222 protein-coding genes, 1 tRNA gene, 2 pseudogenes and 2 riboswitches (1 of these 227 only partly in view) are annotated in these 220535 nt (G+C 73.8%); of the genes and pseudogenes, 133 read left to right on the forward strand and 92 right to left on the reverse strand.

Going from position 1 to position 220535, the window contains the following annotated elements; translation table 11 throughout:
• Window positions 1–134 carry the 3' end of a peptide deformylase gene (locus RMN56_RS13475; protein WP_313724112.1) on the forward strand. The gene continues 430 nt to the left of window position 1, outside the view, so only the last 134 of its 564 coding nucleotides appear in the window; the start codon falls outside the window, past its left edge; the stop codon is at window positions 132–134.
• 130 nt (window positions 135–264) lie between these two features.
• On the forward strand, window positions 265–1020 hold the full coding sequence (locus RMN56_RS13480; RefSeq protein WP_313724113.1) for a hypothetical protein: 756 nt from the start codon (window positions 265–267) through the stop codon (window positions 1018–1020).
• 8 nt (window positions 1021–1028) lie between these two features.
• Here RMN56_RS13480 and disA read toward each other — a convergent pair whose 3' ends face one another.
• From disA to RMN56_RS13500, 4 genes are all read right to left on the reverse strand, one after another.
• Window positions 1029–2213 carry a DNA integrity scanning diadenylate cyclase DisA gene (disA, locus tag RMN56_RS13485; RefSeq protein ID WP_262282728.1) on the reverse strand — a complete coding sequence of 395 codons (1185 nt, stop codon included), beginning with the start codon at window positions 2211–2213 and terminating at the stop codon, window positions 1029–1031.
• Between the two features lie 142 nt (window positions 2214–2355).
• Complete coding sequence (gene radA, locus RMN56_RS13490) at window positions 2356–3807, reverse strand: DNA repair protein RadA (RefSeq protein WP_313724114.1); 1452 nt, start codon at window positions 3805–3807, stop codon at window positions 2356–2358.
• A gap of 106 nt (window positions 3808–3913) precedes the next feature.
• A complete protein-coding gene (locus tag RMN56_RS13495; RefSeq protein ID WP_313724115.1) occupies window positions 3914–4723 on the reverse strand; it encodes a hypothetical protein in 810 nt (269 codons plus the stop codon).
• Between the two features lie 141 nt (window positions 4724–4864).
• Window positions 4865–5704 carry a UbiA family prenyltransferase gene (locus RMN56_RS13500; RefSeq protein ID WP_313724116.1) on the reverse strand — a complete coding sequence of 280 codons (840 nt, stop codon included), beginning with the start codon at window positions 5702–5704 and terminating at the stop codon, window positions 4865–4867.
• A gap of 45 nt (window positions 5705–5749) precedes the next feature.
• Between RMN56_RS13500 and RMN56_RS13505 the strand changes: the two genes are divergently transcribed.
• The 4 genes from RMN56_RS13505 (at window position 5750) to RMN56_RS13520 (ending at window position 9565) form a co-directional block, all read left to right on the forward strand.
• Window positions 5750–6505, forward strand: coding sequence for a methyltransferase domain-containing protein (locus tag RMN56_RS13505; RefSeq protein ID WP_313724117.1), 756 nt, complete (start codon window positions 5750–5752; stop codon window positions 6503–6505).
• 43 nt (window positions 6506–6548) lie between these two features.
• On the forward strand, window positions 6549–7715 hold the full coding sequence (locus tag RMN56_RS13510) for an acyl-CoA dehydrogenase family protein (RefSeq protein ID WP_313724118.1): 1167 nt from the start codon (window positions 6549–6551) through the stop codon (window positions 7713–7715).
• A 139-nt stretch (window positions 7716–7854) separates the two neighbouring features.
• Entirely contained in the window at window positions 7855–8904 is a 1050-nt protein-coding gene (locus RMN56_RS13515) for a type III polyketide synthase (protein WP_313724119.1), read from the forward strand.
• A gap of 40 nt (window positions 8905–8944) precedes the next feature.
• Entirely contained in the window at window positions 8945–9565 is a 621-nt protein-coding gene (locus tag RMN56_RS13520) for a hypothetical protein (RefSeq protein WP_313724120.1), read from the forward strand.
• A gap of 7 nt (window positions 9566–9572) precedes the next feature.
• On the opposite strand, the gene RMN56_RS13525 is transcribed toward RMN56_RS13520, so the two are convergent.
• Window positions 9573–10274, reverse strand: coding sequence for a hypothetical protein (locus RMN56_RS13525; protein WP_313724121.1), 702 nt, complete (start codon window positions 10272–10274; stop codon window positions 9573–9575).
• Window positions 10275–10601: 327 nt separating this feature from the next.
• On the opposite strand from RMN56_RS13525, the gene RMN56_RS13530 reads away from it, so the two are divergent.
• Genes RMN56_RS13530 through ispF form a run of 3 tightly spaced genes read left to right on the forward strand, consistent with a single transcriptional unit; the run spans window position 10602 to window position 12335 of the window.
• Window positions 10602–11087: a CarD family transcriptional regulator gene (locus RMN56_RS13530; RefSeq protein ID WP_007073334.1), complete on the forward strand. Its 486-nt coding sequence runs from the start codon at window positions 10602–10604 to the stop codon at window positions 11085–11087.
• A gap of 53 nt (window positions 11088–11140) precedes the next feature.
• On the forward strand, window positions 11141–11836 hold the full coding sequence (gene ispD / locus RMN56_RS13535; RefSeq protein ID WP_313724122.1) for a 2-C-methyl-D-erythritol 4-phosphate cytidylyltransferase: 696 nt from the start codon (window positions 11141–11143) through the stop codon (window positions 11834–11836).
• A 16-nt stretch (window positions 11837–11852) separates the two neighbouring features.
• Complete coding sequence (gene ispF, locus RMN56_RS13540) at window positions 11853–12335, forward strand: 2-C-methyl-D-erythritol 2,4-cyclodiphosphate synthase (protein WP_313724123.1); 483 nt, start codon at window positions 11853–11855, stop codon at window positions 12333–12335.
• 35 nt (window positions 12336–12370) lie between these two features.
• Here ispF and RMN56_RS13545 read toward each other — a convergent pair whose 3' ends face one another.
• Window positions 12371–12898, reverse strand: a complete 528-nt coding sequence (locus RMN56_RS13545; protein ID WP_313724124.1) for a hypothetical protein — start codon at window positions 12896–12898, stop codon at window positions 12371–12373.
• A gap of 188 nt (window positions 12899–13086) precedes the next feature.
• Here RMN56_RS13545 and RMN56_RS13550 point away from each other — a divergent pair, with 188 nt between their 5' ends.
• Complete coding sequence (locus RMN56_RS13550) at window positions 13087–14442, forward strand: AfsR/SARP family transcriptional regulator (protein WP_313724125.1); 1356 nt, start codon at window positions 13087–13089, stop codon at window positions 14440–14442.
• Window positions 14443–14494: 52 nt separating this feature from the next.
• Window positions 14495–15532, forward strand: a complete 1038-nt coding sequence (locus RMN56_RS13555) for a tetratricopeptide repeat protein (RefSeq protein ID WP_313724126.1) — start codon at window positions 14495–14497, stop codon at window positions 15530–15532.
• Here RMN56_RS13555 and RMN56_RS13560 read toward each other — a convergent pair.
• Window positions 15529–16725 (reverse strand): homogentisate 1,2-dioxygenase, encoded by a 1197-nt coding sequence (locus RMN56_RS13560; protein WP_313724127.1) that lies wholly within the window; start codon window positions 16723–16725, stop codon window positions 15529–15531. The genes RMN56_RS13555 and RMN56_RS13560 overlap by 4 nt on opposite strands.
• 94 nt (window positions 16726–16819) lie before the next feature.
• Between RMN56_RS13560 and RMN56_RS13565 the strand changes: the two genes are divergently transcribed.
• From RMN56_RS13565 to RMN56_RS13585, 5 genes are all read left to right on the forward strand, one after another.
• On the forward strand, window positions 16820–17677 hold the full coding sequence (locus tag RMN56_RS13565; RefSeq protein WP_313724128.1) for a hypothetical protein: 858 nt from the start codon (window positions 16820–16822) through the stop codon (window positions 17675–17677).
• A gap of 76 nt (window positions 17678–17753) precedes the next feature.
• Window positions 17754–18953, forward strand: coding sequence for a fumarylacetoacetase (gene fahA, locus RMN56_RS13570; RefSeq protein WP_313724129.1), 1200 nt, complete (start codon window positions 17754–17756; stop codon window positions 18951–18953).
• 141 nt (window positions 18954–19094) lie between these two features.
• A complete protein-coding gene (locus tag RMN56_RS13575) occupies window positions 19095–19304 on the forward strand; it encodes a DUF397 domain-containing protein (protein WP_313724130.1) in 210 nt (69 codons plus the stop codon).
• Window positions 19305–19414: 110 nt separating this feature from the next.
• Window positions 19415–19897 (forward strand): SRPBCC family protein, encoded by a 483-nt coding sequence (locus RMN56_RS13580; protein ID WP_262282746.1) that lies wholly within the window; start codon window positions 19415–19417, stop codon window positions 19895–19897.
• Window positions 19898–19984: 87 nt separating this feature from the next.
• Window positions 19985–21238, forward strand: coding sequence for an outer membrane protein assembly factor BamB family protein (locus RMN56_RS13585; protein ID WP_313724131.1), 1254 nt, complete (start codon window positions 19985–19987; stop codon window positions 21236–21238).
• A gap of 115 nt (window positions 21239–21353) precedes the next feature.
• On the opposite strand, the gene hisC is transcribed toward RMN56_RS13585, so the two are convergent.
• From hisC to hppD, 4 genes are read right to left on the reverse strand one after another with little or no spacing between them, the layout of a single operon-like run.
• A complete protein-coding gene (hisC, locus tag RMN56_RS13590; RefSeq protein ID WP_313724132.1) occupies window positions 21354–22457 on the reverse strand; it encodes a histidinol-phosphate transaminase in 1104 nt (367 codons plus the stop codon).
• Window positions 22454–23473 (reverse strand): RDD family protein, encoded by a 1020-nt coding sequence (locus RMN56_RS13595; protein WP_313724133.1) that lies wholly within the window; start codon window positions 23471–23473, stop codon window positions 22454–22456. The genes hisC and RMN56_RS13595 overlap by 4 nt, the downstream gene beginning before the upstream one ends.
• Before the next feature lie 22 nt (window positions 23474–23495).
• Window positions 23496–24209 carry an RDD family protein gene (locus tag RMN56_RS13600; RefSeq protein WP_313724134.1) on the reverse strand — a complete coding sequence of 238 codons (714 nt, stop codon included), beginning with the start codon at window positions 24207–24209 and terminating at the stop codon, window positions 23496–23498.
• Between the two features lie 10 nt (window positions 24210–24219).
• Window positions 24220–25425: a 4-hydroxyphenylpyruvate dioxygenase gene (hppD, locus tag RMN56_RS13605; RefSeq protein ID WP_313724135.1), complete on the reverse strand. Its 1206-nt coding sequence runs from the start codon at window positions 25423–25425 to the stop codon at window positions 24220–24222.
• Window positions 25426–25565: 140 nt separating this feature from the next.
• On the opposite strand from hppD, the gene RMN56_RS13610 reads away from it, so the two are divergent.
• The 5 genes from RMN56_RS13610 (at window position 25566) to RMN56_RS13630 (ending at window position 34035) form a co-directional block, all read left to right on the forward strand.
• Window positions 25566–26057, forward strand: coding sequence for an Lrp/AsnC family transcriptional regulator (locus RMN56_RS13610; protein ID WP_313724136.1), 492 nt, complete (start codon window positions 25566–25568; stop codon window positions 26055–26057).
• A gap of 72 nt (window positions 26058–26129) precedes the next feature.
• Entirely contained in the window at window positions 26130–27563 is a 1434-nt protein-coding gene (locus tag RMN56_RS13615) for an outer membrane protein assembly factor BamB family protein (protein WP_313724137.1), read from the forward strand.
• Between the two features lie 77 nt (window positions 27564–27640).
• Complete coding sequence (locus RMN56_RS13620; RefSeq protein ID WP_313724138.1) at window positions 27641–29308, forward strand: fumarate hydratase; 1668 nt, start codon at window positions 27641–27643, stop codon at window positions 29306–29308.
• A 306-nt stretch (window positions 29309–29614) separates the two neighbouring features.
• Entirely contained in the window at window positions 29615–32590 is a 2976-nt protein-coding gene (locus RMN56_RS13625) for an AfsR/SARP family transcriptional regulator (RefSeq protein ID WP_313724139.1), read from the forward strand.
• A gap of 35 nt (window positions 32591–32625) precedes the next feature.
• Window positions 32626–34035 (forward strand): class II fumarate hydratase, encoded by a 1410-nt coding sequence (locus RMN56_RS13630; protein ID WP_313724140.1) that lies wholly within the window; start codon window positions 32626–32628, stop codon window positions 34033–34035.
• 27 nt (window positions 34036–34062) lie between these two features.
• On the opposite strand, the gene RMN56_RS13635 is transcribed toward RMN56_RS13630, so the two are convergent.
• Entirely contained in the window at window positions 34063–34608 is a 546-nt protein-coding gene (locus tag RMN56_RS13635; protein WP_313724141.1) for a CGNR zinc finger domain-containing protein, read from the reverse strand.
• Window positions 34609–34690: 82 nt separating this feature from the next.
• Between RMN56_RS13635 and RMN56_RS13640 the strand changes: the two genes are divergently transcribed.
• Window positions 34691–35653: an EamA family transporter gene (locus RMN56_RS13640; protein WP_313724142.1), complete on the forward strand. Its 963-nt coding sequence runs from the start codon at window positions 34691–34693 to the stop codon at window positions 35651–35653.
• Window positions 35650–36348, forward strand: a complete 699-nt coding sequence (locus RMN56_RS13645; protein ID WP_313724143.1) for an HAD family hydrolase — start codon at window positions 35650–35652, stop codon at window positions 36346–36348. The genes RMN56_RS13640 and RMN56_RS13645 overlap by 4 nt, the downstream gene beginning before the upstream one ends.
• A gap of 59 nt (window positions 36349–36407) precedes the next feature.
• Here RMN56_RS13645 and RMN56_RS13650 read toward each other — a convergent pair whose 3' ends face one another.
• Both RMN56_RS13650 and RMN56_RS13655 read right to left on the reverse strand, forming a co-directional pair.
• Window positions 36408–37505: a hypothetical protein gene (locus tag RMN56_RS13650; RefSeq protein ID WP_313724144.1), complete on the reverse strand. Its 1098-nt coding sequence runs from the start codon at window positions 37503–37505 to the stop codon at window positions 36408–36410.
• 164 nt (window positions 37506–37669) lie between these two features.
• A complete protein-coding gene (locus RMN56_RS13655; protein ID WP_313724145.1) occupies window positions 37670–38317 on the reverse strand; it encodes an IclR family transcriptional regulator in 648 nt (215 codons plus the stop codon).
• A 63-nt stretch (window positions 38318–38380) separates the two neighbouring features.
• Here RMN56_RS13655 and cysS point away from each other — a divergent pair, with 63 nt between their 5' ends.
• Window positions 38381–39796, forward strand: coding sequence for a cysteine--tRNA ligase (gene cysS, locus RMN56_RS13660; protein WP_313724146.1), 1416 nt, complete (start codon window positions 38381–38383; stop codon window positions 39794–39796).
• Window positions 39796–40914, forward strand: a complete 1119-nt coding sequence (gene rlmB, locus RMN56_RS13665) for a 23S rRNA (guanosine(2251)-2'-O)-methyltransferase RlmB (RefSeq protein ID WP_313724147.1) — start codon at window positions 39796–39798, stop codon at window positions 40912–40914. The genes cysS and rlmB overlap by 1 nt, the downstream gene beginning before the upstream one ends.
• A 56-nt stretch (window positions 40915–40970) precedes the next feature.
• Here rlmB and RMN56_RS13670 read toward each other — a convergent pair whose 3' ends face one another.
• Window positions 40971–42062 carry an ABC transporter ATP-binding protein gene (locus tag RMN56_RS13670; RefSeq protein WP_313724148.1) on the reverse strand — a complete coding sequence of 364 codons (1092 nt, stop codon included), beginning with the start codon at window positions 42060–42062 and terminating at the stop codon, window positions 40971–40973.
• A 365-nt stretch (window positions 42063–42427) separates the two neighbouring features.
• Here RMN56_RS13670 and RMN56_RS13675 point away from each other — a divergent pair.
• Window positions 42428–42504, forward strand: a tRNA-Thr gene (locus tag RMN56_RS13675).
• Window positions 42505–42577: 73 nt separating this feature from the next.
• Here RMN56_RS13675 and RMN56_RS13680 read toward each other — a convergent pair.
• The 3 genes and pseudogenes from RMN56_RS13680 to RMN56_RS13690 form a co-directional block, all read right to left on the reverse strand.
• Entirely contained in the window at window positions 42578–43819 is a 1242-nt protein-coding gene (locus RMN56_RS13680; RefSeq protein WP_313724149.1) for a tyrosine-type recombinase/integrase, read from the reverse strand.
• Window positions 43819–43986 carry an excisionase family DNA-binding protein gene (locus RMN56_RS13685; RefSeq protein ID WP_313724150.1) on the reverse strand — a complete coding sequence of 56 codons (168 nt, stop codon included), beginning with the start codon at window positions 43984–43986 and terminating at the stop codon, window positions 43819–43821. Before RMN56_RS13685 ends, RMN56_RS13680 begins: the two co-directional genes overlap by 1 nt.
• Window positions 43987–44047: 61 nt before the next feature.
• Window positions 44048–45081: pseudogene (locus tag RMN56_RS13690) on the reverse strand (replication initiator); the annotation flags it as partial.
• A gap of 554 nt (window positions 45082–45635) precedes the next feature.
• On the opposite strand from RMN56_RS13690, the gene RMN56_RS13695 reads away from it, so the two are divergent.
• Window positions 45636–46100, forward strand: a complete 465-nt coding sequence (locus tag RMN56_RS13695) for a hypothetical protein (protein WP_313724151.1) — start codon at window positions 45636–45638, stop codon at window positions 46098–46100.
• Between the two features lie 1400 nt (window positions 46101–47500).
• Here RMN56_RS13695 and RMN56_RS13700 read toward each other — a convergent pair.
• Window positions 47501–48208: an SDR family oxidoreductase gene (locus RMN56_RS13700; protein ID WP_313724152.1), complete on the reverse strand. Its 708-nt coding sequence runs from the start codon at window positions 48206–48208 to the stop codon at window positions 47501–47503.
• 103 nt (window positions 48209–48311) lie between these two features.
• On the opposite strand from RMN56_RS13700, the gene RMN56_RS13705 reads away from it, so the two are divergent.
• Window positions 48312–49151, forward strand: a complete 840-nt coding sequence (locus RMN56_RS13705) for a helix-turn-helix transcriptional regulator (protein WP_313724153.1) — start codon at window positions 48312–48314, stop codon at window positions 49149–49151.
• A 125-nt stretch (window positions 49152–49276) separates the two neighbouring features.
• Here the strand turns inward: RMN56_RS13705 and qcrB are convergent, their stop codons facing one another.
• From qcrB to RMN56_RS13720, 3 genes are all read right to left on the reverse strand, one after another.
• Entirely contained in the window at window positions 49277–50908 is a 1632-nt protein-coding gene (gene qcrB / locus RMN56_RS13710) for a cytochrome bc1 complex cytochrome b subunit (RefSeq protein ID WP_313724154.1), read from the reverse strand.
• 268 nt (window positions 50909–51176) lie between these two features.
• Complete coding sequence (locus RMN56_RS13715; RefSeq protein ID WP_313724155.1) at window positions 51177–51677, reverse strand: HIT family protein; 501 nt, start codon at window positions 51675–51677, stop codon at window positions 51177–51179.
• A 30-nt stretch (window positions 51678–51707) separates the two neighbouring features.
• On the reverse strand, window positions 51708–52349 hold the full coding sequence (locus RMN56_RS13720) for a TetR/AcrR family transcriptional regulator (RefSeq protein ID WP_313724156.1): 642 nt from the start codon (window positions 52347–52349) through the stop codon (window positions 51708–51710).
• 133 nt (window positions 52350–52482) lie between these two features.
• Between RMN56_RS13720 and RMN56_RS13725 the strand changes: the two genes are divergently transcribed.
• Both RMN56_RS13725 and RMN56_RS13730 read left to right on the forward strand, forming a co-directional pair.
• On the forward strand, window positions 52483–53220 hold the full coding sequence (locus RMN56_RS13725) for an SDR family NAD(P)-dependent oxidoreductase (RefSeq protein ID WP_313724157.1): 738 nt from the start codon (window positions 52483–52485) through the stop codon (window positions 53218–53220).
• A gap of 84 nt (window positions 53221–53304) precedes the next feature.
• Entirely contained in the window at window positions 53305–53991 is a 687-nt protein-coding gene (locus RMN56_RS13730; RefSeq protein ID WP_313724158.1) for a TMEM175 family protein, read from the forward strand.
• 23 nt (window positions 53992–54014) lie between these two features.
• Here the strand turns inward: RMN56_RS13730 and RMN56_RS13735 are convergent, their stop codons facing one another.
• Together RMN56_RS13735 and RMN56_RS13740 are read right to left on the reverse strand one after the other, a co-directional pair.
• Window positions 54015–54479, reverse strand: coding sequence for a nuclear transport factor 2 family protein (locus tag RMN56_RS13735; protein WP_313724159.1), 465 nt, complete (start codon window positions 54477–54479; stop codon window positions 54015–54017).
• 142 nt (window positions 54480–54621) lie between these two features.
• Window positions 54622–55524: a LysR family transcriptional regulator gene (locus RMN56_RS13740; RefSeq protein ID WP_313724160.1), complete on the reverse strand. Its 903-nt coding sequence runs from the start codon at window positions 55522–55524 to the stop codon at window positions 54622–54624.
• Between the two features lie 103 nt (window positions 55525–55627).
• Between RMN56_RS13740 and RMN56_RS13745 the strand changes: the two genes are divergently transcribed.
• Window positions 55628–56461 carry an oxidoreductase gene (locus RMN56_RS13745; RefSeq protein ID WP_313724161.1) on the forward strand — a complete coding sequence of 278 codons (834 nt, stop codon included), beginning with the start codon at window positions 55628–55630 and terminating at the stop codon, window positions 56459–56461.
• Window positions 56462–56532: 71 nt separating this feature from the next.
• On the opposite strand, the gene RMN56_RS13750 is transcribed toward RMN56_RS13745, so the two are convergent.
• The gene (locus RMN56_RS13750) at window positions 56533–56997 is read right to left on the reverse strand and encodes a carboxymuconolactone decarboxylase family protein (RefSeq protein WP_313724162.1); all 465 of its coding nucleotides are present in this window, start codon (window positions 56995–56997) and stop codon (window positions 56533–56535) included.
• Window positions 56998–57139: 142 nt separating this feature from the next.
• Between RMN56_RS13750 and RMN56_RS13755 the strand changes: the two genes are divergently transcribed.
• The 4 genes from RMN56_RS13755 (at window position 57140) to RMN56_RS13770 (ending at window position 59594) form a co-directional block, all read left to right on the forward strand.
• Entirely contained in the window at window positions 57140–57994 is an 855-nt protein-coding gene (locus tag RMN56_RS13755; RefSeq protein WP_313724163.1) for a sigma-70 family RNA polymerase sigma factor, read from the forward strand.
• Entirely contained in the window at window positions 57991–58419 is a 429-nt protein-coding gene (locus RMN56_RS13760) for a helix-turn-helix domain-containing protein (RefSeq protein WP_313724164.1), read from the forward strand. Before RMN56_RS13755 ends, RMN56_RS13760 begins: the two co-directional genes overlap by 4 nt.
• Before the next feature lie 75 nt (window positions 58420–58494).
• The gene (locus RMN56_RS13765; RefSeq protein WP_262282778.1) at window positions 58495–58914 is read left to right on the forward strand and encodes a VOC family protein; all 420 of its coding nucleotides are present in this window, start codon (window positions 58495–58497) and stop codon (window positions 58912–58914) included.
• 68 nt (window positions 58915–58982) lie between these two features.
• Window positions 58983–59594 carry a histidine phosphatase family protein gene (locus tag RMN56_RS13770; RefSeq protein WP_313724165.1) on the forward strand — a complete coding sequence of 204 codons (612 nt, stop codon included), beginning with the start codon at window positions 58983–58985 and terminating at the stop codon, window positions 59592–59594.
• Window positions 59595–59721: 127 nt separating this feature from the next.
• Here the strand turns inward: RMN56_RS13770 and RMN56_RS13775 are convergent, their stop codons facing one another.
• Window positions 59722–60174 (reverse strand): protealysin inhibitor emfourin, encoded by a 453-nt coding sequence (locus tag RMN56_RS13775; RefSeq protein WP_313724166.1) that lies wholly within the window; start codon window positions 60172–60174, stop codon window positions 59722–59724.
• A gap of 171 nt (window positions 60175–60345) precedes the next feature.
• Here RMN56_RS13775 and RMN56_RS13780 point away from each other — a divergent pair, with 171 nt between their 5' ends.
• A complete protein-coding gene (locus RMN56_RS13780) occupies window positions 60346–62745 on the forward strand; it encodes a M4 family metallopeptidase (RefSeq protein ID WP_313724167.1) in 2400 nt (799 codons plus the stop codon).
• A gap of 97 nt (window positions 62746–62842) precedes the next feature.
• Window positions 62843–63610 carry an enoyl-CoA hydratase/isomerase family protein gene (locus RMN56_RS13785; RefSeq protein WP_313724168.1) on the forward strand — a complete coding sequence of 256 codons (768 nt, stop codon included), beginning with the start codon at window positions 62843–62845 and terminating at the stop codon, window positions 63608–63610.
• Window positions 63611–63687: 77 nt separating this feature from the next.
• Here the strand turns inward: RMN56_RS13785 and RMN56_RS13790 are convergent, their stop codons facing one another.
• The 4 genes from RMN56_RS13790 to RMN56_RS13805 form a co-directional block, all read right to left on the reverse strand.
• On the reverse strand, window positions 63688–64128 hold the full coding sequence (locus tag RMN56_RS13790) for an HNH endonuclease (RefSeq protein ID WP_313724169.1): 441 nt from the start codon (window positions 64126–64128) through the stop codon (window positions 63688–63690).
• Window positions 64129–64343: 215 nt separating this feature from the next.
• Complete coding sequence (locus tag RMN56_RS13795; protein ID WP_313724170.1) at window positions 64344–65486, reverse strand: hypothetical protein; 1143 nt, start codon at window positions 65484–65486, stop codon at window positions 64344–64346.
• A gap of 68 nt (window positions 65487–65554) precedes the next feature.
• Window positions 65555–67090, reverse strand: a complete 1536-nt coding sequence (locus RMN56_RS13800) for an FAD-dependent oxidoreductase (RefSeq protein ID WP_313724171.1) — start codon at window positions 67088–67090, stop codon at window positions 65555–65557.
• 39 nt (window positions 67091–67129) lie between these two features.
• Entirely contained in the window at window positions 67130–67621 is a 492-nt protein-coding gene (locus tag RMN56_RS13805; protein WP_313724172.1) for an MSMEG_6728 family protein, read from the reverse strand.
• 141 nt (window positions 67622–67762) lie between these two features.
• On the opposite strand from RMN56_RS13805, the gene RMN56_RS13810 reads away from it, so the two are divergent.
• A complete protein-coding gene (locus RMN56_RS13810) occupies window positions 67763–69493 on the forward strand; it encodes a potassium channel protein (protein ID WP_313724740.1) in 1731 nt (576 codons plus the stop codon).
• A 6-nt stretch (window positions 69494–69499) separates the two neighbouring features.
• Here the strand turns inward: RMN56_RS13810 and RMN56_RS13815 are convergent, their stop codons facing one another.
• Entirely contained in the window at window positions 69500–70741 is a 1242-nt protein-coding gene (locus tag RMN56_RS13815) for an APC family permease (RefSeq protein WP_313724173.1), read from the reverse strand.
• A 9-nt stretch (window positions 70742–70750) separates the two neighbouring features.
• Window positions 70751–71512, reverse strand: coding sequence for a phosphatase PAP2 family protein (locus tag RMN56_RS13820; protein WP_313724174.1), 762 nt, complete (start codon window positions 71510–71512; stop codon window positions 70751–70753).
• A gap of 111 nt (window positions 71513–71623) precedes the next feature.
• Here RMN56_RS13820 and RMN56_RS13825 point away from each other — a divergent pair, with 111 nt between their 5' ends.
• Window positions 71624–72835, forward strand: a complete 1212-nt coding sequence (locus tag RMN56_RS13825) for a DUF4032 domain-containing protein (protein ID WP_313724175.1) — start codon at window positions 71624–71626, stop codon at window positions 72833–72835.
• 13 nt (window positions 72836–72848) lie between these two features.
• On the opposite strand, the gene nagA is transcribed toward RMN56_RS13825, so the two are convergent.
• From nagA to RMN56_RS13840, 3 genes are read right to left on the reverse strand one after another with little or no spacing between them, the layout of a single operon-like run.
• Window positions 72849–73958 carry an N-acetylglucosamine-6-phosphate deacetylase gene (gene nagA, locus RMN56_RS13830; protein ID WP_313724176.1) on the reverse strand — a complete coding sequence of 370 codons (1110 nt, stop codon included), beginning with the start codon at window positions 73956–73958 and terminating at the stop codon, window positions 72849–72851.
• Window positions 73955–74887: an ROK family protein gene (locus tag RMN56_RS13835; RefSeq protein WP_313724177.1), complete on the reverse strand. Its 933-nt coding sequence runs from the start codon at window positions 74885–74887 to the stop codon at window positions 73955–73957. Before RMN56_RS13835 ends, nagA begins: the two co-directional genes overlap by 4 nt.
• Window positions 74884–75813, reverse strand: a complete 930-nt coding sequence (locus RMN56_RS13840) for an SIS domain-containing protein (protein WP_313724178.1) — start codon at window positions 75811–75813, stop codon at window positions 74884–74886. Before RMN56_RS13840 ends, RMN56_RS13835 begins: the two co-directional genes overlap by 4 nt.
• A gap of 198 nt (window positions 75814–76011) precedes the next feature.
• Here RMN56_RS13840 and RMN56_RS13845 point away from each other — a divergent pair, with 198 nt between their 5' ends.
• From RMN56_RS13845 to RMN56_RS13920, 16 genes are all read left to right on the forward strand, one after another.
• Window positions 76012–76797, forward strand: a complete 786-nt coding sequence (locus RMN56_RS13845) for a DeoR/GlpR family DNA-binding transcription regulator (RefSeq protein WP_154228936.1) — start codon at window positions 76012–76014, stop codon at window positions 76795–76797.
• Window positions 76798–76918: 121 nt separating this feature from the next.
• Window positions 76919–77926 carry an ATP-binding cassette domain-containing protein gene (locus tag RMN56_RS13850; protein WP_313724179.1) on the forward strand — a complete coding sequence of 336 codons (1008 nt, stop codon included), beginning with the start codon at window positions 76919–76921 and terminating at the stop codon, window positions 77924–77926.
• Complete coding sequence (locus RMN56_RS13855; protein WP_313724180.1) at window positions 77923–78939, forward strand: ABC transporter permease subunit; 1017 nt, start codon at window positions 77923–77925, stop codon at window positions 78937–78939. The genes RMN56_RS13850 and RMN56_RS13855 overlap by 4 nt, the downstream gene beginning before the upstream one ends.
• Window positions 78940–79039: 100 nt before the next feature.
• On the forward strand, window positions 79040–79459 hold the full coding sequence (locus RMN56_RS13860) for a DUF3263 domain-containing protein (RefSeq protein WP_313724181.1): 420 nt from the start codon (window positions 79040–79042) through the stop codon (window positions 79457–79459).
• 88 nt (window positions 79460–79547) lie between these two features.
• Window positions 79548–80450, forward strand: coding sequence for a hypothetical protein (locus RMN56_RS13865; protein ID WP_313724182.1), 903 nt, complete (start codon window positions 79548–79550; stop codon window positions 80448–80450).
• Window positions 80451–80601: 151 nt separating this feature from the next.
• On the forward strand, window positions 80602–81111 hold the full coding sequence (locus RMN56_RS13870) for a GNAT family N-acetyltransferase (RefSeq protein ID WP_313724183.1): 510 nt from the start codon (window positions 80602–80604) through the stop codon (window positions 81109–81111).
• Between the two features lie 289 nt (window positions 81112–81400).
• Window positions 81401–81874: a hypothetical protein gene (locus tag RMN56_RS13875; RefSeq protein ID WP_313724184.1), complete on the forward strand. Its 474-nt coding sequence runs from the start codon at window positions 81401–81403 to the stop codon at window positions 81872–81874.
• A 2-nt stretch (window positions 81875–81876) separates the two neighbouring features.
• Complete coding sequence (locus RMN56_RS13880) at window positions 81877–83118, forward strand: SRPBCC family protein (protein WP_313724185.1); 1242 nt, start codon at window positions 81877–81879, stop codon at window positions 83116–83118.
• A gap of 2 nt (window positions 83119–83120) precedes the next feature.
• Window positions 83121–83543 (forward strand): gas vesicle protein GvpJ, encoded by a 423-nt coding sequence (gvpJ, locus tag RMN56_RS32860; RefSeq protein WP_313724186.1) that lies wholly within the window; start codon window positions 83121–83123, stop codon window positions 83541–83543.
• 1 nt (window position 83544) lies between these two features.
• On the forward strand, window positions 83545–84300 hold the full coding sequence (locus tag RMN56_RS13890; protein WP_313724187.1) for a GvpL/GvpF family gas vesicle protein: 756 nt from the start codon (window positions 83545–83547) through the stop codon (window positions 84298–84300).
• Between the two features lie 3 nt (window positions 84301–84303).
• On the forward strand, window positions 84304–84648 hold the full coding sequence (locus RMN56_RS13895) for a gas vesicle protein GvpG (protein ID WP_313724188.1): 345 nt from the start codon (window positions 84304–84306) through the stop codon (window positions 84646–84648).
• Complete coding sequence (locus RMN56_RS13900; RefSeq protein ID WP_313724189.1) at window positions 84645–84992, forward strand: gas vesicle protein GvpO; 348 nt, start codon at window positions 84645–84647, stop codon at window positions 84990–84992. Before RMN56_RS13895 ends, RMN56_RS13900 begins: the two co-directional genes overlap by 4 nt.
• 1 nt (window position 84993) lies before the next feature.
• On the forward strand, window positions 84994–85371 hold the full coding sequence (locus RMN56_RS32865) for a gas vesicle protein (protein ID WP_091267322.1): 378 nt from the start codon (window positions 84994–84996) through the stop codon (window positions 85369–85371).
• On the forward strand, window positions 85355–86155 hold the full coding sequence (locus RMN56_RS13910; protein ID WP_313724190.1) for a GvpL/GvpF family gas vesicle protein: 801 nt from the start codon (window positions 85355–85357) through the stop codon (window positions 86153–86155). Before RMN56_RS32865 ends, RMN56_RS13910 begins: the two co-directional genes overlap by 17 nt.
• Window positions 86146–86367 carry a gas vesicle protein gene (locus RMN56_RS13915; RefSeq protein WP_313724191.1) on the forward strand — a complete coding sequence of 74 codons (222 nt, stop codon included), beginning with the start codon at window positions 86146–86148 and terminating at the stop codon, window positions 86365–86367. The genes RMN56_RS13910 and RMN56_RS13915 overlap by 10 nt, the downstream gene beginning before the upstream one ends.
• A complete protein-coding gene (locus RMN56_RS13920; RefSeq protein ID WP_313724192.1) occupies window positions 86364–86717 on the forward strand; it encodes a gas vesicle protein K in 354 nt (117 codons plus the stop codon). The genes RMN56_RS13915 and RMN56_RS13920 overlap by 4 nt, the downstream gene beginning before the upstream one ends.
• An 11-nt stretch (window positions 86718–86728) precedes the next feature.
• Here RMN56_RS13920 and RMN56_RS13925 read toward each other — a convergent pair whose 3' ends face one another.
• The 7 genes from RMN56_RS13925 to RMN56_RS13955 are packed head-to-tail and all read right to left on the reverse strand — an operon-like array spanning window position 86729 to window position 94983.
• The gene (locus tag RMN56_RS13925) at window positions 86729–88951 is read right to left on the reverse strand and encodes an AAA family ATPase (RefSeq protein WP_313724193.1); all 2223 of its coding nucleotides are present in this window, start codon (window positions 88949–88951) and stop codon (window positions 86729–86731) included.
• 43 nt (window positions 88952–88994) lie between these two features.
• Entirely contained in the window at window positions 88995–89468 is a 474-nt protein-coding gene (locus RMN56_RS13930) for a hypothetical protein (RefSeq protein ID WP_313724194.1), read from the reverse strand.
• Between the two features lie 43 nt (window positions 89469–89511).
• Window positions 89512–90264, reverse strand: coding sequence for a GTP-binding protein (locus RMN56_RS13935; protein WP_313724195.1), 753 nt, complete (start codon window positions 90262–90264; stop codon window positions 89512–89514).
• On the reverse strand, window positions 90242–90691 hold the full coding sequence (locus tag RMN56_RS13940; RefSeq protein ID WP_313724196.1) for a DUF742 domain-containing protein: 450 nt from the start codon (window positions 90689–90691) through the stop codon (window positions 90242–90244). The genes RMN56_RS13935 and RMN56_RS13940 overlap by 23 nt, the downstream gene beginning before the upstream one ends.
• Entirely contained in the window at window positions 90688–91152 is a 465-nt protein-coding gene (locus RMN56_RS13945; RefSeq protein WP_262282813.1) for a roadblock/LC7 domain-containing protein, read from the reverse strand. Before RMN56_RS13945 ends, RMN56_RS13940 begins: the two co-directional genes overlap by 4 nt.
• A complete protein-coding gene (locus tag RMN56_RS13950) occupies window positions 91149–93821 on the reverse strand; it encodes an ATP-binding protein (RefSeq protein ID WP_313724197.1) in 2673 nt (890 codons plus the stop codon). Before RMN56_RS13950 ends, RMN56_RS13945 begins: the two co-directional genes overlap by 4 nt.
• The gene (locus RMN56_RS13955) at window positions 93808–94983 is read right to left on the reverse strand and encodes a hypothetical protein (RefSeq protein WP_313724198.1); all 1176 of its coding nucleotides are present in this window, start codon (window positions 94981–94983) and stop codon (window positions 93808–93810) included. Before RMN56_RS13955 ends, RMN56_RS13950 begins: the two co-directional genes overlap by 14 nt.
• A gap of 375 nt (window positions 94984–95358) precedes the next feature.
• On the opposite strand from RMN56_RS13955, the gene RMN56_RS13960 reads away from it, so the two are divergent.
• The 3 genes from RMN56_RS13960 to RMN56_RS13970 all read left to right on the forward strand — a co-directional run bounded on the left by RMN56_RS13960 (window position 95359) and on the right by RMN56_RS13970 (window position 99668).
• On the forward strand, window positions 95359–98229 hold the full coding sequence (locus tag RMN56_RS13960; protein ID WP_313724199.1) for an alpha/beta fold hydrolase: 2871 nt from the start codon (window positions 95359–95361) through the stop codon (window positions 98227–98229).
• Window positions 98229–99107, forward strand: a complete 879-nt coding sequence (locus tag RMN56_RS13965) for an ABC transporter permease (RefSeq protein ID WP_313724200.1) — start codon at window positions 98229–98231, stop codon at window positions 99105–99107. The genes RMN56_RS13960 and RMN56_RS13965 overlap by 1 nt, the downstream gene beginning before the upstream one ends.
• Window positions 99108–99224: 117 nt before the next feature.
• Window positions 99225–99668 carry a DoxX family protein gene (locus tag RMN56_RS13970; RefSeq protein ID WP_313724201.1) on the forward strand — a complete coding sequence of 148 codons (444 nt, stop codon included), beginning with the start codon at window positions 99225–99227 and terminating at the stop codon, window positions 99666–99668.
• Window positions 99669–99676: 8 nt separating this feature from the next.
• Here RMN56_RS13970 and RMN56_RS13975 read toward each other — a convergent pair whose 3' ends face one another.
• Together RMN56_RS13975 and RMN56_RS13980 are read right to left on the reverse strand one after the other, a co-directional pair.
• Window positions 99677–100324 carry a DUF4232 domain-containing protein gene (locus tag RMN56_RS13975; RefSeq protein ID WP_313724202.1) on the reverse strand — a complete coding sequence of 216 codons (648 nt, stop codon included), beginning with the start codon at window positions 100322–100324 and terminating at the stop codon, window positions 99677–99679.
• A 50-nt stretch (window positions 100325–100374) separates the two neighbouring features.
• On the reverse strand, window positions 100375–100680 hold the full coding sequence (locus RMN56_RS13980) for an ArsR/SmtB family transcription factor (protein WP_262282820.1): 306 nt from the start codon (window positions 100678–100680) through the stop codon (window positions 100375–100377).
• 90 nt (window positions 100681–100770) lie between these two features.
• On the opposite strand from RMN56_RS13980, the gene RMN56_RS13985 reads away from it, so the two are divergent.
• From RMN56_RS13985 to paaN, 4 genes are all read left to right on the forward strand, one after another.
• Entirely contained in the window at window positions 100771–101736 is a 966-nt protein-coding gene (locus tag RMN56_RS13985; protein WP_313724203.1) for a DMT family transporter, read from the forward strand.
• A gap of 79 nt (window positions 101737–101815) precedes the next feature.
• Window positions 101816–101948: riboswitch (SAM riboswitch) on the forward strand.
• A 12-nt stretch (window positions 101949–101960) separates the two neighbouring features.
• The gene (gene thrC / locus RMN56_RS13990) at window positions 101961–103250 is read left to right on the forward strand and encodes a threonine synthase (protein ID WP_313724204.1); all 1290 of its coding nucleotides are present in this window, start codon (window positions 101961–101963) and stop codon (window positions 103248–103250) included.
• Window positions 103251–103547: 297 nt separating this feature from the next.
• Window positions 103548–104567 carry a GNAT family N-acetyltransferase gene (locus RMN56_RS13995; protein WP_313724205.1) on the forward strand — a complete coding sequence of 340 codons (1020 nt, stop codon included), beginning with the start codon at window positions 103548–103550 and terminating at the stop codon, window positions 104565–104567.
• Between the two features lie 52 nt (window positions 104568–104619).
• Window positions 104620–106293: a phenylacetic acid degradation protein PaaN gene (gene paaN / locus RMN56_RS14000; protein WP_313724206.1), complete on the forward strand. Its 1674-nt coding sequence runs from the start codon at window positions 104620–104622 to the stop codon at window positions 106291–106293.
• A 66-nt stretch (window positions 106294–106359) separates the two neighbouring features.
• Here paaN and RMN56_RS14005 read toward each other — a convergent pair whose 3' ends face one another.
• On the reverse strand, window positions 106360–106878 hold the full coding sequence (locus RMN56_RS14005; RefSeq protein ID WP_313724207.1) for a GNAT family N-acetyltransferase: 519 nt from the start codon (window positions 106876–106878) through the stop codon (window positions 106360–106362).
• A gap of 225 nt (window positions 106879–107103) precedes the next feature.
• Here RMN56_RS14005 and RMN56_RS14010 point away from each other — a divergent pair, with 225 nt between their 5' ends.
• The 3 genes from RMN56_RS14010 (at window position 107104) to groL (ending at window position 110540) form a co-directional block, all read left to right on the forward strand.
• Entirely contained in the window at window positions 107104–107307 is a 204-nt protein-coding gene (locus tag RMN56_RS14010) for a cold-shock protein (protein ID WP_067305333.1), read from the forward strand.
• A 116-nt stretch (window positions 107308–107423) separates the two neighbouring features.
• Entirely contained in the window at window positions 107424–108644 is a 1221-nt protein-coding gene (locus tag RMN56_RS14015; protein ID WP_313724208.1) for a hypothetical protein, read from the forward strand.
• A 273-nt stretch (window positions 108645–108917) separates the two neighbouring features.
• Entirely contained in the window at window positions 108918–110540 is a 1623-nt protein-coding gene (gene groL, locus RMN56_RS14020) for a chaperonin GroEL (RefSeq protein ID WP_091317388.1), read from the forward strand.
• Window positions 110541–110606: 66 nt separating this feature from the next.
• On the opposite strand, the gene RMN56_RS14025 is transcribed toward groL, so the two are convergent.
• The 3 genes from RMN56_RS14025 to RMN56_RS14035 all read right to left on the reverse strand — a co-directional run bounded on the left by RMN56_RS14025 (window position 110607) and on the right by RMN56_RS14035 (window position 114393).
• Entirely contained in the window at window positions 110607–110849 is a 243-nt protein-coding gene (locus RMN56_RS14025) for a hypothetical protein (RefSeq protein WP_313724209.1), read from the reverse strand.
• A gap of 85 nt (window positions 110850–110934) precedes the next feature.
• Window positions 110935–111864: a GNAT family N-acetyltransferase gene (locus tag RMN56_RS14030; protein WP_313724210.1), complete on the reverse strand. Its 930-nt coding sequence runs from the start codon at window positions 111862–111864 to the stop codon at window positions 110935–110937.
• A 42-nt stretch (window positions 111865–111906) separates the two neighbouring features.
• Window positions 111907–114393 (reverse strand): S8 family serine peptidase, encoded by a 2487-nt coding sequence (locus RMN56_RS14035; protein ID WP_313724211.1) that lies wholly within the window; start codon window positions 114391–114393, stop codon window positions 111907–111909.
• Between the two features lie 79 nt (window positions 114394–114472).
• Between RMN56_RS14035 and RMN56_RS14040 the strand changes: the two genes are divergently transcribed.
• Together RMN56_RS14040 and RMN56_RS14045 are read left to right on the forward strand one after the other, a co-directional pair.
• Complete coding sequence (locus RMN56_RS14040; RefSeq protein ID WP_313724741.1) at window positions 114473–116284, forward strand: glycerol-3-phosphate dehydrogenase/oxidase; 1812 nt, start codon at window positions 114473–114475, stop codon at window positions 116282–116284.
• 62 nt (window positions 116285–116346) lie between these two features.
• A complete protein-coding gene (locus tag RMN56_RS14045) occupies window positions 116347–116856 on the forward strand; it encodes a hypothetical protein (protein WP_313724212.1) in 510 nt (169 codons plus the stop codon).
• Window positions 116857–116859: 3 nt separating this feature from the next.
• On the opposite strand, the gene RMN56_RS14050 is transcribed toward RMN56_RS14045, so the two are convergent.
• A complete protein-coding gene (locus RMN56_RS14050; RefSeq protein WP_313724213.1) occupies window positions 116860–118260 on the reverse strand; it encodes an FAD-binding oxidoreductase in 1401 nt (466 codons plus the stop codon).
• A gap of 58 nt (window positions 118261–118318) precedes the next feature.
• Between RMN56_RS14050 and RMN56_RS14055 the strand changes: the two genes are divergently transcribed.
• Window positions 118319–118693 (forward strand): DUF4031 domain-containing protein, encoded by a 375-nt coding sequence (locus tag RMN56_RS14055; protein WP_313724214.1) that lies wholly within the window; start codon window positions 118319–118321, stop codon window positions 118691–118693.
• On the opposite strand, the gene RMN56_RS14060 is transcribed toward RMN56_RS14055, so the two are convergent.
• Window positions 118665–119300, reverse strand: coding sequence for an HD domain-containing protein (locus RMN56_RS14060; protein WP_313724215.1), 636 nt, complete (start codon window positions 119298–119300; stop codon window positions 118665–118667). The two genes, RMN56_RS14055 and RMN56_RS14060, sit on opposite strands and share 29 nt — an antisense overlap.
• Window positions 119301–119374: 74 nt before the next feature.
• Here RMN56_RS14060 and RMN56_RS14065 point away from each other — a divergent pair, with 74 nt between their 5' ends.
• Window positions 119375–120634 (forward strand): FUSC family protein, encoded by a 1260-nt coding sequence (locus RMN56_RS14065; protein ID WP_313724742.1) that lies wholly within the window; start codon window positions 119375–119377, stop codon window positions 120632–120634.
• 7 nt (window positions 120635–120641) lie between these two features.
• On the opposite strand, the gene RMN56_RS14070 is transcribed toward RMN56_RS14065, so the two are convergent.
• On the reverse strand, window positions 120642–121904 hold the full coding sequence (locus tag RMN56_RS14070) for an aminotransferase class V-fold PLP-dependent enzyme (protein WP_313724216.1): 1263 nt from the start codon (window positions 121902–121904) through the stop codon (window positions 120642–120644).
• A gap of 52 nt (window positions 121905–121956) precedes the next feature.
• Window positions 121957–122077, reverse strand: a riboswitch (SAM riboswitch).
• Between the two features lie 23 nt (window positions 122078–122100).
• Between RMN56_RS14070 and RMN56_RS14075 the strand changes: the two genes are divergently transcribed.
• Window positions 122101–123585, forward strand: coding sequence for a PrsW family intramembrane metalloprotease (locus RMN56_RS14075; protein WP_313724217.1), 1485 nt, complete (start codon window positions 122101–122103; stop codon window positions 123583–123585).
• Window positions 123586–123607: 22 nt separating this feature from the next.
• Here the strand turns inward: RMN56_RS14075 and RMN56_RS14080 are convergent, their stop codons facing one another.
• Window positions 123608–123775 carry a hypothetical protein gene (locus tag RMN56_RS14080; RefSeq protein ID WP_167364318.1) on the reverse strand — a complete coding sequence of 56 codons (168 nt, stop codon included), beginning with the start codon at window positions 123773–123775 and terminating at the stop codon, window positions 123608–123610.
• A gap of 70 nt (window positions 123776–123845) precedes the next feature.
• Window positions 123846–124193 carry a GroES family chaperonin gene (locus RMN56_RS14085; protein ID WP_151463382.1) on the reverse strand — a complete coding sequence of 116 codons (348 nt, stop codon included), beginning with the start codon at window positions 124191–124193 and terminating at the stop codon, window positions 123846–123848.
• A 138-nt stretch (window positions 124194–124331) separates the two neighbouring features.
• Between RMN56_RS14085 and RMN56_RS14090 the strand changes: the two genes are divergently transcribed.
• Window positions 124332–125645 carry an AI-2E family transporter gene (locus RMN56_RS14090; RefSeq protein ID WP_313724743.1) on the forward strand — a complete coding sequence of 438 codons (1314 nt, stop codon included), beginning with the start codon at window positions 124332–124334 and terminating at the stop codon, window positions 125643–125645.
• 52 nt (window positions 125646–125697) lie between these two features.
• On the opposite strand, the gene RMN56_RS14095 is transcribed toward RMN56_RS14090, so the two are convergent.
• A complete protein-coding gene (locus RMN56_RS14095; RefSeq protein ID WP_313724218.1) occupies window positions 125698–127833 on the reverse strand; it encodes an ATP-dependent DNA helicase in 2136 nt (711 codons plus the stop codon).
• A gap of 124 nt (window positions 127834–127957) precedes the next feature.
• On the opposite strand from RMN56_RS14095, the gene RMN56_RS14100 reads away from it, so the two are divergent.
• On the forward strand, window positions 127958–128464 hold the full coding sequence (locus RMN56_RS14100) for a DUF402 domain-containing protein (protein ID WP_262282840.1): 507 nt from the start codon (window positions 127958–127960) through the stop codon (window positions 128462–128464).
• 7 nt (window positions 128465–128471) lie between these two features.
• Here RMN56_RS14100 and sigJ read toward each other — a convergent pair whose 3' ends face one another.
• Window positions 128472–129455 carry an RNA polymerase sigma factor SigJ gene (sigJ, locus tag RMN56_RS14105; RefSeq protein WP_313724219.1) on the reverse strand — a complete coding sequence of 328 codons (984 nt, stop codon included), beginning with the start codon at window positions 129453–129455 and terminating at the stop codon, window positions 128472–128474.
• A gap of 89 nt (window positions 129456–129544) precedes the next feature.
• On the opposite strand from sigJ, the gene RMN56_RS14110 reads away from it, so the two are divergent.
• The 3 genes from RMN56_RS14110 to RMN56_RS14120 all read left to right on the forward strand — a co-directional run bounded on the left by RMN56_RS14110 (window position 129545) and on the right by RMN56_RS14120 (window position 132290).
• A complete protein-coding gene (locus RMN56_RS14110) occupies window positions 129545–130534 on the forward strand; it encodes a PPK2 family polyphosphate kinase (RefSeq protein WP_313724220.1) in 990 nt (329 codons plus the stop codon).
• A gap of 120 nt (window positions 130535–130654) precedes the next feature.
• Window positions 130655–131281: a DUF47 domain-containing protein gene (locus tag RMN56_RS14115; RefSeq protein ID WP_148431186.1), complete on the forward strand. Its 627-nt coding sequence runs from the start codon at window positions 130655–130657 to the stop codon at window positions 131279–131281.
• Between the two features lie 4 nt (window positions 131282–131285).
• On the forward strand, window positions 131286–132290 hold the full coding sequence (locus RMN56_RS14120) for an inorganic phosphate transporter (protein WP_313724221.1): 1005 nt from the start codon (window positions 131286–131288) through the stop codon (window positions 132288–132290).
• 43 nt (window positions 132291–132333) lie between these two features.
• Here the strand turns inward: RMN56_RS14120 and RMN56_RS14125 are convergent, their stop codons facing one another.
• The 3 genes from RMN56_RS14125 to RMN56_RS14135 all read right to left on the reverse strand — a co-directional run bounded on the left by RMN56_RS14125 (window position 132334) and on the right by RMN56_RS14135 (window position 134742).
• Window positions 132334–133302 carry a Gfo/Idh/MocA family protein gene (locus tag RMN56_RS14125; RefSeq protein ID WP_313724222.1) on the reverse strand — a complete coding sequence of 323 codons (969 nt, stop codon included), beginning with the start codon at window positions 133300–133302 and terminating at the stop codon, window positions 132334–132336.
• Window positions 133303–133363: 61 nt separating this feature from the next.
• Window positions 133364–133951, reverse strand: a complete 588-nt coding sequence (locus tag RMN56_RS14130) for a DinB family protein (protein WP_313724223.1) — start codon at window positions 133949–133951, stop codon at window positions 133364–133366.
• 50 nt (window positions 133952–134001) lie between these two features.
• Window positions 134002–134742: a helix-turn-helix domain-containing protein gene (locus RMN56_RS14135; RefSeq protein ID WP_313724224.1), complete on the reverse strand. Its 741-nt coding sequence runs from the start codon at window positions 134740–134742 to the stop codon at window positions 134002–134004.
• 435 nt (window positions 134743–135177) lie between these two features.
• On the opposite strand from RMN56_RS14135, the gene RMN56_RS14140 reads away from it, so the two are divergent.
• A complete protein-coding gene (locus RMN56_RS14140; protein ID WP_313724225.1) occupies window positions 135178–135375 on the forward strand; it encodes a hypothetical protein in 198 nt (65 codons plus the stop codon).
• Between the two features lie 240 nt (window positions 135376–135615).
• Here RMN56_RS14140 and RMN56_RS14145 read toward each other — a convergent pair whose 3' ends face one another.
• Entirely contained in the window at window positions 135616–136062 is a 447-nt protein-coding gene (locus RMN56_RS14145) for a carboxymuconolactone decarboxylase family protein (protein WP_313724226.1), read from the reverse strand.
• Between the two features lie 83 nt (window positions 136063–136145).
• Here RMN56_RS14145 and RMN56_RS14150 point away from each other — a divergent pair, with 83 nt between their 5' ends.
• Window positions 136146–137024 carry a sigma-70 family RNA polymerase sigma factor gene (locus RMN56_RS14150; protein ID WP_313724227.1) on the forward strand — a complete coding sequence of 293 codons (879 nt, stop codon included), beginning with the start codon at window positions 136146–136148 and terminating at the stop codon, window positions 137022–137024.
• A 66-nt stretch (window positions 137025–137090) separates the two neighbouring features.
• Complete coding sequence (locus RMN56_RS14155) at window positions 137091–137918, forward strand: NUDIX hydrolase (protein ID WP_313724228.1); 828 nt, start codon at window positions 137091–137093, stop codon at window positions 137916–137918.
• Window positions 137919–137921: 3 nt separating this feature from the next.
• On the opposite strand, the gene RMN56_RS14160 is transcribed toward RMN56_RS14155, so the two are convergent.
• Entirely contained in the window at window positions 137922–138878 is a 957-nt protein-coding gene (locus RMN56_RS14160) for a helix-turn-helix transcriptional regulator (RefSeq protein ID WP_313724229.1), read from the reverse strand.
• A gap of 63 nt (window positions 138879–138941) precedes the next feature.
• Between RMN56_RS14160 and RMN56_RS14165 the strand changes: the two genes are divergently transcribed.
• The gene (locus tag RMN56_RS14165) at window positions 138942–140132 is read left to right on the forward strand and encodes an epoxide hydrolase family protein (protein ID WP_313724230.1); all 1191 of its coding nucleotides are present in this window, start codon (window positions 138942–138944) and stop codon (window positions 140130–140132) included.
• Window positions 140133–140209: 77 nt separating this feature from the next.
• On the opposite strand, the gene pstB is transcribed toward RMN56_RS14165, so the two are convergent.
• The 7 genes from pstB to RMN56_RS14200 all read right to left on the reverse strand — a co-directional run bounded on the left by pstB (window position 140210) and on the right by RMN56_RS14200 (window position 147356).
• Window positions 140210–140986 (reverse strand): phosphate ABC transporter ATP-binding protein PstB, encoded by a 777-nt coding sequence (gene pstB, locus RMN56_RS14170; protein WP_313724231.1) that lies wholly within the window; start codon window positions 140984–140986, stop codon window positions 140210–140212.
• 20 nt (window positions 140987–141006) lie between these two features.
• Window positions 141007–142095, reverse strand: coding sequence for a phosphate ABC transporter permease PstA (gene pstA, locus RMN56_RS14175; protein WP_313724232.1), 1089 nt, complete (start codon window positions 142093–142095; stop codon window positions 141007–141009).
• Window positions 142092–143177, reverse strand: coding sequence for a phosphate ABC transporter permease subunit PstC (gene pstC / locus RMN56_RS14180; RefSeq protein ID WP_313724233.1), 1086 nt, complete (start codon window positions 143175–143177; stop codon window positions 142092–142094). Before pstC ends, pstA begins: the two co-directional genes overlap by 4 nt.
• Window positions 143178–143220: 43 nt before the next feature.
• On the reverse strand, window positions 143221–144324 hold the full coding sequence (gene pstS, locus RMN56_RS14185) for a phosphate ABC transporter substrate-binding protein PstS (RefSeq protein ID WP_313724234.1): 1104 nt from the start codon (window positions 144322–144324) through the stop codon (window positions 143221–143223).
• Window positions 144325–144621: 297 nt separating this feature from the next.
• Window positions 144622–145548: a mycothiol synthase gene (gene mshD / locus RMN56_RS14190; protein WP_313724236.1), complete on the reverse strand. Its 927-nt coding sequence runs from the start codon at window positions 145546–145548 to the stop codon at window positions 144622–144624.
• 66 nt (window positions 145549–145614) lie between these two features.
• A complete protein-coding gene (locus RMN56_RS14195; RefSeq protein WP_313724237.1) occupies window positions 145615–146484 on the reverse strand; it encodes a polysaccharide deacetylase family protein in 870 nt (289 codons plus the stop codon).
• A gap of 158 nt (window positions 146485–146642) precedes the next feature.
• Window positions 146643–147356: a winged helix-turn-helix transcriptional regulator gene (locus tag RMN56_RS14200; RefSeq protein WP_091267462.1), complete on the reverse strand. Its 714-nt coding sequence runs from the start codon at window positions 147354–147356 to the stop codon at window positions 146643–146645.
• A 250-nt stretch (window positions 147357–147606) separates the two neighbouring features.
• Here RMN56_RS14200 and RMN56_RS14205 point away from each other — a divergent pair, with 250 nt between their 5' ends.
• From RMN56_RS14205 to RMN56_RS14230, 6 genes are all read left to right on the forward strand, one after another.
• Window positions 147607–148644, forward strand: coding sequence for a hypothetical protein (locus RMN56_RS14205; RefSeq protein WP_313724238.1), 1038 nt, complete (start codon window positions 147607–147609; stop codon window positions 148642–148644).
• An 82-nt stretch (window positions 148645–148726) separates the two neighbouring features.
• Window positions 148727–149512, forward strand: coding sequence for an LmeA family phospholipid-binding protein (locus tag RMN56_RS14210; RefSeq protein ID WP_313724239.1), 786 nt, complete (start codon window positions 148727–148729; stop codon window positions 149510–149512).
• Between the two features lie 83 nt (window positions 149513–149595).
• Window positions 149596–149673, forward strand: coding sequence for an Ms5788A family Cys-rich leader peptide (locus RMN56_RS14215; RefSeq protein WP_311202345.1), 78 nt, complete (start codon window positions 149596–149598; stop codon window positions 149671–149673).
• Window positions 149674–149876: 203 nt separating this feature from the next.
• The gene (locus tag RMN56_RS14220) at window positions 149877–150752 is read left to right on the forward strand and encodes a sulfurtransferase (protein ID WP_313724240.1); all 876 of its coding nucleotides are present in this window, start codon (window positions 149877–149879) and stop codon (window positions 150750–150752) included.
• On the forward strand, window positions 150749–151081 hold the full coding sequence (locus RMN56_RS14225) for a DUF1416 domain-containing protein (RefSeq protein WP_313724241.1): 333 nt from the start codon (window positions 150749–150751) through the stop codon (window positions 151079–151081). Before RMN56_RS14220 ends, RMN56_RS14225 begins: the two co-directional genes overlap by 4 nt.
• 139 nt (window positions 151082–151220) lie before the next feature.
• Window positions 151221–152084 (forward strand): hypothetical protein, encoded by an 864-nt coding sequence (locus RMN56_RS14230; protein WP_313724242.1) that lies wholly within the window; start codon window positions 151221–151223, stop codon window positions 152082–152084.
• A gap of 9 nt (window positions 152085–152093) precedes the next feature.
• On the opposite strand, the gene RMN56_RS14235 is transcribed toward RMN56_RS14230, so the two are convergent.
• From RMN56_RS14235 to RMN56_RS14245, 3 genes are all read right to left on the reverse strand, one after another.
• Window positions 152094–154148, reverse strand: a complete 2055-nt coding sequence (locus RMN56_RS14235; protein WP_313724243.1) for an amylo-alpha-1,6-glucosidase — start codon at window positions 154146–154148, stop codon at window positions 152094–152096.
• Entirely contained in the window at window positions 154145–154525 is a 381-nt protein-coding gene (locus RMN56_RS14240) for an SCP2 sterol-binding domain-containing protein (RefSeq protein ID WP_313724244.1), read from the reverse strand. The genes RMN56_RS14235 and RMN56_RS14240 overlap by 4 nt, the downstream gene beginning before the upstream one ends.
• Before the next feature lie 85 nt (window positions 154526–154610).
• Window positions 154611–154985 (reverse strand): DsrE family protein, encoded by a 375-nt coding sequence (locus tag RMN56_RS14245; protein ID WP_262282862.1) that lies wholly within the window; start codon window positions 154983–154985, stop codon window positions 154611–154613.
• A 12-nt stretch (window positions 154986–154997) separates the two neighbouring features.
• Here RMN56_RS14245 and mtfM point away from each other — a divergent pair, with 12 nt between their 5' ends.
• Window positions 154998–155102 carry a small membrane protein MtfM gene (gene mtfM, locus RMN56_RS14250; protein ID WP_046570768.1) on the forward strand — a complete coding sequence of 35 codons (105 nt, stop codon included), beginning with the start codon at window positions 154998–155000 and terminating at the stop codon, window positions 155100–155102.
• A 114-nt stretch (window positions 155103–155216) separates the two neighbouring features.
• Window positions 155217–155804, forward strand: a complete 588-nt coding sequence (locus RMN56_RS14255; RefSeq protein WP_313724245.1) for a heme-binding beta-barrel domain-containing protein — start codon at window positions 155217–155219, stop codon at window positions 155802–155804.
• Window positions 155805–155871: 67 nt separating this feature from the next.
• Here the strand turns inward: RMN56_RS14255 and RMN56_RS14260 are convergent, their stop codons facing one another.
• A complete protein-coding gene (locus RMN56_RS14260) occupies window positions 155872–156720 on the reverse strand; it encodes an aminotransferase class IV (RefSeq protein WP_313724246.1) in 849 nt (282 codons plus the stop codon).
• 68 nt (window positions 156721–156788) lie between these two features.
• Between RMN56_RS14260 and RMN56_RS14265 the strand changes: the two genes are divergently transcribed.
• From RMN56_RS14265 to RMN56_RS14280, 4 genes are all read left to right on the forward strand, one after another.
• Complete coding sequence (locus tag RMN56_RS14265) at window positions 156789–157217, forward strand: Fur family transcriptional regulator (RefSeq protein ID WP_262282865.1); 429 nt, start codon at window positions 156789–156791, stop codon at window positions 157215–157217.
• Window positions 157214–158326, forward strand: a complete 1113-nt coding sequence (ygfZ, locus tag RMN56_RS14270; RefSeq protein ID WP_313724247.1) for a CAF17-like 4Fe-4S cluster assembly/insertion protein YgfZ — start codon at window positions 157214–157216, stop codon at window positions 158324–158326. Before RMN56_RS14265 ends, ygfZ begins: the two co-directional genes overlap by 4 nt.
• A 117-nt stretch (window positions 158327–158443) precedes the next feature.
• Window positions 158444–159271 carry a beta-keto acid cleavage family enzyme gene (locus tag RMN56_RS14275; protein ID WP_313724248.1) on the forward strand — a complete coding sequence of 276 codons (828 nt, stop codon included), beginning with the start codon at window positions 158444–158446 and terminating at the stop codon, window positions 159269–159271.
• A 94-nt stretch (window positions 159272–159365) separates the two neighbouring features.
• A complete protein-coding gene (locus RMN56_RS14280) occupies window positions 159366–160325 on the forward strand; it encodes an asparaginase (RefSeq protein ID WP_313724249.1) in 960 nt (319 codons plus the stop codon).
• Window positions 160326–160334: 9 nt separating this feature from the next.
• Here RMN56_RS14280 and RMN56_RS14285 read toward each other — a convergent pair whose 3' ends face one another.
• Complete coding sequence (locus tag RMN56_RS14285) at window positions 160335–161132, reverse strand: alpha/beta fold hydrolase (protein WP_313724250.1); 798 nt, start codon at window positions 161130–161132, stop codon at window positions 160335–160337.
• A 111-nt stretch (window positions 161133–161243) separates the two neighbouring features.
• Here RMN56_RS14285 and RMN56_RS14290 point away from each other — a divergent pair, with 111 nt between their 5' ends.
• From RMN56_RS14290 to RMN56_RS14315, 6 genes are all read left to right on the forward strand, one after another.
• On the forward strand, window positions 161244–161846 hold the full coding sequence (locus RMN56_RS14290) for a helix-turn-helix domain-containing protein (protein ID WP_313724251.1): 603 nt from the start codon (window positions 161244–161246) through the stop codon (window positions 161844–161846).
• Window positions 161843–162556: a hypothetical protein gene (locus RMN56_RS14295; protein WP_313724252.1), complete on the forward strand. Its 714-nt coding sequence runs from the start codon at window positions 161843–161845 to the stop codon at window positions 162554–162556. Before RMN56_RS14290 ends, RMN56_RS14295 begins: the two co-directional genes overlap by 4 nt.
• 72 nt (window positions 162557–162628) lie before the next feature.
• On the forward strand, window positions 162629–162949 hold the full coding sequence (locus RMN56_RS14300; protein ID WP_262282872.1) for a DUF2516 family protein: 321 nt from the start codon (window positions 162629–162631) through the stop codon (window positions 162947–162949).
• Window positions 162946–163833: an alpha/beta fold hydrolase gene (locus RMN56_RS14305; protein WP_313724253.1), complete on the forward strand. Its 888-nt coding sequence runs from the start codon at window positions 162946–162948 to the stop codon at window positions 163831–163833. The genes RMN56_RS14300 and RMN56_RS14305 overlap by 4 nt, the downstream gene beginning before the upstream one ends.
• Window positions 163834–163844: 11 nt before the next feature.
• Window positions 163845–164582: an alanyl-tRNA editing protein gene (locus RMN56_RS14310; protein WP_313724254.1), complete on the forward strand. Its 738-nt coding sequence runs from the start codon at window positions 163845–163847 to the stop codon at window positions 164580–164582.
• 75 nt (window positions 164583–164657) lie between these two features.
• Window positions 164658–165572 (forward strand): SDR family oxidoreductase, encoded by a 915-nt coding sequence (locus tag RMN56_RS14315; protein WP_313724255.1) that lies wholly within the window; start codon window positions 164658–164660, stop codon window positions 165570–165572.
• On the opposite strand, the gene RMN56_RS14320 is transcribed toward RMN56_RS14315, so the two are convergent.
• On the reverse strand, window positions 165563–166555 hold the full coding sequence (locus RMN56_RS14320; protein ID WP_313724256.1) for a helix-turn-helix transcriptional regulator: 993 nt from the start codon (window positions 166553–166555) through the stop codon (window positions 165563–165565). The genes RMN56_RS14315 and RMN56_RS14320 overlap by 10 nt on opposite strands.
• A gap of 102 nt (window positions 166556–166657) precedes the next feature.
• Between RMN56_RS14320 and RMN56_RS14325 the strand changes: the two genes are divergently transcribed.
• From RMN56_RS14325 to mca, 8 genes are all read left to right on the forward strand, one after another.
• The gene (locus tag RMN56_RS14325) at window positions 166658–167401 is read left to right on the forward strand and encodes an ABC transporter ATP-binding protein (protein ID WP_313724257.1); all 744 of its coding nucleotides are present in this window, start codon (window positions 166658–166660) and stop codon (window positions 167399–167401) included.
• Entirely contained in the window at window positions 167398–169932 is a 2535-nt protein-coding gene (locus RMN56_RS14330; RefSeq protein WP_313724258.1) for an ABC transporter permease, read from the forward strand. The genes RMN56_RS14325 and RMN56_RS14330 overlap by 4 nt, the downstream gene beginning before the upstream one ends.
• Window positions 169933–169994: 62 nt before the next feature.
• Window positions 169995–171218 (forward strand): sensor histidine kinase, encoded by a 1224-nt coding sequence (locus RMN56_RS14335; protein ID WP_313724259.1) that lies wholly within the window; start codon window positions 169995–169997, stop codon window positions 171216–171218.
• On the forward strand, window positions 171206–171850 hold the full coding sequence (locus RMN56_RS14340) for a response regulator transcription factor (RefSeq protein WP_313724260.1): 645 nt from the start codon (window positions 171206–171208) through the stop codon (window positions 171848–171850). The genes RMN56_RS14335 and RMN56_RS14340 overlap by 13 nt, the downstream gene beginning before the upstream one ends.
• A gap of 24 nt (window positions 171851–171874) precedes the next feature.
• Entirely contained in the window at window positions 171875–172669 is a 795-nt protein-coding gene (locus RMN56_RS14345) for an EI24 domain-containing protein (protein WP_313724261.1), read from the forward strand.
• A 1-nt stretch (window position 172670) separates the two neighbouring features.
• The gene (locus RMN56_RS14350; protein ID WP_313724262.1) at window positions 172671–173183 is read left to right on the forward strand and encodes an O-acetyl-ADP-ribose deacetylase; all 513 of its coding nucleotides are present in this window, start codon (window positions 172671–172673) and stop codon (window positions 173181–173183) included.
• Window positions 173184–173330: 147 nt separating this feature from the next.
• Complete coding sequence (locus tag RMN56_RS14355; RefSeq protein WP_313724263.1) at window positions 173331–173948, forward strand: TetR/AcrR family transcriptional regulator; 618 nt, start codon at window positions 173331–173333, stop codon at window positions 173946–173948.
• A 30-nt stretch (window positions 173949–173978) separates the two neighbouring features.
• Window positions 173979–174833 (forward strand): mycothiol conjugate amidase Mca, encoded by an 855-nt coding sequence (gene mca, locus RMN56_RS14360; protein ID WP_313724264.1) that lies wholly within the window; start codon window positions 173979–173981, stop codon window positions 174831–174833.
• On the opposite strand, the gene RMN56_RS14365 is transcribed toward mca, so the two are convergent.
• The 7 genes and pseudogenes from RMN56_RS14365 to RMN56_RS14395 form a co-directional block, all read right to left on the reverse strand.
• Window positions 174826–175731 carry a GNAT family N-acetyltransferase gene (locus tag RMN56_RS14365; protein WP_313724265.1) on the reverse strand — a complete coding sequence of 302 codons (906 nt, stop codon included), beginning with the start codon at window positions 175729–175731 and terminating at the stop codon, window positions 174826–174828. The genes mca and RMN56_RS14365 overlap by 8 nt on opposite strands.
• A gap of 49 nt (window positions 175732–175780) precedes the next feature.
• Window positions 175781–176788, reverse strand: a complete 1008-nt coding sequence (locus RMN56_RS14370; RefSeq protein WP_313724266.1) for a LacI family DNA-binding transcriptional regulator — start codon at window positions 176786–176788, stop codon at window positions 175781–175783.
• A 19-nt stretch (window positions 176789–176807) separates the two neighbouring features.
• Window positions 176808–177062, reverse strand: a pseudogene (locus RMN56_RS14375) (family 1 glycosylhydrolase); the annotation flags it as partial.
• Window positions 177063–177126: 64 nt separating this feature from the next.
• A complete protein-coding gene (locus RMN56_RS14380) occupies window positions 177127–177960 on the reverse strand; it encodes a carbohydrate ABC transporter permease (RefSeq protein WP_313724267.1) in 834 nt (277 codons plus the stop codon).
• Complete coding sequence (locus RMN56_RS14385; protein ID WP_313724268.1) at window positions 177957–178946, reverse strand: carbohydrate ABC transporter permease; 990 nt, start codon at window positions 178944–178946, stop codon at window positions 177957–177959. Before RMN56_RS14385 ends, RMN56_RS14380 begins: the two co-directional genes overlap by 4 nt.
• Window positions 178947–179017: 71 nt before the next feature.
• Complete coding sequence (locus tag RMN56_RS14390; RefSeq protein ID WP_313724269.1) at window positions 179018–180328, reverse strand: ABC transporter substrate-binding protein; 1311 nt, start codon at window positions 180326–180328, stop codon at window positions 179018–179020.
• 197 nt (window positions 180329–180525) lie between these two features.
• On the reverse strand, window positions 180526–181281 hold the full coding sequence (locus tag RMN56_RS14395; RefSeq protein WP_313724270.1) for a maleylpyruvate isomerase family mycothiol-dependent enzyme: 756 nt from the start codon (window positions 181279–181281) through the stop codon (window positions 180526–180528).
• 70 nt (window positions 181282–181351) lie between these two features.
• On the opposite strand from RMN56_RS14395, the gene RMN56_RS14400 reads away from it, so the two are divergent.
• Window positions 181352–182443: a UDP-N-acetylmuramate dehydrogenase gene (locus RMN56_RS14400; protein ID WP_313724271.1), complete on the forward strand. Its 1092-nt coding sequence runs from the start codon at window positions 181352–181354 to the stop codon at window positions 182441–182443.
• Window positions 182444–182510: 67 nt separating this feature from the next.
• On the opposite strand, the gene RMN56_RS14405 is transcribed toward RMN56_RS14400, so the two are convergent.
• Window positions 182511–183302 (reverse strand): class I SAM-dependent methyltransferase, encoded by a 792-nt coding sequence (locus RMN56_RS14405; protein WP_313724272.1) that lies wholly within the window; start codon window positions 183300–183302, stop codon window positions 182511–182513.
• 43 nt (window positions 183303–183345) lie between these two features.
• Window positions 183346–184125 carry an SDR family NAD(P)-dependent oxidoreductase gene (locus tag RMN56_RS14410; protein ID WP_313724273.1) on the reverse strand — a complete coding sequence of 260 codons (780 nt, stop codon included), beginning with the start codon at window positions 184123–184125 and terminating at the stop codon, window positions 183346–183348.
• A gap of 171 nt (window positions 184126–184296) precedes the next feature.
• Between RMN56_RS14410 and mshA the strand changes: the two genes are divergently transcribed.
• The 3 genes from mshA to RMN56_RS14425 all read left to right on the forward strand — a co-directional run bounded on the left by mshA (window position 184297) and on the right by RMN56_RS14425 (window position 187360).
• Window positions 184297–185658 (forward strand): D-inositol-3-phosphate glycosyltransferase, encoded by a 1362-nt coding sequence (gene mshA / locus RMN56_RS14415; RefSeq protein WP_313724274.1) that lies wholly within the window; start codon window positions 184297–184299, stop codon window positions 185656–185658.
• Window positions 185659–185707: 49 nt separating this feature from the next.
• Window positions 185708–186241 carry a type III secretion system chaperone family protein gene (locus tag RMN56_RS14420; protein WP_313724275.1) on the forward strand — a complete coding sequence of 178 codons (534 nt, stop codon included), beginning with the start codon at window positions 185708–185710 and terminating at the stop codon, window positions 186239–186241.
• Window positions 186242–186316: 75 nt separating this feature from the next.
• Entirely contained in the window at window positions 186317–187360 is a 1044-nt protein-coding gene (locus RMN56_RS14425) for a hypothetical protein (RefSeq protein ID WP_313724276.1), read from the forward strand.
• 379 nt (window positions 187361–187739) lie between these two features.
• On the opposite strand, the gene RMN56_RS14430 is transcribed toward RMN56_RS14425, so the two are convergent.
• Together RMN56_RS14430 and RMN56_RS14435 are read right to left on the reverse strand one after the other, a co-directional pair.
• The gene (locus RMN56_RS14430; RefSeq protein WP_313724277.1) at window positions 187740–188996 is read right to left on the reverse strand and encodes an MFS transporter; all 1257 of its coding nucleotides are present in this window, start codon (window positions 188994–188996) and stop codon (window positions 187740–187742) included.
• A gap of 104 nt (window positions 188997–189100) precedes the next feature.
• A complete protein-coding gene (locus RMN56_RS14435; protein WP_313724278.1) occupies window positions 189101–190426 on the reverse strand; it encodes an MDR family MFS transporter in 1326 nt (441 codons plus the stop codon).
• A gap of 153 nt (window positions 190427–190579) precedes the next feature.
• On the opposite strand from RMN56_RS14435, the gene RMN56_RS14440 reads away from it, so the two are divergent.
• Complete coding sequence (locus tag RMN56_RS14440; protein ID WP_313724279.1) at window positions 190580–191347, forward strand: phosphoglyceromutase; 768 nt, start codon at window positions 190580–190582, stop codon at window positions 191345–191347.
• Between the two features lie 60 nt (window positions 191348–191407).
• On the opposite strand, the gene phoU is transcribed toward RMN56_RS14440, so the two are convergent.
• Window positions 191408–192061: a phosphate signaling complex protein PhoU gene (gene phoU / locus RMN56_RS14445; protein WP_313724280.1), complete on the reverse strand. Its 654-nt coding sequence runs from the start codon at window positions 192059–192061 to the stop codon at window positions 191408–191410.
• A gap of 210 nt (window positions 192062–192271) precedes the next feature.
• On the opposite strand from phoU, the gene RMN56_RS14450 reads away from it, so the two are divergent.
• The 3 genes from RMN56_RS14450 to RMN56_RS14460 all read left to right on the forward strand — a co-directional run bounded on the left by RMN56_RS14450 (window position 192272) and on the right by RMN56_RS14460 (window position 195386).
• Window positions 192272–193564 (forward strand): sensor histidine kinase, encoded by a 1293-nt coding sequence (locus RMN56_RS14450; protein WP_313724281.1) that lies wholly within the window; start codon window positions 192272–192274, stop codon window positions 193562–193564.
• A 22-nt stretch (window positions 193565–193586) separates the two neighbouring features.
• Window positions 193587–194270 (forward strand): response regulator, encoded by a 684-nt coding sequence (locus RMN56_RS14455; protein WP_313724282.1) that lies wholly within the window; start codon window positions 193587–193589, stop codon window positions 194268–194270.
• Between the two features lie 567 nt (window positions 194271–194837).
• Window positions 194838–195386: a hypothetical protein gene (locus RMN56_RS14460; RefSeq protein WP_313722295.1), complete on the forward strand. Its 549-nt coding sequence runs from the start codon at window positions 194838–194840 to the stop codon at window positions 195384–195386.
• Window positions 195387–195453: 67 nt separating this feature from the next.
• On the opposite strand, the gene RMN56_RS14465 is transcribed toward RMN56_RS14460, so the two are convergent.
• Together RMN56_RS14465 and RMN56_RS14470 are read right to left on the reverse strand one after the other, a co-directional pair.
• Window positions 195454–196128 (reverse strand): response regulator, encoded by a 675-nt coding sequence (locus tag RMN56_RS14465; RefSeq protein ID WP_313724283.1) that lies wholly within the window; start codon window positions 196126–196128, stop codon window positions 195454–195456.
• On the reverse strand, window positions 196125–197771 hold the full coding sequence (locus tag RMN56_RS14470) for a sensor histidine kinase (RefSeq protein ID WP_313724284.1): 1647 nt from the start codon (window positions 197769–197771) through the stop codon (window positions 196125–196127). Before RMN56_RS14470 ends, RMN56_RS14465 begins: the two co-directional genes overlap by 4 nt.
• Before the next feature lie 99 nt (window positions 197772–197870).
• On the opposite strand from RMN56_RS14470, the gene RMN56_RS14475 reads away from it, so the two are divergent.
• Genes RMN56_RS14475 through rraA form a run of 6 tightly spaced genes read left to right on the forward strand, consistent with a single transcriptional unit; the run spans window position 197871 to window position 203104 of the window.
• Window positions 197871–198878 (forward strand): Bug family tripartite tricarboxylate transporter substrate binding protein, encoded by a 1008-nt coding sequence (locus RMN56_RS14475; RefSeq protein WP_313724285.1) that lies wholly within the window; start codon window positions 197871–197873, stop codon window positions 198876–198878.
• A 5-nt stretch (window positions 198879–198883) separates the two neighbouring features.
• Window positions 198884–199507 carry a tripartite tricarboxylate transporter TctB family protein gene (locus tag RMN56_RS14480; RefSeq protein ID WP_313724286.1) on the forward strand — a complete coding sequence of 208 codons (624 nt, stop codon included), beginning with the start codon at window positions 198884–198886 and terminating at the stop codon, window positions 199505–199507.
• Window positions 199507–201012: a tripartite tricarboxylate transporter permease gene (locus tag RMN56_RS14485; RefSeq protein WP_313724287.1), complete on the forward strand. Its 1506-nt coding sequence runs from the start codon at window positions 199507–199509 to the stop codon at window positions 201010–201012. The genes RMN56_RS14480 and RMN56_RS14485 overlap by 1 nt, the downstream gene beginning before the upstream one ends.
• Complete coding sequence (locus tag RMN56_RS14490; RefSeq protein WP_313724288.1) at window positions 201009–201401, forward strand: universal stress protein; 393 nt, start codon at window positions 201009–201011, stop codon at window positions 201399–201401. Before RMN56_RS14485 ends, RMN56_RS14490 begins: the two co-directional genes overlap by 4 nt.
• Window positions 201402–202601 carry an MFS transporter gene (locus RMN56_RS14495; RefSeq protein ID WP_313724289.1) on the forward strand — a complete coding sequence of 400 codons (1200 nt, stop codon included), beginning with the start codon at window positions 201402–201404 and terminating at the stop codon, window positions 202599–202601.
• 17 nt (window positions 202602–202618) lie between these two features.
• Window positions 202619–203104 (forward strand): ribonuclease E activity regulator RraA, encoded by a 486-nt coding sequence (gene rraA / locus RMN56_RS14500; protein WP_313724290.1) that lies wholly within the window; start codon window positions 202619–202621, stop codon window positions 203102–203104.
• Here the strand turns inward: rraA and RMN56_RS14505 are convergent.
• Window positions 203101–203910, reverse strand: coding sequence for a DUF3109 family protein (locus RMN56_RS14505; RefSeq protein WP_313724291.1), 810 nt, complete (start codon window positions 203908–203910; stop codon window positions 203101–203103). The two genes, rraA and RMN56_RS14505, sit on opposite strands and share 4 nt — an antisense overlap.
• Before the next feature lie 74 nt (window positions 203911–203984).
• Between RMN56_RS14505 and RMN56_RS14510 the strand changes: the two genes are divergently transcribed.
• Window positions 203985–204929, forward strand: coding sequence for a Ppx/GppA phosphatase family protein (locus tag RMN56_RS14510; RefSeq protein WP_313724292.1), 945 nt, complete (start codon window positions 203985–203987; stop codon window positions 204927–204929).
• Between the two features lie 76 nt (window positions 204930–205005).
• The gene (locus RMN56_RS14515; RefSeq protein WP_313724293.1) at window positions 205006–205812 is read left to right on the forward strand and encodes a sugar phosphate isomerase/epimerase family protein; all 807 of its coding nucleotides are present in this window, start codon (window positions 205006–205008) and stop codon (window positions 205810–205812) included.
• 18 nt (window positions 205813–205830) lie between these two features.
• On the opposite strand, the gene RMN56_RS14520 is transcribed toward RMN56_RS14515, so the two are convergent.
• The 3 genes from RMN56_RS14520 to RMN56_RS14530 are packed head-to-tail and all read right to left on the reverse strand — an operon-like array spanning window position 205831 to window position 207869.
• A complete protein-coding gene (locus tag RMN56_RS14520; RefSeq protein ID WP_313724294.1) occupies window positions 205831–206406 on the reverse strand; it encodes a CGNR zinc finger domain-containing protein in 576 nt (191 codons plus the stop codon).
• Window positions 206407–206425: 19 nt separating this feature from the next.
• A complete protein-coding gene (locus RMN56_RS14525; protein ID WP_313724295.1) occupies window positions 206426–207592 on the reverse strand; it encodes a glutathionylspermidine synthase family protein in 1167 nt (388 codons plus the stop codon).
• Between the two features lies 1 nt (window position 207593).
• Window positions 207594–207869 carry a hypothetical protein gene (locus RMN56_RS14530; RefSeq protein ID WP_313724296.1) on the reverse strand — a complete coding sequence of 92 codons (276 nt, stop codon included), beginning with the start codon at window positions 207867–207869 and terminating at the stop codon, window positions 207594–207596.
• A gap of 118 nt (window positions 207870–207987) precedes the next feature.
• Here RMN56_RS14530 and RMN56_RS14535 point away from each other — a divergent pair, with 118 nt between their 5' ends.
• From RMN56_RS14535 to RMN56_RS14590, 12 genes are all read left to right on the forward strand, one after another.
• Entirely contained in the window at window positions 207988–208908 is a 921-nt protein-coding gene (locus tag RMN56_RS14535) for a proline dehydrogenase family protein (protein ID WP_313724297.1), read from the forward strand.
• A gap of 107 nt (window positions 208909–209015) precedes the next feature.
• Entirely contained in the window at window positions 209016–209810 is a 795-nt protein-coding gene (locus RMN56_RS14540; protein ID WP_313724298.1) for an alpha/beta fold hydrolase, read from the forward strand.
• Complete coding sequence (locus RMN56_RS14545; RefSeq protein ID WP_313724299.1) at window positions 209803–210372, forward strand: TetR-like C-terminal domain-containing protein; 570 nt, start codon at window positions 209803–209805, stop codon at window positions 210370–210372. The genes RMN56_RS14540 and RMN56_RS14545 overlap by 8 nt, the downstream gene beginning before the upstream one ends.
• Window positions 210369–210704: a YrdB family protein gene (locus RMN56_RS14550; protein ID WP_313724300.1), complete on the forward strand. Its 336-nt coding sequence runs from the start codon at window positions 210369–210371 to the stop codon at window positions 210702–210704. The genes RMN56_RS14545 and RMN56_RS14550 overlap by 4 nt, the downstream gene beginning before the upstream one ends.
• 453 nt (window positions 210705–211157) lie before the next feature.
• Window positions 211158–212981 (forward strand): hypothetical protein, encoded by a 1824-nt coding sequence (locus tag RMN56_RS14555; RefSeq protein WP_313724301.1) that lies wholly within the window; start codon window positions 211158–211160, stop codon window positions 212979–212981.
• Window positions 212982–213018: 37 nt separating this feature from the next.
• Window positions 213019–214404 (forward strand): efflux RND transporter periplasmic adaptor subunit, encoded by a 1386-nt coding sequence (locus RMN56_RS14560; protein ID WP_313724302.1) that lies wholly within the window; start codon window positions 213019–213021, stop codon window positions 214402–214404.
• Complete coding sequence (locus RMN56_RS14565; protein ID WP_313724303.1) at window positions 214401–215273, forward strand: ABC transporter ATP-binding protein; 873 nt, start codon at window positions 214401–214403, stop codon at window positions 215271–215273. The genes RMN56_RS14560 and RMN56_RS14565 overlap by 4 nt, the downstream gene beginning before the upstream one ends.
• The gene (locus RMN56_RS14570; RefSeq protein WP_313724304.1) at window positions 215270–216454 is read left to right on the forward strand and encodes an ABC transporter permease; all 1185 of its coding nucleotides are present in this window, start codon (window positions 215270–215272) and stop codon (window positions 216452–216454) included. The genes RMN56_RS14565 and RMN56_RS14570 overlap by 4 nt, the downstream gene beginning before the upstream one ends.
• Window positions 216455–216682: 228 nt before the next feature.
• Window positions 216683–216892, forward strand: coding sequence for a helix-turn-helix domain-containing protein (locus RMN56_RS14575; protein WP_046564428.1), 210 nt, complete (start codon window positions 216683–216685; stop codon window positions 216890–216892).
• A 219-nt stretch (window positions 216893–217111) separates the two neighbouring features.
• Window positions 217112–217213, forward strand: coding sequence for a 30S ribosomal protein bS22 (locus RMN56_RS14580; RefSeq protein ID WP_007465623.1), 102 nt, complete (start codon window positions 217112–217114; stop codon window positions 217211–217213).
• 120 nt (window positions 217214–217333) lie between these two features.
• Entirely contained in the window at window positions 217334–218407 is a 1074-nt protein-coding gene (locus RMN56_RS14585) for an NAD-dependent epimerase/dehydratase family protein (protein WP_313724305.1), read from the forward strand.
• Between the two features lie 329 nt (window positions 218408–218736).
• Window positions 218737–219594, forward strand: a complete 858-nt coding sequence (locus RMN56_RS14590; RefSeq protein WP_313724744.1) for a lysophospholipid acyltransferase family protein — start codon at window positions 218737–218739, stop codon at window positions 219592–219594.
• Between the two features lie 20 nt (window positions 219595–219614).
• Here the strand turns inward: RMN56_RS14590 and RMN56_RS14595 are convergent, their stop codons facing one another.
• On the reverse strand, window positions 219615–220493 hold the full coding sequence (locus tag RMN56_RS14595) for an HAD family hydrolase (protein ID WP_313724306.1): 879 nt from the start codon (window positions 220491–220493) through the stop codon (window positions 219615–219617).
• Window positions 220494–220535 lie beyond the last annotated feature (42 nt).

Genomic DNA, 220535 nt, shown 5'->3' on the forward strand with positions numbered 1-220535 from the left:
ACCCGGTGCGGCTGGTGACCGACGGGTTCGAGGCGCGGGCGCTCCAGCACGAGATCGACCACTGCGCCGGCCTGCTCTTCCTGGACCGGGTGGCGGGGGCGCACGCCGTCTACCAGCGCAAGGTCTACCTCTGACCGGCCTCGGCCGGATAGCGCCGCTCAGCGAGCTGCGCCGTCCTCTGTGGAGCGCGGTGGAACCCGGGCGAGGGCCCTTCGGCGCGTCGGACCGGCGGGCCGGGCGTCGCGCCGCTACGGTGAACGCATCATGCGTCTGACGGTCGGCCCACTGCCTCCCGCCGTGTACTGGCGGCGTCGAGCCGTCGTCTTCGGAGCCGGGCTGCTTTTCCTGATTGTCCTGCTCTATTCGTGCACCGGCACCGACCGCACCGACACCCCGTCGGGCAACGCGGGGGGCAATGCGGGCGGCTCGCCGTCGGCGGCCGCTCCCGGGCCGACCGGTTCGCTGCTGACCCCGCAGTCCACCAGCCCGTCGCCCACCCCGGGCGCGTCGGGCGGCGGCAACGGGACGAGCGACGGTGGCGGCACTGGCACCGACAACGGCGGCGGCCAGAACGGTGGCGGCACGAACGACGGTGGCGCGCCGGCCGCCCCGGTGGCCGACGACGGCACCTGCGCCGACTCGGAGATCCAGGTGACCCCGGTGGCGCTGCCGGCCTCCGCGCAGCGGGGCACGGTGGTCACCCTGCGTCTCCGGGTCAAGAACATCTCGGAGCGCACGTGCAGCCGGGACGTCGGGGCCGACCTGCAGGAGCTCTACATCAAGGCCGGCGCGGCGAAGGTGTGGTCCTCGGACACCTGCGGCACCGGCAAGGGCTCCGACGTGCAGTCGTTCACGCCGAACTTCGAGCGCTCCTACGAGCTGGGCTGGAACGGCCGGGACGTGAGCCGCTGCGCCAACGGCGTGGCCGCCGGCCCGTACGCCCCGATCGGCACGTACCAGCTCTTCGCCCGGGTGGGCACCAAGCTCAGCGAGCCCGTGAAGCTCACCATCACCGGCTGACCCGAGGGTCAGACGTAGCGCTCCAGGATGGACGCCTCGGCGAGCCGGGACAGCCCCTCACGCACGCCCCGGGCGCGGGCGTCGCCCACCCCCTCGACCGCCTGGAGGTCCTCCACGGTCGCGCCCAGCAGGCGCTGGAGGCTGCCGAAGTGCACCACCAGCCGGTCGACCACGGCCGCGGGGAGCCGCGGCACCTTGGCCAGCAGGCGGAAGCCGCGCGGGCTCACGGCGGCGTCGAGCGCGTCCGAGGCGGACGGGTAGCCGATCGCCTTGGCCACCGCGACCAGGTCGATCAGCTCGGTGGCACTGAGCAGGTCCAGCTCGACCAGCGCCTCGTCGAGGGTGCGCGACTTCCGGCCCACCGGCAGGTAGTCCCGGATGACGAGGGTGCGGTCGGCGTCCACCCCGGCCATCAGCTCGTCGAGCTGGAGGGCGAGCAGGCGGCCGTCGGTGCCCAGCTCCACGACGTAGCCGGCGATCTCGTCGGCGATCCGCCGGACCATCTCCAGCCGCTGCACCACGGCCACGGCGTCGCGGACGGTGACCAGATCCTCGATCTCCAGGGCGGAGAGCGTGCCGGAGACCTCGTCCAGCCGCAGCTTGTAGCGCTCGAGCGTGGCCAGCGCCTGGTTGGCGCGGGAGAGGATCGCCGCCGAGTCGTCCAGCACGTGCCGCTGGCCGTTCACGTAGAGGCTGATGATCCGCATGGACTGGCTGACCGAGATGACCGGGTAGCCGGTCTGCCGGGCCACCCGCTCGGCGGTGCGGTGCCGGGTGCCGGACTCCTCGGTGGGGATCGACGGGTCGGGCATCAGGTGCACCGCGGCCCGGACGATCCGGGTGCCGTCGCTGGAGAGCACCACGGCGCCGTCCATCTTGCACAGCTCCCGGACCCGGGTCGCGGAGAACTCGACATCGAGCGGGAAACCGCCGGTGCAGATCTGCTCGACGATCTTGTCATAGCCGAGCACGATCAGCGCGCCCGTGCGGCCGCGCAGGATCCGCTCCAGGCCGTCGCGCAGCGCGGTGCCCGGCGCCATGAGGGCGAGGTTGGCCCGCAACGGGTCGCCGCCGGCCCCGCCGACGCTTCCGGTGACGCTCACGCTGATGGGACGGGCGGGGGAGCCCACGGCGCCGGTGCGGGCGTGCGGCGTCGTCGCGGCGGGCTTGGTGGCATCGCGGTCGATCGGCACGGGCACAGTCTACGGACTGCGGTGCGGTGGGTGCTCTCGTGGTTACTGTGATGTGTCACGATGTCCGGCTCCCCCCGTCGCCGACCCGCTGCGCCAGCTGTCCGGAATCGCCCGGCCGGTCCCACCGTACGCCTACGGACGGTCACTCGGCCGACGCGCGGGCGGCAGCCTGGAGGGCCGCCCGGACGTCGGTGACCTCTGTCACCCTCATGGTCCCGGGGGCCGCCACCCCGCTGCTGTCCGGGCCGCAGCCGGGCGGCACGAGGGCCAGCCGGAAGCCGAGCCGGGCGGCCTCGGCCAGCCGGCGGGGCACCGCACCGACCCGGCGCACCTCGCCGGTCAACCCGACCTCGCCGATGGCCACCAGCTGCGGGTTGAGGGCCAGGTTGAGCCCGCCGGAGGCGACCGCCAGCGCCACGGCCAGGTCGGCCGCCGGCTCGACCACCCGGATGCCGCCCACCGTGGCGGCGAAGACCTCACGGTCGTGCAGCGTCAGCCGCTCGGTGCGCCGCTGGAGCACCGCGAGCACCATGGCCAGCCGGGCGCCGTCCAGCCCGGAGACCGTGCGCCGGGGGGAGCCGGCGACCGTGGCGCCGATCAGCGCCTGCACCTCGGTGACCAGGGCCCGCCGCCCCTCCATGGCCACGGTCACACAGGTGCCCGGGACCGGCTCGGAGTAGCGGGTCAGGAACAGGCCGGACGGGTCGGCCAGGCTGCTGATGCCACCCTCGTGCATCTCGAAGCAGCCCACCTCGTCGGCCGCGCCGAACCGGTTCTTCACGCCGCGGACCAGGCGCAGCGAGGAGTGCTTGTCGCCCTCGAAGTGCAGCACCACGTCGACCAGGTGCTCCAGCACCCGGGGGCCGGCGACCTGGCCGTCCTTGGTGACGTGCCCGACCAGCACGGTGGCGACGCCGCGCTCCTTGGCGACCGCGACGAGCGCCGCGGTGACCGCCCGGACCTGGGTGACCCCGCCCGGGACGCCCTCGGTGCCGGTCGTCGAGATGGTCTGCACCGAGTCGAGGACCAGCAGCCCGGGCTTCACCGCGTCGAGGTGGCCGAGCACCGCTGAGAGGTCGCTCTCGGCGGCCAGGTAGAGCTGGTCGTGCAGGGTGCCCATCCGCTCGGCGCGCAGCCGCACCTGGCTGACCGACTCCTCACCGCTGACCACCAGCGACGGGCTGCCCGCGTTGGCCGCCCACTGCTGGGCGACGTCGAGCAGCAGGGTGGACTTGCCGACCCCCGGCTCGCCGGCGAGCAGCACCACTGCGCCGGGGACCAGGCCGCCGCCGAGCACCCGGTCGAGCTCGCTGACGCCGGTGGCCCGCGCCCGGGCGGGCGCGGCGCTGATGGTGGCGATCGGGCGGGCCGGCTCGGCGGGCATCCGGGAGCTGACCACCCGGCCGGAGACCAGCGGGCCGCTCACCGTGCACTCGACCACCGAGCCCCACTCGCCGCACTCCGGGCAGCGCCCGACCCACTTGGGGGGCTGGTGACCGCAGGCGTCGCACTCGTAGGCCGGGCGGGGCTCACGGGCGGCGGCGCGGCCGCGACCGGCGGCGGCGCGGGGCGAGGGCGATCGGGACGTGGTCACCCCAGGACGCTAACCGGGCGGTACGACGAAAGCCCACCCGGAAACGGCGACACCGCCGGCGTGGCGCTGGCCACGGCGGCGGTGTCGTCGACGATCGCGGGATCGGTCAGCTGTGGCCGCCGCCCTCGTTGCCGCCCTCCTCGAGGCCACCCGGGTGCCCGGCGCCACCCTCCTCGCGCGGCTGCACGACCGGCGAGGCGGGCGCGGGCGGGGTCAGCGGGACGCCGACGGCCGCACCGGTCTTGATCACCTTGCCGCCGCCGAAGTCGAACGTCAGGTTGACCCGCTGGCCGACGAGCAGGTCCTGGTTCAGCCCGACGAGCTGGAGGAACTGCGGGCTGTTGCTGGTGAGCGGGAGGTAACCCAGGGCCGGGATCTCGAACCGGGCCGGCTGGCCGGCCGGCGCCGGGCTGGTGGACGGCGACGGGTTGGCCGAGGCCGATCCGCTGGCCGACGCGGAGCCGCTGGCCGACGGCGACTCCTCGGTGCCGAGCGACTGGCTCGGCGAGGCGCTCGGGTCGGTCGCGGTGGGCGACGCGGAGGCGGGCTCGGTCGGCGAGCCGGTCGGGGTGGCCCCGTCGCTGCCGGTCCCGGCGCCGCTGAGCACGATCTCCCGGGCGCTGTCGGTGGTGACGGTCACGGTCACCGGCTCCCGGCTGTCGTTGTAGACCACGACGTTGACCCGGGCCTGCGCACCCGCCTTGTAGCCCTCGGGGCCGGGGAACTCCAGGTAGAGGCCGCGCACCTTGTAGAGGTTGTCGGGGGTCTGGACGTTGACGCCCTGCACCGACGGGATCTTGTTGGCGGTCTCGGCCACCTGGCCGGCGCCACACCCGGTCAGCAGCAGGCTCGCCGCCGCCGCCGTACCGGCCAGCAACAGGGCCGCCGGCCGGGAACCCCTGATCGAGCGCGTCACGTCGGTCCTCCTCGTCACGATCCCCACCCGGCCGGACGCCGGACACGGGGTGGCCATACCCGCGCAGACCGCGCTCCAGGGTAGTTGGAGCTGATCGAGGCCCGCACGCCGACCCGGTAATGCCACCTTCCAGGGGACCGGTCAGACCACCCGACCGCTCGCCACCAGGAGCACCACATCGATCAGCGCCACGACCAGCACCGCCCGGAAGGCGGCCACCGGCCGGGCGCCGGCCCCGGTCGCCGTGCGTCCGACGTACCAGCCGACGGCCGGCACCCCGACGGCGGCGGCGACCGCCGCCAGCCCGGCCCACGACGGCCGTCCGGGTGGCCCGACGACCAGCGCGACGGTGGCCGCGAGGAGCAGCCCGGCGGCGGCCGCCCGGCTGCCCGCCGGTCCCAACCGGTGGGGCAGCCCGCGGACGCCGGTCCGTGCGTCGTCGGCCAGGTCCGGCAGCACGTTGGCGAAGTGCGCCCCCGCGCCCAGCAGCGCCGCGGCGGCGACCAGCCAGACCGGCGGCGCGGGCGTGCCGGGCAGGGCCAGCACCACGAAGGCGGGCAGCGCGCCGAACGAGACCGCGTAGGGCAGCACCGAGACCGGGGTCGACTTCAGCGGCCAGTTGTAGAGCAGCGCCGAGACCAGGGCGAGGGTGGCGCAGAGCGCCGCCGCCGGACCGGCGACCAGCGCCAGCAGCGGGGTGGCCACGGCGGCCGGCACGGTGGCGCGGGCCAGGACCCGCCGCGAGACCGCGCCGGTGGCCACCGGTTTGTCGGTACGCCCCACCGTGGCGTCCCGGTCGGCGTCGATCAGGTCGTTGCTCCAGCCCACGGCGAGCTGGCTGGCCAGCACCGTGAGCGACACGGCGGCGACCCCGCCCGCACCGTGCCCGACCGCCCGGGCGAGCAGCCCGGCCACCACGGTCACCGCGGCGGCCGGTTCCGGGTGGCTCGCCCTGACCAGCCCTAACACCGACATCGACATAAGGGAAGTCTGGTCGTTACCGGGGAGTCGTGCCACGCTCGGTCCATGCGAGACGCGGCACCGGTGTCCACCCCACCCCGGGTGCTGCCGCCCAACGATCCCCGCCAGTACGACGACCTGGCCGGCGAGTGGTGGCGACCGGACGGCGCCTTCGCGATGCTGCACTGGCTGGCCCGGGCCCGTGCGGCCATGGTGCCGCCGGCGTCCGAAAGGGACGCGCTGCTGGTCGACCTGGGCTGTGGCGCCGGCCTGCTCGCCCCCCACCTGGCCGGCAAGGGTTACCGGCACATCGGGGTCGACCTGACCCGCTCCGCCCTCGACCAGGCCGCCGCGCACGGGGTGACCGTGATCCAGGGCGACGCCACCGCGGTCCCGCTCGCGGACGGCTGCGCCGCCGTGGTCTCCGCCGGTGAGCTGCTGGAACACGTGCCGAACTGGCGGCGCGCGGTGGCCGAGGCGTGCCGGCTGCTGCGGCCCGGCGGCCTGCTGGTGCTCGACACGCTCAACGACACCCTGCTGGCCCGGCTGGTCGCGGTGGAGCTCGGTGAGCGGCTGCCCACCGTGCCGCGCGGCATCCACGATCCACGGTTGTTCGTGGACGCCCGCGCGCTGGTCGCCGAGTGCGCCCGGCACGGCGTGGCCCTGCGGCTGCGCGGCGTCCGCCCCGAGCTGGGCGGGACGGTGGCCTGGCTGTGGCGCCGCTGGCGCGGCGACGGTCGTCCCACCCGGAGGGAGCCGCGCATCGTGCCGACCCGGTCGACCGCCGTGCTCTACCAGGGCCGTGGGCACCGGAGCGGGTAGCGCGGGCCGCCCGGGGTAAAGGGGACGCCGAGAAGGGGGCTACATGACTGTGCACGCGCTGGAGGCGGCGCGCAGGTTGGCGCCGCGACTGGCCGCCCGCGCGGCCGATCACGACCGGAACGGCTCGTTCCCGGTCGAGGACTTCGCCGACCTCCGGGCGGCCGGCCTCTTCGGGCTCATGGTGCCGCGCGAGCTGGGCGGCCTGGGTGCCACCTTCGCCGAGTACGCCGCGGTCGCCACCGAACTGGCCCGGGGCAACGGCGCGACGGCGCTGGTGTTCAACATGCACGCCTCGGTCACCGGCGCGCTCGGCGCGGTGAACGAGGAGCTGGCCGAGACGCTCGGCGTACCGGACGAGGCGCTGGCCGCCCGGGACCGGCTGCTCCGCGCGGCGGCCGAGGGCGCCTGGTACGCGGTGGCCATGAGCGAACGTGGCGCCGGCGCCCGGCTGTCCCAGCTCAGCACGGTCTACGAGGCGGTCGAGGGCGGCTGGCACCTCAAGGGCAGCAAGGCGTTCTGCTCCGGCGCGGGCCACCCGGACGGCTACCTGGTGGCCGCCCGCAGCGCCACCGACCAGTCGGTGGTGTCCCAGTTCCTGGTGCCGGCCGGGGAGGGGATCACGGTCGAGCCCACCTGGGACTCGCTGGGCATGCGCGCCACCTCCTCCCACGACGTGCACCTGGACGTGACCGTGCCGGCCGACCGGCTGCTCGGCGGGGTGGAGGGGCTGGCCCTGGTGGTCGCCCAGCTCATGCCGCACTGGCTGGTGGCCAGCTACGCGGCCGTCTACGTCGGGGTGGCCCGGGCCTCGATCGACGCCGCGGCCGAGCACCTGAAAGCCCGCGACCTGGCCGGCCTGCCGGCGGTCCGGGCCCGGCTCGGCCGGGCCGACGCGGCGGTCGCGGCGGCCGAGCTGGTGGTGGCCGAGGCGGCCCGCCGGGTCGACGAGGCGCCCGGCGACGCGGAGACCAACCGCTGGGTGTGGCGCGCAAAGCTGCTCGCCGGCACCACCGCGGCCGACGTGGCGGGGTCCATGCTGGAGGCGGCCGGCACCTCGGCCACCCGGCGGGGGCATCCGTTGGAGCGGCTCTACCGGGACGCCCGGTGCGGCTCGCTGCACCCGGCGACCTCCGACGTCTGCGCCGACTGGCTCGGCATCGCCGCGCTCGGCGGCGATCCGGACCGCGACGGCGCGACGCCCCGGTGGTGAGCGGGAGGAGTGAGCCGGTCTTGCGAGCGCGGTCGCGAACGGAGGGCGGCTTGGTGAATCGGTTTTTGCCGGGCCCGCAGTCGGAAGCGGGCGGGGCTCGTTGGTGAAGCGTGGGGTTGCGGGACGAGAGGTGGGGGACATGGGCGTGCCGGTGATCGCGGGCCTGGGTACGGCGCAGCCGCCGTCCGCCGCGCAGGACGAGCTGTGGGAGGGGTTCTTCGCGAAGCACTTCTCCGGGACCACCCGGGCGCTGGCCGAGCGCATCTTCGCCAATTCCGGGGTGTCCCGGCGGCAGGCGGCGGTGAACCCGCTGCTGGAGGACGTCTCCGAGTGGCCCACCGAGCGCCGGATGCGGCGCTACCAGGTCGAGGCGTTGCCGCTGGGCAAGGAGGCGGTCGGCCGGGCGCTGACCGCCGCCGGTCTGGACGCCGGTGACGTCGGCCTCTTCGTGGTCTGCTCCTGCACCGGGTACGCCACCCCCGGGCTGGACATCCTGCTCGCCCGGGACCTGGGCATGGCCCCGGACACCCAGCGCATGTTCGTCGGGCACATGGGCTGCTACGCGGCCCTGCCCGGGCTCGGCGCGGCGAGCGACTTCGTCACGGCCCGGGACCGTCCCGCGCTGCTGCTCTGCGCGGAGCTGACCAGCCTGCACATCCAGCCGCCGGGCGCCCGGGTGGACACCCAGCAGATCGTCTCGCACGCGCTGTTCTCGGATGCCGCGGTCGCCGCCGTGGTCGTCCCCGGCGGCCGGGGCTACGCGCTGCGCGAGGTCACCTCGGTCACCGACACCTCCACGGCCGACCACATGACCTGGGACGTCACCGACACCGGCTTCCGGATGGGCCTGTCACCGAAGGTGCCGCAGGTGCTCTCGCGCCATGTCCGGGGGCTGGTGGACGACCTGCTGGCCCGGCACGGGTGGCACCGCGACGAGGTGGACGGTTGGGCGGTGCACCCGGGCGGCCCCCGCATCCTCAACGTGGTGGAGCGGGAGCTGGCCCTGCCGCCGACGGCGCTCGCGGCGTCCCGGGCGGTCCTGGACGAGCACGGCAACTGCTCGTCGCCGACGGTGCTGCTGATCCTGGACCGGCTGCGCCGGGCCGCGACGCCGCCGGAGCGGGTGGTGATGCTGGCCTTCGGGCCGGGCCTCACGCTCTACGCCGCCCTGCTGGAGCGCACCGACTGACGGGACGGTGGCCGGCGCCCCGCGCCGATACGCTCTGCGCGTGGCTCCCGACGAGCGGATCCGGCGCGCGCTGCTGGCCGGGCTGACGGTGGCGGCGCTGGCGGCCGGCGCGGCCTGGTGGCGGGCGGCGGCGCCGGCGCTGGGGCGGACCGGCCCCGCCCCCGCCCGGTCGACCGGCGCCTTCCTCGAACCCGGCATCCGGGTCGACGCGAGCGCCCCCCGCGTCGGGTCGAGGGTGGTGGTGGACCCGCGGACCGGGCGGGTGCTGGACCAGGTCGAGCTGTCCGGGCCAGAGGCGGATCCGGACGCGCCCCTGGTCGTCCACGAGGAGCCCGGCGGCCTGGCCCGGTCGCGCGAGGTCACGCACGGCGTGTGGCGGGAGCGGTCCCTCCTGATGCCGGGCGATGCCCCGGTGACCCGGATGGCGAACGCGCCGGACGCGGCCGAGTTCCTGCTGACGGTCCGCTGCTCCGGCCCCGGCACGGTCGTCGTCGGGCTCACCGGCTCGGCCGACGACGAGACGGAGCGGGTGCTGAGCTGCGAGGAGCCGAACGCCGTCTCGTTCTCGGTGGTGGGCGCCCGCGGCGGGCCCCTCCTGGTGCGCTTCGTCGCGCTCCACGACCGGGTCGACCTCGACGCCCAGCTGGACACGCTGGGCTGAGCGGCGGTCAGCCCGCCAACCGGGCCAGGTCGTCGCGGTAGTCCGTCACCGGCCCCAGCTCGGGCACCACCCGGACCAGGGTGCCCTGCCGGTCCACCAGCAGGGCGGCGGCCGTTCCGGGGTGGGCGGAGAGGTGCAGGTAGGAGCGGAGGCCGCCGGCCGGGTCGGCGAGCGTCCGTACCCCCGGCGCGGTGACGGCCGCGGCGGTGCGGTCCTCGGTGACGGTGACCACGGTGACCCCCGGCGGCGCGGCGGCCGCCGCGGTGCTGACCTGCTCCGTGCAGGCGCACGCGTCCACCAGGACGATCATGGCGGGCAGCAGGCCGCGCAGCGGCACCGGCGCGTCGTCGGGGCCGACGAGGTCGAGGGCTGGCAGTGGCCCGACGGGGGCCGTCGGGTACGGCAGCACGGTGGGCGCCCCCCCGGAGCGGCTCGACCGGGGCCAGGTGACGGCGGCCAGCCCGGTGAGCGTGATCAGCACGGCGACCAGCAGGACCAGCACCGGTAGCCCGACCGACGGCCGGCCGGGCGGGCCGAGGCGGGGTCCGCGGCCGGCCGGACGGTTCGCCCGGCGCAGCTCGCGGCGGACCTGGCGAGCCTCCTCGGCCAGTGCCGAGGCGTCGTCGGGGACGACCACCCGGCCCCACTCCGGGGGCAGGTCGGGGAGCCCGTCCGGTGGCCCGTGGCCTTCAGCGTCAGGCATGCCCATCGGACCCCCAGGAACCGTCTCGGTGAGCGGACGTCAGTCCATCCCCAGGGTCCCGCACCGGTGGTCGTACCGCCACACCTGGGCGCAGGTGGAATTCCAGAGCTACCATGGAAGGAGCGCATCGCCCTAGATATGAACGCTTCCGTCACTCTTACCGGGTTGTCATCCGATGGTCACGGAGCGTGCCGAAACCATCGGCTTGACCGCCTGTCAAGCTGAAGAAATACCTCTCACAGGGCCCCTGAGCTGCGCCAACGGTCAGGACAGCGGTGAGACATCGGTGCCTGAGCGTGTTACCCTAGACACAGCGAAAGGGGTTTCGAACCTATGGTTTTCAGTGTCGGCGAGACCGTTGTTTACCCCCACCACGGGGCCGCACTCATCGAGGCAATCGAGACTCGGGTCATCAAGGGCGAGCCTAAGCAGTACCTCGTCCTGAGGGTCGCGCAGGGTGACCTGACGGTCCGGGTGCCCGCCGAGAACGCCGAGATCGTGGGTGTGCGCGAGGTGGTCGGCGAAGAGGGCCTGGGCAAGGTCTTCGACGTGCTCCGTGCACCGCACACCGAGGAGCCGACCAACTGGTCGCGGCGTTACAAGGCGAATCTGGAGAAGCTGGCCTCCGGTAACCCGCTGAAGGTCGCCGAGGTCGTCCGCGACCTGTGGCGTCGGGAGCGGGAGCGGGGTCTCTCCGCGGGTGAGAAGCGCATGCTGGCCAAGGCGCGGGACATTCTCGTCGGCGAGGTCGCGCTGGCCGAGAAGAGCACCAAGGACGAGGCGGAGACGCTGCTCGACAAGGTGCTGACCGAGGCCTGATCCACAGCAGTCGTCGTACCCACCCCGTAGCAAACGAATCCGAGGACCGCGACGTGACCGCGCAGCTCAATCCGCGCGGTGACGTCGCGGTCCTTGTTCCTGCCGCCGGAGCCGGGGTACGCCTCGGCCCGGGCGCTCCCAAGGCGCTCCGGCCGCTCGCCGGCGAGCCGCTGCTGGTGCACGCGGTCCGCCGGATCGCCGCCGCGCCCTCGGTGCACACGATCGTGGTGGCCGCCCCGGCCGCCGACGTCGAGTCGGTCCGGCTGATGCTCGCGCCGGTGGCCCCGGTGACCGTCGTCCCCGGCGGCGCCGAACGCCAGGCGTCGGTGGCCGCCGCGCTGGCCGCCGTCCCCGCGGGGCCGCAGATCGTCCTCGTGCACGACGCGGCACGTGCGCTCACCCCACCCGCGCTGGTCGAGTCGGTGGCCGCGGCCGTCCGCGCCGGCCACGGCGGGGTGATCCCGGTGCTGCCGGTGGTCGACACCGTCAAGGAGGTCGACGCGGGCGAGCGGGTCCTCGGCACGGTCGACCGGGCCGCCCTGCGCGCGGTGCAGACCCCGCAGGGTTTCCGCCGGTCGGTGCTGACCGCCGCCCACGAGGCGGCCGGCGATCCGCTCACCGACGACGCCGGCCTCGTCGAGAAACTGGGCGTCCCGGTGGTCTGCGTACCCGGGTCGGAGCTGGCCCTGAAGATCACCCGCCCGTTCGACCTGGCCCTGGCCGAGCACCTGCTGGCCACCTGCGCCTGACGCGTACCCTCGGGCCATGATCGTTCCTCGGGTGGCCATCGGCACGGACGTGCACGCCTTCGCGGCCGGGCGGCCCTGCTGGGTCGCCGGCCTGCACTGGCCCGACCAGGACGGCCTGGCCGGCCACTCGGACGCCGACGTGGTGGCGCACGCCGCCTGCAACGCCCTGCTCTCCGCGGCCGGCCTCGGCGACCTGGGCGCCAACTTCGGGGTGGACCAGCCGGAGTGGGCGGGCGCGTCCGGGGTGGCCCTGCTGACCGAGAGCGCCCGGCGGGTCCGGGCGGCCGGCTTCGAGATCGGCAACGTGTCCGTCCAGGTGGTCGGCAACCGGCCGAAGATCGGTCCGCGCCGGGAGGAGGCGCAGCGGGTGCTCTCCGCGGCGGTCGGCGCGCCGGTCACCGTCTCCGCCGCCACCACCGACGGCCTGGGCTTCACCGGGCGCGGCGAGGGGCTCACCGGGATCGCGGTGGCGCTGGTCTACGAGGCGCCGGCGGTGTGACGCGGCGACCGGGGTGGCCGGGTCGCCGCGACAGGTCAGTCGACGTCCGTGCAGACGTTGTGGGTCGTGCCGTGCAGCATGGTGATGGTCTTGTCGAAGGTGGGTGTGAACTCCACGGCGAACTGGCCGTCCACGATCCACAGCCCCTTCGGCAGCGAGCCCGCGTTCTCCCGGAAGCCGAGCAGGACCGGCCCGGTCACGTACCAGGTCATCGAGCCGTCCGTGCCGTAGACGACCAGCGACGTGCCGCTCGCGTCCGCCGTGGACGTGGCTCCGGTCTCCAGGTTGGTCACCCGGTCGATCAGGGTGCCGGTGAACAGCTCCCGCTTCGGTGAGCCGTCCGGGTACGTCGCCAGGGTCAGCTTCCGGACCTCGTCGACGATCGGTTCGACCCGTACCGCGAAGTCGCACCGGGCTCCGGCGGGCATCTCGAACGCCTCCTGCGGGGCCGGCTCCCAGGCGCCGGGGCCGCTGCCGCCGCTCGCGGCGGACGCCGAGCCGGGCAGTGCCGCGACGATCGCGGCCAGGACCGACGCCACCGCGACGCTCATCTTCAGACGCATGGTCACTCCATCCGTGTTTCGGGTCAGGGCCGCACCAGGATCACCAGGCCCGCTCACCACGGACTCACCACTCGCCCAGCTCCCGCCGGGCCGAACCGGCCCGGGTGCCGGGCCGTGCGCCGGGAAGCCCACCATCCGCTCACCGCCGGATGACAACCGGCGGCCCGGGCCAGACTGTCCTGTCCGGTATGGAATTCCGACTGCTCGGACCCTTCGAGGCCCGTCACCGGGGCCGGCCGGTCGAGGTCGGCAGCCGCCGCCAGGAGCGCTGCCTGCTCGGTGTGCTGCTGCTCGACACGGGACGGGTGGTCCGCACCGAACGCCTCATCGACCTGCTCTGGAACGGCCGGCCGCCGGCGTCGGCACGCGGTGCCGTGCAGACGTACATCGGGCGGTTGCGGGGGGCGTTGACGCCGTACGGGGTGCGGATCAGCACCCGGGGCGAGGGCTACCTCGTGGAGGCCGACGGGCACCACGTCGACGTCGACGAGTTCGGCGAGCTGGTGCGGGCGGCGGGCGCCGCCGCCGACCCCGCCGAGCGGGTACGGCTGCTCGACCGGGCACTGGCCCTCTGGCGGGGGCCGCTGCTCGCCGACGCGGCGGACGGCGAGCTGCGGGAGCGGCTGCACGGCACGGTCGAGGAGCTCCGGCTGGTCGCCGTCGAGCTGCGCGCCGAGGCGCAGCTCGCGCTGGGCCAGCACGCCCGGGCGATCGCCGAGCTGATGCCCCTGGCCGTCCGGCACCCGACCCGCGAACAGCTCGTCGCCGTCCTGATGACCGCGCTGTACCGGGGCGGGCGCCAGGCCGACGCGCTTCGGCTGTACCGGACCACCCGGCGGCTGCTCGTGGACGAGCTGGGCGTCGAGCCGGGGCCGCGCCTGCGGGAGGTGCACCGCCGGATCCTGCGCGGCGACGACCGGCTGGACCGGCCCGGCCGGCCCGTCTACGAGGTCCGGGTACGCGACGAGTGCCTGCCGTGGAGCGTCGGGGGTCACCCGGCGCTGGACTTCTGCAACACCTTCGCCGGGTGGGGGCACGAACCGCCGTTGCCGGGCGCCGAGTGGCTGCGCGGCTACCGCACCCTGGCCGTGTGGGCCGGGCACGTGGGGCTGGTCGACGACGTCTCGGTGAGCCGGCTGCTGCACCTCGGCCGGCGGGACCCCGACCAGGCCGAGGCGGTGCTCGCCGAGGCACGGAAACTGCGGCACGCGCTGTACGGGTGCCTGACCGGACCGGACGACCGGCACGGGTTCGAGGTGGTCGCCCGGTACGCCGAGGCCGCCGCGAAGGAGCTGGTGTTCCGGCGCGAGACCGACGGTCGCGGGCGCTGGTGGCCGGAGCTCGCGGCCGGGCTCCGGATGCCCCTGCACGCGGTCGCGTGGAGTGCCGCCCAACTGCTCGCCGACCCGCGCCGGCTCACCCTCCGGATCTGCCCGGACGAGCGGTGCGGCTGGCTCTTCCTGGACGAGAGCGGGCTGCGGCGCTGGTGCAGCCTGGGGACCTGCGGGCGCTCGCTGGACCGGTCCCGCTGCCACAGCGCCTGACCGCCGTTCGCGCCGGCGGCGGCGGGAGCGGCCGGCGGTTACGCTCGGCGGGATGCCTCCCGACGCCGCCCCCGACCAGTTCGCCGCCGACGGCTACGTCCAGCGCGCGCAGCTCCTCGCCGAACTGGGCCGGTACGACGAGGCCGCCGAGGAACTGGACGGGGCGCTCGCCACCGACCCGGGCAACGCCGGGGCGTTGACCATGCTGGCCCGGGTGCACCTCGCCGCCGGCCGGCCGGCGGAGGCGCTGCCGGTCGCCGAGGCCGCCGTGGCCGCCGCCGCCGGTGCCCTGTCGCCGCTGGTGGCGCGCGGCTTCGCCCTGGTCGACCTGGGCCGGTGGAAGGCCGCGGCGAGCACCGGGGACGAGATCCTGGCGCTCGGCCCGGACGACGCGTACGCCCAGCGCAGCGCCGCCGCGATCCTGGCCGGCGCGCGCAACGGCCAGGCGGCGCTCAACGCCGCCTGGCGCGGTGTGGAGCTGGCCCCGGAGACCGCCCAGGCGCACCTGGTGCTCGGCCTGGTCGCCGCCCGGCTGGAGCTGTACGACCTGGCCGAGCGGGCCTACCGGGAGGCGCTGCGGCTGGACCCGGAGCTGGCCGAGGCGCGGCACGACATGGGCGTGATCCGGCTGGAGCAGCGCCGCTACGCGGTGGCGCTGGAGCACCTGGCCGAGTCGGCGGTCCTGGACCCGGCGGTCGGCCACACCAGCCGGACCGTCGCCGACGGGTTGCGCGAGCTGGTTCTCTACGGCGCCGGCTGGTCGCTGGTGGCCACCGTGCTGGTCGCCTTCCTGGCGCCGGTCGCGCCGAGCCCGTCCCGGATCTTCGCGGTGCTGACCGCGCTCGGCGGGGCCCTGCTGGCCTGGCGGTACGCGGTCCGGCTGCCCGGCCGGCCGGACACGATCGTGTCCGGGCTGTTCCGCGCCGATCCGGCCCTGGCCCTGGCCGTGTGCGCGGTGGCCGCCGCCCCGGTGCTGCTGGTGCTCTACGCGCTGGTCGGCGGCCCGTGGCCGCTGGTCGCCGGGATCACGGCGACGGTGGTGGCCGAGTTCGTCGTGCTGGCACGGCCCGGCCACCACCCCCGACGCTAGGCTCGGCGCGCCCAGGTCCAGGCGTACGCGTCGTCCTCGCAGGCGGTCCCGGCGTCGCAGAGGTCGAGCGGGCGGAAGGTGTCCACCATGACCGCCAGCTCGTCGAAGAACTCCGCCCCGATCGACCGCTCGGCGGCGCCCGGCTGGGGGCCGTGGGTGAAGCCGGACGGGTGCAGCGAGATCGAGCCCTGCTCGATGCCGGAGCCGCGCCGGGCCTCGTAGTTGCCGCCGGTGTAGAAGAGCATCTCGTCGGAGTCGACGTTGTGGTGGTTGTACGGCACCGGGATGGCGTCCGGGTGGTAGTCCACCTTGCGCGGCACGAACGAGCAGATCACGAAGTTCGGGCCCTGGAAGGTCTGGTGCACGGGCGGCGGCTGGTGGATCCGGCCGGTGATCGGCTCGAAGTCGTGGATGGAGAACGCCCACGGGTAGAGGTGGCCGTCCCAGCCGACCACATCGAACGGGTGGTTCGCATAAACATGACGAGTCCACACTGTGCCGCTACCGTCCGGGCGTGCCGCCCGGGACCGGTGCCGGACCAGCACCTCGACGTCGGTCTCGTCGACGAGCAGCGGGGTGTCCGGCCCGCGGACGTCCCGCTCGCAGTAGGGCGAGTGCTCCAGGAACTGCCCGCGCACCGAGAGGTAGCGCTTGGGCGGGCCGACGTGGCCGGCGGCCTCGATGGCGAGCAGCCGGGTCGGCTCGTCGCCGGTGGGCACGAGGCGGTGGATGGTCGAGGTGGGGATGATGACGTAGTCGCCGGCGACCGCCTCCAGCACGCCGAACGGCGACTCCACCCGCAGCGTCCCGGACTCCAGGTAGAGGCAGTGGTCGCCGGTGGCGTCCCGGAACAGCGGCGACGGCCGGTCGGCCAGCACGTAGGCGATCCGCACGTCGTCGTTGGCGAGCAGGTACTGCCGGCCGAGCACCGGGTCGGCGCCCGCGCCGTCGAGCTTGTGGGTGCGCAGGTGCCGCGGCTTCAGCGGCAGGTTGGGCACCCGGGTGAAGGCGGGCGGGGCGAACTCCTCGGCGGCCACGATCGCCGTGGGCGCGTGCCGGTGATAGAGCAGCGACGAGTCGGAGGAGAAGCCCTCCTGGCCGACCAGTTCCTCGGCGTAGAGGGTGCCGTCGGGCTGGCGGAACTGGGTGTGGCGCTTGCGGGGCACCTCGCCGACGCTGCGGTAGTACGGCATCTCGCCTCCCGATATGTCCCGTTCTCCGGCCGGTGGCGTCCGATAATCGGACGCAGTTGTCCGTTCCTTGTAGCGTCCCGTAGATTCTTGTCTCGTGTCAACGCAGGTGCCCCGCCTCTTCGCCGGCCTCGTCGACGACGCGGCGGTCTTCCCGCCCGGCAGCGCCGCGCTGCCGGACGCCGTGACCGCGCATCTCCGACACCGGGCCGGGTGGTACGCCGACCTGGTCGGCCCGCTGCTGCTGCCCGCCTCGGCCCTGCCGGACCTGCCCGACGTGCTCGCCCCGGAGGCGTCCCTGGCGGTCGGCGTGATCGGCGACGTGCCGGTCGGCCGGCTGGAGGCGGCCCTCGCCGAGGCCGACGCCCGGGTCACCGTCCGCCAGGTCGAGGCGCCCGTGGCCAAGCGCGGCGAGGACCCACAGCCCGGCCTGGCCGACCTGCTCAAGCTCGCCGAGCGCCTCGCCGGCACCGCGGTCTACGCGGAGATCCCCCTGACCTTCGGGCTCCTGAACGCGCTCGACGCCCTCGCTGCGGCGCGGGCCGGCGGGCTGCCCGTGGCCGCCAAGTTCCGCACCGGCGGGCTGGCCGCCGAACTCTTCCCGACCCCGGTGGAGCTGGCCGCGGTGATCTGCGCCTGCCGGGACCGGGAGCTGCCGTTCAAGCTGACCGCCGGACTGCACCAGGCGATCCGCCACCGGGACCCGGAGACCGGCTTCACCCACCACGGGTTCGTCAACGTGCTGGCGGCCGCGCTGGCGGCCACCGGAGGCGCCGAGGTCGACGGGGTGGCCGAGCTGCTCGCCGTCACCGACCCGCTCCGGGTGGTCGAGCAGGCCCGGGCACACCAGGACGCCGAGCGCCCGCTCTGGGTCGGCTACGGCTCGTGCAGCATCTCCGAACCACTGACCGATCTGATCCGGCTGGGGCTGGTGAACGGGGGCTACGAGGAATGAGCGAGCGCAGCGAGCGAATCAGCAGGTTCAGTGCGGTGGTGCCTCATGTCGGCACGGAGCGGAGCGGAGTGGCGGCATGAGCTGGGTGACGGGTGCCGCGGGTTCGGCGTACGGGGTGGCCAACCTGCCGTACGGGGTGTTCCGGCAGGGCGACCGCGAGCCGCGGATCGGCGTGCGCATCGGTGACTTCGTGCTGGACCTGGCGGGCGCGGAGGCCGCCGGGCTGGTGCTGGCCGCCGGCGCGCTGGGTCGGCACACCCTCAACGACTTCATGGCGCTCGGCCGTCCGCAGTGGACCGCCGTGCGACAGCGGATCACCGAGCTGCTCACCGACCCGGCGCACCGGCCGGCCGTGGAGCCGCTGCTGGTGCCGCTGCGCGAGGTGGAACTGCTGCTCCCGTTCGAGGTCGCCGACTACGTCGACTTCTACTCGTCCGAGCACCACGCGTCGAACGTCGGGCAGATCTTCCGCCCCGGCCAGCCGCCGCTGCTGCCGAACTGGAAGCACGTGCCGATCGGCTACCACGGCCGGGCCGGCACCGTGGTCGTCTCGGGCACCCCCGTGGTGCGCCCGACCGGCCAGCGGGCCACCGCGCAGGGCCCGACCACCGGCGCCTCCGTCCGGCTGGACATCGAGGCCGAGGTGGGCTTCGTGGTCGGGGTGCCGAGCCGGCTCGGCGACCGGGTCCCGGTCGCGGACTTCGCCGACCACGTCTTCGGCGTGGTGCTGGTCAACGACTGGTCGGCCCGGGACATCCAGGCCTGGGAGTACCAGCCGCTCGGCCCGTTCCTGGGCAAGTCCTTCGCCACCTCGGTCTCGGCGTGGGTCACCCCGCTGGACGCGCTGGCCGACGCCTTCGTGCCCGCGCCCGACCAGGACCCGCCGGTCCAGGACTACCTGCACGACACCCCGCACCTCGGGCTCGACCTGAGCCTGTCGGTCGAGTGGAACGGCGAGCGGGTCGCCGAACCGCCGTTCGCCACCATGTACTGGACCCCGGCCCAGCAGCTCGCCCACCTCACCGTCAACGGCGCCGCCCTGCGGACCGGCGACCTCTACGCCTCCGGCACCGTCTCCGGGCCGGAGCGCGGGCAGGTCGGCTCGTTCCTGGAACTGACCTGGGGCGGCGCCGAGCCGGTCAAGTTCGCCGACGGCGCCGAGCGAACCTTCCTTGAGGACGGCGACACCGTCACGATCACCGCCACCGCGCCCGGCCCGGACGGCACCACGATCGCCCTCGGCGAGGTCAGCGGCAGCATCCTGCCGGCGCGCTGAGTCGTCCTGTTCACTCTCCGTCCCCGGTCGCACCCGCTGTGCGACCGGGGACGTTTCCTTCGCCGTTGATCGTCGCGGATTGCGTACGCCCCGGCGGTGCGGGCCGGGGCGCACCCGAGTGGAACAGGAAGGACCGCGAGGATGACCGAGTTGACCGGCGCCATCTGGCGCACCAGCAGCCGCTCCAACGATCAGGGCCTCTGCGTCGAGGTGGCGACCAACGTGGTCGCCGCGCACGGCGTGGTGGGCGTACGCGACTCGAAGGACCGCCAGGGTCCCGCGCTCGCGGTCAGCCCACCGGGCTGGACCGCGTTCGTCGCCGCGATCCGGGGTGACGCCTTCCGCTCCTGACCGCTCACCGCGCCCGGTGCCCCGCGATCGGGGCACCGGTGGTGGAAATGTCACCGCAAGGCTCCCCTTACCCGGTGACGGCCCGTACCGTGGACGACACGGGAGGTGCCATGTCGACGGTGACGGTTTCCGCATTCATCGAAGCGCAGGACGTCGACGTCTGGCGGCTCCTCACCGACCTCCCGGCGCGGGCCGACTGGCTCTCCGCGGTCGGCGACGTCGAGATCCTCACCTCGGGCGACCTCGGGGCCGGCACCGCCTGGCGGGAGACCCGGGTGCGACCCGACGGCGTCGCCGAGCCGGAGGAGTTCCTGGTGGTCGAGGCGGTCGCCCCGGCGCGGCTGGTGCTCAGCTCGCGGGGCGCGGGCGCGGACTACCGGATCACCTGGACGCTGCGCACCGTCGAGCGCCGGCGGCGCGGCTGCACCGAGGTCACCGTCGAGCACGAGGCGGTGCCGACCCGCCCGTACGGCCGGGTGCTGGCGCTGATCCTCGGCGGTCTGGCGGCCCGTGCGGTCGAGGGTGCCCTCCGCCGGGACCTGGCCGACCTGGCGCTGGCCGTCGGGCCCACCCGGTCCGCCGAGGCCGCCTGAGCCGACCCCGCCGGCGGATCTGGCCCCCGGCCGGGCGCGCGGCCCCCGGGGACCGCCGCTGGGTAGGGTGCCGGGCGGAGGTGCGGCATGGGCAAGCCCGCGGGGCGGCGGATCATGGTGGCGGTCGTGGCGGTGCTGGCCGTCGCGGCGGCGGCCGCCGTGGTCGTCCGGGTCCTCGCGCCCGCCGAGGTCGAGACGGTCGCCCGGGGGGCGTACCCGGCCGCGCCGACGCCGCCGGTCGGGGTGATCGGCCGGCTGCCGGTGGCGCCGCTGGTCGTGGACGGCCGGCTCCGCGTCTACGCGGGCGCCCGCCAGGTGTACGCGGACCAGCCCGTCTCCGGGAAGCACCGGGTCACCCCGTTCTGGTCGTACCGCCGCTGGCCGGCCAAGCTGGTCGGGGTGCTCGCCGAGGGCACCACGGTGGTCAGTCGCTGGTCGGACGGGAAGCTGGTGGCGCTGGACGCGCGTACCGGGCGGGTCGCCTGGCGGGCCGACGGGCCGGAGCCCGGCGACGTGCCGAAGCCCCGCCGCACCTACGCCGCCACGGTCTGGGATCCGGCGGGCCTGCACGTCACCCGGTCCGCCGACGGCCGCACGGTGCTGGTCGCGGCCGGTCCCGGCGGGGTCGGCGGGTACGCCCTGGCGGACGGCCGACGGCTGTGGCGTTCGGAGGTGGCGCGGGGCTGCCGCGCCGACGTGGGCACCACGGCCGCCGGCGAGCTGCTCGGGGTCGACTCCTGCGCCGGGCCGGCAACGGTCGAGTTCCGGGACGCGGCCACCGGCGCGGTACGGACCCGCTGGCGCCCGCCGGACGCCCCGGAGCAGCTCGTGGTGACGCCGCTCGGCTGCCGGGACGGGAACTCGGCCTGCCGCGGGCTGCGTACCTCCGGGCGGGGCGACGAGACCGGCCGGGGCTGGCTGGTGCCCGGCGCGGGTGCGCCGGTTGCCGCTCCCGCCCTGGACGGCCCGGACAGCGAGCTGGACGGCGAGCACGCGGTGGGCGCCGCGGGCGGCGTGGTCACCGGGCGGTCGGCCCGCACCGGCGCCCAGGTGTGGCGCCGGGACGACCTGGGGCAGGTCCGGATCCTGGCGGTCGAGCCGGGCCGGGTGCACCTGCTGACCGGGGCGCGGGAGCTGGTCACGATCGATCCGGCCACCGGGGCGGAGCGGTCGCGGTTCACCATGGACATCGGCCGGGACGGGACCGGGTGGCAGCCCGGCCGGGCGCACGCGGTGGACGGCTACGTTGCGGTGGAACGGCTCCGCGAGCGGGCCCGCCCGGACGACGACGACCAGGGGTACTTCCTGATGGCCGAGCCGGTGCTCCTGGCCCGTACCTGATCACCCGGGTTATTCGACAAAACGGACAAAAGGCACTAGAGTTCCCTTATATGGTCGGTGAGGCGTCCGGGGCCGGTCCGTAGGGGGTTGACGGACCGGCCCCGGACCTGCGCCGTCAGGCCACCGCGGCCTCGGCGGCGACCAGGAAGGCGTCGTTCTCGGCCGGGGTGCCGATGGTGACCCGCACGCCGTCGCCGGGGAACGGCCGGACGATAACGCCGCGCGCCTCGCACGCCCGGCCGAACTCGACGGCCCGCTCGCCCAGCGGCAGCCAGACGAAGTTGGCCTGGCTGTCCGGCACGTCCGGGACGAACTTGCGCAGCGCCTCGGTGACCCGGTCCCGCTCGGCGACGACCAGCGCGCAGCGGCGCTCGACCTCGTCGGCCTGCGCGAGCGCGGCCAGCGCGCCCGCCTGCGCGGCCATGCTGGTCGAGAAGGGGGTGACCACCTTGCGCACGGCGGCGGCCACGGTCGGCTCGGCGACCAGCCAGCCGATCCGCAGGCCGGCCAGGCCCCACGCCTTGGACAGGGTGCGCAGCACCGCCACGTTCGGCCGGTCCAGGTAGCTCAGGCCGTCCGGAACCTGGGCGTCGGTGACGAACTCCCGGTACGCCTCGTCGATCACCACGAGCACGTCGTCCGGCACCGCGTCCAGGAAGCAGTCCAGCTCGGCCTTCCGGACCGCCGTGCCGGTCGGGTTGTTCGGGTTGCAGACCAGGATCATCCGGGTCCGGTCGGTCACCGCCGCCGCCATCGAGGCCAGGTCGTGGCCGTGGCCGGCGTCGTTCGGCACCCGCACGCTGGTCGCGCCGCTGGTCGCCGCGATGATCGGGTACGCCTCGAAGGACCGCCACGAGTAGAGCAGCTCGTCGCCGGGCAGGCAGGTGGCCCGGACCAGGTGCTCGGCCAGCGCCACCGAGCCGCAGCCGGTGGCGATCCGGTCGGCGTCCACGCCGTACCGCTCGGCGAGGGCCTGGCGCAACGCCACCACGCCCATGTCGGGGTAGCGGTGCGAACCGGCCACCGCCTCGGTGACCGCCTCCACGACGCCGGGCAGCGGGCCGTACGGGACCTCGTTGCTGGCCAGCTTGATCGCCTCGGGCAGGCCCAGCTCGCGGGCCAGGTCGGCCGGGCTGCGGCCGGGCACGTAGTTGGGCAGCGCGTCCAGGTCGGCGCGGGTGAGCCGCAGCGGAGGATGGTGACGTCCGGTGTCGGTCATGGGGTGTCTCCCGGGGGGTTGGCGCGGTCGCGCGGGGTGGTACGGGTGTCGGGCCGGGTGCGGGGCAACTGGACCACCACGGTCTGCGCCCGTTTGTCGTGCAGGGCCTGGCGCAGCGGCTGGTCGAAGAGCGGGGAGACCGCGTCCACGAACTGGAGCACCAGGCCCAGGCCGCAGCAGTACCAGAGCAGGGTGGGCAGGCCGAGGGTGCTCCAGCGCCGGGTGGCCCGGCCGAAGCCGAGCGGTTGATCCCCCTCGACCGGCAGCGCCCGGACGCCCACCAGCCGCTTGCCGAAGGTCTGGCCGCGGGCGGCCATCGAGGGCACCTCGTACGCGAACCAGAGCGCGGTGGCGATCAGCAGGATGGCGATCTGGAGCCCGGCAGCCTGGTCGCCCGGCTGGGGCAGCCCGTCGGTGGAGGTGTCCCCGGCCAGCGACCGGCGCACCGACTCCCGCAGGTACGGCGAGATCTCCTCGACGTAGCGCCAGACGAACCAGCCGTTGACCACGGCGTTGAGCAGGAACACCACGCCGAGGTCGATCAGGCGGGCGACCAGTCGGGCGCCGTACGAGGCGAGCGGCAGCCCGTGTGGGCGCGGCGCCGGGGGTCGCCCCGGCCAGCCGGGGTACGGCCAGCCCGGCGGCGGCCCCTGCTGGCCCGGCTGGCCCGGTTGGCCAGCCCATGGGCCGGGCTGTCCGGGCTGTCCGGGCTGTCCCGGCCACGGGCCGGCCTGCCCCGGCCACGGCTGTCCCGGTCCACCGGCTGGCGGGCCCGGGTACGGCCCGGGCGCCGGCGCGCCGGGATGCGTGCCCGGCGCCGGGGCCGGCTGGCCCGCGTGCGGCGCGGCGGAGGTGGGGGCCGGTGCGGCGGCGGCGGGGGCCGGCTCGGGCGGCGGTGGTCCGTCGGGCGGGGTGGTGTCGACGGGGATCGGCGCGCCGAGCCACCCCTCGCCGTCCCAGTACCGGCGGGTCTCGGGGTCGGCGGGGTCGACGTACCAGCCGGGTTGCACGCTCACGGCCGTGCCTCGCGGTGCTCGCTCACGGTGCAACCTTAACGACGACCGTTCCGGCGAACTTGTCGTGCAGGCACTGCTGCCAGGGCTTGTCCCAGAGCTGCCAGAACCCGTCGAGGTAGTTGGCGAAGGGCACCAGCGAGCCGGCGACGAACTCCACCAGGTACCGCCGGCCGAGGACGCCCCGGGTCAGCGGCGCGCTCGGGTCGAGCGGGACGATGCGCAGCTTCATCGCCTTCTTGCCGAGCGTCTGGCCGGTCCGGCGGGCGTACTCGACGTGGTAGAGCCAGTAGAAGGCGAACATCACCAGCACCAGCCCGGCCTCGGCGAGCAGGAACGGCAGGAAGAAGTCGGTCAGCATGGTGGCCGGGTCGGGCTCGGCCATCGTCCCGTCCGGTGCGACCGTCATCATCTCGTTGAACATCCGGAACCACAGCCAGAGGAAGACCGGCAGGAAGAGCACCATGGCCACTCCGTAGGCCACCGCGGTGTCGATCAGCCAGGCCACCAGCCGGTCGGCGAACCCGGCCAGCGGCTGCCCGTTGGGGGCCCGGGTGGGCGGCACGAAGGCGGCGTGCGGGGCGTACCCCGGGGGTGGTGGCGGGTAGCTCGGCAGCCCGGCGTACGTGGGCGGAGTGCGCTGCGGTGGCGGCAGGTACGGCCCGGACGGCGGCGCGAAGCCGCCGCCCGCGGGCGGGGGCCCGGCGGGCGGCGGAGACGCGGGGGAAGGCTCGGTCACGCGGACAGTGTTACAGGTTGCCGCGCTTCTCCTGCTCCCGCTCGATGGCCTCGAACAGGGCCTTGAAGTTGCCCTTGCCGAAGCCCAGCGAGCCGTGCCGCTCGATCAGCTCGAAGAAGACGGTCGGGCGGTCCTGCACCGGCTTGGTGAAGATCTGGAGCAGGTAGCCGTCCTCGTCCCGGTCGACCAGGATCTTGCGGGACTTCAGCTCCTCGATGGGCACCCGCACCTGGCCGATCCGGGCGCGCAGCTCCGGGTCCTCGTAGTAGGAGTCCGGGGTGTCCAGGAACTCGACGCCGGCCGCACGCATGGCGTCGACGCTGGCCAGGATGTCGTTGGTGGCCACGGCGATGTGCTGGGCGCCCGGGCCCTGGTAGAACTCCAGGTACTCGTCGATCTGCGACTTCTTGCGGGCGACGGCCGGCTCGTTGAGCGGGAACTTCACCTTGCGGGTGCCGTTCGCGACCACCTTGCTCATCAGCGCGGAGTAGTCGGTGGCGATGTCGTCGCCGATGAACTCGGCCATGTTGCTGAAGCCCATGACGCGCTTGTAGAACTCGACCCACTCGTCCATCCGGCCCAGCTCCACGTTGCCGACCACGTGGTCGACGGCCTGGAAGAAGCGCTTCGGCTGGATGCCCGCGTCGATCATCGGCTGCCGGTCCACGATCGGGCCGCGGGCCACGAAGCCGGGCAGGAACGGGCCGGTGTACCGGGACCGGTCGACCAGCGTGTGCCGGGTGTCGCCGTACGCGGCGATGGCCGCCATCCGGACGGTGCCGTGCTCGTCGCTGACGTCGTGCGGCTCGACCAGGCCGGTCGCGCCCTGGGCGGTGGCGTGCGCGTACGCGGCGTCCACGTCCGGCACCTCCAGCGCGATGTCGGAGACGCCGTCGCTGTGCTTCGCGACGTGCTCGCTGCCCTCGGCGTCCGGCCGGACCGCGCCGGTCAGCACGAACCGGGCGGAGCCGCTGGTCAGCACGTACTGGGCGTGGTCCCGGTAGCCCTGCTCCGGCCCCCGGTACGCCACGCACGTCATGCCGAAGGCGGTGGAGTAGTAGTGGGCGGCCTGCTTGGCGTTGCCCACCAGGAAGTGCACGTGGTCGAGGCCCTTGACCGGGAACGGGTCGCGGGTGATGTCGTGGTCGACGGCGCCGACGAGGGCGTCGACGTCGACCTCCTCGGTCGACTGGGGTCGGTCGATCGCCTGGGTCATGATGGCCTCCCTTGCGTACCGGCCGGCCTCGTGGGCCGCCGTTGCTCTGCTGTTCTGGCGAGGATCGCTGCGTCGCCGCCAGTTGGGCAATAGTCGGCGGAAACTCTGGTCAGGTTGTGCATTCAGTAATATGAAACCCCATGAACACTGGTCAGGATGTACAGCTCGACTCGCTGGACGCGCGCTTGATCGATCTGCTCGCCGAGGAACCCCGGATCGGGGTGCTGGAGTGCTCGCGGCGGCTCGGCGTGGCCCGGGGCACCGTCCAGGCCCGGCTCGACAAGCTGATCGAGCGCGGGGTGGTCGCCGGGTTCGGGCCGGACATCTCCCCGGCCGCGATCGGCTTCGGGGTGACCAGCTTCGTGACCCTGGAGATCAGCCAGCGGCACGGCCACGACCCGGTGACCGCGCACCTGGCCGCCATCCCGGAGGTGCTGGAGGCGCACACCATCACCGGCTCCAGCGACCTGCTCTGCCGCATCGTGGCCCGGTCGAACACCGACCTCCAGCGGGTCATCGACCAGATCGTCGCCTCGGAGGGCATCCGCCGCGCCTCCACGATCATCGCCCTGGCCGAGCAGATCCCCTACCGCACCCTGCCCCTGGTCCGTTCCGCCGCCCGCGGCGCATAACACGGCGGCCCACCGAGAAAGCGGCGCGACACGGCCGTTCGGGGGGCCGGTGCACCGGTGATCGTCGCTACCGTGTGCGGTGTGAAGGGCCTTGGCGTACGCGGCTGGTTGCTGCTGGGGCTCATCACCGTGGTCGTCCTCGCCGCCACCGGCGTGTGGAACCCGTTCCCCGCCGTCTGGGACTGGGTCGACCGGAGCAAGCCGATCTCCGAGCCGGACGTGGTCTGGCAGCAGCGGGTCGGCGGCACCCCGAAGAGCGTCACCATCGCCGGCGACACCGTGATCGTCGAGCAGCGCACCCGGGTCGAGGCACGCGGCCTGGCCAACGGCACCCAGCTCTGGGAGCGCAAGGCCGACTGGGCGGCGGTGGCCGGCGGCGACCGGGACGCGGTCGTCGCCGTGGGCAAGCTCCTGGACAAGGGCTACGAGGTGCTCGACCCCGCCACCGGCGTGGTGCGCCGCCGCGACGAGCGGGCGGTGGCCGTCTGGACCTACCGCAACCTGCTGCTCGACGCCTACTGCGTGCAGTCCACCGACTGCACGCTGCGGGCCTGGGATCCGCGCGGCACCGCGCCGCGCTGGAGCGCCTTCCTGCCCGGCGTGAACAGCGGGGTGCTCGCCGACAACCCCGAGCTGCTGGGCACCCGGCGGCTCGGCGCGCCGCGGATCGACGGCGGGGTGGCCGGGCCGGAGCCGGTCCCGCCGCTGCTCGGCTTCCCGGTCGACGACCGGGTGCACGTCGTGGACACCGCCACCGGGCGGGTTCTCCAGAACGTCGAGCCCGGCCGCGAGGAGCGGCTCGCGGTGGTCGGCGGCCGGCTGCTCCGGATCGCCGCCACCTCCCGCGACGGGACCTGCTACTTCGCCCTCACCGCCGTCGACCCGGCCACCGGCCAGCAGGTGTGGCGCCGCAACGGGGTGAACCTGCGGACCGCCGACTACGCCGGCTGCGTGCAGCGGGAGGACCCGCAGGGCGCCCGGAACGTGCTCATCGGGGTCGCCCCGGACGGGCGCGAGGCGGTGATCGACGGGTACGACGGCCGGCTGCTCCAGGTCGGCGCCGAGGGCGAGAAGCTGCTCGCCGTCGACGACCGCTACGCGCTCGTGCGCAGCGCCGACAAGGACTCGCTCCTCGGCCGGGAGCTGTCGGCCGACCACACCCGGTGGACCCGGCCGGCCGGCGGGAAGACCGGCGCGGCGCTCACCCCGTACGCGGCGCTGATCGCCGAGGACAAGCCGTCCCGGCTCATCGCGGTCGAACCGCGCAGCGGTCGGGAGCTGGTCCTCCTGCGCACCTCGGCGAACGCCCTGGCGGTCGGCCCGAACGGCATGATCATCGGGGAGGGCCGGGAGATCGGGTACGTCCGCTGGGGCGCCGGGGCCGCCGGGGTGCCTCCGCCGGACGAGGGCGCGGTGCCCGCGCCGGACCCGGGCGACACCTGGCGACCCCCGACCGACCAGGGCAGTTGCGGCCCGAAGAACGAGCTCTGCGCCGACGGCAAGTGACGCCGGGTGAGAGCGGCGTCCCACGACCCACCCGGCGGGTGCCACCGATCGACGGCTCTGCCCTAGGCTTTTCGGTCATGAGCAGTGCCGCCGCCTTCTCGTACGCCCCCCTGCTGCCGACCGGACCCGACCAGACGGAGTACCGCCTGGTCACCGATGAGGGCGTCGACGTCGTCAACGGCCCGGGTGGCCGACGGTTCCTCACCGTGGAGCCCGCCGCGCTGACCGCGCTGACCGCCGAGGCGATGCACGACATCGCCCACTTCCTCCGCCCGGCCCACCTGGCCCAGCTCCGGTCGATCATCGACGACCCGGCGGCCTCGCCGAACGACCGGTTCGTCGCGCTGGACCTGCTGCGCAACGCCAACATCGCCGCCGGCGGCGTGCTGCCGATGTGCCAGGACACCGGCACCGCGATCGTCATGGGCAAGCGTGGCCGGCACGTGCTCACCGACGGCACCGACGCCGAGGCCATCTCGCGCGGCGTCTACCAGGCCTACACCCGGCTCAACCTGCGCTACTCGCAGCTGGCCCCGCTGACCATGTGGGACGAGCGGAACACCGGCAGCAACCTGCCGGCCCAGGTCGAGCTCTACGCCGAGGATCCGGACGGGCACGCCGACGCGTACAAGTTCCTCTTCATGGCCAAGGGCGGTGGCTCGGCCAACAAGTCCTACCTCTACCAGGAGACCAAGGCGCTGTTGAATCCCACGCGGATGATGCAGTTCCTGGAGGAGAAGCTGCGCCTCATCGGCACCGCGGCCTGCCCGCCCTACCACCTGGCCATCGTCATCGGCGGCACCTCCGCCGAGTACGCGCTGAAGACCGCCAAGTACGCCTCCGCGAAATACCTGGACGCCCTCCCGACGCAGGGCTCGATGAGCGCGCACGGCTTCCGCGACCTCGAACTGGAGGCCGAGGTGCTGGAGCTGACCCGCAACTTCGGCATCGGCGCGCAGTTCGGTGGGCGCTACTTCTGCCACGACGTCCGGGTGGTCCGGCTGCCCCGGCACGGCGCGTCCTGCCCGGTGGCCATCGCGGTCTCGTGCTCGGCCGACCGCCAGGCGGTCGCCAAGATCACCCCGTCGGGTGTCTGGCTGGAGCGCCTGGAGACCGACCCGGCGCGCTACCTGCCCGACGTCACCGAGGCCCACCTGGACAGCTCCGAGGTGGTCCGGGTCGACCTCAACCGGCCGATGGACGAGATCCGCGCCGAGCTGTCGAAATACCCGGTGAAGACCCGGCTGTCGCTGACCGGCCCGCTCGTGGTGGCCCGGGACATCGCACACGCCAAGATCGCCGAGCGGCTGGACGCCGGCGAGCCGATGCCGCAGTACCTGCGCGACCACGCCGTCTACTACGCCGGCCCGGCCAAGACCCCGGAGGGCTACGCCTCCGGCTCGTTCGGCCCCACCACGGCCGGCCGGATGGACGCCTACGTGGAGAAGTTCCAGGCCGCCGGCGGCTCGATGGTGATGCTGGCCAAGGGCAACCGCTCCGCCCAGGTCACCCGCTCCTGCCAGACCCACGGGGGCTTCTACCTCGGCTCGATCGGCGGCCCGGCCGCCCGCCTCGCCCAGGACTGCATCAAGCACGTCGAGGTGCTCGAATACCCCGAGCTGGGCATGGAGGCGGTGTGGAAGATCGAGGTGGAGGACTTCCCGGCCTTCATCGTGGTCGACGACAAGGGCGAGGACTTCTTCGCCGAGGTCACCAAGCCGGTGCTCACCGTCGGGCGGCGCTGACCTTTCGACGTACGCGACAGGGCGCCGGGTGGGATCCCACCCGGCGCCCTGTCGTCGGCGCCCGGTCAGCCCGGGTGGGCACGGAGAACCGAAGCAGTAGGTAACTCATCGACATCGGTGCGCCCGTCCGGGCGCGGAGCCCGGGCGGGCGCACCGCCCCCGTCGGATGCCGTCACCGACAACCGCGCCCAGTCTCCGGTCCGGTGCTGTCGATCCGCTATCACATCGCTATCGCCTGCCCGAGGCGATCCGTGACCGTCGGGCTACGCTGCTGAAAGTTGCACAAGAAGGCATGCGGGGGCACAGATGCGGTTCGCGATTCTGGGCCCGCTGCGGGTGGGCGGTGGCGAGGCCACCATCACCGCAGGTCGGGACCGGACGGTGCTCGCCGTGCTGCTGCTGCGAGCGGGCCGGGTGGTGCCCGTCGAGGAGCTGATCGACGCGGTCTGGGAGGACCACCCGCCGGCCACCGCGCGCACCCAGCTCCAGATCTGTGTGTCGCGCTTGCGACAGCGTCTGGCGGCGCTCGGCTCACCAGCGGAGATCATCATCACCGACCCGGTCGGCTACGGCGTCCGGATCGAGCCCGACGACCTCGACGCCGAGGTGTTCGCCCGAGCCGTGGAGGCCGGCCGGGCCGCCGCCGGTCGGCCCACCGAGGCGCGCCAGCACTACCGCGCCGCGCTGGCGCTGTGGCGCGGCCCGGCACTGGGCGGGATCGCCAGCCGGAGCGTACGGCGGCGTGCGCAGGCCCTCGACGAGCAGCGACTCGCCGCGTTGGAGGAGTCCGTCGACGTCGAGCTGCGCCTGGGCGGGGCGGCCGACGTGATCGACGAGCTGACCGAGAGCGTGGAACGCAACCCGCTCCGCGAGCGGCTGCGCGGTCAGCTCATGCTCGCCCTCTCCGCGGTGGGCCGGCAGGCGGACGCGCTCGCCGTCTACCGGGAGGGCCGCCGGATCTACGCCGAGGAGCTGGGCATCGAGCCCGGTGCCGGGCTGCAGGAGCTGCACCAGCGGGTGCTGGCCGGCGACCTGGCGTTGGCCGGCGCAGGGGCCCTGCCGGTCGTCCCGGTGCGCGCTCTGCCGCCGGCGATCAGCGACTTCACCGGCCGGGAGCAGACCATGGCCCGGTTGGTGAAGGAGATCGAGGAGGACGCCGCCCGGGTGCACCTCATCGACGGGATGGCCGGAAGCGGCAAGACCACCCTGGCCGTGCAGGTGGCGACCGCCCTGGCCGACCGCTACCCGGACGCGCAGCTCTTCGTCGACCTGCACGGGCACAGCGAACGGACGCCCGTGCCCCCCGGCGCGGCGGTGGCCACCCTGCTGCGCCAGCTCGGTGTCCCGGCGGAGCGGGTGCCACTGGAACTCGACGACCGGCTCGCCCTCTGGCGTAGCGAACTGGCCGGGCGGCGGGCCCTCGTGGTGCTGGACAACGCCGCCGATGCCGACCAGGTGGCGCCACTGCTGGCGAACGGTCCCGACTGCCTGATGCTGATCACCAGTCGGCGCCGGTTGGTCGGCCTGGACGGGGGCCGGCCGTCGTCGCTGCCCGTGCTGGATCCCGAGGAGGCCATCGAGTTGCTCGGCCGGGTCGCCGGCGAGGACCGCGTGGCCGCCGAGCCGGAGGCCGCCGCCGAGGTGGCCCGGCGCTGCGGGTACCTGCCGCTGGCCATCCGGCTGGCCGGTGCCCGGCTGGCGCACCGGCCCCGCTGGCGGGTCGCCGACCTGGCCGGGCGCCTGGTCACCGGCGGCGGGCCGCTGGCCGAGCTGGCCGCCGGTCAACGATCGGTGGGGCAGGCGTTCGCGCTGTCGTACGCCCAGATCTCCCCGGCGGCGCAGCGGGTGTTCCGGCTGCTCGGCCTGCACCCCGGCCAGCGGTTCGACAACCGGGTCGCCGCCGCGCTCGCCGATGTCGGCCTGCCCGTGGCTCAGGACCTGCTCGACGAACTGGTCGACGCGCACCTGGCCGAGGAGGTGGAGCCCGGCCGGTACCGGCTGCACGACCTGATCCGGGAGTACGGCCGGACGCTGCTCGGCGCTCCGGAGCGGGCCGCCGAGCGGACGGAGGCCCTGGAGCGGCTGCTCGACCACCACCTGCACGTCACCGTGGCGATCGCCCGGACCTTCGAGGCGGCGGGCAGCCGGAGGACGCTGCCGGCGGGCACCTCCGTTCGCCGTGATCTGGTGGAGGCGGCCGCCTCCGAGGGGCGGCCCTGGTTCGAGGAGAACCTGGCCGTACTCACCGCCCTGGTCCGGCTCGCCGAGGAGGAGGGCTTTCCGGAGCGGTGCTGGCAGTTGGCGCGGGCCTGCTGGCGGCTCAACTTCGACGGCGGGCACCTCGACGAGCTGATCGAGACGCACACGATCGGCCTGCGGGTCGCCGAGCGGATCGGCGACGACATGGCCGTCGCCTCCATGCTCAACTACCTGTCCTCGGCGTACTTCCGGCTGGGTCGCTTCCCGGAGGCGATCCGACTCATGGAACTGGCACTCGACCTGCGCCGCCGGCTCGGGCTGCGGAGCGAGGTGCTCAGCACCCTGTGGAACCTCGGCATCTCCTACGCGGTCAACGGTGACTTCCGCCAGGGCATGGCACGGTTCGACGAGGCGCTCGGGCTGGTGCGGGGTCTCAGCGACGCCGCCGACCTGACGAACCTGCAGAACAACCTCTGCATGGCACTGCTGGCCTGGGGCCGGTACGAGAGGGCGCTGCACATCGGTCGGCTGCACCTCATGCTGGCCCGCCAGACCGGAGACCTGCGGCAGACCTCCCACGCCGTGGGGCACCTGGGCATGGCCAGGCACCGGATGGGTGACGTGGCACCGGCCCGCCGGCTCCTGCGGGTCGCGCTCCACCTCAAGCGCCAGTTGGGCAACCGCTACGGCGAGGGCGAGGTGCTCAACGAGATGGGCATGATGGAACGGGAGGACGGCCGTCCGGAGCGGGCCGCCGCCCTGCACCGCGAGGCGCTGGTGGCGATCACGGAGGTGGGTGACCGGATCGGGCAGTGCGCCTCCCGCAATCTGCTCGCACTGGCCATTCGCGACCAGGGGGACGTGGCGAGCGCGCTGGACCTGCACCGCCGGGTGCTCGCCGATGCCACTCGCCTGGGTGCCCGCTACGAACAGGCCCGAGCGCTGGACGGCATCGCCCGCTGCCTGCGGGACACCGACCCCGAGGGCGCCCGCTCACACTGGACCCGGTCGCTGGCGCTGTTCCGCCAGGTCGAGTCGCCGGACCGGCACGAGGTGGAACGGCTGCTGTCGGAGCTGGACTGAGCGATCATCTGCGAGTCGGCGGCGGGCGCGGCAGGATGGTACGCGTGACGACTCCAGAGGCGACCGGCTACCGCATCGAACGCGACTCGATGGGTGAGGTGGAGGTGCCCACCGAGGCGCTGTGGCGGGCGCAGACCCAGCGTGCGGTGCAGAACTTCCCGATCTCCGGGCGGGGCATCGAACCGGCCCAGATCAAGGCCCTGGCGCAGATCAAGGGGGCGGCCGCCCAGGTCAACGCCGAGCTGGGGGTGATCGGCGCGGACGTGGGCGAGGCGATCGCCACGGCGGCCGCCCACGTCGCCGACGGCGGCTACGACGACCAGTTCCCGGTCGACGTCTTCCAGACCGGCTCGGGCACCTCGTCCAACATGAACACCAACGAGGTGATCGCCACCCTGGCCGGGCGGGAGCTGGGCCGCAACGTGCACCCGAACGACGACGTCAACGCCTCCCAGTCCAGCAACGACGTCTTCCCGTCCTCGATCCACCTGGCCGCCACGCAGGCGGTGGTGGAGGACCTGCTGCCCGCGCTGAAGCACCTGGCCGGCGCCCTGGAGGACAAGGCCGCCGAGTTCGAGACCGTGGTGAAGGCGGGGCGTACCCACCTCATGGACGCCACCCCGGTCACCCTGGGGCAGGAGTTCGGGGGCTACGCCGCGCAGGTCCGCTACGGCGTCGAGCGGCTGGAGGGGGCGCTGCCCCGGCTGGCCGAGCTGCCCCTCGGTGGCACCGCCGTGGGCACCGGCATCAACACCCCGCTCGGCTTCGCGGCGCGGGTGATCGAGAAGCTGCGCGCCTCGACCGGGCTGCCGCTGACCGAGGCCCGCAACCACTTCGAGGCGCAGGGCGCCCGGGACGCGCTGGTGGAGACCTCCGGCCAGCTCCGCACCGTCGCCGTCGGCCTCTACAAGATGGCCAACGACATCCGCTGGATGGGCTCCGGCCCCCGCGCCGGCCTGCGCGAGCTGCGCATCCCCGACCTCCAGCCCGGCTCGTCGATCATGCCGGGCAAGGTGAACCCGGTCGTCGCCGAGGCGATGCGGCAGGTGTGCGCGCAGGTGATCGGCAACGACGCCGCCGTGGCGTTCGCCGGTTCGCAGGGCGACTTCGAGCTGAACGTGATGCTTCCGGTGATGGGCCGCAACCTGCTGGAGTCGATCCGGCTGATCTCCGCGGCCAGCCGGCTCTTCGCCGACCGCCTGGTGGTCGGCCTGGTCGCGGACGCCGAGGTCTGCCTGGCGTACGCCGAGGGCTCGCCGTCGATCGTCACCCCGCTCAACCGCCATCTCGGGTACGACGAGGCCGCCTCGATCGCCAAGGAGGCGCTGGCCAAGCAGGTCTCCATCCGCGAGGTGGTGATCTCCCGTGGGCACGTCGACTCGGGCAAGCTCAGCGAGACCCAGCTGGACGAGGCCCTGGACCTGCTCCGGATGACCCACCCCTGAGTCGGGGCGCCGCCCACCGCTGCTGCGTCAAGGGTGGGCGGCCGCCTTGCGGGCCCGGTAGGCGCTGACCGCCGCCCGGTTGCCGCAGCCGCCGTCGCAGAACCGGCGCGACCGGTTCTTGGAGAGGTCGACCAGCACGTTCTCGCAGTCGGGGTGGTCGCAGAGGCGCAGCCGGCTCAGCTCGCCCATGCGGATCAGGTCGGCCAGCGCCATGGCGGCCTCGACCGCCATGCGGGTGGCCAGTGGCGCGTCCCGCGGCACGGCGTGCAGGTGGTACGGCTCGTCGTCGTGCCGGACGAGCTGGGGCAGGGCGTGGGACTCCCGGAGCAGCCCGTTGACGACGGCCACGACCTCGTCGGTGTCGGCGTACCAGATCCGGCGGAGCCGGGGCCGCAGTGCGCGGACCTCGCGCAGTTCCGCCTCGCTGTGCTCGTGCCGGCCGGTCCACCCGTACGCGGTGAAGAACTCGTCGAGGGCGGTCACGTCGGGCAGCCCTTCCCGGTCGGGGCCGGCCGTGTTGACCAGCGCCGTGGCCGCGATCAGGCCGCATTCGGTGTCATGAGCGAAAAGCAACTTGACTCCTGTCGGGGTGCCGGCCTAGCGTCATCAGCATAACGCCATTTGACCCATGTCCGGTCGACCCAAGGAGCTGTCGATGCGTGAACGGCCCGGCGTCGGCCTCGGCCTGGCGCTGCTCTCCGCGCTCACCTTCGCCACCTCGGGCACCTTCGCCCGACCGCTGATCACCGGCGAGTGGTCCGCCGAGGCGGTGGTGCTCGCCCGGGTCGGCATCGCCGCGCTGGTGCTCGCCGTGCCCGCCCTGCTGGCGCTGCGCGGCCGGTGGCCGGTGCTGCGCCGCAACGCCGGCACGCTCGTGGTCTTCGGTCTGCTCGGGGTGGCCCTGGCCCAGGCCTGTTTCTTCAACGCCGTCCGCTACCTGCCGGTCGGCGTCGCCCTGCTGCTCGAATACCTGGGCATCGTGCTCGTGGTCGGCTGGATGTGGCTGGTCCACGGCCAGCGGCCCCGGGTGCTCACCGTGGCCGGTTCCGTGACCGCCCTGTGCGGGCTGGTGTTCGTGCTCGACCTGACCGGCGCCGGCAGCCTCGATCCGGTCGGCGTCCTGTGGGGGCTCGGGGCGGGGGTCGGCCTGGCCGGCTACTTCGTCATCGCCGGGCGGGTCGACCCGGCGCTGCCGTCGGTGGTGATGGCCAGCGGTGGCATGGCCGTCGGCGCCGTGGTGCTGCTCCTGCTCGGGCTGGTCGGGGTGCTCCCGCTGCGCGCCGGGACCGCCGATGTGAGCTTCGCCGGGCACGAGATGAGCTGGCTGGTGCCGATCGCCGGCCTGTCGCTGATCGCCGCGGTGGTCGCCTACCTCACCGGCGTCGCCGGGGCCCGGCTGCTCGGCGCGCGCCTCTCCTCCTTCGTCGGGCTGACCGAGGTGATGTTCGCGGTGCTGATCGCCTGGCTGGTGCTGGGCGAGCTGCCGAGCGGCGTGCAGCTGCTCGGCGGTGCGCTCATCGTGGCCGGTGTGGCCCTGGTCCGGGTGGACGAGCTGCGCTCGCCGGCGGACGCCGTCCCGCCGGCCCCGGCCGAGCCCGCCCTGGCCGCGGAACGATGACCGACCCGCGCAGCGCCGTCGTCTTCGACGCCGACGAGACCCTGATCGACCTGCGGCCGGCGGTCACCGGCGCACTGGCGGCCGTGCTCGACGAGATGCGGCGGTGGACGCCGGCGGCGGCCGAGGTGTCGCTCGCGGACCTGGAGGCGGACTGGGGCGCGGTGTTCGGGGCGCTCAGCGCCGTGCCGGTGCAGGAGATCCGGCGCGCGGCGCTGGCCCGGTCACTGGCCCGCGCCGGGCTGGACGCCCACCTGGACGAGTTCGCCGCGCTCTTCTTCGCCCGCCGGTTCGCGCTGACCCGGCCGTTCCCGGACGCGCTGCCCGCGCTGGCCGCGCTGCGCCTCCGCCACCTCCTGGGCTTCGCCACCAACGGCAACAGCCGGGCCGAACGCTGCGGGCTCGCCGGCGAGTTCGCCTTCGAGCTGTACGCGCACGAGAACGACCTGCCCAAGAAGCCGGCGCCGGAGTTCTACGCGGCCGTGGTGGCCGCCGCCGGCCTCCCGGCCGAGCACATCGTGTACGTGGGGGACTCGCCGGAGCACGACGTGCTCGCGGCCCAGCGCGCCGGGCTGCGGGCGGTCTGGCTGAACCGGGGCCGGCTGCCCCGCCCGCCGGGGCTCACCCCGGACGCCGAGGTGTCCACCCTGGCCGATCTCCCGGACGTGCTCGCCCACCTCGAATCCGCGAAGGCCTGATCGCGGCCGGTGCGTGTCCGGGACATCCGGATGCCGCCACGTCGGCGTCGGGGCGGGCCTCACGGCCGCCAGCCCCGGGCCACGAGGGCGGCGCGGATCTCGCGGACCAGGACCGGGAAGTTCCGGTGCAGGCGGCGGTCGGTCACGGGCAGCACGAGCCAGCCGGCCGCGACGAGCTGCTGGAGCCGGTCCCGGTGCGGCTGATCCGGGTCGAGGCGCCACCGGCCGTCGTGCGCGACGGCGACGCGGAACTCCGGCCAGGCCAGGTCGGGATGCAGGACGAGACCCGACGGCCCCCGCACCGGGTGATGCGCCACCGGGCGGGGCAGGCCGGCCAGCACCAGCCGGACGCGCAGGTGCGACTCGGCCGGGGACCGCGCGCCGGGATCCGCCAGGCCGAACACCCACCGCGCCCGCCGGCCACCGGGCCGCCCGGCGTTCCGGGCCGCGACGTCGGTCAGCTCCGCCCGGCGGACCAGGCCGATCCGCAGCAACGCGTCGACGATGCCGACCGCCCGTACCGGGTCGGACCAGACCGCGGTCTCCCAGGCGCAGGCGGCCGGCTCGGTGCGCGGCAGCCGGACCGGTCCGCTCGGTACGCCACCCATTGGGCCCACCGCACCGGCCACCGTTGCCCGGACCGTCTCCTTCGGTGCGACGGCACGGCCGTCCGGGCCGGGAGAGGCGCCCGGCGCACCGCCGGCAGGGGTGGGCTCCGCCGGACCGCCGGCGGGGCCGTGCCGGGTGGGGATGGTCGGTGCGGAGCGGGCCAGGCCGCCGGACGCGACGAGGAGACCGACGCGTTCGGGCGCCGACGGGGCCTGGTGCACCCGGATGCCGGGCTGCGCGTCGGCCCGCGCCGTCGCCGGCAGCAGGACGTGCACGTCGTCCCGCGGGCCGGCGGCGTGCGCGATCCCGTGCAGGTACGCCGCCGACGGCCCGGCGAGCAGCGTCCCCGGCGGCAGGCGGAGCAGCGCGGCGCGGCAGGCCAGCGCGTGGTCGTGATCGAGGCGGGCATCGGCGTAGACGTCCTGCCGGAGCCGGAGCCAGGAGGCGCCCCGGAGCTGGTGCCGGGTCAGCAGTTCGCGCCGGACCGCGTCCGAGCCGCGGAAGACCTGCCAGGCCAACTCGGGCGGTCGAAGGGGTTGAGGTGGCATGCCGACCAGCCTGGCGGCGACGGACCACCCTCCGGCACCCCTGTGGACAACCGCGGCGGCGCGGGACGCCAGGCCCTGTGGACAACGACCACGGCGCCCGGCCGATGTGCTAGCGGCTCCCGGCCACACGGCACAACGCCACCCGGCCGGGCCGGCAGAGCCGGTCAGGACAGCGCGGCGGCGATCGACTCGGCGGCGGCGGCAACCTGGGTGCCGACCTCGGTGACGTCGAGCGGGGTCAGCGAGACCACCCCGACGCTCGCCTCCAGGCCCGGCACGCCGAGCACCGGGGCGGCCACCCCGTACGCCCCGGACTGCAGCTCGCCGCTGGTGCTCACCGGGGCGGCGGCACCCGCCCGCCCGGCCAGGATGGCCCGCCCGGCCGCACCCCGCTCCAGCGGGTGCCGCGATCCGGTCCGGTACGCCACGTGGAACGAGGTCCAGGTCGGCTCGACCACCGCGAGGGCGACCCCCTCGCCGCCCTCGACCACGGTCAGGTGGGCGGTCGCCCCGGCCTGCTCGGCGAGCCGGCGCAGCGCGGGCAGCGCCCCCTCGGCGAGCAGCGGCTGGGCTCGCCGGGCCAGGTGCAGCACGCCGGCGCCGAGCCGGAGCCGGCCCGCACCGTCGCGGCGCAGCATGCCGTGGTCGGTCAGCGCGCCGACCAGCCGGTAGACGGCCGCCCGGCCGATGCCCAGCCGGTTCGCCGCCTCGGTGACGGTCAGCCCGCCCGGCGCGTCGGCGACCAGGTGCAGCAGCCGCAGCCCCCGGTCCAGGGTCTGCGCCGTTTCTCCCGCACGTGCCGCCGTGTCCACAGCACGCAGCGTACGACCCGGCTCCGGCCTACCCCGAAATGCGCGGACGGCTACCCTTGTACGGTGACGCTACGCCTGTATGACACCGCCACCCGTACGGTGCGGGACTTCGTCCCGCGGGAAGCCGGCAAGGTGGGGGTCTACCTGTGTGGTCTCACCCTCCAGGCCCCGCCGCACATCGGCCACCTTCGTTCGGGTGTCAACTACGACGTGCTGCGCCGCTGGCTCACCGTGTCCGGTTACGAGGTCACCTTCATCCGCAACCTGACCGACATCGACGACAAGCTCCTGGTCAAGGCGACGGAGCAGGAGCGGCCGTTCTGGTCGATCGCGTACGACAACGAGCAGATCCTGGCCGACTCCTACCGGGCGTTGAACGTCCTGCCGCCGACCTACGAGCCGCGGGCCACCGGACACATCCCGGAGATGCACGAGCTGATCGCCCGGCTCATCGAGACCGGTCACGCCTACCCGGCCACCGACGGCTCCGGCGACGTCTACTTCGACGTGGCCTCCTGGCCGGCCTACGGGTCGCTGTCCGGCCAGTCACCGGAGGACATGCAGTCCGCCGGGGACGCCCCGGAGCGGGGCAAGCGGGACCCGCGCGACTTCGCGCTCTGGAAGGGCGCCAAGCCGGAGGAGCCGGCCGACGCCTACTGGCCGTCGCCGTGGGGCCGGGGCCGGCCCGGCTGGCACATCGAGTGCTCGGCGATGTGCTGGCGCTACCTGGGGCCGGAGTTCGACATCCACGGCGGCGGGCTCGACCTGACCTTCCCGCACCACGAGAACGAGATCGCCCAGTCGCAGGCCGCCGACCTGCCGTTCGCCCGCTACTGGGTGCACCACGGCCTGCTCAGCATCGGCGGCGCCAAGATGGGCAAGTCGCTGGGGAACACCCTCGACCTCGACTACGTGGAGTCCCTCGGGGTGCGCCCGGTGGAGCTGCGCTACTACTACGCCGCCGCCCACTACCGGTCCCGCATCGACTACTCGGAGGACGCGCTGCGCGAGGCGGCGGTCGCCTACCGGCGGATCGAGGGCTTCGTGCAGCGGGCCGCCGAGCGGGTCGGCGCCGGGCAGCTCGGCGAGCTGCCGGCCGGCTTCGTCGCGGCGATGGACGACGACCTCAACACCTCGGCCGCCCTGGCCGTGCTGCACGAGGTGGTCCGGGACGGCAACACCGCGCTGACCGCGGGCGACGATGTGACCGTCCGCACGACGCTCGCCGCCACCCGGGCCATGCTGGATATCCTCGGCGTTGACCCCCTGGACCCGGTCTGGACCGGCGGCGGCCGCGCGGACGACCTGCGCGGCGTGGTGGACTCCCTGATCGCGCTCGCCCTCGAGCAGCGCGCCCAGGCCCGCAGCCGCAAGGACTGGGCCGCCGCCGACGCCGTACGCGACCAGCTCAAGCAGGCCGGCGTGGTCGTCGAGGACACCCCCCAGGGCCCGCGTTGGACTATTGGAGAGCAGGACTGATGGCCGGCAACTCGCAGCGCCGTGGCCGGCGACTGACGCCGAAGTCGGGTGCCCCCAAGGGCTCCGGTGGTAAGAACAAGGACTCCCTCGCCGGCCGGGGCCGCACCCTCCCCGCCGACGAGCGGCCCTGGCACAAGGCCTACTCGGGCACCGAGAAACTGCCCCAGCGCACCGCCTGGAAGCAGGACAAGGAGCGCCGCGCGGCGGCCGAGGAGGGGCGCGCCCCCAAGATCGGCCAGCCGGGCAGCAAGGACACCACCTGGGGCAGGGGCGGGGGCCGGGGCGTCCCCGCCGCGAAGGGCCGCGGCGGCAAGCCCGCCGGCCGGTCCGGGCCCCGGGTCGCCCCCGGCCGTAAGTCGAACCCGGTCAAGGACAGCCCGGAGCTGCTGGTCGGGCGGAACCCGGTGCTGGAGTCGCTGCGCGCCCAGGTGCCGGCGACCGCCCTCTACACGGCCCAGGGCATCGACATCGACGACCGGGTCAACGAGATCATCCGCACCGCCGCCGACCGGGGCATCGCGATCCTCGAGATCAGCCGGGCAGAGCTGGACCGGATGACCGGCGGCGTGCTGCACCAGGGCGTCGGCCTCCAGGTGCCGCCCTTCGCCTACGAGCCGTTCGAGGACCTCATGGCGGCGGCGCTGGAGCAGGCCGCACCGCTGCTCGTCGCGCTCGACGGCGTCACGGACCCGCGCAACCTCGGCGCGGTCATCCGGTCGGCCGCCGCGTTCGGCGCGCAGGGCGTCTTCGTACCCGAGCGGCGGGCCGCCGGGATCACGGCGACCGCCTGGCGGACCAGCGCCGGCGCGGCCGCGCGGGTGCCGGTCGCGCAGGTCACCAACCTGACCCGCTCACTGAAGGCGTGCAAGGACGCCGGCTTCATCGTGGTCGGCCTGGACGCCGACGGGCAGACCGACCTCTACGACCTGGAGGCTGCGGTCGGCCCGCTGGTCGTGGTGGTCGGCTCGGAGGGGCGCGGGCTGTCCCGCCTGGTCGGGGAGACCTGCGACCTGACCGTCAGCATCCCGATGGTCTCCGACGTCGAGTCGCTCAACGCCAGCGTCGCCGCCGCGGTCACCCTCGCCGAGGTCGCCCGCCGCCGCGCCGTCGAGGCGTAACAAGGGCACGAAAAGGGGCGGTCCGCCGTGGCGGGCCGCCCCTTTCCTCGCGTACGTCAGATCCGGTTGCCGGTGGCGGCGTGGAAGACGTGGCTGCGGCCGGTGCGCGGCTTGACGAACACGGTGTCACCCATGTTCGGCATGGTGCGCCGGTCGGTGCGGACCACGAACCGCTCGTTGTGGCCCTCCAGCGCGGCGTGGCCGTAGACGTTGGCGTCGGAGCCCAGGTCCTCGACCAGCTCGACCACGACCGGCATGCCGCCCTCGGTCGGGCTGACCAGGTCGCAGTCCTCCGGACGGAAGCCGACGGTCACCTTGCCGTCGCCGCCCTCGGCGCGGGCCGCCTCGACCTGCTCGCGGGTCAGCGGCACGTTCAGCTCGGCGAACGCGGCGCCGTTGTCGGTCAGCGGCACGGTCTTGATGTTCATGGCCGGGGAGCCCATGAAGCCCGCGACGAAGACGTTGGCCGGGGTGTCGTAGAGCGCCCGGGGGGTGTCCACCTGCTGCAGGACGCCGTCGAGCATGACCGCGACCCGGTGACCCATGGTCATGGCCTCGACCTGGTCGTGGGTGACGTAGACGGTGGTGACGCCGAGCTTGGCCTGGAGCGACGCGATCTGCGTACGGGTCTGCACGCGGAGCTTGGCGTCGAGGTTCGACAGCGGCTCGTCCATGAGGAAGACCTGCGGCTCGCGGACGATCGCGCGACCCATGGCGACCCGCTGGCGCTGGCCACCGGAGAGCGCCTTCGGCTTGCGGCTGAGGAACTCCTCCAGCTGGAGCAGCCCGGCCGCCTCCTTGACCCGCCGGTCGATCTCCGACTTCGAGGTCTTGCGCAGCTTGAGGGCGAACGCCATGTTCTCGTACACCGTCATGTGCGGGTAGAGGGCGTAGTTCTGGAAGACCATCGCGATGTCGCGGGCCTTCGGCGGGAGGTGGGTGACGTCCCGGTCGTCGATGTAGATCGCGCCGTCGTCGACGTCCTCCAGGCCGGCGAGCATCCGGAGGCTGGTGGACTTGCCGCAACCCGACGGGCCGACCAGGACGAGGAACTCCCCGTCGCCGATCTGGAGGTCGAGCTGGTTGACCGCGGGGCGTTCGGTGCCCGGGTAGATCCGGGAGGCCTTCGCGTACGTGACCGTAGCCATGGTGGAGCGCTTCCTTTCACCGGCAGGAACGTGCCGGACGATCCGAGTGGAAGGAGCGACCGGCACCCGAGGTGCCGGCCAGACGGGCGGTCGACCGGCAGCCGAGGCCAACCGGAGTGTCGTCCGTGTCACTGCACCGTAAACGGGTTTCGCGAGCCTGCCAAGACGGGGTGCGGTCGATGGGATCGAGGGCATAACGCATAACGGTCACCAGGGCACGGGCAGGCATCAATCTCCACGGTCCGGAGGCCCCATGGGCGACGATCCGGTGGTGCCGAGGTCGGGAAATTGACGTTTTCCGTGCTCGGGAGCCCTGCTGAACGGGATTACCGGCCCTCAGTCGCTATGCTGACCCCGGACCACGCGCCCCTGTAGCTCAGCTGGCCAGAGCACTCGCCTTGTAAGCGAGATGTCGCCGGTTCGATCCCGGCCGGGGGCTCCAATTTCATCAGGCGTTTCGCGGCGGTGGCCGTCGCGAGATATCCCGATGACAGCAACGCTGACAGCAACGCGGTTCATGACAGCCGCCCGTCGAGCTTGCCGAGCGCCTGACGCATCGCATCAAGGTTGGCGTGAGCGTAGACCTTAAGGGTGATCTTCACGTCTGCGTGCCGGGCGATGGCCTGGACGACGTGCGGCGGGACGCCCAGCTCCATCAGCAGCGACACGACCGTGTGTCGCAGGTCGTGCAGGCGGACACCGGGCAGACCGGCGGTCTCTCGAAGCCGAGCGAACGAGCGGCTGAGGTTGGTTGGCTCCAACGGGGTGCCCCGCTCGGAGGGGAAGACCAGGCCGTGGTCCTCCCAGACCTCGGCGAGCGCAGCCCGTTCGGCCTGCTGGCGCTCCTGGTGCTCAAGCAGCGCGAGCCAGGTGACCTCGGGCAGCGGCAACACTGCCTCTGAGTCCTCGGTCTTGGCGTCCAGGACGTGGAGCTGTCCCGCCACTCGCTGGACGGTCTGCTGAACCCGCAGGGTGCCTTCGTCCAGGTCGACGTCCGACCAGCGGAGCCCGACCAGTTCACCGCGCCGGAGGCCCATCGTGGCGGCCACGACGTAGAGCGCGTGGAGCCGGTGACCAGCAGAGGCAGCGAGGATCTTGCGCACCTGGTCGACGGACAGACCCTTACCGACCTTGTAGCGAGGCGAGGGAACCCGGACGAGCTTGGCGACGTTGCGGGACACCAGCTCCTCCCGCATGGCGTGTTGGAGCGCGTTGCGCAGCACCGCATGCACGAACTGAATCTGTCGCGCGCTGGGGTAGCTCTGGCAGCAGCGGCCAACGGAGCAGCACCGCCGGTCAGCAGGACGAATCTTGTCGAGGCCATTGGTGCAACAGAGGCACTTGCGCCGGAAGTCGTCCATGAACGCCTTGACGTGCTGTACCTGCAAGCCATCGAGGCGCTTGGTGCCGAGTGCGGGGATCAAGTGCAGACGTACGGCGCTCTCGTATCCCCGTGCGGTAGTGGGCTTGAGGTCAGTGACGTAGGCGGCCAGCCAGTAGGGCAGGTAATCGGCGAGCTTCCAGGCCCGATCGGACACGGGGATGCCGCGTTGGGATCGTGACTTGAGCTCGGTGAGCTTGGCGTGGGCCTCCTCCCAGGTGGCTCCGTAGACGAACTTGCGCTTACGACTGCCGTCCGTGATGAGGACGTATGCCTGTCCGACCCAGCGGCCATCGCTGGCGCGCTGGTAGATGGAGCCTTCGCCGTTGGGGTTGCGGCGGGCGGGGGATTGGCGGGACTTGGGTTGCTTGGTCATCAGGCGGCTTCTTCCGTGAGCGTGGCGATCGCCTCGTCTATGGCTGTGGCCGGGATGAGGCGGCGGCTGCCGACCTTGAAGGAGCGCAGCCGGCCAGAGCGGATCAGGTCATCGGTGAGCGAACGGCTGATGCCGAGTGCTCGGGCAGCCTCCTCGACGCGCAGCACGCGAGGAGTGATCGGAGTCGGGTTGTCCAACGGGCGGCCTTCCTCGTGTGACGGGCGGTGGTCAGGCGGCAGCCGGCGCGGCAGCGGCCGGGGTGGTGGCGAGCTCGTGGGCGAGTTCTTCGCGGCCGGTGGTTCGTCGCTCGCGGGCGAGGGCGGCGGCGGTGTTGGCGAGGAGGGCGTCTCCGCTGGTGTGCCAGCCGACCCCGGCGAAGGTGAGGGTGCCGACGATGAGAGTGGTGTCCTCGGCGACCTGGTCGACCGGTGGGCCGCCGGCGGTCGTGTGCTCGTGGGCCTGGTCCTCGTGCCGCCGGTACGCGATGCGGGTGTCGCGTAGGAGTTGGAAGGTCACCGAGTAGCGGCGGCCTTTGGTGAGGAAGTGGCCGCCGTAGCCGAGCATGTGCGCCCAGCGCCGCAGCCGCGCGTATGGGTTGGCCGTCGCTGGTTTCGTGGGTTCGGCGTCAAGGACGGCTTGACGCTGGGCGATGCAGACGGGGCAGGCCGCGTAGCGGGTGTGGGTGCCGCAGTCGGGACACTCCCAGCGCTCGACGTAGCCGGGCCCGGGCCGTGGCTCGCGCGGCCGCTGGGACAGCGGGATCGGGGTTCCGGTAGGTCGGCCGATGCGCCAGCAGGCGTCGATGAGGCGGGCGGTGTGGTCGCCGTCGGGGTCGGCGTAGTCGTCGATGGTGTCGGCGGTGAGTCGGGTGGAGGTGTGCCCGGTGGCCTTGGTGCTCTTGGTGGGTACTTGGCAAGGTATCCGGCGACCATGCCGTCGGTGACTTCTCCGTCGAGGCCAGTGGTGATGGGGCGGATGTCGAGCTGCTCGCCCCAGGTGATGAGCCATCCTTCGGGCCGGTCGGGGTGCGGCGGGGTGTGGAAGGCGATCTGTTCGGCGGCGTGCCGGAAGGTGTCGACCAGGTCGTTAACGGTGAACCCGGCCGGTGGCGGGACGACCGCGTCCGGGTCGTCGGGGTTGACGCCGTCGAGGCGGGCGATGGCGTGGAAGTGCACCGCTCCCCGCGCCTGGAGCTCGGCGACCTTCCCAGGCGACAGCCGGACCGGGGCGACCTTCCGTGTCTTGCCGGGGGCGGTGACCATGAGCGTAGAAGAGCGAGAGCGAAATCTGGTTCCTGGAGCCAGGATTGGGGAACCGTCCATCGGTAATGGGTTCATCCAAAGTGACTGTAGAGCGCCGTCTCTACTGGGACGGGCTGATTGATCTGCTTGGTTCGGAAAATCGGATACGCAGTGAGCTGTTGTCCTCCGCCTCGGAGTCGGACAAAAGCGATGAGGACGTTGAGTCACTCGCGCTCGCAGGCAGGTGCCTGGACGGCTGGCGGCCCAAAGAACTCTGAGGACTGCTGCGATCGGCGCGTCAGCGGTCACCCTCGCACATCGATATCCCGGCCCTCGGAGGTCACCTATCAAGTGAAGCCACCGTGAGCATCAACGGAGTCGGACAGTCGGCTGCCGGCCGTGTCGGGTCTCAGGACGTGCGTGACAGATCAGTCTCGGGACGTGGGTGACATGTCCGGCTAGACGATCTTGTCTCGCCATGCGGTAGCCCCCAAGTCGCATGGTTGCTGCTCCGGCGAAGCTGGGAGTGCGGAACGTCCGACGGCCGACAACGTCCCGGATGGCAACCTGTATCCGTGGACGCATTCGCGGATCGGTTCGACGGCGCTTGGGTGTGGCTCTCCGCTGCCTTCGACGAAGCGCAGGAGGGACGCTGGGTCCGCGATGCAGTGGAACAACCGGTAATGAAGGACATCAGGGCCGCCACCAACGCGCTGCACGGTGGGCGGCTGGCCCCGTTTACCGAGGACCCGTGGCACGTGCGTATCGGGCGGATCGCCAACTGGGCGGGGGTGATCCGGTTGGCTGCCCGAGCTGGTCGATGGGAACTCCAACCCGTCGTCGGACAGAGACCGCCACAGCCTGCGGGCATGGCCGAGCTACTCTCCGGCATCTACGCGATCGGCGAGCAGGGCGAGCTATGGATGAAGCAGCTCCTCAGAGGGGGCGGGCCGCCACCGGAGGACGCGATCGCCAAGGCCGAGGGCTTCCTGACCGGGCCAGGCTCGATCGAAGATCTCGAACAGCTCTTTTACGACTGAAACCATCGGGTAAGCCAGTCGCCGGGACGGCCGGAGGGCTTCACGAGTACTGATTGCAGGCGTGACGCCACACGCAAACGGGGCAGACCCGACCATCACTGGCCTCTTCGGATTAGCCCAAGACGGCCCAAAACCCATCCGTACTTGCGGGGTGCCTTCCACCACATCGATGCGCGGAATTGGACGAACCATACACCTACCTGGAGCAGCAGGAAGCAAAAAGCACCGGACCATGCAACCCACTCCCAACCTCGAAGCGATGAAAGTACGGCGATAAGGGCAACCATAGAGGCGCCTGGGAAGATGACGGTCGCTGATAGTCCGACAGATCCAAAGGTGCTCAGCTTCGGACGATGGGTTCGGTTGTACTCCTCCCATTGAAACAGTCGGTCATCATCACCGTATTCGGCTGCCAAAGGGCGAAGGCGGTCGTTGATATACCGGGCAGTGACCCTCACCCGGTTGATAAGATCGGCATAGACCAAGGCAAGCGCCGATGAGATGGCTGGAACAAGCAAGAGCAAGCTTGTGTCCGCATTTTGCGCAAGAACTAAACCCGCAATCGCCCCCGTTGCAGTCAGCTGCAGGGCTACCGTGGCGTGAGTCGCCGTAGAGAGCTGTTGGATCTGGTCTCGGAGAGCGCCAAACTCCGCGAGCAAGATCCCTAGTCGCGCATCTGATCGACCCGGATGATCCATGCGTCCTTCCAGTCAACTGCTTCTCGCTGTTGCGAAGGGTCCAACTGTAGGTATCGGTACACGTCGGTGCCGCCAAGCCTATCGTGAGCACGTACACGTGCTCACGATCATCGCTACGGTGCCCGGGGGTTCTTAGCACGAGGCGAGGAGGGCAAGAGCCGCGGAAGCCGGACCGCCTCCTGATCGCCGGGCACGGATCCGGCACAACCGAGGGCGAGTAACGGCGGCAGATGCTGGAAACCCACGGAAGGCGTTTCAGCAGGTCAGGAGCCGCCGCCGGGAACCGCGCGGTAGGTCGAGAGGCTGGCGCTCCTACTTCCAGCGGAACTGCACGAACCGGCACCCCAACGGGTCATGGGACTTGGAACGACAGCTAGATCGGGTGGAACTGTTGACAGCAACGGCGACAGCAACCGGCATGGACGAGGGCGCCCGTCGGCGGAAGCGTGCGGACAGTCGCCCGAGGTCGCGAACGCGGACAGACGACGTCGGACGATCCGCACAGAGCTCGTAAGCGAGATGTCGCCGGTTCGATCTCGGCCGGGGGCTCCAATTCCATCAGGCATCTCGCGGCGGTGGCCGCCGCGAGACGGCGAGAAGCCGGTACCACTCGCGGTCACTGGCGGTGTCCGCAGAGCTTTTGCGGCTTGGCCGGCCCCGCGTGTGCGAGGGTCGACCAGGCCGGTTTCCTCCACCTGCCTCCTACCAGGGGAGGGGGCCTTCGGCGTCGAAGTAGCCCCCGGTGGGGCCGTCGGGGCCCACCTGCGCCATGCGGACGATGATCTCGGCGCCCTGCTCGACAGTCTGAATACCGGTGTTCCCGTTCAGGTCGGTCTTGGTGAAGCCGGGCTCGACGGCGTTGATCCGGATGTTCGGGAATGCCTTCGCGTACTGCACGGTGATCATGTTGACCGCGGTCTTCGACGCCGGGTAGGCGACCCCCGGGTAGGCGTACGTCGGGGTGCCCGCTTCGGTGACCCGGGCCAGCGAGGCCAGGCCGCTGCTGAGATTGACGATGACCGGGGCGGCCGAACGCTGCAGCAGCGGCAGGAACGCGTGGGTGACACGGACCGTGCCGAAGACGTTCGTCTCGAACGTCTCCCGCATCATGTCGGCGGTCACGTCTGCGGCGCCGATCACGATGTTGCCGGCACCCCTTCTCTCGATGCCCGCGTTGTTGATCAGTACGTCCAGCCCTCCATCAGCCTCGATGGCCTTCGCTGCGGCCTCCACGGACGCGTCGTCGGTGACGTCGAGCTGGACGGCCCGTGCGCCCAGCTGCTCGGCGGCGCGGCGCCCGCGTTCGGCGTCCCGGCTGCCGACGTAGACGGTGTGACCTGCTGCGATGAGTCGACGGGCGGTCTCGAAGCCGAGTCCCTTGTTCGCTCCGGTGATCAATGTTGTTGCCATGCCTCCAGGCTCCGGCCGGGCGGTGCGGTCGGCCAGTCGTCCCGTCTTCCTGGGACTGCCAGGACCAGGCAACACCACAACTGAGCGGTGCACACTGGTGAGCATGACGACGACGGAATTCGGGCCGGCGGTGCACCGCTGGCGCGACCGGGTCTCGCCCGAGGCCGCCGGGCTGCCCGCCGGCGGGCACCGACGTACGGCCGGACTGCGTCGTGAGGAGCTTGCCCTGCTGGCCGGGATCTCCGTCGACTACATCACCCGCCTCGAACAGGGCCGCGCGTCCAATCCGTCGGCGCAGGTCGTCGAAGCCCTGGCCAGGGCCTTGCGGCTGTCGGCAACCGAGCGCGCACACCTGTTCCGGCTGGCCGGGCTGGCACCGCCGGGTCCGGAAACGGTACCCGCCTACATCACCCCGAGCGTCCAGCGGTTGCTGGACAGGCTGACCGGGACACCCGTCGGCGTCTACGACGCGTCCTGGACGCTGCTCCTGGCCAATCCGCCGTACGCGGCGTTGATGGGTGATCCGTCCGGATGGCGTGGCAACCAGCGCAACGCGGTGTGGCGGCATTTTCTCGGCCCGGGTACTCGAGCCCGCCACACCCCGCAATCCCTGCGAGCGTTCGAGACGGCGCTGGTTGCCGACCTGCGTGCGGCCACGGGCTGCTATCCGGCCGACCAGCAGCTACGGCAGCTGGTCGCGGAGCTGCGCGCGAACAACGACCGGTTCGCGAAGTTGTGGGATTCCGGCACTGTTGGCCGTCATGAGGCGGCACGGAAGACCATCGACCATCCGCACGCGGGCCCCCTGACGCTGGACTGCGACGTGCTCACTGTGGCGGGCAGCGATCTGCGCATCATGATCTACACGGCCGAGCCCGGGACCGAGGACGCCGACCGTCTCGCCCTGCTCACCGTGCTCGGCACCCAGGCACTGGTCGGATAGCTGCCCACTCGACCAGATCGCCGCTCTCTTCGACGTGCCGCACTCACGTCGAGAGCGATACGCGGGCATGGAGCTGCGCCGTCGGGCAGGCCATCCCGGCGCCACGGTCAGATGTGTCGGGCGGGTCAGCGGCGGCTCTCGCCGCTGCTGATCTCCTCCCGCTCCGGTCGGGGCTCGACCGGCGGGTGCCCCGGCGAGACCGCTCCGTCGGCCGGCTTCTCGATCGGGTAGAAGAAGCCCCGGATCGCCGGGCCGAGCGCGCCCAGCCGGTTCATCTTCTTGGGGACGACCCAGGCGGCGTAGTCGAGCGTCGGGCCGTGCCCGTCGTGCCCGTCGACCGGGGTGAGCGGCTGGTGGATCTCGACGAACCGGCCGTCGGGCAGCCGCCTGATGATGCCGGTCTCCACGCCGTGGGCCAGCACCTCCCGGTCGTGCTGCTGCAGGCCCAGGCAGATCCGGTACGCGAGGTAGTAGGCCAGCGGCGGGAGGACCAGCAGACCGATCCGGCCGGCCCAGGTCATCGCGTTCAAGCTGATGTAGAACTTGTCGGCGATGACGTCGTTGGCGCCGGAGACGGTCAGCACGAGGAAGAACGCCACGGCCATCGCGCCGGCGCCGGTCCGGGCGGGAACGTCCCGGGGCCGTTGGAGCAGGTTGTGGTGCCGGTAGTCCTTGAGGTGCCGCGCCTCGAGGAACGGGTAAAACAGCGAGATCGCGATCAGGATGCCCGGCAGGACGACCGTCGGCCAGAAGATCGGCGGGATGACGTACCCGCCGCCGATCGGGATGGAGATCTCCCACGCCGGCATGAGGCGGGTCGAGCCGTCGAGGAACATGACGTACCAGTCGGGCTGGCTGGCGAACGAGACCACCCACGCCTCGTACGGGCCGAAGTACCAGATCGGGTTGATCTGGAACAGGCCACCCATCAGCGCGATCACGCCGAAGACGACCATGAAGAAGCCGCCCTGTTTGAGCGCGTAGCGGGGGAAGAACCGCTCGCCGACCACGTTCTCGTTGGTCCGGCCGGGGCCGGGCCACTGGGTGTGCTTCTGCTTGAACAGCAGGCCCAGGTGGACGCTGATCAGCGCCACCAGCAGCGCCGGGATGAGCAGCACGTGGACGATGAAGAGGCGGCTGATGATGATGGTGCCCGGGAACTCGCCACCGAAGATCGACGAGCTGACCCAGGAGCCGATCACCGGGATCGACAGGATGATCCCGGAGGCGATCCGCAGACCGGTGCCGGACAGGCCGTCGTCCGGCAGCGAGTAGCCGGTGAAACCGGCCAGGAAGCCGACCCAGAACAGCAGCGAGCCGACGATCCAGTTGGCCTCACGCGGCTTGCGGAACGCGCCGGTGAAGAAGACCCGCAGCATGTGCACCACGATCGAGGCCATGAACAGCAGAGCCGCCCAGTGGTGCATCTGCCGCATGATCAGACCGCCCCGGACCTCGAACGACAGGTCCAGGCTGGAGGCGTACGCGGTCGACATCGGGGTGCCCCGCAGCGGGGCGTAGCTGCCGTCGTAGACCACCTCGGTCATCGCCGGCTCGTAGAAGAAGGTCAGGAAGACACCGGTCAGCAGCAGAACGACGAACGAGAACAGCGCGATCTCGCCCAGCAGGAAGGACCAGTGGTCCGGGAAGACCTTGTTCAGCAGTCCCCGCAGCGGGGTGGCCACCTGGAAGCGGTCGTCCACCGCCCCGGCGGTCTTGGCCGGCAGCGCGGCCGCATCGAACTTTCGGCGCTTCATGGCACTCCCAGAAGTACTTCACCTCGGCGTTGCCTACCTGCACATTGCCCCAGACTGCCGCATTACGGTCGGGTGCGCGGACGAAATGCCCGTATAGGGCAAGCGACGCTTCCGGTTCTGCGGTCACCAAGATCCGGACTACGCCCGTGGTCGCAGACGTGGACGGACCCTGCTGGACGGAGCGCACCGAGCTGGTAGGCGAGATGTCGGCGGTTCGATCCCCGCCGGGGGGCTCCATTCCCCTCAGGTGTTTCGCGGCGGCAGCCGTTCAACCCTCGAGGCGGCGGCGAATGTTCCGGGCGATGGCGGCCTGGGTGTCGTCGTCGACCTCCAGGACGCCGTTCTGCGCCATCACCGCGTGGAACTGCTGCTGCTCGTACGGCACCCCGGGGGGCAGCGGTGCGAGGTGCCAGTGCAGGTGGGCGTTGCCCTGCTGGCTGCCGAGGCTCATCGAGTACATCCGCTCGGTCGGCTGTGTCGCCGCGATGGCACGCGCGACCCGGTGCACGGTGCCCTGGAAGCGGAGGAACTCGGGCTCCTCCATGTCGTGCACCCAGCTCTCCAGGTGGCGCTTCGGCGCGACGAGGCAGTAGCCCAGCAGCGTCGGGTAGCGGCCGAGGAAGGTGATGGTGTCGTCGTTCTCGTGGACGACGTGGTGCCGGTAGTCCGGATCACCGGCGACGAACGCGCAGACGAAGCACGGCCCTTCGTTCACCCGGCGTGCGTACCGCTCGACGTCGAACGTGACCTTCCGGGGTTGGTTCGCCATGCGGGGAGACTAGGCCGGCCGGGTCCCGGGTCAGCCGGCCTCCGGCGGGTCGTCGAGCGGGAGGTGGCGGGGCGGTTGCTCCGGCAGTGCGCGGGGGTTCGGCACGTGCAACCCGTCGAGGGCCAGTTCGAGGTAGCGGCGCCAGGCCTGCGGCTGAGCGGCCAGCAGTGGCGCCGCCGTCTGGTGGATGCCGCCGAGCAGCAGCACGATGTCCGTCCCCGTGACGTCGTCGCGCACGGCGCCGTGCTCCCGCGCCCGGGCCGTGAGCGCCTCGGCGACCTCGCAGAGCTGGTTGATCGCCTCGCGTACCTCGGGATGTTGCAGTGAGGGGCGCCCGACGACCTCGCAGAACGCGCGGTCGGTGGCGAGCGCCTCGACGCCGCTGGTCATGAACTCGCGGAGCGCCAGCGCCGGGTCGTCGGCCTGGAGCAGCCGGTCGGCGGTGCCGGTGAGCCGGTCGAGCAGTTGGAGCATGATCGCCGCGAGCAGGTCGTCCTTCGAGGCGAAGTGCCGGAACACGGTGCCCTTGGCGAGGCCGGCGCGCTGGGCGATCTCGCCCATCGACACCTCCACCCCGCGCTCGGCGAAGGCCTCGGTCGCGGCCCCGAGCAGGAGGCGCCGGTTGCGCACCAGGTCCGCTCGCTGGCCGGCGGTGCCGGTCGTCTCGGTCATGCGCGTCTCCCTCCCTGTGGACCCTAACACAAAATGACCGGTCGGTCAGGTTAGCTGCTACGGTGAAACTGACCGACCGGTCATCTTTGGTCCGCCGGCTGTGGGCCGCGGACCGCGAACCTGGGGAGAACACGTGAACAACCCTCTGGAAGGAAAGGGCGTCCTGGTCACGGGCGCTTCGTCGGGCATCGGCCGGGCCACGGCGCTGGCCCTGTCGGGCGCGGGCGCTCGGGTTGCCGTCGGCGCCCGGCGAGCCGACCGGCTGCGAGCCCTCACCGGGGACGCCCCCGGCGAGATGCTGGCCCTCGACCTGGACGTCACCGACCCGGAGTCGGTGCGGGACGCGGTCGCGGCGACGGTGGCGCGCTTCGGAACCCTCGACGTGCTGGTGAACAACGCCGGCGTCATGCTCAGCGGCCCGATCCTCGGGGCGGACACCGCGGAGTGGACACGCATGGTCGAGACGAACCTGCTGGGCTCGATGTACGCGGTCCACGCCGCCCTGCCGCACCTGCTCTCGACAAGGGGTGCGGTGGTGCAGATCTCCTCGACCTCGGGCCGCACGGCATCGGCCGCGAGCGGCGTCTACGCGGCCACCAAGTTCGGCGTCAACGCCTTCTCCGAGGCGCTGCGGCAGGAGGTCACCGCGCAGGGGGTGCGCGTCGTCGTCATCGAGCCCGGATTCGTCGCGACCGAGCTGACCAGTCACCTCACCGACCCGACCATGCGGGCCGCGGCGCGGGACATGGCGGATTCCATGCGGACCCTGCAGGCCGAGGACGTCGCCGCCGCGGTCCGGTACGCGCTCACCCAGCCGGAGCACGTCGCCGTCAACGAGATCCTGATTCGACCGACCGACCAGACCCGCTGAGCCGGGCCGCGGCCGACGCGCCGGGGCGGGAACGGTTTCGGTGATCGATCCCGCCCACGGTCCCCGCGCTGTTAGCGTGCGGCAGTGGCCGCAGGTCCCGAGGAGGCTCCGCCGGGAGGTTCCGCTCGTCTGGCCGACATCGGCCGGCTGGCGGCGTTCAGCGACGGTGTCTTCGCCATCGTCATCACCCTGCTGGTGTTGGACCTGCGGGTGCCCGAATACCACCAGGGCGAGCTGCTCGCGTCGCTCCTCAGGGAGGGCCCGTCCTACCTGGCGTTCACGGTGTCGTTCATCTACATCGGCGTCCTCTGGCTCAACCACCACGCGCTGCTGCGCATGGTCCGCGGCACGACCCTCGCCCTCAGCTGGATCAACATCGCCATCCTCTTCGGCGTGGTGATCATCCCGTTTCCGACCGCGGTTCTGGCGTCGGCGCTCGTCGACGGCGACAGCGACGACCTCCGGGTCGCCGTCGTCATGTACGCGCTCGCGGCGGCGCTCATGTCGGCGCCCTGGTTGGTGTTCTTCGCCTACCTGCGCCGTCACCCGACGCTGCGCGCCCGACACATCGACCAGGACCACGTTCACGCGCAGGAGGCCCGCCCGATCACCGGCCTTCTTCTCTACGGGCTGGCCGGGCTGCTCGGCTGGATCGTGAACCCGCTGCTCGGACTCCTCGGCATCATCGTGATGATCATCTATCACGGTGTCACCAGCGAGGGTCTCCGCCCCGGAGCGCTCCGGTGGGTCCGGACCGGTCGCCGGGGCTGACGCGCCACCGGCCGTCCGTGGCCCTACGGCGTCGAGGTCCGGCGATCGATCCAGTCGGTGATGAGCTTGCGTTCGGCGAAGAACCAGCGGCCGTCCTGGCGGACGAAGGTGTCGTGGTACCGGATCGACATGACCATGAGGGTGCGCTGGCCCTCCTCGGTCCAGAGGTGGTGCGCCAGGCAGTACGTCTCTCCGGTGGCGCGGTCCCCGTCGATGGTCACCGTGCGCTGACCGTTGAAGTGGGTCGTCCGGTCGTAGGTCCGCAGCGCGCCGAAGGCGTCTGCCAGTTCGTCCCGGCCGTTCAGGACCTGCGTCGGCTCGGTCGTGTCGGGCTCGCCGTCGTACACGGCGACGCGGGCGTCGGCGGTGAAGAGCGCGGCCTGCCCCGGGGCGTCGCGTCGGTCCGCCAGGCGGGCGTAGGCGTCGACCAGTTCGCCGAGGGCCACCCGATCGGCGGCCTGCTCGGGGGAATGATTGGGGTTGCTCATGGTGGTTCCTCGCGCTTCTGCGGGACCGTGATCCCGATCCGTATTGACCAGGACGATACTGGTCCGGTTCGGGCCGAACCGGCCAACACGGATTACCTGGCACGGCGGCAGCCGCAGCCTGTGGACTGCCGGTCGCGGGCACTCAGCCGGTGGCGGTGAGGTCGGTCGTGGCGGCCAGCTCGGTCACCACGTCCCTCACGCGGCGCAGCGCCGGCGAGGGATTGTCGGCCAGCCAGACCATCTCGGTGGTGGCGAACTCCCCGGCCAACGGTACGAACACCACACCGGTGCGCCGCAGGTTGTGCGCCGACCAGCCGAGCCGGGTGATCCCGACACCGGCCGCGACCAGGCCGAGCAGCCCTTGCACGCTCGCGTCCCGAGCGACGATGTCCGGGGTGAACCCGGCGGCGCGGAAGTTCTCGTCGAACGCCCGGTGCCAGGGTTCCCAGGAGCTGCGTGGAGTCATGACCCACCGTTCGCCCGCCAGCTCGGACAGGGTCAGCTCGGTGCGGTCGGCGTGCGGATGCCCCTCGGGCAGGACGACGCACACCTGTTCGGTGGCGATGGTCCGTGCGGCCAGGCCCGGGACCCGTGGCGGTCGGGTGAACGCGAGGTCGTACCGGCCGCTGAGCACGCCTTCGACCAGCGGGGCGATGGTGGTCTCCTCGGTGACCAGCTCCAGGTCGGGGAGGCGTTCCCGGGCGGCCCGGACCACCGGCGGCAGCAGGTGGTTCGCCGTGGTGGCCAGGAACGCCAGGTGGAGCCGGCCCGTCTCGCCGCGGACGGCCCGCCGGACCACGGCTACGGCCTCGTCGGCACGGTCCAGGACCGCGCGGGCCTCGGGCAGGAACAGCGCCCCGGTATCGGTGAGCCGGGTGCCCCGGCTGTCCCGGTTGAACAGTTTCGTGCCGAGGATCCGTTCCAGCGCGTTGACCTGCTGGGAGAGCGACTGTTGCGTGATCATCAGGCGGCTGGCCGCCCGGGTGAAGCTCGACTCCTCGGCGACGGCCACGAAGTACCGGAGCTGCCGAAGATCGGGGGTCACAGGCCGAGACTACCGCCGTGGCAGGTAACCGGTGTTGGCCGCGCCAGACCCCCCGCCAGCAGCATTGTTCCTGTTCACGACCACACGTAACGGGAGCAGGAAGATGCAGGACGACACGCAGGGCCGGGTCTGGTTGATCACCGGCTGTTCCTCCGGCTTCGGCCGGGAACTGGCGCTGGCGGCGGTGGCCGCCGGCGACCGGGTGATGGCCACCGCCCGCCGGCCGGAGACCCTGGCCGACCTGGCGGAGCGGGACCGGATCACCACGACGGCGCTGGACGTCACCGACCCGGCCTCGATCGACGCCGCGGTCCAGGCCACGCTCGCTGCCCACGGCCGGATCGACGTACTGGTCAACAACGCCGGTTCGTTGGTCCTCGGTGCGGTGGAGGAGGTCACCATGGCGGAGCTGCGCCAGCAGATGGAGGTGGTCTTCTTCGGCGCGGCCGCGGTCGCCAAGGCCGTCGTACCGCTGATGCGCGAGCAGGGCAGCGGGACCATCGTGCAGATGAGCTCGCTGGGCGGCCAGAAGACGTACCCGGGATTCGGGGCGTACCACGCCGCCAAGTGGGCCCTCGAAGGCATGTCCGAGACGCTGGCGACCGAGCTGGCGCCGCTGGGCGTACGGGTTCTGATCGTGGAACCGGGCGCGTTCCGCACCGAGTTCAACAACAACAAGTACGTCACCGCACAGACGGCGGCGTACCAGGACACGGCCGGGGCGACCCGCCGCTTCACCCACGAGTTGTCGGGCGCCGAGCCGAACGACCCGGCGAAGGGCGCGGCGGCCATCCTGACCGTGCTGAACAGTGACCGCCCGCCGTTGCGGCTCCTGCTCGGCGATGACGCGGTGGACGGGCTGCGCGAGCACCACGAGGCGCTGCTGACCGAGGTGGCCGCCTGGGAGGAGACCAGCCGGTCGACGGCGGTCGCCTGACCGTAGCCGTGCACGCGCGGACCCGGCCCGGGACGGAGGTGCGCACACCCCCGCCCCGGGCCGGTCGCCGGTCAGCCCCAGTTCTGCGGGGCCGGCTGCCGGGTGGTGGCGTTCATCCGGTTGAAGAAGTTGGTGGTGGCGATCCAGAGCACCAGCGCCGCCAGCTCCTTCTCCCCGAAGTGCCGGGCCGCCTCGTCCCACACCGCGTCCGGCACGGCGTCGCTCCGGTCGGCGAGCCGGGTCGCGTGCTCGGCCAGGGCGAGCGCGGCCCGCTCGGCGTCGGTGAAGTACGGCGTCTCCCGCCAGACGGCCACCGCGAAGAGCCGCTCCTCGGTCTCGCCGTTCTTGCGGGCGTTGCGCGCCCCGGAGTCCACGCAGGCGCTGCACCCGTTGATCTGGCTGGCCCGCAGGTGGACCAACTCCAGGGTGGTGGCCGGCACGCCGGCCGAGTGCGCGGCCTTGTAGAGCAGGTTGACCGCCTTCACGGCGTCGGGGAGGAGAGCCGCCGGGTTCTGGATGCGAGCGTCGAGAGACATTTTCATCCGTCCTGTCCTGTTACGCTGGCCGGCGTTCGCCGCGCGGCCGCTGTCGTCGTCCGTCATCTGGTTGTCGAGGGCCGGACCGGCGGCGTGACAGATGTGACCGCGGTCACCTGGGGCCGTGGGGGATGGCGAGGCCGTGAGCGACACCGACCTGTTGGTCCGCAGCTTCGAGGAGCAGCGCCCGCGCCTGCGCGCGGTGGCCCAGCGCATGCTCGGTTCGGCCGCCGAGGCCGACGACGCCGTGCAGGACACCTGGCTCCGGCTGAGCCGCGCCGATGTCGGCGCCATCGACAACCTGCCCGGCTGGCTGACCACCACGGTCGGCCGGGTCTGCCTGGACCGGCTGCGCTCGGCCAGCGTCCGGCACGAGGAGGCCACCGACGGGGCGGGTGAGGCGGCCGGCGGGCGGGACCCGGAGCAGGAGGCGCTGCTCGCCGAGTCGGTCGGCCAGGCGCTGGAGGTCGTGCTGACCACCCTCGGCCCCACCGAGCGGCTGGTGTTCGTGCTGCACGACATGTTCGCCGTCTCGTTCGAGGAGATCGCGCCGGTGGTGGACCGCAGCGCCCAGGCGGTGCGGCAGATCGCCAGCCGGGCCCGCCGCCGGGTGCAGGCCCGCTCGGCCGACCCGATCGTCGACCCCGCCCGCCAGCGCCGGGTGGTCGAGGCGTTCCTCGCCGCCTCCCGGGACGGCCGCTTCGACGACCTGGTCACCCTCCTCGACCCGTACGTGGTGATGCGCGGCGACGCCACCGCGGTGCGGATGGGCGGCCTCGCCGAGTCGCGCGGCTCCTCGGCGGTCGCCGGCTTCTTCAACGGCCGGGCCCAGGCCGCCGTCCCCGCCTTGGTGGACGGGCTGCCCGGTGCCGTGATCGTCGTGGACGGGCGGGTCCGCCTCGCGGTCAGCTTCACGGTCACGGACCGGATCATCGGCATCGAGTCGGTGGCCGACCCCGACCAGCTCCGCGCTCTCGACCTGGTGGTGGGGGGATGAGCCGGGCCGTCGAGGAGTCGAACCGGGCGATGCTGCGCGCCCGGGACGCCATGGACCGGGCGTACGCGGAGCCGCTCGACGTGCCGGCGTTGGCCCGGATCGCGCACGTCTCGCCGGCGCACTTCATCCGCACCTTCCGGGCCACCTTCGGCGAGACCCCGCACCGCTACCTGCAGCGGCGGCGCGTCGAGCGCGCCATGTACCTGCTGGTGCAGACGGACCAGCCGGTCACCGAGATCTGCCACCTGGTCGGCTTCGGCAGCCTCGGCACGTTCAGCCGGACCTTCCACGACATCGTCGGCGAGTCACCGTCGGCCTACCGGCGCCGCCGAACGGCGGGGGTGGCCGTGCCGAGCTGCTTCACCAAGGCGTGGATGCGGCCGAGCCCCGCGGTCACCGGCCGCAACGGCAACGCCGCAGGGTGACCCGGAGGCGGTCGCCGGTGAACCGGTCACTTTTGGATAAGCAGCAGGTCAGCGGGCTGCTCTAGCGTTTCGGGCATGACGATGACCTCGATTTCCCGCTCCCAGATCTACGTTCTCGACCAGGACGAGGCGCTCGACTTCTACGTCGGCAAGCTCGGCCTCGAGGTGAACACCGACCAGGACCTCGGCTTCATGCGGTGGCTCACGGTCAACGTGCCCGGCGACCCGGAGCACGAGATCCTGCTGGAGAAGCCCGGCCCGCCGGCCCTCGACCCGGCGACCGCCGAGCGGGTCCGCGAGCTGCTGACCAAGGGCGCGATGAGCGGCTGGCTCTGCCTCACCACCGACGACGCGCGCAAGGCGTACGAGGACCTGGTGGCCAAGGGCGTGGACATCACCGACGAGCCGACCGAGCGGCCGTACGGGATCGACTTCGGCATCCGCGACCCGTTCGGCAACCGGATCCGCATCGGCCAGATGCACCCCCGCGCCTGACCGGCGGGGGCCCCGGGGTCGGGAGTCGGCGGCTAGTCTCGCGTCTCCCGACCCTGGAGGTGACCCGAGTGCCCAGCCGACTGCTCTACCTGGTCCGGCACGCCGAGCAGGATCGACCGGAGGAGGAGGCGGACACCGGCCTGTCGGCGCGTGGCCGACAGCAGGCGACGCTGCTGGGCGAGCGCCTGCGCGGCATCGACTTCGCCGCGGTCCACCACGGACCGTCCCGCCGCGCCGCGGAGACCGCCGCGCTGGTCGCCGCCGCGCTGCCGGGCGTCCCGGTGTACGAGGACGACCGCGCCGGGGACCACATGCCGCACGACACGGATCCGGCCGGCCTGCCCGAGCCGTACGCGGCCTTCCTGGCGGATTTCACCGAGCGGGAGCGACTCGACGGGCCGCGCGTGACGGCGGAGGCCGTCTCCCGCTTCGCGACCGCGCCCGCCGAGGGCGACGTACGCGAGTTGATCGTCACCCACAACTTCCTGGTCGCCTGGCTGGTCCGGCACGCCCTGGAGGCCCCGGAGCGCCGGTGGATCGGCCTGAACCACCAGAACGCCGGCCTGACCGTCATCCGCTACACCCCCGCCGCCCCGCCCACCCTGATCGCCCTCAACGACGTCGCCCACCTCCCCCCGGACCTCCGCGCCACCGGCCTCCCCCCGGCCTACCGCCTCTGAACCCCGGCCGCCGCGCCGGTGATCATGAGGTTGGCGGCATCGAATCGGACATTCCGCGCCGCCAACCTCATGATCGCCGAGGTGGGGCGGGCCGGGGCGGGGCGGGGCGAGGTGGGGTGGGGTGGGGTCAGCTGGTGGCGCGGGTGAGCAGGTCGACCAGGGCCGCGGTGGCGGGCGGCGGGGTGGCCTGGGGTGGGCAGTCCACGTACCCGGTGGTGGTCGGGCCGACGGTGAGCCGGTAGCTGAACGCGTCCGCGCACATGGTGGCCGGGACGGTGGCGACGGCCTCGGCGGCCAGCCGCGAGTCGGTGGTGAGCTGACGCAGGCGGTCGAGGTCGGCGTCGCTGAGCCGGCCGGTGCGGGAGGCGCCGGCCCGGTCGATCCGGGTCCACCGGCCGTCGGGCTGCACCGTGACGGTGTCGTTGAGCCCGACGATGCCGCCGGACTTCGTCAGCACCACCGGCACGGCGGTGGCCGGCGCCGGGCCGCCGGACGCGGGCGCCCCGCCGTCCCGGGCGCAGCCGGCGAGCGGGGTGAGAAGCGCGGCGAGGAGGGTCGCCGCGACGGGGATGGCTCTCATGCCGATCGGACGCACGGCGGGGCCACCCGGTTCCGACACGCTCCGTCGCATCGTCCGAACGGTCAGTGTCTCCGGCAGGAAAGCGCTCGCACCCTTTCACCTTCTTCGATGTATCGCTATATCTACATCAGTGACTACCCCCGTCACAACTTCCCCCCTTCAGGAGGGCCCGTGAAAAGATCTCTCGCCGCCGTCAGCGCAGCGCTGCTCACCAGCGGCGTGCTGACCTGCGTCACCACCACGGCGTACGCGGCACCCCCGAGCGCACCGTCCCCCGAGTCCGCCGCCGCAGCCCGGGCGGAGAGCCTGCTCCGCGCCAACCCCGGTGCCGTCCAGGGCACCGCCGGGGAGGCGTACCAGGCCGTCCGCACGAAGGTGGACGCCTCCGGGGCGACCCACACCCGCTACGCCCGGACCTACCACGGCCTGCGCGTCTACGGCGGGGACTTCGTCGTCCACACCGCCCCGAACGGGACGCTGGCCGGGACGTCAGTCGGCCTGGCCGCGCCGCTCACGCTGGGCACCACCGCCAAGGTGGGCGCGGCCGCGGCCAAGGCCAGCGCGCGCAAGGCGTTCTCCGGCTCGCTCACCGCGGTGGGCACGCCGGAGCTCTTCGTCGACGCCAGCTCCGGCCGGGGCCGGCTGGCCTGGGAGACCGTCGCCACCGGCTGGCAGGCGGACAAGCAGACGCCCTCCCGGCTGCACGTCATCACGGACGCGACCACCGGCAACGTGATCGGCTCCTACGACGAGATCGAGAAGGTCGTCGGCAGCGGCCAGGGCATCTACACCGGCACGGTCAGCATCGACACGACGCTCTCCGGCAGCACCTACCAGATGGTGGACCCGGCGCACGGCAACGGCCGGACCTGCGACATGAACAACAGCACCGGCGGCACCTGCACCACCTTCACCGACCCCGACAACAACTGGGGCAACGGCGCCAACTCGAACCGGCAGTCCGCCGGCGTCGACGCCCACTTCGGCGCCGCGAAGACCTTCGACTACTTCAAGAACACGCACGGCCGCAACGGCATCTTCGGCAACGGCACGGGCGTGCCGAGCCGGGTGCACTACGGCAACAACTACGTCAACGCCTTCTGGGACGGCGCCCAGATGACCTACGGCGACGGCTCGGGCAACTCCCGCCCGCTGGTCTCGCTCGACGTCGCGGGCCACGAGATGAGCCACGGTGTCACCGAGGCGCTCTCCGGCCTGGTCTACTCCGGCGAGTCCGGCGGCCTCAACGAGGCCACCAGCGACATCTTCGGCAACATGGTCGAGTTCTACGCCGCCGCGCCGAGCGACCCGGGTGACTACCAGGTCGGCGAGAAGATCAACATCAACGGCAACGGCACACCGCTGCGCTACATGTACAACCCGTCGCTGGACGGCTCGTCCGACTCGTGCTGGTCGACCAGCACGAAGAACAAGGACGTGCACTACTCCTCCGGCGTGGCCAACCACTTCTACTTCAACCTCGCCGAGGGCACCGGCTCGACCGCGTACGGCACGTCGCCGGTCTGCGGCTCGGCCCCGGCGGTGACCGGCATCGGCCGCGCCAAGGCCGAGAAGATCTGGTACCGGGCGCTCGACGTGTACTTCACCTCGAACACCTCGTACGTCAACAACACCACCCCGTCGAACACCGCCCGGGCCTACACCCTCAAGGCGGCGACCGACCTGTACGGCAACTGCTCCACCGAGTACAGGACCGTCCAGGCTGCGTGGACCGCGGTGAACGTGGCGGGCAACGACGCGCCCTGCGGCTCCACCGGCAACGACTTCTCCGTCTCGCTCTCCCCGACCTCCGGCTCGGTGACCGCGGGCGGTTCGATCTCCACCACCGTCGCCACGACCACCACGAGCGGGACCGCGCAGACCGTGACGTTCTCCGCCTCGGGCCTGCCGACCGGCGCCACCGCGTCGTTCAGCCCGTCCGCGGTGACCTCGGGCGGCTCGTCCACGCTCACCATCGCCACCTCGGCGGGTACCCCGTCCGGCACCTACTCGGTGACCATCATGGGCGCCGGCTCGGTGAGCCACTCGGCGACCTACACGCTGACCGTGAACGGGACCGGCGGCGGCTGCACCGGCGCCGGCCAGAAGCTCGGCAACCCCGGCTTCGAGTCCGGCAACACGGGCTGGTCGACCACCTCGGGCGTCATCGGCCAGTACGGCTCCAGCGGCCAGCCGCCGCGTACCGGCACCTGGAACGCCTGGCTGGACGGCTACGGCAGCACCCACACCGACACGCTGGCCCAGTCGGTGAGCCTGCCCAGCGGCTGCACCTCGTACAACTTCACCTTCTGGCTGCACATCGACTCGTCCGAGAGCACCACGAGCGTCCAGTACGACAAGCTGACCGTGCAGGTGCTCAACTCGTCCGGCGGCGTGCTCGCCACCCTGGCCACCTGGTCGAACCTGAACAAGGCCACCGGCTACAGCCAGAAGTCCTTCTCCCTGGCCTCGTACGCCGGCCAGACCGTCACCCTGAAGTTCACCGGCACCGAGGACTCCTCGCTGCAGACCTCGTTCGTCGTCGACGACACCGCGGTCAACGTCTCCTGACCTGACCGCCCGACCCCGGGCCCGGCGGCCACCCACGCGGGTGGTCGCCGGGCCCCCCGTTACGGTCGCCGGAGAACCGGCGGCGCGAGGGGGAGACATGTCGGACGCGGAGCTGACCGTCACGGTGAGCGGACCGGTGGCGACCGTGGTGATCCGGAACCCGGCCCGTCGCAACGCCCTGACGCCGGCCATGTGGCGGCAGCTCCCGGTGCTGCTCGACGGCCTGGAGGCGGATCCGGCGGTGCGCGCGCTGGTGCTCACCGGCGCGGGCGGCACGTTCTGCGCCGGCGCCGACCTGGGCGACCTGGACGAGCTGCTGGAGGCGGGGGACGGCAGCATCGCGGTGGCCGCCGAGGAGCGGCTGGTCGCGTTCGGCCGGCCCACCGTGGCCGCGATCGAGGGGGCCTGCGTGGGCGGCGGCTGCCAGCTCGCCGTCGCCTGCGACCTGCGCCTCGCCGCGGTGGACGCCCGGTTCGGCGTACCCCCGGCGCGGCTGGGGCTGGTCTATCCCGCGCCGACCACCCGGCGGCTGGCCCGGCTGGTCGGGCCGTCCGCGGCCAAGCACCTGCTGTTCACCAGCGAGCTGGTCGACGCCGAGCGGGCGCTGCGGATCGGGCTGGTCGACGAGGTGCTGCCGGCCGACGGGCTCGCGGCGCGGGTGGCGGCGCTGACCGCCACCATCGCCGAGCGGTCCCGGCTCACCGTGGCGGCGGCCAAGGAGATCGTCGACGGGCGCGCCGACGACGATCGCATCGCCTGGTGGCACGCGCAGGTGCGGGAGAGCGGCGAGGCCCGCGAGGGGATCGCGGCGGTCAACGGCCGCCGGTCGCCGCGCTTCGGCTGGACCCCGCCGGCCGCCGGCTGACCGTCACCGGTGGGACCGGCGGGCGCCGCGCCGGAGGCGTACCTCCGACGCGACCCCCTGTGCCCGCCGGCCGTTCGTCACCGCGCCAGCGAGGCCCAGCTCGGCGTCACCGGCTCCCGCCGCAGCGGCATGCCCGCCTCGGCCGGGGTCCGGTCGCCCTTGCGCTGGTTGCACCCGTAGCAGGCGGCGGTGGTGTTCCCCCAGGTGTTCCGGCCACCGCGCGAGCGGGGCAGGATGTGGTCGATGGTGCTGGCCGGGCCGTCGCAGTAGGCGCACCGCCGGCCGTCGCGGCGCAGGACCCCGCCCCGGGACCAGGCCGGGCCGGCGCTGAACCGCCAGCGGGTCACCACGTACCGGACGAGGCGGACCACCCGCGGCATCGGGAAGACGCCGATCACCTGGTCCGGCTCGGCCTCGTGGATCTCGGCGACCCGCCGGCAGAGCATCCGGATCGCGTGCTGGACGGTGACCCGGTGCAGCGGGCCGAGGTCGGCGTTGATGACGAGGACGGCGTCCACCGGGCTCTCCTTTCACGATCGGTGGTACGGCAGCAAAAAGCCGCCCGGTCCGTGGCGGACGGGCGGCGACGACGGGGACGCGCGGACGCGTCAGTCGGGCCACCCGGCCGGGGGACCTTCGGCTCGGCAGCCGTCGCTGAGCAGCCACGACGGCATCGTGGTGGCGTGTCGCAGCGACATCGACGGCTCCCGGAGCGGTGGTTGACCTTGCGCGCTCACGGTAGATCCACGCCGGAAAGGCGGGCAACGTATTTCGATCCGCCGTCGGACGGGGGCCGCTGCCGGCCGGCCCGGCCGGCCGCCCGGGCCGCGGCGAGGGGCCGGTCGACCCGGGCGGCCATCTGCACCACCAGCTCGCTCTCCAGCAGCGGCCCGTTCACCTCGGCGGCCACCGACAGCGCCGGCGTGGAGACCGACCGCCAGATCGCGGTGAGGCCGGCGCCCAGGCCGACCAGGGCCACCGCCGCCCGGGTGGTGGGGGAGCCAGCCGCCGCGGCGGCGCTCACTCCGACCACCGCGAGCAGCACCAGCAGCAGGGGTACGAGCACCGGCCAGAAGATGCCCCGGGCCGCCTGCACCACCAGCCTGCGGTCCCGGATGATGAGGTTCCGAGCCACCACGGCCCAGTTCTCCTCGTCCAGCAGGTCGCGCGGGTGCAGGCCGCCGGTGAGCACGCCCCGCCACAGCTCACCCTGGTTGCGCAGCTCGCGGGCCAGCTCCGCGAGCCCGGCCTCGCCCGGATCGCCGACCGCCGCCCGGGTGACCGCCGCCGCCCACGCGGCCAGCGAGTGGCGCACGACCGCCGCCGAGTACGGGGGCAGCACGGTGGCCAGCTCGTCCAGCCACCGGCTGATCTGGATCTGCCGCCCGCCGAACCGTCCGACCAGCTGGTCGGCGTCGCCGTGGCGGACCGTGTCGGCGAGCGACCGGCCGAGCCGGTACGCCAGCCCCACCCGGTGGTTGGTCGCCATCGTCCAGCGCAGCACGTCCACGTTCAGCTCGTCGAGGGCGAGCAGCAGCGGTTCCCGGTCCCCGCCGGTGGCCGCCCGGGCGGCGGCGGTGGCGGGCAGTGGCCGGCCCGGCGCGGTGAGCGCGGCGATCTGGGCCAGCGCCACCTCCACCCCGTCGAGGTTCATGCGGAGCCGGAGCCGCCCCGGCATCTCGGTGACGTTGGAGAGCTTCGGCGGGGCGGTCACGGGCCGGTCCACGCTGTCGACCAGGTCGGCGGTCTGCGCGTGGTGGTACGTGTCCGCCATCGACCAGCCCAGCCGCAGCGCCGTGACGACGCACGCCCGCTCGTCGCGGAGCAGCCCGTACGCGTCGTCCCGCTCGCCGTCCACCCGCAGCGCGGTGCTCACCCTCCCGACCTCCCGTGCCGTCGGAGTCAGCCGAGCCTAGTGCAGCTTTTGGCGGCTTATGACCGGTTTCAGGTTCGGCGCCGGCCGGCCAGCAGGCCGCGCGGGCGGACCGAGTGCACCGGCTCGGCCGCCGCACCCTCCGCCCGCAGGATGTGGTTGGCGGCCACGATCCCGGTGGCCGCCGACCGTTCCATGAGCGCGCTCGGGAAGTCGGTCCGGATCCCGTCGCCGGCCAGGTAGAGGCCGGCCGCGTCGGTGCGTACCCCCGGCCGTCGGGCGTGGCTGCCCGGGGTGAACGCGGGGGCCTGCGCCTCGACCCGGGCGCGCAGCTCGCGCGCCCGCAGCCCGGCGGCCTCCGGCCAGAGCGCGATCAACTCGGCCCGCATGCGCTCGGCCAGCTCCCCGGCCGGCACGTCCGGCTCGCAGGCGTACGCGTGCAGCTCGACCACCGCGCCGCCGGTCCGCTCCGCCCAGCGCCGCGGCTCGTCCTCCAGCCGGTGGTAGAGGGTCACCGAGTCCAGGGTGGGCTGCCGGGACACCCCGCTGAACACCGCCCGGTCCGGGCGCACGTCGCCGTCCATCCAGTAGCGCGCCACCGCGTACGGGGGGCCGGGCCGGCCGAACGCGGGCATCCGCGCCACCAGCTCGGGCGCCGCCGCGAGCAGCCCGGGCGAGGCGTTGACCAGCGCGGCGAGCGCGGGCGGGTCGACGGCCAGCACCACGTGCCCGGCCTCGTGGGTGTCACCGCAGGCGGTGGTCACCCGCCAGCCGTCCGGCGTCCGGTCCAGCCGCGCGGCGGCCGTGCCGGTGCGTACGTGGGCGCCGTGCTGCTCGACGTGCCGGGTGAGCGGCTCCCAGATCGCGGTCGCGTAGTCCCGGTCCGGGCAGTCGAAGGCCAGCCCCTCCGGGTTGCCGAGCAGGTAGAAGTGGAACTGGGCGATCATCTCGGCGGCCGACATCTCCGCCTCGTGGTTGAAGAACGAGTGCGAGAAGACCTCGAAGAGCATGGCCCGGGCCCGGTCCGGCAGTCGCAGCGAGGTGAGCAGGTCGTCGGCGGTCCGGGTGTCGAACTCGGCGTACGTGCGCACCGGGTCGTAGGTGAGCAGCGGCAGCGCGGCGTCCCGGTCCATGCCCCGCAGGTCGGCCAGGCGCAGGCTCGGGCTGCGCAGCAGCAGGGCGAGCAGGTTGGCCGGCGGCGCGGGCGGCAGCTTGCCGAACTCCTCGGCCGGCCACTCGGCGGAGAGGATCGGGTAGCCGGACACCGGCCTGAGGAAGCCCAGGGTGGGGTCGGCGCGGCGCAGGATGTTCCGCCAGTTCCAGTACTGCCGGAAGAAGGCGTGGAAGCCGTGCTCGTTGCGCTGGGCGCCGTCCGGCAGCTCCTCCGGCCAGGCGCCGAGCCGGCCGCCCAGGTGCGGCGCCGCCTCCAGCACGGTCACCTCGACGCCGCGCTCGGCCAGCACCACCGCCGCCGACATGCCGGCGATGCCGCCGCCGACCACCACGGCCCGCGCCGGCCGCGGCACGCGCGGGGCGCCACCGCCGCCGGGGTCCACCAGGTGCCGTCGTACGCCGATGAGCCGACCGACCACTCGCGACACTGCCATGCGCGCCTCCGACCCGACGGGAGCCCCCAGTCTGCCGGGTCACGCCGCCGGCGGCAGCAGACAGCGGCGCGGCCGGTCCGAGGCGGGCCAGACGTACTCCAGGTCGGGCGGGACGTCGTCGAACTGCGGGCCGTAGTGCCCCGGGTCCTTGCGCAGCAGCGACGACCGGTGGCTGAGGTGCAGGTCCTCCCGGCCGAGCCAGGGCGGCAGCTCGCCGGCCTCGGCCAGCTCGGACTGGGTGCGGATGAGCGCGATGCCGCAGGCGGTGGCGAGGTCGGTGGCCATGGTGGCCGCGCAGGTGTCCGCCCGGCCCGGCTCGCACCACACCGCGCACATGTCCAGGCCGTACCGGGTCAGCGCCTCCTCGTACCCGGCCCACATCTTCACCGCCGGGTGGTTGCGCCAGCCGTAGTCCGGCCGGGTCAGCCCGCGCAGCACCTGGATGGTCTCCACCCGCTGCTTGCCCAGCCGCTTCTGGTCCAGCGTCCGGGCGCTGGCCAGGAAGTCCGGATACGGCAGGAACGTCTGCATGCCGGTGCTCTACCCGTACTGGCGGGCGGCATGCGTTCATGATCGAGGGGGCTGCGCGCGCTGCGAGCGACTGACTACCATCCGGGCATGGCCGAGCCCCTCCGCGACCGCGCGCGCCGGGCGACCGGATGGCGGCTCAAGATGAACGGCGACGCCCGTCCGCACTACGTGGTCTGCGGCTCGGACCCGCTGGCCTACTGGGTGGTCCGGTCGCTGCTCGCCACCGACCCGCCCGCCGGCCGGGTCCGGGTGACCCTGGTGGTGCCCGAGCGCCGCCGCTCCGACGGGCCGGACGGGCGGGACCTCCCGGGCGTCCAGGTCGTGCGGGCCGACCGGCTCGACGAGGCCACCTTCCGCCGGGCCGGGCTGGCCGGGGCGGACGGGCTGGCCCTGCTGCACCAGGACGACGTGGGCAACATGCACGCCGCGCTCTGCGCCCAGGAGGTCGAGCCCCGGCTGCGCCTCGTGGTCCGGATGTTCAACACCAGCCTGGCCAACGGCGTGCGGCAGCTCTTTCCCGATTCGGCGGTGCTCTCCGACGCGTCGATCTCCGCCCCGGCGTTCGTGGCCGCCGCCCTCGGCGAGCTGGCCCCCACCCACTTCCGGCACGCCGGCCGCACCCTCTACGTGGCCCGCCGCGCCGACGTACGCCCGCAGGACGTGGTCAGCGGGCTGGCCGTCACCGGCGACCCGGAGCTGGTCCGGGTGCTGCCCGCCGACGAGGCCTCCGCCGACGTGGTGCTGGCCGAGGCGACCGGCCGGCCGCCCGGCACCGAGCTGGCCGCCCGCCGGCTGGTCCGGGCCCGCCGTCGCCGGCAGCCGGTCGTGGTGCTGCTCCGCGCGCTCCGCAGCTTCGCCACCCGCAAGATCGGCCTGGCCGTGCTGGTGCTGCTGGCGGTGATCGCCGTACTCGGCTGGCTCAACGCCCGGGCGGCCGACGTGACCTGGTCCGAGGCGCTCTACCTGACGCTGGTCACCACCCTGAGCGGGCAGGACCCGGACGTCAACAAGCCGCTGGCCGCCCAGATCATGCAGGTGGTGCTCAACCTGGCCGGGCTGGCGCTGATCCCGCTGATCACGGCCGCCGTGGTCGACGGCATCGTCAACGCCCGGCTCGCCCTGCACGCCGGCCGGATCCAACCCGACCGCTCCGGGCACGTGGTGGTGGTCGGGCTGGGCAACATCGGCACCCGGGTGATGGCCCAGCTGCAGGACTTCGGCGTCGAGGTGGTGGCCATCGACAAGAACCCGGAGGCGCGTGGCGCGCCGCTGGCGCACCGGCTGGGCGTGCCGCTGATCGTCGGGGACGCCGGGCAGGAGGAGACCCTGCGCGCCGCCTCCGTCGACACCAGTCAGGCGCTCGTGGTCGTCTCCACCGACGACGGGGTCAACCTCCGCGCCGCGCTCAACGCCCGCTCGCTCGACCCCGACCTGCGGGTGGTGCTGCGCCTCTTCGACGGCGACTTCGCCGAGCGGATCCAGCAGGCGTTCGGCATCGGCATCTCGCGCAGCGTGTCGTACCTGGCCGCTCCGGCGTTCGCGGCGGCCATGCTGGACCGCGCGGTGATCGCCACCATCCCGGTCGACCGGCACGCGCTGCTGGTCACCGAGGTGCCGGTGGTGGCCGGCTCCCCGCTCGACGGCCGGCCGCTCGCCGCGGTGGCCCGCCCCGGCGAGGTGCGCCTGCTGGCCCACACCCGGGCCGGGCAGAAGACGGAGTGGTCGGCCGACCCGCGGATGGTGATCCACGCGGGCGACCGGCTGACCGTGGTGGCCCGGCGGGCCGGGCTGACCGCCCTGCTCCGGGAGACCACCCCGGCGCCGCCGCCCGCACCGGCGGGCGCGCCGGCCGCCCGCCAGCCGGACGACTGACCGGATTCAGGCCGCGCGGGTGGCGTGGCGGAGGGCGTACCAGGCGGCACCGAGGGCGAGCACACCGAAGCCGGCGAGTGTGCTGGCCGGCGGCAGGTTGACGGCGAGCAGCAGGCAGCCGACCAGCCCCAGCGCGGCGAGCAGCTGCACCGGCAGCTTCCGGGCCGGGTCCCGGCCCAGGGTGAGCGCCGAGGCGTTGGCGATCGCGTAGTAGACCAGCACCGTGCAGCTGGAGAAGCCGATCGCGCCCCGCACGTCGGCCAGGGACACCACGACGATCACCACGGCGGCCACCGCCAGCTCGGCGCGGTGCGGCACCCGGTACCTCGGGTGCACGGCGGCGAGCGCGCCCGGCAGGTCCCGGCGGCGGGCCATCGCCAGTGTGGTCCGCCCCACCCCGGCGAGCAGGGAGAGCAGCACCCCGGTCACCGCCACGGTGGCACCGGCCCGGACCAGCCAGGCCAGGCCGGGCAGCCCGGCCGCGGTCACCACCTCGGCCAGCGGCGCGGTGGAGGCGGCCAGCCGCTGCTGGCCCAGCACCCCGAGGGCCACCACGGCCAGCACCAGGTAGACGGCCAGCACCACGCCGAGCGCCAGCGGCACCGCGCGCGGGATGGTGCGTGCCGGGTCGCGGACCTCCTCACCGAGGGTGGCGATCCGGGCGTACCCGGCGAAGGCGAAGAACAGCAGGCCGGCGGCGGTGAGCACGCCCCGGACGCCGAGGTCGGCGAAACCGGCCAGCCGGTCGGGCGCGACGTGCGGCGCGCCGGTCACCGCCACCACGGCGAGCACGGTGAGGACCACGCCGACCAGCACCCGGGTGGCCGTTGCGGTCTTTCCCACCCCGCGCAGGTTCACGGCGGTCACCGCCACCACCGCGAGGACGGCCACGAGCCGCGCCCGCTCCGGCCAGAGGTACGCCCCGATGGTCAACGCCATGGCCGCGCAGCTCGCTGTCTTGCCGATCACGAACCCCCAGCCGGCGATGAACCCGGCGAACGGGTGCAGCCGCTCCCGGCCGTAGACGTAGGTGCCGCCGGACTCCGGGTAACGGGCCGCGAGCCGGGCCGAGCTGGTCGCGTTGCAGAAGGCGATGAAGCCCGCGAGGGCCAGCGCGACCAGCAGGCCGGCACCGCCGGCCGCCGCCGCGGCGGGGGCGAAGACCACGAAGACACCCGCACCGAGCATCGACCCCAGCCCGATGACGACCGCGTCGCGTACGCCCAGCCGGCGCGCCAGTTCAGCCACGAGTGCAGGCTAGGCGGTGGAGGTGAACGGCCGGTCCCGGTTGCGCAGCGGGCCGGGCAACCACAGGTCGTCCCAGGGCACCCGGTGCAGCAACCGGTCCAGCAGCAGGCCGAGCAGCAGCCCCGCGACCGAGTCGGTCAGCCAGTGCCAGCCCAGGTACGTGGTGGTGGAGAGCACGATCAGCGGCGGCAGCACCCGGACCACGGTGACCAGCCGGGGCGGGACGGTCCGGCCGACGGTGCCCAGCAGCGCCGGGAGCAGCATGGCGAGCACGCCGTACCAGACGATCGCGTTGGCCACGTGCCCCGACGGGTACGACATTCCGTAGACGCCGTCGGTGTGGAAGAGCCGGACCGTGTCCGCCTCGGGCAGATAGGGCGGCTTGACGCTGGCGCTCGGCGCCGCCCGGTCGGTCGAGAGCTTCAGCGGCCCGATGGTCAGGTTGGTGAGCAGGAAGGCGACGATCGGCGGCAGGATCGGGCGTACCGAGCGGAGCCGGAGCCCCACCACCACGCCCACCCCCGCGGCCAGCAGGGTCAGCGGGGTGCCCTGGCCCAGGAAGTTGAGCACCCGGGCCACCCAGAACGCGGCGGCGGGCCGGTGCGAGTCCGCCCAGTCGGCGACGGCCCGGTCCAGTCCGAGGAGATGGCCGCTGGCCAGTGCCACGGTCAGCGCCACCAGTGCGGCGAGCAGCAGCCCGTCGAACCACCAGCCGGCCGGCCGGACGGGCCGGAGGCCCGGCCTTCGGCGTACCCCTGTGGTCTCCCGCACGCGACCACGCTACCGGTCGCCCGCGGCGCCGGACCGGCGCGGGCATCGGCGGCTGTGGGCCCAACCACGAAGGGAAGCGCTGCCCGGGGGTCACCGGTCACACTTGTCCCCGTGCGGATCACCTCGGCCCTCGTCGACCCGGCGCTGCTCGACCTCCCCTGGTCGACCCCGCTGGAGGAGTGGCCTGCCGAACACCTGGTGGCGCTGCCCCAGGGCATCTCGCGGCACATCGTGCGCTTCGTCCGGCTCGGCGGCTACGTCTACGCGGTCAAGGAGACCGGCGAGCGGGTCGCCGAACGGGAGTACGACCTGCTCCGGGCGCTGGAGCGGATCGACTTCCCGTCGGTCGAGGCGATCGCGATCGTGGCCGACCGGCAGACCGACGACGGGGAGCCGCTCGACCCGGTGCTGATCACCCGGCACCTCCAGTTCTCCCTGCCCTACCGGGCGCTGTTCTCCCGCACGCTGCGGCCGGAGACCATGAACCGGCTGCTCGACGCGCTGGCGGTGCTGCTGGTCCGGATGCACCTGACCGGCTTCTTCTGGGGCGACTGCTCGCTGTCCAACACGCTGTTCCGCCGGGACGCGGGCGCCTTCGCCGCCTACCTGGTCGACGCGGAGACCGGCGCCCTGCACCCCTCGCTCTCGAACGGGCAGCGCGGCGAGGACCTGGAGATCGCCCGGGTCAACATCTTCGGCGAGGCGCTGGACCTCCAGGCCGCCGGCCTGCTGCACGAGTCGATCGACCCGGAGGAAGTCTGCGAGCAGGTCGTGCAGCGCTACGAGCGGCTCTGGCACGAGATCACCTACGAGCAGCAGATCGAGCGGGAGGCCCGGCACGACATCGAGGGCCGGATCCGCCGCCTCAACGAACTGGGCTTCGACGTCGCCGAGGTGGCCATGTCGACCGTCGACAACGGGCGCTACCTGGTCCGGCCCAAGGTCGTCGACGCCGGCTACCACACCCGGCGGCTGCTCCGGCTCACCGGCCTGGACGCCGAGGAGAACCAGGCCCGCAAGCTCCTCAACGACCTGGACGCGTACCGGGTGGAGAGCGACCTGACCGACGAGCAGCAGGCCGCGCACCGCTGGCTGACCGAGGTGTTCGAGCCGGTGGTCCGGGCGGTGCCCGCGCACCTGCGCCGCAAGCTGGAGCCGCAGGAGCTGTTCGCCCAGATCATCGAGCACAAGTGGCTGCTCTCCGAACGGGCCGGCCGGGACGTCGGGATGCGCCAGGCGGTGCAGTCCTACCTGGCCGACGTGCTGGTGCACCGCCCGGACGAGCAGGCGGTGCTCGGCGTCGAGGTGCCCGCCGTCGGCTGATCAGCCCGCCGCGTCACTCCACCCAGGCGCCGGCGCGCATCACCCGGACCACGTTGAGGTCGTCGTCGAGGACGACCAGGTCGGCCCGGAGGCCGGTCTGGAGCGCGCCCACCCGGTCGCCCAGCCCGATGGCCCGGGCCGGCGTGGTGGCGACCATCCGGCAGGCGTCCGGCAGGGCGATCCCCGCGGCGACGGCGTGCCGCAGCGCGGCGTCCATGGTCAGCGTGCTGCCGGCGATCGCGCCGTCCCGGCTGAGCCGGGCCACCCCGTCGGCCACCGTGACGGCCTGGCCGCCCAGCTCGTACTCGCCGTCGGGCATGCCGGCGGCGGCCATCGCGTCGGTGATCAGGGCGGCCCGCTCCGCGCCGGCCAGCGAGGTGGCGAAGCCGAGCATGCCGTCGTGCAGGTGCACCCCGTCGGCGACCAGCTCGCAGACCACGTTCGGGGCGTCCAGCAGGGCCACCACCGGACCGGGCTCGCGGTGGTGCACCGGGCGCATCCCGTTGAACAGGTGGGTGCCGACGCTCGCGCCCGCCGCCACGGCCGCCCGGGTCTGCTCCCAGGTGGCGTCGGTGTGCCCGACGGCCGCCACCACGCCCCGCCCGACCAGCAGCTTGATCGCCTCCAGCGCGCCGTCGCGCTCGGGGGCCAGGGTGACCATCCGGACCGCGCCGCCGCCCAGCTCGATCAGCTCGGCCAGCTCCTCGGTGGACGGGTCGCGGAGGAACTCCGGGTTCTGCGCCCCGCACCGGGCCGCGGACAGGTACGGGCCTTCGAAGTGGACGCCGGCCAGCACCCCGGACTCGACGAGCGGCCGGTAGGCGGCGGTGGCGTCGCGCATCAGCGGGAACGGGGAGCTGACCAGGCTGGCCAGCAGCGTGGTGGTGCCGTGCCCGAGGTGGAAGTCGGCGGCCTGCCGGGCCGACTCCGCGTCGCCCGTCGTGAAGGTGTGCCCGCCCCCGCCGTGGGTGTGCATGTCCACGAAGCCCGGCACGATCCAGTGCCCGTCGCGCACCGTCGGGTACTCGGCGACGGCCCGGATCCGGTCGTCGGCGATCTCCACGCAACCCTGCCGGATCACGCCGTTCGGGGTCACCACCTTGCCGGTCACGCGCAGGGTCATCGGCTCTCCTTCGCCAGGGTGTCCAGGGCCAGCAGGGCGGCGCCGAGGCAGCCGGCCTCGTCGCCGAGGGCCGCGGCGACCAGGCGCGGCTCCCGGTGGAAGGTAAGGCGTTCGCGCAACGCCGTGCGCAGCGGGTCGAACAGTCCGGGGCCGGCCTGGGCCAGCCCGCCGCCGATCACGATGGTCGCCACGTCGAAGAGTGCCTGGCCGGTGGCCAGGCCGTCGGCGAGCGCCTCGACCGCCTCCCGCCAGACCCGGCCGGCCAGCGGCTCACCGGCCGCCGCCCGGTCGGCCACCTCGGCGGCGGTGGCCGGGCTGCCGGCCAGCTCGGCGTACCGCCGGCCGATGGCCGAGGCCGACGCCACCGCCTCCAGGCAGCCGGGGCGGCCGCAGCCGCAGCGCGGGCCGTCCGGGCGTACCAGGATGTGGCCGATCTCCCCGGCGGCGCCGTGCGCGCCGACCGCGGCCGACCCGTCGACCACGTGGGCGGCGGCGATGCCGGTGCCGATGGCGACGAAGAGCACGTGGCCGGCGTCCCGCCCGGCGCCGAGCCGCGCCTCGGCCAGGCCGCCCACCCGCACGTCGTGGCCGAGCGCCGTGGGCAGGCCGAGCCGCGTCCGCGCCAGCTCCCGCAGGGGTACGTCGCGGAAGCCCACGTTCGCCGACCAGACCGCCACCCCGCGGGCCTCGTCGACCACGCCGGGCACGGCGATGCCGCATGCCACCGGGGTGAGGCCGTCGGCGCGGGCCTTGCCGGCGAGTCCCTCGGCCACGTCGAGGATCGTGCCGACCACCGCCTCCGGGCCGCGCGCCGCGTCGGTGGCGTGCCGTTCGGCGTGCGCGGTCGTGCCGTCCGGCCGGACCAGGGCGCATTTCATTCCGGTGCCGCCCACGTCCAGCGCGACGACGACATCGTCGCCTGGTGTCACGCCAGCACCACGGACCGGGTCAGGTGTCGCGGCGCGTCGGGGTCGAGGCCGCGGCTGGTGGCGAGGGCGACGGCGAAGCGCTGGGCGAGGATCAGGTCGGCCATCGGGTCGACCGGGTTGCGGCCGGCCGCCCAACTCGTCAGCACGGTGTGGCAGCCGTGCGTGCGGCTGTGCACGAAGGTGGCGCCGGTCGCCGCCACGTCCTCGGGGAGGCCCTCCGGGATCCCGCCGAACGCCCAGACCAGCCGCCCCGGGGCGGCGATCGAGATGGGGCCGTGCCGGTAGTCCATGGCCGGGTACGCCTCGGCCCAGAAGGTGGCCGCCTCGCGGCACTTCAGCGCGGCCTCCTCGGCCAGCCCGACCGTCCAGCCGCGGCCGAGGAAGGTGACCTGGTCGATGGTGGCCGGGTCGATCGGCAGCGGGGCCCGGACGGCCACCTCGGCGTCGGCGGCGAGCCGGCCCAGGTCCTCGCCGAGGTGGGCGCGGAGCAGCGCGAGCGCGGTGGTGGCGAAGCGGGTCTGCACCACCGAGCGCTCGTCGGCGAAGGGCAGGGGCACCGCCGCGTCGGCCAGCTCGACGGCCGGTGCGGCCGGGTCGCCGACCAGGACCGTGGTGGGCAGCTGCCCGCGCAGCGCGGCGAGCAGGTCGAGCACCTCGGTGGTGGTGCCGGAGCGGGTGATCGCGATGACCCGGTCGTAGCGGCGGCCGGTGGGGAACTCGCTGGCCTGGAAGGCGTCGGTCTCGCCCTGGCCGGCGCCCTCGCGCAGGCCGGCGTACGCGGCCGCCATGAACCACGACGTGCCGCACCCGACGACGGCGACCCGCTCGCCGGGGCGCGGCAGGCGGTCGGCGACGGTCGGGGCGAGTCGCGCCGCCTCCCGCCAGCAGTCGGGCTGGCTCGCGATCTCCGCGTGCACGTACGCCATCACCACTCCTCGCCAGGGGGAGACCTTGCGCAATACGGCGCGATATGGCCGTCTTTCGCGCGTCATTCTGCGCGATTCCGGTCGGCCGTGGCAACCGCCTCCCACATCGCGCAGGACAGGGTTTTGCGCCCCGCCAGTTTCGCGCACTACTGTGCACGCAATCAATCACCGTTCGTGCAGAGTCAGTGGAGGCCCCGCGTGGACCGCTACGCCCGATGGAACGCGCTGCTCGAGATGCTGACCGACAGCGGCCGGGTCAGCGTCGAGGAGGCGGCCGGGCGCCTGGACGTCTCCCAGGCCACCATCCGGCGTGACTTCGACCAGCTCGCCCAGCAGCAGATGATCACGCGGACGCGGGGCGGCGCCGTCGCGAACGGCGTCTCCTACGACCTGCCGCTGCGCTACAAGACGGCCAAGCACTCGGCCGAGAAGCAGCGGATCGGGGCGGCCGCCGCCGCGCTGGTCTCCCCGGGCACGGTGGTCGGTCTGAACGGGGGCACGACCAGCACCGAGGTGGCCCGGGCGCTGGCCGTCCGCCCCGACCTCAACACCAGCGCCGAGGGCGCCCAGCTCACCGTGGTCACCAACGCCCTGAACATCGCCAACGAGCTGCTGGTGCGCTCGCGGATGAAGGTGGTGGTGGCCGGCGGCGTGGTGCGGCCCAAGTCGTTCGAGCTGGTCGGCCCGCTGGGCGGGGCGCTGCTGCGCGAGGTCACCCTGGATGTGGCGCTGCTCGGCGTGGACGCCATCGACCCGCAGCTCGGCGCGGCCGCCCACCACGAGGGCGAGGCGGCCATGAACAGCCTCATGGTGGCCCGGGCCAAGCGGGTCGTGGTCATCGCCGACTCGTCCAAGCTGGGCGGACACGCGTTCGCCCGGATCTGCCCGGTGGACCGGGTGGAGACGCTGGTGACCGACTCCGGTGCGTCCCCCGCCGTGGTGCAGGCGTTCCGCGACGCGGGCGTGCACGTCGTCTGCGCCTGACCGGACTCGTCGGCGCGCCTGACCCGGATCCGGGGAAACCCCGATGCATACCGGGTATTGTCTCCGGCTGCATACCGCGTATGGTGTCGAGCTGACACCTACTTATCGGGGGAGGTCAGCTTTGTCGGCTGTCCTGGAGATCGAAGGTCTCCGCAAGACGTACCGGAGCCGGAAACGCGGGGTCCGCCACGCGCTCGACGGCTTCGACATGCGGGTCGAGGCCGGCCAGGTGCACGGCTTCCTCGGCCCCAACGGCTCGGGCAAGACCACCACGCTGCGCACGCTGCTCGGCCTGATCCGGCCCAACGGTGGCCGGATGGCCATCCTCGGCCAGGAGGTGCCGCCGGCGCTGCCCGCGGTCGCCGGCCAGGTCGGCGCCATCGTGGAGAGCCCGCAGTTCTTCCCGCACTTCTCCGCCCGGGACACCCTCGGGCTGCTCGCCCAGGCCGGTGAGCTGCCCCGGCAGCGGGTCGACGAGGTGCTGGAGCTGGTCGGGCTGCGCGATCGGGCGGGTGAGCGGGTGAAGACCTACTCGCTCGGCATGAAGCAGCGGCTCGCCGTCGCCTCCGCGCTGCTGAAGAACCCGAAGCTGCTGATCCTGGACGAGCCGGCCAACGGCCTCGACCCGGGCGGCATCCGGGAGATGCGCGGTCTCATGCGGGACCTCGCCGGCGCCGGGATGACCGTGGTGCTCTCCAGCCACATCCTCGGCGAGATCCAGCTCATCTGCGACTCGGTCACCATCATCTCGCTGGGCCGGCGGGTCGCGTTCGGGCCGGTCGACGAGGTGCTCGCCGCGCACTCGCAGGGCGCGGTGCGGGTCCGCCTGGAGGCGGTGACCGACCTGCCGCAGGCGGCCGAGACCCTGACCCGGGCCGGGATCCGCGTCGCCGCCGAGCCCGACCACCTCATGCTGGCCGGTGTCGACAAGCCGGCCTCGGTCAGCCGCGTCCTCGCCGAGCAGGGCCTCTACGTCAGCGAGCTGACCCCCGTCGCGGTGGACCTGGAGAGCGTCTTCCTCGAACTGACCGCCACCGCGCCGGTCCCCGGCCAGCACCGGCAGGTCGACCAGTCCACGAAGGTCGGTGAGCCGGGCAGCGGCGTCACCGGAGGAGGTTGGGGCGCATGAGCCTCTACATGACCGAACTGCGCCGGCTCAGCAAGCGCCGGCTCACCCGGCTGCTGCTGGTCCTGCTGCTGCTCGGGCTGGCCACGGTGGCCACCGCCTTCAGCTTCTCCAGCCACCAGCTCTCCAAGGAGACGGTCGCGGCCGCCCAGGCCGAGTCCGAGGCGCAGTACCAGCGGGCGGTGGCGGACTGGAAGCGGACCGTCGCCGACTGCGACGCCGCCAAGGCCCGCGGCGACCAGGACACCGACGAGCGGTACGGCCCGAACTGCGGCCGGGACTGGCAGCCGCAGCCGGAGATGTTCGACCCGAAGTGGAACCTGCCCTACCAGTTCGACTTCCGGGCCGAGTTCCCCACGTTCATCGCGGTCTTCGCCGGGGCGGTGGCGCTCTTCGCGTTCATCGTCGGCGCCTCGTACGTGGGGGCCGAGTGGAGCACCGGCGGAATGATGAACCTGCTGCTCTGGCGGCCGAAGCGGCTCGCCGTGCTGGGCACCAAGCTGGCCGCGCTGCTCACCACCGTGCTCGGGGTGAGCCTGGTGCTCGGTGCCTTCTGGACGGTCGCCTTCTGGCTCATCGGCCGCTACCGGGGGACCACCGCCAAGGTGACCGCCGGGGTGTGGCAGTCCGTCGGCCTCGACGGCCTGCGGGCGGTCGGGCTCATCCTGCTCGTGGGTGCGGTGGCCTTCGCGCTGGCCTCGCTGGGGCGGCACACCGCGATGGCGCTCGGCGCGGCCGTGGCGGTCTTCGCGATCAGCGAGATCGGCATCCGGATCGCGGTGAACGTGCTCTCCGTCCCGTTCGGCGACCGGTACGTCCTCTCCACGTACGCCCAGTCGTGGTTCATGAAGCAGGCGGAGCTCTTCGACTACGACACCTGCCAGTTCGCCAAGGGTGCGTGCGAACCGGCCAAGCTGGTGGTCACGTGGCAGCAGTCGGCACTGGTGTTCGGGGTGGGCGCCGCCGCGGTGCTGATCGGCGCGTTCTGGTCGATGCGCCGGCGGGACATCGCCTGACCGGACCTCGCGTGCGATGCGGGCCGGGCGGACCCTGGTTAGGCTGGGGTCCCCCGGCCGGCGTCGTCGCGCCGGTCGCCCCGTCCTGCTGAGGAGCGCCATGCCCGCCGACGCCACGGAGCGGGCCGTCACCGACGACCGGCCCGAGCCGTCCGGGACCACCGACGTCGCGCGCCGGGAGGCCGGCGTCACCGTCCCGCCACCCCGCTCCGCCCCCGCGGTCGAGGCCGCGCCGCCGGACGACGGGCCGGCGGGTCCGGCTCCCGCCCCGGAGGCGCCCGGCGAGGCCGACGGGCTGACCGAGCGGGAGCGGCGGATCCTCGCCTTCGAGCAGCAGTGGTGGAAGTACGCGGGCGCCAAGGAACAGGCCATCCGGGACACCTTCGGGCTCTCCGCGACGCGCTACTACCAACTGCTCAACGCGCTGCTCGATCAGCCCGCCGCGCTCGCGGCCGAGCCGGTGCTGGTCGGCCGGCTGCGCCGGCTCCGCTCGTCCCGGGCCCGGAACAGGCGGCGCTGAACCGCCCGCACACCCTCGGGTCCGCCCGCGCCGGCATGGCCTCCGGCGCTCCGGGTAGGCGGCGGGCGGCGACGGAGGGAGCAGACGGATGGGGGCACCAGACCGCCGGTACCCGATCGGCAGCCGGCCGGCCCGGCCGGTCGGGACGGCGCCGATGATGCGGGTACGCTCCGCCTCCGATCCGGCCCCCGGCCGGCTGGAGAACGAGGACCTGGTCTTCCGGATCGGCCCGCTGGTCGGCCTCCTCGACGGGGCGACCGTGCCGGAGGGCTTCGACACCGGCTGCGTGCACGGCCCGGCGTGGTACGTCCGGCACCTGGCCGCCCGGATCGGCCTGGCCGTCGCGGCCCGCCCCGCGGCGACGCTGATGAGCAGCCTGGCGGCGGCGATCCTGGCCGTGCGGGCGGACCACGGCGGGGAGTGCGACCTGGACCACCCGGGCACCCCGTCCTCGACCGTCTGCCTCCTGCGGGAGGGCGGCGACCAGGTGGACTACCTGGTCCTCTGCGACAGCCCGCTCGTGCTCGACACGGGGGACCGGATCGATGTGGTCTCCGACGACCGGCTGGACGCGGCGCTGGCGGACCTGCGCCGGACCGCCGCCGCGCTCCCGGACGGGGATGTCGACGCGGCGACCCGGTTCCGCCGGGCGGTGACCGTGCAGCGGACCCGGATGAACCGGACGCACGGCTACTGGGCGGCGGCCAGCGACCCGGACGCGGCGTACCACGCGGTGACCGGCACGCTGCCGCTGCGCGGGCCGGGGGCGCTGCGACGGGCCGCGCTGCTCAGCGACGGCGCCTCCTGCGCGGTCGAGCAGTTCGGCCTCTTCGACTGGGCCGGTCTGCTCGACGTGACGGCGGGCGAGGGCCCGGAGGGGCTGATCGACCGGGTCCGGGCGGCCGAGCGGGACCACCCCGACCGGTTGCGCCGGCGCAAGCGCACGGACGACGCCTCGGTGGTGCTCTGCGAGTTCGTCCCGGCGGGGTGAGCACCCTCACCGCCGAAACGGACCGGTCGGCTGACAACGGAGCGTGAGGCGGAACACCCCGGGGGTACGACCGGCCGACCCCCTCCGCCGGACCGGCAGTCCGCGTCCAAAGGGGTGGACTTGGGCCGGTACGACCGGCAGACTGCGGCTCGTGATGGGTGCGGTACGGCTGGAGCCGGTGGACGAGCGAAACCTGGAGCCGTTGCTCTCCGTAGCGGCTGCCGAGGCGGAGCCGGAGGACGTCATGCCCCCGGTCGAGGCCCCGGCCGGGTGGTCGCTGGCCCGTCGGGAGGCCTTCCGCGAGTTCCACCGGGCGAGCTTCGGCGGGCTGGACGGCCCCACCCGCACCCTGATGTACGCCATCGTGGCCGGCGGCGAGGTCGTCGGCATGGTGCGGATGACGCGCTGCGACGAGCCGGGGACGGTGGAGACCGGGATGTGGCTGGGCCGCTCGGCGCGCGGCCAGGGGCTCGGCGCGGCGGCCCTGCGGGAACTGCTCCACGCTGCGGCGGCGGCCGGCATGCGCACCGTCGTGGCCGAGACGACACCGGACAACCAGGGCGCTGTCTCGGTCCTTCGGAAATGCGGCGCGGAATTGCGCGAGAAGGACGGGAAGCTCCGCGCGGAAATGTGCCTCGATTCCGCCCTGCCGGCCCATTAGGTTCTTTGCCTGCCTCCGCGCAAGCTTTGCCTTTTCCCTGCTCTACTGGGCTTCTCTGACCGGTTTGCGCCTTCTCTTCCGCTCCTGAACCGCCTATCCAATTGCGCGGTGACACGCCCCCGGCAATTCCGCGGAAATGTTTTGCGCATGGGGTGACGGGTACTGCCCGCCGGGTCCGCTGATACGGGACGCCGGTCGCAGGCCCTTTCCCGCTGATCCCCGGTAGCTGCTTCCCGGGCCTGCTCCACGCATGAGGTGTCCGCTTCCACCGGGGAGCGAAGGAGAACTGATGAAGAGCGGAGCACGGGTGGCGCTGGCGGTGGGCTTCGGCTACCTCCTCGGGCGCCGGAAGAAGATGCGGGCGGCCCTCACCCTGGCCGCCGCCGTGGCGGCCGGAAGGGCCAGCCAGCGACCGGGCGGGCTGAAGCAGCTCGGCACGGACCTGATGAACGTGAACCCCCAGCTCGGCGGCCTCAGCAAGCTGGGTGCCCCGCTGGCGACCGCCGGCCGGGCCGCGGCGACCGCGGCCGCGGGCAGCGGCATCGACGCGATCAGCGGCAAGCTGCGCGGCGGCGCCGACGCGCTGCGCCGGAAGACGGCCGGTGGCCGGCCGGACGAGGAGCCGGCGGGCGACGAGCGGTCGGCGAACGACCAGCGCTCGGCCGCCGACGACGAGGAGGAACTCGACGAGCAGCCCGCGGCGGGGGACGAGACGGACCGGGGCGGGCGCCCGGCCGTCGCGCGACGGCAGCGGGGGCGGTGACCATGGCAACCGGCAACCTCACGGACCGGGCCCGGGACCAGATCGGTGGCGAGCTGCGCAACCTCGCCTCGGCCATCGGCGAGCGTGCCGTGCACGCGGTCACCGAGCGGATCACCGGTGCCACCGGGCGGCTCAGCGAGTACGCCAAGGAGGGCGGTGGCCCCGGGCTGGTCGCCGCCGCCACCGGCGCGCAGAAGCTCGCCGAGGGCCACTCCCCGGTCAAGGCCATGTTTCAGGCCGGCCTGGCCGGCGGTAAGGAGAAGTTGATGTCGGCGTTCGGTGGTGGCAAGGGCGGCAAGGGCGGTGGCAAGAAGCTCAAGGTCACCAACATCGTCGAGACCATCGAGGTCGGCGTGCCGGTCCGGGTCGCGTACAACCAGTGGACGCAGTTCGGCGACTTCCCGAGCTTCATGAAGAAGGTCGAGCAGGCCGACTGCGACTCGGACGAGAAGATGACCTGGAAGGCGCAGGTCTTCTGGTCGCACCGGACCTGGGAGTCGACCATCGTCCGGCAGATCCCGGACCGGCTCATCCACTGGCGGTCCAAGGGCGAGAAGGGCTCCGTCGACGGCACCGTCAGCTTCCACGAGGTCGGCCCCGAGCTGACCAGGATCCTGGTGGTGCTGGAGTACCACCCGCAGGGTCTCTTCGAGCACACCGGCAACCTGTGGCGCGCCCAGGGCCGCCGGGTCCGGCTGGAGCTGAAGCACTTCGTCCGGCACGTCATGACGCGGACCGTGCTCGACCCCGACTCGGTCGAGGGCTGGCGGGGTGAGATCGAGGACTCCCAGGTGGTCAAGGACCACGAGACCGCGCTCCGCGAGGAGCAGGAGGCCCGCCAGGAGCGGGAGGGCGAGGAGCAGCGGGGTCGCGGGGAACGGCCGGGCCGCGGGGAGCAGCGGGGCCGCGAGGAGGAGCCCGAGGAGGAGCCCGAGGAGGAGGCGGAGGAGGAGGGCCGGCCCGCCGCCCGTCGCCGGCCGTCGCCGCCGCGCCGCCGTCCCAGCCGGTACGAGGAGGAGTACGCCGACTACGACGAGGGCAACGACTTCGACGACGACGAGTACGCCGAGGAGCCCGAGGAGGAGGAGGAGCCGCCGCGCCGCCGCGCCCCCGAGCGGGCGCGTCGCCCCCAGCCGCGCGAGGAGCGGGAGGCGCGCCCCGAGCGGCCGCGCCCCGTCCGGCGGGCTCCCGAGACACCACGACGGCCGGTGGTGCGCCGCCGGCGGGAGGAGCGTGAGGAATGACCGTGTCCACCACGACGGGACAGTCGGGCAGCGCCCTGGAGCGCACCAGCGGCGGCGGCGGGGGAACCCTCGCCGACGTCGTGGAGACCGTGCTCGACAAGGGCGTGGTGATCGACGCCCAGGTGTCGGTCGCCGTGGTCGGCATCCAGCTCCTGGAGATCAACGCCCGGGTGGTGATCGCGAGCGTCGAGACGTACCTGCGGTTCGCCGAGGCGGTCGACCGGCTGAGCATCGTGCCGAAGGACCAGAAGGGCCTGCCGGACCTGGTCGGTGACGCGGCCGGCGCGGCCAGCAAGGGCAAGGCGGTCTCCGGGCTCGGCAAGGCGGCCCAGGAGATCAGCGGCGCGGTGGCCGACTCGCTCCGCGACCGGGGTGACGAGCGGGAGCGGGAGCGGCCACGCCGGCGCCGGGACGAGGAGCGCTGAGATGGCTGAGGAGAACGGGCTGTTCATCTACGGCATCGTGCCGTCCGACGTGGAGCCGACCCCCGAGGCCGAGGGGGTCGGCTCCCCACCCGGCGAGGTGACCGCCATCCGGCACGGTGAGCTGGCCGCGCTGGTCAGCGAGGTCGGGCTGGAGGAGCCGCTGGGCCGGCCGGCCGACCTGACCGCGTACGAGCGGCTGCTGGACGGGACGGCGGTGGTCGCGCCGGTGCTGCCGGTCCGGTTCGGCACGGTGGTGACCGGCGAGGACGCGGTCGAGGACCTGCTCGCGGCGCACCACGACCGGTTCGCCGCCGCCCTCGACGAGTTCGAGGACCGGCTCCAGTACACCGTGCACGGGCGCTTCGACGAGCAGGAGTTCATCGCCGGGTTCCTGGCGGAGAACGCCGCCGCCGGTGCCCTCGCCGACGAGGTGCGGGGCCGGCCGGAGGTCGAGAGCCGGGAGCAGCGGATCCGGCTCGGCGAGATGATCAGCCAGGCGGTGGAGCTGCGGCGGGAGGCCGAGAACCGCGACCTCATCGACGCGGTGGGCCGGTACGTGGTGGCCGACGCACCCCTCCCGCCCAGCAACGAGCTGGACGCGGTGCGCGTCTCCTTCCTGGTGGAGGGTGGCGCCGAGGACGAGTTCGTCCAGGCCGTGGAGGACTTCGCCGAGCGGCGGCGAGATCTGATCCGGATGCGGCTCATCGGCCCGCTCGCCCCGTACGACTTCGTCAGCGCGCACCAGCTGGTGGAGTGACGCGTGGACATCCTGTGGACGCTGCTGACCCTGCCGTACGCGCCGGTGCGCGGGCTCACCGCGCTGGTCAAGGTGGTGGCGCGGGAGGCGGAGTCGCAGCAGTACAACCCGGTCAACATCCGGCGCGAGCTGGAGGAGCTGGACCGGGCGGCGGCGGCCGGTGACATCACGCCGGAGGAGCGGGACCGGGGGCAGCAGCAGGTGCTGGACCGGCTGACCAGGCCGGCCGCCGGCGCCGGGCGGATCCCGCCGGGGCGTAACGGCGCGCCCCGGAGGCCGGCGTCCGCCCGGCGGGAGACCGGCGGCCGCCGTGGCGAGCCGCGCCGCGGACGAGGGGGAGGGCGATGACAGCACGGATCCGGGGTGACGGCGACCGCGAGCGGTGGCGGGACCGGGGTGGCCGGGCCGAGGAGCGGTATCTCGACGAGGACGACGAGGAGGCGGTCAGCGCGGCCGAGGCGGCCCGGGAGGGGCTACGCCAGATTGTCGCGCTGACCGGCCGGGACCCGCTCGGGATCACCTCGATCCAGCCCACCGACGACGGCTGGCGGATCGGGGTGGAGGTGGTCGAGGACCACCGCATCCCGGCGTCGACCGACCTGCTCGGCCTCTACGAGGTCGAGCTGGACATGACCGGCAGCCTGCTCGGCTACCGGCGGACGCGCCGCTACCAGCGCGGCAAGGGGGACTGAGATGACCATTGGGCGGGCTCCGTCGGTCGTGCAGAACTCCGGTCAGGTGCTGCCGGCCGGCCACGAGCCGGCGAACCTCGGCGACATCCTGGAACGGGTGCTCGACCGGGGCATCGTGATCGCCGGTGACATCCGGGTCAGCCTGCTCGACATCGAGCTGCTGACGCTGAAACTGCGGCTGGTCATCGCCTCCGTGGACACCGCGCGGCAGATCGGCATCGACTGGTGGGAGCACGACCCGTGGCTCAGCTCCCGGGCGCGTCCGCCGGTCGAGCCGGGCCCGCGCGACCCGGAGGAGGTCGAGGCGTCCCGCCGGCCGCGGGTGGCGGCCCGCGCCGAGCGGGACCCGAGGGAGGGCTGGCATGACCACGACCTCTGACCCCACCCGGGACACCGGGACCGCGGTCTGGCTGCACGGCGTGGTCGCCGGGACGGCCACGCCCGCCGGGCTCCCCGGCATCGCCGGCACCCCGGTCCGGGCCGTGGCCGCCGGCGGCCTGGTCGCCGTGGTCAGCGACGCCCCGCTCAGCGAGTACGGCGAGGCCGCGCTGCGCCGCAACCTGGAGGACCTGGCCTGGCTGGAGCGCGCCGCCCGGGCCCACCACGCCGTGGTCGACGCGCTGTCCCGATCCGGCGCGGTGGTGCCCGCCCGGCTCGCCACCGTCCACCGCGACGACGACCGGGTGGCCCGGGTGCTGGTCGAGCGGCACGACGAGCTGGCCGGCACGCTGACCCGGCTCGACGGCCGCGCGGAGTGGGGCGTCAAGGGGTACGTGGTACCCGGCGCCACCCCGCGGGTCGAGGAACCCGACGGCGGGGGCGGGGCCGGCGCGGCGTACCTGCGGCGGCGCCGGGCCCAGCTCACCGCCCGGGAGGAGGGGCAGCGCGTCGCCGCCGACGGTGCCGCCACCGTGCACGCCGCCCTCGCCGGGTACGCGGTCGCCGCCCGCCGGCACGCGCCGCAGGACCGGCGGCTCTCCGGCGCGCCCACCGCCATGGTGCTCAACGGGGCGTACCTGGTCGCCACCGACCGCTGGGACGGCTTCGCCGGTCTGGCCCGGGAGCTGGCCGAACATCACCCGGAGCTGCGGCTGGAGCTGACCGGCCCCTGGCCGCCGTACTCCTTCGTGGCGGAACCGGAGGCGGAGCCGGCATGGGCGTGACCACCCTGGCGCCCAGCAGCGCCGACGACCCGCTGACCTACCGGCCGGTGGCCCTGGTCGACCTGCTCGACCGGGTGCTCGCCACCGGCGTGGTGATCACCGGGGACATCACCCTGGCCATCGCGGACGTCGACCTGGTCCGCATCTCGCTGCGCGCGCTCATCGCCTCGGTCGGCGCGCTGGCCCCGCCCGAACCGGAGGCAGCGCCGTGACCGGCCGGGACGAGGCGGCCGACCTGGCGGCGGCGCTGGGCGAGCCGGGGTGGGCGGCGCCCCGGGCCCGGCCGCTCGATCGCCGGCTCGCCGTGGACCAGGACTCGGTCGAGCGCGGGCTGGCCAGCCTGGTGCTCACCGTGATCGAGCTGCTCCGGCAGCTCATGGAGCGGCAGGCGCTGCGCCGGGTCGACCTGGGCGACCTGACCGAGGAGCAGGTCGAACGGGTCGGCGCCACGCTGATGGCGCTGGAGGAGCAGATGACCCAGCTCCGCGAGTACTTCGGCCTGGCTCCCGAGGACCTCAACCTCGATCTTGGCCCGCTCGGCCCGCTGCTACCCACCGACTGACCCGCCCCGGCTCACCGCCGGGTCGCGGCGTAGGCCTCCAGGTGGGCGAGCTGGACCGGGTCCAGCGAGGGGCGGACGCGGGCGCGCGCCGCCTCGACGTGCGCGGCCGTGACCGTGCTGGCCGCCAGCGACTCGCGCATCGCGGCGAGGGCCGCCTCCCGGATGAGTGCGGCGCAGTCGGCCGCCGAGAAGGCGTCCAGCTCCGCGCCGAGCGCGGTGAGGTCGACGTCGGGCGCGAGCGGGACGTGCCGGGCGGCCGCGTGGAGGATCTCGGCGCGGGCCGGGCCGTCCGGCGGCGGCACGTACACGAGGCGTTCCAGCCGGCCGGGGCGGAGCAGCGCCGGGTCGACCAGCTCGGGGCGGTTCGTCGCGCCGACCACCACCACGTTGCGCAGCGCCTCCACCCCGTCCAGCTCGGTGAGCAGGGCGGCGACCACCCGGTCGGTGGTGCCGGCGTCGCCGGCCTGGCCCCGGACCGGGGCGAGGGCGTCCACCTCGTCGAGGAAGACCAGCGTGGGGGCCGCCTCGCGGGCCCGGCGGAACAGCTCGCGGACCGCGCGCTCGCTCTCACCGACCCACTTGGAGAGCAGCTCCGCGCCCTTCACCGACAACACGTTGGCCCGGCCCGAACCGGCCAGCGCGGTGACCAGGTAGGTCTTGCCGCAACCGGGCGGCCCGTAGAGCAGCACCCCACGGGGCGGCGTCACGCCCAGCCGGGCGAAGGTGTCCGGGTAGGTCAGCGGCCAGAGCACCGACTCGGTCAACGTCTGCTTGACCTCGTGCAGGCCGCCGACGTCGTCCAGGGTCACCGAGGCCAGCTCCAGGGTGGACGCGGCCATCGTGGTCGGCCGGACCACCTCCAGGGCGGCGGTGAAGTCGGCCATCGCCACGGTCGGCGTCTCCGCCGCCTTCTGCCGCAGCGCGGCCCGCACCCCGGCCTCCCGGACCAGCGCGGCCAGGTCGGCGGCGACGAAACCCGGCGTACGCCCGGCCACCTCGTCCAGCCGGACGTCCTCGGCCAGCGGCACCTGCCGGGTGAGCACGGTCAGCTGCTCCCGGCGCAGCGCCGCGTCCGGCAGCGGCACGGTGATCCGCAGCGAGAGCAGGTCCGGGGCGCGCAGCGCCGGATCCACCGCCTCGGGGCGCCCGGTCGTGCAGACGACCGCCGCCCCGGACCGGACCGTCTCGGCGACCACCTGCCGGAACACCGTGGCCAGCGGACCGGGCTCGTCGGCCGGGGCGACCGCCTCCACGTCGGTCACCAGCAGCACGGCCGGGCCGCCGGCCCGGACCACGGCGGCGGCCTCGCGCAGCCGGCGGGCGGCGGCGTCGTTGCCCAGCGCGGCCAGTTCCGGGCCCCACAGCGGGCGGACCCGGGCGCGCACCCGGGCGGCGACCGCGCGGACCAGCGCCGACTTGCCCGAGCCGGCGGGGCCGCTGACGAGCACGCCGAGCGAGACCGTGGTGCCGAGCCGACCCAGCACCTCCCGGTGGTGGAAGCCCAGGTCGAGCAGTTCGGTCAGCTCCTCGGCCTGGGCCCGGAGCCCGGGCAGCTCGTCCACGTCCGGAGCGTCCTCGGGCCCGAGCAGGCCGTCGGCCGGCGCGGAGGTGGCCGGGGTCGCCGGGCCCGCCTCGCCGGCCGGGCCGGAGCCGCGGGTGGCCGGGCCGTGCTCCCAGCCGACCACGGTGTCCATGGTGACCAGCGCGCCGGTCGCCGGCTCGGCCACCACCACGGTGAGCAGGGTGCTGGTCCAGGCGTACCCCACGCTGGTGGCCAGGCTGCGCCGGGCGGCCTCGACCAGGCCGCGCAGCGCGGCGTCGGGGAGCACGTCCTGAGGCAGCAGCGAGACGTCGTCGCCGGCGGTGACGACCTTGCCGAGCAGGGCGAGCCGGAGCATCTCCGGGGAGACCGCGGCGACCACGCCGACCGGGCCGGCCAGGGTGAGCCGGCGCGCCGGGGCCGCCGGCAGCGGGCTCACCGTGACCTGCCCGCCGTCGCGCAGCCCCAGGTTGCCCAGCAACAGGTCGTCGGCGTAGAGCAGGGCGCTGCTCGCGCCCGGGTCGGCCGGGGCGGCGATGCCGGCGGTCACCCGGCGGCCGGCCAGCCGCACCGGGTCGCCGGGGCGCAGCGCCAGCGCCGTGAGCACCTCGGGGTGCAGGCGGACGACGCCGCGCCGGGCGTCCAGCGCCGCCGGCCGCAGGATCGCGGTCAGGGTCAGATCGGGTTCCGCCACCCGCCCGACAGTAGCCGCCGGGACCCCGTCGTGCCGGCGGGCCTCAGAGCGGGCCGGTGTCCTCCAGCAGCGAGGGATCGCGCCGGATCATCTCGGCCAGCCGGGCCGCCGGGTCGGTGACCAGCCCGTCCTGCCCGGGGGCCGGCACCGTCTTCACCGACATCGGCCAGGCCGGCGGGGGCGCCGGCGCGGACGCCGCGCCGACCGTCACCTCCGGGCCGGACCAGGCGACGCGCAGCGGGTACGCCTGCCCGCCCACCTCCACCCGCACGACGACGGCCAGCCCGGGGTGCTCGGCGACCACCCTGCGGACCGCCTCGGCCACCTCCTCGACCGGGTCCCGCCGCTCCGGCCGGTCGCCCCCACGCAACCGGTACGCGCCGTGCCCCGCCCGTCCGTCCACCGGCCCGTCGCGCTCGGCCTCCTCGTCCGCCTCACCGGGCCGCGGCGTCCGGCGGCGCTGCGCCTCCTCGCGCCGGGCCAGCCGGGCCAGGGTCTCGTCCAGGTCACCTCTCATCACGTCCACCCCTTCCGTGATACGGGTCGAACCGGCGGCCGGTTCAGGCCCCCTTCTCCCGGGTCGCCCGGTCCAGCGCCCGGTCCAGGACGACCAGCAACGCGTCCCGTACGGAGAGCCGGTCCCGGGCGTCGAACTGCACCAGCGGCACGTGTTCGCCGATCGCCAGCGCCCAGCGGATCGAGGGCAGGTCGAGGGCCAGCCGGCCGTCGAAGGCGTTCACCCCCACGGCGAACGGCAGCCCGGCCCGCTCGAAGAAGTCGATCGCCGGATAGCAGTCGTCGAGCCGGGCGCTGTCGACCACCACGAGCGCGCCGAGCGCGCCCCGGGCCAGGTCGTCCCACATGAAGCCGAAGCGGGCCTGGCCGGGCGTGCCGAAGAGGTAGAGCTTGAGGCTGCGGTCGATGGTGACGCAGCCGAAGTCCATGGCCACCGTGGTGGTGGTCTTGTCCGAGGCCGCGCCCGGGTCGTCGACGCCGATCCCGGCGGTGGTCATCTCCGCCTCGGTGGTCAGCGGGGCGATCTCGGAGATCGCGCCCACCGCGGTGGTCTTGCCCACCCCGAAGCCACCGGCGATGAGGATCTTCACCGGGATCGGTGGGCGGGGCGCGGGCACCCGGCTGACCGTCGGGCCGGCCACCTCGGGCGGCCGGTACGGCGGCGGCGGAGCCGGCGTGGCGGCCCGACCGGCCGGCGGGACGGTGGTGGGCGGGGCGACGTACCGGGTGGCGGCGCTGTTCGCGACGGGACCGCCCGCCGCGGCCGCCGGCCATTCAGGAGATCGCACGGAGTCCATCAATCACTCGCAGGATGAGGTCGGGGTCGAGGGCGTCGTCGGCGTCCCCGAGGTGCACGTCGAGGTGCCCGGCCGCGCGGAGGTCGCCGACGAGCACCCGGGTCACGCCGAAGTGCATCCGCGCCCGGGCGGAGATCTCGGCGACCGAGATCGGCTCCGCGCAGAGCGCCACGATCGTCGCCAGTTCCGTGTCGAGCCGGGCGATCACCGCCCACGAGCCGCTCTCCGGCCGGGCGGTCACCTGGGTCTCCAGGCCGATCGCCGGATCGCCGTCCACCCGTCCGGCGGTCAGCACGAACGGACGCGGACCGGTGGGCTCCCCGTCGCCCGTGTCCGGCCCGGGGCCGGGGGACGGCGCGCGCAGGAAGGGCCGGACCCGGGTGCCGGGCTCCGGCTCCGGGTCCTCGCCGGCCGCCTCCGGGGTCATTGCTGGACGGCGTTCTTCAGTTCGGCGATCAACCGGGGGCTCAGCGCGCCGCCGGCCCGGCCGGCGAAGAGCGTCATCTCGTACGCCACGGTGCCCAGGTTGGCCGAGCGGTCGGCGACCACGCCGAGGACCGAGCCGCTGCTGATCGCGCTGATCAGCAGGTAGCCCTCGGCCATGTCGACGATCACCCGGTTCAACCCGCCGAGCGCGTACCAGCTGGCCGCGCCTCCGGCGAGGCTGGTCATGCCGGAGACGACGGCGGCCAGCCGCTCCGCGTTGGACCGGTCCTTGATGGCGGACATGGCCATCAGCAGTCCGTCCGAGGAGACTGCGATCGCCTCCATCACCCCGGCCGTGCTGGAGGTGAACGAGTCGAGCAGCCAGTTGAAGGTGCGTGCCTCGGGGCTGAGGCCGCCGGCGGTGGTCTGGTCGGCGTTGTCGTGCAGGAACGGGCTGGTCACCGTGATGCGTCCTCTTCGTAGCGGCGGTCTGGACCGACTTCGCGCAGAGCACGGGCGACGCCCGCCTCGAAGTCGGTGATGAGGTCGCGGACCTCGGCCGGGTCCCCCGGCGGCGGGCTTGCCGGCGGGGTGGTCTGTGCCGGGGCCGCGGCCAGGTTCGCCCCGGGCACCCGCCGGCTGAGCCGGGGCCGGCCGGGGGTGGCCACGGCGGGGGTGGAGTCGTCCTCGGCCCGGCGTACGCCGTCCTGGAACGCCTCGACCAGGGCCCGGACCGTGGCCGCGTCGGCGGTGGTGGCGACGACCGGTCCCGGCGCCGGCTCGCCGGGCGGCAGGTTCGCCCCGGGCACCCGCTGCCGGATCAGGGGCTGGGACCAGGCCGGCCCGGCGGGCGGGGGCGCGAGGGCCGGCCCGGCGGCCGGGAGGCCGGTCGCCGGCCCGGCGGCCGGGGGAGCGGCCGGTGCCGGGCCGACGACCGGGGTCGGCGGGTCCGGGGTGCCGGGACCGGGGGTCGCCGGCACCGGGGTGGCGGGCGCCACGAGGGGCGGCCAGGCGGTCGGCGGCCCGCCGGCGGCCGTGTCGAGGTCGGCGGCCGTGCCTGGGCCGGTGACCGTGCTCGGGTGGGCGGTCGTGTGCGGGTCGGCGGCCGGGTTGCCGAAGGCGTTCCAGGACTCACTGGCCTCGATGCTCCGGGTGGCCCGGCTCAGCAGCGCCACGTCGAAGCCGGCCGGCTCGTCGGCGGCCGGGATCCGGGCGGGCTCGGGCAGCGGGCGCCGCTCCCGGGACGGCACCGAGGCCCGCGCCACGGCCGCGCCGGCCCGCTCGGGACGGCGGACCACCAGCAGCGCGGCCGGGATGTCCAGGTGGGCCGTCACCCCGCCGCCGGCGGTCGCGGCCAGCCGGACGCTCCAGCCGTGCCGGCGGGCCAGCCGCCCCACCACGAAGAGCCCGAGCACCTCGGTCGGGGCCAGGTCGAGCCGCTCCCGGCGGGTGAGCCGCGCGTTCTCGGCGGCGAGGCGCTCCTCGGTCATGCCGATGCCCCGGTCCACCACGGTGAGCCGGGCGCCGTCGTCGGTCTGCTCGCCGGCCACCAGCACCCGGGTGTGCGGCGGGGAGAAGGCCGTGGCGTTCTCCATCAGCTCGGCCAGCGCGAGCACCAGGTCACCGGCGGTCGCGGGCCCCGCCGACACCCCGGACGGGACCTGCACGTCCACCCGGGTGTAGTCCTCGATCTCACCGAGCGCGAGCCGGACCAGGTCGGCCAGCGGGACCGGCGCGACGTGCCCGTCCGACCCGGTCGCGCCGGAGAGCACCACCAGGCTGCCGGCGTTGCGGCGCAGCCGGCTGGAGATGTGGTCGAGGCGGTACAGGTGTTCCAGCCGCCCCGGGTCGGTCTCCTGCCGCTCCAGCCGGTCGATAAGGGCGATCTGCCGGCCCACCAGGTTCTGCGTACGCCGGCCGACGTGGCCGAACATCTGCGCCACGTTGCGCCGGCCGGCTACCTGCCGCTCGACCAGCCGGGCGGCGGTGCGCTGCACCCGCTCGAACGCCCGGGCCAGGTCGCCGATCTCGTCCCGGGACCCGACGTCGACCGGGTCGAGGCGGACCGGTGCCACGGTCTCGGACTCGTCGTCGACCACCCGGGTCAGCTCCGCCTCGGCGACCCGGGCGACCCGGTTCGCGGAGCGGGTGAGCCGGGTCAGCGGCCGGGCCACCGTCCGGGCCACCGCCATGCCGAGCAGCACCACGCTCAGCAGGATCAGGGCGGCCGCCGCGCTGACCAGCCAGGCGGCGGCGAGTGCGTCCCGCTGCTCGCCCCGGGTCTCGGCGATGACGTCCGCGACGATCTTCTTCTCCACGAACTGGCCGAGGGTGATCATCGAGCGGACCGAGGGGAACAGCGCGTCCAGCGGCACCGCCGCGATGGCCGCCACCGGGTCCTTGACGCTGTCGACCAGGAAGGTGGGGCTGGTCCGGGCGGCCACCGCCGCGTCGTCCAGCATGGCGAGCCGGTACTGCTCCGGCGTGATCAGGCTGCGGAACCGCTGGTTGTCCACCTGGAGGGCGGCCATGCAGGCGATGTACGAGCCCGCCACCTTCGGGTCACCCGTCGTCTTGACCAGCACGATCAGCGTGGCGCAGGCGCCCAGCCCCTCGTCGGCGCGCAGCAGCGCGTCCAGCGCCAGCACCTGCCGCCCGGCCGAGGTGCCGGTGTCCACCTGGAACGGCAGCCGCAGCGACTCGATCAACGCCATGTCGACCGTGCGGAACGCGCTCATGATCCCGTCCGGGGTGGCCGTGCCGGCGAGCACGGAGGTACGCAGGTCGCCCAGCGTGCGTACCCCGTCGAGGGCCGCCCGGACCGGCGCCGGCAGCGACTCGGCCCGCAGGTCGGCGACCCGGTCGTCCACCGTGGCGGATTTCTGGATCAGCTCGGTGCGGGTCACCCGGCCGAGCAGCGATCCCACCGAGAGCAGGCGTTCCTGCTGAAGGTCCTGCACGAGGCTGCCGATGCGGCTGGCCACCCGGACGGTGTCGGCGATGTCGGCGGCCCGCTGGGCGGCGGCGACCCGGTCGAGGACCACCGGCACGGCCAGTCCGACCATGCTGAGCAGCGGGATGATCACCAGCAGGGCGAGCCGGCCCCGGATCCGCAGCCTACCGAGCAGCATCGAACGGCCTCCACCGCTCGGAGTCGCCGCGTCCGCCGCCGACGGGCAGGAGTTCGCCGTTCCCGCGGGTGGCCGGCGGATCGGGGCGGAGGGTGACCGGCGGCGGGCCGGCCTCGGCGGGCTCGCCGTCCGCCTCGGCGGCCCGGCGGCGGGCGCGCCGCAGCGCGGAGAGCAGCACCCCGGCCAGCAGGGCGAGCAGCACCCCGGCCGCCGCGACGGCGCCCCGGGCCAGCCAGCGGTCCCGGTCGAGCCGGTCGAGCCGTTCCGCCAGCAGCGCGTCGAGCTGGTCGAGGATGACCTGCCGGAGCTGGGTGGCGGCGGACTGCGCGCCGCGCCGCGCGGCGCCGAGCTGGACCGGGTCGGGCCCGGCCGCTCCGGCCGGCGCCGAGAACGCGGCCAGCGCCTCCACCGAGCGCTGGTAGGTGTCCAGGGGGGTGAGCACGGTCGGGCCGAGGTCGGTGCTCTCCGAGCTGCCCACGGCCGCCCGGAGGTCGTCCACCAGGTCGGTGGCGGGCCCGAGCGCGGCGACCCGGAGTTCGGCCAGTTCGGCGACGGTCCTCGGGCGGTCCGCCGGGGACCGGTTCGGGGCGAGGGTGGCCACGTCGGCGAGGCGGCCGGCGGCGACCATGGCAGCGGGCAGGTCCGCGCCGACGGCGTCCTGCACGAAGAACGAGTCGGAGCGCGGGTCGCGGACCAGACCGGAGGCCTCCCGGACCTTCCGGTGCAGGGCCAGCAGCAGGTCGGCGACCTCGCCGTACGCCTGGAGGGCCGCCTCCGGGCCGGCGAGCCCGCGCTCCGGCAACGCCTCCAGCTTGGCCCGTACCCCCGCCCAGCGTTCCCGGGTGCGGAGCTCGTCGCCGACCGCGCCGTCCACCTCCGCCGCCCGCTCGACGGCGGCGGTGAGCGCCGCCCGGGAGACCGGCCGGCCGGCGACCGCCGTGGTCTGCGCGTCGATCAGCGCGTCGGTGACCGGTCCGAGCGCGCGCAGGTAGCGGACGCCGAGCCGTTCCCGGGCGGCCAGGTCGTGGTCGTCGCCGGTGTGCCCGTCGGTCTGGGCGAAGAGCAGCCCCAGCGGGGCCAGCAGCGCCAGCACGAGCAGCAGGCGCACGGTGCGGCCCGGTACGGAGGGCCGCCGGCGGGTCCGCGGCGCGGGGACGGTCATGGTGTGTCTCCTCCGGCGACGGCGGGGGACGGTCCGGAGCCGGGAGGTCGCCATACGCAGTCCCGTGCACCGGACCGGAAAAGTAGTCGAACCGGGCGGGGGTGGGAGCGGGCTCCGCGAGTCGGCTTCACGTCACTTCGGGTCGCGTCACGTCCGGTTGACCTTGTACCTACGGAGCGTCCGATATGGGCGGGAGGAAGGTGGCATCGGCGGCATTTGCGAGCGTAGATGTGAATTCACGGGATCAGAATTCATCCCGCTGGGACGCTCTGGACCTTCCTCGGTCGACGGAACCCGGACAACGAACGGTGCAACCGGACGGACGTACGGCGGATCTCAGGGAATGCTCAGCCGGCGGGCCGTACCGTGTGCCGCATGAGATCACCGCTGCCTGTCGCGCGGATCCGGCGTGCCCTGGCCGGCCGCCCGCGCCGGCTCGTCGCCGCGGTGGTGGTGGTCGTCCTGGTCGCCGCCGCCCTGGTCTGGGCGGCGCGCCCGGACCGCCCCGGCTTCCGCACCGAGTCGGCCCTGGTGACCGTCCGTTCCGGACCGGCCGGCGACCAGCCGGTCGACCTCGACACCACGCTCTACCTGCCCGACGACGCCTCGGCCCGGCACCGGGTCCCGGCGGTGCTGCTGGCGCACGGCTTCGGCGGCACCAAGGAGTCGGTCCGCTCCGACGCGGAGGACCTGGCCGCCCGGGGTTACGCGGTGCTCACCTGGACGGCCCGCGGCTTCGGCCGCAGTGGCGGCGAGATCCACCTGGACAGCCCCGACTACGAGGTGCGCGACGCCGAGCGCCTGCTGGACCGGCTCGCCGCCCGCCCGGACGTCCGCCTCGACGCGGCCGGCGACCCCCGGGTCGGTGTGGTCGGCGGCTCGTACGGCGGCGGCCTGGCCCTGCTGCTGGCCGCGCAGGACCGCCGGGTCGACGCGATCGTTCCGATGATCACCTGGAACGACCTGTCCCGCGCCTTCCTGCCGGAGAGCACCGGCAAGGCGCCCACCGAGGGCGTGTTCAAGAAGGGCTGGGCCGGCATCTTCTTCGGCGGTGGCGGCAACGCCGGCTCCGGCCCGGCCGGTCTCTCCGGCACCAGCGCGGCCCAGCCGGAGGGCGCCCCGGCGTCGGCCGGCGCGCCGAGCCCGCAGCCCGGCGCCGGTCCGGGCGCCGGCCCGGGTCGCGCCCCGGCCGGCGCCGCCGACCCGTCCTGCGGCCGGTTCGCCGCCGACGTCTGCGCCGCGTACCTGCGGATCGCCACCACCGGGCGGGCCGACGCCCAGGCGGTCGACCTGCTGCGCCGCTCCTCCCCGGCCGGGGTGCTCGACCGGATCACGGCACCCACCCTGCTGGTGCAGGGCGAGGCGGACACCCTCTTCCCGCTCACCGAGGCCGACGCCAACGCCCGGGGCATCGCCGCCGGCGGCACCCCGGTGCGGGTCGCCTGGTTCACCGGCGGCCACGACGGCGGCGCCGGACCGACCTCCGACTCCGACCGGGTGAAGTTCCTGACCGCGCAGTGGCTCGACCACTACGTGAAGGGCGACGGCGAGGCGCCCGGCGACAGCTTCACCTTCTCCCGGATCGCCGGGTTCGACGCGCTCGACCGGGGCCTGGTGGCCACCGGTTTCCGCACCGCCGACTACCCGGGCGTGACCGGGCAGGGCCGCCGCGAGGTGACGCTGGCCGGGCCGCCCCGGCCGGTCGCCAACCCGCCCAACGGCAACCCGGCGGCGATCTCGTCGGTGCCGTTCGCCGGGGCGCTCGGCTCGCTGCTGGACGGGGTGGCCGGCGACATCCCCGGCCAGCACGCCCGGTTCGAGTCGGCGCCGCTGGCCGACCCGGTCGACGTGGTCGGCGCGCCGACCGTGCGCATCCGGGCCGCGTCCGCGACCGGCGAGGCGGTGCTCTTCGTCAAGCTCTACGACGTCGACCCGCAGGGCGCGGCCACGCTGCCGGACGGACTGGTGGCGCCGGTCCGGCTGACCGGCCTGCCGCGGACCGTCGAGGGGGCCGCGCCGGTCACGATCACCCTGCCGGCGATCGTCCGGCGGATCGAGGCCGGTCACCGGCTGCGGGTCGTGGTGGCCACCTCCGACCAGGCGTACGCCACCCCGGCCGAGCCGGCCGTGTACACCGTGGCGCTCGGTGACGGCCCGCTGGTGCTGCCCACGGTCGACGCCACGCCCATCCCCACCACCGCCACGGTCTGGCGCTGGGTGCTGGCCGGCCTGCTCGCCGCGATCGCGATCGGGCTCGTCGTGGTCGTCCTGCTCGCCCGCCGCCGGCACCGCCGCCAGGACAGCTCGGTCCACCCGGCGTACGCGGGCGTCCCGCTCGCCGTCCGCAACCTGCGCAAGGAGTACGCGGACGGCTTCGTCGCCGTCTCCGACGTGGACTTCGAGGTGCACCCCGGCCAGGTGGTCGGGCTGCTCGGGCCGAACGGCGCCGGCAAGACCACCACGCTGCGGGTGCTCATGGGGCTGACCCAGCCCACCGCCGGCGAGATCTACGTCTTCGGGCACCGGCTGGTGCCCGGCTCGCCGGTGCTCTCCCGCATCGGCGCGCTGGTCGAGGGGCCGGGCTTCCTGCCGCACCTGTCCGGTCTGGAGAACCTGCGGGCGTACTGGCGGGCGACCGGCCGGCCGTGGGCGGACGCGCACTTCGACGAGGCGCTGGAGATCGCCGGGTTGGGCGACTCGGTGCACCGGCGGACGAAGAACTACAGCCACGGCATGCGCCAGCGGCTGGCCATCGCGCAGGCCATGCTGGGCCTGCCCGAACTGCTGGTGCTCGACGAGCCGACGGACGGGCTCGACCCGCCGCAGATCGCCGAGATGCGCCGGGTGCTCCAGCGCTACGCCACCGACGGCCGGGCGGTGCTGGTCTCCAGCCACCTGCTCGCCGAGGTGGAGCAGACCTGCACCCACGCCGTGGTGGTGAACAAGGGGCGGATCGTGGCGTCCGGCCCCGTCGAGGAGATCGTCGGGGAGTCGCCCAGCGTGCTGTTCGACGTGAGCGACCCGGACGCGGCGCGCGGCGTGCTCGACCGGCTGGCCGGCGTACGGGTGCTGCCCGACGGCGACGGCGGGCTGGTGGTGGACACCAACGGCACCGCCCGCAGCGAGGTGGTGGCCGAGCTGGTCCGGGCCGGCATCGGAGTGGACCGGGTGGTGCCCCGGCGACGCCTGGAGGACGCGTTCCTCGCCCTGGTCGGCGAGAACTCTCGGGGAAGCGGGGACCGGTGATGGCGCAGTCGTCTTCTGTCGGGCCGGTCGGTGCGGCCGTCGGTTACCGGCCGTCGGCCACCCTGCCGTTCCTGGCGGAGTTCCGCCGGCAGGCGTCGCGGCGGCGTACCCAGCTCGCGCTCGGGTTCATGGTGCTGTTGCCGCTGATCATCCTGATCGCGTTCCAGTTCGACTCGGGCGGTGACGACGACAACAGGCGGGGCGAGTTCTCCAGCCTGGTCGACCTGGCCACCTCGGGCGGGCTGAACTTCACCCTATTCTCGATCTTCGTGTCGTCGTCCTTCCTGCTGGTCGTCGTGGTGGCGCTGTTCTGCGGTGACACCGTTGCCAGCGAGGCGAGCTGGGGCAGCCTGCGCTACCTGCTGGCCGTTCCGGTGCCCCGGGCCCGGCTGCTCACGGTGAAGCTGGTGGTCGCGCTCGTGTACTCGGCGCTGGCGCTGGTGCTGCTCGCCGGCACCGCCCTGCTCGCCGGCACCCTCCGGTACGGCTGGTCCCCGCTGCGCAGCCAGGTCGCCGCGGAGCTGGCCCCGGGCGAGGGCCTGGTCCGCCTGCTCGGCGTGCTCGGCTACCTGGCGGTGGTCCTGCTGGTGGTGGCCGGCCTGGCGTTCCTGCTCTCGGTGACCACGGACGCCGCGCTCGGCGCGGTCGGCGGTGCGGTGCTGCTCTGGATCCTCTCCAGCATCCTCGACCAGATCACCGCTCTGGGCGGGCTGCGGGCGTTCCTGCCCACCCACTACAGCAGCGCCTGGCTCGGGCTGCTGTCCACTCCGGTGCAGACCGACGACGTGGTACGCGGCACCATCTCGGCGGTCGCCTACGCCACCCTGTTCTGGGGTCTGGCCTTCTGGCGGTTCACCCGCAAGGACGTCACGAGCTGACCCGCCGGGATACGATGGGAGCGTTCCCAAAAGTCTTCCCAACCCTGAGGAATCAGTAACGATCGGTGACTAGGTGCCTCATGCTGGGGATATCCATCCCTAGCTATGGAGGCTTCGATGGTCCCGGCGCGACTGAACGGTCCCGTGCTCTCCCTGTTCCGCATGGTCACCGGCCTGCTCTTCCTCTGCCACGGCGCGGCGTCCCTCTTCGGCGTCCTGGGCGGCAACCCGATGACCGGCAGGGCGCTCCCGATCGGCGAGTGGCCGGGCTGGTGGGCCGCGCTGATCCAGCTCGTCTGCGGCGCGCTGGTGCTCGTCGGCCTGCTCACCCGGCCCGCCGCGCTGCTCGCCTCCGGCTCGATGGCGTACGCGTACTTCGTGGTGCACCAGCCGGACGGCCCGCTGCCGCTGCGCAACGGTGGCGAGCCGGCCGCGCTCTTCTGCTGGTCGTTCCTGCTCGTGGCGGTGCTCGGCCCGGGCAGCTGGGCCCTGGACGCGCTGCTCTCCCGGCCCCGCGAGGTGGCGACCGAACCCGCCGCACGCCCCTCGGTGCCGGCCTGATCCGGGCGTCAGAGGCGGCTGTCGGGGTTGGGTGCCGTGGAGGGTGGGCCGCTCGGGGCGGGTGGGTTGGTTGCCGTCGGGCCGTCGTAGCGCTTCCAGGCACTCACCCCGAGCCGGCCGGTGTTGCCCAGGTCGATCGGCCCGTCCAGCTCGACGGGGTGGGCGGGCCGGCCCGGCAGCGGGGCGACGTCGAGGTATGCCCCGTTGCTCGCCACCACCGTGGCGTCGGTGACCAGGTTGCGCCAGAGCAGTGCGGCGCCGGCCCGCTCGCCGGGGCGCAGGACGAGCCGGGCGGGGGGGGGGGGGGGCTGGTCGAAGCCGGAGGTGATGGGGCGCGCGCCGGGAATGATCTGGACCGCGATCGGATCCCCGTCGGCGTCCCGGAGGCGGGGTGCCGGATAACCGCGCAGCTCGTACGGGCGGTCTCCGCAGTTGACCAGCTCCAGGCCCATGGCCCGCAGGCCCATGGCGGCGCTCACCCCGAGCTCGATGATGCGGATCCCGTCGGGTGAGCACGCGGGCGGGGGCGGTGACGTGCGGGGCGCCGGGGTGGGCGGGGCCGGTGCGGAGACGGGATGGGGCGTCGGCGCGGGGGTGCAGGCGGCGACCAGCGCCACGCCCGCGAGGGCTCCGATCCGTGCCGCCGTCGTGCGCATCCGGCGATCATCCCAGCCGGTGGCCGCCCGGTGTGGCCCGGGCCGGGTGGTCAGGCGCGGGCGGGCGCGGCGAGGACCGCGTCGAGCAGCCCCGGGTAGAGGCGCTCCAGCTCCTCGCGGCGCAGCCGGACGTAGCGGCTGGTGCCGGCGACCCGGGTCCGGGTGAGGCCGGCCTCGCGCAGCACCTTGAGGTGGTGGCTGCGGGTCGCCTTGGAGACGCCGAACTCGAAGGTGCCGCAGGCGTGCTCCCCGCCCTCGGCCAGGGCACGCACGATCTGCAGCCGGACGTCGTCGGCCAGGGCGGCCAGCACGGCGGTGACGGGCACCTCGCGCAGCTCGGGTTCGTGCAGCTCCATGTGACCAGCGTAACCTATGTTCGACATCGGTCGAACAACCTCCTACAGTCGGCTCCGTTGGTTCGACGATACTCGAACATTGGAGCCGCGATGCGTTCCCGTTCCGCCGCCTTCCCGCTCTTCGCCGTGGTGAGCTGGGGCGTCATGTTCCCCGTGCTGGCCAGCGCGCTCACCCGGGTGGACGCCCTCAACCTGACCACGGCCCGGTACCTGCTCGCCTCCGTCGTGCTGCTCGCCCTGCTGCTGGCCCGCGAAGGGTTCGCCGCCCTGCGGACGCACCGCCGCGCCACCGAGGTGGCGCTGCTCGGGGTGCTCGGCTTCGCCGGCTTCAACGTGCTGACCAACCTGGCCCTCGGCCACGCCACCCCCCAGCAGATCGCCCTCTTCGCCTCCAGCACCCCGCTGGTCACCCAGCTCGTCCGCTGGGCGCGCGACGGGGTGCGCCCCCGGCCGGCGCTGCTCGGCCTCTCCCTGGTCGCCCTGCTCGGCGTCGGGCTGGTGATCACCCGGGGCCGGCTCGACGGGCTGGACCAGTTCGGGGTGGGCGGGCTGCTCATGATCGGCGCGGTGCTCGGCTGGGCCTTCTACACGCACGGCGCGAGCCGGTTCACCGAGTGGTCGCCCCTGCGCTACACCACGCTGACCTCCGTCGCCGGCCTGCTCGCCATGCTCGCGGCCAGCGCGGTCGCCGACCTCACCGGCCTCCAGCACGCGCCGGCTGCCGCCGACCTCCTCGCGGTCGCCCCGCAACTGGCGTACGCCGTGGTGGTCGCCGCCGTCCTCGCGGTGCTCGCCTGGAACACCGGCATCCGCCGGCTCGGCGTCGCCGACGCCGCGCTGTTCATGAACCTGGTCCCGGTGACCACGTTCGCGGTGCAGGTCCTGCGCGGCTACCGGCCCGGCGCGGTGGAGCTGGTCGGTGCCGCGCTGACCATCGCCGCCCTCGTCGCGGCGAACCTGGCCACCCGTACCCGGAAGGCGCCCGCCACCCCGGCGGCGGTCGCCGTGACCGACCACCCCGCGGTGATCGAGCCGGTCGCGGTCGTCGCGCGCTGACCCGGGCCGCGGCTCACACCGTGGGAACCGGGCTCGGCAGCGCCCCGGCGCCCGCATAGACTCGGCGGCACAACTGCATACCTCATCCAGAGGGGCTGAGGGATACGGCCCGATGACGCCCCGGCAACCACCCGCGCGCTCGACGACGAGCGACCGCGGGCAGGTGCCAATTCCGTCCCCGCCGCACCCGGCGATGCGGGGGAAGATGAGAGGAAACCCTCGACATGACGTCGACGATCCCCGCCGCCTCCGGCATCGACACCAGCCTCAGCCCGGCCCGCGCCCTGGTCTGCCGCGCCTGTTCGGCGCGCTACCCGCTGGCCGCCCAGCACGCCTGTTACGAGTGCTTCGGCCCGCTGGAGGTCGACTACGACACCAGCGCCCTGGCCGCCGTCACCCGCGAGCAAATCGAGGCCGGGCCGAAGAACCTCTGGCGGTACGCCGCCCTGCTCCCCGCCGGCCAGGACCCGGCCACCCGGGTCACCCTCGACCCGGGGCTGACCCCGCTGGTCGCCGCCCCACACCTCGCCGCCGAGCTGGGCCTGACCGCCCCGCTCTGGGTCAAGGACGACAGCGGCAACCCGACCCACTCGTTCAAGGACCGCGTCGTCTCCGTGGCGCTGACGGCGGCCCGGGCGCTCGGCTTCACCCGCTACGCCTGCGCCTCGACCGGCAACCTGGCCAACTCGGTGGCCGCCCACGCGGCCCGGGCCGGGGTGCCCTCGGTGGTCTTCATCCCCAGCGACCTGGAGCAGGGCAAGGTGGTGACCACCGCCGTCTACGGCGGCGACCTGGTGGCCATCGACGGCTCGTACGACGACGTGAACCGGCTCTGCGGCGAGCTGGTGGAGACCGACGAGTTCGAGGACACGGCGTTCGTCAACGTGAACGTGCGGCCCTACTACGCGGAGGGCTCGAAGACCCTCGGCTACGAGGTGGCCGAGCAGCTCGGCTGGCGGATCCCGGCCCAGGTGGTGATCCCGATGGCCAGCGGCGAGCTGCTCACGAAGATCGACAAGGCGTTCCAGGAGCTGGTCGAGATCGGGCTGGTCGAGGCGCCGGCCGGCGGCTGGAAGGTGTTCGGCGCCCAGTCCGCCGGCTGCAACCCGATCGCCACCGCGCTGCACGCCGACAGCGACACGATCGTCCCGGTGAAGCCGACCGGCATCGCCAAGTCGCTGAACATCGGCGACCCGGCCGCCGGCCTCTACGCCCTAGAGGCGGTGCGCCGCACGGGCGGTTGGATGGAGTACGCGGACGACGACGAGATCCGCGCCGGCATCCGGCTGCTCGCCCGCACCACCGGCGTCTTCGCCGAGACGGCCGGTGGCGTCACCGTGGCGGTGCTGCGCAAGCTCGTCGAGTCCGGCCGGCTGGACCCGGCGGCGGAGACGGTCGTCTTCAACACCGGCGAGGGCCTCAAGACCATCGACGCGGTCGCCCCCGAGGTCGGGCCCACCCACCGGATCCGGCCCAGCCTCCGCGCCGCCCGGGACGCCGGACTCCTGTCCTGACCTCCGACTCCGGGCTCATCCGGGCGGGGGATGGGGGGATCGCCCGGGCGGGGGATTGGGGTGATCCGTTGGGTAACTGGCTTTTCGCTGTGAGTGCGGAAAACGCGCCGACAAGGACTTGACGGCAGGAATTGGACGGCGCAAGATGCTCCGTGCGGGAGGGCATCCGCCGGAGACTTTTCAAGTTCTTGCGACCCAACGCCGGAGGCGTTGTGCGGACGTCCCTCCCGACCAACGTCCGAAGGGGCCAGCGGAAAACCGCTGGCCCCTTCGCTGTGCGTGGCGCACGCTCGCGGCATGGGCATCGCCGTCTCCCCCCTCGATCCCGCCGACCAGGCGACCCTCGACGCGGTCTACCGGACGGCGGCCGCGGCGCAGGCCGTGGACGAGCCGGACCTCCCGCCGCTGTGCCGGCGGCGGTTCGAGGCGCCGCTGCGGCACCCGATGCCCGGCGTCGACACCCGCTGGTGCGTGGCGCGCCTCGACGGCGTGCCCGCCGGGTGGATCCGCCTGTACCTGCACACCCTCGACAACACCGAGAACGCCAGCGTCGAGCTGGTGGTGGACCCGGCGTACCGGCGGCGCGGGGTGGGCCGCGCCCTGCACGGGCACGGCCTGCGGCTGCTCCGGGAGCACGGCGGCAAGCGGCTGGTCGGCTCGACGGTCACCCCGCTGCCGGGGGAGGAGCGCCGGGAGCTGCCCGGGGCCGCCTTCGCCGCCGCCGTCGGCGCGAAGCCGGCGCTCGCCGACGTGCGCCGCCGGCTGGACGTCACCGCGCTCGACCGGCCGCGCCTGGCCGACCTGCTCGCCGGCGCCCGCACGGCCGCCGCCGGCTACCGCACGGTGCGCTGGTCGGACCGCACCCCCGAGGAGTACGTCGCCGACGTCGCCTACCTGGAGGGGCGGCTGCTGGTGGACGCGCCCCTCGGTGACCTCGAATGGGAACAGGAGAGGGTGGACGCCGACCGGATCCGCGGCACGGAGCGGGCGCTCGACGCGCGCGGCGTCCGCCGGTACCACGTCGGTGCGGTGCACGAGGCGTCCGGCCGGGTGGTCGCGTGGAGCATGGTCAGCCTGGCCGCCAACACCACCTGGCACGCCTGGCAGCAGATCACCATCGTGGCGCCGGAGCACCGTGGCCACCGGCTCGGGCTGCTCACCAAGATCGAGAACCTCGACCATGCGCTGGCGCACGAACCGGAGCTGCGCGTCATCGACACCGTCAACGCGGCGGCGAACACCCACATGATCGCGATCAACGAGCAGCTCGGCTACCGGCCGGCGGCCGGCTCGACCGACTGGCAGCTGACGATCTGACTTGTGACACGCCACTACTGATCTGGTGGCAAGCTGTTGCATGATGGCGGGCATGACGGAGACCCCGCACCCCCTGTACGACAGGCACGCCGAGACCCTCAACCGGGCGCTGACCGCGATCACGGAGCGCGGGTACTGGTCCGCCTATCCCGAGTCGCCCAGCCCCCGGGTGTACGGCGAGACCGCCGCCGCCGACGGCAAGGCCGCCTTCGAGGCGTACCTGGGCGGCGACTTCCCGCTCGACCAGCCGGGCGACGGCGGCACCGTCGCCACCGAGGTCAGCCCGTTCGGCGTGGCGCTCGACGTGCGCTACCCGCACGCCACCGCCGACCAGCTCGTGACCGCCGCCACCGCCGCCCTGCCGGCCTGGCGCGACGCCGGTCCGCAGGCCCGGGTGGGCGTCTGCCTGGAGATCCTCGACCGGCTGCACCGGAACATCTTCGAGCTCGCCAACGCGGTGCAGTTCACCAGCGGCCAGGCGTTCGTGATGGCCTTCCAGGCCGGCGGCGCGCACGCGCTCGACCGGGCGCTGGAGGCGGTCGCCTACGCGTACGCCGAGATGACCCGGCACCCGGGCACGGCCGGCTGGGAGAAGGCCGCCGGCAAGGGCGACCCGCTGCGGATGAGCAAGACCTTCCACGTGGTGCCCCGCGGCGTGGCGCTGGTGATCGGCTGCAACACCTTCCCGACCTGGAACTCGTACCCGGGCTTGTTCGCCTCGCTGGCCACCGGCAACCCGGTGGTCGTGAAGCCGCACCCGCGCGCGGTGCTGCCGCTCGCCATCACCGTGAAGTACGCCCGCCAGGTGCTCGCCGAGGCCGGCTTCGACCCCAACCTGGTGCAGCTCGCGCCCGAGGCGGCCGGCGAGAAGCTCGCCTCGACGCTGGCCCTGCACCCGGCCGTCAAGATCGTCGACTTCACCGGCTCCACCGAGTACGGCGACTGGCTGGAGGCCAACGCCCGGCAGGCCGCCGTCTACACCGAGAAGGCCGGCCTCAACACGGTGGTCATCGACTCCACCGACGACTTCGCCGGGCTGTGCCGCAACCTGGGCTTCACGCTGACCCTCTACAGCGGCCAGATGTGCACCACCTCGCAGAACCTGCTGATCCCCCGGGACGGCATCGAGACCGACCAGGGGCACAAGAGCTTCGACGAGGTGGCCGCCGGCATCGCCGGCGCGGTCGCCAAGCTCACCGCCGACCCGGCCCGCGGCGTCGAGCTGACCGGCGCGATCGTCAACGACGGCGTGCTGGAGCGGCTGGAGGAGGTCACCAAGGTCGGTGAGCCGGTGCTGGAGTCGCGGACCGTGGCGCACCCGTCCTTCCCCGACGCCGTGGTGCGGACGCCCACCGTCGTGAAGCTCGACGCGGCCGACACCGCGACCTACTCCCGGGAGTGGTTCGGCCCGATCTCGTTCGCCATCGCCACCGACTCGACCGCGCACAGCCTGGAGATCCTCCGCTCGACCGTCGGCGAGAAGGGTGCCCTGACCGCCGGCGTCTACTCGACCGACGAGGCGGTGCTGGACGCGGCCGAGGCGGCGGCCATCGACGCCGGCGTGCACCTGTCCTGCAACCTGACCGGCGGGGTGTTCGTCAACCAGTCGGCGGCGTTCTCCGACTTCCACGGCTCGGGCGCGAACCCGGCGGCGAACTCGGCGCTGACCGACGGCGCGTACGTGGCGAACCGCTTCCGCATCGTCCAGAGCCGCCGCCACGTCTGAGAGGCAAGGAGGGGTCCCCTGTTAACGCCTCCGGTAGAGCAGGGGGCCCCTCTTAACACCCCGGCGTCAGGCCGGGCGGCGCATCTGGAGTTCGTGGAGCGTCGGGATCCTCGGGTGCGGGACGCGCACGCCGGTGTCCACGAAGCCCAGCTTCTCGTACGCCCGGCAGGCGCGGCCGTTGCCGACCACCACCTCCAGCATGAGCTCGGGCCGGCCGCACGCCCGGGACCAGGCGGCCACCTCGTCCACCAGCGCGCCGAGCAGCCCGCTGCCCCGCCAGAACGGCGTGACGTAGACGGCGTAGATGACGGTCAGCCCCGGCTCGTCCGGAGCGACCGTGCCGCCGGCGTGGCCGACCAGCCGGCCGCCCGGGTCGGCCACGAACTGGGCGTTGTGCTCTCCCTGCGAGACCGCGGCGATCCGGGCCGCGTACTCGGCGTGCGGCCGGGCGGCGGCCTCGGCCACGGTCTCCAGGAACGCCAGCGGGGAGTCGGCCAGCATCTCCAGCCGGAGCGCCCGCATCCGGGCGGCGTCGGCCGGGCGGACCCGGCGGACGGTGGTGGTCGTGGTGGGCGCGCTGGTCATGTCGCATGCATACCGGAAGGGCTGTCACCCGCGCCCGGCCGGGGCCCGGACCGCGCCCGGAATATGCCCGATTTGTGGTCGTGCGCGGTCGTCACGCCTCGTGTAGCGTGCGATTTCGGTCACCCGATTCAGCGGCCGTCGCCGATCGCCGAACCGGTGGCTCGCCGGTGCCGGTCCGCCGGTTTCCGGGGTCGTGGAACGCCGCGCAGAGTGAGGAAGTGCACCGTGGCACAGGGCACCGTGAAGTGGTTCAACTCCGAAAAGGGCTACGGCTTCATCGCCGTCGACGGCGGGCAGGACGTCTTCGTCCACTTCTCCGCGATCGAGATGGACGGCTACAAGGCGTTGGACGACGGCCAGCGGGTCGAGTTCGAGATCGCCCAGGGCCAGAAGGGGCCGCAGGCCGAGCGGGTCCGCGTCATCGCCTGATCCTCCGTGGCCGCCGCCCGATCGGCGGCCGCGTCACCCCGACGAGGGGGCTGCGGCGCAGGCCCGCGCCGTGGAAGATCATGAGCCGTTCCAGCCGCCGCTGCTGAGGAGGGTTCATGTCCGACCTGCCCCCGTCGGGTTCCGCCGAGCCAGGGTCGCCCACCCCGACCGATCCGGGCCGGCCCGCCGTCCCGGCCGACCCCGCCGTGCCGACGCAACCCGTCCGGCCCGCTGCGCCCGACGGGACCGCCGTGCCGGCCCCCGGTGCGGCCGGCAACCCCGCGGCGCCCGCCGTCCCCGGCCAGCCGGGGCCTGCGGCGTGGGGCGGGTTCGCCGCCCCCGGTCAGCCCGGATCCGGCGGGCCGCAGCCCTGGGACCCGCACCCGGCCGGGCCGCCGCAGGGCTGGGCCTGGCCGGCCGGTGGCGCGCCGATGCCCGGCGCGGCCTACCCCGGCTACCCGCTGCCCGGCCAACCCTATGGCTGGCACCCGGGTCTCGACCCGCAGGATCCGCTGGTCACCCCGCCGCACGCGGGCGTCGGCGGCTGGTTCAGCCGGTGCGGTGGTGCGCTGCGGCGCGGCTGGCGGCAGCTCCTGCCGATCATGTTGCTCACCCAGACCGTCCCGGCGACGGTGATCGCGGTCATCTCGCTCGCCCTCGCCCCGACCGAGCAGCCGGTCACCGGCGCGGACGGCACCCCGGTGCTGCCCAGCGGCTACTTCGAGCACGTGTTCGCCTTCTACGGCGCGGTGCTCCTGGCCGCCCTGATCTTCGGCCCGCTGCAGAGCGCCGGCTGGGCCGCCGGCACCTGGGTGGTCGCCCGCCAGGCGGCCGGGGAGCCGGTCGGGGTCGGCGCGGCGCTCCGCTACGGGCTGCGGCGCGCCCTCGGCCTCTGGGGCTGGACCATCGTGACCTCGCTGCTGATCACGGTCGGCACCTGCTTCTGCCTGCTGCCCGGCCTCTACGCGGCGTTCGCGTTCGCCCTGTTCGGGCCGATCTACCTGTTCGAGCGCCAGGAGCCCATCGGCCGGGCCTGGCGGATGTTCCATCAGCGGTTCGGCATGGTGCTGGGCCGGGTGGCGCTGGTCATCTGCGCGCTGATCGCCGCCACGGTGCTGGACGGGGTGCTCGGGCTGGTCAACCAGCTCGCCTTCGGGGTGGACCCGCTGGCCGCCCCGGGCACCGCCGTGGGCGCCGTGGCGCTGGCCGTGCTCGGCGCGGTGCTGGCGACACCGGCCTACCTGGCGCAGCTCGTCGGGCTGGTCGCCACGTACGCCGAACAGCGGGCCCACGAAGGCCCGGTGAACGCCGCCCGGCTGGCCGCGGAACTCGGCTGAGCGGGGGCAGCGTGCTTGCACTCGGCTAGGGAGAGTGCTAAACAGGTCATTGGCACTCGCGTACGGTGAGTGCCAATGGTCGGGGCGGTAGGGCCACGGCCGTGCCGGTGTCGAAATGGCGCCGGAGCGGCACGGGCCGGTCGTCGCGGGCTGTCCGGCCCGACCGAGGAGACGTCGTCGTCGCCAGGTGGCGACGTCCCAAGGTGCGTACACCAGACGGCCCATCCGGGGAACCCTCGGGTGGCCCGTGAGTGTCCAGGAGGACAACGCCGTATGGCCAAGATGATCGCGTTCGACGAAGAGGCGCGCCGCGGCCTCGAGCGGGGCATGAACCAGCTCGCCGACGCCGTGAAGGTGACGCTCGGCCCCAAGGGCCGCAACGTCGTGCTCGAGAAGAAGTGGGGTGCCCCCACCATCACCAACGATGGTGTGAGCATCGCCAAGGAGATCGAGCTCGAGGACCCCTACGAGAAGATCGGCGCCGAGCTGGTCAAGGAGGTCGCGAAGAAGACCGACGACGTGGCCGGTGACGGCACGACGACGGCGACCGTCCTGGCCCAGGCCCTGGTCCGTGAGGGTCTGCGCAACGTGGCCGCCGGCGCCAACCCGATGGCCCTGAAGCGGGGCATCGAGGCCGCCGTGGCCAACGTCTCGGAGGAGCTGCTGAAGCTCGCCAAGGACGTGGAGACCAAGGAGCAGATCGCCTCCACCGCCTCCATCTCCGCCGCTGACCCCAGCGTCGGTGAGATCATCGCCGAGGCGATGGACAAGGTGGGCAAGGAAGGCGTCATCACCGTCGAGGAGAGCAACACCTTCGGCCTCGAGCTCGAGCTCACCGAGGGCATGCGCTTCGACAAGGGCTACATCTCCGCCTACTTCATGACCGACCCGGAGCGTATGGAGGCCGTCTTCGACGACCCGTACCTCCTGATCGTCAACAGCAAGATCTCGTCGGTGAAGGACCTGCTCCCGATCCTGGAGAAGGTCATGCAGTCGGGCAAGCCGCTGCTGATCATCTCCGAGGACATCGAGGGCGAGGCCCTGGCGACCCTGGTGGTCAACAAGGTCCGCGGCACCTTCAAGTCGGTCGCCGTCAAGGCGCCGGGCTTCGGTGACCGCCGCAAGGCCATGCTGGCCGACATCGCCATCCTCACCGGTGGTCAGGTCATCAGCGAGGAGGTCGGCCTCAAGCTCGACGCCGTCAGCCTCGACATGCTGGGCCGCGCCCGCAAGGTCGTGGTGACCAAGGACGAGACCACCATCGTCGACGGTGCCGGCGACGCCGACCAGATCCAGGGCCGGGTCAACCAGATCCGGGCCGAGATCGAGAAGAGCGACTCCGACTACGACCGCGAGAAGCTGCAGGAGCGCCTGGCCAAGCTGGCCGGCGGTGTTGCGGTGATCAAGGTCGGCGCGGCCACCGAGGTCGAGCTGAAGGAGCGCAAGCACCGCATCGAGGACGCCGTCCGCAACGCGAAGGCCGCCGTCGAGGAGGGCATCGTCCCGGGTGGTGGCGTCGCGCTGGTGCAGGCCGGCAAGACCGCCTTCGACAAGCTGGACCTGGCCGGCGACGAGGCGACCGGCGCGCAGATCGTCAAGATCGCGCTGGACGCCCCGCTGCGGCAGATCGCCGTCAACGCCGGCCTCGAGGGTGGCGTCGTCGTCGAGCGGGTCCGCAACCTCGACCCGGGTCACGGCCTCAACGCCGCGACCGGCGAGTACGTGGACCTGCTGGCCGCGGGCATCATCGACCCGGCCAAGGTGACGCGTTCCGCGCTGCAGAACGCCGCCTCGATCGCCGCGCTGTTCCTCACCACCGAGGCCGTCGTGGCGGACAAGCCGGAGAAGACCCCGGCCGCCCCGGCTGGCCCGGGTGGCGGGGAGATGGACTTCTGAGTCCAGCTTCACCCAGCACGCCGAAAGGGGCGGGCCGCGTCAGCGGTCCGCCCCTTTGCGTCTGTCTCAGGTCGGCAGTGGTCGTTGGTTGCGTCGCTTGTGCGCCCGGTCGTAGGGCGGTGTGAGCCGGATCGGTTCGTCCACCGGTTGCAGTGGTTCCTCGGCGGAGGGTCCGTCCGCCCCGGTCATCTCCGCGAGTTGCTCGGCGTCGCCGAAGTCGAGCCGGTCGAACGGCAGCTGGCCGGGAAGCTCGCCGACCGGTCGCCAGCTCGCCGGCTGGTCGTCGGTCCGTTCGTCGTCCGTGGTCATGCCCGCCTCCTCTAATCCCCGACCGTAGGGGCCGGTCGATGGCCGAGGAGGCCGAACGGCGTTATTGCCGTCTATGTAACTTTAGTTACTTCTGTCCGTTCAATGCCTTCCGGTACAGGAAGAACACCCGCTCGATCCGCGCGCCCGCCGCCCCCGAGTAGAACGGCACCGGGCCCACCCAGCCGATCTGCGCCGCCTCGACCCCGGCCGCCGCCTGGTCGCGCAGGCAGCGGCGCAGCAGCACCCCGCCGATCCCCGAACCCTCGGCCGCCGGGGCGGTCCCCATCGGCCCGAACCAGCTCGGCCGCGACGACCCGTACGCGGCGAAGCCGAGGATCTCACCGTCGCGCTCGGCCAGGTGCGCGCCCGCGTCCGGCCGTCCGACCGAGCCGGCCAGCTCGCCGTCCCAGGCGCCGCCGAAGGTCGCGCGGGCGAACCCGGCCAGCGCCGGCAGGTCGGCCGGCTCGGCCCGGCGTACCGTCACGCCGCGCCCGGCCAGCCGTTGCTCGGCGGCCTCGGTGGAGCGCAGCGCCGCCGAGCCCTCGCCCAGGTCGGCCGTCATGTTCCAGGCCGTCCGGTCCTGCCGGTAGCCGAGCCGCAGCGCGGCGCACACCGCCGGCGTGTAGCGCACGTCGATGCCGGGCCAGGCGTACTGCGGCGGGTTCCCGGCCAGCAGCAGCTCGGCCGCGCCGAGCCCGCCGAGCCGGGCCTCCGCCTCGGCCAGCAACGACCCACCGATCCCCTGGCGGCGCTCCTCCGGCGCCACCGCCACGAGGTCGACGTGACCGACCTGCGGATCCCGCGCGGACAGCGAGCCGACCAGCACCCCGACCAGCGTGCCGCCGCGGACCGCGCCGAGCCGCAGCACCGGACGGTCTGCCGCCGCGCGGTCGGCGAGGGTGGCCACGATCGCCGGCGCCTCGGCGGCGTCCTCCGGCAGGTCCAGGGCGCGCCGGCAGAGGTCGACGACCTCGGCCAGGCGGTCGGGCCCCAGCTCGATGATCTCCACGTCCATGGACGCGACCCTAGGTCATCCGCCGGCCAATGGACAGGGTTGTTAACCGAGGTCTGCGGCCCGCGCGGCGCGAACCGCCGCGTACGCGTCGACCAGGCCCGCGCCGACGAGGTTCCGGGTGCCGCCGCAGGGCGCGTCGGCGGGTGCCCCGGCCGGCGTGGCCGTCTCGGCCAGGATGCGCCGGGTGCGGTTCAGGTCGCCGACCAGCGCCGGGTTGGCCGACCACATGAGCGCCACCGCGCCGGCCACCTGCGGGGTCGCCATCGAGGTGCCGTCCAGGGTGGCGTAACCGCCCCCGGGGAACGCCGACGGCACCCCGGCGCCCGGCGCCACCAGGTCCGGCTTGGCGGCGCCGCCGACCGCCGGCCCCCGGCTGGAGAACTCGGTGAGCCGGCGGGCCCGGTCGACCGCACCGACCGTGAGCACGTCCGGGTACGGCGCCGGCGGGTCGGCGATCGAGCCGCAGTACGGGCCGGTGTTGCCGGCGGCGGCCACCACCAGGATGCCGGCCGCGGCCAGCGCGGCGGTCGCCGGGCGCAGCGCTCCCGGGTCGCAGCCCTCGACCGGCGGGCAGCCCCACGAGTTGGTCAGCACGTCCGGGGCCCGGTGCGGCCGACCGTCGGTGAGCGGGTTCCCGCCCGGCGGGAACGGCGCCAGCATGAACTGGAGGCAGTCCAGGTAGCGTGCCGGGCTGCCCAGGTTGCGGTCGAGGTTGACGCAGCCGACCCAGCTCGCGCCGGGGGCCACCCCGATCCCGTTCCGGCCCACCGCGCTGCCCACCGTGTGCGTGCCGTGGCCGCCCCGGTCGGCCGGCGTCGGGCGGTGCTCCCAGGGGTCGTACCAGGAGTCGTCGCCGCCCCGGAAGCCGGCGGCCAGAGCCGGGTGCCGGCCGTCCACCCCGGAGTCCGAGCTGCCCACCACCACGCCGGCGCCGGTCACGCCCAGCTCCGACCAGACCCGGTCCGCGCCGATCAGCGACACGTTCCAGGTCGGGCCGGTCGGCGCCGGCACCTCGCCCCGGGTCGGGGGCGCCGCCGCGGGCAACGGGCGCAGCTGCTGGCTGACCAGCACCCGGGCCACCTCCGGTCGACCGGCGAGCCAGGCCCGGACGGCCGGCCCGCCGTCCGTCTCGATGGCGTTGACCAGGTAGTACGGCGTCGGGTGCAGGCGCAGCCGGTCCAGCTCGCGGCGCAGGTCGCCCTGGCTGCGTTCGGCCGTGGCCACCAACCGCCGGTAGACCTCGGCCGCCCGGGCGTCCCGGCCGGCCCGACCGGGCGCCCCGGCGGGGATGCCGGTCAGGTCGGCCTGCTCGCGGAGCACCACCAGCAGGCGTTCGCCGTGCAGGCCGGGCTGGCCGGGGACGGCGTACACCACGACGAGGGCGGCGAGGAGGGCTCCGGCGGCCAGCCCGGCCAGGCCACGCCGGGGCGCGCGGGCGCGGGGCCGGGCGAGCAGCACGCCGTACCCGACGGCGAGCAGGACCGCGACGGCGAACGCGACGCCGGTCGCGACCGCGACCCAGAACGGGACGTCGCGGGTGGTCGCCAGCAGGACGGTGATCTCCTCCGGGTCGGTGAACGCCAGCGGGCCGAGCAGCGCGAGGCCGACCAGCCAGCGCACCGGCCGGGGCCCGGCCGCCCGGCCCGCGTGCCGGGCCGCCGCCTCCAGCGCGCCCAGCACGAAGCCGAGCGGGGGCAGCAGGAGCAGCCCCGGCAGGTGCGCGCCGGACTGGCCGGCCCCCGCGGCGAGCAGCGCCAGGGTCACCCCGGCGACCAACCCGCCGACGAGCACCAGCCGGGCCGGCCGGGGTGGCGTGCCGACCGCGAACGCGGCCCAGAACGCGGGGCCGAGGAGCACCCCGGCCAGCGCGCCCAGCGCGGCGGCGGCCAGCCCGGCGAGCAGGGTCTCCGGCGCGCCACCCAACGCGCCCACCCAGGCCCACGGCAGCAGCGACGCCAGCCCGGCGGCCACCGCCAGCAGCGTCACCGGACCGAACCGCCCCGCCCGGCCACCCGCCCCCGCCGCACCGTCGTCCGGCCCGGCCGGCGTGCGAAGGGAGGCCGGCGGAGCGGCGGCCACCGGCGGGGCGGACGGGCGGCGGCGGGCGAGCCGGGCGAGGGCCAGGGCGAGCAGCGCCGCGGCCGCGGCCAGCGCGGCCAGGTACGCCTCGTGGTGCACCGGCGGCAGCGCGCGGAGCAGGGTCAGCGCGCCGAGCACGAGCGTGCCGGCCAGCCAGGCGCGGCCGGTCGCCCGGACCGCGGGGGAGCGGGGAAGCAGCGCGAGCGCCAGCGTGGGCGCGCCCACCAGCAGCACGGTGACCAGCGCCACCACCGGCCAGACGGCCACCGAGCGGTCCACGCCGGAGACCAGCACGAGCTGGTCGACCACCCAGCCGACGAGCTGGCCGGGCACCGTGACCAGCACGGCCCAGACGCCGGTCGCCGCCGCGGCGACCACCGGCCACGGCCCGGTCTCCGGGCGCGGGGGTGGGAACGGAGGGACGGGAGCGGTGGGTGGGCCGGCCTGCATGGCCCTCACCGTACGGCCCGACGGGTGCCTGCCGCCGGAGTGCGCCGCCGGTTACCGTGGACAGGTGCGCGACCCTAATGTGTCCCGATCCGCGGCCGGTCAGCTCTCCGTCGAGCGCCGCGCCGATGACCTGCGCCGACTCCGCGCCGAGCGGTTCGACGTGCTGGTCATCGGTGGTGGCGTGACCGGTGCGGGCGCTGCGCTCGACGCCGCGTCGCGCGGCCTGAAGGTGGCCCTGGTGGAGGCGCGCGACCACGCCGCCGGCACCTCCAGCCGGTCCAGCAAGCTGATCCACGGCGGCCTGCGCTACCTGGAGCAGCTGGAGTTCCACCTGGTGCACGAGGCGCTGACCGAGCGCGGGCTGCTCGCCACCCGGCTGGCCCCGCACCTGGTGCGCCCGGTGCCGATCCTGGTCCCGCTCCCCGCCGAGGGCGGGGTGCGCGACCTGCCCCGCCGGTTCTTCCGCCGCTCCTACTACGGGGCCGGTGTGGCCGCCTACGACGTCTTCGCCGGGCTGTTCGGCGGCGGGCGGGGCATGCCGCTGCACCGGCACCTGACCCGGGAGGGCGCCCACCGGATCTTCCCGAGCCTGCGGCCCGACCGGCTGGCCGGCGCAATCCGCTACTACGACGGCCAGGTCGACGACGCCCGCCTGGTGGTGACCCTGGCCCGCACCGCGGCGAGCCTCGGCGCGACCGTGGTGACCAGCGCCCGGGCGGTCGGCCTCATCCGGCAGGCCCGGGAGGTCACCGGGGTCCGGGTCCGCGACCTGGAGGCGCCCGCCGGCTCGCCGGACGCCGAGTTCGAGGTGCACGCCCGCACGGTGATCGCCGCGACCGGCGTGTGGAGCGACGACATGTCCCGGATGCTCAACGACGTGGGGCTGCGCCCCGGCTTCCGGGTCCGGGCCTCCAAGGGCGTGCACCTGGTGGTGCCCCGCTCGGCGATCACCGGCGAGGCCGGCCTGATCCTGCGCACCGCCACCAGCGTGCTGTTCGTCATCCCGTGGGGCGGCCACTGGATCATCGGCACCACCGACACCGACTGGCGGCTGGACCGGTCCCACCCGGCGGCCACCGCCAAGGACATCGACTACCTGCTGGAGCAGGTCAACGCGGTGCTGGACCGCCCGCTCACCACCGCCGACATCGAGGGCGTCTACGCCGGGCTGCGCCCGCTGCTGGCCGGCGAGGCGGACTCCACCTCCAAGCTCTCCCGGGAGCACGCGGTCGTCGAGCCGATGCTCGGGCTGCTGCTGGTGGCCGGCGGCAAGTACACGACGTACCGGGTGATGGCCTCCGACGTGGTCGACCGGGCCGTGCACCGGCTGGGCTGGACCCGGCCGTCGCGCACGGCCGACCTGCCGCTGCTGGGCGCCGACGGGTACGCGGCCATGTGGCGGGACCGGGCCGACCTGGCCCGCCGGCACGGGGTGCCGGTCGGGGTCGTCGAGCATCTGCTGGAGCGTTACGGCACCCTCACCCTCGACCTGCTCGCCCTGGTCGACGCCGATCCGCTGCTCGGCTCCCCGCTGGCCGGCGCACCGGAATACCTGGCCGCCGAGGTGACGTACGCGGCCCGCGCCGAGGGGGCGCTGCACCTGGAGGACGTGCTGACCCGGCGTACCCGGATCTCCATCGAGACCAGCCACCGCGGCCTGGAGTCGGCGGAGCACGCCGCGGAGCTGATGGGTGCGGTGCTCGGCTGGGACGAGGCGACCCGCGCCCGTGAGGTGGCCCACTACCGGGCCCGGGTGGAGGCCGAGCGGCAGTCGCAGCTGATGGCGGACGACGTGGCGGCCGACGCGGCCCGGCTGGGCGCGCCGGACGTGCGCGGCTTCGCCGCGGACCGGGGCGGCGACGGCGACAGCGTCGAACTGCCGTCGCGGTGACCCGCCGGTAACGTCGGTCCGGAGGGTTCCGGCCTTACCTACGGAAGTGTAGGTTTCCCCGCGTGATTCGCCCATCCTGGTCGCGCGTCCGCGCTCTGTCCGTCGGCGTCCTCCTGGCGATCGTCCTGTCCGGCTGCTCGCTGTTCGGTCGCGCCGAGGGTGCCACGACACCGGGTGAGGCGGGCGCCCCCTCGCCGACGCCGGCCGGTCGGCGGGTCTCCCTGGTGCAGCAGGTCGGGTCGAGCGGGCCGCCGCGCACCCTGGAGGTGGAGCCGTCCGGGCGGTGGCAGTGCCGCGACTGCGCGGGCGACGGGGTCGACTCGACCGGGGCGCTCACTCCCGAGCAGACGCAGCGGTTGCAGCGGACGCTCGCCGACCCGGCTCTGGCGCAGGAGACCGATGAGGCCCGGCACTACAAGCAGGGCTGCATCGACGCGCTGACCTCGACGCTGCTGATCCCGCCGGGGCTGACCATCACCATCCAGGACTGCCCGGGCGAGCCGAAGCCGCCGGTGGCCTACCAGGTCCTGCTGCTGATCACCCAGGCCACCCCGGCCGAGGACAAGGGCTGAGCCTCAGCACACCTTGCCGGGGTTGAACAGCCCCGCCGGGTCCAGCGCGGCCCTGATCGCCTGGTGCACCCGTACGCCGACCGGGCCGATCTCCCGGGCCAGCCAGTCCCGCTTCAGCAGGCCGACGCCGTGCTCGCCGGTGCAGGTGCCGCCCAGCTCCAGCCCGAGCCGCATGATCTCGTCGAAGGCCCGCCGCCCGCGCGCCAGGCTTTCCGGGTCGGCCCGGTCGACCACGATGTTCGGGTGCATGTTGCCGTCGCCGGCGTGCCCCACCACGCCGATCGGCACGGCGCACTCCTCGGCGATCCGGGCCACCCCGTCCAGCAGCGCCGCCAGCGCGCCCCGCGGCACCGCCACGTCGTCGATGACCAGGCCACCGTTGCCGCCGGGGAAGGTGTCCGCGGCGAACTTCTCCATGGCCGGGTGGGCCAGCCGCCGGGCCTGGAGCAGGGCGGCCGCCTCGGCCGCGTCGGTGGCCGCGTAGACCTCGTCGGCCCCGGCCGCCGTGCACACCTCGGCCAGCCGGGCCAGGTCGTCGGCCGCCCGGGAGCCGGTGTCCACGGCCGCCAGCAGCAGCGCCTGGGCGTCGGTCCGCAGGCCCATCGGCCGGTACGCCTCGATGGCCCGCAGGTGGGTGCGGTCCAGCAGCTCCAGCAGGCTCGGGGTGAGCCCGCGCGCGGCGACCCCCGCCACGGCCGTGCCGGCCGCCGCCGTGGTGGGGAAGACCGCCACCAGGGTCAGCGACTCCTCGGGCGCCGGGCGCAGCGCCACGGTCACCTCGGTGATCACGCCGAGGGTGCCCTCCGAGCCGACGAACAGCCGGGTCAGGTCGTAGCCGGCGACGCCCTTGGCGGTGCGCCGGCCGGTGCGCAGCACCTCGCCGGAGGCGAGCACCACCTCCAGGCCGAGCACGTACTCGGTGGTCACGCCGTACTTCACGCAGCACATGCCCCCGGCGTTGGTGGCCACGTTGCCGCCGATCGTGGACGACTCCCAGGAGCCGGGGTCGGGCGCATACCAGAGGCCGTGCTCGCGGACCGCCCCGGCCAGCGTCGCGTTGACCACGCCGGGCTCCACCACGGCGATCCGGCTCACCGGATCGACCTCCCGGATCCGGTCCATGGCCACGGTGCTCAGCACCACCGCGCCGTCCACCGCGTTCGCCGCCCCGGCCAGCCCGGTCCGCGCCCCCTGCGGCACCACGGGTACGCCGTGCCGGGCCGCCGCACGGACCACCGCCACCACGTCGGCGGTGTCGCGCGGGCGGACCACCACCAGCGGGGTGCCCGCCTCGCACAGGTCGGCCTCGTCCCGCGCGTGGGTCGCCAGCAAATCGGGGTCGGTCAGCACGGCCGCGTCACCGAGAGCGGTTCGCAGGTCGTCGAGGAGGGGATGGGCGGCCATGCCGGGAAGGCTAGGTCGTGCCGGCGGGGATGACCAACCGGGCGTACCGTTGGTCGTCATGCTCTACCTGGACCCGCCCGCGGTGCCCTGGCGGGGGCGGCTCTGGTCGCACCTGGTCAGCGATGTCTCGTACGCCGAGCTGCACGCCTTCGCCGAGGCGCTGGGCCTGCCCCGGCGCGGCTTCGACCGGGACCACTACGACCTCCCGGCCGAACGCGTCCCGATGGCCGTCTGGCTGGGCGCCCGGCTCGTCCCGTCCCGCGAGATCGTCCGCCTCCTCCGCGCCGCCGACCTGCGCCGCCCCAAGCCCCGCGCGGTCCCCGCTCCCGGCGCGGGCTCGCCGGTGGCGCCGCGGAGCCCCGGGACCGGCGCAGGCTCGCCGGTGGCGCCGCGGAGCCCCGGGATCAGCGCAGGGTCGCCAGTTCCCGGGTGAGGTTGGCGCGGGCGCGGGACTCCCAGCGGGTGTGCGGCTCGGGAAGCCGGTAGAGCGCGGGGAGGGCCAGCAGATTAGTCAGCACGGCGGCCCGGCCGGCGCGGAAGTCCGGGTCGGGGACGTGCGCGTACTCCCGGCGGACCGCGGCGGCGTAGCGGTCGTAGTCGGCGGGCGGGGCGGCCAGGACCGCCAGGTCGGCGTCGCAGAGCAGGGCTCCGTCCGGGTCGTCCGGCCCGACCGCGTGGCCGGCGGTGAGCAGCACCAGCCGGCGTATCCCGGTCACCGCGTCCGCCGGCAACCCGGCGGCGGTGAGGAGCTCCCCGGCCAGCTCGGCGCTGGCCCGCTCGTTGGCGTCGCCGCCGGCCCGCGGGTCGTACACCGCGTCGTGGCACCACGCCGCCAGCCGGACCAGGTCCGGGCGGCGGGCCGACCCGGCGTACGCGTCGACCACGTCGAGCACGGCCCGCAGGTGGGTCACCGTGTGATAGTGCCGGTGCGGCTCCCGCCAGCCCGTCAGCAGTCGAGCCCCGGCCCGGTCGACACCGGCCGGGTCGGTCGCCCCCGCCGTCCGGGTCGCGTCCCGCCACCGATCGATCAGCTCGTCCACGCCGTGCAGTCTGCCCCACCGCGACCGGTGCCGAGGATTCAGCGCAGGCGGGACGGGTAGTACCGGCCATGGCCGTGGCCCGGGACCGTCGACCGCAGTTCCTCCGGCGTACCCCGTTGCGTGAGGGCCTGGTCGACGTCGACGGCGCGCGGATCTCCGAAGCCGTGGAGCAGCTCCGGCACCGCAGCAAGGCCACGCTGCACGACCGGCTGCACCGGGTCCGCACCGCGGCCGGCCTGGCGGTCCAGGCCGGCCTCGCGGCCGGCCTGGCCTACCTGATCTCCCACCGGCTGCTGAACAATCCGCAGCCGGTGTTCGCGCCGATCTCGGCGGTGGGCACCCTGGCCGCCTCGGTCGGCCAGCGGTTCCGCCGTACCGTCGAGTTGATCATCGGGGTGGCGGTCGGGGTCGCCGTCGGCGATCTACTGATCTACTTCCTGGGCACCGGCGCCTGGCAGCTCGGCGCGGTGGTCACCGCGGCGATCCTGCTGACCGTCTTCGCCGGGGCGAGCGTGGCCATCGTGATCCAGGCGGCGGCCACCGCCGTGCTGATCGTGACGCTCAGCCCGTCCACCCAGAACCTGGAGATCCCCCGCTTCGTCGACGCGTTCCTCGGCGGCGGCATCGCGCTGCTGGTCACCGCGATCCTGCTGCCGCTCAACCCGCTACGGGTGATCAACCGGGCGGCCCGCCCGGCGCTGGACCTGCTCGCCGGGCAGCTCGATATCTGCGCGGACGCGCTGCGCAGCCGGGACCGGGGCACGGCCCAGCAGGCGCTGTTCCGACTCCGGGAGAACAAGGAGGAGCTGGCCGCCCTCTCCGAGGCCATCGAGGGTGCCAAGGAGACCATCACCATCTCGCCGGCCCGCTGGCACCGGCGAGACGAACTGACCCACTACGCCGAGGCGGCCGACCCGATCGACCGGGCCATGCGGAACAGCGGCACGCTCATCCGCCGCTCGGTCACCATGATCGAGGACGAGGAGCCGATCCCGGAGCCGATGCCCGACTCGATCGCCCACCTGGCCGAGTCGGTCCGCCTGCTGCGGCACGAGTTCGCCGTCGGCGAGGAGCCGGAGAAGGCCCGGGAACGGTCGCTGCGCGCGGTCAGCGAGGCCGGCCGGGCGTACGCCGAGGGGGTGGGGTTCTCCGGCAGCGTGGTGATCGCCCAGGTGCGGACCACGGCGAGCGACCTCCTGGTGGCCTCCGGCATCGACCAGGAGGACGCCAACCGCCTGGTCCGCCAGTCCTTCGGCGACCGGGAGCAGCGCTCCGGCGAAACCACCGAGCAGGAACCCGCCCCTAAACCCCCCACCGCACCCCCGGTCGGCTGACCCCGGCTCACGGGAGGGTGGCCAGGGCGGTGAGGAGGGCGTCCACGTCGGATCTCGTGGTGCCGAGGCCGAGGCTGGCGCGGAGGGCGGTGGGGGGCAGGTCCCGGCGGCCGCTGCGGGTCGCCGCCTCGGTGAGCAGGCGGCGGGCGAGCGGGTGGGCGCAGAACAGGCCGTCCCGGACGCCGATCCGGTGCGCGGTGGCCAGGTGGGCGGCCACCTCGGCGGAGTCCCGGCCGGCGACCACGAAGCTGACGATGCCCACCCGCGGCGCGTCCGGCCCGAAGGTGCGCAGCTCCACCACGTGCGGCAGGGCCGCGATGCCTGCCCGGAGCCGGGCCAGCAGCGCCTGCTCGCGGGCGTGCAGCGCGTCCCGGTCGGCGCCGGCCAGCGCCCCGCAGACGGCGGCCAAAGCCACCGCGCCGAGCAGGTTCGGGGTGCCCGCCTCGTGTCGCGCCGGGCCGGTGGTCCACCGCACCTCGTGGGTGGCCGCCCCGACGTGGCTGGTGGCACCGCCGCCGGCCAGGTACGGCGGGGCCGCGTCCAGCCAGTCCGCCCGGCCGACCAGCACGCCGGCGCCGAACGGGGCGTACAGCTTGTGGCCGGAGAGCGCCAGGTAGTCGACGTCCAGCGCGGCCAGGTCCACGGGGGCGTGCGGGGCGAGCTGCGCGGCGTCCACGAGGATCCGGGCGCCGTGCCGGTGGGCCACCCGGGCCAGGTCGGCCACCGGCCAGCGCTCCCCGGTCACGTTGCTCGCGCCGGTCACCGCGACCAGCACGGGCAGGCCGGGCCGGGCGTCGCGGGACAGTTCGCTCAGGGCGGCGTCGAGGGAGCGGACCGCGCCGCCCGGGCCGTCCGGCACCGGGAGCCGGACCGAGCCGCGCGGCCAGGGGAGCAGGTTCGCGTGGTGCTCGCCGGCGAAGGTGACCACCGTGGTGCCGGCGGGCAGCGCCCGGGCCAGCAGGTTCAGTGCGTCGGTGGTGTTCCGGGTGAAGATCACGTGGTCGTCGGGGCGGGCGCCGAGGAAGTCGCCGACCGTCTGCCGGGCCCGCTCGTAGGCCAGCGTGCAGCGCCGCGACAGTGCGCCGGCGCCGCGGTGCACGCTCGCGTACCAGGGCAGCAGCTCGGCCACCGCGTCGGCCGCGGCCCGCGCGCACGGCGCGCTGGCCGCGTAGTCCAGGTTGATCTCCCCCGGTACGCCGAGCACGCCGAGCGGGTCCGGCCGGCTCGGGGTGACGAGCGTGGGCAGCGAGGGTACGAGGGTGACGGTCATGCCGGAGCCTCCCGGGTCCAGGGGGACCCCGGGTGGGTGGGCACCGGGACGGGGTCCGCGCTTGCCCAGCACGCGGATCGGGCTGGGCCCGGTCATCACCCGGGGCACCCCACCGCGAACTCGACGAGGGTTGCCGGCCAGCAAGCCGGGGCTTGACGCTGGCACTCGTGACCTGTCCGGCAGCATAGCGGTCGCGATGCGACCGGACCAGTGGGTCGCGGATGACTACGCTGACCGCATGGCCGTCACCCCGCCCGGCGGAGCCCTGCCGCCGCCGCCGACCGCGCCCGCCGTCCCGCCCGGGACGCCGGCTCCCCGGATGCCGCTGCGCCGGCTCGGCTGGCGGCGGTTCCTGGCGCTGGCCGGGGTGGTGCTGCTGATCGCGGCCGGCGCGGTCTTCATGGTCTTCACGCTGGGCGAGAGTCTCGGCGCGGAGGCGCTGCTGGTCGGCGTCATCGCGGCGATCCTGCCGGTGCCGGTGCTGGTCTCCTGCTTCCTCTGGCTCGACCGGTACGAGCCGGAGCCGCTGAAGTACCTGATCTTCTGCTTCGCCTGGGGCGCGTTCGTCTCCACCGCCATCTCGCTGCTGGTCAACGAGACCGGCGCCCGGCTGTTCGACCACTGGGGGCTGCCCTCGGCGCTGACCGCCGTGCTGGTCGCCCCGTTCATCGAGGAGCTGACGAAGGCCGCCGGCCCGCTGCTGCTGCTGATCTTCCGCCGCCGGGAGTTCTCCGGGGTCACCGACGGCCTGGTCTACTGCGGGCTCTCCGCGGTCGGCTTCGCCATGGTGGAGAACATCCTCTACCTGGGCGGCTACGGCTACCGCACGGGCGTCGAGGAGTACGGCCCGGCGACCGGCGCGCGCCAGGTGATCGCCATCTTCATCGTGCGGATCCTGCTCTTCGGCTTCGCCCACCCGCTGTTCACCTCGATGACCGGTGTGGGGCTGGGCGTCGCCGCGCGGACCGCCGACCGGCGGGTGCGTTTCCTCGCCCCGATCGCCGGCCTGCTGCTGGCCATGATGCTGCACGGCACCTGGAACCTGCTGCCCTCGCTGGCCGCCGCCACCGGGCAGCCGCTGATCGCGCTCTACGGCTACATCGGCGTGATGGTGCCGATCTTCTTCGGCATGGTCGGGCTGGCCGTCTGGCTGCGCGCATGGGAGGGGCGGCTCACCGAGCGGACCCTGCCGGACTACGTCCGGGCCGGCTGGCTCAGCCCACCGGAGGTGGCCGCGCTGGGCAGCCTGGGGCGGCGGCACGCCGCCCGGACCTGGGCCCGGCGGGTGGCCGGCGACGGCGGGGTGAGGGCGATGCGCGGCTACCAGTTCGCCGCCACCCGGCTGGCCCTGCTGCGCGACGGGATGCGCCGGGGCCTGGACCGCAAGCCCGCCGAGCGGGACCGGACGGCCCGGGAGGAGCGGGAGCTGCTCGACGCGATCGGGGCGTACCGGGCGTTCTTCGTGGGCCGGGACCCGCAGGCGCCGGTCGGGGTCTGGGACGGGCAGCGCTACCACCTGCGCTTCCCGGACGGATCGCGGCGCCCGGTCGAGGCGCCGGACGAACCGGTGGTGCCGATCCCGGTGGTGCTGGCCCCGCCGCCGCCCCCGGCCTTCCCACCCGGTTACGGGCCGTCCGGCTGGCACGGTCACCGCTCGTCGGCCCCCTGGCCCCCGGCCTGACCCTCGCTCGGAGCGGAGCGGGTCAGGACATCAGGCCGGTGAGGAAGTCGCCGAGGCCCTGCGCGATGGCCATCAGGGCCACCCCGATCCCCTTGAACAGCTGGGCCGCACCGTCCGGCCGGAAGGCCATGAAGTAGATCAGGAACGCGAGGAATCCCCAGGCGAGAATCTTCTTCACGACTACCGGCATGGTCCCTCCCCAGGGCGCGGTCGTGCCTGGGGCTTCCCGCCGGGCGGCGGCGCAAACGGCGGGGCCGCGCCTACAGGTAGAGGCCGGTCGAGCCGGTCGGCTCCTTCTCCACCCGCTCGGCCGCCACGGCGTGCACGTCGCGCTCGCGGAGCAGGACGTACGCCCGGCCGTGCAGCTCGACCTCCGAGCGGTCGTCGGGGTCGAAGAGCACCCGGTCCCCGGAGACGATGGAGCGGACGTGCGGGCCGACGCCCACTGCGGTGGCCCAGGCCAGCCGCTTGCCGACCGCTGCGGTGGCCGGGATGACGATGCCGGCGGTGGAACGGCGTTCCCCCTCGCCGTTCTCGGTACGCACCAGCACGCGGTCGTGCAGCAGGCGGATCGGCAGGCCGGCGTCGAGGTTCTGGTCGGCGGTCACGCGAAGACGCTACCGCGTGCCCGCCGGTCGATCCCGGTGTGGTTGGGCCGGGCGGCAGGGGGCAATGTGTGGCGGAGTCGCCCTAGGGTGGGGCGGACGGACGTATCCTGTCCCCCCTGTGTCGTGGGCGGACCAGTTATGCGGGAGGTGCGCTTGAGCCGCTTCGAGCGGATGCGCGGACGGCTCCGCCGCGCGTACGAGTCCGGCCGCGAGTCGGCGCGGGCCCGGCGGGCGGATCCGGACCGGTCGGCGGACGAGTCGCGCCTGGCCTCGCCCTCCTCGCCCGGTCCGGCGGCACCTCCGGCGGCGACCGTGGTGGGTGCGGAGCCCCGGCCGTCCGTGCACGCCTCGACGAGCAGCCAGGACGACGTGGAGGTGCCGCACGCGCTGCGGATCGCCGCGGCCTGGTGCTGGCGGCTCATCGTCGTCGGCATCGTCACCTGGTCGCTGCTCAAGATCGTCGGCACGATCCGCATCGTGATCATCCCGCTGGCGGTCGCGCTGCTGCTCTCCGCGCTGCTCGCACCGGCGGTCGGCTGGCTGCTCCGGGCCCGCCTGCCCCGCTCGCTGGCCACCGGCGTGGTGCTGGTCGGCGGCCTGGCCGCGGTGATCGGCACGCTGACCCTGGTGGTGAACGAGTTCATCCAGGGCGTGCCGGAGCTGAGCGAGAAGTCGTCCGAGGGTGTCCGGCAGATCCAGAACTGGCTCAAGACCGGCCCGTTGCACCTCTCCGACAGCCAGCTCAACCGCTACATCGACGAGGCGCAGAGCTGGATCAACGACAACACCGAGAAGTTCACCAGCGGGGCGCTCAACACCGCGGCCACCCTGGCCGAGGTGCTCACCGGCACGGTCCTGGTGCTGTTCGCGACCTTCTTCTTCCTCCGGGACGGCAGCAAGATCTGGCGGTTCCTGGTCCGGTTGCTGCCGGTGAACGCCCGCTGGAAGGTGGACGACGCCGGCCGGGCCTCCTGGTCGACGCTCGGCGCCTACGTGCGGGCCACCGTGCTGGTCGCCTTCATCGACGCCGTGGGCATCGGCATCTTCCTGGTCATCTTCGACATCCCGTTCGCGTTCCCGCTGGCCGCGCTGGTCTTCCTGGGCGCGTTCATCCCGATCGTCGGTGCCTTCCTGTCCGGCGTGGTGGCCGTGCTGGTGGCGCTGGTCGACAGCGGCCCGGTGACCGCGCTGATCATCCTGGGCGTGGTGATCGGCGTGCAGCAGGTCGAGGGGCACGTGCTCCAGCCACTGATCATGGGCCGGGCCGTGGCCATCCACCCGCTCGCCGTGATCATCGGCATCGCCGCCGGGGTGGTGCTGGCCGGCATCGCGGGCGCGCTGGTCGCGGTGCCGCTGATCGCCGTCCTCAACACCGCGGTCCGCCGGCTGGCCGCGCGGACCGTGCCGGACACCCCACCCGACGCCGTGGTGGTCGCCTCCCAGGCCCCCTGACCGGCCGAGCCCTGGACGCCCGCGTCGCCCCCGCCCGGGGGAGGCGCGGGCGTCAGCCCTTTCCGAGCCGCTCCAGCGCGCCCCGAGCCACATCGGGGCGGGTGGTGTACCAGAACGGGGGCAGCGAGCGGCGCAGGAACGGGCCGTAGCCCCGGGCGGTCTCCAGCCGGGAGTCGAGCACCGCTACCACGCCGCGGTCGCCGGTGGCCCGGATCAGCCGGCCGACCCCCTGGGCCAGCCGTACCGCCGCGATCGGGACGCTCACCGCCGCGAAACCGGAGCCGCCGCCGGCGTCCACGGCCGCCGCCCGGGCCGCGGCCAGGGGCTCGTCGGGGCGGGGGAAGGGCAGCCGGTCGATCACCACGAGCTGGCAGGAGTCGCCCGGCACGTCCACCCCCTGCCACAGCGACATCACGCCGAACAGGCAGCTCTCCCGCTCCTCCCGGAACCGGCGGACCAGCAGCGGCAGGGCCTCCTCGCCCTGGAGCAGCACCGGCAGGTCGGTGCGCGCCCGCAGCAGCTCCGCCGCCTGCTGCGCGGCCCGCCGGGAGGAGAAGAGCCCGAGGGTACGCCCACCGAGCGCGCCGACCAGCGCCAGCAGTTCCTCGCCGGCCGCCTCGGGCAGCCCGGAGACGCTGGGCCGGGGCAGGTGCGCGGCGACGTACAGGATGCCCTGCCGGGCGTAGTCGAAGGGCGAGCCGACGTCGAGCGACGTCCAGCCGGGGCCCTCGGTGGCCGGGACGGTGCCGATCGCCGCCCGGCTGCCGTCGGTGCTCGCCACCGGGGGTGTGGTGCCGGTGCGGCCGGCGGCGGCCGTCGCGGCCAGCGCGGCGGCGGCCGGGGACGGCGGGGCGGGCGGCGGCGCGTCCAGCCCCAGCGCCCGGGCCACCGTGTCGAACCGGCCGCCCAGCGCCAGGGTGGCCGAGGTGGCGACCACGGTGCGTTCGTCGTAGAGGTGGGTGGCGAGGGTGCCGGCGACGGAGAGCGGCGCCACCACCAGCGCCCGGCGGCTGCCGTTCTCCGGTTTCTCCACCCAGGCCACGTCGTGGTCGGCCTCCTCCAGCAGCCGCTGCGCGGTCTTCGACAGCTCGTCGAGCACGGCCTTGGCCTGCTGCTTGCGCACCGGGTCCGGGTCGTCGGCCTTGACGTCGCCGATCGCCTCCAGCGCGGCCCGGGTGGCGGCGTCGAGCAGGGTGCAGGCCTCGCGCAGCGCGGGTGGCAAACCGGCGGTGATCCGCCCGGCCGGCGCCTCGGCCAGTCCCACGGCGAGCGCGTCGCCGGCCTCGGTGAGGCGTTCGGCCACCTCGGGGCGGAGCAGCGGCCGGGCTCGCCGGGCGGACCGGTCGATGAGCTGGGGTTCCAGCTCGGCCTGGGCCGCCGAGGAGACCCGGTCGGCCAGCTCGTGCGCCTCGTCGACCACGAGCAGCTTGTGCGGCGGCACGATGTGCCGGCCGGCGAGCATGTCGACGGCGAGCAGGCTGTGGTTGGTCACCACGATGTCGGCCTCGCGGGCGCGGGCCCGGGACGCCTCCGCGAAGCACTCCTGGCCGAACGGGCAGCGGGTGGCGCCCACGCACTCCCGGGCCGGCATCGAGATGCTCCGCCACACCTGGTCGTCCACGCCCGGGTCCAGCTCGTCCCGGTCGCCGGTGGCGGTCTTCTCGGCCCAGTCGCGCAGCCGCTGCATCTGCTTGCCGAGCCGGCCCGCCTCACCGAGCCACTTCGTGCCGCCGGCGGGGCGCGGCGCGTCGAAGAGGGTGTCCTCGGGCTCCTCCTCGACCGAGCTGTCCAGCCGGGCCAGGCAGAGGTAGTGGTGGCGCCCCTTGAGCACGGCGAAGGTGGGACGCCGGCCGAGCACCGGCTCGACCGCGTCGGCCAGCCGGGGCAGGTCGTGGTCGACCAGCTGGGACTGCAGCGCCAGGGTGGCGGTGGAGACCACCACCGGGCCGTCCACGGTCAGCGCCGGGGCCAGGTAGGCCAGCGACTTGCCGGTGCCGGTGCCGGCCTGCACGAGCAGGTGCTCGCCGGTGGCGATGCTCCGCTCGATCGCCTCGGCCATCTGCTGCTGGCCGGGGCGTGCCGCGCCACCGGGGACCGCGCCGACCGCGGCCGCCAGCAGCTCGCCGCCGGGCCGGCCGCCCCGGCGCTTCTTCGGGACGGGGCCGGTGGCGGTGCGGGGCGCGGTCACCGTGCGACCGTACCCGCCTCCGCCGACAGGGGACCTGTCGCTCCGCCGCGTGGCGTGGCCGGCGGGTCGCGTCCGGTTACCTGCCGATCGCGTCGCGTGGCCGGAATCGGTTAGGGTGCCAGTCATGCCGAGCGACGTGGTCCGCGTGATCTACCGCAAGTACGACGGCAGCGCACACCGCGACTACCCGGCCCGCCGCCTCGCCGAGGACGACCTCGGCGTCTGGCTCGGCGTCCCGGCCGGCACCGAGTCGGTCTACCACGGCCGGCCCTCCGTGGAGCAGATCCCGTTCGTCCTGCTGGTCCCCCGGCAGGGCTGGTGGACGGGCATGTTCAACCCGCCCCCGCGCACCAGCGAGGTCTACTGCGACATCGCCACCCCGGCCCGCTGGGAGGGCGAGGAGACGGTCCACCTGGTCGATCTCGACCTGGACGTGGTGCGCCGGCGGGAGACCGGCCTGGTCGAGCTGCGCGACGAGGACGAGTTCGCTGAGCACCGGGCCCGCTGGGGTTACCCCGACGACGTGGTGGCCGAGGCCGAGGCCGCCGCCCGCTGGCTGCTCGGCGCGCTCGACGACGGCACCGAGCCGTTCGCCACCTCCTACCGGAAGTGGCTGGCCCTGGTGGTCTGAGCCGGCCTCAGTAGCGCGGCGGCCAGTCCTCGTCGGCCCCCACCCCGTCCAGGTGGGCGACCTTCTCGGGGTTGAGCTGGTTGAAGACGCCGGTGATCCGCCCCTCGTGCACGGCGAACGAGGTGACCATCCGCAGCGGCCGTCCGTCCCGGAACGCCGTCTCCGCCTGCCAGCCCAGCGTGCCGTCGACCAGCACCGGGCGGGCGTGCAGCGGGCCGCCCCAGCGGGCGGCCTGGCCGAAGAGGCCGAGGATGAACCGGCCCGCCAGCTCGGCGCCGACCACCGGCCGGCGGGCGGCCGGGAAGTGCCCGCCGCTGTCGCCGATCACCACGACGTCCGGGGCGAGCACCTCGACCAGCCGGTCCAGCTCGCCGGACTCGACCGCCGCCACGAAGGCGGCGAGCACCTTGTGCTGCTCGGCCAGGTCGGCCGTGTGCTTCGGGACGTCCGGCGCCGTGACCGCGCGGCGGCCGCGCGAGGCGAGCTGCCGGGCCGCCGCCGGGGTGGTGCCGAGCACCTCGGCGACCGTGGCGAACGGCACGGCGAAGACGTCGTGCAGCACGAACGCCACCCGCTGCTCGGGGGTCAGCCGTTCCAGCACCACGAGCAGAGCGGTGCCGAGCTGGTCGGCCCGGACCGCCCGCTCCGCCGGGTCGGGGGCGAACCCGTCCGCCGCCGGCGCCGCGCTCACCACCGGCTCCGGCAGCCACTGACCGGGGTACGCCTCGCGGCGCACCCGGGCGGACCGAAGCACGTCGAGGCAGATCCGCGAGCAGGTGGTGGTGAGCCAGCCGCGCAGGTCACGGATCTGTTCGCGGGCGGCCGGGTCGCCGAGCGCGCCCGCGTAGCGCAGCCAGGTCTCCTGGACCGCGTCCTCGGCCTCGCTCCGGCTGCCCAGCATCCGCTGCGCGACCGCCAGCAGGTGCCCGCGTTCCGCCTCGAACTCCGCCGCCCGCTCGTGCACGTCGCGCTCCTCCCGCCGGAGTCCCATTCTCCCTCCGTACCCCTGGAGGCTTCGCCGCCCCCCGCCGTGACATCGCTCGGGAGGCGGGGGCGGGCGGGGTGGGTGAGGATCGTGGGATGAGCGGTGTCGACGAGGTGGTGCGACCCGAGGGCGGGTCGATGCGGGATCTGCTCCGGGCGGGCCCGGGCGCGGTGGACCTGGCGGCGGTGGATCCCCGGTCGACCCCGGGGCTGCCCGCGGCCGCCGGGCGCGGCAAGCGGCGCAAGGAGTGGGCGCGCGGGCAGGTCGAGCTGCTCGGCGCGGAGCTCGGCCGGCAGCAGGAGATGCTGTACGCGTCCGCGAAGGGCGCGGCCGGCCCGGACAGCGCGACCAGCGCACCCACCCAGGCCGGCGCCCACCTGGCCGGCGACCGCCCGCGTCGGGTGCTGCTGGTGCTCCAGGCCATGGACTGCGGTGGCAAGGACGGCACGGTCAAGCGGGTGGCCGGGGCCATGAACCCGCTCGGGCTGCACATCCGCTCGTTCGGCCCGCCGACCGAGGAGGATCGGCGGCACGACTTCCTCTGGCGGATCCGCCGGGCCCTCCCGCCCCCCGGCTACGTGGGCGTCTTCAACCGCTCGCACTACGAGGACGTGCTGATCGCCCGGGTCGAGGGCCTGGTCGACGAGGCCACCTGGCGGGGCCGCTACGACCTGATCAACGACTTCGAGCGGGAGCTGACCGGCAGCGGGGTGACCGTGGTCAAGGTCATGCTGCACATCTCGCACGCCGAGCAGGGTGAGCGGTTGATGGAGCGCCTCACGGACCCGACGAAGTACTGGAAGTACAACCCGAGTGATCTGGACACCCGGGCCCACTGGGACGATTACCAGGCCGCGTACGCCGAGGCGATCGAGCGGTGCGGCCCGGACGACGCGCCCTGGTTCGTGGTGCCGGCGGACCGGAAGTGGTACCGCGACTGGGCGGTGGCGCACCTGCTCAGGGAGACGTTCGACGGGTTGGATCTGGGGTATCCGCCTGCCGATTTCGACCTCGCGCGGGAGCGGGACCGGCTGCGGAGCGAGGGCGGTACGGGACAAGGTGAACGGCAGGTGAACGAGCGGTGAATCGGGCCTGACCAGGGGTGGGCCGGCGATTGCCCGGTTCCACCGGGTACCTAGCATGCGCAGAGCAGACGCCTTCCGGGGCGACCGCCACCCTTCCACCGACACGACGAGGTCCGTGCTGTGAAGTTTTCCTTCCGTCCCACCGAGGGCGCCTTCTACGAGCTCTTCACCAGGGCCGCGCAGAACCTGGTGAAGGGGACCGAGCTGCTCAACGAGCTGGGCCTGCCGGATGTCGAGGTCCAGTCGGTGAGCGAGCGGCTCACCGAGGTCGAGCACGACAGCGACCAGATCACCCACGAGCTCTACAAGAAGATCAACTCCACCTTCATCACCCCGTTCGACCGGGAGGACATCTACCGGCTGGGCTCGCTGCTCGACGACGTGATGGACCACCTGGAGGCGGTCGGCAACCTGCTCTACCTCTACGGCCTCACCAAGCTGCCGTCGCTGCCGCGCGAGATGCACGAGCTGGTGAACGTCCTCGACCAGCAGGCAAAGCTGACCGCCGAGGCGATGCCCCGGCTCAAGTCGATGAAGGATCTCGAGGACTACTGGATCGAGTGCAACCGCCTCGAGAACGACGGTGACCAGGCGTACCGGATGCTGCTGGTCCGCCTCTTCAGCGGTGAGTACGACGCGCTCACGGTGCTGAAGATGAAGGAGGTGGCCGACGAGCTGGAGGCCGCCTGCGACGCCTTCGAGCACGTCGCCAACACCGTCGAGACCATCGCGGTCAAGGAGTCCTGAGCCAGTGACCCCCGAACTCATCGCCGTGCTGGCGGTGATCGTGGTCGCCATGGCGTTCGACTACACGAACGGCTTCCATGACGCGGCGAACGCGATCGCCACCAGCGTGTCCACCCGGGCGCTGACGCCCCGGGTCGCCCTCGCGCTGGCCGCCGTCGGCAACTTCGTCGGCGCGCACTTCGGCGCCGGGGTGGCCAAGACGGTCGGCGACGGCCTGGTCACCCTGCCGCCCGGGGTGGCCAGCCTCGGGGTGGTCTTCGCCGGCGTGCTCGGCGCGATCGCCTGGAACCTGATCACCTGGTACTTCGGCCTGCCGTCGTCCTCCTCGCACGCCCTCTTCGGCGGCCTGGTCGGCGCCACGCTGTTCGCCGCCGACGGCGTCGTGCAGTGGGGCAACATCGTCGAGAAGGTCCTCATCCCGATGGTGCTCTCGCCGGTGGTCGGCCTGGTGCTCGGCTTCCTGGTGATGCTGGGCATCCTGTGGCTGTTCCGGAAGGGGCAGCCCGGCAAGCTCAATCGCGGCTTCCGCTGGGCGCAGACCGCCTCGGCCGCCGCCATGTCGGTCGGCCACGGCATGCAGGACGCCGCGAAGACCATGGGCATCATCGTGCTGGCCCTCTACACCGGCGGCTACCAGGACAACAAGACGCACATCCCGCAGTGGGTGTTCTGGACCTCGGCGGCCATGCTGGCGGCCGGCACCTACGCGGGCGGCTGGCGGATCATCCGGACCCTGGGCCGGAAGATCATCGACCTGGGCCCGCCGGAGGGCTTCGCGGCCGAGACCGTGGCCAGCGCCGTGCTCTACTTCAACGCCCTGGTGCTGAAGGCCCCCATCTCCACCACCCACACGATCACCTCGGCGATCATGGGCGTGGGCGCGACCAAGCGGCTCTCCGCGGTCCGCTGGAACGTGGCCGGCAACATCGTGATCGCCTGGATCATCACGTTCCCGGCCTCCGCGGCCATCGCCTGCCTCGCGTACCTGCTGGTCCGCCCGCTGTTCTGAGCGCCTGACGCGTGAGGGGTCCCCCGTCGTCGCGGGGGACCCCTCACGCGTAGGAGACGCCGATCCGGTCCTTGATGTGGTCCAGCAGGCCCATCACCTCCAGGGTCGCGGCGTGCGGCACCAGCGGGCTCTCGATCAGCCCGGCCGCCAGGCAGCGCTGCACCTCGATCGCCTCGTGCTGGTAGCCGCCGCCCGTCAGGTCGGCGGGGATGGTCTCCGGCTCGGCGCCGAGCCGGTGCAGCACCGCGGCGCCGGGCCGGTAGAACGGCTCCGGCAGGTCGATCCGCCCAGTCGTGCCGGTGATCGCGGCGGTGATCGCCGTGGCGCCGACCATCCCGCAGCTCAGCGTGGCCACCGCCCCGGAGTCCCAGCCCAGGACGATGCCGGTGTTCTCGTCCACCTTCTCCGGGCCCAGCTTCGCCCAGGCCTGCACCTGCTGCGGCACGCCGAGCACCAGGTGGGCCAGGCTCAGCGGGTAGACGCCGAGGTCGAGCAGGGCGCCGCCGCCCAGAGTGCGAGCCCGCATCCGGTGCTCCGGCGGGAACGGGCCGGCGGCCCCGAAGTCCGCCCGGATGTGGGTCACCTCGCCGATCGCCCCGTCCGCGATCAGCTCCAGCACCCGGAGGATCAGCGGGTTGGTCCGCATCCACATGGCCTCCATGAGGAAGAGGCCGCGGGCGCGGGCCGTCTCGACCAGCTCCGTGGTGGTGGCCAGGTCGAGCGTGCAGGGCTTCTCCACCAGCACGGCCTTGTCGCCGGCCAGGCAGGTGAGGGCCGCCTCGTGGTGCGCGGCGTGCGGGGTGGCGACGTAGATGACGTCCACGTCCGGGTCCGCGGCCAGTTCCGCCCAGGAGGCGTACGCCCGGGCGATGCCGTGCCGCTTCGCGAACAGCTCGGCGCTCTCCCGGGTACGCGAGCCGACCGCCACCAGCTCGGCCCCCGGCGCCAGCCGCAGGTCCTCGGCGAAGCGGGCGGCGATGTTTCCGGTGGCCAGGATTCCCCAACGCGTCATGCCGGCACGCTATCCCGGACCGTCGGGCCACCGGCACGAAGATCCACCCGTCGGGAAAAGCTCAGTGCTGCGCGCTGGCGGCGGCTGCCCGGGCGGCCTGCTCGATCGTCGCGCACCGCGCCGCCCAGGTCGCCCTGTCGGGTTCCAGGTGCGCGTACTCGGCTGCCGCCCCCGTGGAGCCGTCGAGCTGTTCGCGCAGGATGTCGGCGTGGCCGGCGTGCCGGCTCGTCTCGGCCAGCACGTGGACCAGGATGTTGAACAGCTTCACGTCCGGGCGCGGCCACCAGGGCACATGGCCGGGCGCGTCGATGGCGAGGGCGCCGATCGTCGCGTCCGAGTGCGCCCACACCCGCCGGTAGCGGTCGATGATCTCCGCGCGCGTCTCGTGCTCGTTCGCCCACATGTCGGTGCCGTCGTCGGCGGCGTCCCAGCGGGGCAGGGGCTCGGGGAACGGCCGGTCGAAGACCTCGCCGAAATACCTGGCCTCGGTGATCGACAGGTGCTTCACGAGGCCGAGAAGGTTGGTTCCGGTCGCGGTCAGAGGGCGGCGTACGTCGTACTCCGGCAATCCGTCGAGCTTCCACAGCATCGTCTCGCGGATGTCGCGCAGGTCGTGGTGCAGATACTCTTTCGCGAACTCATCGATCATGGGCCAGGACCCTGCCATGCGACATCGGTGGGCGCAGCCCCGTGAACCGGTCAGCCGTGCTCGGCGACCTTGGCGTCTGCCCAGAGAGCCTCGAAGTGCTCGACGTACCGGTCGAAAGGCCCGCCCGCCTCGCGGCGGCGCAGGTGCAAGGTCACCGAATCCTGACCGAGGGATGCGCCGATGTGCGTCGCCACGATCGCCTCGTCATCGAAGATCCACACGGACATGGCGATGTGCCGGTCGGACAACCGCACGGGTAGTTCGGTCGGTGACTTTGCGATCTCCGCCCGGGACATCGCGATGCGCGTGGCGAGGTTGAGCGGTGTCGCTTCGATGCGGTCGCGGTCGGCGGTGACCGCGCTGTCCGGGTCGCCCAGGAGGAAGCGCACGTCCGCACCGTCGCCGGCCTTCGCGCCGAGCGTGGCGGCGGCGTGGGGAACCTCCAGCCAGAGGAAGTAGCTGGTGTATCCACCGAACCACAGCCGGGTGCCGGCGCGCTCGACGAGGTCGCGGAAGAGGGAGTGCGGAAGGTCGGAGCGACGGGGGTAGACGCCCACGAGTTCGCGATCGTTTCCGACCTTGACTGCGCGGCGCACAACTTCGGGCCAGAGCACGTCAACATCCTTACCCAGCACCTCGGCGGCGCGCACTCGGGAACGTGGGTGGGGAAGGCGACCCCGACTGATCCACCGCTCGACCGTCTTTGTGTCCACATGGCACTTTGCGGCCAGGTCGCCAACCGTCATGCCCGCCATCGTCAGCGCGTCGCGGAGCACGTCGTTTCGTGGCATCGAGGGACCTTTCCTAGACGTCCCTCGATGGTCGCACGCCGGCGGTTCAACCGTCCGCACCTCGCTGCGAGCGTTTCGCGTAGCAGCGCGGTCGGTGGAGGCGAAGCCCGGCGGTCGCGTTCGGTGGGGCCGTCGACAAGGGCGAGCACTCAGGCGGCGGCCCCTCCCTGATCGCTGCACGAGGGGAGCGCCATGCCTGACCAGACGCCGCAGCCGAAGCCCGCGCAGCCGCGGCGTGACCCTCCGCCGGCCCTCCCGGTTGTGCCGGGACCGATCGGGCCGGTGATTCCGCCCCACCGAGGCCCGGGCCGGGTGACGAACGTCGTTCCGGTGTCGCGCCGGCAGGCGCCTTCCCGCCCGGCTCCTACTTCGGCGCACGTCGCGAACGGCCCGGCCTGGACGTGCGACCAGTGCGGCCAGCCCTGGCCTTGTCCGGTGCTGCGGTCCGCGCCCACGACGGCAGAACGTCGGGCGACTCTCATCCCCGAGTTCTCCCGGATCACCCGGAGGGCGATCCGGGACCTTCGCGGAAGACCCGGCGGCCCGACGCCGCCCGAGATCGTCAAGCGCTTCCTCTACTTCCTGCCGCTGACCGACGAGGAGGCTCGCGCGATCGCGCTGAGGCTCCGGTGAGCCGAGCGGCCCACCTCGCCTGGCCCGGCGAACGCCCTGCCGCCCCCGGCCCCGGCATCTCTGCCGCAGCAGAGCAAAGGCGGGTGAGGAGGGGTGTGGTTGGCGGCGGACGGGGTGACGACCGCGGTTGCCCACGGACTGCCGACGACGCGCCGTGATGCGGGCGTGTCCGGCGTGCTGGTCGGAGGGGCGCCATCCCGCGGCTTCGGGCACGGCCCAGGTGATGACGCCCCGCCCGGCTCACCAGGTCTTGCCGGCCTGTTCCCGGGTCGCGCGGTTGATCCGGTTGAAGAAGTTGGTCAACGCGATCTCCAGGATGATCGCGTTGAGCTGCTCCCCGGTGAAGTGGCCGGCGGCGGCGTCCCAGATCTCGTCGGTCACGCCCGCCGCGCCGTCCTGGATGCGGGTGACGGCCTCGGTGAGCAGGAGTGCCGCCCGCTCCTCATCGGTGAAGGGCGTCTCCCGCCACGCGACCACGTTGTGCAGCCGCTGCTCCGTCTCACCGGCCTTCTTCGCCGCCGCGACACCGGCGAAGACGCACGGCGCGCAACCGTTGATCTGGCTGGCGCGCAGGTGAACCAGCGACAGCAGGCGCTGGTCGACGCCCCCGCCGGCAATGGCCTTGTGGAGGTGCCGGATCGCGGTGACCAGGTCGGTGTTCGGCGCGCTCGTCGTACCAGCTTTCAATGGTCCTGCTCCTTCATCGGCTACCTGAGCCCGATCGGGCCCGTCATCACCCATGACGGAGCAGTTCCGAGGAAGGTAACAACATGTCCGACACCACCCCGACGGACTCGATGACCGACGCTTTCGAGTCCCAGCGCGAGCGGCTGCACGCGGTCGCCTACCGCATGCTCGGATCACACGCCGACGCCGAGGACGCGGTCCAGGACGCATGGCTGCGGCTCTCCCGCCAGGATGCGGCGGCCATCGACAACCTCGCCGGCTGGCTGACCACAGTGGTCGGGCGGATCAGTCTCGACATCCTGCGCTCGCGGCGGATCCGTCCCGAGGCGCCCTACGACGAAGGTCCGCCCGAGGTCGTGGTGACGCTCGACGACGGTCCTGCTCCCGAGGACGACGCCGTGCTGGCCGACTCGGTCGGGCTCGCGCTCCTCGTCGTACTCGAGTCGCTCCGGCCGAGTGAACGGCTGGCCTTCGTGCTGCACGACCTGTTCGCGGTGCCGTTCGACGAGATCGGCAAGGTCCTCGGCAGGTGCACCGATGCGACCAAGATGCTGGCCAGCCGCGCCCGCCGGAAGGTGCAGGCGGCCGACCGGCCGACCCGCGTCGGACGGGAGGAGCGGGAGGTGGTCCAGTCCTTCCTGGCGGCGGCCCGCCACGGAGAGTTCGAGGAGTTGCTACGGGTGCTCGACCCCGAGGTGAGACTGACCGTCGACGCCCCCGCCGGCGTGGTCGTCACCCTCGGCGCCACGAGGGTCGCCCTCGGCGCGCAGCTGGCCGCCGGTGCAGCCGACCTGGGGCGTGCGGCGGTCGTCAACGGCCTCCCCGGAGTCGTGTCCTGGGGCGAGGACGGCACCCTGCTCTCGGTCCTCGCGTTCACCGTCGTCGACGGCCGCATCACCGACATCACGGCCCTGGTCGACCCGGCCAAGCTCGCGCTGGTGGACCTGCCGGGACCGGCGTGACCGGACGGCCAGGCCGGCCACCAGAGGCCGTGACACCACTGCCGAAGCACGACCTAGGCTCGGGGCATGACGATCGACGGCTTCGCCGCACCCCCCGCCCTGGTGGAGCACGCCCGCCGGTTCCGCGCCGAGGGTGGTGTGCCGGCCGTGCCGCGGGTCGCCGCCACCGTGCTGCTGCTCCGCCCGGCCGGCGCCGACTTCGAGGTGTACCTGATCCGCCGGGTGGCCGCGATGACGTTCGGCGGGATGTACGCCTTCCCCGGCGGCGGCGTGGACCGCTCCGACTCGCAGGCGCACCTGGACTGGGCCGGCCCGACGCCGGCCGGGTGGGGCGAGCGGCTCCACCTCGACCCGGCCGCCGCGCAGGCGGTCGTCTGCGCCGCCGCCCGGGAGGTCTTCGAGGAGGCGGGCGTGCTGCTGGCCGGCCCGGACGGCGGGACCGTGGTCGGGGACGTGAGCGGGGATGACTGGGAGGCGGCCCGGCAGGACCTGGTGGCCCGGCGGACCGGCTTCGCCGACCTGCTGGCCGGGAAGGGGCTCACCCTCCGGTCCGACCTGCTGCTGCCGTGGAGCCGGTGGATCACCCCGGAGTTCGAGCCGCGCCGCTTCGACACGTACTTTTTCGTCGCCCTGCTGCCGGAGGGGCAGCGGACCCGGGACGTCTCCGGCGAGGCCGACCACACGCTGTGGCTGCGCCCGGCGGACGCCCTGGCGCGGGCGGAGGCCGGCGAGCTGACCATGCTGCCGCCCACGATGGTGACCCTCGGCGAGGTCGCCGCCGCCGGCGACCTGGCCGGTGTGGCCCGCGCGGCGGACGGGCGCGACCCCGGCATTCCGGTCACCCCGCACCTCGACCTCTCCGACGCCGAGGCGCCCCGCTTCCGTCTCTCCTGAGGGTCAGCCGGCGGCGCGGAGGTAGCGCTCCGCGAGGGAGCGCAGGAGGTCGGCCAGCTCGGGCGGGTCCTCCATGGTGAAGTCGAGGTCGAGCAGGCCGAGCCAGACCGCGATCGTCTCCAGCCGGTCGGCGCCCGTGTGCAGGACGCAGGCCGCGTCGCCGGCCGGCTCGACGGTGCCGACGGCCGGGTTGATCCGGTCGGCCACCACCTCGGCGGGGGCGTGCACGCGGACGCGCGCCCGGTGCCGCCAGGCGGCCGAGGAGACCCCGTGCCGCACGCGGTCCACCACGTCCCCGGGCAGCTCGCGCGCCGCGAACCGCGGACCCGTCGGGGTACGCGGGCTGAGCCGGTCGACCCGGAAGGTGCGCCAGTCGTCCCGCGCCGGGTCGAAGGCCACCAGGTACCAGCGCCGGCCCCAGTTGACCAGCCGGTACGGCTCGACCTCCCGCCGGTCCGCGGTCCCGTCGTGCCGGACGTAGTCGAACCGCAGCCGCTCCCGGTCCCGGCAGGCCGCCCCGATCACGCTGAGCGTCCCGGCGTCCACGGTCGGGCCGGGCTGGTCGTGCGGCACGCGGACGGTGTGCGTGTGCAGGGCGGTGACCCGTCGGCGCAGCCGGTGGGGGAGCACCTGCTCCAGTTTGGCCAGCGCCCGCAGCGAGGTCTCCTCGATGCCGGCGACGCTTCCGCCAGCGGCGGTCCGCAGCCCGACCGCCACCGCCACCGCCTCCTCGTCGTCCAGGAGCAGCGGAGGCAGGGCCGCTCCGGCGCCCAGCCGGTAGCCGCCGACCGCGCCCCGGGTGCCGTGCACCGGGTAGCCGAGCTCGCGCAGCCGCTCCACGTCGTTGCGCACGGTCCGGGCGCTCACCGCGAGGCGCTCGGCCAGTTCGGCGCCGGTCCAGTCGCGCGGGGTCTGCAGCAGCGAGAGCAGACGCAGCAGCCGCGCCGAGGTCTCCAACATTTCCCGGATTCTGCCACCGGATTAGGAACGGACCGTTCCTAATCCCTTCCTACGCTCAGGGGCATGGCAGACAACACCGCGATCGTCCCGTTCCGTATCGACGTCCCGCAGGCCGACCTGGACGACCTCGCCGACCGGCTGGCCCGGACCCGCTGGGCCGAGGAGCTGCCCGCCGACCCCGACCCGGCCGCCCCCGCCGGCCCGATCCCGCCCGGCTGGGAGTACGGCGTCCCGCTGAGCTGGGTGCGGCGGCTGGCCGAGCGCTGGCGCACCACCTACGACTGGCGGGAGTGGGAGGCGCGGCTCAACGCGTACCCGCAGTTCACCACCGAGATCGACGGCCAGCGGGTGCACTTCCTGCACGTCCGCTCGCCCGAGCCGGACGCCACCCCGCTGATCCTCACCCACGGCTGGCCGGGCACCGTCGCGGAGTGGCTGGACGTGATCGGTCCGCTGACCGACCCGCGGGCGCACGGCGGCGACCCGGGCGAGGCCTTCCACCTGGTGGTCCCGTCGGTGCCGGGGTTCGGCTTCTCCGGGCCGACCCGGGAGCGCGGCTGGAACCGCCACCGGGTGGCCCGCGCCTGGGCCGAGCTGATGCGCCGCCTCGGCTACGAGCGGTACGGCGCGGCCGGCAACGACCTCGGCGCGTTCGTGTCGCCGGAGGTGGGCCGGGCCGACCCGGAGCACGTGCTGGGGGTGCACGTCACGCAGGTCTTCTCCCTGCCGTCCGGTGACCCGGCCGAACTGGCCGCCCTCACCGAGGAGGAGCGGGGCAAGGTGGCGTTCGCCGATTGGTTCGTGCAGCGGCGGGGCGGCTACGACAAGCTGCACTCGACCGAGCCGCAGAACGTGGCCCACGCGCTGGCCGACTCGCCGGTGGGCCTGCTCGGCTGGCTGGGCCAGCTCATGGGCGACCAGATCGACGCCGACCACGTCCTCACCAACACGACCATCTACTGGCTGACCAACACGGCGGCCTCGGCGGCCCGCTACTACTACGAGGACGCCGAGGCCGTACACCCGACGCAGAAGGTCAACGGGCGGGGCGCGGCGGCGCCGGAGCCGACCACGGTGCCGCTCGGCCTGGCCAACTTCGCCTGGGACTTCCAGTCGATCCGCACCCTCGCCGAGCGGGACCACAAGAACATCGTCAGCTGGCACACGTACGACCGGGGCGGGCACTTCGCCGCGCACCAGGTGCCCGACCTGTTCGTGGCGGACCTCCGGGAGTTCTTCGCCGCGCTGCGCTGAGCGCGTACCCGGGGACGGGTGTTAAGAAGGGCCCCTTCCTATGCCGTAGGCGTTAAGAAGGGGCCCTTCCTTGCACCTCAGCCGAAGCGGCCGGTGATGTAGTCCTCGGTCTTCTTCTGGCTCGGGTTGCTGAAGATCTTCTGGGTGTTGTCGTACTCGATCAGCCGGCCCGGGTCACCGGTCTTCTCGATGGAGAAGAAGGCGGTCCGGTCCGACACCCGCGCGGCCTGCTGCATGTTGTGCGTGACGATGATGATGGTGAACTTGTCCTTGAGCTGGAACATCAGGTCCTCGATGGCCAGCGTGGAGATCGGGTCCAGCGCCGAGCAGGGCTCGTCCATCAGCACCACCTGCGGCTCGACGGCGATGGTGCGGGCGATGCAGAGCCGCTGCTGCTGACCGCCGGAGAGGCCGGCGCCCGGCTTGCCGAGCCGGTCCTTCACCTCGTCCCAGAGGTTCGCCGAGCGGAGCGCCTTCTCGGCGGCCTCCTCCAGGATCGACTTGCGCCGCACGCCGTTGAGCCGCAGGCCGGCCACCACGTTCTCGAAGATGCTCATGGTGGGGAACGGGTTCGGCCGCTGGAAGACCATTCCGATCATCCGCCGCACCGCGGTGACGTCGACGTCCCGGTCGTAGACGTCCTGGCCGTCGATGGTCAGGCTGCCCTCGACCCGGGCGCCCGGGAGCACCTCGTGCATCCGGTTGACCGACCGCAGGAAGGTGGACTTGCCGCAGCCGGACGGGCCGATCAGGGCGGTGACCGTCTTCGGCTCGACGGTCAGGTTGATGTTCTCGATCGCCTTGAACCCGCCGTAGTAGGCGGAGACGTCGGTGGCTTCGATGCGCTTGGCCATGGTGGTGGTACCTCCGGGGTTCATCGGCCGAGCCGGTTACGACGGGCCAGCAACTTCGCCGCGACGGTCAGGACGAGGACGAGGGCGACCAGGGTCAGCGCCGCGGTCCACGCCCGTGCCGGCGAGTACTTCGAGGCCTCGCCGGCCTGCTGGTAGACGAAGAGGGCCAGCGACGACTGGTTGTTCTCGAACGGGTTGAAGTTGATCGCGGCGCCGCCGCCGGCCACGAGCAGCACCGGCGCGGTCTCGCCGGCCGCCCGCGCGATGGCGAGCATGATGCCGGTGACGATGCCGGGCAGCGCGGTCGGCAGCACGACCCGCAGGATGGTCTTCCACTTCGGTACGCCGAGGGCGTAGGCGCCCTCGCGCAGCGGGGCCGGTACGAGGCGCAGCATCTCCTCGGTGGACCGGACCACGGTCGGCAGCATGAGCACGCTCAGGGCCAGCGCGGCGGCGAAGCCGGAGAAGCCCGGCCGGCCGTCGTTGAACCACGGCGACACGATCAGCACCCAGAAGGCCAGCACGAACAGGCCGGTGACGATCGACGGGATGCCGGTCATCACGTCCACGAAGAAGCGGATGGTGAAGGCGAACCGGCCCCGGCCGTACTCGACGATGTAGATCGCGCAGAGCACGCCGAGCGGGACGGTGATCAGCGTGGCGATGCCGACCTGCTCCAGGGTGCCGATGATGGCGTGGTAGGCGCCGCCGTTGGCGTCCCGGGCCCCGATGTTGTTCATCGAGGTGCCGAAGAAGTTGCCGTCCAGCCGCTCGGAGCCCTTGCTGACCAGGGTCCAGACCACCGAGGCCAGCGGCAGCACCGCCAGCACGAAGGCGGAGTGGATGAGCGCGCTCCAGGTCCGGTTGCGGGCGGCCCGGCGGCCCTCCACCGCGTTCGCGGCGGCGAAGAGGCCGGCCAGGTAGAGCAGCGCGCCGAGGACCACGACCAGGACCGGGCCGCCGATGCCGGCACCGTAGACGATACCGGCCGAGGCCAGCAGCGCCACCACGGCGATGACGGGCGCGGCGTACGCCGGAAGTCGCCGGGCCCGCAGCGTGAGCGGCTGGGCCGGGGGCTGCGGGCGGTGGGAGGTGACGGTGGTGGTCATGCGGCCGACTCCGTGAACTCGCGGCGGCGGTGGATGATCGCCCGCGCGGTGATGTTGACGATCAGCGTGATCGCGAAGAGCACCAGGCCGGAGGCGATCAGCGCGCCCCGGCCGGTGTCGTTCGCCTCGGCGAACCGGTTCGCGATGTTCGCGGCGATCGAGTTGCCGCCGCTCTGCAGGACGTTGAACGAGATGGCGTAGGTGGAGCCGAGGGTCAGCGCCAGGGCGATGGTCTCGCCGAGCGCGCGGCCCAGGCCCAGCATCACCGCGGCGATCACGCCCGGCCGGCCGTAGGGCAGGACCGCGGTGCGGACCATCTCCCAGCGGGTGGCGCCCAGGGCGAGGGCGGCCTCCTCGTTGGCGGTCGGGGTCTGCCGGAACACCTCGCGGGAGAGCGAGGTGACGATGGGCAGCACCATGATCGCCAGCACCACCGAGCCGAGCAGGATCGAGTTCCCGTACGGGCCGTCGCCGAAGATCGGGATCCAGCCGAAGTACCGGTGCAGCCAGGCCGACAGGTCGGCGACCGGCTGGGCGAAGTAGTCCCGGCCCCAGAGCCCGAAGACCACGCTCGGCACGGCGGCCAGCAGGTCGATGAGGAAGCCGAGGGCGTTGCCCAGCCGGCGCGGGGCGTAGTGCGACAGGTAGAGGGCGATGCCCAGCGCCACCGGCACCGCCATGAGCAGGGCGAGCAGCGCGGTGAGCACGGTGCCGAAGGCGAGTGCGCCGATGCCGAACTTCGGCGGGTCGTCGTTCGGGAACCAGCCCTCGAAGGTCCAGAAGGACTCGCTGTTGTCCCGCAGCGCCGGCACGGCCTTGGCGATCAGGAAGATCGCGATGGCCGCGATGACCACCAGGACGGTGGTGCCGGCGGCCAGGGTCAGGCCACGGAACGCGCGTTCCGCGCCGAAGGCCCGGGCCCGGGGCAGCCCGCCGCCGCCACCCAGGCCGTTGTCGGGAATGCCAGGGATGCCGGAGGGCTCGGCCACACGCGCCGAGGCACCGGCGGGCCACTCGTGGCTCGTGGCCACGCGGGTCCCGCCGGTGCCGGCGTGCGCCGAGCGGTGAGGGGTGTCACCCATCTGCTCGCTCGCTTCGGTAGAGGAGGTGTGTGGGGTCAGCGCGTCAGGAGAGGCTCTTGACCGCGGTCTCGACCTTGGCGCGGACCGACTCGGGCAGCGGGGCGTAGCCCAGCTCGACCAGGTCCTGCTGGCCCTCGGCGCTGGCGGCGTGGCTCAGCAGGCCCTTGACCAGCGGCAGCTTGTCGGCCGCGAGGCCCTTGCTGCAGACGATCTCGTAGGTCGCCAGGACGATCGGGTACGCCCCGGCCTCCGTGGTGTTGTAGTCGATCGACATCTTGAGGTCGTTGCCCTGGCCCTCGATCTTGGCCCCGGCGATGGTCTTGCCGGCCGACTCGGCGGTCAGCTCGGCGAACTCACCGGCACCGTTCTTGACCTTGGCCTTCTTCAGGCCGCCGTTCTCGGCGTAGGACCACTCGACGTAGCTGATGGTGCCGTCGGTGCCCTTGACCTTGCTGGCCACACCGTCGGACTTGGCCGCGCCGACGCCGCCCGGGGCCTTCCAGGCCTTGGCGTTGCCGAAGGTCCAGTCGGACTCGGCGGTCTTCGACAGGTACTTGGTGAAGTTGTCGGTGGTGCCCGACTCGTCGGAGCGGTGCACCGCCTGGATCGCGGTGGACGGCAGCTTCGCGTCCGGGTTGTCGGCCTTGATCGCCGGGTCGTCCCACTTGGTCACCTTGCCGGCGAAGACCTTCGCCAGGGTGGCCGGGGTGAGCTGGAGGTTGTCCACGCCGCTGACGTTGTAGACGATGGCCACCGGGCCGATGACCATCGGCAGGTTGAGGGCCTGACCGCCGCTGCACTTGGCGTCGGCCTGCGGCTGCTCCTCCGGCTTGAGCGCGGAGTCGGAGCCGGCGAAGTCGGCGGTGCCGGCGATGAAGGCCTGGATGCCGGCGCCCGAGCCGGTGGGCTCGTAGTTGATCGTGGTGCCGGCGCACTGCTGCTGGTACGCCTTGATCCACTCGGACATGGCGTTCTTCTGCGCGGAGGAACCCTGCGCGTTCAGCGTGCCCTTGCCGCAGTCGACCGCGGCCGCGGAGCCGGAGGCGGAGGTGCCGGTCGGCTCGTTGTTGTCCGAGCCGCAGGCGCTGAGACCGAGCACCGCGGTAAGAGCGAGGCAGGCAATGGCGCCGTGCCGCTGGAGCTTCACCTGAGGGGTTTCCCTTCACGTCTTTGTCAGGTCGCCCGGTCTCCCGGGTGCCGGCGCTGACCGGCTGAAAGGAAAGGTAGAAGTGCCAGGTAGACGGTTCGCCGGTCGGAAGTGAACGGAAGATGAACAGGCGCGGCCGGCCGGATGGCCGTCGCCTGAGGGCCGGTTGTCCATTTCGTGAACCCGCAGCCCGCTATCGCTAATAATACGATTTTTCCGGGCAGCCGTTATCCGGCCGAGGCCACCGCGTGACGCGGCCGTGACCGCTGGCCCGGCGTGAAGAGGTGGCGCCGGGCGTCAGCCGAGGTGGTAGTTGACGTGCGCCGACCAGCGGGCGAAGCCGAGGCGCTCGTAGAGGGCCACGGCGGCGCCGTTGGAGTCGTCCACGTAGAGCATCACCCGGTCCAGCCCTCGCCGGTCCCGCAGGTAGGACAGGCCGGCCGTGGTGAGCGCCCGGCCGAGGCCGCCGCGGTGCGTGGACGGGTCCACCCCGAGCACGTAGACCTCGCCGATCCGGGCCGAGCCCGGGCGCTCGTGCACCTTCGTCCAGTGGAAGCCGAGCAGCCGGCCGGTGGCCGAATCCTCCGCGAGCAGGAAGCCGGCCGGGTCGAACCACGGCTCGGAGAGGCGCACCCGCAGGTCGTCGGTGGTCCACCGGCCCTGCTCGGGGTGCTGGGCGAAGGCGGCGTTGTTGACCGCCAGCCAGGCGTCGTCGTCCTCGCCCGGGCGGAACGCGCGCAGCCGCACCCCCTCCGGCAGGGCGGGCTCGGGCAGCGCGGCGGTCAGCGGGCGGCGCAGCTGCCAGAGCGCCCGGGCGCGGGTGAAGCCCAGGTCGACCCCGAGCGCGGCGGCCGACGGGTGGTCGCCGTGCGCCCAGGCGCGCAGCGGCCCGGAGGCGGCGGCCAGCACGCCCCGGGCGAGGGCCCGCCCGGTGCCGCGCCGCCGGTACGCCGGATGCACCACCAGCTCCACCCCGATCCCTTCGGCGGGGTCGGTGGTGTCGAGGTGGGCGTACCCGGTCAGGGTGTCGTCGGCGGCGCGGGCCGTGAGGTGCACGGCGGGGGCCTCGGGGTCGCGCAGCCGGAGCAGCACGTGCTCGTCGAGCGGGTCCGCGCCGTCCGCGTCGCCGGCGATGCGGGCCAGCGCCAGCACCTCGGCGACCTCGACCGGCGCCAGCCGGTCGGCGCGGGCGACACGGTCGGCGGTCGGCGTGGTGCTGCTCATCCCGCCACCGTAGCGGCCGGCGGGCCGCCGATCATGCCGGACGCGGGCACCGGGCGGTGGCGGTGGTCACGTGGTGCCGGTGGGCAGCGCTTCGAGCTGGAAGCGCTGCAGCAGTTCGGGGAGGAGGTGCTGCAACGCCTCGACCGTGCCGGAACGGTCGCCGCCCGCGTCGTGCATGAGCACGATCGAACCCGGCCGGGTCTCGGCCAGCACCACCTCGGCGATCTTGGCGGCACCGGGCACCTGCCAGTCCGTCGGGTCGACCGCCCAGTGCAGCGGCGTCATGCCCAGTTCCTCGCAGACCGACACCACCGGGTAGGTCCAGGCGCCGCCCGGCTGCCGGAAGTAGGCGATCCGCGCGTCCGGTGCCGCCGCCAGGATCGCGTCGTTGGTGCGGCTCAGGTCGTCCCGGATGGCCCCCGCGGAGCGTTCGCCCAGCGTGATGTCGTGGTTCCAGGAGTGATTGCAGAGCGTGTGCCCGTCGGCCACGATCGACTGGACCAGGTCCGGGTGGGCCTCCGCGTTCTCCCCGACCACGCAGAAGGTGGCCTTCACGCCGTACTCCTTGAGCAGGGCGAGCACCTGCGGGGTCCACTGTGGGTCGGGGCCGTCGTCGAAGGTCAGCGCGATCCGGGCCGAGCCGGTGCTGACCTCCGCGCCGTACGGGCCCTCGCTGTCGTCGGCACGGCGGCTGGGTGCGGGGGCGCTCGGGCTGGCGTCGGGGCTCGGCTCGCCGTAACCGCCGCCCGGCGGCCCGGGAAACTCAGTGCTGGGCGGCTGGTCGCCGTAGTGCGGCGCGTGGACGCTGGCCGCCACGCCGTTGCCCCGGGGCGGCTCTTCGGGCATGAGGCTGCGCCCGAGCGCGTACGCGGAGCCGAGGAGCGCGGCCACCACCAACGTCACCATCCCGGCTGCGCGGAGCGTCGAGGCCGGCATCAGCCGACCCGACCGTTCGTCGCCCCCGTGTTCAACGCACGCACCGTCGCCCCCTTCGCCCGGCAGATCCGGCAGTCAGACTAGGTCCGACTTAGTGGGCAAAAAGGGCGAACAGGGTCACGCATCCCCGATGGGGGACAGTGGCGAAGAGCGTCCGGTCAGACGGGCAGCGGGGCGGGCTCCGACTCCGGCAGGGAGCGCGACGGCGGCACCACGAACTTGTAGCCCACCTGGCGCACCGTGCCGATCATCGACTCGTACTCCGAGCCGAGCTTGGCGCGCAGCCGCCGGACGTGCACGTCGACCGTGCGGGTGCCGCCGAAGTAGTCGTAGCCCCAGACCTCACGGAGCAGCTGGTCGCGGGTGAACACCCGGCCCGGGTGCTGGGCCAGGAACTTCAGCAGCTCGAACTCCTTGTAGGTGAGGTCGAGCGGGCGGCCCTTCAGCTTGGCCGCGTAGGTGTCCGGGTCGATGGTCAGCTCGCCGGCCCGGATCGAACCGCCGGCGCCCGCCGTCGCGTTGCTCAGCCGGCCGACCGCGAGCCGCAGCCGGGCCTCCACCTCCGCGGGACCCGCGCCGGCCAGGATCACGTCGTCCACGCCCCAGTCGGCGTTCAGGGCGATCAGCCCGGCCTCGGTGACGACCGCGACCAGCGGGACGCCCAGCCCGGTGGCGTGCAGCATCCGGCAGGTCGCGCGGGCCTCGCTCAGCTCGGCGCGGGCGTCCACCAGGACGGCGTCCGGGGTCGGGCCGGAGACCAGCGTGCGGACGTCGCGCGGCGCGGTGCGGACCGAGTGCGGCAGCAGGTCGAGCGCTGGCAGCACCGCCGATGGTTCACCTGCGCGCGCGGTCACCAGCAGCAGGAGCTCCACACGATCACCTCCGTCCCGGCGGCCCTGCGGCCGCGCGCGACCAGCGGCACTCCGTGACGGGTGGCGCTGAGAATTTGCGTGGGTCCCGGCGTCGCTGACGGGCGGGTAACGGCTTGAGCGTAACCGATCGGCCGGCCGTCACCTCCGTACCCTTTCCTGTTTGTCTGGTCTGCCCCTGATCGCGGCTCAGGTTTTAACGTTGCCGAAACCGTGACTCCGCCCGGCCGGCCGGGTCTGGCACGATCGGTGGGTGTTTCCCTCCACCTCGCCCGACACCGGCCGTGAACCGTGGCCCGACGACGCGGCCTCCGGGCCCGCCCGTGGCTACCCGCCGGCCCCACGCACCGGCCCGGCCGACGACAGCGGCGGGCGGGAGCGGAAGGGCCCCCGCCGGCTCCGCAAGGGCGGGCCGGGCCGGCGCCCCGACGACGAGCCCGAGGAGGCGCCCGAGGAGGAGGTGCCTCCGGTCCCGGTGCGCCGCCCGCTCGCGCTGACCGTCGCGGGCTTCGCCGCGCTGCTCGGCGTGGGCCTGGTGCTCGGCGCGCAGACCGCCGGCCCCGGGCACCGGCTGCCCTTCGCGTTCATCATCTTCGGCGTCCAACTGCTCTTCGTGCTGGCCTGGACCATGGCCATGCGGCCACCCGCGCTGCTGGTCGTCGCGCTGGTCAGCGCCGCCGCGGCCGGGATCGCCGACGCCGCCGCGGTGCAGTCGGACATCGCCGGCCTGGCCCCCCTCGGCTACGCGGCGGCGGCCGGCCTGGTGCTCGCCGTACTCGGCCAGCTCTTCCGCCGGGTGGACCGGGTCCGGGTGACCGACTCGCTGGGCGGCACCCTGCTGATCGTCGTGGGGGTGGTCGCCTTCGCCACGCTGATCGTGCTCAGCCGGATCCCGAAGGGCACCCAGGCGATCACCGTCTGCCTCACCGCCACCGGGGTCGCCCTGCTGGTCGCCCGGCTGACCGACGCGGTGGCCCCCTGGCCCCGGCTCGCCCCGCAGGTGCCCCGGGGCGCCGCCGGCGTGGTCGCCGGCGCCATGCTCGGCACCCTGACCAGCGCCGTCCTCGGCAGCTACCTGGTCGGCTTCACCCCGACCAGCGCCGCGCTGGTCGGCCTCGTCACCGCCGGCACCGCCGTCCTGGCCGACCTCGCCGTGGGGTACGCCGAGGCGGGCCGGCTGATGGCCGGCGAGCCGCCGACCATGTGGGTGGCCCGGCACATGCAGGGCCCGCTGGGCGGCTTCGCGCTCGCCGCGCCGGCCGCGTACGCCATGTGCGTGCTCTTCCTCTGAGCCCTGCGGTTGGGGCGACAGCGCCTCGGGTAAGTACCGTTGCGCCGCGAGACGCGGTGATGCGGCTAAGTCAGGAGGCGGCGTGGCAGAGGCGTACCCGGCGAACGAGGGCCGACCCCGGCGGCGGGGCCGGAAGGTGCTGGTCGGTTTCGTCGTCCTGCTGCTGGTCCTGGCCGGCCTCCTGGTCGTCGCCGACCGGGTGGCCGCCGGCGTCGCCGAGCGCGCCATCGCCGACCAGGTGAAGAAAGAGGTCGCGAAGCAGGACGCGCAGTCCGCGGCGCCCCAGGTCGAGGTCGGTGGCTTCCCGTTCCTCACCCAGGTGCTCGCCGGGAAGTACGAGCGCATCTCGATCGTGCTGACCGACGTGCAGGGCAAGGTGCAGGGCGACGCGGTCAGCGTGCCGCGGCTGGACGTGGACGCCCGCAACGTCAAGGCGTCGCTGGACACCCTCCGCTCCGGCCAGGGTGACGTGGTGGCCGAGACCGTCGACGGCCGGGGCACGGTGACCTACGACAGCCTGGCGAAGCTGCTCGACCGCCCCGGGCTCACCCTCGGCGAGCGGAACGGCAAGCTCGCCGTCACCGCGCCGGTGGACATCCTCGGCGCCAAGCTGACCGTGAACGGCACCGCCGACGTGACGGTCGCGGGCGGCAAGGTGGCCCTGCGCTTCAACGACGTGACCGCCGAGGGCCTGCCCAACCTGCCGCTCGCCAAGACGCTGCTGGCCAACTACGCCAAGGGCATCTCGGTCGACGTGCCCCTGCCGGAGCTGCCCTTCCAGCTGAACGTGCGCAAGGTGGAGCCCCGGCCGGAGGGTCTCGTGGTCACCGCCGACGCCCGGAACGTGCCCATCAACTCCGCCGGCTGAGGCGCCGCCCGCCGCCCCGGCCGTGTCCCGGATGCTGGTCGGCCTGGTGGCAGCCTGCGGGCCGACTGGTAGTCTCCCTCTCCATGGGGACGCTCCTCACCAAACGGCGCGCGGTCGACCTGTGCCGCGTGGCCACCTGCCTGTGTCGCCCCGTCATCTGACGGCGGGGCTGTCCTCGGCCGCTTAGCGGCCACCGGCACACAGGGTCCGCGTACCCTCCGGTTTCCCCCTCTTCGCCCGGCAGCGGCGCCGTCGCACGTACCCGTGATCCGTTCCTAGCTCTGGGTCCCGCGCGTGGTGCGACAATCACCAACTTCGATCCCCGCGCGCTGGCTCACCATCCATCCTCACAGGGAGTGATCTGATGAGTCGCGACACCGCACTCGTCTCGGCCGAGTGGGCCGAGAAGAACATCGACGCCCCGGGCGTCGTCTTCGTCGAGGTCGACGAGGACACCTCGGCCTACGACACCGGCCACATCGCGGGCGCCGTCAAGCTCGACTGGCGCACCGACCTCCAGGACCCGGTGCGCCGGGACTTCGTCAACCAGGACCAGTTCGCCGCGCTGCTCTCCGAGCGGGGCATCGGCAACGACGACACCGTCATCCTCTACGGCGGCAACAACAACTGGTTCGCCGCGTACGCGTACTGGTACTTCAAGCTCTACGGCCACCGCGACGTCAAGCTGCTCGACGGCGGCCGCAAGAAGTGGGAGCTGGACGCCCGCCCGCTGGTCACCGACACGGTGCAGCGCCCGGCGACGCAGTACGTCGCGCAGGCGCCGGACACCTCGATCCGCGCCTTCCGCGACGAGGTCGTCGCCGCGATCGGCACCAAGAACCTGGTCGACGTGCGCAGCCCCGACGAGTACGCCGGCCGGCTGCTCGCCCCGGCCCACCTCCCGCAGGAGCAGGCCCAGCGGGCCGGCCACGTGCCGACCGCGATCAGCGTCCCGTGGTCCAAGGCGGCCAACGAGGACGGCACGTTCAAGTCCGACGACGAGCTCCGCAGGATCTACGCCGACGCCGGGCTGGACGACGGCAAGGAGACCATCGCCTACTGCCGGATCGGCGAGCGCTCCTCGCACACCTGGTTCGTGCTCCAGGAGCTGCTCGGCCACCGCAACGTGAAGAACTACGACGGCTCCTGGACCGAGTACGGCTCGCTGGTCGGCGTGCCGGTCGCGCTCGGCGACACTCCCGGCGAAGCCGGGTCGGACAGCTCTGTCGGGGGGGCGTGATTCTTGTGACTGCTCCCACCGCCGCAGGCTGCGCCGCCCCGGACCAGGCCGCCCCCCTCCCGGCCAGCCTGGACCTGGAGAAGGAAACCGTCATCACCGGCCTGGTCAAGGCCGAGTCCGGCGAGGCCGTGCCGGGCGCGTACGTCCGGCTGCTCGACTCGACGGGCGAGTTCACCGCCGAGGTGGTGACTTCCCCGGCCGGCCAGTTCCGGTTCTTCGCCGCGCCGGGCAACTGGACCCTGCGGGCGCTCTCCCGGCACGGCAACGGCGACACCGCCGTCACGGCCGCCCGCGGGATCAACGAGGTGACCGTCACGGTCGCCGCCTGACCCACGCTCTGATCGTGGCCCGCCGTCCCGCTGCGTCGGGGGACGGCGGGCCACGAGCCGTTCCGGCGCGCGTCGGGCTGATCGCCGGGTGTGCCGAGGCGCGGCCCGGTCGGTCGTCGCGGCGTGACACCATGGCCCGGTGAGTGAGGCCGTCCAGGCGGGATACGCCCCGCCGACCCGTCCCGACCAGCCGGCCCCCGGCCGGCGTCGGCTGCGCTGGCTGGTGGCCGCCACGGCGGCGTGGGCGGTGCTGCTCGCCGGGCTCACCTGGTGGTCGGTGCGGCACGACCCGCCGACCGTGAAGGAGCAGCGCTCGCTGGACCAGGCCGGTCCCGTGGTGGACCGGGCGCTCGGCCGGCTGACCGCCGCGGTCGGGCGGGACGGGGTGCCGGCGCTCCTGCCGGACCGGATCGAGCGGGGCTGCCGGATCACGCCCCTGGACGACGGCGCCGAACTGGAGCGCGGTGTGGCGGTCGTGCTGGCCGGCGACGACGTACGCCAGCTGCTCCAGCGGGTGGCCGACCGGCTGCCGCCGGACTGGCGGGCGGGCGTCTCGGCATTCGACGGCGAGCCGCGGCTGCGCGCCGACGCGGGGGAGTTCGTCACCGTCGAGGGCCGGTCCGCCGGGCCCGGCCGGGTGGTGCTCACCGCGACCACCGGCTGCCGTCCGGTCGGGGCGGGCTACCAGCCCCCGGCAGCCGACGCCGCGGCCGAGACCGCGGAGGCGGGCCGGGCCGTGGGCCGCTGGGGCGGCGCGGGCGGTCCCGTCCAGGTGCTCGCAGCGCCCTGCCCCGGAGGCGGGACGGCCCGCACGGCCCGGGCCGAGACGGCCGGCGGGCCGGCCGGGTCCCCGCTCGCGGCGGCCTTCCCGGGTGCCGCCGACGGCTCCCTGGTGCTCCGCGACTCCGCCGAGGAGTACGCCCTGCGCGGCAGCTTCGCGGTGCTCGCCGAGCGGGTCGACGGCCGGGTCCGGGTGGCGGTCACCAGTCCCTGCCCGGCCTGACCCGGGCGGTCAGTGCCCGTGGCGCTGGTCGTGCGGCTCGCGACTGCGCCCCAGGGCGTCCACCCGGCCCCACCGGCCGGGGATGTCCAGCAGCTCCACCCGGCCCATCCCGCTGGGAACGGCGGGATCGATGATCAGGTGCTCGCCCTGCGGCTCCAAGCCGAGCATCACCCGCAGCAGGAGCAGCGGGGTGCCGGCCGACCAGGCCTGCGGGCTGCACGCGGTCGGGTACTCCACCGGATAGTCGGTGAGTCCGCGCTCGTAGCCGGCGAACGCCTCGGGAAGCCGCCCGTTGAAGAAGCGGGAGGCGTTCAGCATCGCGTCGCAGATCTGCCCGGCCTCCTCCCGGAAGCCGTACTTCCACAGGCCCCAGGCGATGATCGAGTTGTCGAACGGCCAGACCGTGCCCACGTGGTAGCCGATGGGGTTGTAGCGGCCCTGGTCGTCGGCGAGGGTCCGCACGCCCCAGCCGGAGAAGAGCCGCGGCCCGAGCAGGTGCCCGGCGATGGTCGCCGCCCGGGACTCGTCGACGATGCCGCTCCAGAGCAGGTGGCCGATGTTGGAGCTGAGCGCGTCCACGTGCCGCCCGTCCGGGTCCAGGGCGAGCGCGTAGTACTCCCGGCCGGGGATCCAGAAGTCCCGGTTGAACCGCTCCTTCAGCGCCGCGGCCTCCCGCTCCAGCTGGTCGGCGTACGCCGGGTCGTTCCAGAACGTCCGCGCCAGCCGGGCGCCCCGCAGCTTGGCGTCGTACGCGTAGCCCTGCAGTTCGCAGGTGGCCCGGGGGAAGGGCGGCAGCCGGCCGTCGGAGTAGGAGATCGAGTCCCAGGAGTCCTTCCAGCACTGGTTCGCCAGGCCGGTCTCCGGGTTGCGGGTCATGTACCAGACGTAGCCCGTGCCGAGCAGGTCCCCGTACGTGTCGAGCCAGGCCAGCGCGCCCCGCGTCTCCTGTTCCAGCTGCCGGACCAGCTTCGCGTCCCCGGTCCACCGCTCGTACTCGTCGAGCAGGATGACGAAGAGCGCGGTGGTGTCGGCCGAGCCGAAGTACGGCGAGTGGGGCTGCTCCTCGAAGCCGGCGGTCTCGCCGTAGCGCAGCTCGTGCAGGATCTTGCCGGGCTCCTCGTCCCGGAAGTCGTCCACCCGGCTGCCCTGGAGGCCGGCCAGCATGAGGATGGTCGGCGGGACCAGTTCCGGCAGGAACGGCAGCACCTGGAGTGAGGTGAAGATGCTGTCCCGCCCGAACAGGGTCATGAACCAGGGCAGGCCGGCGGCGAGCAGCCGCACGCCCAGCGCGATCGACTCGTACCGGAGAGCGGCCAGGTCGTTCAGGCTGCGCCGGTACGCCCCGGCCAGCGGCTGGCAGTCGCAGCCCAGCTTCGGGGCCCGCGCGATCAGCGCGTTCTGCTCGGCGTTGATGGCTCCCACCGAGCGCTGCCCGCCGAGCGGCAGGGTGGACCGGATGTCCTCGCCCCGGGCCCCGTAGATCTTCGTCGCCACGTGCAGCCGGGTGGTCCACTCGCCGTGCGGGCCGACCCGGAGTCGGAAGGTCATCCCCTCCCGGTCGACCTCGGTGGACGCGCTGCTGTCCACCACCGCCTCCCGGTGGAACCCTTCCCGCCGGTAGGTGAGCCGCAGCTGGTTCTCGCTGACCGTGGGTGTGGTGTGCCCCTTCTTCTGCCGCCGGTGCTTGATCTCGAACAGGTCGGCGAAGTCGGAGCCGATGTCCAGCCGGAGGACGAACTCCACCTCCTGCCCGGAGTGGTTGAGCAGGGTCAGCTCCTCCTCGAAGCTGCCGCCGATCGACCGGCTGCGGATCATCGAGACCTTGGCGTCCAGGTAGTGCGTCGGCTCCCCCGGCACCAGGAAGAACCGGGTCCGGTACGACAGGGAGTCGTCGATCGAGAGCGCGTGCAGCCGCTGCCCGTTGAGGCTGAGCAGCCAGGTCGAGATGAACCGGGTGTCGAACGAGAACAGCCCGGTGGGGAAGTCGAACGACGGCTCGATGTCGCCGCGCCCGTCGCTGACCAGGAAGGTGTTGCCGTCCAGGATGCTGACGCGTTCCTTCATACCGACCGCCGGACGTGTTCGCGGGCGGTCTCCCGGGGGTCCCGGACACCGGGCGGATCGGGGAAGAACCGGCGGAACAGCAGGAAGAGCACGACCTGGCCGCTGAACGTGGCCTCGTTGCGCAACACCGCTGCCATGCCGGCCTCCCGGCCCGTGACGAGGCCCTCGAACAGGTCGGCGCTGACCGTGAAGATGGCGTCGGCCGGCAACTGCTCCCGGGAGACCCGGACGCTCTCGGGCGCGATTTCGAGAAACCAATGCTCGGTGCGGTTGCCGGTGGTCAGGTCCAGCTGGAGGCGGCCGCGAGTGGGCCCGCGCAGCACCGCCGGGGCACGCGCCGGCAGTGATGCGAAGAACCGCTCGATCGCCTCGCCCACATCAGGATCGTAGGCAGCGGCCGGACATGCCGGGCAAGGAACGGCAGTCCACGCGGAACGGACATCCGTCGCGCGGCCGGGTGGGTCAGTAGACCAGGGCCTGGGCGCCCTCGGCCATCGCCTCCTCGACGAAGACCGCCGCCCCGGCGATCCGTACGCCGGGGATGACGTCGTCGGGGCCGATGTCGCGGCGGGCCGCGCACTGCGTGCAGGCGGTCACCCGGCCGGTGGTCAGGATGACGTGCAGCAGTTCGGCCAGCGGCGCGGAGTGCGGCAGCTCGAATTCCTGCGCGCGCCCGGGCAGCGCGAACCAGGTCGACTCCCCGGTGAGCCAGAGCGACACGTCCACCCCGGCGGCCGCGGCGGTGGCGGCGACGGTGAAGGCCTGGGCGCAACGCTCCGGGGCGTCGGCTCCGGCGGTGGCCTTGACGACGAGAGTGCGGGCCATGACGCCCAGCATAGGATGACCGGGATGGTTACCGAGATCGGGTTCGTCAGCCTGCTGGTCGCCGGCCTGGGCGCGCTCGCCGGTGGCCTCGTCTACCTTGCCGTACGCATTTCGAGAGGAAAATGGTGAGCGCGAGGAGTGAGCCGGGTTTGCGAGCCCCGCAGTCGCGAACGAAGGTGGCGCGGTGAGCGCGAGGAGTGAGCCGGGTTTGCGAGCCCCGCAGTCGCGAACGAAGGTGGCGCGGTGAGTGAGAACCCGCTTCAGCCGCCGTGGCTGAACGCGCCGCCGGTCGACCCGTACCCGTACGAGGAGAGCCACGACCTGCGCGTCGGCCCGAAGCTGCACCGGAGCCTGGACGGCCTGCTGCCGTACGTCGGGGTGTGGCGCGGGCGGGGTCGCGGCGGGTTCCCCACCATCGAGGACTTCGACTTCGCGCAGGAGATCCGGATCAGCCACGACGGCCGGCCGTTCCTGTTCTACGAGTCCCGTGCCTGGATCCTCGACGAGCAGAGCCGCCCGGTCCGCCCGGCCGGTCGTGAGGTGGGCTGGTGGCGTCCGGTGCTGGACGGCGACCGGGTCACCGACGAGCTGGAGGCGCTCATGACCACGCCCACCGGCGTGATGGAGCTGCACATCGGCAAGCGCAAGGGCACTCAGATCGAGTTCGCCACCGACGCGGTGGTCCGCACGGCCACCGCCAAGGAGGTCACCGCCGGCGCCCGCCTCTTCGGCATCGTGGAAGGCGCCCTCCTGTACGCCCAGGAAATGGCCGCCATGGGCCACCCGCTGAGCCCCCACCTGTCCGCCCGCCTGACCCGAGTGGCCGGCTGATCCCCTCGCCCTGTTGATCAAGAGGTTTGCGTCAGGAATCCGGCTCCGGCAGACGCAAACCTCTTGATCAACGCGTCTCGAAGCCCAGGAGGGTGAGCAGGGGTGCGCTGTGCGGCGAGCGGGGGCGGGGGATCTGGTCCAGGGAGCGCACCTCTGCGAGGCCGCGGAGGGACGACGTGAGCCAGATGGCGTCGACCTCGTGGAGGTCGGCGGGGGTGGGTAGGCGTTCGGCTGGCGTGAAGCCCAGGTCACCCGCGTGGTCGAGGAGCCAGCGGGCGGTCACCCCGGGGAGCACCCCGGTCTCCGTCGCCGGGACCGTGCACAGCGTCGTCCCGGTCAGCCAGACCACGTTGGCGGTCGGCGCCTCCAGCACGTAGCCGTCGGTGGAGACCCAGAGCACGTCGTCCACCCCGGCCCGCTCGGCCCAGCGGCGGGCGGCGGTGCTCAGGGCGTACGAGGTGGACTTCACACCGGCCGGGAGCCAGCCCAGCCCCGGGCGGGACCGGGCGGCCACCCCGAGCGGCAGGGTGGCGACCGTCACCCCCTTCCGCCGGGCCCGCCGCGCGGCGGCCGGCACCTCGCCCAGCGTGGCGTAGACCGTGGGCGGCCCGCCGCCCTCCGGCCCCCGGGTGCAGACCAGCCGCAGGGCGCCCTCGACCTCCGGGGGCCAGCCCGCGCGGACCGTGTCCAGCAGCTCGACCAGCACGCCGGTGGCGGGCAGGGCCAGCCCGATGGCCGCCGCGCCGGCCCGCAGCCGGGCCAGGTGGGCGTCGCGCAGCCAGGGCTCACCACCGCGCAGGTGCATCGTCTCGAAGAGGCCGTCGCCGTGCAGCACGCCCCGGTCGTCGCCGCGCAGCACCGCCGCACCGGCCGGCACGACGCCCCGGCCCGGCACCGCCACCCGCGTCGCCGCCACGAGCGCAGCGTAGTGGCGTACCCCCGGCGGCGGGCGGACCGGCGCGGCGGCCGAACTATGATCGGACGGTGTCCGAATCCTCGCTCGCGGAACTGCTCCGCTCCCGTGGGCTGCGGCTGACGGCGCAGCGGCAGCTGGTCCTCCAGGCCGTCCTGGACCTGGGGCACGCCACGCCGGAGCAGGTGCACACGGCGGTGCGCGAGGTGGCCGCCGGGGTCAACATCACCACCATCTACCGGACGTTGGAGCTGCTGGAGCGCCTCGGCCTGGTGACCCACACCCACCTGTCGCACGGCTCGCCGACCTACCACGCGGCCGGTGAGCACCAGCACGTCCACCTGGTCTGCCGGGAGTGCGGTGCGATCGACGAGATAGACCCCGAGCTGCTCCGGCCGCTGGCCGACCAGCTGGCCGCGCAGCGGGGATTCCAGGTCGACATCGGGCACGTGGCGCTCTTCGGCGTCTGCGGCCAGTGCGAGGACGGGGAACGCAAATGATCGACATCGCGGGCGCGGTGGCCGCCGAGGCCATCGACGAGGAGACCCGGGAGCAGCCCGAGCCGGCCCACCGGGCGGCGGGGGTCGGCCCGGTGGCCGCCCACTACGGCGACCCGATGCGCGAGCAGCGCATCCTGGCCACCGGGGTGGGCCTGGTCGACCGCTCGCACCGGGGCGTGATCGCGGTCCCGGGCGAGGAGCGGATGACCTGGCTGCACACGCTGACCAGCCAGCACCTGGCCGCGTTGCAGCCGTGGCAGGGCACCGAGCTGCTGGTGCTCTCCCCGCACGGGCACGTCGAGCAGCACGCCCTGGTCGCCGAGGACGGCGAGACCACCTGGCTGGACACCGAGCCCGGGATGACCGGCGGCCTCCTCTCCTACCTGGAGAAGATGCGGTTCTTCAGCAAGGTCGACCCGCGCGACGTCACGGCCGACCACGCGCTGCTCTCGCTGGTCGGGCCGGAGGCCACCGGCGCGCTCGACACCCTCGGGGTCACCGGGCTGGCCGCGCCCGACGTGGTCGCGGTGCCGGGCCCGAAGTTCCGCTCCGGCGAGCTGCCGTCCCGGCCCTCCGTCGTGTACGACGTGAAGCCGCTGCCCGTCGCCGGCTGGGCCCGGCGGGTGGCGCTCGGCGTCGACCTGCTGGTGCCCCGCGCAGCGATGCCCCAGGTGGTCGACGAGCTGCGCGGGGCCGGTGTGCCGGTGGCCGGGCTGTGGGCGTACGAGGCGGTGCGGGTGGCCGCCCGGCAGGCGCGCGCCGGGGTGGACACCGACCACCGGACCATTCCCGCCGAGGTCGGTCTGATCGGGTCGGCCGTGCACCTGGACAAGGGCTGCTATCGCGGCCAGGAGACGGTGGCCCGGGTGCACAACCTGGGCAAGCCGCCCCGCCGGCTCGTCCTGCTGCACCTGGACGGGGTGACCACCGACCAGCCGCCGGCCGCCGGCACGCCGGTGACCCTCGACGGCCGGGCGGTCGGCTTCGTGGGCACCGCGGTGCACCACTTCGAGCTGGGCCAGATCGCCCTCGCCGTGGTCAAGCGGAACGTGGCCGAGGACGCCCGGCTGATGGTGGGGGAGACGGCTGCCGCCATCGATCCGGCGTAAGGGATGCCGCTGAAGCGGCGGGGAAGCGGAAAATCTTCTGTTCCCGGCCGCCGCCGCGGCCGAATCTGCTGGTTCCGGCTGTCGACCGCGGGGGAGTTGGCGGTTTAGGATCCGGGCATGACCACAGGGACGTTGATCACGGTTGCCCCCACCGGCGCGGAGTCGGCCAAGGCGGAGGTGCCGGCGCTGCCGGTGACCCTCGACGAGCTGCTGCTGACCGCCAAGGAGTGCGAGGCGCTCGGCGCCGCCGTGATCCACGTCCACATCCGCGACGACGAGGCGAAGCCCACCCTCGACCAGGGCCGGCTGCGGGAGACCGTGGCGGCGCTGCGGCAGAGCACCGACCTCATCGTGCAGCTCTCCTCCGGCGGCGCGGTGACCGACCCGGAGGCCGCCCGGCTGGCCGTGCTCGACGCCGGCCCCGACATGGCCTCCTGCACCATGGGCACGGTCAACTTCGGCGACGACGTGTTCCTCAACCGCTGGGAGTTCATCGTCGACCTGCACACCCGGATGCAGGACAAGGGCGTCGTCCCCGAGTACGAGATCTTCGAGCTGGGCCACCTCACGGCGCTCCAGCGCCTGCTCGGCAAGTACGGCCTGCCGCACGGCGGGCACGTGCACGTCGACTTCGTGATGGGGGTGCCGGGTGGCATGCCGGGCACCACGGCCACCCTGGTGGCCGCCCAGCAGATGCTGCGCGACCTGCCCGAGGGCACCACGTTCTCGGCCACCGGCATCGGCCGCACCACCATCCCGGTCATGCTGGCCTCGCTCTCGGCCGGCGGTCACCTGCGGGTCGGCATGGAGGACACGGTCACCTACGCGAAGGGCCGGCCGGTCGAGTCCAACATGCAACTGGTCGCCCGCGCGGTCGGCTTCGCCCAGCTCGCCCAGCGGTCCCCGCTGACCACCACCGAGGCCCGGGCGCTGCTCGGCCTGTAAGCGACGGCCAGCCCACCACCCCTGTACGCCGGCGGCCGACGCCCCTGGTCACCCCGGTGCCGGCCCCGTCGAGCCCGTCGGTACCGTCCACAGCGTGGGAAAGACGTACGAGGGCGGCGTGCCGCTCGCCGAGGTGGTCCGGTCCGGGTTCGTGGAGGGCTTCCACCGGGGGTCCGTGGCGGTGCTCGACGCCGCCGGCGCGCCGGTGTCGGGGGCGGGTGACCCCACCTCGCCGGTCTTCCCGCGGTCGTCCAACAAGCCGATGCAGGCGATCGGGATGCTCCGGGCCGGCCTGCCGCTGACCGACCCGGCCGACGTGGCGCTGGTCTCGGCGAGCCACGCCGCCGAGGAGTTCCATGTCGAGCGGGTCCGGGCCCTGCTGCGCGGCGCCGGCCTGGCCGAGGAGGCGCTGCACTGCCCGCCGGACCTGCCGGTCGGCGAGGCGGCCCGGGAGGCGGTGCTGCGGGCCGGGGGTGGCCCGTCCCGGGTCCTGATGAACTGCTCCGGCAAGCACACGGGCATGCTGCTCACCTGCCTGGCCGCGGGCTGGCCGCTGGACGGCTACTGGCGGCCGGAGCACCTGCTCCAGCAGCGGCTCACCGCCGCGATCGAGGAGTTCACCGGGGAGCGGGCGGCGGCGGTCGGGGTGGACGGCTGCGGCGCCCCGGTGCTCGCCGTCTCGCTGACCGGGCTGGCGCGCGCCTTCCTGCGGCTGGTCTCCGCCGAGCCGGGCACCGTCGAGCGGACGGTGGCCGACGCCATGCGGGCGTACCCGGAGCTGGTGGGTGGCACCCAGGCCGACGACACCCGGCTGATGCGCGGCGTACCCGGGCTGCTGGCGAAGGTCGGCGCGGAGGGCGTGATCGCGGCGGCCGTGCCGGAGGTCGGCGCGGTCGCGCTCAAGATCGACGACGGTGCCGGGCGGGCCCGGATGCCGGTGCTGGTGTCGGCGCTGCGCCGGCTCGGCGTCGACGCCCCGGTGCTGGCCGAGTACGCCGAGATCCCGCTGCTCGGCGGTGGCCTGCCGGTCGGGGCGGTCCGCCCGGTCTGGTGACCCGGGCGGTCAGGGGAGGAAGTCGAGCAGTGCGGCGTTGACCGGCTCGGGGCGCTCCAGCGGCAGCAGGTGACCGGCGTCCGGCACGTCCGGCAGCCGCATGCCCCGGGGGGCCTCCGCGGCGATCCGGTCGGCCAGCCGGCGGATGTCGGCCAGGTCGTCCGCGCCCGCGGCGGCCAGCACGGGCATCCGCAGCTCGGCCAGCCGGTCGATCGCCGGCGGGTCCAGCTCACCCGCCTCGACCGCGCTGAGCGCCTGCTCGGCGGCGAGCGCCCGGCGGTCCATTTCTTCGGCGAACCGGATCAGCTCCGGGTCGACGTCGGCCGGCTCGCGGGTCGGGCCGACCACCCAGAACCGCACCTCGCCGGCCGCGGTGGCGTCGAAGTCCTCCGGGTCGACGTCGCCGACGAGCTGCTCCCAGAGCTGCTCGGTCTCCTCGGACCACTCGTTGCCGGAGACCGGGGCGCCGAAGAGGGCCAGCGCGGCGACGCGCTCCGGGTAGGCCAGCGCGGTGTCCACCGCGACCTTGCCGCCGAACGAGCAGCCCACCAGCGCGGCCTGCGTCACGCCCAGCGCGTCGAGCAGGCCGATCACGTCGTCGTGGTGCGCGAACGGGGCGGGGGGCAGCTCGGAGTCGCCGTAGCCGCGCAGGTCGACGGCGATGACCCGGTGCCGGGCGGCGAGCGCGGGCACCTGGTTCCGCCACATCCGCCGGTCGGCGATGCCGGCGTGCAGCAGCACCACCGGGCTGCCGCTACCGGCCTCGTCGTAGGCGAGCGAGGAACCGTTTACTTCGATCTTGGCCACGGGGGAACCGTACGGACGGGTCAGCCGGAGCGCAACCGGCTGTCGGTGACGTCGCTAACTCTGGCAAGCATTCTGCTTGCAGCAGCTAGCAGCGCGGGCTAGCGTGGAGTCATGGCCACCAGCAAGGACCTTCCCGACGTCGGCGGGTTCATTCGCGACCTGCGCCGCAACGCGAAGATCTCGCTGCGGCAGCTCGCCGAGCAGGCCGGCGTCAGCAACCCGTACCTGAGCCAGATCGAGCGCGGCCTGCGCAAGCCGAGCGCCGAGGTGCTCCAGCAGCTCGCCAGCGCCCTGCGCGTCTCCACCCCGGCCATGTACCTGCGGGCCGGGCTGCTGGACGACAAGGAGGGGCAGGGCGTGCTCGCGGCGATCGCCGTCGACCCCGAGCTGACCATGGCCCAGAAGCAGTCGCTCACCCAGATCTACGAGACGTTCCGCCGGGAGAACGCGCGCCTCGCCGAGGCGACCGCGCCGGCCCAGGCGGCAACCGAACCGGCCGAACCGGCCGCCGCGCCGGAGGCCCCGGCCACCGTCGCGCCGGCCGCGACCGGCCCCACGACACCGGACGGCACCCCGACCGAGGCGGTCCTCGAGTCGGTCGCCGTCACCGAGGCGGGCCACGCGCCCGCCCCGACCACCGCCATCCCCCAAGAGAAGACCACCCGCGGGGTGGTCCGGAAGGCCGCCGGTGCGGCCGAAGAGGAGCAGTCATGACCCCCCAGCCGAAGACCAACCGCATCCCGGCCCCCGTCTACGCCGCCGCCGGCGCCGGCGAGCTGGCCCTCCAGCAGCTGCGCAAGCTGCCCACCGTGGTCGGTGACCTCGGCACCCGGGTCGTCGCCGACCTCGGTGGCAAGGCCGTCATCACCGGTTTCGAGCTGCGCCAGAAGGCGACCGAGACGCTGCGGACCGCCAACCTGACCGCGACCGGCCTGCGGGAGAAGGCCGGCTCGGCCGACCTCGACCTGGACAAGCTCCGGGAGGCCGCCAACCTGGACAAGCTCCGGGAGACCGCCAACCTGGACAAGCTCCGCGAGGCCACCAACCTGGACAAGCTCCGGGAGGCCGCCGGCCGCAACGCCGCCGCCGTTCTGGCCGGCGCGCAGGCCGCGCAGGAGCGCGCCCTGGCCGCGTACGCCGAGCTGGTCGCCCGTGGCGAGCGGGTCGTCGGCGCGGGCGTGCTGGAGGCCGCCGACACGGTGAACGCCGACATCGAGGCGACCGGGGCCGTCACCGCGCCGGCCGCCCAGCCGGCCGAGGTGCCCACCCCGGCCGAGGTGGCCGAGGTCGTCGAGGCCAAGCCCGCCGCCGTGAAGCGGACCCGGGCCACCAAGGCGACCGCCGCCAAGGCGACCACCGCCAAGGCGACCCCGTCGGCGAAGCTGCCGAAGACCACGAAGCGGACCCGCCCCGCCGCCGAGTGAGTCGAACCTGGACCGAGACCCCGGACGCCGTCCTGTCGGACGTTTCCGGGGTCTCGGCATAAGCTTGCCGACATGGCCTACGCCGCGCCGCTCTTCTTCGACGACGTCCGCCTCGTGATCGAGCTGATCCTGCTGGTGTTCGCTCTGGTCATCGAGGCTGTCTCCCTGGTGCACGCGATCACCCAGCGTTCCGACGCGTTCGCGGCCATCGGCACCCTTCCCAAGGGCGGGTGGATCGCCATCCTGGCGGTCTGCATGGTGCTGACCCTGCTCGGTGTGGGTGGTGGCGTGCTGAGCATCTTCGGCCTGATCGGCATCGCGGCGGCGCTCATCTACCTGCTCGACGTCCGGGTCGGGCTGCGCGACCTGCACGACGGCCGAGGCTCCTGGTGAGAGGTTTCCGCTGGCCACCGCCGCCCGACGGCGGCCCCCGCACCTGGGGCCCGGGCCCCGGCGCGCCCCGCACCGGCCGGCCGGCCCTGCCCGAGCCGGAGACCGAGCTGGTCACCACCCCGCACGGCGTACGCCTGGAGCGGCTGGTCACCGGCACCGGTGACCCGGTCACCGTGTTCGCGCACGGGCTCGGCAACGGGATCGCCACCACCCGCCCGTTCGGCAGCGGGGTCACCGGCCGGCGGCTCTTCTTCCAGTTCCGCGGGCACGGCCGGTCCGACTCGCCGCCCGGTCCGTGGAGCTACCTCGACCTGGCGCGTGACCTCCGTGCCGTGGCCGACCTGGGCGGCGCCACCCGCGCCTTCGGGGCCAGCCTCGGCGCCGGGGCGCTGTGCCGCCTGCTCGTCGAGAGCCCGGAACGCTTCGAGAAGCTCGTCTTCTTCCTGCCGGCCGTGCTGGACACCCCGCGCGGCGAGGTGGCCCGCACCCGGCTCACCGACCTGCTCGACGCCGTGGCCGACGGGGACGCCTCCGCGCTGGCCGACGTGGTGTCGCTGGAACTGCCGCCCTCGGTCCGCAACACCCCGGCCGGCTGGGCCTACCTGCGGCAGCGGCTCGACCAGCTGCTCCGCGACGGTCTCGCCCCGGGCCTGGCCGGCCTGCCCGACCAGGCCCCGCTGCGCGACGCCGGGGTGCTCGCCGGGGTCACGGCGCCGGCCCTGGTGATCGGCTGCGCGGGCGACGACCTGCATCCGGTCGCCGTCGCCGAGCAACTGGCCGCCGCGCTGCCGCGGGCCACCCTGCACGTCTACGACCGGCCGGGCGTGCTCTGGACGGAACGCGCCGACCTGCGGGAGCGGATCTCGACGTTCCTCAACGGGTAACGTCGGCGGTCATGGGCGTCACACACCACGGCCGCACCCACCGTCTCGACCTCGCCGACCCCACCCTCCGCGAGTGGACGTGCACGGTGCTGGCGGCCGATCCCGAGCAGGGCATCGTGCTGGACCGGTCTGCCTTCTACCCGGGCGGCGGCGGGCAGCCGCCGGACCACGGGGTGCTGCTCTGGCAGGGGGTGCAGACCCGGATCGTGGGCACCCGCAAGGGTGACGACCTCTGGCTCGTCCCGGCCGAGGGTGACCCGCTGCCGCCGGTCGGCACCGCCGTCGCCGGCGCGGTCGAGGACACCCGGCGGAGCATGCTGATGCGCACCCACTCCGGCCTGCACGTGCTCTGCGGGGTGGTGTTCCGCGACTTCGGCGCGCTGGTCACCGGCGGGAACATGGAACCGGGCGAGGCCCGGATGGACTTCAACCTCCCTGAGGTGCCGCCGGACTTCAAGGCCCGCATCGAGGACCTGGTCAACGCCGAGGTGGCGGCGGACCGGTCGGTCGCCGTCCGGGTGCTGCCCCGGGCGGAGGCGCTGGCCCTGCCGGACATCATCCGTACCCAGTCGAACCTGATCCCGCCGGAGGAGCAGGAGGTGCGGATCGTCGACATCGTCGGGCTGGACGTGCAGGCCGACGGGGGCACCCACGTCGCCTCCACGGCCCAGATCGGCAAGGTCCAGGTGGTCAAGGTGGAGAGCAAGGGCCGCGCCAACCGCCGGGTGCGGGTGCGCCTGGTCGACTGAGGCCGGTCGCAGCGGTTCGCGTGACGCCGCCGAATCCGGACCTCCGCTGTCAGGTATCGGTGCCACGGTGGTCACATGACGACACCGCTGACAGGGAAGATCGCGCTCGTTGCCGGCGCGACCCGGGGCGCCGGGCGGCAGATCGCCGTCCAGCTCGGCGCCGCCGGGGCCACCGTCTACGCCACCGGCCGCTCCACCCGCGAGCGCCGCTCGGAGATGGGCCGGTCGGAGACCATCGAGGAGACCGCCGAACTGGTGACGGCGGCGGGCGGCACCGGCATCGCCGTGGCCGTCGACCACCTCGACCCCGAACAGGTCCGCGGCCTCGTCGCACGGATCGACGCCGAGCAGGGCCGCCTCGACGTGCTGGTCAACGACGTGTGGGGCGGCGACCCGCTCATCACCTGGGACAAGCCGGTCTGGGAGCAGCCGCTGGACGCCGGCCTCCGGCTGCTCCGGCTGGCCGTGGACACCCACATCATCACCAGCCACTTCGCCCTGCCGCTGCTGGTCCGCAACCCGGGCGGCCTGGTGGTCGAGATCGGCGACGGCACGAAGGAGTACAACGACACCGAGTACCGGGTCTCGCTCTTCTACGACCTCGCGAAGGTCTCGGTGAACCGGCTCGCCTTCAGCCAGGCGCACGAGGTGGCCCCGCACGGGTGCACGGCGGTCGCACTCAGCCCCGGCTGGCTGCGTTCGGAGGCCATGCTGGAGCTCTTCGGCGTCACCGAGGCCAACTGGCGCGACGCGGCGGCCGGGCAACCGCACTTCGTCATGTCGGAGACGCCGGCCTTCGTGGGGCGCGCGGTAGCCGCCCTGGCCGCCGACCCGGACCGGGCCCGCTGGAACGGGAAGTCCGTGGACAGCGGCGGGCTGGCCCAGGTGTACGGATTCACCGACCTCGACGGCACCCGCCCGCACTGGGCGCGTTACTACGAGGAGGTGGTGCGGCCCGGCAAGCCGGCGGACGACACCGGCTACCGCTGACCGTCCTCCGGCTCCCCGGCGTAGAGCGCGGCCGCGCGGCGGGCCGCCTCGGCGCACCGGGTTCGCAGCTCCGGGGGGTCGAGCACCTCCACCTCGGGGCCGAGCGCCAGCAGTTGGGCGTACGCCACCTCGACCGACTCGACGGGCAGCCGGAGCACCAGCCGGCCCTGCCCGTCGGGCGGGCCGGCGGCGGCGACCGCCTCGGCGTGGACGAACGGTGCGTCGACCAGGTGCCGCAACGCGCGCAGCCCGGCCGGGGTGAGCCGCACGGTGACCTCGGCCCGGAGGAGGTCCCGCAGGAACGCCTCGGCCTGCTCCCGCCAGTACGCCCCGAGGTCGAAGCCCACGTCCCGATCGAAGCCCTCCCCGCTCACCTGCACGCCGACCACCCGGTCCACCCGGTACGTCCGCCACCCGTCGCCGACCCGCCCGACCAGGTACCAGACGCCGTTCTTCAGCACCAGCCCGTACGGCGCGACCGACCGGGTCACCTCCCGCTCGCCGCGCCGGTAGCGCAGCTCGACCCGCCGGTCCTGCCAGACCGCCCGGGCCAGTTCGGCCAGCCACGGCGGCGGGTCGGACTCCCGGAACCAGCCCGGCACGTCCAGGTGGAACCGCTGGCCGGTGCGGGCGGGCGCGTCCCGCAGGCTCGGCGGCAGCGCGGCGAGCACCTTCAGTTCGGCGCCGGCCACCGCGTCGGCCAGCCCCATGTCGCCGGCCGGGCCGGGCAGCCCGGCCAGGAAGAGCGCCTCCGCCTCGTCCCGCGTCAGCCCGGTCAGCCGGGTCCGGTAGCCGCCCAGCAGGCGGTAGCCACCGGCCCGGCCGCGGTCGGCGTAGACGGGCACCCCGGCGGCGGAGAGCGCCAGCACGTCCCGGTAGACCGTGCGCTCGGAGACCTCCAGCTCGCGCGCCAGTTCGGCGGCGGTCATCGTCTCCCGTGACTGGAGCAGCAGGATCAGCGAGATGAGCCGGGACGCGCGCACCCGCCCATCCTGCCCGGCCTCCGCCGGGGTAGGGCTGTCCCCACCCTGGAGATACGAGGTGACCGTGTGTTGCCCGGACCGCCCGGTGACGAGGCTGGGGACATGCGAAATCACGGAGCTCGCGGGCCGGTCGTCGAACTGGTCGATGTGGTGCGGAGATATGCCGGCGGCAGCGGGACGCCCGCGCTGGCCGGTGTCACGGTCGCCTTCGCGGCCGGCACGTTCAACGCGGTGATGGGGCCGTCGGGGTCGGGGAAGTCCACCCTCCTGCAGTGTGCCGCCGGGCTGGACCGGCCGGACGGGGGGCAGGTCCGGCTCGCCGGGCAGGAGCTCGGGACGCTGCGCGAGCCGAAGCTCACCCAGGCCCGCCGCCGGCGGGTGGGCTTCGTGTTCCAGTCGTACAACCTGATGGAGTCCCTGTCGGTGTGGCAGAACGTGCTCCTGCCGCAGCGGCTCGCCGGCACCCGGCCCGACCGGGCGTGGGCCCGTGAGGTGCTGCACCGGGTCGGCCTGGCGGGGCGGGAGGACGACCGGCCCGGGCAGCTCTCCGGCGGGCAGCGGCAGCGGGTCGCGCTCGCCCGGGCGCTCGCCGCGCGACCCGAGGTGATCTTCGCGGACGAGCCGACCGGAGCCCTCGACCTCGGCGCCGGCCGGGAGGTGCTCGCGCTGCTGCGCGAGGCGGTGGACGACCTGCGTACCGCGGTGGTGATGGTGACCCATGACCCGGCGGCGGCCGCCTGGGCCGACCGGGTCGTGTTCCTCGCCGACGGCCGGGTGGTCAGCGAACTGGCCCAGCCGACGGTGGAGACGGTGGCCGCGCGGATGACGGCGGTGACGGCCGCATGATCCGCCTCGCGATCGGAACGCTGCGCCGCCATCGCGGCGCCTACCTGGGCACCTTCCTCGCCGGGCTGCTCGCCGTGGCACTGCTGGCCGGGGCCGGCCTGCTGCTCTTCTCGGTGCTCACCGCCACCCCGCCGGCCGACCGGTTCGAGGCCGCCACGGCGGTGGTCTCCGGCGCCCGCGAGGTTACCCTCACCACGACGAGGGAGAAGCACAAGAAGGGCAAGACGAAGACCAAGACCAAGACGAAGACCGAGCGGCTCAGCGGTGCGGGGACGCTTCCCGTGGACCTCGCGCCCCGGCTGGCCGGGCTGCCCGGGGTGGCCCGGGTGGTCCCGGATGCCGCCTTCCCCGTCGAACTGGCCACCGCCGCCGGGCCGGTGCGCGGCGCCGACGCCGCCCCGGTGATCGGGCACGGCTGGTCGTCGGCCGCGCTGACCCCGTACCGGCTGCGGGCCGGGCACCCGCCGGCGGCCGGCGAGGCGGTCGTGGACGCCGACCTCGCCGCCCGGGGCGGCCTCACCGTGGGGGACGAGGTCCGGATCACCACCCGCACGGGGCTACGCAGCCTGCGGCTGGCCGGCGTCGCCGCACCTGCCGGGCGGGACGCGCTACCCGCCCAGGGGGCGCTCTTCCTCGCCGACGGTGCGGTGGCCGAGGTCTCCGGCATGGCCGGACCCACCGCGGTAGCGGTGCTGGCCCAGCCGGGCGCCGATCGGGCCGCCCTGCTCGCGGCGGTCCGGGCTCGCGCCGGCGACGCACCGGTGCTGACCGGGGCGGACCGGGTCCGCGCCGACCTGCCCGGGGCGCTGCCCGACTACATCGGACCGATCTCCGTCTTCGGCTTCACCATCGGCATCACCGCCTTCGCCGCGATCTTCGTGCTGACCGGCACGGTGGCGCTCGGGGTCCGGCAGCGGCTGCGCGAACTGGCGCTGCTGCGGATCATCGGGGCGACCCCGCGCCAGTTGCGGCGGCTGCTCGGGGTGGAGAGCCTGGTCCTCGCCGCCGTCGCCGCGCTGCCCGGGCTGCCGCTCGGCGTGGTCGTCGCGCACCTGGTGGCGGCCCGGTTCCGGCACCTCGGGGTGGTGCCGGCCCAGTTCACCGTGCGGGTCAACCCGGTGGTGCTGTTGCTCGCCGGATTCGCCGGGGCGGTGGTCACCCTGGTCGCCGCGCGATTCGCCGGCCGCCGGGCGGTCCGGGTCGCGCCGGCCCAGGCGCTCACCGAGACCGTCGTCGCGCCGCGCGGCGGGATGCTGGCCCGGGCCGCCGTCGCCCTGGTCGCCACGGCCGGCGCGGTCGCCGTGCTGACCTTCGTGCCGCTCGGTGGTCCGTTCGGCATGGGCATGACCTTCATCTCGTCGGCCCTGCTGCTCTGCGCGGTCGCCGCGCTCGGCCCGCTGCTGGTCCGCCTGGTCGCCGCGGTGCCCCGGCGGCTCAGCGCCGGCACCGGGGCGGCCGGCTGGCTGGCCGCCGCCACCACCCGCGCGGAGGTCCGCCGCACCGCCGCCGTGGCCGTGCCGCTGGTGCTGATGTTCGCGATCAACGCGCCGCTGCTGCTCAACGGCGAGTTGCTCACCCGGCTGGCGGGCGACCAGCAGGCGGCGCGGCTCACCGGGGCGACGACTCTGGTGACCGGCGCGACCGGCCTGCCACTGGACACCGCGGCGCGGGTGGCCGCACTGCCCGGCGTCACCGGGGCGGTGGCGACCGTGCCCACGCGCGTGGTGCTCGCCCAGGGTGGCAAGCCGCAGGACTACGCCGCGCAGGGCCTGCTGCGCACCGGTGCGGACGGCGCTCTCGACCTGGCGGTCGAGTCCGGCGCGCTGGCCGGGGACGGCACGTTCGCGGCCAGCACCGACCTGGCCGACGCGTACGGCTGGCGGCTCGGCGACGAGGTGCCGCTCTGGCTCGCCGACGGGGAGCGGGTGGTCCTGCGGCTCTCGGCCCGCTACACCCGGCATCGCGGATTCGGGGAGCTGACCCTGCCGGCCGGCCTGGTCGCCGCCCACGATCCGCGCGGCCTGGTGACCATGGTCGCCCTGCGGCACTCCGACGGCGCGGTGACCGAACGGGTCCGGCAGCGCTGGCCCGACCTGCGGGTGGTGCCGACCGCGGCGGCGACCCGTACCGACGACGGCAACCAGCAGGGCGCGTGGGAACTGCTCGTGGTGGTCTCGCTGGGCTTCGTGGCGATCGCCGTGGTGAACACGTTCGCCATCTCGGCCGCCGCTCGGCGGCGGGAGTTCACGGACCTGCGGCTGGCGGGCGCGACCGCCCGGCAGGTGCACCGCCTGGTGGACCGGGAGGGACTGATCACGGTGACCGCCGGGCTGGTCCTCGGCATCGCGGTCACCAGCGCGGTGGTGGTCCCGTTCAGCGTCGCTCAGGACGGGGTGTTCCGGCTGGTGGTGGCGCCCGCGACGTACCTGGTCCTGCTCGCCGGGGTCGCGGGTCTGGGGCTGGCCGCGGGCGCCCTCCCGGTCCGGTTCGTGCTCCGGCGGCGCGACCTGCCGGCCCTCGGGGACCGGTGACCGTCCGCTCCCGGGCCGCCGCCGGCACGTCGGCGGCGGCCCGGGCCGCTACGATCCGCCGGGTGACGACGGCGACCGCCCGGAGCGTGGCGTACCTGGCGGCCGGGATCCTGGCCGGTGCCGCCGGATTCGCCTGGACGGTGGTGGCGCTGGTCACCGTCGCCCTGCTCTCGGTGACCCAGCTCGGCGGCCCGGTGTTCCTCGGCGCGGCCTGGCTGACCCGCCGGCTCGCCACCGCCGAGCGGCACCGGGCCGGCTGGGTGCTCGGCCGGCCGTTGGACGAGCCGTACGAGCCGACCGCGCCCGGCACGGTGCGCGAGCGGGTCGCCGCCGTGGCCCGCCAGCCGGCCACCTGGCGGGACCTGGCCTGGCTGGTGGCGAGCTTCCCCGTCGGGCTGGTCACCGGGGTGGCGGGGACGGTGCTGGCCATCGTGCCGGTGGCTACCGCCCTCGCGCCCGCCTGGCTGTGGGCGGTGCCGAACGGGAACGCGCCGTGGCCGCTGCGGCCCCTGCTCACCACCACGCCGGGCCGGTTCGCGTTCGCCGCGATCGGACTCCTGGTCCTTCCGGTGGCGGCCTGGCTGGTCCGCGCGCTCGCGCGGGGCGTGGCGTCCGGCGCGCGGGCCCTGCTGGCGCCCGGCGCGCACCTGCGCCTCGTCAACGAGGCGGCCCGGCTCGCCGAGACCCGCGCGCGGGTCGTCGACGCGCAGGCCGCCGAGCTGCGGCGGATCGAGCGCGACCTGCACGACGGCGCCCAGGCCCGGATCGTGGCGGCCGGCATGACGCTGGCCCTGGCGGCCCGGAAGCTGCGGGCCGGCGGCCCCGCCGTGTCCGACGTGGACCTGGCCCGGTCCCAGCTCGACGAGGCGCTGGCGGAACTCCGCCGGCTGGTCCGGGGGATCCACCCGCCGATCCTCACCGACCGGGGCCTGCACGCCGCCCTCGCCGCCCTCGCCGCCGACAGCCCGCTCGACGTCAGCTTGTCCGGCGATCCGGACGCGCGCCATCCGGCCGCGGTGGAGTCGGCGGCCTACTTCGTGGTCGCGGAGGGGCTGGCGAACGCCGCCAAGCACGCCGAGGCGTCCCGCTGCACCATCGTCCTGACCCCCGGCAGGGGCACGCTGACGGTGCGCCTGACCGACGACGGGAAGGGCGGCGCCGACCTCGCGGGCAGCGGGTTGGACGGGCTGCGCCGCCGGGTCGAGGCACTGGACGGCACGTTGACCCTCACCAGTCCACCGGGCGGTCCCACCGTCCTGCACGCGGAGCTGCCATGCGCATCGTGATCGCCGAAGACCTGCTGCTCCTCCGGGACGGGCTGGTGCGCCTGCTCACCGACACCGGCCACGAGGTGGTGGCCGCGGTCGACAACGCCGACGAATTGCTCGACGCCGTCGAGCGGCACCGGCCCGACCTGTCCCTGGTGGACGTCCGGCTGCCGCCCGGCTTCCGGGACGAGGGGTTGCGGGCAGCGCTCCGGCTGCGGGCCGGCGGGCGGGACACCCGGGTGCTGATCCTGTCGCAGTACGTAGAGCGGGCGTACGCCGCCGAACTGCTGGCCGACGGTCGGGGCGGGGTGGGTTACCTGCTCAAGGACCGGGTGACCGCGCTGGACGACTTCCTGGACGCGGTGGACCGGGTGGCGGCCGGCGGGACGGTGATGGATCCGGAGGTGGTGCGCCAGCTCTTCACGCGCAACAGCCGACGGTCCGGCGTGGATGCGCTGACCCCGCGGGAACGCGAGGTGCTGGGGCTGATGGCGCAGGGGATGTCGAACTCGGCGATCTGCGCGGCCCTGGTGCTCGCCCAGGTGAGCGTCGAGAAGCACATCACCAACATCTTCGCCAAGCTCGACCTGCCGCCGGCCGACGACGCGCACCGCCGGGTCCGGGCCGTGCTCGCGTACCTCAACGGGTGATCCACCGGACTAGGCTCTCCGGTCGTGGACGCACCCCGCCTCGCGGCGCCCGTGACCGGCGCCGTCACCCGATTCCTCGCCGGCGCCGGCCTGCTGCTGCGGGGTCTCGGCCTCTACGTCCGCAGCCCCGGCCTCATGCTGCTCGGTATCGTGCCGGCGCTGATCACCGGCGTGCTCTTCGTGGCCCTGTTCGCCACCCTGCTCTACTTCGTGGACGACCTGGCCGCGCTGGTCACCCCGTTCGCGGACGATTGGTCGGAGACCTGGCGGAGCCTGGTCCGGGTGGCGGCCGGGCTCGCCGTCGTCGGGCTGGCCGGCCTGCTCGGGGTGCTCACCTTCACGGCGGTCACGCTGGCCGTCGGCGACCCGTTCTACGAGAAGATCTCCGAGCGGGTGGAGGACCGCCTCGGCGGTACGCCCGGCGCGGTCGAGGTGCCGTTCTGGGCCTCGCTGCGGCGCAGCATCCTCGACTCGTTGCGCCTGGTGGCCATCTCCGCGCTGGTGGGCGTACCCCTCTTCGTGGCCGGCTTCATCCCGGTGGTCGGGCAGACGGTGGTCCCGGTGGTCGGCGCCCTGGTGGGCGGCTGGTTCCTCGCCCTGGAGCTGGTCGGCGCGCCGTTCTACCGGCGCGGCATGCGACTGCCGGAGCGGCGGTCGTTGCTCAGGGCGGACCGGCCGGCCACCCTGGGCTTCGGGGTGGCGGTGTTCCTCTGCTTCCTGATCCCGCTCGGCGCGGTGCTGGTCATGCCCGCCGCCGTGGCCGGGGCCACCCTGCTGGCCCGCCGGGCGCTCGGGCAGTCGGTCGTCGAGGAGGGGTGACATGGAGACGGTGCTGATCGAGGGGGACATCACCGCGCAGCAGGTCGACGCCGTCGTCAACGCGGCGAACTCCTCGCTGCTCGGCGGCGGGGGCGTGGACGGCGCGATCCACCGCGCGGGTGGACCGGCCATCCTGGAGGAGTGCCGGGCGCTGCGCGCCTCCCGCTACCCGGACGGCCTGCCCACCGGCCAGGCGGTCGCCACCACGGGCGGCCACCTGCCGGCCCGGTGGGTGGTGCACACCGTGGGGCCGGTCTTCTCGCCGCGCGAGGACCGGTCGGTGCTGCTGCGCGACTGCTATGCCAACAGCCTCCGGATCGCCGACGGCCTGGGCGCGGCCCGCGTCGCCTTCCCGCTCATCTCCGCCGGTATCTACGGCTGGCCGGTCGAGGACGCGGTGGCGCAGGCGCTGGCGGCGCTGCACGCGGCCACCCCGACGTACGTGAGCGAGGCCCGGCTGGTGCTCTTCGGCGCCGACACCTACGCGACCGCCGTCCGGGTCGCCGCGGGCTGAGCCGGGCCCGCGCGGGGCGGGCCCGGCGGCGGATTCACCAGGTGATGCGCAGGTTCATGGCTGCCTCCCTTCGGTCCGGTCGTACGCTACGGAGGACGATCCTTAGGCTCAACCTAATTTTAGGTCGGGCACATGTATGCTGCCGGGGTGAGTGAGAGGCTGCGCGACCGCAAGAAGCGGCTGACCCGGCAGGCGATCTCGGACGTGGCGACCCGGCTGTTCCTGGCCCGCGGCTACGAGCAGGTCACGATCGCCGAGATCGCCGAGGCGGCGGGGGTCGCGAAGATGACCGTGACGAACTACTTCCCGCGCAAGGAGGACCTGGCCCTCGACATCGCCGACGACTTCGTCGCCCTGCTGGCGGCGGCCGTCGCCGACCGGCCCGCCGGGGAGCGGGTGCTGGCCGCCCTCCAGAGCCGGTACGCGGAAGCGGTGGCCCGGCGAGACGCCCTGGTCGGCTTCGCGGGGGAGCCGTTCGTCCGGCTGATCGAGGACAGCCCGGCGCTCACCGCCCGTCTCCGCGAACTGCACGAGCTGCGCGAACGGGCTCTTGCCGCCCGGCTCGCCGCCGAACGCGGAACCGGTGCGGACGACGTACCGGTGCGGGTGCTCGCCGCGCAGCTCGCCGGCGCCTACCGCGTGCTGTTCGGTGAGGCGTTCCGGCTGATCCGAGCCGGGCACGGCGAGGACGAGGTGGCGGCGGCCCTCGCCGAGGCCGGAACGCGCACCTTCGCGCAGCTGGCCGTCGGCCTCGACCAGAGCTGACGAGACACCGAACCCGACGAGCGGAGTCGCATGTCCACCCCGTTGCGGCTGATGGCCGTGCACGCCCACCCCGACGACGAATCCAGCAAGGGCGCCGCCACCCTGGCCCGGTACGCCGCCGAGGGGGTGGACGTGCTGGTGGCGACCTGCACCGGCGGCGAGCGCGGCGACATCCTCAACCCGGCCGTGGACCGGCCGGAGGTCCGCGCGGACCTGGCCCGGGTCCGCGCCGCGGAGATGGCCGCCGCCGCGGCCGTGCTCGGCGTGCGGCAGCGGTTCCTGGGCTTCGTCGACTCCGGACTGCCCGCCGACGGCGCCGAGTTACCCGCCGACGCGTTCGCCCGGCTCCCGGTCGCCGTGGCGGCGGCCCCCCTGGTGGCGCTGGTCCGCGAGTTCCGGCCCCAGGTGATCGTCAGCTACGACCCCAGCGGCGGCTACCCGCACCCCGACCACCTGCTGACCCACCGGGTGGCCCGGCACGCCTTCGACGCCGCCGCCGACCCCGCCGCGTACCCGGGAAGCGGCCCGGCCTGGGCGGTGGCGAAGCTCTACTACCTGCTCTCGTTCAGTCGCTCCTGGTTCCAGGCCCTGCATGACGCCACTCGCGCCGCCGGGCTGCCCTCGGCCATGGCGGAGGTGCTGCGGGAGCTGCCCGAGGACCTGCCCGAGCCCCGGGTGACGACCCGGGTGGAGTGCGCCCGGTACTTCGCCACCCGCGACCGGGCGCTGCGGGCACACACCACCCAGGCGGACCCGGCTCACCCGTTCTTCGCCCACTCGCGGGAGATCGAACGGCGGGCCTGGCCCACCGAGGACTACGAGCTGGCCCAGGCCCGGGTGCCGGTCTCGCTGCCGGAGGACGACCTGTTCGCCGGGCTCAGGTGAGGTCGCGTACGCAGGACCACTGGCTGCCGACCGGCTGGTAACCGAGCCGGGCGTTGATCGCCAGCATCGGCCCGTTCGCCTCGTCGTTCGAGGTGTACGCGGTGCGCACCCCGGACGTGGCGGCCCGGTGCAGTGCGGCCTGCTTCGCCAGGCGGGCCAGCCCCCGGCCACGGTGCTGCGGCACGGTGCCGGTGAAGTCCGACCACATCCGGTCGCCGTCCCGCTTGACCAGGCTGACGGCGGCCAGCGTGCCGTCCACCTCGGCCAGCGTGCTGGCGCCCTTGTCCAGGCCCACGTTCTCCCAGACCTCGTGATGCCAGGTGTCGTAGCCGAGCGCGTCGGTCGGGACGTCGCCCGGCTCGTCCCGCGATGCCTCGGCGTCCACCTGGTGGATCCGGCGCGGGTCCACCTCGGCGGCCGACAGCAGCCGCACGCCGGGCGGCGGCTCGGGCATCGGCGGGGCGGGCCGGAGGTCCAGAGCCGAGTAGCGCAGCTCGCGACTGGGCGTGAAGCCGTGCCGGCGGGCGAACGGCAGGGACTCGGGCTGGGACCAGGTGAGCAGCCGCTTCGCGCCGAGCAGGCGCAGGTGGTCGAGCGCGGCCTCCAGGAGGGCGGTGCCGAGCCCCCGGAGCCGGTGCGCCGGGTGGACGTGCAGGGTCGAGACCTCCCCGACGTTCGCCGCCGAGGTGGCGCTGTTCCGGTACGCCGACACCCAGCCGACCACCTGCCCGTCCGCCTCCGCTACCCAGGCCGCCCAGTCCTCGCCGGGCGGCGGCTGGGCGATCATGCGGCGGGTCGACTCGACGCCGCGCACCAGGTACGGGTGGACGACGGTGCGCAGCGCCACGACACCGGGCGCGTCCTCGGGGCGGGCAGGTCTGATCAGGTCCTCGGTCATCCGGCCGACCCTAGGGCCGTCGCCCCCCGCCGGCGACGGGTTTACCGGCTCAGGCGGAGTCGCGGACGACCAGCTCGGTGGGGAGCAGCAGGGCCTGCTCGACCTGCTCGCCCGCGGCGATCCGGAGCAGCTGCCGGGTCATCGCCCGCCCCAGCTCCACTATCGGCTGCTTCACGGTGGTCAGCGGCGGCTCGGTGTACGCCGCCGTCTCGATGTCGTCGAACCCGATCATCGCCACGTCGTCCGGCACCCGCCGGCCGGCCTCCCGCAGGGTGCGCAGCGCGGCGTGCGCCATGAGGTCGGACGCCGCGAACACCGCGTCCAGCTTCGGGTCGGCGGCGAGCAGTTGCCGCATGGCCGCCGTGCCCGACTCCCGGGTGAAGTCGCCGTACGCGATCAGCTCGGGCAGGCCGGCCGCGGCGACCGTCTCCCGGTAGCCGATCAGCCGCTCGATGCCGGCGACCATGTCCTGCGGCCCGGCGATGGTGGCGATCCGCCGCCGACCGTTCGCGATCAGGTGGCGGACCGCCTCGGCCACCCCGCCGACGTGGTCGACGTCCACGTACGGCACCTGGGCGCCGTCCAGCGGGCGGCCGCTGCACACCACCGGGATGCCGAGCTCGGCCAGCCGCCCGGGGAGCGGGTCCTCGCCGTGCAGGGAGGCGAACAGCACGCCGTCGACGTGGCGCCCGGTGGTGTAGCGCTCGACCCGCTCGTGGCCGGCCGGCGAGCCGGCCAGCATGAGCACGAGCTGCTTGTCCGCCGCCTCCAGCTCCTGGGCCGCACCGCGGATGATGCCGGGGAAGACCTGGTCGTCGGAGAACACCCGGGTCGCCGCCTCGGGCAGGACCAGCGCGATCGAATCGGTGCGCTGGGTGACCAGGCTGCGGGCGGCGAGGTTCGGGACGTACCCCAGCTCCTCGACGGCCCGGCGGACCGCCTGCTGGATCGGTTCGGCGACGGTGGTGGAGCCGTTCACCACCCGGGAGACCGTGGCCCGGGACACCCCCGCCCGTCTCGCCACCGCCTCCAGGGTCGGTCGCTGCGCCGTCGTCATCCCCGTCACCACCACCTCGTCACAGCCCGTTCCGGGAGATCACCTCCTGGTACCAACGGGCACTCTCCTTCGGTGTGCGCCGCTGGGTCAGGTAGTCGACGTGGACGATCCCGAACCGCTTCCGGTAGCCCTCGGCCCATTCGAAGTTGTCCAGCAACGACCATACGAGATAACCGCGCAGGTCGACGCCGCGGGCGACGGCGTCGTGCGCGGCGCGCAGGTGCCCGTGGAGGTAGGCGATCCGGTCGGTGTCCGCCACCCGGCCGGTCCCGTCGATGCGATCCGGTACGCGGCGGTGGCCGCCCCCCGGACGAAGCCCTCCGGGAACCGAAGCTCGGTCATGCCTTCACGGCGCCTTCCATGATCCCGCCGATGATCTGGCGGCCGAACGCGACGAACACCAGCAGCAGGGGCAGGGTGGCGATGGCCGTCCCGGTGAACACCTGCGACATGTCCTGGTAGTAGCCGTCGGACAGGGCCCGCAGCGACAGTTGCACGGTCGGGTTCTCCGGATCGTTGAGCACCGCGTACGGCCACAGGAAGTCGTTCCAGGTGGTCATGAAGGTGAGCAGGCCCAGCACGGCGGCGGCCGGGCGCAGCGCCGGCAGCACCACGTTCCAGTAGATCCGCGCGGTGTTGCAGCCGTCCATCCGCGCGGCCTCGATCAGCTCGGTGCTGACGGCCTGGCCCGCGTACTGGCGCATCATGAACACGCCGAACCCGGTGACCAGCGCGGGCACGATGACCGCCGGCAGCCGGTCGTTCCAGTTCAGCTTCGTCATCAACAGGTACAGCGGGATCACGCCGAGCTGGGTGGGCACCATCATGGTGGCCACGATGACCAGCAGCAGCGCGTTGCGCCCCCGGAAGCGCAGCTTGGCGAAGGCGAACCCGGCCAGGGTGGAGAAGAAGACCACGGAGACGGTGACCGTGCCGGCCACGATCGCCGAGTTGACCAGCCCGGTGAGGAAGTACGCGTCGGTGTTGGTGAACAGCCGGGCGATGTTGGCCCCGAGGTTGCCACCGGGGGTGAGCGGCGGCGGGACCTGGCCCATCGCGTCGCTCGTCCGGCTGGCCACCACGAACATCCAGTAGATCGGGAAGATCGACATCAGGGCGGTGACGGCCAGCGCCAGGTAGGTGAGCCGGCCGGCGGACCAGAGGCGGGTCATCGGGGGTCCTCCTTGCGCGCGCCGCCGCCGAGCCGGCGGAGGAGCAGGACGTTGACGGCCGCGACCACCGCGATGAGCGCGAAGAGCAGCCAGGCGATCGCCGAGCCGTAGCCGAAGTTGTAGTGCGGCGCGAAGGCGTTCTCGAACATGTACATGGTCACGGTCTGCGACTCGCGCAGCGGCCCGCCCCGGATCGCGTTGGTGCCCGAGTTGAACAGGCGGGGTTCGGTGAAGAGCTGGAGGCCGCCGATGGTGGAGATGATGACCGCGAAGATGATCGTGGGCTTGAGCAGCGGCACGGTGATCGACCAGAACTGCCGGGCCCGGCCGGCGCCGTCGATGGCCGCGGACTCGTAGAGGTCGCGCGGGATGGCCTGCATGGCGGCCAGGAAGATCAGGGCGTTGTAGCCGGTCCACCGCCAGTCGACCATGGCGGAGATGGCCACCCAGGAGGCGAGCCGGTTGGCCTTCCAGTCGATCGCGTCGACGCCGACGTGGTCGAGCAGCCAGTTGATCATGCCGAAGTCGCGGCCGAAGAGCACCGCGAAGACGATCGCCACCGCGGCCGTCGACGTGACGTTCGGGATCAGCACCGCCATCCGCCAGGTGGTCCGGGCCCGGAGCCGCCGGTTGAGCAGGTTGGCCAGCCAGAGCGCGAGCAGCAGCTGCGGGACCGTGGAGATGACGAAGATGCCCAGGGTGTTGACGACCGAGTGCCAGAAGTCCGGGTCGGCCAGCAACTCGCTGTAGTTGTCGAGCCCGACGAACGGGTGGTCGGCGCCGAGCAGGTCCCAGTCGTGCAGCGAGACCCAGAAGGTGTAGGCCAGCGGGTAGATCCCGAAGACCCCGAAGAGCAGGAAGAACGGGGCGATGTACAGGTAGGGCGAGTACCTCGTGTCGAACCGGCTGAGCCGGACGCCCCGGGAGGGGCGGGTGGTGCCGGGCGCCGGTGCGACCGGCGGGCGGGCGTCGAGTTGGACTGCCATGGCCCGGGACTCCTTTCGGCCGTGCGGGCGGCACCCCGTCGACCGGGTACCGCCCGCACGCCTGGCTCGGGTTACTTGGCAGCGGCCTTCTTGGCGTTTCCGACCGCGTCGGCCCAGCCCTGCTCCGGGCTGCGCTTGCCCAGCTCCACCGAGCGGACGGCGTTCTCCACCTCGGTGCGGACGGCCTGGTTCTTCGGGCCCATGTAGACCGGCTTCAGGCTCTTGGCGCCCTCGGCGAAGATCCTGCCGACCGGTGCCGTCGAGAAGTACGCGTTCGTCGAGTCGACGATGGCCGGGTCCGCAAGCGCCTGCGGCGAGGAGGGCAGCGGGCCCTTGGCCTTGAACGCGCCGATCTGGCCCTTGGCGCTGGTCAGGAACTTCGCCAGCTCGATCGCCTCGGCCTGGTGCTTGCCCTGCTTCGGCACCGCGAGGAAGGAGCCGCCCCAGTTGCCGCCGTTGCCGGGGACCTGGGCGATGTCCCACTTGCCCTTGGCTCCCGGGCCGGCGTTGCCCTCGATGACCCCGGTCATCCAGGCCGGGCAGGCGATGGTGGCGAACTTCGACTGCTTGAACGCGGAGACCCACTCCTCCGACCACGACCCGTACCGGCCGGACAGGCCGGAGTCGATGATGTCCATGGTGGTGTCGTACGCCTGCCGGACCGCCGGGTTGCTGTCGACGACCAGCTTGTCGCCGGTGTCGTAGTAGCTGTAGCCGGTGGTGTTGCCGGCGGTCTGGAGCAGGATGGTGTTGAACGTGTTGGTCGCGGCGTCGAGGAACGAGGCGCCCGTTTTCTTCGCCGTGAACTGCTCGCCGACCTTTATGTAGTCCGGCCAGGTGGGCCAGAGCTTCGAGACGGCCTCGCGGTCGGTGGGCAGCCCGGCCTTGGCGAACAGGTCCTTGCGGTAGCACATGGCCATGCCGCCGACGTCGGTGCCGAGGCCGATGAGCTGCTTGCCGTCGGCGGTGAGCCCCTGGTTCCACTTCCAGTCGAGGAAGTTGCCCTTCAGGTCGGCGGCGCCGTGGTCCAGCAGGTTCACGAAGTTCTGCGGGTTGGCCTTGTACTCGACGAGCAGGCCCTCCTCGATGGCGACGATGTCGCCCGCGCCCTTGCCCGCGGCGAGCCACTGGGTGAGCTTCGGCGAGTACTCGTCCAGGTTGCTGCCGGTGCCCCGCTCGACGATCTTCACGTCGGGGTGGCTGGCCATGTACTCCTTGTAGAGCTCGTCGTAGCCGAACTGGCCGAAGACGTCGACGGTGAGCGTGACCGGGCCGCCGGCGGCGGCCTCGTCGTCACCGCCCGCGCAGGCGGTGGCGCCCAGCAGGGCGGTGGTGGCGACCAGGGCCACCGCGGCCAGGCGGCGGCGGGTGAAGGTGACCATCTCTTATCTGACCCCTCTAGGTGTATCGGGTGGTGGCGGGCGGTTCCGGTACTTAGAGAGCGCTCTCACGACAGGGTGGTGGCTGCCCCGGACCGTGTCAAGAGAGCGCTCTCAGGGCGTCCGGAAAAAGGCGGAGAGTGGCGCTCCGGTGGGAAACGCCGCGCTCCGCCCGATGTCCGCACGACCCCCCGGCGGGGTCAGCCCACCCGCAGCCCGTCGAGCAGCCGGCGGTCGCCGGCCACCCCGAGGGCGTCGAAACTGATCCGGCCCATCACCGCCAGCAGCAGGTCACTGGCGGTGCCGGTGATCTGCGCCCGGGCGTGGTGCTCGTCGTGGTCGAGGATCGTCGCGGTGTCCAGCAGGGCCATCCCCTCGCCGCGCAGCCGCAGGTACCACTCCTGGGCGGCGTCGGTCGCGGTCAGCTGGATCACCCCGTGCCACTGGCCGGGCTGGATCCGCCGGCCCGCCGGCAGCCAGGTGTCCAGCACCTCGCTCACCCCGTCGGCCGCGAGCTTGGCCTCGATCGGCTCACCCGCGCCGATGGCGAGCTGGGCGTCCCAGCGGTGCACCGCGGTCTCGTGCGCCATCCGGCGCGGCCAGAACGCCGCCTTCTTCGGCTGCGGGGCGAAGTTCCACGCCGGAGTCTCCGGGTCCAGCCCCTCGAAGAGCGCCATGAGCCGCTCGTACTCCTGGCCGTACCACTGGGCCGGGGTGAGGCCGGCCGGCGGCTCCGGGTCGTGCCGCTCCGGGCGGCTGGCCGTGCCGGCGGTCACGACGGTGCGCGCCCAGACGTAGACCCGGGTGAGGTGGTGGCCGAGGTCGGCGACCGTCCAGCCGGGACAGGACAGCACCGGTGTGTCGGGGGGTGCCTCCGCGACGGCGGCGGCGAAGGCGGGACCCTCCGTCCGCAACGCGCCGATCCAGAAGTCCTTCGTGCCGTGCAGTCTGCTCATCGCAATCCTCCCGGGGGTGACCGGGCCACCAGTGGGTGCCGCGGCTACCCCTCAGCCTAGGGTGAGAGGCGTGTCAGACGTCTACGCCGAACCGACGACCGGAGCCCACCCGACCGACCCGGCCACCCTGGCGCGCCACACGACGCTGCGCCTCGGCGGCCCCGCCGGGCGGCTGGAGATCGCCACCAGCGCCGACGAGATCGTCCGGAAGGTCCAGGAGGCTGAGGCGCGGGAGCAGGCCGTCCTGCTGCTGGCCGGCGGCAGCAACGTGGTGATCGGCGACCAGGGCTTCCCGGGCGCCGTCGTGCTGATCCGCTCCCGGGGCTTCCAGGTGGTCGCCGAGGACACCGACACCGTCACGGTACGCGTCGAGGCCGGCGAGCCCTGGGACGACCTGGTCGCCGCCACCGTCGAGCGCGGCTGGTCGGGGCTGGAGTGCCTCTCCGGCATTCCCGGCTCGGCCGGCGCGACCCCGATCCAGAACGTCGGCGCGTACGGCCAGGAGGTGGCCGAGACGATCACCGCCGTGGAGGCGTACGACCGCACCCGGCGCACGGTGGTCCGCATCCCGGCGGCGGACTGCGGGTTCGCCTACCGGGGCAGCATCTTCAAGTACAGCGACCGCTGGGTGGTGCTCTCGGTCGACTTCCGGCTCACCCGCTCCCCGCTCTCCGGCCCGGTGCGCTACGCCGAGCTGGCCCGCGCGCTCGGCGTCGAGGTCGGCGACCGGGTGCCGCTGGCGGACGCCCGGGCCACCGTGCGGCGGCTGCGCGCCGGCAAGGGCATGGTGCTCGACCCGCGGGACCCGGACACCTGGTCGGTGGGCTCGTTCTTCACGAACCCGGTGCTGGAGCCGGAGGCGTACGAGCGGCTGCGGGAGCGTGCCGTCGACCTGGGCGAGCCGCCGTCCTGGCCGTGCCCGGGGGACATGGTCAAGGTGAGCGCGGCCTGGCTGATCGACCGGGCCGGCTTCGGCAAGGGCTACACCGGCCCCGAGGGCGTCGCCATCTCCACCAAGCACACCCTCGCCCTCACGAACCGCACCGGCACGGCCAGCACGGCGTCCCTGATCGCGCTGGCCCGCGAGATCCGCGACGGCGTGCAAACCCGCCTCGGCGTAACGCTCCACCCCGAACCCGTCCTGATCAACTGCGCCATCTGACCCCTCGGTCGCGTTGATCAAGAAGTTTGCGTCTGGAGAGGCCGTGGTTTCGACGCAAACTTCTTGATCAACTGGGCGGGGTGGGGGCGATGGCGGGCCAGGGGAGGGTGAGTTCGCCCAGGCGCCAGCGGTGTGGGCGGTCCAGGACGGGCCAGCCGGATTCCTTGACGGCGGCGACGGTTCTCGTCCAGCGGTCGCGGGGGCCGAAGGGGGCGTAGCCGGCGGTGGAGTGCCACGCGCTCTCCAGGGCCTGGATCAGGTCGTGGATCGGTTCGCCGGGAACGTTGCGGTGGATGAGCGCCTTGGGCAGCCGCTCCGCGAGCTGGGCCGGGCTCGCCAGGGTGGTGAGCTTCGCGGCCAGGGTCAGCGTGCGCGGGCCGGTGGCGTCGAGCAGCACCCAGGCGCCGAGCCGGCCCAACTCGTCACAGGTGCCCTCGACCAGCAGCCCGCCCGGGGCGAGCCGCCCGGTGACCGTACGCCAGGCGTCGGCCACCTCGCTCTCGTCGTACTGGCGCAGCACGTTGAACGCGCGCACCAGGGCGGGGCGCAGCCCGGCCAGCTCGAAGCCGCCCCGGGCGAAGGTGAGCCCGGGCGGGTCGGCGGCCGGCTGGGCGGCGGCCACGCGTACCGGATCGATCTCCAGCCCGACCACCCGGACGTCGGCGCGGACCGCGGCCGCCAGCCGGGCGCGCAGCTCGACGGCGGTCACCGGGGTGGCGCCGTAGCCCAGGTCGACCACGACCGGGTCGGCGGCGGCGCGCAGCGCGTCGCCGCAGGTCGCGGCGATCCAGTTGTCGACCCGCCGGAGCCGGTTCGGATTCGTCGTGCCCCGGGTGACGAACCCGAGCGGCCGGACCATCAGCACCATCCCCGTTCACGACTGCGGGGCTCGCAGACCCGGCTCAGTCCTCGCGCTTCACGATGGTCCGGTGCACCTTGTGCTGGGCGGCCTGGGCCAGCGGGCGGACCACGAGCTGGTCGATGTTGACGTGGTGCGGGCGGGTCGCGCACCAGGCGACGCAGTCGGCCACGTCCTCGGCGACCAGCGGTTCGGCCACCCCGGCGTAGACGGCGGCGGCCCGGTCGGCGTCGCCGCCGAAGCGGACCAGGCCGAACTCCTCGGTCCGAACCATGCCGGGGTCGATCTCGATGACCCGGACCGGCCGGCCGCACAGCTCCAGCCGCAGCGTGCCGGCGATCGCGGTCTGCGCGTGCTTGGCCGCCGTGTAGCCGCCGCCGCCCTCGTAGACGACGTGCCCGGCGGTGGAGCTCACGATCACGATCGTGCCGGCGCCGGAGGACTCCAGCGCGGGCAGCAGCGCCTTGGTGACCCGGAGCGTGCCGAGCACGTTGACGTCGTACATCCACTGCCAGTCGCCGACGTCGGCGGACTCCACCGGATCGAGGCCGCGCGCCCCACCGGCGTTGTTCACCAGCAGGGTGACCGGGCCGGGCGCGGCGGCGGCCGCGGCGGCCAGGCCGGCGACCGACTCCTCCGAGGTCACGTCGCACTCCACCGCGGTGGCCGCGCCGCCGGCCGCCTCGATCTCGGCGACCAGGCCGGCCAGCCGGTCGGTACGCCGCGCGGCGGCGAGCACGTGGAAACCCTCGGCGGCCAGCCGGCGGGCGGTGGCCGCGCCGATCCCGCTGGACGCCCCGGTGACGATGGCGACTGAGCTCATCCGGTCATTCTCACCCGGCGCCCCGCTCGGCGCGGTGATGAGGTCCGTCACGCCGGGGACCCGCCGCGAGGCATTTCCGAAGCCCGATGGGGAAGATGACATCCGGCGCGGAGGTTGACCGAGAAGCGCCGGTCGTGCGCGACGGCATCAACCGTGACAGAGGGAGCGGACGTGGCGGATTTGCACACCGGTGTCGGTCGTCAGCGAGGTGCCCTGCCGTGGCCGCGGCCGCGCCGGATCGCCACCCTCTCCGTGCACACGTCGCCGCTGCACCAGCCCGGCACGGGCGACGCCGGCGGCATGAACGTCTACATCCTGGAGATCGCCCGGCGGCTGGCCGAGGCCGACGTCGAGGTGGAGATCTTCACCCGGGCCACCTCCGGCGACCTGCCGCCGGTGGTCGAGATGGCGCCCGGGGTGAGCGTCCGGCACGTCACGGCCGGCCCCCTGGAAGGGCTGACCAAGGAGGAGCTGCCCGGCCAGCTCTGCGCCTTCACGGCCGGGGTGCTCCGCGCCGAGGCGGCCCGCCCGCCGGGCCACTACGACCTGATCCACTCGCACTACTGGCTCTCCGGTCAGGTGGGCTGGCTGGCCAAGGAGCGCTGGGGCGTGCCGCTGGTGCACACCGCACACACCCTGGCCAAGGTCAAGAACGCCCAGCTCGCCGCCGGTGACCGGCCCGAGCCCAAGGCGCGCGTCATCGGCGAGGAGCAGGTGGTCGCCGAGTCCGACCGGCTGGTCGCCAACACCCGGGTCGAGGCCCGCGACCTGATCGACAGGTACGACGCCGAGCCGACCCGGGTGGCCGTGGTGGAGCCCGGCGTGGACCTCGACCGCTTCCGTCCGGCCCGCGGCGACCGGGACGCGGCGATGCTGGCGGCCCGCCGCCGCCTCGGCCTGCCGGCCGGCGGCTACGTGGTGGCCTTCGTCGGCCGGATTCAGCCGCTCAAGGCCCCGGACGTGCTGATCCGGGCGGTCGCGGCGTTGCGCGAGCGGGAGCCCGCGCTCGCCGACGAGGTGACCGTGGTGATCTGCGGGGGCCCGAGCGGCACCGGGCTGGACCGGCCCACCGCCCTCATCGAGCTGGCCGGCTCGCTCGGCGTCGCCGACCGGGTGCGGTTCCTCCCGCCACAGACCGGCGACGACCTGCCCGCCCTCTACCGCGCGGCCGACCTGGTCGCGGTTCCCTCGCACAACGAGTCGTTCGGGCTGGTCGCGCTGGAGGCCCAGGCGTGCGGCACGCCGGTGCTGGCCGCCGCCGTGGGCGGGCTGGTCACCGCCGTCCGGGACGGCGTCAGCGGGGTGCTCATCGACGGCCACGACCCGGTCGACTGGGCCCGTACGCTGGCCCGCCTGCTGCCCGAGCGGCGGCGCCGGGCCACCCTGGCCCGGGGCGCCGAGCGGCACGCCCGGGACTTCTCCTGGAACCGCACGGTCTCCGGCCTGCTCGCCGTCTACGGCGAGGCGATGGCCGAGCACCGGGTGCGGCTGGCCGGCCGGCTCGGCGACCCCGCCCTCACCTGTTCCTGGTGAGCGCCGCCGTGCCCGGCGGCCTCCGGTGGTGCGCCGTAAAGTGGGTGCGATGAGCCGCAGGAGTGAGGTCGCCGCGCTGATCGAGGCCGTCTGCGTCGAGCGCGAGCTGGAGTGGGAGTCCACCGGCGAGACGTCGTACGCGGTCACCCTGCCCGGCACCCACAAGCTCAAGACGATCTGCAACCTGATCGTCGGTGAGCACGCGTTGCGGGTCGAGGCGTTCGTGATGCGCCAGCCCGACGAGCGCCGCGAGGAGCTGTGGGCGTGGCTGCTCCAGCGCAACGCCCGGATGTACGGGGTGTCGTTCTCCATCGACGCGGTCGGCGACGTCTACCTGACCGGGCGGGTCAACCTGGCCGGGGTGGACTCCGACGAGCTGGACCGCCTGCTCGGCTCCGTGCTGACCTACGCCGACGAGTCCTTCGACAGCATGCTGGAGATCGGCTTCGGCACCGCCATCCGCCGGGAGTGGGAGTGGCGGGTCAAGCGGGGTGAGTCGACGGCCAACCTGGCCGCGTTCGCCCACCTCTTCGAGCCCTCGGCGCGGGCCGGGTCGGCCGCCGGAGGTTCGGACCCCTCCTGACGGGTATGCCGCACCGCGCGGTGCGGCACTGGGACCCACCGCGTGCCGAGGACGGACTGTCGAGGAGCGTGTCCCATGGCTCAGCGCAACAGCTCAAGTCGCGGCACGACTGCGACCAAACGCAAGCCGGGCAACCAGACGGCGAACACCCCGGGCATCAACGAATCCGAGATCTCCCGGATGAAGGTCGACGACATCCGGGGTCAGCTGCGCCGGCGCGGGGTCTCGGGGATCTCGGCCATGCGCAAGCCGGACCTGGTGAAGACCATGGTCCGGACGCTGCGGTCCGAGCAGGGCGGGGCGGCCCGGAAGAGCACCGGCCCGGCCGGCCGCCCGTCGGCGACGAAGAAGACGGCCGCGGCGAAGAAGACGACCGCGGCGCGCCGGACCGCGCCGTCGCGGGCCAAGGCCGCGCCGGCCGCGAAGGCCACCGGCGCCCGCGCGAAGGCGGCCCCGGCGAAGAAGACGGCGGGCACTCGGGCGAAGGCGGCCCCCGCGCGGAAGACGGCGGGTGCCCGGGCGAAGGCCGCGCCCGCGAAGAAGACGGCGGGCGCTCGCGCCAAGGCGGCACCGGCGAAGAAGGCGGCGGGCACCCGGGCGAAGGCCGCGCCCGCGCGGAAGGCCGCGGGTGCCCGGGCGGTGCCGGCGAAGAGGGCGGCCGGCACCCGGGCGAAGGCGGCCCCGGCGCGGAAGGCGGCGGCCGCTCCAGGGCCGGCCCTGGCACGGGGTACGGCCGCGACGACCACCCAGATCCGGAGCGGGCGGTCGGCGTCCCGGTCGGTGGGTTCGTCCCAGCAGATCATGTCTCTGGACGATCGTCCCGAACGTCCCGGGCGGAGCCTGGTGACGACCAACCACGAGGTCATCCAGCGGTGGGCCCGGGCTCGCAACGCCAAGCCGGCCACGATCGCGGGCACCGAGCGCGACGACCGCCCCGGCGTGCTGACCTTCAACATCCCCGGATACCGGGAGAGCAGCCGGATCCGCGAGGTCAGCTGGGACGACTGGTTCCGGACGTTCGACCTGCGCGGCCTGAACCTGATCTACCAGGAGCAGATGCGGGACGGCCGGCAGAGCAACTTCTTCCGGACCGAGAACCCGAATCGCGAGGACGGCTGAGGTTTAGGGGAATGGCCGACGGGGATTCGCTTGTTGGCCAGGGAAGAGACCGGAGCAGGGACAGCCGGGTTTCCGACACGGGTGCTGTGACGGGTAAGACAGCGATCCGGGTTGAATCCGGAATCCGGGCGAACTAACTTTATTGCACCGCGCCACGCTTGGAATCGTTCGGGGGAGCGGCGGATCGATCAGATCCGCGCAAGCGAGGTGCGAGGGATCGGGTGGAGTTCACCGTTGGGGGACGGTGCCACCCGTGGACCGGCGGCGCGAGCGGGCGACGCTTACGGGGGTGAGGGTCGCCCGCCGCCGCCGGGCGTACGGTGCGAGCGCCCATCACGACGGGGGTCGTGGTGGGCGCTCGAGCCGTTTCCGGGGACGTTCAGTGCCCCGCCGACACCGTCTCCGACCGCTGCGCCGCGGCCCGCAGCGCGGCCACCCGGCGCTCCCGGGGCGGCCCGGCGAGCAGGTGACCGGCCGCCGCGACCAGGCCCAGGGCGCCCACCACCAGCCAGTGCCGCTCGCCGAGATGCTGGAGGCTGAGCCCGCCCAGCGCCGGCGCCACGAAGGACGCGGCCGGGAAGGTCAGGTAGAACACCGACTGGTAGCGGGCGCGCAGCTCGGGTGGGGCGAGATCCGCGTTGATCTGCGCGTTCGGCGGCGCGGCGAGCATCTGGCCGACCGTCCAGACGACCGCTGCGCCCAGGTAGAGCGGCAGTCCGTCGGCCACGGTCAGCGCCCCGAAGCCGAGCGCCATCAGCCCGGTGGAGACGGCCAGCACGGTCGACTTCCGGTAGGGCTCGATGAGCCGGGGCACGAAGAGCTGCCCGACCACGATCAGCGCGCCGCCGAGCGCCACCACCAGCCCGTACGCCGAGGGGCGCAGGCCGTCGGTCCGCATCGCCAGCGGCATGATCGTCGAGGTCTGCATGGTGAGCACGGCCAGCAGGAAGGTCAGCCCGACGAAGGTCAGGAAGGTGCGGTCGGTCAGCGCGGTGTGCAGACCGGGTCGCCGGCCCGCCACCGCGCGCAGGGTGACCGCCGGGCGGCGGGTCAGGGTCTCCGGCACCTTCAGCGCGATGACCACGGCGGCCGCCAGGGTCGCCGCGGCGTCGACCAGGAACAGCGCCAGGAAGCTGGCCTCGGCCAGCACCCCGGCCAGCAGCGAGGCCACCGCCATGCCCAGGTTGAACGCCCAGAACTGCAGGTTGAACGCGCGCGAGCGGCGGGCCTCGGGCACCACGTCCACGATGGCGGCGACGAACGCCGGGCTGGGCATGGAGTGCGCCAACCCGACGAGCGCGGCCAGTACGGCGATCACCGCCAGGTGCCGGCTGAACGCCAGCGCCACCATCAGGCCGGCCGCGGCCAGGTGGGCGGCGAGCAGGGTGGACCGCCGGCCCCACCGGTCGGCCAGCACCCCGCCGAGCAGCGTGCCGGCCGCGCCACCGGCCCCGTACGCCCCGACCACCAGGCCGGCGAGCGACGGCGAGGCGCCCCGCGCGGCGGTCAGGTAGAGCGACAGGAACAGCATGGCGAAGGCGCCGGCCCGGTTGATGAGCAGGCCGGACCAGAGGTACCAGAAGGTGGCGGGAAGTCCGCCGGCCGTGTCGTCCCACCAGCGCCGCAGGCCGCGCACCCGTCCTCCTGGGAAAGTTTGTTAACCGATCCGCTCTGCTGACCGTAGTGGCCCGTTCAGGCCTTCGCCTGGTGGCGCTGGTCATGACCGCCGGATGGCGTACCTCAGGAGGCGGCGCGGACCGGCTCGGCCGGCGCGGTGGCCGCGGCCTCGGCCGCCTCCGGCACCGGGGTCCGGACCACGGTGACCGGCGTGACCAGGGCACCCGCGCCGCGGAGCCGGGCCGCGCGCCGCTCCCGGGCCGGGCCGGAGACCAGATGGGCCACCGCCATCACGGCGCCGACCACGGCGCAGCCGAGCCAGAGCGCGGTGTTGCCGGCGTGCTCCCGGAGCAGGCCGCCGAGAACCGGCGCGGTCGCCCCGGCGAGCTGCCAGGAGAGCGAAAAGGCGCCCTGGTACCGGCCGCGCAGCGCCGCGGGGGACAGTTCGGCGATGAGGGTGGCGTTGGACGGCGAGTTGAGCATCTCGCCGACCGTCCAGATCAGCACGGTCAGGCCGTAGAGCCACGCGGTGTCGGCGAACGCGGTCAGCCCGAACCCGACGCCCATGACCAGCGCGGCGAGCGCCAGCACGTGCGAGCGGCTCCGGCCCTTGATCAGCTTGGGCACGAAGAGCTGGCCGACCACGATGAGCACCCCGTTGAGCGCGATCACCGAGCCGTAGGTCGCCGGGCTCAGCCCGGAGTCGCCCATGGCGATCGGCAGCATCGAGATGTGCTGGAGGAAGACCAGCGCGCCGAACAGGTTGAGCGCCACGAAGCCCAGGAACACCCGGTCGCCGAGGATGGTCCGCAGGGCCCCCGCGGGGGCGGCCGCACCCTTGCTCACCGGGCCGGCGTGCGCCGACCGGGTCTCACCGACCCTGGTGAAGATGATCAGCGCGGTGATCAGCGTGGTCGCCGCGTCGACCAGGAAGAGCAGCAGGTAGCCGGCCTGCGCGGCGACACCGGCCAGCACCGCGGCGCAGGCGAAGCCCAGGTTGATCGCCCAGTAGTTCAGCGAGAAGGCGCGCAGCCGGTCCTTCTCCGGCACCACGTCGACCATCATGGCGCCGAACGCGGGACGGGCGGCCTCGGCGAAGGTGCCGAGCAGCAGCGCGCCCAGCGCCACCGCCCAGAGCGGCCGGGCCAGGCCGAGCGCGACCATCATGGTGGCCGCGCCGAGGTGCGCCGTGAGCAGGGTGGGCCGGCGTCCCCACCGGTCGGTCAGGGTGCCACCGATCGTGGTGCCGACCGCGCCGCCCACGCCCCAGAGCCCGATGACCAGGCCGGCCTGCGAGGCGGAGAAGTCGCGCTCCTGGGTGAGGTAGATGGCCAGGAAGACCAGGACGAACGAGCCGAGTCGGTTGATCAGGGTGCCGGTCCAGAGGTACCAGAAGGTCCTCGGCAGTCCGCCTGTGGTGTCCCCGAACCAGCCCCGCACCGACCGCATCCCCGCGCCCCCGTTGTGAAGTAATGACCGAGCCATCCTCAGCGCCTTACAACCTAGTCCCGCCCCGGAACGCCGGTCACCAGCTTTTCCACGTGGTGGTCGTCACGACCCGTCCCCGCGTGTCCGCCGACGCGGTACGGCAGGATGATCCGCATGACTGCGAGCGAGGGGCCCACCGTCGGGACGCTGGTCCTGCTGCGGCACGGTGAGAGCGACTGGAACGCCAAGAACCTCTTCACCGGCTGGGTGGACGTCGACCTGACGGCCAAGGGCGAGACCGAGGCGCGGCGCGGCGGTGAGCTGCTCCGCGAGCACAACCTGCTGCCCGACGTGGTGCACACGAGCGTCCTGCGCCGCGCCATCCGCACGGCCGAGCTGGCGCTGAACGCCGCCGACCGGCACTGGATCGCGGTGCGCCGGTCGTGGCGGCTCAACGAGCGGCACTACGGCGCCCTGCAGGGCAAGAACAAGAAGCAGACCCTGGACGAGTACGGCGAGGAGCAGTTCATGCTCTGGCGCCGGTCCTACGACACCCCGCCGCCGCCGATCGACGACGCCGACGAGTGGTCGCAGGTCGGCGACCCCCGCTATGCGCTGCTGCCGACCGAGCTGATGCCGCGTACGGAGTGCCTCAAGGACGTCGTCGAACGGATGCTGCCCTACTGGTACGACTCGATCGTGCCGGACATCCTGGCCGGCCGGACCGTGCTCGTGGCGGCGCACGGCAACTCGCTGCGCGCCCTGGTCAAGCACCTCGACGAGATCTCCGACGAGGCCATCGCCAAGCTGAACATCCCCACCGGCATCCCGCTGCGCTACGACCTGGACACGAACCTGCGCCCCCAGGTCCTCGGCGGGACCTACCTGGACCCGGACGCGGCCAAGGAGGCCGCCGCCGCGGTCGCCAACCAGGGCCGCTGAGATGTAAGGAGGGGCCCCCTGTTAACAGACGTCTGTTAACAGGGGGCCCCTCCTTCTTGCTCAGCTCGCCGAGGGGGAGGTCTCGCCGGTGATCAGGTAGACCACGTGCTCGCCGGCGTTCACCGCGTGGTCGGCGAAGCGCTCGTAGAAGCGGCCCAGCAGGGTCGCGTCGATCGCGGTCTCCACCCCGTACGGCCAGTCGTCGCCGAGCAGCACGCCGAAGAGGCTCTTGTGCAGGTCGTCCATGGTGTCGTCGTCGCGGTCCAGCTCGGCGGCCAGGTCGGCGTCGGGCTTCGCCAGCACCGAGGCGATCTTCTCGGCCATCCGGTCGGCGATGGCGGCCATGTCGGTGAAGACCGGGCGCAGCTCGGCCGGCACCGCCGGCGAGGGGTGCCGGCGCAGCGCCGTCTTGGCGACGTGGTCGGCGAGGTCACCCATCCGCTCCAGGTCGGCGGCCACGTGCAGGGCGGTGATCATGGCGCGCAGGTCGGAGGCGACCGGCGCCTGCCGGGCCAGCAGGTCGCAGACCCGCTCCTCCACGTGCCGGTACAGCTCGTCGATCTCGGCGTCCCGCGCGATCACCGTCTCGGACGCGGAGCGGTCCGCGGTGAGCAGGCCCCGGGTCGCCTGTCGCATGGCCGCCCGCACCCCCTCGGCCATGTCCACCAGCAGTTGGCTGACAATCTGCAGGTCGGCCCGGAACTCGTCGCGCATCGTCACTTCCTGGGGTCGGTGTTCGCCCTTCCGACCGGATGGCCGGATACGGCGTGAGCAGGTGCGCGACCCACGGTAGGCCCGGGGAACCGGCGTCAAGATGAACGCGGGTGAACGACGCGGGGCCCGCGAGTGAACATTCCCGAAAGTGAGAGTGGTTCGTCCCGTTCTGCCCGATGGCCGGGTTAACAATGACCCTACGATCGCCGGGTGGAATGGGCGGTGGCGGTCGCGGTGGCCGTGGCGCTGGTGACCGGACTGGTCGCCGGCCTGTTGCTGTCCGGACCCGTCCAGGAATGGCGCCGCCGGCCGGCGTCGCCGGGGGGCAGGGCCTCCCGCCGCAGCTCAGGGAGGCTCGCAATTCCCGACGACCAGCAGGGCGGGCTCTCCGGGCTCGGCCGCAAGACGGTCGACGCGCTGCGCGCCGGCGTGGTGGTGCTCGACGCGGACGACATGCCGGTGCTCGTGAACCCGGCCGCCCGGGCGATGGGCCTGCTCCGCACCGGGGCGACACCCGGCTCCATCGCCGCGCACCCCTTGATCCGTACCCTCGCCGGGCAGGTCCGCCGCACGGGCGTGCGCCGCGAGATCGAGCTGGACCTGCCCCGCGGCCGCGACAGCGCGGGGGACAACCCGCTGGGTGTGCACCTGCGGGCCATGGGGCTGGGCGCCGGTTACATCTCGATCGAGGCCGCCGACGTCACCGAGTCGCACCGGCTGGCCCGGGTGAGGCGCGACTTCGTGGCTAACGTGAGCCACGAGCTGAAGACCCCGATCGGCGCCCTCCAACTGCTCGCCGAGGCGCTGGTCGACGCCACCGAGCCGGCCGGCGTCGGGCCGGCCGAGCTGTCCGAGGACATGATCGCCGCCCGGCGGTTCGCCGAGCGCATCCAGCACGAGTCGACCCGGCTCGGCCGGCTCGTGCAGGAACTGCTGGAGCTGACCCGCCTCCAGGGCGCCGAGCCGCAGCCCGCCCCCGAGCCCGTCTCGCTGGACTGGGTGATCGCCGAGGTGCTCGACCGGACCCGCACCGCGGCCACCGCCCGGCACGTGGAGATCGTCGTGGACGGGCAGCGGGGGCTCACCGCGTACGGTAGCGACAGCCAGCTCGCCACCGCCGTGGCGAACCTGGTGGAGAACGCCGTCAACTACTCGGGCGAGGACACCACGGTCCGGGTGACCGCCCGGGCCACCGACGAGCACGTCGAGGTCGCCGTCGCCGACCAGGGCATCGGCATCGCCCCGAACGAGGTAGACCGGATCTTCGAGCGGTTCTACCGGGCCGACCAGGCCCGCTCCCGGGCCACCGGGGGCACCGGCCTGGGCCTGGCCATCGTCAAACACATCGCCAGTAACCATGGCGGCCGGGTGGATGTGTCGAGCACTCTTGGTGGGGGGTCGACGTTCACCCTCCGGCTGCCCGCCCGCCCCCCGGACGACCTGGAGGCGACACTCTCCTCCGCTGAGATCGAGGCCGGCCCGGCCGAGCTCCGGCAGGTCTGACCACAGGAAAGGAAACACCCCGTTGAGCCGCGTACTGGTGGTGGAGGACGAGGAATCGTTCTCCGACGCCCTGTCCTACATGCTCCGCAAGGAGGGCTTCGAGGTCTCCGTCGCCGCGACGGGTCCCTCCGCCCTCACCGAGTTCGACCGGACCGGCGCCGACATCGTGCTGCTCGACCTGATGCTGCCGGAGATGTCGGGCACCGAGGTCTGCCGCCAGCTCCGGCAGCGGTCCCACGTGCCCATCATCATGGTCACCGCCCGGGACAGCGAGATCGACAAGGTGGTCGGCCTGGAGATCGGGGCCGACGACTACGTCACCAAGCCGTACTCGCCGCGCGAGCTGGTCGCCCGCATCCGGGCCGTCCTGCGCCGGCAGAGCGCCGACGCGACCGAGTCGGGTGCGCCGACCCTGGCGGCCGGGCCCGTCCGGATGGACATCGAGCGGCACGTGGTGACCGTCGACGGCGCCGCCGTGCAGCTCCCGCTCAAGGAGTTCGAGCTGCTGGAGCTGCTGCTCCGCAACGCCGGCCGGGTGCTCACCCGCGGGCAGCTCATCGACCGGGTCTGGGGCGCCGACTACGTGGGCGACACCAAGACGCTGGACGTGCACGTCAAGCGGCTGCGCTCCAAGGTCGAGCCGGAGCCGTCCGCCCCGCGCTACATCGTCACGGTCCGCGGCCTGGGCTACAAGTTCGAGCCGTGACGGCCGCCCACTGACCCCGCTGTCCGTTCGATCCGCTTCAGGTCGACGAGGTGGCGGTGTCCGGCAGCGTGGTTACCGCCGGCCGGGCCGCCTGAAGTGGGCTCGGTGTGGTCGCCCCGGGCTCGGGCCCGGCCCCGCCCCTTCCGCCTGGGGTCAATGTCCGGTTCGTGCCCGGCCTGGGCTGGTGAGTGGAACGCCATGTGTGTCTCCGGGGCCGGGATACACCCACGGCGTTCCACCGACGGTCCCGGCCTGGGCGGGCTGTCCGGTTCGGCCGGTGGCCGGCGGCACTCTGGCGGCGGAATGGCGGGTGGGCGGGGGTCGTTATGCCCGGTGCACGACCGAGGAAGAGATGCCCCGCCCGGCGGGGTGCCCGGCCCGGGAATGATGGTGGCCGGCCGGTCGTTGGACATGGTCCCGGCGCGACGAAGAGGCCCCCGCCCCGTCCGCCGATGATCCCCCTTGAGACTTCTTGAGCGCCTGACGGTGCTTGCGCCCACCAGCTAAGAGCCGACCCCCCCCCGGTCGGTGTGGTGGTGCGCCGACCCCCGAATGGAGCCATCCCCCATGAACACGATGCTGCGGAAGAGCGTGCTGGGTATTGCTGGTCTGGCCTTCACCGGTGGTGTCTTCGCCGGTCCGGTCGCCGCCCACGCCGACGCCCGCCCCGTGCAGGGCAAGCCGGCCGCCGTCGCGACCGTGCAGGGCGCCCAGTCGCACATCGACCTGAACGACGAGCAGCTCGCGAACGCTAAGGCGATCATCGCGGCGACGAAGAAGGCCGGTCTGCCCGAGCGGGCCGCGGTGATCTCGATCGCCACGAGCCTGCAGGAGTCGAAGCTGGAGAACCTCGGCCACCTCGGCGACGCCAACGACCACGACTCGCTGGGCCTGTTCCAGCAGCGCCCGAGCTCGGGTTGGGGTACGCCGGAGCAGATCACCAACCCCGAGTACGCGACCCTGGCCTTTGAGAAGGGTCTGAAGCAGGTCGACGGCTGGGAGACCATGCCGCTGACCGAGGCCGCGCAGACCGTGCAGGTGTCGGCCTACCCGGACGCCTACGCGCAGTGGGAGCAGCAGGCCACCGACATCGTCGCCCAGCACTGGAACAGCTGACCCAACAACGACCGCTGGCCGGCACCCCAACACGGGGTGCCGGCCAGCGGCGTATCAGCAGACGGAGTCAGGCCAGCCAGGCGTAGCGGCGTTCGGGGCGGCCAGCCGCACCGTACTTCAGGGTGACCTCGGCTCGCCCGGCGACGGAAAAGTGCTCCAGGTAGCGGCGGGCGCTGACCCGGGAGATGCCGACCCGGTCGGCGCACTCGCTGGCCGAGAGCGTCCCCTCGTGCTCGCGGAGCGCGCGTTCCACCAGCTCGGCGGTCTCGGCGCTGAGGCCACGGGGCAGGCTCGCGGTGGCGGCCGGCGAGCCACTGCGGGACAGCACCCGGTCGACGTCGGCCTGGTCGGCGACGACCGCCGCGCGCAGTGCGGTACGGCGGGCGGCGTACTGCTCCAGGCGGGTGCGCAGCTCGTCGAAGCCGAACGGCTTGAGCAGGTAGTTGACCGCGCCGTAGCGGACCGCCCGGCGGACCGCCTCGGCCTCCCGGGCGGCGCTGATCACGAGTACGTCGCAGTCGTGCCGGGCGGCCCGGATCCGGGTCACCACATCCAGGCCGAACATGTCGGGTAGGTACAGATCGAGCAGAACGAGGTCGGGGCGGAGCTGGTTCACCGCGGCCACGGCCTGCTCGCCGGTGCTGGCGGTGCCGACCACCTGGAAGCCGTCGATCCGCTCGACGAAGCCACGGTGGATCCGGGCGACCATGAAGTCGTCGTCGACGACGAGTACGTCGATCATCGCGCTCCCTCCGGCACGGCGCTCAGCACCGACATCCGGGCGGTGAACATCGCGCCCTCGTCGGTGTTGGTCACCGCGACCTCGCCTCCGCGGCGGTGGCAGACCAGCCGGGTGAGCGCGAGGCCGATGCCGCGCTCACCGCCCTCGGCCGCCTTGGTGGTGAAGCCGTGGGTGAACACCTCCTGCGCCAGCTCCGGCGCCACCCCGGGGCCGGAGTCGCGGACCACGATCTCCACCGAGGCGGCGTCCTGGCGCAGCTCGGCCTCGACCCAGGCGGGGCGGTCGGACGGGTCGGCACCCACCGCCTCGACGGCGTTGTCCAGCAGGTTGCCGAGCACGGTGGCCACGTCCGCGGCCAGCTCCGGCGGTAGCCGGTCCAGCCCGGTCCGTTCGGAGACCCGCAACTCCACCCGGCGCTCGGCGGCCACCGCCGATTTGGCCATGAGCAGCGCGGCCACCGCGGTGTCGTGGATCCGGCTGGTCACCGTGAGGTCGAGCGAGGCGCGGTGCCGGCTCAGCGCGTCGACGTACCGAACCACCTCGTCGTGCTCGCCGATCTGGATCAGCCCGGAGATGGTGTGCAACTGGTTGGCGAACTCGTGGGTCTGCGCCCGCAGCAGCTCGGTGGTGCTGCGGAACGAGCCGATCTCCTGTTCAAGGCGGGCCAGCTCGGTCCGGTCCCGCAGCGTGGTGACCGAGCCGAGCCGGCGGCCGTCCTTGCGGACCGTCATCCGGTTCATCACCAGCACCCGGCCGCCCCGGACCACCACCTGGTCCCGGGCCTCCGGGCCGCGACCCGCGCCGGCCAGCACGTCCCGCAGCCGGCCGGTGATCCCCAGCTCGGCGAGACTGCGGCCGAGGCAGTGTTCCGGCAGGTCGAGCAGCCGCCGGCCGACCGCGTTGACCAGGGTGACCCGGTGTTGCGGATCCAGCGCGATCACCCCCTCGGCGATGCCGTGCAGGAGCGCCTCCCGGTGCTCGGCCAGCCCGGCGATCTCCCGGGGCTCCAGGCCGAGGGTCTGGCGCTTGATCCGGCGGGCCAGCAGCCACGACCCGACCACCCCGAGGCCGCAGGCGATGCCCAGGTAGGTGAGCAGGTAGGACGAGGCTCCCACCAGCCGCTCCGACCAGGTCGGTGACTTCTCCCCGACCACCACCACGCCGAGGTACCGGCCGAGGTTCTTCTTCGTCTTCGGGTCGTCGCCGAGCACCGGCACCTGGGCCGTCAGCTCCCGCGACCCGTCGATCTCCAGCTCGCCGAACCAGCTCCGGCCCTGCGCCACTCGGGGGTCGCCGAGCACCACCGGGCTGCCCACCAGCGTCGGGTTGGTCGAGGCGACCACCCGGCCCCGGGCGTTCGCGACGGTCACCGAGGTGACGCCGTACTGGTCGAGGATGTTCCGGACCAGGGGGGCGATCGCCTCGCCGGGTGCGGGTTGGTCGAGCTGGTCGCGGAGCAGGGGGCTGCCGCCGAGCCGTTCGCCCAGGGTGGCGACGCGGCGCCCCTCGACCCGGTTGAAGGTCGCCGCCGACTGCGCCAGCGAGACGGCGGCCACCGCCACCAGCACCACGACGATGATCGCGAGCTGGAGGATCAGCAGCTGCCCGGCGAGCGTACGGCGCCGGGACGTGACCGCGACCACAAAGACCTCAACTTCCGCTGGTGACACAACGCAGACGGGCGACCCGCCCGGAGGCCATCATCTTGCCGCCGGACTCATTCGAAACGGAAGAGAAACATGATGGCAACTAGGAGAAACCTGCTGGTCATGGGCGTGGCCGCCGCGACGGCGTTCGCCCTGGGAGCCTGTGGTGCCACGGCCGGGAAGGACGAGGCCGGCTCCGGAAGCGACGGCAAGCCGGTCAGCGGGCTGCGGATCATGGTCCCGAACACCCCCGGTGGTGGATACGACACCACGGCCCGGACCGCCGCGAAGGTGATGGAGGACGCCAAGATCGCCACCGGCGTGCAGGTGTTCAACCTGCCCGGCGCGGGCGGCACGGTGGGCCTCCAGCGAACCGTGAACGAGAAGGGCAACGGCAAGCTGGCCATGCAGATGGGCCTGGGCGTGGTCGGTGCCTCGTACACCTCCAAGTCGGCGGCGACGCTGACCCAGACCACCCCGCTGGCCAAGATGATCGAGGAGGCCGGCGCCATCGTGGTGCCGAAGGACTCCCCGTACAAGACCATCAACGACCTGGTCGCGGCATGGAAGGCCAACCCGAAGGGCGTCGCGGTCGGCGGCGGCTCCTCGCCCGGCGGCCCGGACCACCTGCTGCCCATGCAGCTCGCCAAGACCGTCGGCATCGATCCCCGCCAGGTCAACTTCGTTTCGTACGACGGCGGCGGCGAACTGCTGCCCGCCGTCCTCGGCGGCAAGGTGGCGTTCGGTGCCAGCGGGTTCGGTGAGTTCCTCGACCAGGTCGAGGCCGGCCAGATCCGCGTCCTCGCGGTCACCAGCGAGGCGCCGATCGAGGCGCTCAAGGACGTTCCGACCCTGAAGTCCGCCGGCATCGACCTGGTCTTCACCAACTGGCGGGGCATCGTCGCGCCGCCCGGCATCAGCGACGCCGACAAGAAGGTCTGGGTCGACGTGCTGACCAAGATGCACGAGTCGGAGGAGTGGAAGGCCGAGCTGAAGAAGCGCGGCTGGACCGACGCCTTCGTCACCGGCGACGAGTTCGGCACCTTCCTGACCGAGCAGGACAAGGCAGTGGCCGACGTGCTCAAGCAACTCGGGTTGGCATGAGCGACATGACGACGCGACCGGACCGGGGCGGCGACCCGCCGTCCCGGCCCCCGGCCGTACCCGACATCCCGGCGCAGCCGACCCCGGAGGAGCCGGCGGCGGCCGGCACCGGCCTCGCGGCGGCCGGGGAAGCGGACGCCGCGCCGAAGCCCGACCGGGCCCAGTACGGAGTCTGTGCGTTCCTGGCCCTGGTCGGCGGGCTGGTCATCGTCGACGCGCTGCGGGTCGGGCACGCGTTGAGCACCGCCGACCCGATCGGCCCCAAGCCGGTGCCGATCCTGCTCGGCGTGCTGCTGCTGATCGTCGCGGCGGTCTACGCGGTGGACGTGGCCCGCGGGGGTGCCGGCGAGCCGGAGGCCGGCGAGGACGTCGACCTGACCACGCCGATCGACTGGCGGACCGTGCTGCTGCTGATCGGCGCGTTCCTGGTCAACGCGGTGCTGATCGACCGGCTCGGCTGGGTGATCAGCGGAACGATCCTCTTCTGGGGCTCGGCCTACGCGCTCGGCAACCGCCACTACGTCCGGAACCTGCTGATCGCCGTCGCGCTGTCGCTGGTCACGTTCTACACGTTCGCCATCGGGCTCGGCGTGAACCTGCCCGCCGGCGTGCTGCAAGGGATCCTGTAATGGACAACCTGGGCAATCTGCTCGACGGGTTCGCCAACGTGGTGACCCCGATGAATCTGCTGTTCGCGCTGCTCGGCGTGACCATCGGCACCGCGGTCGGCGTGCTCCCCGGCATCGGCCCGGCGATGACGGTGGCGCTGCTGCTGCCGGTCACCTACGGGATGGAGCCGGTCCAGGCGCTGATCATGTTCGCCGGCATCTTCTACGGCGGCATGTACGGCGGCTCCACCACGTCGATCCTGCTCAACACCCCCGGCGAGTCGTCCTCGGTGGTGACCGCGATCGAGGGCAACAAGATGGCGAAGGCGGGCCGGGCGGCACAGGCGCTGGCCACCGCCGCGATCGGCTCGTTCGTCGCGGGCACCATCGCCACCCTGCTGCTGGTGGTGGTCACCCCACCGATGGTGCAGTTCGCGATCAGCCTCGGCGCGCCCGACTACTTCGCCGTGATGCTGCTGTCCTTCGTCGCGGTGACCGCGGTGCTCGGCTCCTCCCGGGTACGCGGCTTCGCCTCGCTGCTGATCGGCCTGGTCATCGGCCTGATCGGGATCGATTCGGTGAGCGGCCAGCAGCGGCTCACCTTCGGGCTGCCGCAGCTCGCCGACGGCATCGACGTGGTCGTGGTGGCGGTCGGCATCTTCGCCGTCGGCGAGGCGCTCTGGATCGCCGCCCACCTGCGCCGGAAGTCCGGTGAGGTGATCCCGGTGGGCCAGCCGTGGATGGGGCGGGAGGACTGGAAGCGGTCCTGGAAGCCCTGGTTGCGCGGCACCGCGCTCGGCTTCCCGTTCGGCGCGGTGCCGGCGGGTGGCGCGGAGATTCCCACCTTCCTCTCGTACACCACCGAGAAGAAGCTGTCGAAGCATCCGGAAGACTTCGGCCGGGGCGCGATCGAGGGCGTCGCCGGACCGGAGGCGGCCAACAACGCCTCGGCCGCCGGCACGCTGGTGCCGATGCTCGCCCTCGGCCTGCCCACCAACGCCACCGCCGCGGTGATGCTGGCCGCCCTCCAGCAGTGGGGCTTCCAGCCCGGCCCGCTGCTCTTCACGCGGGAGTCCACGCTGGTCTGGACGCTGATCGCCAGCCTCTTCATCGGCAACCTCCTGCTGCTGGTGCTCAACCTGCCGCTCGCCCCCGCCTGGGCCCGCCTGCTGCGCATCCCGCGCCCGTACCTGTACGCGGGCATCCTGTTCTTCGCCACCATGGGCGCGTACGCGGTCAACGCCCAGCCGTTCGACCTGTTCCTGCTGCTCACGCTCGGTCTGCTCGGCTTCGGGATGCGCCGCTTCGGGCTGCCGATCCTGCCGCTGATCGTCGGGGTGATCCTCGGCCCGCGCGCCGAACTCCAGGGCCGGCGGGCGTTGCAGCTCTCCGGCGGTGAGCTGCACGGCCTGATCGGCGGCTGGGTGTCCTGGCTGATCTACGCCACGATTGCCGTGGTGCTCCTCTGGCCGCTGATCGGTCGGTTCGTGGTCCGCCCGTTGCGGGGAAGGTTGGTGACCGGATGACCGTGCTGGTGGGGTACGTCCCCTCGCCGCTGGGCGAGGCGGCCGTGCGGGCCGCGATCGAGCAGGCACGGTTCCGCGACGAGCCGGTGCTGGTGGTGAACACCTCGCGCGGCGACGCGTACGTCGACCCGCGTTTCGCCCCGGAGGACGACCTGGACCGGGTGGTCCGCGAGTTGGTCGCCGCCGGGGTGCCGCACAACGTCCGGCAGCTCATGCGGGGACGGGATGCGGCCGAGGAGATCGCCGAGATCGTCGAGGCGGAGCAGATCTCGCTGGTCGTCATCGGGATCCGGCACCGCACCCCGGTCGGCAAGCTGATCATGGGGTCGACCGCGCAGGAGATCCTGCTCCGGGTGCCCTGCCCGGTCCTCGCGGTGAAGGCCGACTGAATGGAGCCCGGGGACCTCGCCGGCCCCGGGCGCGCCCAGACCGCGCTGCTGCTCGCGCACACGATCGTGGTGCAGGCGGTGACCTTCATGCTCCGGCCGGCGTCCGCGTACCGGGCGTTGGAGCTGGACGTGCCGGGGGCCTGGCTGGGCGTGCTCGGGGCCAGCTTCGCCGTCGTACCCCTGGTGCTGGCCGTGCCCTCCGGGCACGCCGTGGACCGGCTCGGCGAGCGCCGGGTCGCGCTCGCCGGGTCGGCAATGCTGGTCGCCGCCGGCCTCGGCTTCGTGCTGCTCGCCGGCTCGGTGGTCGGCCTGGTCGTGGCGAGCATGGCACTCGGCACCGCACACCTCTGTGCGGTGGTCGCCCAGCAGGCGCTGGTCGCCAACCGCACGCCGGCCCACCGGTACGACGCCGCGTTCGGCTACTACACCTTCGCCGCCTCGCTGGGGCAGGCGCTCGGCCCCGGCCTGATCGTGCTCTTCGGCGGGGACCGCCCGATCCCCGACACCCGGGCCATCTTCCTCGGCGCCACGGTGGTGGCGTTGCCGCTGCTGGTCGTGACGCTGTTCCTGCACCCGTCGGCGCACCACCGGCAGTCCGCCGACGGTCCCGGCGCCGGTGGTCTGCGCGACCTGCTGCGCCGGCCCGGCCTGGTCCGCGCCCTCACGGTCAGCTGCGTCGTCCTGGCGGCGGTCGACATCAGCCTGGTCTACCTGCCCGCCCTCGGGACGGAACGGGGGATCGCCGCCGGTTCGATCGGCATCCTGCTCGGGGTCCGGGCGGTCGCCTCGATGGCGTCCCGGCTGCTGCTCGGCCGGCTGGTGGCGGCCCTCGGACGGCGGGTCGTGCTGGTCGGCACCGTGGCACTCTCCGCCGTGGGACTCGGCCTGCTGCTGCCGCCGCTGCCGTTCCCGGTGCTGGTCCTGGTGGTGACCGTCGCCGGGCTCGGACTCGGTGCGGGCCAGCCGCTCACCATGTCGTTCCTGGCCGAGGTGGCGCCGCCCGGGCTGCGGGGCCGGGCCATGTCGCTGCGGCTCACCGGCAACCGGCTCGGCCAGGTGCTCATCCCCAGCGCGGCCGGGGTGCTCGCCGCGGGAGCCGGCGCGGCCGGCGTCCTTGCCTGCACCGCCGCCGGCCTCGGCGCGGCGGCCGTGGCCGCCACCGGCCTGCACCGCGCACCGCCCACCGACTCCCACCCCTGAGAGAAAGAAGGATGCCCATGGAGACGCCGAGCACCGCCGACCTCTACGACCGGTACGGCGAGGCCCTCAGCTCGTGCGACACGCAGCTGCGCCAGTTCGGCGCGGTGCGGGCCTTCGGCGGACCGGCCGTGACGGTGCGCTGCTTCGAGGACAACGCCCTGCTCAAGTCGATCGTCTCGGAGCCGGGGGAGGGCCGGGTGCTGGTGGTCGACGGCGGCGGCTCGCTGCACACCGCCCTGATGGGTGACCTCATCGCCGGCACGGCAGCGGAGAACGGCTGGGCCGGCGTGGTGATCAACGGCGCGGTCCGCGACGTCGTCGCCCTCGCTGCCCTGCCGATCGGCATCAAGGCGCTCGGCACGAACCCGCGCAAGAGCGCCAAGACCGGCGCCGGTGAGCGGGACGTGCCGGTGTCGTTCGGCGACTGCGTCTTCCCGCCCGGTGCGGAGGTGCACAGCGACGACGACGGCGTCGTCGTCCTGCCGGTCGCCGGGCGGGACTAGCCCTCGGTGGCCGGGTGCGGGGCGACCTGGCCCTGACGGAGCCGGGCCGCGCAGAGCTCGGCCAGCTTCGCGTACGCGGGGGCGCCGATCAGCGCGGTCAGCTCCGGGCCGTAGGAGATGTACATGGGCTCGGTGCCGACGTGCGCGTCGGTGGAGGAGGTGCACCACCAGTCCAGGTCGTGACCCCCCGCGCCCCAGCCGCGCCGGTCGAACTCGGCGAGCGTGGAGACCAGCACCTTGGTGTTGTCCGGCCGCTTGTGCCAGTCCTGGTCGCGGCGGATCGGCAGCTGCCAGCAGACGTCCGGCTTGTATTCGAGCGGGTGCACCCCGTCGCGCAGCGCCTGGGCGTGCAGCGCGCAGCCGCCCCCACCGGGGAAGTCGGCGTCGTTGAGGAAGACGCAGGGCGCGTCGACGGCGCGGGTGGCCGTCCGGCGGGCCGGGGTCTTCCCGTCGATCGTGTCGTTCTCGGTCCAGTTCTTGAAGCCCCGGCGGAAGTGCTGCCAGGTCTCCGGGGTGAGTCGCTTGACCGCCGCCCGGACCCGCTTCTCGTCGTCGGCGTCGGTGAAGAACGCGCCGTGCGAGCAGCAGCCGTCCGCGGCGCGGCCCGCGACGATGCCGTGGCAGCCCTGGCCGAAGATGCACGTCCAGCGGGAGAGCAGCCAGGTCAGGTCAGCGCGCACCACGTGCTTGGCGTCGGCCGGGTCGACGAACTCGATCCACTCCCGGGGGAAGTCCAGCCCGACCTCCCGGCTACGGGGGTCGTCAGGGTCGTCCACCAGCACGTGAAGCTCGATCTGCCCAGTCACCCGGACCAGCGTACGCGCGGTGACCCCGCCCGGCTGGCGAGCCGGCGAAACGTGTTGGCCCTAGGGTCGTCACCATGCGACTGGGTGTCCTCGACGTCGGTTCCAACACGGTGCACCTGCTGGTGGTCGACGCCCATCACGGCGCACACCCGTGGCCGGCGCACTCGGAGAAGGTGGTGCTGCGGCTGGCCGAGCAGATCGGCCCGGACGGGGCGCTGACCGACGTGGGCGCCGACGGGCTGGTCAAGGCCGTGAGCATGGCCCGCGCGGCGGCGGACGGGCTGGACGCCGACGACCTGCTGGCGTTCGCGACGAGCGCGGTCCGCGACGCCACCAACGCGGGCGAGGTGCTGGCCCGCGTCCGGGACGAGACCGGCGTACGCCTGGAGGTGCTCTCCGGTGCGGACGAGGCGCGGATGACCTTCCTGGCGGTGCGGCGCTGGTTCGGGTGGTCCGCCGGCCGGCTGCTCGTGATGGACATCGGGGGCGGCTCGCTGGAGCTGGCCGCCGGCATCGACGAGGGGCCCGACGTGGCGGTCTCGCTGCCGCTGGGCGCGGGGCGGCTGAGCCGGGAGCGGCTGAAGGTCGACCCGTCCGGCGCCGTGCCGCCGTCGGCCGAGGCCGTGGAGGAGCTGCGGGAGTACGTCGACGCGCACCTCGATCCGGTGGTCGAGCAGCTCACCGAGGTCGGCTGGGAGCGTCCGGTGGCCACCTCGAAGACATTCCGGACGCTGGCTCGGCTGGCCGGCGCGGCGCCCTCCGGGGCCGGGCTGTGGGCGCGGCGCAGCCTGACCCGTACCGGCCTGCGGCAGGTGCTCGGGTTCATCCGGCACATCCCGCCGGCCCAGCTGCCCGAGCTGGAGGGGGTCAGCGCGCAGCGGGCCCACCAGCTCCTCGCCGGGGCGGTGGTGGCCGAGGCGGTGCTGCGCCGGCTCGACGTGGACAGCCTGGACATCTGCCCCTGGGCGCTGCGCGAGGGAGTCATCCTGCGCCGGCTGGATCAGCTGGCGCCGATGTGATCCCGGTCTGCCGTTTCAAGTGGTTTGCTCATGCTCGTCCCGATGCGCCGTGGCGGGTGCGGCTACCCTGAGGGGCGTGACTTCCCGCGTTCCGGTGCTCCTGTCCACGTCCTCGGTCTTCCCTGAGCGGACCGCGGCGGCGTTCCAGCTGGCCTCGACGCTCGGTTACGACGGCATCGAGGTGATGGTCTGGACCGACCCGGTCAGCCAGGACCCGGGCGCGCTGCGCGGCCTCGCCGACCACTACGGCGTCCCGGTCCTCTCGGTGCACGCGCCCTGCCTGCTGGTCACCCAGCGGGTGTGGAGCCCCGACCCGTGGGAGCGGCTGCGGAAGGCCGCCGAGCTGGCCGAGACGCTGGAGGCGCCGACCGTCGTGGTGCACCCGCCGTTCACCTGGCAGCGCGACTACGCCCGCAACTTCGCCGACGGCCTCGACCGGATCGCCGGCCGCTTCGGCGGGCTGCGCTTCGCCGTGGAGAACATGTACCCGGTGCGGATGGCCGGCCGGCAGTTCGTCCCGTACGTGCCGGGCTGGGACCCGACCGACACCGGCTACGCCGCGTACACGCTGGATCTGTCGCACTGCGCGGCCTCGCACACCGACGCCCTGGCCATGGCCGACCGGATGGGGTCCGCCCTGGCCCACGTGCACCTGGGCGACGGCACCGGCGAGGGGCGCGACGAGCACCTGGTGCCCGGGCGGGGCGGCCAGCCCTGCGCCGAGCTGCTCCGCTCGCTGGCCGGCCGGGGCTTCGCCGGCTCGGTGGCGGTCGAGGTCACCACCCGGGGCGCGAAGAGCCGCGCGGTCCGCGAGGCGGACCTGCGCGAGTCCCTCGAGTTCGCCCGGGCCAACCTGACCGCACCCTCCCCGGTCGACGCCTGACCAGGGGGGACGGGCGGGTCAGCTGACCGGGGCGAGCGGTTCGGGCTGGGTCGGGACGGTCACCTGCTCGCCGACGGCGGCCCGCTTGCGGGCCCGGTGCGCGGCCACGTGCGAGCGGGTGGCGCAGCGCTCCGAGCAGAACCGCCGGCAGCAGTTCGACGAGGTGTCCAGGTAGACGTTGCCGCAGCGCTCGTCGGCGCACACCCCGAACCGGGCGCTGCCGTACTCGCAGAGCCAGACCGACAGGCCCCACACCGCGCCGGCCAGGTATTCGGCGCTGACCGAGGCGCCCCGGCTGGTCACGTGCATGTGCCAGTCGGAGGAGTCGTGGCCGGAGATGCGCGGCTGGACGGGGAACGCCTCCAGCAGCGTGTTCAGCTCCGTCACCGCCTCCGCGTCCCGGCCCGAGGTGCCGTACTCGAAGACGTCACGCAGGCGCTTCTGCGCCCGCCGGAAGATCGCCAGGTCCCGATCGGCGACCTCGTCGCGCATCCACGCGTTGTCGTCCGGGAAGAGGGCCCGCAGGTCGTCGAGGTCGTCCAGGCGGGCGTTGACGAGATCAACACCGGTCCGGGCGTACGCGTCGAAGTTCACGACCCCAACGGTAGACGACTCACGGGGTACGCGGCGCGTCGATGTAGTGGGGCAGGAACCGCGCGTATCCGTCCGTGATGAGGCTCTCGCTCTCCCGGAGGCCCGCGCCGGCCGATTCGCCGTCCACGATCCAGCTGCCCAGCACCATCCGGCTGCCCGCGAACTCGGGCAGCGCCCGGAACTCCTGGTAGCAGAAGCCCTCGTCGCCGTAGATCCCCGGACTGGTGATCTCGGTGCCGCCGGTGACGATGCGTACCGACCCGCCCTCCCGGCCGAGCAGCGGCTTGGCCACGTATTCGGTCATCCCGCGCGGCGAGTCCAGGTACGCGGGAAGCAGGTAGTCATGGCCCGGGTGGAGCTCCCAGAGCACCGCCAGCAGCGCCTTGTTCGACAGCAGCAGCTTCCAGGCCGGCTCGATCCACGTGGTCGGGGTGCCCGGCTCCAGCGCCGGCGGCCCGTACGGCTCGGCCAGCATCCACTCCCAGGGATAGAGCTTGAAGCAGGTGGTGATCGGCCGGTCGTCGGCGTCGACGAAGCGCCGCCCGTCCCAGCCGACCCGCTGGATCGGCAGGAGCGTGACGTCGAGCCCCGCCTGGCGGGCCGTCTCGGCCAGGTAGCCGGCGGTGATCTGGTCCTCGCCGGACTCCTCCTCGGCGGACCAGACCACGTGCACCCGCGGGTCGTGCAGGCCGGCGCCGATCTTGGCCCAGGCGCCGACCAGCCGCTCGTGCAGGCTGTTCCACTGGTCCGCGTCCGGCCGGGTGTGCTCCAGCCAGTACCACTGCACGATGCTCGCCTCGACCAGCGCGGTCGGGGTGTCGGCGTTGTACTCCAGCAGCTTCGGCGGCCAGCTGCCGTCGTACCAGAGGTCGAAGCGGCCGTAGAGGGTCGGCGGGCCCTCCCGCAGCGACCGGGCGACCGCCTCGGCGGCCCACTCCGGGATGCCGAACTCGGCGTACCGGTTGCGGGCCACGACGTGCTCGGCCGCGGCCACCGACATCCGGTGCAGCTCCTCGGTGGCCTCCTCCAGCCGGAGCACCTCGTTCAGCTCGAAGGCGTACGCGGCGGTCTCGTCCCAGTACGACATGATCCCGCCGTCGGGCAGCTCGGTGTCGACGTACACCAGGCCCTGGGCCCGGACGGTGGCGTCCCAGTCCGGGCGCGGCGTGCTGGCCTCGCGCCGCACGTCAGCCGCCGCAGGAGGCGAGGTGGGTGCCGAAGCCCCCGCGCTCGGGCAGCGCCGCGGCGACCGGCGCCGGCGTGTCCCGGGCGGCGCTGGCCGGCGCGGGGAGCCGCAGGGCCACGGCGACCGTGTCGCCGCCTCCGCCGGCGGGACCCAGCGCGCAGTCGTCATCGTCGTCGTCGTAGCCGTTGTTGCAGCCGGACAGGGCGAGGGCCAGGGCGGTCAGGGCGCCGAGCTGCACGGTGGCCGACCGGAGCCGGCGTCGGGGGCGTCGTTCCACGTGATCGTTGTAGCGGATCCCCGCCAGCCGGGCCGCCCCGCGGTGGCCGCCGGAACGCTGCGTGACGTTGGCCGCCGCCCCCCGGCGGGGGCCCACCGCCGGGCGTTACGCTCGGCTCATGCTCCGTTCCGTCATCCTCGCCGCCTCCCGGTCATCCCAGGTCGAGCGGCTCGTCGCGACGGCCCCGTTCACCCGGGACGTCGTCCGCCGGTTCGTCGCCGGCGCCGGCACCGACGACGCGCTGCGCGCGACCCGCGCACTCGTCGCCGACGGTCAGGCCGTCACCCTCGACAACCTGGGTGAGGACACCGTCACCCCGGAGCAGGCGAACGCCACCCGGGACGAATACCTCAAGCTGCTGCGCCTGCTGGGTGCCGCCGGTCTCACCCCGGCCGCCGAGGTCAGCGTCAAGCTCTCCGCGCTCGGGCAGATGTTCGACGAGCAGCTCGCGTACGACAACGCGCGGGCGATCTGCGCGGCGGCCGACGCGGCCGGCACCACGGTCACCCTGGACATGGAGGACCACACCACCACCGACTCGACCCTGGACATCCTGGCCAAGCTCCGCAAGGACTACCCGTCGACCGGCGCGGTGCTCCAGGCGTACCTGCGGCGGACCGAGTCGGACTGCCGCGAGCTGTCCGGCGCCGGGTCCCGGGTGCGGCTCTGCAAGGGCGCGTACAAGGAGCCCGAGTCGGTGGCGTACCAGTCCGCCCGCGAGGTCGACAAGTCGTACGTGCGCTGCCTGAACGTGCTCATGTCCGGCGACGGCTACCCGATGCTGGCGACCCACGACCCGCGCCTGATCGCCATCGGCGAGGACCGGGCCCGCTGGTTCGACCGCGGCCCGGACCGGTTCGAGTTCCAGATGCTCTTCGGCATCCGCCCCGAGGAGCAGAAGCGCCTCGTCGGGGACGGCTACACCGTGCGCACCTACGTCCCCTACGGCGACCAGTGGTACGGCTACCTCATGCGCCGGCTGGCCGAGCGCCCGGCCAACATGATGTTCTTCGGCCGCGCGCTGATGTCGAAGAAGTGAGCTGACGGCACGTCGAACGGGCCGGTGGGGACAGATGTTCCCGCCGGCCCGTTCCCGTTTCCGGGAGAGCCTTGACGCGCAAAGCTAAGGGGTTTAGCCTCATGGCTATGACAGTTAGCCAGATGGCGCGGGACGGCGGAACCATCGCCTACGAGGTGCACGGGGACGGGCCGCTCGTGGTCCTCTCGCACGGCATGGGGGAGAACCGGGGGAGCTTCCGGCACCTGGTGCCCCGGCTGGTGTCGGCCGGTTACCGGGTCGCGTCGGTCGACGTACGCGGGCACGGCGACTCCAGCCCGCGCTGGCCCAGCTATGCCCCCGCCGAGGTGGGCGGCGACCTGCTCGCCGTGGTCCGGGCGCTTGGCGGTGGCCCGGCCACCCTGGTCGGCAGCTCGTCCAGTGGCGCCGCCGTGGTCTTCGCCGCCGCGGACGCCCCCGAGCTGGTCAACGGCATCGTGCAGGTCAGCCCGTTCGTCGCCCCGCCGAAGCCGAACCCGGTGCTGCGGGCCGCCCAGGCGGCCGTGCTACGCAGCCCACGGCTGTTCGGGATGTTCCACCGCTCCCTGTTCCCGTGCGGGCGACCGGCCGACGACGCCGCGTACCGGAAGGAGTTGGTCGCGAAGCTGCGCGGCCGGATGGCCGCGGTGCGCGGCGTGGCGGCCCCGGTCGACCCGCACTGGACCGCGCGGGCCCGGGAGGTGCGGCAGCCGGTGCTGGTGCTCATGGGCACGAAGGACCCGGACTTCCCGGACCCGGGCGCCGAGGCGCCGGCCGCCCGCCGAAACTTCGCCACCGCCGAGGCGCGCATGATCGCCGACTCCGGCCACTACCCGCACGCCGACCAGCCCGAGGCCACCGCCGCCGACCTGCTGGAATTCCTGGCGGTGACCACCCGTGCCTAGGGCCGGCCTGACCCCGCAGACCGTGGTCCGCGAGGCGGCCGTGCTCGCCGACGAGGTCGGCCACGACCGGCTCACCCTGGCCGCGCTCGCCGCCCGGCTCGGCGTCGCGTTGCCCAGCCTCTACAAGCACGTCCGGGGCGCGGACGCGCTGCACCAGAAGCTGGCCGTGCTGGCCACCGCGGAGGTCGCCACCGAGCTGACCACCGCCGCCGCGGGCCGGGCCGGCGGCGACGCGCTGCGCGCCGCCGCCACCGCCCTCCGGGGGTACGCCCGCCGGCACCCCGGCCGCTACCCGGCCACCCAGCGAGCGCCCCACCCCGACGACCCCGAACACCTCGCCGCCGCCGAGCGGGCCGTCGGCGCCATCTACGCGATCCTGCGCGGGTACGACCTCAGCGGCGACGCGGCCGTCGACGCCACCCGGACGTTCCGGGCCGCCGTGCACGGGTTCATCACGCTCGAGGCGGCCGGCGGGTTCGGGCTGCCCCGGGACATCGACCGTTCCTTCGACGAGATGGTGGCCGCGCTGGACACCGCGTACCGCAACTGGGGGTCCCGGTGAAGGCAGCCCTGCTCACGCTCATCTTCCTGCTGGAGCTGGCCATGCTCGCGGCCGCCGGCTGGTGGGGCTTCACCCTCGACGCCGGCTGGCCGGTACGGCTGCTCGCCGGGCTCGGCGCGCCGATCGCGATCGCCGTGGTCTGGGGGCTGTTCTGCTCGCCCCGGGCCAGCGTGACGCTGCCCGCGCCGGCCAAATTGGGCGTCCAGGCCGCCTGCTTCGTCACCGGCGGAGTGCTGCTCGCCCTGGCCGGGCGGCCGGTGCCCGGCGCGATCCTGGTGGCCCTCTGGGCCCTCGACAAGGCCCTCCTCATCCTCTCCGGCGAAAAGATCTAGCCCGGCCCGTCACCGCCCGCCGCCGTCCGTCCGGACGACCACCCGATCGCCCTGGCCGGCCGGCTGTCGCCCTGAGGTCGCAGACGGCTCGCGCCCGGTCCACCTGTTGCGGATCGGAGCGTCCCCGGCCTCACCCCGGTGGGTCTCGTCCGCCGACTATCGACCTGATGCCGCAGACGATCCACCCCCGACCCTGCCGCCCGCCGCCAAGGCCAATCCTGGATCTTGGACGATTCCGGCCCCTATGGGGGCAGTTTCCTACCAAGATCTCGTCGCGTATGTCGCGGCTGCGGGCGGAACGGTCTGCTGCGGGCGTGCCGGAGGCGGCGGGCCGTCTTCGCGCTGAGTCGTTCCCGATGTCAGGTCGACAGGCGGCGTGACGGGGAGCGTGGGCCGGCTCGGATGGGGCGCGGGACGCTTCCCGGATCGCCCGATTGGTCGTACCCTTCGCCGGTGACCGACGGCGACGAGCAGCCCGCCGGGGCGACGGCGAGCGGCGGCGACCAGCCCGCCGGGGCAGCGGCGAGCAGCGCCAACCAGCCCGCCGAGCAGCCCGCCGAGCAGCCCGCCGGGCCCGCGGCGAGCGGCGCCGAGCAGCCCGCCGGGCCCGCGGCGAGCGGCGCCGAGCAGCCCGCCGGGCCCGCGGCGAGCGGCGCCGAGCAGCCCGCCGGGCCCGCGGCGAGCGGCGCCGAGCAGCCCGCCGGGCCCGCGGCGAGCGGCGCCGAGCAGCCCGCCGGGCCCGCGGCGAGCGGCGCCGAGCAGCCCGCCGGGCCCGCGGCGAGCGGCGCCGAGCAGCCCGGCGAGCAGCCCGGCGGTCAGCCCGCCGGGCCGGCGGCGAGCGGCGACGAGCAGCCGGCCACCGCGTCGCGCGACGGCGACAGGTCGGCGGATCGGACGACCGCGGTCGAGGCCGGCGTCGCCGCCCCGGTGGCCGGGACGCGCCCGGCCGGTCACCTGCCCACGGCGGCCGGCGTACCCCCGCTCGTCGCCCCTCAGGGACCGCCGCCGGACGGTGCGATGCAGCGTCCGGCAAGGCGGCGGTGGCGGCTCTGGGCCGCCGTCGGGCTCGTTCTCGTGCTGGTGGCGTGTGGTGTTCCCGGCGTACTCCTGCTCGGGCTGGTGCGCGACGCGGCCGGACGGCCGGCGGCGGAGCGGAGTGACCGGGGCACGGCGGCCGAGCGGCGTCTGGGCGACCGGATGGTGGCCCAGCTCGACCGGCAGGCCGCGGCGCTGCTCGACGGTGACCGGGCCGGCTTCCTCGCCGTCGCCGAGCCCGCCGCCCGGCCCGCGCTCACCCGGCGGTACGCGGCGCTGCGCGCGCTGCGGGTCACCGCCTGGCGGCCGGCGGCGGAGGGGGTGCCGGTGGCGGTGGACGGGCGGCCGGGGGAGTGGCGGCTGGCGGTGACCGTCGGCTACTGCTTCGTGGTGCCGGGCTGCACGCCGGGCAGCGTCGGGCTGGGCACCCGGTGGCGGGTCGCGGGCGACGGGGAGCCGCGGCTGACCGGGGTCGAGGAGTCCCGGGCGACGCCGGCCGGCGCGCGGCCCTGGGAGGTCAGCGACCTGGCCGTGGCGGTCGGGAAGCGGGCCGTGGTCGCCACCACCCCGGCGCTGCGGGGCAAGCTGCCCGGCCTGCTCGCCCAGGCCGAGGCCGCCGCGCAGGTCGCCGACCTGTACGCGGTGGCCGGCCCGCCGCCCGACCGCTATCTCGTCTACTACGCCGGGCGGGCCGAGTGGCAGCGCTGGTACGGCGGCGGCCGCCCGAAGTGGACCGCCGGGTACGCGGTCGGCGTCGGCGGCGGGCACCACGACGTCGTGCTCAACGCGCAGAGCCTGACCCCGGCCGGTGTCGACGACCTGCTGCGGCACGAGCTGACCCATGCCGCGTCGCTGCCGGACCGGGGCTACGCGGACCGGTCGAACTGGTGGCTGGTGGAGGGGTTGGCCGAGTACGCGGGCGCGGACGGCCAGCCGGTGGACCGCTACGAGGGCCTGGCCGAGGTGCGCGAGCTCGTCCGGGGCGGGTGGAACGGCCGGCTCGACGCGCTGGCCCCGGCCGACGACGCGGCCGACGACCGGGTGGGCGGGGCCTACGGCATCGGTTACCTGGCCGTGCGCCACCTGGTCGACCGGTACGGGGAGCAGCGGGTGCTGGACTTCTTCCGGGCCGTGGTGCACGAGCGGCGGCCGGTGACCGCGGCCGCCGACGAGGTGTTCGGTGACCCCTGGCCGGCGCTGCACGACGACTGCGTCGCCTACGTCCGGGCGGCCGCCGGCTGAGACGTCGATGCTGGTCGACGGGTCGTAGCATGGCCGGGTGGCCCGCACCCCCTCGCCGCGGCTGCCCGCGGCCCGCCGCCCGCGCCTCCTCGTCGCCCTGCTCGCCGTCGTCGCGCTGACCGGCACCACGGCCGCCTCGTGCGGCGACGACCCGCCCGCCGTCACGGTGGCCGAGGCGGGCCGCACCCCGGTGGCCGAGGTGATCGACGCGCCGGCCACGGTGACCGCCCGGGCCGCCGCCACCCTCACCGCCCCGGCCGACGGCACCCTGGCCAGCCTGCGCGTCCAGCCCGGCCAGCGGGTCGCCCGGGGGCAGGTGCTCGCCGTGATCGACTCGCCGTCCGCGCAGGACCGGCTCAAGCAGGCCCGTGAGGCGCTCCGGGCCGCGAAGCGGGCCGGCCGGGGCGTCGGCGCCGGTGACCTGGGCGGGAGCCGGCGGGACACCGACCGGGCCGCCGACGAGGCGTTCGCCGCCGCCCGCAAGGCCGCCGGGAAGATCGGCGATCCGCAGCTGCGGTCCGCGCTGCTGCTCCAGGTCGATTCGGCGCAGCAGCAGTACGCGTCGGCCGCCCGCGCCGCCGACCGGGCGGTCAACGCCGTGCAGCGCGGGGTGGCCGGGCTGAACAGCGCCGTCGGCGCGCTGTCGACCGCGCAGCGCCTGCAGGCCCAGCAGGCGTACGACCTGGCGAAGGCGACGGTGGACGCGCTGACCCTGCGCGCCCCGGTCGCCGGGGTGGTGCAGCCGGGCGGGACCCGGGCGGCCACCCCGACCGACCTCGGCGGGCTGCTCGGCGCGGCCGGGGGCGGGGTGCCCGGCCTCGACCCGTCGGCCCTGGGTGCGGCCGGGCAGGGCGGCCCGCCGGCCGGGGTGGACGACGCGGTGCCGGCCGGTGGTCGGGTGACCGCCGGCACGCCGGTGCTGACCGTGGTGGACACCGGGCAGTTGGGCCTGCTCGCCGAGGTGGACGAGACCGACGTGCTGCTGGTCCGGGCCGGGTTGACCGCCTCGGTCGAGCTGGACGCGGTGACCGGCGCGACGTACGACGCCACGGTCCGCTCGGTGGACGTGCTGCCGACCAGCTCGGCCCGGGGCGGGGTCACCTACCGGGTCCGGCTCGGGCTCGGCGCCGGGCGGCTCGGCGAGGGGGAGTCGGCGCCGGCGCCCCGCCCGGGCATGAACGCCGTGGTCCACCTCCGGGTGCGCGAGGCGACCGACGCGGTGACCGTGCCCGCCTCGGCGGTCTTCTCCGCCGACGGGCGGGACGCGGTCTGGCTGCTGCGGGACGGGAAGGCCGACCAGGTGCCGGTGACGGTGGGCGTGCAGGGCCAGGACCTGGTGCAGATCGTCAGCGGGGTGAACGCCGGCGACCGGATCGTGGTGCGCGGCGCCGACCAGGTCCACGACGGCCAGGAACTCCGGTGAGCGTCGCCGCGATCGAGGCGGTCGACGTGTCCCGGACGTACGAGCTGGACGGGGTGTCGGTGCCCGCGCTGCGCGGGGTGTCGCTCACCATCGGGCAGGGCGAGTACGTGGCGGTGATCGGTCCCTCCGGCTCGGGCAAGTCCACCCTCATGCACCTGCTCGGCGGGCTGGACCGCCCGACCGGCGGCCGGCTGGTGATCGGTGGCCGGGACGTGGCCACCCTGACCGCGCCGGAGCTGGCGACGCTGCGCAACGAGACCATCGGCTTCGTGTTCCAGGCGTTCCACCTGCTGCCCCGGACGTCCGCGGTGGACAACGTGGCGCTGCCCCTGGTCTACCGGGGCGTCGGGGCGCGGCAGCGGCGGGAACGGGCCGCGGCGATGCTCGGCCGGGTCGGGCTGGGGCACCGGCTGGGCCACCGCCCCAACCAGCTCTCCGGCGGCGAGCAGCAGCGGGTGGCGATCGCCCGGGCCCTGGTCACCGATCCGACGGTGCTGCTCGCCGACGAGCCCACCGGCAACCTGGACAGTGCCACCGGCGAGGCGGTGCTGGAGCTGCTGGAACAGCTCAACGCCGAGTCCGGCGTGGCCCTCGTGATGGTGACCCACGACCCGGAGGTGGCGGCCCGGGCCCGCCGGCGGATCGCCGTCCGGGACGGGCTCATCCGCTCCGACACCGTTCATGATCGACCGCTGTTCGGCGGCGACGGTCGACCTGAGACACTGGACGCCGCTCCCAGCGCGGAGCCCCGGTCCGCGTCCGGAAGCGGCCCGGGGCACCCGTCCGGTGGCTCCGGTGGCGCCACCGGAGCCACCGGACGCCTTCCGCGTGCTGGCGGCACCGGCGGCGAACGCGGGGGTGCCGGGTGAGGGTCGCCGAGGCCTGGCGGGTGGCGCTGGACGCGTTGCGGGCCAACCGCATGCGCAGCGCGCTGACCATGCTCGGCGTGATCATCGGGGTCGCCTCGGTGGTGCTCCTGGTGGCCATCGGCACCGGGACGAAGCAGAAGGTCGAACAGCAGGTCGAGGGGCTCGGCTCGAACCTGCTCCTCGTGGTGCCCGGCAAGCTCGACGTCGGCACCGCGCCGGTGGTCTCGCCGCTGGACCTCAAGGACGTGGACGCCGTCTCGCGGGTTGTCGGCGACCCGGGCCGGGTGGCCGTCACCATCGCCTCCGGCGCGACCGCCCGGGCCGGCACCCGGTCCGACTTCACCACCGTCCAGGGGGTGCTGGAGACCACGCCCGCGGTCTTCACCCGCTCGCTGGCCCGCGGCCGCTACCTGACCGGCGCGGACGTGGACACCAGCCGCCGGGTGGCGGTGCTCGGCGCGTCCGTGGCGCGGGCGCTCTTTCCCGACCGGGACCCGCTCGGTCAGCAGGTCACCCTGGCCGGGGTCCGGTTCCGGGTGATCGGTGTGTTCACCCCGCTGGGCCAGAGTCTCGGCGTGGACCGGGACGACGAGGTGCACATCCCGGTGACCGCGGCGCAGCGGCTCTGGGGCACCCAGCGGATCGACGGCATCGCCGTCAAGGCGCCCGACCGGGAGCGGATCGACCAGCTCGGCGAGCGGATCGTCGCGGAGCTGTCCCGCCGGCACCCCGACACCGAGTTCAGCGCGGTGACCCAGCAGCAGATCCTCGGCGTGCTCGGCGACATCCTCGGCGTGCTGACCGGGGTGCTGGCCGCCATCGCCGGCATCTCGCTGCTGGTCGGCGGCGTCGGCGTCTCCAACATCATGCTGGTCTCGGTGCGCGAGCGGACCCGCGAGATCGGCCTGCGCAAGGCGGTCGGCGCGCGGCCCCGGGACATCGGCGTGCAGTTCCTGCTGGAGGCGGTGCTGCTCACCTCGATCGGGGGGCTGACCGGGATGGCGCTCGGGGTGGGCACCGCGCTGCTGGTGGACGCGGTCTCGCCGATCCCGGCGGCCATCACCTGGTGGTCGCTGGCGCTCGCCTTCGGGGTCTCGGCGGCCATCGGCATCGTCTTCGGGGTGGTGCCCGCCCAGCGCGCCGGCCGGCTCGATCCCGTGGTGGCGCTGCGCGCCGAGTGACGTCCCGGGCCACGAGGCGGGCTCCGGTAACGGGACAGGCCACCCGTCCGGGCGAAAAACGCCAGCTCACCGCGGGGTGAACGGGGAGTCATCCATGATCAAAGGGAGGAAGGGATCGCGCCGGTCACAGCCGTCCCGCTACCGTACTGGTAACACGCGCGTCGCTCGTCGTGGCGGGAGCAACCTGCCCGGCGGCACGCGCCGGGCATGGGAATGGGTCGGTGAGCCATGGCCGGGTCGCAGTCCGACGCTCGACTGTCGGATGTCAGGTTCCTGACCGTCGCCGAGGTGGCGACGGTCATGCGGGTGTCGAAGATGACGGTCTACCGTCTCGTGCACAGCGGTGAGCTGACCGCGGTGCGGGTCGGTCGGTCGTTCCGGGTGCCCGAGCACGCCGTGCACGAATACCTCCGGGGCGCCTTCCAGGAGACCGCCTGACACGTCGCCGGCCAGCCGGCGAGTGCGACGTAACGGGCATCGACGGGGGCGCGTTGGTCCTGCTGACGCACTCCGGCTACCCTGGACCCCGACCGTGACCGTTCTCTGGTGTGCCCTGCCCACCACGCTGGTCCGGTCCGTTGTCCGCAAGCGGTCACCGACACCACCCCCTGTGGTGTTTACCGGTCCGCCCCGCACGTTGCATCGAAAGGCTGTCGTATGGGCTCGGTGGTCAAGAAGCGCCGCAAGCGCATGGCTAAGAAGAAGCACCGCAAGCTGCTGCGCAAGACCCGCGTCCAGCGTCGCCGTCTCGGCAAGTGACCGGGGCCGGGCTTTGACCCGGCACCCGGCACCACTTGCCTTCTGTCGACCCCCGGAGGCTCAGGTGATCAGGCCGCGGACGTCCCGGCTCGATCCCACCTGCCGGCCAAGGCGCACGGCATGACCCCCGGTGGCACCTCAGGTGCTCCGGGGGTCGTCGTCGTGACCGGGGTCGGCCGCTATCTCGGCGCGCACGTTGCCGCCCGGCTCGCCGCCGACCCGCGCATCGACCGCGTCATCGGGGTCGATCCGGCCAGCCCCAATCCCGAACTCGCCGACCTGCTGTCCGGGGTCGAGCGGGTCCGCCTCGACCTCGACTCGCTCGGCGGCCTCCTGGTCGACCTCGACGTCGACGCCGTGGTGCACCTGGCGCTGGTCACCGCCCCCGACCCCCAGCAGGGCGGCCGGGCGGCCATGAAGGAACAGAACGTCATCGGCACCATGCAGCTCCTCGCCGCCTGCCAGCGGGCGCCCCGGCTGCGCAAGCTCGTGGTCCGCTCGTCCACCGCCGCGTACGGGGTGTCGTTCCGGGATCCGGCCGTCTTCACCGAGGAGACCGAGCCGCGCGAGGTGCCGCGCGGCGGTTTCGGCCGCGACATCCTCGACATCGAGGGGTACGTCCGCGGGTTCCGCCGCCGCCGGCCCGACGTGACCGCGACCGTGCTGCGCTTCGCGCCGTTCATCGGCTCGACCGCCGACACCACCCTCACCCGGTACTTCGCCCAGCCGGTGGTGCCCACCGTCTTCGGCCGCGACCCACGGTTGCAGTTCGTCCACTTCGACGACGCCCTGGAGGTGCTGCACCGGTCGGTCGCCGAGGAGCACGCCGGGACCTACAACGTCGCCGGGCCGGGCGTGCTCTCGCTGTCCCAGGCCATCCGCCGCTCCGGCCGGGTGGCCGTGCCGGTGCTGGAGCCGGGCCTCGCCGGGGTGGCCGCGATCGCCCGCAGCATGGGCTTCGGCCGCTACGGGCTGGACCAGGTCGACCTTTTCGTGCACGGTCGGGTGGTGGACACCACGAGGCTGGAGCGCGAGTACGGTTTCACGCCCCGCTCGACGGCGGCCGCCTTCGACGACTTCATCCGCGCGCACCACGGCGGCGTGGTGGTGACCCGGGACCAGCTGGCCACGGCCGAGCAGTTGGTGCTGGAGGGCATCCGGCAGGTCCGGGCGGCCGTGCGGGAGCGCTCGTGAGCGGGGCCGAGGAGCGGGGCGACGCCCGCTACGACGTACCGCTGACCGTGCCCCGGCCGGACGCGGAGCCGGCGCGGCGCAACGGGCACCGGCGGGCCGCGGCGGCCGCCGCCGAGCCGACGATGAAGGCGGCGCCGGCGGCCGGCGACGAGCCGGACACCTCCACCGACGAGCCGGCGCCGGCCCCGCGGACGGGCGACGCCGCCCCGGAGAAGCCCGTCGCGAAGAAGGCCATGGCGAGGAAGGCCGTCGCGAAGAAGGCCGTCGCCGGGAAGCCGGCGGGCAGGCCCGAACGGGAGGCGGGAGACCCGACTCCACCCGGGCCGGCGGTGGCGGACCGGCCGGGGGACCACTGGGACCGGAAGGTCGCCAAGGGGCTGGCGTTCCTGCGGCGGCGGCTGGCCGGCGACTACGAAGTGGACGAGTTCGGCTTCGACCCCGACCTGACCGACACCGTCTTCCATCCGCTGGTGCGGCTGCTCTACCGCGACTGGTTCCGCACCGAGGTCGGCGGCGTCGAGCACGTGCCCGCCGAGGGGGCCGGCCTGGTGGTCGGCAACCACTCCGGCACGGTGGCGCTGGACGCGCTGGTGCTCGCCACCGCGCTGCACGACCGGCACCCGGCACGCCGCTACCTGCGGCTGCTCGGCGCCGACCTGGTCTTCCGGATGCCGGTGGTCTCCGAGATCGCCCGCAAGACCGGCGGCACGGTGGCCTGCAACCCCGACGCGGAACGGCTGCTCGGCAACGGCGAGCTGGTCGGCGTCTTTCCCGAGGGCTTCAAGGGGGTCGGCAAGCTCTACTCCGACCGCTACAAGCTCCAGCGCTTCGGCCGGGGCGGGTTCGTCTCGGCGGCGCTGCGCACCGGCACGCCGATCGTGCCGGTGGCGATCGTCGGCGGCGAGGAGATCTATCCGATGCTCGCCGACATCAAGCCGCTGGCCCGGCTGCTCAAGCTGCCCTACTTCCCGGTCACGCCGACCTTCCCCTGGCTGGGGCCGCTGGGCATGGTGCCGCTGCCGAGCAAGTGGTTGATCGAGTTCTGCCCGCCGATCCCGACCGCGCACCTGCGCGACTCGGCCGACGACCCACTGGTCGTGTTCAACCTCGCCGACCAGGTGCGGGAGACCATCCAGCAGACCCTGCACCGGCTGCTCGAACGCCGCCCGGACCCGTTCGGCCCCTGAGCCGCGAGCCGGGGCGGGCGTCAGTCGACGCGCTGGCGGCGGCGGTGCAGGGCCAGCCCGGCGGTGACCGCGCCGGCCAGCAGCCCCGCGGCGGCCGTGGACGGCACGGCGATCTTCACGGCCCGCCGCCCGGTGCGGAAGTCACGGACGTCCCAGCCCCGCTCACGGGCCCGCCGGAGCAGCGCCGGATCCGGGTTGACCGCCACCGGGCGCCCCACCGTGGAGAGCATCGGCAGGTCGTTGGCGGAGTCGCTGTAGGCCGCGCAACGGTCCAGCTCCAGCCCCTCCACCGCGGCGAGCTGGGTGACTGCCTCGGCCTTGGCGGGCCCGTGCATCAGCTCACCGGCCAGCCGGCCGGTGTAGGCCCCGTCGACGACCTCGGCCACCGTGCCGATCGCCCCGGTCAGGCCGAGTCGGGTGGCGATGACCCGGCCGATCTCCACCGGGGCGGCGCTGACCAGCCAGACCCGCTCGCCCGCGTCGAGGTGGCGCTGGGCCAGCTTGCGGGTGCCGGCCCAGATGCGCGGGGCCATCAGCTCGTCGAAGATCTCCTCGGCGAGGCGTTCCACGTCGTCCACCCGCCAGCCCTGGATGAAGGCGAGCGCCGCCTCCTTGGCCTGCGACATGTCGCCGGCGTGCTCGGTGGCGAGCAGCCGGAACTTCGCCTGCTGCCAGGCGAACCGGGCCAGGTCACCGGTGGTGAAGTAGTTCCGGGCGGCCAGCCCGCGGGCGAACCAGTAGATCGACGCGCCCTGCATCATCGTGTTGTCCACGTCGAAGAAGGCGGCGGCCGTCGGGTCGGGGATGGCGGTGACCGGGGGCGCCTCGGGAGTCTCCGCCCAGCCGGCGGTGTGCCCGTGGACGTCGGTGCTGACCGTCACCTTCCGGCTCCGGGTCACGACGACCTCCCCTCGACAACCGCGTACGCCACATCGAGCCTA

This window comes from Micromonospora halotolerans (assembly GCF_032108445.1).
Taxonomy (GTDB): Bacteria; Actinomycetota; Actinomycetes; order Mycobacteriales; family Micromonosporaceae; genus Micromonospora; species Micromonospora halotolerans.

What these genes read in the sequence shown, in the direction of transcription:
- RMN56_RS13580 (WP_262282746.1), top strand. Translation starts at nt 19,415, where the DNA reads ATGTCGACGGTGACGGTTTCCGCATTCATCGAAGCGCAGGACGTCGAC.
- RMN56_RS14215 (WP_311202345.1), top strand. Translation starts at nt 149,596, where the DNA reads ATGGGGACGCTCCTCACCAAACGGCGCGCGGTCGACCTGTGCCGCGTG.
- RMN56_RS14420 (WP_313724275.1), top strand. Translation starts at nt 185,708, where the DNA reads ATGAGCCGCAGGAGTGAGGTCGCCGCGCTGATCGAGGCCGTCTGCGTC.
- RMN56_RS13980 (WP_262282820.1), bottom strand. Translation starts at nt 100,680, where the DNA reads ATGGAGCTGCACGAACCCGAGCTGCGCGAGGTGCCCGTCACCGCCGTG.
- RMN56_RS13630 (WP_313724140.1), top strand. Translation starts at nt 32,626, where the DNA reads ATGGTACGCGTGACGACTCCAGAGGCGACCGGCTACCGCATCGAACGC.
- RMN56_RS13510 (WP_313724118.1), top strand. Translation starts at nt 6,549, where the DNA reads ATGACTGTGCACGCGCTGGAGGCGGCGCGCAGGTTGGCGCCGCGACTG.
- RMN56_RS14035 (WP_313724211.1), bottom strand. Translation starts at nt 114,393, where the DNA reads ATGCAGGCCGGCCCACCCACCGCTCCCGTCCCTCCGTTCCCACCCCCG.
- RMN56_RS14495 (WP_313724289.1), top strand. Translation starts at nt 201,402, where the DNA reads ATGGAGCCCGGGGACCTCGCCGGCCCCGGGCGCGCCCAGACCGCGCTG.
- RMN56_RS13910 (WP_313724190.1), top strand. Translation starts at nt 85,355, where the DNA reads ATGACCACGACCTCTGACCCCACCCGGGACACCGGGACCGCGGTCTGG.
- RMN56_RS13930 (WP_313724194.1), bottom strand. Translation starts at nt 89,468, where the DNA reads ATGAGAGGTGACCTGGACGAGACCCTGGCCCGGCTGGCCCGGCGCGAG.
- RMN56_RS13960 (WP_313724199.1), top strand. Translation starts at nt 95,359, where the DNA reads ATGAGATCACCGCTGCCTGTCGCGCGGATCCGGCGTGCCCTGGCCGGC.
- RMN56_RS14380 (WP_313724267.1), bottom strand. Translation starts at nt 177,960, where the DNA reads ATGACCCGCCTCTGGTCCGCCGGCCGGCTCACCTACCTGGCGCTGGCC.
- groL (WP_091317388.1), top strand. Translation starts at nt 108,918, where the DNA reads ATGGCCAAGATGATCGCGTTCGACGAAGAGGCGCGCCGCGGCCTCGAG.
- RMN56_RS13700 (WP_313724152.1), bottom strand. Translation starts at nt 48,208, where the DNA reads ATGGCAACAACATTGATCACCGGAGCGAACAAGGGACTCGGCTTCGAG.
- phoU (WP_313724280.1), bottom strand. Translation starts at nt 192,061, where the DNA reads ATGCGCGACGAGTTCCGGGCCGACCTGCAGATTGTCAGCCAACTGCTG.
- RMN56_RS14125 (WP_313724222.1), bottom strand. Translation starts at nt 133,302, where the DNA reads ATGACGCGTTGGGGAATCCTGGCCACCGGAAACATCGCCGCCCGCTTC.
- RMN56_RS13810 (WP_313724740.1), top strand. Translation starts at nt 67,763, where the DNA reads ATGAACGGCGACGCCCGTCCGCACTACGTGGTCTGCGGCTCGGACCCG.
- RMN56_RS13575 (WP_313724130.1), top strand. Translation starts at nt 19,095, where the DNA reads ATGACCGAGTTGACCGGCGCCATCTGGCGCACCAGCAGCCGCTCCAAC.
- RMN56_RS13975 (WP_313724202.1), bottom strand. Translation starts at nt 100,324, where the DNA reads ATGCGCACGACGGCGGCACGGATCGGAGCCCTCGCGGGCGTGGCGCTG.
- RMN56_RS14410 (WP_313724273.1), bottom strand. Translation starts at nt 184,125, where the DNA reads ATGAGCTCAGTCGCCATCGTCACCGGGGCGTCCAGCGGGATCGGCGCG.
- paaN (WP_313724206.1), top strand. Translation starts at nt 104,620, where the DNA reads ATGACGGAGACCCCGCACCCCCTGTACGACAGGCACGCCGAGACCCTC.
- RMN56_RS14160 (WP_313724229.1), bottom strand. Translation starts at nt 138,878, where the DNA reads ATGTTGGAGACCTCGGCGCGGCTGCTGCGTCTGCTCTCGCTGCTGCAG.
- RMN56_RS14070 (WP_313724216.1), bottom strand. Translation starts at nt 121,904, where the DNA reads ATGACCGTCACCCTCGTACCCTCGCTGCCCACGCTCGTCACCCCGAGC.
- RMN56_RS13585 (WP_313724131.1), top strand. Translation starts at nt 19,985, where the DNA reads ATGGGCAAGCCCGCGGGGCGGCGGATCATGGTGGCGGTCGTGGCGGTG.
- RMN56_RS13715 (WP_313724155.1), bottom strand. Translation starts at nt 51,677, where the DNA reads ATGGCGAACCAACCCCGGAAGGTCACGTTCGACGTCGAGCGGTACGCA.
- fahA (WP_313724129.1), top strand. Translation starts at nt 17,754, where the DNA reads ATGAGCTGGGTGACGGGTGCCGCGGGTTCGGCGTACGGGGTGGCCAAC.
- RMN56_RS13705 (WP_313724153.1), top strand. Translation starts at nt 48,312, where the DNA reads ATGACGACGACGGAATTCGGGCCGGCGGTGCACCGCTGGCGCGACCGG.
- qcrB (WP_313724154.1), bottom strand. Translation starts at nt 50,908, where the DNA reads ATGAAGCGCCGAAAGTTCGATGCGGCCGCGCTGCCGGCCAAGACCGCC.
- RMN56_RS14055 (WP_313724214.1), top strand. Translation starts at nt 118,319, where the DNA reads ATGCTCTACCTGGACCCGCCCGCGGTGCCCTGGCGGGGGCGGCTCTGG.
- RMN56_RS14465 (WP_313724283.1), bottom strand. Translation starts at nt 196,128, where the DNA reads ATGATCGACGTACTCGTCGTCGACGACGACTTCATGGTCGCCCGGATC.
- RMN56_RS13545 (WP_313724124.1), bottom strand. Translation starts at nt 12,898, where the DNA reads ATGCGTCTGAAGATGAGCGTCGCGGTGGCGTCGGTCCTGGCCGCGATC.
- RMN56_RS14370 (WP_313724266.1), bottom strand. Translation starts at nt 176,788, where the DNA reads ATGACGACGGCGCAGCGACCGACCCTGGAGGCGGTGGCGAGACGGGCG.
- pstC (WP_313724233.1), bottom strand. Translation starts at nt 143,177, where the DNA reads ATGGGTGACACCCCTCACCGCTCGGCGCACGCCGGCACCGGCGGGACC.
- nagA (WP_313724176.1), bottom strand. Translation starts at nt 73,958, where the DNA reads ATGACCCTGCGCGTGACCGGCAAGGTGGTGACCCCGAACGGCGTGATC.
- mtfM (WP_046570768.1), top strand. Translation starts at nt 154,998, where the DNA reads ATGGTTACCGAGATCGGGTTCGTCAGCCTGCTGGTCGCCGGCCTGGGC.
- RMN56_RS14110 (WP_313724220.1), top strand. Translation starts at nt 129,545, where the DNA reads ATGAGCGGTGTCGACGAGGTGGTGCGACCCGAGGGCGGGTCGATGCGG.
- RMN56_RS13735 (WP_313724159.1), bottom strand. Translation starts at nt 54,479, where the DNA reads ATGAGCAACCCCAATCATTCCCCCGAGCAGGCCGCCGATCGGGTGGCC.
- rraA (WP_313724290.1), top strand. Translation starts at nt 202,619, where the DNA reads ATGGAGACGCCGAGCACCGCCGACCTCTACGACCGGTACGGCGAGGCC.
- RMN56_RS14025 (WP_313724209.1), bottom strand. Translation starts at nt 110,849, where the DNA reads ATGACCACGGACGACGAACGGACCGACGACCAGCCGGCGAGCTGGCGA.
- RMN56_RS14535 (WP_313724297.1), top strand. Translation starts at nt 207,988, where the DNA reads ATGCTCCGTTCCGTCATCCTCGCCGCCTCCCGGTCATCCCAGGTCGAG.
- RMN56_RS14435 (WP_313724278.1), bottom strand. Translation starts at nt 190,426, where the DNA reads ATGCGGTCGGTGCGGGGCTGGTTCGGGGACACCACAGGCGGACTGCCG.
- RMN56_RS14405 (WP_313724272.1), bottom strand. Translation starts at nt 183,302, where the DNA reads ATGGTCCGGCCGCTCGGGTTCGTCACCCGGGGCACGACGAATCCGAAC.
- RMN56_RS13650 (WP_313724144.1), bottom strand. Translation starts at nt 37,505, where the DNA reads ATGCCACCTCAACCCCTTCGACCGCCCGAGTTGGCCTGGCAGGTCTTC.
- RMN56_RS14475 (WP_313724285.1), top strand. Translation starts at nt 197,871, where the DNA reads ATGGCAACTAGGAGAAACCTGCTGGTCATGGGCGTGGCCGCCGCGACG.
- RMN56_RS14150 (WP_313724227.1), top strand. Translation starts at nt 136,146, where the DNA reads ATGTCCGACACCACCCCGACGGACTCGATGACCGACGCTTTCGAGTCC.
- RMN56_RS13720 (WP_313724156.1), bottom strand. Translation starts at nt 52,349, where the DNA reads ATGACCGAGACGACCGGCACCGCCGGCCAGCGAGCGGACCTGGTGCGC.
- RMN56_RS14395 (WP_313724270.1), bottom strand. Translation starts at nt 181,281, where the DNA reads ATGAGCAGACTGCACGGCACGAAGGACTTCTGGATCGGCGCGTTGCGG.
- RMN56_RS14365 (WP_313724265.1), bottom strand. Translation starts at nt 175,731, where the DNA reads ATGACCGAGGACCTGATCAGACCTGCCCGCCCCGAGGACGCGCCCGGT.
- RMN56_RS13765 (WP_262282778.1), top strand. Translation starts at nt 58,495, where the DNA reads ATGACGATGACCTCGATTTCCCGCTCCCAGATCTACGTTCTCGACCAG.
- RMN56_RS14510 (WP_313724292.1), top strand. Translation starts at nt 203,985, where the DNA reads ATGCGACTGGGTGTCCTCGACGTCGGTTCCAACACGGTGCACCTGCTG.
- RMN56_RS14155 (WP_313724228.1), top strand. Translation starts at nt 137,091, where the DNA reads ATGACGATCGACGGCTTCGCCGCACCCCCCGCCCTGGTGGAGCACGCC.
- RMN56_RS14585 (WP_313724305.1), top strand. Translation starts at nt 217,334, where the DNA reads ATGACCCCCGGTGGCACCTCAGGTGCTCCGGGGGTCGTCGTCGTGACC.
- RMN56_RS13525 (WP_313724121.1), bottom strand. Translation starts at nt 10,274, where the DNA reads ATGGGCATGCCTGACGCTGAAGGCCACGGGCCACCGGACGGGCTCCCC.
- RMN56_RS13880 (WP_313724185.1), top strand. Translation starts at nt 81,877, where the DNA reads ATGGCAACCGGCAACCTCACGGACCGGGCCCGGGACCAGATCGGTGGC.
- RMN56_RS13620 (WP_313724138.1), top strand. Translation starts at nt 27,641, where the DNA reads ATGAGCAGTGCCGCCGCCTTCTCGTACGCCCCCCTGCTGCCGACCGGA.
- RMN56_RS14350 (WP_313724262.1), top strand. Translation starts at nt 172,671, where the DNA reads ATGGAGACGGTGCTGATCGAGGGGGACATCACCGCGCAGCAGGTCGAC.
- RMN56_RS14090 (WP_313724743.1), top strand. Translation starts at nt 124,332, where the DNA reads ATGCGGGAGGTGCGCTTGAGCCGCTTCGAGCGGATGCGCGGACGGCTC.
- RMN56_RS13480 (WP_313724113.1), top strand. Translation starts at nt 265, where the DNA reads ATGCGTCTGACGGTCGGCCCACTGCCTCCCGCCGTGTACTGGCGGCGT.
- RMN56_RS14460 (WP_313722295.1), top strand. Translation starts at nt 194,838, where the DNA reads ATGAACACGATGCTGCGGAAGAGCGTGCTGGGTATTGCTGGTCTGGCC.
- RMN56_RS14030 (WP_313724210.1), bottom strand. Translation starts at nt 111,864, where the DNA reads ATGGACGTGGAGATCATCGAGCTGGGGCCCGACCGCCTGGCCGAGGTC.
- RMN56_RS13860 (WP_313724181.1), top strand. Translation starts at nt 79,040, where the DNA reads ATGCCCGCCGACGCCACGGAGCGGGCCGTCACCGACGACCGGCCCGAG.
- RMN56_RS13680 (WP_313724149.1), bottom strand. Translation starts at nt 43,819, where the DNA reads ATGACCAAGCAACCCAAGTCCCGCCAATCCCCCGCCCGCCGCAACCCC.
- RMN56_RS14245 (WP_262282862.1), bottom strand. Translation starts at nt 154,985, where the DNA reads ATGCTGGGCGTCATGGCCCGCACTCTCGTCGTCAAGGCCACCGCCGGA.
- mca (WP_313724264.1), top strand. Translation starts at nt 173,979, where the DNA reads ATGTCCACCCCGTTGCGGCTGATGGCCGTGCACGCCCACCCCGACGAC.
- RMN56_RS13670 (WP_313724148.1), bottom strand. Translation starts at nt 42,062, where the DNA reads ATGGCTACGGTCACGTACGCGAAGGCCTCCCGGATCTACCCGGGCACC.
- thrC (WP_313724204.1), top strand. Translation starts at nt 101,961, where the DNA reads ATGACGTCGACGATCCCCGCCGCCTCCGGCATCGACACCAGCCTCAGC.
- RMN56_RS14080 (WP_167364318.1), bottom strand. Translation starts at nt 123,775, where the DNA reads ATGCCGGTAGTCGTGAAGAAGATTCTCGCCTGGGGATTCCTCGCGTTC.
- RMN56_RS14005 (WP_313724207.1), bottom strand. Translation starts at nt 106,878, where the DNA reads ATGACCAGCGCGCCCACCACGACCACCACCGTCCGCCGGGTCCGCCCG.
- RMN56_RS13505 (WP_313724117.1), top strand. Translation starts at nt 5,750, where the DNA reads ATGCGAGACGCGGCACCGGTGTCCACCCCACCCCGGGTGCTGCCGCCC.
- RMN56_RS13645 (WP_313724143.1), top strand. Translation starts at nt 35,650, where the DNA reads ATGACCGACCCGCGCAGCGCCGTCGTCTTCGACGCCGACGAGACCCTG.
- hppD (WP_313724135.1), bottom strand. Translation starts at nt 25,425, where the DNA reads ATGACCCAGGCGATCGACCGACCCCAGTCGACCGAGGAGGTCGACGTC.
- RMN56_RS14050 (WP_313724213.1), bottom strand. Translation starts at nt 118,260, where the DNA reads ATGGCCGCCCATCCCCTCCTCGACGACCTGCGAACCGCTCTCGGTGAC.
- RMN56_RS13890 (WP_313724187.1), top strand. Translation starts at nt 83,545, where the DNA reads ATGGCTGAGGAGAACGGGCTGTTCATCTACGGCATCGTGCCGTCCGAC.
- mshD (WP_313724236.1), bottom strand. Translation starts at nt 145,548, where the DNA reads ATGAGCAGCACCACGCCGACCGCCGACCGTGTCGCCCGCGCCGACCGG.
- RMN56_RS13950 (WP_313724197.1), bottom strand. Translation starts at nt 93,821, where the DNA reads ATGCTGCTCGGTAGGCTGCGGATCCGGGGCCGGCTCGCCCTGCTGGTG.
- pstA (WP_313724232.1), bottom strand. Translation starts at nt 142,095, where the DNA reads ATGACCACCACCGTCACCTCCCACCGCCCGCAGCCCCCGGCCCAGCCG.
- RMN56_RS13800 (WP_313724171.1), bottom strand. Translation starts at nt 67,090, where the DNA reads ATGGCAGTGTCGCGAGTGGTCGGTCGGCTCATCGGCGTACGACGGCAC.
- RMN56_RS13610 (WP_313724136.1), top strand. Translation starts at nt 25,566, where the DNA reads ATGAACACTGGTCAGGATGTACAGCTCGACTCGCTGGACGCGCGCTTG.
- RMN56_RS13855 (WP_313724180.1), top strand. Translation starts at nt 77,923, where the DNA reads ATGAGCCTCTACATGACCGAACTGCGCCGGCTCAGCAAGCGCCGGCTC.
- RMN56_RS14580 (WP_007465623.1), top strand. Translation starts at nt 217,112, where the DNA reads ATGGGCTCGGTGGTCAAGAAGCGCCGCAAGCGCATGGCTAAGAAGAAG.
- RMN56_RS13745 (WP_313724161.1), top strand. Translation starts at nt 55,628, where the DNA reads ATGCAGGACGACACGCAGGGCCGGGTCTGGTTGATCACCGGCTGTTCC.
- RMN56_RS13555 (WP_313724126.1), top strand. Translation starts at nt 14,495, where the DNA reads ATGCCTCCCGACGCCGCCCCCGACCAGTTCGCCGCCGACGGCTACGTC.
- RMN56_RS13775 (WP_313724166.1), bottom strand. Translation starts at nt 60,174, where the DNA reads ATGAGAGCCATCCCCGTCGCGGCGACCCTCCTCGCCGCGCTTCTCACC.
- RMN56_RS13955 (WP_313724198.1), bottom strand. Translation starts at nt 94,983, where the DNA reads ATGACCGTCCCCGCGCCGCGGACCCGCCGGCGGCCCTCCGTACCGGGC.
- RMN56_RS13915 (WP_313724191.1), top strand. Translation starts at nt 86,146, where the DNA reads ATGGGCGTGACCACCCTGGCGCCCAGCAGCGCCGACGACCCGCTGACC.
- RMN56_RS14385 (WP_313724268.1), bottom strand. Translation starts at nt 178,946, where the DNA reads ATGGCAGTCCAACTCGACGCCCGCCCGCCGGTCGCACCGGCGCCCGGC.
- RMN56_RS14485 (WP_313724287.1), top strand. Translation starts at nt 199,507, where the DNA reads ATGGACAACCTGGGCAATCTGCTCGACGGGTTCGCCAACGTGGTGACC.
- RMN56_RS14130 (WP_313724223.1), bottom strand. Translation starts at nt 133,951, where the DNA reads ATGATCGATGAGTTCGCGAAAGAGTATCTGCACCACGACCTGCGCGAC.
- RMN56_RS14075 (WP_313724217.1), top strand. Translation starts at nt 122,101, where the DNA reads ATGCGACCGGACCAGTGGGTCGCGGATGACTACGCTGACCGCATGGCC.
- RMN56_RS13785 (WP_313724168.1), top strand. Translation starts at nt 62,843, where the DNA reads ATGTCGGACGCGGAGCTGACCGTCACGGTGAGCGGACCGGTGGCGACC.
- RMN56_RS14235 (WP_313724243.1), bottom strand. Translation starts at nt 154,148, where the DNA reads ATGAAGGAACGCGTCAGCATCCTGGACGGCAACACCTTCCTGGTCAGC.
- RMN56_RS14480 (WP_313724286.1), top strand. Translation starts at nt 198,884, where the DNA reads ATGACGACGCGACCGGACCGGGGCGGCGACCCGCCGTCCCGGCCCCCG.
- RMN56_RS14195 (WP_313724237.1), bottom strand. Translation starts at nt 146,484, where the DNA reads ATGCCGGCCTCGACGCTCCGCGCAGCCGGGATGGTGACGTTGGTGGTG.
- RMN56_RS14540 (WP_313724298.1), top strand. Translation starts at nt 209,016, where the DNA reads ATGACAGTTAGCCAGATGGCGCGGGACGGCGGAACCATCGCCTACGAG.
- RMN56_RS14330 (WP_313724258.1), top strand. Translation starts at nt 167,398, where the DNA reads ATGATCCGCCTCGCGATCGGAACGCTGCGCCGCCATCGCGGCGCCTAC.
- RMN56_RS13965 (WP_313724200.1), top strand. Translation starts at nt 98,229, where the DNA reads ATGGCGCAGTCGTCTTCTGTCGGGCCGGTCGGTGCGGCCGTCGGTTAC.
- RMN56_RS13995 (WP_313724205.1), top strand. Translation starts at nt 103,548, where the DNA reads ATGGGCATCGCCGTCTCCCCCCTCGATCCCGCCGACCAGGCGACCCTC.
- RMN56_RS13935 (WP_313724195.1), bottom strand. Translation starts at nt 90,264, where the DNA reads ATGGACTCCGTGCGATCTCCTGAATGGCCGGCGGCCGCGGCGGGCGGT.
- RMN56_RS13550 (WP_313724125.1), top strand. Translation starts at nt 13,087, where the DNA reads ATGGAATTCCGACTGCTCGGACCCTTCGAGGCCCGTCACCGGGGCCGG.
- RMN56_RS14390 (WP_313724269.1), bottom strand. Translation starts at nt 180,328, where the DNA reads ATGGTCACCTTCACCCGCCGCCGCCTGGCCGCGGTGGCCCTGGTCGCC.
- RMN56_RS14440 (WP_313724279.1), top strand. Translation starts at nt 190,580, where the DNA reads ATGACTGCGAGCGAGGGGCCCACCGTCGGGACGCTGGTCCTGCTGCGG.
- RMN56_RS13560 (WP_313724127.1), bottom strand. Translation starts at nt 16,725, where the DNA reads ATGCCGTACTACCGCAGCGTCGGCGAGGTGCCCCGCAAGCGCCACACC.
- rlmB (WP_313724147.1), top strand. Translation starts at nt 39,796, where the DNA reads ATGGCCGGCAACTCGCAGCGCCGTGGCCGGCGACTGACGCCGAAGTCG.
- RMN56_RS13900 (WP_313724189.1), top strand. Translation starts at nt 84,645, where the DNA reads ATGACAGCACGGATCCGGGGTGACGGCGACCGCGAGCGGTGGCGGGAC.
- RMN56_RS14275 (WP_313724248.1), top strand. Translation starts at nt 158,444, where the DNA reads ATGACCACAGGGACGTTGATCACGGTTGCCCCCACCGGCGCGGAGTCG.
- sigJ (WP_313724219.1), bottom strand. Translation starts at nt 129,455, where the DNA reads ATGGGACTCCGGCGGGAGGAGCGCGACGTGCACGAGCGGGCGGCGGAG.
- RMN56_RS14315 (WP_313724255.1), top strand. Translation starts at nt 164,658, where the DNA reads ATGACGACACCGCTGACAGGGAAGATCGCGCTCGTTGCCGGCGCGACC.
- RMN56_RS14340 (WP_313724260.1), top strand. Translation starts at nt 171,206, where the DNA reads ATGCGCATCGTGATCGCCGAAGACCTGCTGCTCCTCCGGGACGGGCTG.
- RMN56_RS14575 (WP_046564428.1), top strand. Translation starts at nt 216,683, where the DNA reads ATGGCCGGGTCGCAGTCCGACGCTCGACTGTCGGATGTCAGGTTCCTG.
- RMN56_RS14015 (WP_313724208.1), top strand. Translation starts at nt 107,424, where the DNA reads ATGTCCGACCTGCCCCCGTCGGGTTCCGCCGAGCCAGGGTCGCCCACC.
- RMN56_RS14310 (WP_313724254.1), top strand. Translation starts at nt 163,845, where the DNA reads ATGGGCGTCACACACCACGGCCGCACCCACCGTCTCGACCTCGCCGAC.
- RMN56_RS14425 (WP_313724276.1), top strand. Translation starts at nt 186,317, where the DNA reads ATGGCTCAGCGCAACAGCTCAAGTCGCGGCACGACTGCGACCAAACGC.
- RMN56_RS14490 (WP_313724288.1), top strand. Translation starts at nt 201,009, where the DNA reads ATGACCGTGCTGGTGGGGTACGTCCCCTCGCCGCTGGGCGAGGCGGCC.
- RMN56_RS13985 (WP_313724203.1), top strand. Translation starts at nt 100,771, where the DNA reads ATGCGTTCCCGTTCCGCCGCCTTCCCGCTCTTCGCCGTGGTGAGCTGG.
- RMN56_RS14295 (WP_313724252.1), top strand. Translation starts at nt 161,843, where the DNA reads ATGACCCCCCAGCCGAAGACCAACCGCATCCCGGCCCCCGTCTACGCC.
- RMN56_RS14165 (WP_313724230.1), top strand. Translation starts at nt 138,942, where the DNA reads ATGGCAGACAACACCGCGATCGTCCCGTTCCGTATCGACGTCCCGCAG.
- RMN56_RS13640 (WP_313724142.1), top strand. Translation starts at nt 34,691, where the DNA reads ATGCGTGAACGGCCCGGCGTCGGCCTCGGCCTGGCGCTGCTCTCCGCG.
- RMN56_RS13515 (WP_313724119.1), top strand. Translation starts at nt 7,855, where the DNA reads ATGGGCGTGCCGGTGATCGCGGGCCTGGGTACGGCGCAGCCGCCGTCC.
- RMN56_RS14300 (WP_262282872.1), top strand. Translation starts at nt 162,629, where the DNA reads ATGGCCTACGCCGCGCCGCTCTTCTTCGACGACGTCCGCCTCGTGATC.
- ispF (WP_313724123.1), top strand. Translation starts at nt 11,853, where the DNA reads ATGATCGTTCCTCGGGTGGCCATCGGCACGGACGTGCACGCCTTCGCG.
- hisC (WP_313724132.1), bottom strand. Translation starts at nt 22,457, where the DNA reads ATGACCGACACCGGACGTCACCATCCTCCGCTGCGGCTCACCCGCGCC.
- RMN56_RS13805 (WP_313724172.1), bottom strand. Translation starts at nt 67,621, where the DNA reads ATGCAGACGTTCCTGCCGTATCCGGACTTCCTGGCCAGCGCCCGGACG.
- RMN56_RS13500 (WP_313724116.1), bottom strand. Translation starts at nt 5,704, where the DNA reads ATGTCGATGTCGGTGTTAGGGCTGGTCAGGGCGAGCCACCCGGAACCG.
- RMN56_RS14135 (WP_313724224.1), bottom strand. Translation starts at nt 134,742, where the DNA reads ATGCCACGAAACGACGTGCTCCGCGACGCGCTGACGATGGCGGGCATG.
- RMN56_RS14290 (WP_313724251.1), top strand. Translation starts at nt 161,244, where the DNA reads ATGGCCACCAGCAAGGACCTTCCCGACGTCGGCGGGTTCATTCGCGAC.
- RMN56_RS14100 (WP_262282840.1), top strand. Translation starts at nt 127,958, where the DNA reads ATGCCGAGCGACGTGGTCCGCGTGATCTACCGCAAGTACGACGGCAGC.
- RMN56_RS14220 (WP_313724240.1), top strand. Translation starts at nt 149,877, where the DNA reads ATGAGTCGCGACACCGCACTCGTCTCGGCCGAGTGGGCCGAGAAGAAC.
- RMN56_RS13760 (WP_313724164.1), top strand. Translation starts at nt 57,991, where the DNA reads ATGAGCCGGGCCGTCGAGGAGTCGAACCGGGCGATGCTGCGCGCCCGG.
- RMN56_RS13625 (WP_313724139.1), top strand. Translation starts at nt 29,615, where the DNA reads ATGCGGTTCGCGATTCTGGGCCCGCTGCGGGTGGGCGGTGGCGAGGCC.
- RMN56_RS13940 (WP_313724196.1), bottom strand. Translation starts at nt 90,691, where the DNA reads ATGACCCCGGAGGCGGCCGGCGAGGACCCGGAGCCGGAGCCCGGCACC.
- pstB (WP_313724231.1), bottom strand. Translation starts at nt 140,986, where the DNA reads ATGGCCAAGCGCATCGAAGCCACCGACGTCTCCGCCTACTACGGCGGG.
- RMN56_RS32865 (WP_091267322.1), top strand. Translation starts at nt 84,994, where the DNA reads ATGACCATTGGGCGGGCTCCGTCGGTCGTGCAGAACTCCGGTCAGGTG.
- ygfZ (WP_313724247.1), top strand. Translation starts at nt 157,214, where the DNA reads ATGATCGACATCGCGGGCGCGGTGGCCGCCGAGGCCATCGACGAGGAG.
- RMN56_RS13865 (WP_313724182.1), top strand. Translation starts at nt 79,548, where the DNA reads ATGGGGGCACCAGACCGCCGGTACCCGATCGGCAGCCGGCCGGCCCGG.
- RMN56_RS13530 (WP_007073334.1), top strand. Translation starts at nt 10,602, where the DNA reads ATGGTTTTCAGTGTCGGCGAGACCGTTGTTTACCCCCACCACGGGGCC.
- RMN56_RS13970 (WP_313724201.1), top strand. Translation starts at nt 99,225, where the DNA reads ATGGTCCCGGCGCGACTGAACGGTCCCGTGCTCTCCCTGTTCCGCATG.
- RMN56_RS13840 (WP_313724178.1), bottom strand. Translation starts at nt 75,813, where the DNA reads ATGGCGTACGTGCACGCGGAGATCGCGAGCCAGCCCGACTGCTGGCGG.
- RMN56_RS13750 (WP_313724162.1), bottom strand. Translation starts at nt 56,997, where the DNA reads ATGTCTCTCGACGCTCGCATCCAGAACCCGGCGGCTCTCCTCCCCGAC.
- RMN56_RS13875 (WP_313724184.1), top strand. Translation starts at nt 81,401, where the DNA reads ATGAAGAGCGGAGCACGGGTGGCGCTGGCGGTGGGCTTCGGCTACCTC.
- RMN56_RS14325 (WP_313724257.1), top strand. Translation starts at nt 166,658, where the DNA reads ATGCGAAATCACGGAGCTCGCGGGCCGGTCGTCGAACTGGTCGATGTG.